General features: G+C 60.5%; 214 protein-coding genes and 2 tRNA genes (2 of these 216 running past the window's edge). 141 read left to right on the top strand and 75 right to left on the bottom strand.

What is annotated here, in order from left to right; genetic code table 11:
* Positions 1-160 carry the 5' portion of an AMP-binding protein gene (locus tag AB8A50_RS20215; RefSeq protein ID WP_439078719.1) on the bottom strand. The gene continues 1,439 nt to the left of window position 1, outside the view, so the window shows 160 of its 1,599 coding nt (coding positions 1-160); the start codon lies at positions 158-160; its stop codon lies off the left edge, out of view.
* Positions 161-281: 121 nt separating this feature from the next.
* Positions 282-695, bottom strand: a complete 414-nt coding sequence (locus AB8A50_RS20210) for a VOC family protein (protein WP_439078718.1) — start codon at positions 693-695, stop codon at positions 282-284.
* A gap of 154 nt (positions 696-849) precedes the next feature.
* Between AB8A50_RS20210 and AB8A50_RS20205 the strand changes: the two genes are divergently transcribed.
* Positions 850-1,839 (top strand): Bug family tripartite tricarboxylate transporter substrate binding protein, encoded by a 990-nt coding sequence (locus tag AB8A50_RS20205; RefSeq protein WP_093757682.1) that lies wholly within the window; start codon positions 850-852, stop codon positions 1,837-1,839.
* A 158-nt stretch (positions 1,840-1,997) separates the two neighbouring features.
* Positions 1,998-2,255, top strand: a complete 258-nt coding sequence (locus AB8A50_RS20200; protein WP_089263421.1) for a DUF3551 domain-containing protein — start codon at positions 1,998-2,000, stop codon at positions 2,253-2,255.
* 24 nt (positions 2,256-2,279) lie between these two features.
* Here AB8A50_RS20200 and AB8A50_RS20195 read toward each other — a convergent pair whose 3' ends face one another.
* Positions 2,280-2,960 carry a spermidine synthase gene (locus AB8A50_RS20195; RefSeq protein ID WP_439078717.1) on the bottom strand — a complete coding sequence of 227 codons (681 nt, stop codon included), beginning with the start codon at positions 2,958-2,960 and terminating at the stop codon, positions 2,280-2,282.
* 425 nt (positions 2,961-3,385) lie between these two features.
* Here AB8A50_RS20195 and AB8A50_RS20190 point away from each other — a divergent pair, with 425 nt between their 5' ends.
* Positions 3,386-3,715: a GCG_CRPN prefix-to-repeats domain-containing protein gene (locus AB8A50_RS20190; RefSeq protein WP_231078751.1), complete on the top strand. Its 330-nt coding sequence runs from the start codon at positions 3,386-3,388 to the stop codon at positions 3,713-3,715.
* A gap of 160 nt (positions 3,716-3,875) precedes the next feature.
* Complete coding sequence (gene hutH, locus AB8A50_RS20185; protein ID WP_439078716.1) at positions 3,876-5,402, top strand: histidine ammonia-lyase; 1,527 nt, start codon at positions 3,876-3,878, stop codon at positions 5,400-5,402.
* 15 nt (positions 5,403-5,417) lie between these two features.
* Here the strand turns inward: hutH and fliI are convergent, their stop codons facing one another.
* Genes fliI through AB8A50_RS20170 form a run of 3 tightly spaced genes read right to left on the bottom strand, consistent with a single transcriptional unit; the run spans position 5,418 to position 8,332 of the window.
* A complete protein-coding gene (gene fliI, locus AB8A50_RS20180; protein ID WP_089263423.1) occupies positions 5,418-6,749 on the bottom strand; it encodes a flagellar protein export ATPase FliI in 1,332 nt (443 codons plus the stop codon).
* Between the two features lie 28 nt (positions 6,750-6,777).
* A complete protein-coding gene (flgF, locus tag AB8A50_RS20175) occupies positions 6,778-7,548 on the bottom strand; it encodes a flagellar basal-body rod protein FlgF (RefSeq protein ID WP_093757679.1) in 771 nt (256 codons plus the stop codon).
* Position 7,549: 1 nt separating this feature from the next.
* Positions 7,550-8,332 (bottom strand): DUF1217 domain-containing protein, encoded by a 783-nt coding sequence (locus AB8A50_RS20170; RefSeq protein WP_439078715.1) that lies wholly within the window; start codon positions 8,330-8,332, stop codon positions 7,550-7,552.
* Positions 8,333-8,486: 154 nt separating this feature from the next.
* Between AB8A50_RS20170 and motA the strand changes: the two genes are divergently transcribed.
* The 36 genes from motA (at position 8,487) to AB8A50_RS19990 (ending at position 37,819) form a co-directional block, all read left to right on the top strand.
* The gene (motA, locus tag AB8A50_RS20165) at positions 8,487-9,392 is read left to right on the top strand and encodes a flagellar motor stator protein MotA (RefSeq protein ID WP_256461226.1); all 906 of its coding nucleotides are present in this window, start codon (positions 8,487-8,489) and stop codon (positions 9,390-9,392) included.
* Positions 9,392-10,327, top strand: coding sequence for a FliM/FliN family flagellar motor switch protein (locus tag AB8A50_RS20160; RefSeq protein WP_089263426.1), 936 nt, complete (start codon positions 9,392-9,394; stop codon positions 10,325-10,327). The genes motA and AB8A50_RS20160 overlap by 1 nt, the downstream gene beginning before the upstream one ends.
* Complete coding sequence (locus AB8A50_RS20155; protein WP_093757678.1) at positions 10,308-10,592, top strand: hypothetical protein; 285 nt, start codon at positions 10,308-10,310, stop codon at positions 10,590-10,592. The genes AB8A50_RS20160 and AB8A50_RS20155 overlap by 20 nt, the downstream gene beginning before the upstream one ends.
* Positions 10,593-10,625: 33 nt before the next feature.
* The gene (fliN, locus tag AB8A50_RS20150; RefSeq protein ID WP_089263428.1) at positions 10,626-11,024 is read left to right on the top strand and encodes a flagellar motor switch protein FliN; all 399 of its coding nucleotides are present in this window, start codon (positions 10,626-10,628) and stop codon (positions 11,022-11,024) included.
* 27 nt (positions 11,025-11,051) lie between these two features.
* Entirely contained in the window at positions 11,052-12,089 is a 1,038-nt protein-coding gene (locus AB8A50_RS20145) for a flagellar motor switch protein FliG (RefSeq protein ID WP_089263429.1), read from the top strand.
* Between the two features lie 12 nt (positions 12,090-12,101).
* Positions 12,102-13,178 carry a flagellar biosynthesis protein FlhB gene (flhB, locus tag AB8A50_RS20140; RefSeq protein WP_439078714.1) on the top strand — a complete coding sequence of 359 codons (1,077 nt, stop codon included), beginning with the start codon at positions 12,102-12,104 and terminating at the stop codon, positions 13,176-13,178.
* Between the two features lie 93 nt (positions 13,179-13,271).
* A complete protein-coding gene (gene flgB, locus AB8A50_RS20135; RefSeq protein ID WP_089263431.1) occupies positions 13,272-13,649 on the top strand; it encodes a flagellar basal body rod protein FlgB in 378 nt (125 codons plus the stop codon).
* An 11-nt stretch (positions 13,650-13,660) separates the two neighbouring features.
* On the top strand, positions 13,661-14,077 hold the full coding sequence (flgC, locus tag AB8A50_RS20130; RefSeq protein WP_089263697.1) for a flagellar basal body rod protein FlgC: 417 nt from the start codon (positions 13,661-13,663) through the stop codon (positions 14,075-14,077).
* 2 nt (positions 14,078-14,079) lie between these two features.
* Positions 14,080-14,400, top strand: coding sequence for a flagellar hook-basal body complex protein FliE (locus AB8A50_RS20125; protein ID WP_068729891.1), 321 nt, complete (start codon positions 14,080-14,082; stop codon positions 14,398-14,400).
* Between the two features lie 9 nt (positions 14,401-14,409).
* Positions 14,410-15,198: a flagellar basal-body rod protein FlgG gene (gene flgG, locus AB8A50_RS20120; RefSeq protein WP_089263432.1), complete on the top strand. Its 789-nt coding sequence runs from the start codon at positions 14,410-14,412 to the stop codon at positions 15,196-15,198.
* 25 nt (positions 15,199-15,223) lie between these two features.
* On the top strand, positions 15,224-15,697 hold the full coding sequence (gene flgA / locus AB8A50_RS20115) for a flagellar basal body P-ring formation chaperone FlgA (protein ID WP_439078713.1): 474 nt from the start codon (positions 15,224-15,226) through the stop codon (positions 15,695-15,697).
* Positions 15,697-16,797 (top strand): flagellar basal body P-ring protein FlgI, encoded by a 1,101-nt coding sequence (flgI, locus tag AB8A50_RS20110; RefSeq protein WP_170849648.1) that lies wholly within the window; start codon positions 15,697-15,699, stop codon positions 16,795-16,797. The genes flgA and flgI overlap by 1 nt, the downstream gene beginning before the upstream one ends.
* Positions 16,798-16,863: 66 nt before the next feature.
* Complete coding sequence (locus AB8A50_RS20105) at positions 16,864-17,520, top strand: MotE family protein (RefSeq protein WP_244528074.1); 657 nt, start codon at positions 16,864-16,866, stop codon at positions 17,518-17,520.
* Between the two features lie 5 nt (positions 17,521-17,525).
* Complete coding sequence (flgH, locus tag AB8A50_RS20100) at positions 17,526-18,221, top strand: flagellar basal body L-ring protein FlgH (protein WP_175369602.1); 696 nt, start codon at positions 17,526-17,528, stop codon at positions 18,219-18,221.
* 12 nt (positions 18,222-18,233) lie between these two features.
* Entirely contained in the window at positions 18,234-18,719 is a 486-nt protein-coding gene (locus AB8A50_RS20095) for a flagellar basal body-associated FliL family protein (protein WP_246297918.1), read from the top strand.
* Positions 18,716-19,450, top strand: a complete 735-nt coding sequence (gene fliP / locus AB8A50_RS20090; RefSeq protein ID WP_089263436.1) for a flagellar type III secretion system pore protein FliP — start codon at positions 18,716-18,718, stop codon at positions 19,448-19,450. The genes AB8A50_RS20095 and fliP overlap by 4 nt, the downstream gene beginning before the upstream one ends.
* A gap of 222 nt (positions 19,451-19,672) precedes the next feature.
* On the top strand, positions 19,673-20,926 hold the full coding sequence (locus AB8A50_RS20085; RefSeq protein WP_120287543.1) for a flagellin N-terminal helical domain-containing protein: 1,254 nt from the start codon (positions 19,673-19,675) through the stop codon (positions 20,924-20,926).
* A gap of 129 nt (positions 20,927-21,055) precedes the next feature.
* On the top strand, positions 21,056-22,699 hold the full coding sequence (gene fliF / locus AB8A50_RS20080) for a flagellar basal-body MS-ring/collar protein FliF (protein WP_093757669.1): 1,644 nt from the start codon (positions 21,056-21,058) through the stop codon (positions 22,697-22,699).
* Positions 22,696-23,391, top strand: a complete 696-nt coding sequence (locus tag AB8A50_RS20075; RefSeq protein WP_439078712.1) for a hypothetical protein — start codon at positions 22,696-22,698, stop codon at positions 23,389-23,391. The genes fliF and AB8A50_RS20075 overlap by 4 nt, the downstream gene beginning before the upstream one ends.
* A gap of 1 nt (position 23,392) precedes the next feature.
* Entirely contained in the window at positions 23,393-24,727 is a 1,335-nt protein-coding gene (locus tag AB8A50_RS20070) for a MotB family protein (protein WP_439078711.1), read from the top strand.
* Between the two features lie 92 nt (positions 24,728-24,819).
* Positions 24,820-25,911, top strand: coding sequence for a chemotaxis protein (locus tag AB8A50_RS20065; RefSeq protein WP_439078710.1), 1,092 nt, complete (start codon positions 24,820-24,822; stop codon positions 25,909-25,911).
* Positions 25,908-27,134, top strand: a complete 1,227-nt coding sequence (gene fliK, locus AB8A50_RS20060; protein ID WP_439078709.1) for a flagellar hook-length control protein FliK — start codon at positions 25,908-25,910, stop codon at positions 27,132-27,134. Before AB8A50_RS20065 ends, fliK begins: the two co-directional genes overlap by 4 nt.
* A gap of 43 nt (positions 27,135-27,177) precedes the next feature.
* Positions 27,178-27,663 (top strand): transglycosylase SLT domain-containing protein, encoded by a 486-nt coding sequence (locus AB8A50_RS20055; protein WP_439078708.1) that lies wholly within the window; start codon positions 27,178-27,180, stop codon positions 27,661-27,663.
* A gap of 74 nt (positions 27,664-27,737) precedes the next feature.
* Positions 27,738-28,988 carry a flagellar hook protein FlgE gene (locus tag AB8A50_RS20050; RefSeq protein ID WP_439078707.1) on the top strand — a complete coding sequence of 417 codons (1,251 nt, stop codon included), beginning with the start codon at positions 27,738-27,740 and terminating at the stop codon, positions 28,986-28,988.
* A 32-nt stretch (positions 28,989-29,020) separates the two neighbouring features.
* Positions 29,021-30,490: a flagellar hook-associated protein FlgK gene (gene flgK / locus AB8A50_RS20045; protein ID WP_439078706.1), complete on the top strand. Its 1,470-nt coding sequence runs from the start codon at positions 29,021-29,023 to the stop codon at positions 30,488-30,490.
* Positions 30,491-30,495: 5 nt separating this feature from the next.
* A complete protein-coding gene (locus AB8A50_RS20040) occupies positions 30,496-31,539 on the top strand; it encodes a flagellar hook-associated family protein (RefSeq protein ID WP_089263446.1) in 1,044 nt (347 codons plus the stop codon).
* Between the two features lie 40 nt (positions 31,540-31,579).
* Positions 31,580-31,927 carry a flagellar biosynthesis regulator FlaF gene (gene flaF, locus AB8A50_RS20035; RefSeq protein WP_068729866.1) on the top strand — a complete coding sequence of 116 codons (348 nt, stop codon included), beginning with the start codon at positions 31,580-31,582 and terminating at the stop codon, positions 31,925-31,927.
* Between the two features lie 8 nt (positions 31,928-31,935).
* A complete protein-coding gene (flbT, locus tag AB8A50_RS20030) occupies positions 31,936-32,343 on the top strand; it encodes a flagellar biosynthesis repressor FlbT (RefSeq protein WP_120288068.1) in 408 nt (135 codons plus the stop codon).
* Between the two features lie 15 nt (positions 32,344-32,358).
* Complete coding sequence (flgD, locus tag AB8A50_RS20025) at positions 32,359-32,766, top strand: flagellar hook assembly protein FlgD (protein WP_089263447.1); 408 nt, start codon at positions 32,359-32,361, stop codon at positions 32,764-32,766.
* Positions 32,767-32,769: 3 nt separating this feature from the next.
* The gene (gene fliQ, locus AB8A50_RS20020; protein ID WP_068729862.1) at positions 32,770-33,036 is read left to right on the top strand and encodes a flagellar biosynthesis protein FliQ; all 267 of its coding nucleotides are present in this window, start codon (positions 32,770-32,772) and stop codon (positions 33,034-33,036) included.
* Between the two features lie 75 nt (positions 33,037-33,111).
* Positions 33,112-35,199, top strand: a complete 2,088-nt coding sequence (flhA, locus tag AB8A50_RS20015) for a flagellar biosynthesis protein FlhA (RefSeq protein WP_093757658.1) — start codon at positions 33,112-33,114, stop codon at positions 35,197-35,199.
* Positions 35,196-35,942, top strand: coding sequence for a flagellar biosynthesis protein FliR (gene fliR / locus AB8A50_RS20010; RefSeq protein ID WP_320445939.1), 747 nt, complete (start codon positions 35,196-35,198; stop codon positions 35,940-35,942). Before flhA ends, fliR begins: the two co-directional genes overlap by 4 nt.
* Before the next feature lie 6 nt (positions 35,943-35,948).
* Positions 35,949-36,344 (top strand): hypothetical protein, encoded by a 396-nt coding sequence (locus AB8A50_RS20005; RefSeq protein ID WP_439078705.1) that lies wholly within the window; start codon positions 35,949-35,951, stop codon positions 36,342-36,344.
* 36 nt (positions 36,345-36,380) lie between these two features.
* The gene (locus AB8A50_RS20000; RefSeq protein WP_120287531.1) at positions 36,381-36,845 is read left to right on the top strand and encodes a rod-binding protein; all 465 of its coding nucleotides are present in this window, start codon (positions 36,381-36,383) and stop codon (positions 36,843-36,845) included.
* A 33-nt stretch (positions 36,846-36,878) separates the two neighbouring features.
* Positions 36,879-37,370 (top strand): hypothetical protein, encoded by a 492-nt coding sequence (locus tag AB8A50_RS19995; protein WP_439078704.1) that lies wholly within the window; start codon positions 36,879-36,881, stop codon positions 37,368-37,370.
* Positions 37,367-37,819 (top strand): hypothetical protein, encoded by a 453-nt coding sequence (locus AB8A50_RS19990; protein WP_439078703.1) that lies wholly within the window; start codon positions 37,367-37,369, stop codon positions 37,817-37,819. The genes AB8A50_RS19995 and AB8A50_RS19990 overlap by 4 nt, the downstream gene beginning before the upstream one ends.
* Positions 37,820-37,988: 169 nt before the next feature.
* Here AB8A50_RS19990 and AB8A50_RS19985 read toward each other — a convergent pair whose 3' ends face one another.
* From AB8A50_RS19985 to AB8A50_RS19975, 3 genes are all read right to left on the bottom strand, one after another.
* A complete protein-coding gene (locus AB8A50_RS19985) occupies positions 37,989-38,702 on the bottom strand; it encodes a response regulator transcription factor (RefSeq protein ID WP_120287530.1) in 714 nt (237 codons plus the stop codon).
* Between the two features lie 902 nt (positions 38,703-39,604).
* The gene (locus tag AB8A50_RS19980; RefSeq protein WP_120287529.1) at positions 39,605-40,489 is read right to left on the bottom strand and encodes a hypothetical protein; all 885 of its coding nucleotides are present in this window, start codon (positions 40,487-40,489) and stop codon (positions 39,605-39,607) included.
* A gap of 471 nt (positions 40,490-40,960) precedes the next feature.
* Complete coding sequence (locus AB8A50_RS19975) at positions 40,961-41,617, bottom strand: hypothetical protein (RefSeq protein ID WP_147421587.1); 657 nt, start codon at positions 41,615-41,617, stop codon at positions 40,961-40,963.
* A gap of 673 nt (positions 41,618-42,290) precedes the next feature.
* Here AB8A50_RS19975 and AB8A50_RS19970 point away from each other — a divergent pair.
* Entirely contained in the window at positions 42,291-43,196 is a 906-nt protein-coding gene (locus tag AB8A50_RS19970; RefSeq protein WP_439074268.1) for a glycosyltransferase family 1 protein, read from the top strand.
* Between the two features lie 74 nt (positions 43,197-43,270).
* On the opposite strand, the gene AB8A50_RS19965 is transcribed toward AB8A50_RS19970, so the two are convergent.
* Positions 43,271-43,347, bottom strand: a tRNA-Arg gene (locus AB8A50_RS19965).
* A gap of 382 nt (positions 43,348-43,729) precedes the next feature.
* Here AB8A50_RS19965 and AB8A50_RS19960 point away from each other — a divergent pair.
* The 3 genes from AB8A50_RS19960 (at position 43,730) to AB8A50_RS19950 (ending at position 46,894) form a co-directional block, all read left to right on the top strand.
* A complete protein-coding gene (locus AB8A50_RS19960; protein ID WP_439078702.1) occupies positions 43,730-44,542 on the top strand; it encodes a class I SAM-dependent methyltransferase in 813 nt (270 codons plus the stop codon).
* A gap of 185 nt (positions 44,543-44,727) precedes the next feature.
* Positions 44,728-45,693, top strand: a complete 966-nt coding sequence (locus AB8A50_RS19955) for an amidohydrolase family protein (protein WP_439078701.1) — start codon at positions 44,728-44,730, stop codon at positions 45,691-45,693.
* Between the two features lie 112 nt (positions 45,694-45,805).
* Positions 45,806-46,894, top strand: a complete 1,089-nt coding sequence (locus AB8A50_RS19950; RefSeq protein ID WP_439078700.1) for an acyltransferase family protein — start codon at positions 45,806-45,808, stop codon at positions 46,892-46,894.
* Between the two features lie 8 nt (positions 46,895-46,902).
* Here the strand turns inward: AB8A50_RS19950 and AB8A50_RS19945 are convergent, their stop codons facing one another.
* From AB8A50_RS19945 to AB8A50_RS19925, 5 genes are all read right to left on the bottom strand, one after another.
* On the bottom strand, positions 46,903-47,403 hold the full coding sequence (locus AB8A50_RS19945) for a hypothetical protein (RefSeq protein ID WP_120287524.1): 501 nt from the start codon (positions 47,401-47,403) through the stop codon (positions 46,903-46,905).
* Between the two features lie 46 nt (positions 47,404-47,449).
* Complete coding sequence (locus AB8A50_RS19940; RefSeq protein WP_439078699.1) at positions 47,450-47,626, bottom strand: hypothetical protein; 177 nt, start codon at positions 47,624-47,626, stop codon at positions 47,450-47,452.
* 208 nt (positions 47,627-47,834) lie between these two features.
* Positions 47,835-48,896, bottom strand: a complete 1,062-nt coding sequence (locus AB8A50_RS19935; protein WP_115032417.1) for a polysaccharide deacetylase family protein — start codon at positions 48,894-48,896, stop codon at positions 47,835-47,837.
* 115 nt (positions 48,897-49,011) lie between these two features.
* On the bottom strand, positions 49,012-49,416 hold the full coding sequence (locus AB8A50_RS19930; RefSeq protein ID WP_231078775.1) for a YccF domain-containing protein: 405 nt from the start codon (positions 49,414-49,416) through the stop codon (positions 49,012-49,014).
* A 94-nt stretch (positions 49,417-49,510) separates the two neighbouring features.
* Complete coding sequence (locus AB8A50_RS19925; RefSeq protein WP_439080008.1) at positions 49,511-51,232, bottom strand: putative bifunctional diguanylate cyclase/phosphodiesterase; 1,722 nt, start codon at positions 51,230-51,232, stop codon at positions 49,511-49,513.
* A gap of 612 nt (positions 51,233-51,844) precedes the next feature.
* On the opposite strand from AB8A50_RS19925, the gene ssuD reads away from it, so the two are divergent.
* The 4 genes from ssuD to AB8A50_RS19905 are packed head-to-tail and all read left to right on the top strand — an operon-like array spanning position 51,845 to position 55,339.
* The gene (gene ssuD / locus AB8A50_RS19920; RefSeq protein ID WP_439078698.1) at positions 51,845-53,002 is read left to right on the top strand and encodes an FMNH2-dependent alkanesulfonate monooxygenase; all 1,158 of its coding nucleotides are present in this window, start codon (positions 51,845-51,847) and stop codon (positions 53,000-53,002) included.
* 18 nt (positions 53,003-53,020) lie between these two features.
* Entirely contained in the window at positions 53,021-53,827 is an 807-nt protein-coding gene (ssuC, locus tag AB8A50_RS19915) for an aliphatic sulfonate ABC transporter permease SsuC (RefSeq protein WP_115032426.1), read from the top strand.
* A 32-nt stretch (positions 53,828-53,859) separates the two neighbouring features.
* Complete coding sequence (locus AB8A50_RS19910) at positions 53,860-54,711, top strand: ATP-binding cassette domain-containing protein (protein ID WP_439080007.1); 852 nt, start codon at positions 53,860-53,862, stop codon at positions 54,709-54,711.
* A gap of 25 nt (positions 54,712-54,736) precedes the next feature.
* Positions 54,737-55,339 carry a flavin reductase family protein gene (locus AB8A50_RS19905; protein WP_092141501.1) on the top strand — a complete coding sequence of 201 codons (603 nt, stop codon included), beginning with the start codon at positions 54,737-54,739 and terminating at the stop codon, positions 55,337-55,339.
* A gap of 84 nt (positions 55,340-55,423) precedes the next feature.
* On the opposite strand, the gene AB8A50_RS19900 is transcribed toward AB8A50_RS19905, so the two are convergent.
* The 4 genes from AB8A50_RS19900 to AB8A50_RS19885 all read right to left on the bottom strand — a co-directional run bounded on the left by AB8A50_RS19900 (position 55,424) and on the right by AB8A50_RS19885 (position 65,114).
* The gene (locus AB8A50_RS19900; RefSeq protein WP_439078697.1) at positions 55,424-57,649 is read right to left on the bottom strand and encodes a CHASE2 domain-containing protein; all 2,226 of its coding nucleotides are present in this window, start codon (positions 57,647-57,649) and stop codon (positions 55,424-55,426) included.
* A 10-nt stretch (positions 57,650-57,659) separates the two neighbouring features.
* The gene (locus tag AB8A50_RS19895; protein WP_093757640.1) at positions 57,660-58,967 is read right to left on the bottom strand and encodes an HlyD family type I secretion periplasmic adaptor subunit; all 1,308 of its coding nucleotides are present in this window, start codon (positions 58,965-58,967) and stop codon (positions 57,660-57,662) included.
* Positions 58,964-60,742, bottom strand: coding sequence for a type I secretion system permease/ATPase (locus AB8A50_RS19890; protein ID WP_439078696.1), 1,779 nt, complete (start codon positions 60,740-60,742; stop codon positions 58,964-58,966). The genes AB8A50_RS19895 and AB8A50_RS19890 overlap by 4 nt, the downstream gene beginning before the upstream one ends.
* A gap of 142 nt (positions 60,743-60,884) precedes the next feature.
* A complete protein-coding gene (locus AB8A50_RS19885) occupies positions 60,885-65,114 on the bottom strand; it encodes a cadherin-like domain-containing protein (protein WP_439078695.1) in 4,230 nt (1,409 codons plus the stop codon).
* Between the two features lie 447 nt (positions 65,115-65,561).
* Here AB8A50_RS19885 and AB8A50_RS19880 point away from each other — a divergent pair, with 447 nt between their 5' ends.
* Positions 65,562-66,362 carry a transglutaminase-like cysteine peptidase gene (locus AB8A50_RS19880; protein ID WP_093758184.1) on the top strand — a complete coding sequence of 267 codons (801 nt, stop codon included), beginning with the start codon at positions 65,562-65,564 and terminating at the stop codon, positions 66,360-66,362.
* 45 nt (positions 66,363-66,407) lie between these two features.
* Here AB8A50_RS19880 and AB8A50_RS19875 read toward each other — a convergent pair whose 3' ends face one another.
* Positions 66,408-68,096 carry a methyl-accepting chemotaxis protein gene (locus tag AB8A50_RS19875; RefSeq protein WP_439078694.1) on the bottom strand — a complete coding sequence of 563 codons (1,689 nt, stop codon included), beginning with the start codon at positions 68,094-68,096 and terminating at the stop codon, positions 66,408-66,410.
* Between the two features lie 245 nt (positions 68,097-68,341).
* Here AB8A50_RS19875 and AB8A50_RS19870 point away from each other — a divergent pair, with 245 nt between their 5' ends.
* Together AB8A50_RS19870 and AB8A50_RS19865 are read left to right on the top strand one after the other, a co-directional pair.
* Positions 68,342-69,184, top strand: coding sequence for an SDR family NAD(P)-dependent oxidoreductase (locus AB8A50_RS19870; RefSeq protein ID WP_439078693.1), 843 nt, complete (start codon positions 68,342-68,344; stop codon positions 69,182-69,184).
* Between the two features lie 18 nt (positions 69,185-69,202).
* The gene (locus AB8A50_RS19865) at positions 69,203-69,712 is read left to right on the top strand and encodes a cupin domain-containing protein (RefSeq protein WP_439078692.1); all 510 of its coding nucleotides are present in this window, start codon (positions 69,203-69,205) and stop codon (positions 69,710-69,712) included.
* On the opposite strand, the gene AB8A50_RS19860 is transcribed toward AB8A50_RS19865, so the two are convergent.
* Positions 69,693-70,004: a hypothetical protein gene (locus AB8A50_RS19860; protein WP_439078691.1), complete on the bottom strand. Its 312-nt coding sequence runs from the start codon at positions 70,002-70,004 to the stop codon at positions 69,693-69,695. The genes AB8A50_RS19865 and AB8A50_RS19860 overlap by 20 nt on opposite strands.
* 127 nt (positions 70,005-70,131) lie before the next feature.
* Here AB8A50_RS19860 and AB8A50_RS19855 point away from each other — a divergent pair, with 127 nt between their 5' ends.
* Positions 70,132-70,935 (top strand): DUF4886 domain-containing protein, encoded by an 804-nt coding sequence (locus AB8A50_RS19855; RefSeq protein WP_439080006.1) that lies wholly within the window; start codon positions 70,132-70,134, stop codon positions 70,933-70,935.
* A gap of 126 nt (positions 70,936-71,061) precedes the next feature.
* Here the strand turns inward: AB8A50_RS19855 and AB8A50_RS19850 are convergent, their stop codons facing one another.
* A complete protein-coding gene (locus AB8A50_RS19850; protein ID WP_439078690.1) occupies positions 71,062-72,288 on the bottom strand; it encodes an LLM class flavin-dependent oxidoreductase in 1,227 nt (408 codons plus the stop codon).
* A 191-nt stretch (positions 72,289-72,479) separates the two neighbouring features.
* Here AB8A50_RS19850 and htpX point away from each other — a divergent pair, with 191 nt between their 5' ends.
* The 4 genes from htpX (at position 72,480) to AB8A50_RS19830 (ending at position 76,055) form a co-directional block, all read left to right on the top strand.
* Positions 72,480-73,412 (top strand): zinc metalloprotease HtpX, encoded by a 933-nt coding sequence (gene htpX, locus AB8A50_RS19845; protein ID WP_439078689.1) that lies wholly within the window; start codon positions 72,480-72,482, stop codon positions 73,410-73,412.
* A gap of 157 nt (positions 73,413-73,569) precedes the next feature.
* Positions 73,570-74,646 carry a DUF4892 domain-containing protein gene (locus AB8A50_RS19840; RefSeq protein ID WP_439078688.1) on the top strand — a complete coding sequence of 359 codons (1,077 nt, stop codon included), beginning with the start codon at positions 73,570-73,572 and terminating at the stop codon, positions 74,644-74,646.
* Between the two features lie 183 nt (positions 74,647-74,829).
* Positions 74,830-75,252, top strand: a complete 423-nt coding sequence (locus AB8A50_RS19835) for a hypothetical protein (protein ID WP_089263479.1) — start codon at positions 74,830-74,832, stop codon at positions 75,250-75,252.
* Between the two features lie 53 nt (positions 75,253-75,305).
* The gene (locus tag AB8A50_RS19830) at positions 75,306-76,055 is read left to right on the top strand and encodes a cupin domain-containing protein (protein WP_439078687.1); all 750 of its coding nucleotides are present in this window, start codon (positions 75,306-75,308) and stop codon (positions 76,053-76,055) included.
* Between the two features lie 77 nt (positions 76,056-76,132).
* Here AB8A50_RS19830 and sthA read toward each other — a convergent pair whose 3' ends face one another.
* On the bottom strand, positions 76,133-77,527 hold the full coding sequence (gene sthA / locus AB8A50_RS19825) for a Si-specific NAD(P)(+) transhydrogenase (protein WP_439080005.1): 1,395 nt from the start codon (positions 77,525-77,527) through the stop codon (positions 76,133-76,135).
* A 277-nt stretch (positions 77,528-77,804) separates the two neighbouring features.
* Here sthA and AB8A50_RS19820 point away from each other — a divergent pair, with 277 nt between their 5' ends.
* The 9 genes from AB8A50_RS19820 to AB8A50_RS19780 all read left to right on the top strand — a co-directional run bounded on the left by AB8A50_RS19820 (position 77,805) and on the right by AB8A50_RS19780 (position 87,983).
* Positions 77,805-79,214: an MFS transporter gene (locus AB8A50_RS19820; protein WP_439078686.1), complete on the top strand. Its 1,410-nt coding sequence runs from the start codon at positions 77,805-77,807 to the stop codon at positions 79,212-79,214.
* Positions 79,215-79,358: 144 nt separating this feature from the next.
* Complete coding sequence (locus AB8A50_RS19815) at positions 79,359-80,177, top strand: chromate resistance protein ChrB domain-containing protein (RefSeq protein WP_439078685.1); 819 nt, start codon at positions 79,359-79,361, stop codon at positions 80,175-80,177.
* A gap of 1 nt (position 80,178) precedes the next feature.
* Entirely contained in the window at positions 80,179-81,576 is a 1,398-nt protein-coding gene (gene chrA / locus AB8A50_RS19810; protein ID WP_439078684.1) for a chromate efflux transporter, read from the top strand.
* Between the two features lie 101 nt (positions 81,577-81,677).
* Complete coding sequence (locus AB8A50_RS19805; protein WP_093757628.1) at positions 81,678-81,926, top strand: hypothetical protein; 249 nt, start codon at positions 81,678-81,680, stop codon at positions 81,924-81,926.
* A 210-nt stretch (positions 81,927-82,136) separates the two neighbouring features.
* Positions 82,137-83,324, top strand: coding sequence for an extracellular catalytic domain type 1 short-chain-length polyhydroxyalkanoate depolymerase (locus AB8A50_RS19800; RefSeq protein ID WP_184512348.1), 1,188 nt, complete (start codon positions 82,137-82,139; stop codon positions 83,322-83,324).
* Between the two features lie 99 nt (positions 83,325-83,423).
* On the top strand, positions 83,424-85,913 hold the full coding sequence (locus AB8A50_RS19795; RefSeq protein WP_439078683.1) for a PAS domain-containing protein: 2,490 nt from the start codon (positions 83,424-83,426) through the stop codon (positions 85,911-85,913).
* 195 nt (positions 85,914-86,108) lie between these two features.
* Positions 86,109-86,528: a DUF1236 domain-containing protein gene (locus AB8A50_RS19790; protein WP_439078682.1), complete on the top strand. Its 420-nt coding sequence runs from the start codon at positions 86,109-86,111 to the stop codon at positions 86,526-86,528.
* 166 nt (positions 86,529-86,694) lie between these two features.
* Positions 86,695-87,666, top strand: coding sequence for an acyl-CoA desaturase (locus AB8A50_RS19785; protein ID WP_439078681.1), 972 nt, complete (start codon positions 86,695-86,697; stop codon positions 87,664-87,666).
* Between the two features lie 65 nt (positions 87,667-87,731).
* Positions 87,732-87,983 carry a hypothetical protein gene (locus tag AB8A50_RS19780; protein WP_093757625.1) on the top strand — a complete coding sequence of 84 codons (252 nt, stop codon included), beginning with the start codon at positions 87,732-87,734 and terminating at the stop codon, positions 87,981-87,983.
* Positions 87,984-87,988: 5 nt separating this feature from the next.
* Here the strand turns inward: AB8A50_RS19780 and AB8A50_RS19775 are convergent, their stop codons facing one another.
* The 3 genes from AB8A50_RS19775 to AB8A50_RS19765 form a co-directional block, all read right to left on the bottom strand.
* A complete protein-coding gene (locus AB8A50_RS19775) occupies positions 87,989-88,315 on the bottom strand; it encodes a hypothetical protein (protein ID WP_089263487.1) in 327 nt (108 codons plus the stop codon).
* Between the two features lie 7 nt (positions 88,316-88,322).
* A complete protein-coding gene (locus tag AB8A50_RS19770; RefSeq protein WP_439078680.1) occupies positions 88,323-88,991 on the bottom strand; it encodes an MBL fold metallo-hydrolase in 669 nt (222 codons plus the stop codon).
* 304 nt (positions 88,992-89,295) lie between these two features.
* Positions 89,296-90,420: a vWA domain-containing protein gene (locus AB8A50_RS19765; RefSeq protein WP_089263489.1), complete on the bottom strand. Its 1,125-nt coding sequence runs from the start codon at positions 90,418-90,420 to the stop codon at positions 89,296-89,298.
* 148 nt (positions 90,421-90,568) lie between these two features.
* On the opposite strand from AB8A50_RS19765, the gene AB8A50_RS19760 reads away from it, so the two are divergent.
* Complete coding sequence (locus AB8A50_RS19760) at positions 90,569-91,063, top strand: MmcB family DNA repair protein (protein WP_439078679.1); 495 nt, start codon at positions 90,569-90,571, stop codon at positions 91,061-91,063.
* Between the two features lie 14 nt (positions 91,064-91,077).
* On the opposite strand, the gene AB8A50_RS19755 is transcribed toward AB8A50_RS19760, so the two are convergent.
* A complete protein-coding gene (locus AB8A50_RS19755; protein WP_089263491.1) occupies positions 91,078-91,632 on the bottom strand; it encodes an ActR/PrrA/RegA family redox response regulator transcription factor in 555 nt (184 codons plus the stop codon).
* Positions 91,633-91,846: 214 nt separating this feature from the next.
* Between AB8A50_RS19755 and AB8A50_RS19750 the strand changes: the two genes are divergently transcribed.
* A complete protein-coding gene (locus AB8A50_RS19750) occupies positions 91,847-93,112 on the top strand; it encodes an MFS transporter (protein WP_439078678.1) in 1,266 nt (421 codons plus the stop codon).
* Between the two features lie 76 nt (positions 93,113-93,188).
* On the opposite strand, the gene AB8A50_RS19745 is transcribed toward AB8A50_RS19750, so the two are convergent.
* Positions 93,189-93,704 carry a VOC family protein gene (locus AB8A50_RS19745; protein WP_439078677.1) on the bottom strand — a complete coding sequence of 172 codons (516 nt, stop codon included), beginning with the start codon at positions 93,702-93,704 and terminating at the stop codon, positions 93,189-93,191.
* Between the two features lie 137 nt (positions 93,705-93,841).
* Positions 93,842-94,387 carry a carboxymuconolactone decarboxylase family protein gene (locus tag AB8A50_RS19740; protein ID WP_439078676.1) on the bottom strand — a complete coding sequence of 182 codons (546 nt, stop codon included), beginning with the start codon at positions 94,385-94,387 and terminating at the stop codon, positions 93,842-93,844.
* Between the two features lie 172 nt (positions 94,388-94,559).
* On the opposite strand from AB8A50_RS19740, the gene AB8A50_RS19735 reads away from it, so the two are divergent.
* Together AB8A50_RS19735 and AB8A50_RS19730 are read left to right on the top strand one after the other, a co-directional pair.
* Positions 94,560-95,744: an acyl-CoA dehydrogenase family protein gene (locus tag AB8A50_RS19735; RefSeq protein ID WP_439078675.1), complete on the top strand. Its 1,185-nt coding sequence runs from the start codon at positions 94,560-94,562 to the stop codon at positions 95,742-95,744.
* 163 nt (positions 95,745-95,907) lie between these two features.
* Complete coding sequence (locus tag AB8A50_RS19730) at positions 95,908-97,044, top strand: acyl-CoA dehydrogenase family protein (RefSeq protein WP_439078674.1); 1,137 nt, start codon at positions 95,908-95,910, stop codon at positions 97,042-97,044.
* Positions 97,045-97,314: 270 nt separating this feature from the next.
* Here the strand turns inward: AB8A50_RS19730 and AB8A50_RS19725 are convergent, their stop codons facing one another.
* The 9 genes from AB8A50_RS19725 to AB8A50_RS19685 form a co-directional block, all read right to left on the bottom strand.
* Positions 97,315-98,355, bottom strand: coding sequence for an amino acid ABC transporter substrate-binding protein (locus AB8A50_RS19725; RefSeq protein WP_086936948.1), 1,041 nt, complete (start codon positions 98,353-98,355; stop codon positions 97,315-97,317).
* An 82-nt stretch (positions 98,356-98,437) separates the two neighbouring features.
* Complete coding sequence (locus tag AB8A50_RS19720) at positions 98,438-99,040, bottom strand: L,D-transpeptidase (protein WP_089263709.1); 603 nt, start codon at positions 99,038-99,040, stop codon at positions 98,438-98,440.
* A 160-nt stretch (positions 99,041-99,200) separates the two neighbouring features.
* Positions 99,201-99,350, bottom strand: coding sequence for a DUF2474 domain-containing protein (locus tag AB8A50_RS19715; RefSeq protein WP_089263496.1), 150 nt, complete (start codon positions 99,348-99,350; stop codon positions 99,201-99,203).
* Positions 99,350-100,351, bottom strand: a complete 1,002-nt coding sequence (gene cydB / locus AB8A50_RS19710) for a cytochrome d ubiquinol oxidase subunit II (protein ID WP_093757616.1) — start codon at positions 100,349-100,351, stop codon at positions 99,350-99,352. The genes AB8A50_RS19715 and cydB overlap by 1 nt, the downstream gene beginning before the upstream one ends.
* Positions 100,348-101,757, bottom strand: coding sequence for a cytochrome ubiquinol oxidase subunit I (locus tag AB8A50_RS19705; protein ID WP_093758177.1), 1,410 nt, complete (start codon positions 101,755-101,757; stop codon positions 100,348-100,350). The genes cydB and AB8A50_RS19705 overlap by 4 nt, the downstream gene beginning before the upstream one ends.
* 344 nt (positions 101,758-102,101) lie before the next feature.
* A complete protein-coding gene (locus AB8A50_RS19700; protein ID WP_093757615.1) occupies positions 102,102-102,713 on the bottom strand; it encodes a sigma-70 family RNA polymerase sigma factor in 612 nt (203 codons plus the stop codon).
* Positions 102,714-102,907: 194 nt separating this feature from the next.
* Entirely contained in the window at positions 102,908-103,645 is a 738-nt protein-coding gene (locus AB8A50_RS19695) for a response regulator (protein ID WP_093757614.1), read from the bottom strand.
* Positions 103,642-105,396 (bottom strand): ATP-binding response regulator, encoded by a 1,755-nt coding sequence (locus AB8A50_RS19690; RefSeq protein WP_439078673.1) that lies wholly within the window; start codon positions 105,394-105,396, stop codon positions 103,642-103,644. The genes AB8A50_RS19695 and AB8A50_RS19690 overlap by 4 nt, the downstream gene beginning before the upstream one ends.
* Positions 105,366-107,393 carry a sensor histidine kinase gene (locus AB8A50_RS19685; protein WP_244528146.1) on the bottom strand — a complete coding sequence of 676 codons (2,028 nt, stop codon included), beginning with the start codon at positions 107,391-107,393 and terminating at the stop codon, positions 105,366-105,368. The genes AB8A50_RS19690 and AB8A50_RS19685 overlap by 31 nt, the downstream gene beginning before the upstream one ends.
* 419 nt (positions 107,394-107,812) lie before the next feature.
* Between AB8A50_RS19685 and ugpB the strand changes: the two genes are divergently transcribed.
* Entirely contained in the window at positions 107,813-109,135 is a 1,323-nt protein-coding gene (ugpB, locus tag AB8A50_RS19680) for a sn-glycerol-3-phosphate ABC transporter substrate-binding protein UgpB (protein WP_439078672.1), read from the top strand.
* Between the two features lie 40 nt (positions 109,136-109,175).
* On the opposite strand, the gene AB8A50_RS19675 is transcribed toward ugpB, so the two are convergent.
* The 4 genes from AB8A50_RS19675 to AB8A50_RS19660 all read right to left on the bottom strand — a co-directional run bounded on the left by AB8A50_RS19675 (position 109,176) and on the right by AB8A50_RS19660 (position 113,450).
* Positions 109,176-110,027 carry an energy transducer TonB family protein gene (locus tag AB8A50_RS19675; RefSeq protein ID WP_439078671.1) on the bottom strand — a complete coding sequence of 284 codons (852 nt, stop codon included), beginning with the start codon at positions 110,025-110,027 and terminating at the stop codon, positions 109,176-109,178.
* Positions 110,024-110,461, bottom strand: a complete 438-nt coding sequence (exbD, locus tag AB8A50_RS19670; RefSeq protein ID WP_089263503.1) for a TonB system transport protein ExbD — start codon at positions 110,459-110,461, stop codon at positions 110,024-110,026. Before exbD ends, AB8A50_RS19675 begins: the two co-directional genes overlap by 4 nt.
* 3 nt (positions 110,462-110,464) lie before the next feature.
* Complete coding sequence (exbB, locus tag AB8A50_RS19665; protein ID WP_120287491.1) at positions 110,465-111,250, bottom strand: tonB-system energizer ExbB; 786 nt, start codon at positions 111,248-111,250, stop codon at positions 110,465-110,467.
* 130 nt (positions 111,251-111,380) lie between these two features.
* Positions 111,381-113,450, bottom strand: a complete 2,070-nt coding sequence (locus AB8A50_RS19660; protein WP_439078670.1) for a TonB-dependent receptor — start codon at positions 113,448-113,450, stop codon at positions 111,381-111,383.
* A gap of 319 nt (positions 113,451-113,769) precedes the next feature.
* On the opposite strand from AB8A50_RS19660, the gene AB8A50_RS19655 reads away from it, so the two are divergent.
* The 25 genes from AB8A50_RS19655 (at position 113,770) to AB8A50_RS19535 (ending at position 146,801) form a co-directional block, all read left to right on the top strand.
* Positions 113,770-115,389: an ABC transporter substrate-binding protein gene (locus AB8A50_RS19655; RefSeq protein ID WP_439078669.1), complete on the top strand. Its 1,620-nt coding sequence runs from the start codon at positions 113,770-113,772 to the stop codon at positions 115,387-115,389.
* A 215-nt stretch (positions 115,390-115,604) separates the two neighbouring features.
* The gene (locus tag AB8A50_RS19650) at positions 115,605-116,618 is read left to right on the top strand and encodes an ABC transporter permease (RefSeq protein ID WP_439078668.1); all 1,014 of its coding nucleotides are present in this window, start codon (positions 115,605-115,607) and stop codon (positions 116,616-116,618) included.
* Between the two features lie 10 nt (positions 116,619-116,628).
* Entirely contained in the window at positions 116,629-117,549 is a 921-nt protein-coding gene (locus tag AB8A50_RS19645) for an ABC transporter permease (RefSeq protein WP_089263508.1), read from the top strand.
* Positions 117,550-117,760: 211 nt separating this feature from the next.
* Positions 117,761-119,575, top strand: coding sequence for a dipeptide ABC transporter ATP-binding protein (locus AB8A50_RS19640; RefSeq protein WP_439078667.1), 1,815 nt, complete (start codon positions 117,761-117,763; stop codon positions 119,573-119,575).
* A gap of 20 nt (positions 119,576-119,595) precedes the next feature.
* Positions 119,596-119,775, top strand: a complete 180-nt coding sequence (locus tag AB8A50_RS19635) for a DUF4089 domain-containing protein (protein WP_439078666.1) — start codon at positions 119,596-119,598, stop codon at positions 119,773-119,775.
* Positions 119,765-121,180 carry an AtzE family amidohydrolase gene (locus AB8A50_RS19630; RefSeq protein WP_439078665.1) on the top strand — a complete coding sequence of 472 codons (1,416 nt, stop codon included), beginning with the start codon at positions 119,765-119,767 and terminating at the stop codon, positions 121,178-121,180. The genes AB8A50_RS19635 and AB8A50_RS19630 overlap by 11 nt, the downstream gene beginning before the upstream one ends.
* A 1-nt stretch (position 121,181) precedes the next feature.
* Positions 121,182-121,580, top strand: a complete 399-nt coding sequence (hpxZ, locus tag AB8A50_RS19625) for an oxalurate catabolism protein HpxZ (protein WP_120287485.1) — start codon at positions 121,182-121,184, stop codon at positions 121,578-121,580.
* 11 nt (positions 121,581-121,591) lie between these two features.
* The gene (locus tag AB8A50_RS19620; RefSeq protein WP_420878729.1) at positions 121,592-122,317 is read left to right on the top strand and encodes a GntR family transcriptional regulator; all 726 of its coding nucleotides are present in this window, start codon (positions 121,592-121,594) and stop codon (positions 122,315-122,317) included.
* A gap of 213 nt (positions 122,318-122,530) precedes the next feature.
* Positions 122,531-123,985, top strand: coding sequence for an MFS transporter (locus AB8A50_RS19615; protein ID WP_439080004.1), 1,455 nt, complete (start codon positions 122,531-122,533; stop codon positions 123,983-123,985).
* A 10-nt stretch (positions 123,986-123,995) separates the two neighbouring features.
* Positions 123,996-124,811, top strand: coding sequence for a trehalose-phosphatase (gene otsB / locus AB8A50_RS19610; protein WP_175369592.1), 816 nt, complete (start codon positions 123,996-123,998; stop codon positions 124,809-124,811).
* A gap of 156 nt (positions 124,812-124,967) precedes the next feature.
* Entirely contained in the window at positions 124,968-126,440 is a 1,473-nt protein-coding gene (locus AB8A50_RS19605; protein WP_170849615.1) for a trehalose-6-phosphate synthase, read from the top strand.
* Between the two features lie 216 nt (positions 126,441-126,656).
* Positions 126,657-126,746 (top strand) — tRNA-Ser (locus tag AB8A50_RS19600).
* A gap of 79 nt (positions 126,747-126,825) precedes the next feature.
* Positions 126,826-128,409: a DUF6538 domain-containing protein gene (locus AB8A50_RS19595; RefSeq protein ID WP_439078664.1), complete on the top strand. Its 1,584-nt coding sequence runs from the start codon at positions 126,826-126,828 to the stop codon at positions 128,407-128,409.
* 167 nt (positions 128,410-128,576) lie between these two features.
* The gene (locus AB8A50_RS19590; RefSeq protein ID WP_439078663.1) at positions 128,577-130,394 is read left to right on the top strand and encodes a GmrSD restriction endonuclease domain-containing protein; all 1,818 of its coding nucleotides are present in this window, start codon (positions 128,577-128,579) and stop codon (positions 130,392-130,394) included.
* A 408-nt stretch (positions 130,395-130,802) separates the two neighbouring features.
* Positions 130,803-131,132: a LysR family transcriptional regulator gene (locus AB8A50_RS19585; protein WP_439078662.1), complete on the top strand. Its 330-nt coding sequence runs from the start codon at positions 130,803-130,805 to the stop codon at positions 131,130-131,132.
* Positions 131,133-131,257: 125 nt separating this feature from the next.
* A complete protein-coding gene (locus AB8A50_RS19580) occupies positions 131,258-134,146 on the top strand; it encodes an SNF2-related protein (RefSeq protein ID WP_439078661.1) in 2,889 nt (962 codons plus the stop codon).
* Positions 134,143-135,837 (top strand): site-specific DNA-methyltransferase, encoded by a 1,695-nt coding sequence (locus tag AB8A50_RS19575; RefSeq protein WP_439078660.1) that lies wholly within the window; start codon positions 134,143-134,145, stop codon positions 135,835-135,837. Before AB8A50_RS19580 ends, AB8A50_RS19575 begins: the two co-directional genes overlap by 4 nt.
* A complete protein-coding gene (locus AB8A50_RS19570; RefSeq protein ID WP_439078659.1) occupies positions 135,837-138,521 on the top strand; it encodes a DEAD/DEAH box helicase family protein in 2,685 nt (894 codons plus the stop codon). Before AB8A50_RS19575 ends, AB8A50_RS19570 begins: the two co-directional genes overlap by 1 nt.
* A gap of 75 nt (positions 138,522-138,596) precedes the next feature.
* Positions 138,597-140,033, top strand: coding sequence for a hypothetical protein (locus AB8A50_RS19565; RefSeq protein WP_439078658.1), 1,437 nt, complete (start codon positions 138,597-138,599; stop codon positions 140,031-140,033).
* A gap of 390 nt (positions 140,034-140,423) precedes the next feature.
* The gene (locus AB8A50_RS19560) at positions 140,424-141,995 is read left to right on the top strand and encodes a hypothetical protein (protein WP_439078657.1); all 1,572 of its coding nucleotides are present in this window, start codon (positions 140,424-140,426) and stop codon (positions 141,993-141,995) included.
* A gap of 489 nt (positions 141,996-142,484) precedes the next feature.
* Positions 142,485-142,772 (top strand): hypothetical protein, encoded by a 288-nt coding sequence (locus tag AB8A50_RS19555; RefSeq protein WP_439078656.1) that lies wholly within the window; start codon positions 142,485-142,487, stop codon positions 142,770-142,772.
* On the top strand, positions 142,772-143,146 hold the full coding sequence (locus AB8A50_RS19550; protein WP_439078655.1) for a DUF7673 family protein: 375 nt from the start codon (positions 142,772-142,774) through the stop codon (positions 143,144-143,146). Before AB8A50_RS19555 ends, AB8A50_RS19550 begins: the two co-directional genes overlap by 1 nt.
* A gap of 235 nt (positions 143,147-143,381) precedes the next feature.
* Positions 143,382-143,813, top strand: a complete 432-nt coding sequence (locus AB8A50_RS19545) for a hypothetical protein (RefSeq protein WP_439078654.1) — start codon at positions 143,382-143,384, stop codon at positions 143,811-143,813.
* Positions 143,814-144,348: 535 nt separating this feature from the next.
* A complete protein-coding gene (locus AB8A50_RS19540; protein WP_439078653.1) occupies positions 144,349-144,672 on the top strand; it encodes a hypothetical protein in 324 nt (107 codons plus the stop codon).
* Entirely contained in the window at positions 144,669-146,801 is a 2,133-nt protein-coding gene (locus tag AB8A50_RS19535; protein WP_439078652.1) for a relaxase/mobilization nuclease domain-containing protein, read from the top strand. Before AB8A50_RS19540 ends, AB8A50_RS19535 begins: the two co-directional genes overlap by 4 nt.
* Positions 146,802-147,445: 644 nt before the next feature.
* Here AB8A50_RS19535 and AB8A50_RS19530 read toward each other — a convergent pair.
* Genes AB8A50_RS19530 through AB8A50_RS19515 form a run of 4 tightly spaced genes read right to left on the bottom strand, consistent with a single transcriptional unit; the run spans position 147,446 to position 149,188 of the window.
* The gene (locus tag AB8A50_RS19530; protein WP_439078651.1) at positions 147,446-148,387 is read right to left on the bottom strand and encodes a CarD family transcriptional regulator; all 942 of its coding nucleotides are present in this window, start codon (positions 148,385-148,387) and stop codon (positions 147,446-147,448) included.
* A complete protein-coding gene (locus AB8A50_RS19525; RefSeq protein WP_439078650.1) occupies positions 148,387-148,539 on the bottom strand; it encodes a hypothetical protein in 153 nt (50 codons plus the stop codon). Before AB8A50_RS19525 ends, AB8A50_RS19530 begins: the two co-directional genes overlap by 1 nt.
* Positions 148,540-148,565: 26 nt before the next feature.
* Entirely contained in the window at positions 148,566-148,838 is a 273-nt protein-coding gene (locus AB8A50_RS19520; RefSeq protein WP_439078649.1) for a hypothetical protein, read from the bottom strand.
* The gene (locus AB8A50_RS19515; RefSeq protein WP_439078648.1) at positions 148,835-149,188 is read right to left on the bottom strand and encodes a hypothetical protein; all 354 of its coding nucleotides are present in this window, start codon (positions 149,186-149,188) and stop codon (positions 148,835-148,837) included. The genes AB8A50_RS19520 and AB8A50_RS19515 overlap by 4 nt, the downstream gene beginning before the upstream one ends.
* Before the next feature lie 194 nt (positions 149,189-149,382).
* Here AB8A50_RS19515 and AB8A50_RS19510 point away from each other — a divergent pair, with 194 nt between their 5' ends.
* A complete protein-coding gene (locus AB8A50_RS19510) occupies positions 149,383-149,808 on the top strand; it encodes a hypothetical protein (protein ID WP_439078647.1) in 426 nt (141 codons plus the stop codon).
* A 514-nt stretch (positions 149,809-150,322) separates the two neighbouring features.
* Positions 150,323-151,246, top strand: coding sequence for a DUF2778 domain-containing protein (locus AB8A50_RS19505; protein WP_439078646.1), 924 nt, complete (start codon positions 150,323-150,325; stop codon positions 151,244-151,246).
* A gap of 290 nt (positions 151,247-151,536) precedes the next feature.
* Here the strand turns inward: AB8A50_RS19505 and AB8A50_RS19500 are convergent, their stop codons facing one another.
* From AB8A50_RS19500 to AB8A50_RS19490, 3 genes are all read right to left on the bottom strand, one after another.
* Positions 151,537-152,775 (bottom strand): alpha/beta fold hydrolase, encoded by a 1,239-nt coding sequence (locus tag AB8A50_RS19500; RefSeq protein WP_439078645.1) that lies wholly within the window; start codon positions 152,773-152,775, stop codon positions 151,537-151,539.
* A complete protein-coding gene (locus AB8A50_RS19495) occupies positions 152,776-153,666 on the bottom strand; it encodes an NAD(P)-dependent oxidoreductase (protein WP_439078644.1) in 891 nt (296 codons plus the stop codon).
* Positions 153,667-153,727: 61 nt separating this feature from the next.
* Positions 153,728-154,411, bottom strand: a complete 684-nt coding sequence (locus AB8A50_RS19490) for a GntR family transcriptional regulator (RefSeq protein ID WP_439078643.1) — start codon at positions 154,409-154,411, stop codon at positions 153,728-153,730.
* Between the two features lie 114 nt (positions 154,412-154,525).
* Here AB8A50_RS19490 and AB8A50_RS19485 point away from each other — a divergent pair, with 114 nt between their 5' ends.
* Genes AB8A50_RS19485 through AB8A50_RS19460 form a run of 6 tightly spaced genes read left to right on the top strand, consistent with a single transcriptional unit; the run spans position 154,526 to position 159,504 of the window.
* Positions 154,526-155,749: an ABC transporter substrate-binding protein gene (locus tag AB8A50_RS19485; protein ID WP_120287479.1), complete on the top strand. Its 1,224-nt coding sequence runs from the start codon at positions 154,526-154,528 to the stop codon at positions 155,747-155,749.
* Between the two features lie 20 nt (positions 155,750-155,769).
* Complete coding sequence (locus tag AB8A50_RS19480; protein WP_089263519.1) at positions 155,770-156,630, top strand: branched-chain amino acid ABC transporter permease; 861 nt, start codon at positions 155,770-155,772, stop codon at positions 156,628-156,630.
* On the top strand, positions 156,627-157,598 hold the full coding sequence (locus AB8A50_RS19475) for a branched-chain amino acid ABC transporter permease (protein WP_439078642.1): 972 nt from the start codon (positions 156,627-156,629) through the stop codon (positions 157,596-157,598). Before AB8A50_RS19480 ends, AB8A50_RS19475 begins: the two co-directional genes overlap by 4 nt.
* Positions 157,595-158,320 carry an ABC transporter ATP-binding protein gene (locus AB8A50_RS19470; RefSeq protein ID WP_439078641.1) on the top strand — a complete coding sequence of 242 codons (726 nt, stop codon included), beginning with the start codon at positions 157,595-157,597 and terminating at the stop codon, positions 158,318-158,320. The genes AB8A50_RS19475 and AB8A50_RS19470 overlap by 4 nt, the downstream gene beginning before the upstream one ends.
* Positions 158,317-159,039 (top strand): ABC transporter ATP-binding protein, encoded by a 723-nt coding sequence (locus AB8A50_RS19465; RefSeq protein ID WP_439078640.1) that lies wholly within the window; start codon positions 158,317-158,319, stop codon positions 159,037-159,039. The genes AB8A50_RS19470 and AB8A50_RS19465 overlap by 4 nt, the downstream gene beginning before the upstream one ends.
* 60 nt (positions 159,040-159,099) lie before the next feature.
* Positions 159,100-159,504 (top strand): carboxymuconolactone decarboxylase family protein, encoded by a 405-nt coding sequence (locus AB8A50_RS19460; RefSeq protein WP_068729678.1) that lies wholly within the window; start codon positions 159,100-159,102, stop codon positions 159,502-159,504.
* A 163-nt stretch (positions 159,505-159,667) separates the two neighbouring features.
* Here AB8A50_RS19460 and AB8A50_RS19455 read toward each other — a convergent pair whose 3' ends face one another.
* Positions 159,668-160,219 (bottom strand): DUF1269 domain-containing protein, encoded by a 552-nt coding sequence (locus tag AB8A50_RS19455; protein ID WP_093757596.1) that lies wholly within the window; start codon positions 160,217-160,219, stop codon positions 159,668-159,670.
* Positions 160,220-160,289: 70 nt separating this feature from the next.
* Positions 160,290-160,853, bottom strand: a complete 564-nt coding sequence (locus AB8A50_RS19450; protein WP_439078639.1) for an HdeD family acid-resistance protein — start codon at positions 160,851-160,853, stop codon at positions 160,290-160,292.
* Positions 160,854-161,879: 1,026 nt separating this feature from the next.
* Here AB8A50_RS19450 and AB8A50_RS19445 point away from each other — a divergent pair.
* Together AB8A50_RS19445 and AB8A50_RS19440 are read left to right on the top strand one after the other, a co-directional pair.
* Positions 161,880-163,706: a metallophosphoesterase family protein gene (locus AB8A50_RS19445; RefSeq protein WP_439078638.1), complete on the top strand. Its 1,827-nt coding sequence runs from the start codon at positions 161,880-161,882 to the stop codon at positions 163,704-163,706.
* Between the two features lie 175 nt (positions 163,707-163,881).
* Entirely contained in the window at positions 163,882-164,352 is a 471-nt protein-coding gene (locus AB8A50_RS19440) for a DUF992 domain-containing protein (RefSeq protein WP_439078637.1), read from the top strand.
* Between the two features lie 2 nt (positions 164,353-164,354).
* On the opposite strand, the gene AB8A50_RS19435 is transcribed toward AB8A50_RS19440, so the two are convergent.
* Positions 164,355-164,654: a hypothetical protein gene (locus AB8A50_RS19435; protein WP_439078636.1), complete on the bottom strand. Its 300-nt coding sequence runs from the start codon at positions 164,652-164,654 to the stop codon at positions 164,355-164,357.
* A gap of 99 nt (positions 164,655-164,753) precedes the next feature.
* Positions 164,754-165,437, bottom strand: coding sequence for a hypothetical protein (locus AB8A50_RS19430; RefSeq protein ID WP_439078635.1), 684 nt, complete (start codon positions 165,435-165,437; stop codon positions 164,754-164,756).
* A 473-nt stretch (positions 165,438-165,910) separates the two neighbouring features.
* Between AB8A50_RS19430 and AB8A50_RS19425 the strand changes: the two genes are divergently transcribed.
* Both AB8A50_RS19425 and AB8A50_RS19420 read left to right on the top strand, forming a co-directional pair.
* A complete protein-coding gene (locus tag AB8A50_RS19425) occupies positions 165,911-166,456 on the top strand; it encodes a hypothetical protein (RefSeq protein ID WP_439078634.1) in 546 nt (181 codons plus the stop codon).
* Positions 166,457-166,564: 108 nt separating this feature from the next.
* Complete coding sequence (locus AB8A50_RS19420; RefSeq protein ID WP_439078633.1) at positions 166,565-168,004, top strand: basic amino acid/polyamine antiporter; 1,440 nt, start codon at positions 166,565-166,567, stop codon at positions 168,002-168,004.
* A gap of 16 nt (positions 168,005-168,020) precedes the next feature.
* Here AB8A50_RS19420 and AB8A50_RS19415 read toward each other — a convergent pair whose 3' ends face one another.
* The 4 genes from AB8A50_RS19415 to AB8A50_RS19400 form a co-directional block, all read right to left on the bottom strand.
* A complete protein-coding gene (locus tag AB8A50_RS19415) occupies positions 168,021-169,136 on the bottom strand; it encodes an AI-2E family transporter (RefSeq protein ID WP_439080003.1) in 1,116 nt (371 codons plus the stop codon).
* Positions 169,137-169,160: 24 nt separating this feature from the next.
* Positions 169,161-169,796 carry a response regulator transcription factor gene (locus AB8A50_RS19410; RefSeq protein ID WP_093757590.1) on the bottom strand — a complete coding sequence of 212 codons (636 nt, stop codon included), beginning with the start codon at positions 169,794-169,796 and terminating at the stop codon, positions 169,161-169,163.
* Positions 169,797-169,927: 131 nt separating this feature from the next.
* The gene (locus AB8A50_RS19405) at positions 169,928-170,557 is read right to left on the bottom strand and encodes a response regulator transcription factor (protein WP_439078632.1); all 630 of its coding nucleotides are present in this window, start codon (positions 170,555-170,557) and stop codon (positions 169,928-169,930) included.
* Positions 170,558-170,678: 121 nt separating this feature from the next.
* Entirely contained in the window at positions 170,679-171,476 is a 798-nt protein-coding gene (locus AB8A50_RS19400; RefSeq protein WP_439078631.1) for a sensor histidine kinase, read from the bottom strand.
* Positions 171,477-172,002: 526 nt separating this feature from the next.
* On the opposite strand from AB8A50_RS19400, the gene AB8A50_RS19395 reads away from it, so the two are divergent.
* The 13 genes from AB8A50_RS19395 to AB8A50_RS19335 all read left to right on the top strand — a co-directional run bounded on the left by AB8A50_RS19395 (position 172,003) and on the right by AB8A50_RS19335 (position 185,977).
* Positions 172,003-173,124: an efflux RND transporter periplasmic adaptor subunit gene (locus AB8A50_RS19395; protein WP_439078630.1), complete on the top strand. Its 1,122-nt coding sequence runs from the start codon at positions 172,003-172,005 to the stop codon at positions 173,122-173,124.
* Complete coding sequence (locus AB8A50_RS19390) at positions 173,121-176,186, top strand: efflux RND transporter permease subunit (RefSeq protein WP_439078629.1); 3,066 nt, start codon at positions 173,121-173,123, stop codon at positions 176,184-176,186. Before AB8A50_RS19395 ends, AB8A50_RS19390 begins: the two co-directional genes overlap by 4 nt.
* Positions 176,187-176,548: 362 nt before the next feature.
* The gene (locus tag AB8A50_RS19385) at positions 176,549-177,979 is read left to right on the top strand and encodes a basic amino acid/polyamine antiporter (protein ID WP_068729654.1); all 1,431 of its coding nucleotides are present in this window, start codon (positions 176,549-176,551) and stop codon (positions 177,977-177,979) included.
* Positions 177,980-177,999: 20 nt separating this feature from the next.
* On the top strand, positions 178,000-179,253 hold the full coding sequence (arcA, locus tag AB8A50_RS19380; RefSeq protein WP_244528053.1) for an arginine deiminase: 1,254 nt from the start codon (positions 178,000-178,002) through the stop codon (positions 179,251-179,253).
* 102 nt (positions 179,254-179,355) lie between these two features.
* Positions 179,356-180,168, top strand: a complete 813-nt coding sequence (locus tag AB8A50_RS19375; protein ID WP_439068658.1) for an outer membrane beta-barrel protein — start codon at positions 179,356-179,358, stop codon at positions 180,166-180,168.
* Between the two features lie 23 nt (positions 180,169-180,191).
* The gene (locus tag AB8A50_RS19370) at positions 180,192-180,440 is read left to right on the top strand and encodes a hypothetical protein (protein ID WP_439065262.1); all 249 of its coding nucleotides are present in this window, start codon (positions 180,192-180,194) and stop codon (positions 180,438-180,440) included.
* A gap of 10 nt (positions 180,441-180,450) precedes the next feature.
* Positions 180,451-180,990: a Na+/H+ antiporter subunit E gene (locus tag AB8A50_RS19365; protein ID WP_439065261.1), complete on the top strand. Its 540-nt coding sequence runs from the start codon at positions 180,451-180,453 to the stop codon at positions 180,988-180,990.
* Positions 180,983-181,258 (top strand): monovalent cation/H+ antiporter complex subunit F, encoded by a 276-nt coding sequence (locus AB8A50_RS19360; protein ID WP_089263539.1) that lies wholly within the window; start codon positions 180,983-180,985, stop codon positions 181,256-181,258. Before AB8A50_RS19365 ends, AB8A50_RS19360 begins: the two co-directional genes overlap by 8 nt.
* A gap of 7 nt (positions 181,259-181,265) precedes the next feature.
* A complete protein-coding gene (locus AB8A50_RS19355) occupies positions 181,266-181,559 on the top strand; it encodes a monovalent cation/H(+) antiporter subunit G (RefSeq protein ID WP_093757580.1) in 294 nt (97 codons plus the stop codon).
* A complete protein-coding gene (locus tag AB8A50_RS19350; RefSeq protein ID WP_439078628.1) occupies positions 181,556-182,497 on the top strand; it encodes a hydrogenase subunit MbhD domain-containing protein in 942 nt (313 codons plus the stop codon). Before AB8A50_RS19355 ends, AB8A50_RS19350 begins: the two co-directional genes overlap by 4 nt.
* Positions 182,494-182,826, top strand: coding sequence for an NADH-quinone oxidoreductase subunit K (locus tag AB8A50_RS19345; RefSeq protein WP_439078627.1), 333 nt, complete (start codon positions 182,494-182,496; stop codon positions 182,824-182,826). Before AB8A50_RS19350 ends, AB8A50_RS19345 begins: the two co-directional genes overlap by 4 nt.
* Entirely contained in the window at positions 182,826-184,349 is a 1,524-nt protein-coding gene (locus tag AB8A50_RS19340) for a complex I subunit 5 family protein (protein ID WP_439078626.1), read from the top strand. The genes AB8A50_RS19345 and AB8A50_RS19340 overlap by 1 nt, the downstream gene beginning before the upstream one ends.
* A 14-nt stretch (positions 184,350-184,363) precedes the next feature.
* The gene (locus AB8A50_RS19335) at positions 184,364-185,977 is read left to right on the top strand and encodes a proton-conducting transporter transmembrane domain-containing protein (protein WP_439078625.1); all 1,614 of its coding nucleotides are present in this window, start codon (positions 184,364-184,366) and stop codon (positions 185,975-185,977) included.
* Between the two features lie 41 nt (positions 185,978-186,018).
* Here AB8A50_RS19335 and AB8A50_RS19330 read toward each other — a convergent pair whose 3' ends face one another.
* Entirely contained in the window at positions 186,019-186,552 is a 534-nt protein-coding gene (locus AB8A50_RS19330; RefSeq protein WP_231078843.1) for a TerB family tellurite resistance protein, read from the bottom strand.
* 244 nt (positions 186,553-186,796) lie between these two features.
* Between AB8A50_RS19330 and AB8A50_RS19325 the strand changes: the two genes are divergently transcribed.
* Positions 186,797-187,372 (top strand): DUF992 domain-containing protein, encoded by a 576-nt coding sequence (locus AB8A50_RS19325; protein WP_439078624.1) that lies wholly within the window; start codon positions 186,797-186,799, stop codon positions 187,370-187,372.
* A 25-nt stretch (positions 187,373-187,397) separates the two neighbouring features.
* On the opposite strand, the gene AB8A50_RS19320 is transcribed toward AB8A50_RS19325, so the two are convergent.
* Together AB8A50_RS19320 and AB8A50_RS19315 are read right to left on the bottom strand one after the other, a co-directional pair.
* On the bottom strand, positions 187,398-188,840 hold the full coding sequence (locus AB8A50_RS19320) for an alpha/beta hydrolase (protein ID WP_439080002.1): 1,443 nt from the start codon (positions 188,838-188,840) through the stop codon (positions 187,398-187,400).
* Positions 188,841-189,047: 207 nt separating this feature from the next.
* Positions 189,048-189,251: a DUF6894 family protein gene (locus tag AB8A50_RS19315; protein ID WP_439078623.1), complete on the bottom strand. Its 204-nt coding sequence runs from the start codon at positions 189,249-189,251 to the stop codon at positions 189,048-189,050.
* A 61-nt stretch (positions 189,252-189,312) separates the two neighbouring features.
* On the opposite strand from AB8A50_RS19315, the gene AB8A50_RS19310 reads away from it, so the two are divergent.
* Together AB8A50_RS19310 and AB8A50_RS19305 are read left to right on the top strand one after the other, a co-directional pair.
* Positions 189,313-189,780: a hypothetical protein gene (locus AB8A50_RS19310; protein WP_439078622.1), complete on the top strand. Its 468-nt coding sequence runs from the start codon at positions 189,313-189,315 to the stop codon at positions 189,778-189,780.
* 96 nt (positions 189,781-189,876) lie between these two features.
* Positions 189,877-190,095, top strand: a complete 219-nt coding sequence (locus tag AB8A50_RS19305) for a DUF3551 domain-containing protein (RefSeq protein ID WP_089263548.1) — start codon at positions 189,877-189,879, stop codon at positions 190,093-190,095.
* A 401-nt stretch (positions 190,096-190,496) separates the two neighbouring features.
* On the opposite strand, the gene AB8A50_RS19300 is transcribed toward AB8A50_RS19305, so the two are convergent.
* The gene (locus tag AB8A50_RS19300; protein ID WP_439078621.1) at positions 190,497-193,487 is read right to left on the bottom strand and encodes an autotransporter family protein; all 2,991 of its coding nucleotides are present in this window, start codon (positions 193,485-193,487) and stop codon (positions 190,497-190,499) included.
* Between the two features lie 290 nt (positions 193,488-193,777).
* The gene (locus AB8A50_RS19295) at positions 193,778-195,424 is read right to left on the bottom strand and encodes an amidohydrolase (RefSeq protein WP_439078620.1); all 1,647 of its coding nucleotides are present in this window, start codon (positions 195,422-195,424) and stop codon (positions 193,778-193,780) included.
* Between the two features lie 241 nt (positions 195,425-195,665).
* Here AB8A50_RS19295 and AB8A50_RS19290 point away from each other — a divergent pair, with 241 nt between their 5' ends.
* The 3 genes from AB8A50_RS19290 to AB8A50_RS19280 all read left to right on the top strand — a co-directional run bounded on the left by AB8A50_RS19290 (position 195,666) and on the right by AB8A50_RS19280 (position 199,300).
* Positions 195,666-196,061 carry a nitrile hydratase accessory protein gene (locus AB8A50_RS19290; RefSeq protein ID WP_439080001.1) on the top strand — a complete coding sequence of 132 codons (396 nt, stop codon included), beginning with the start codon at positions 195,666-195,668 and terminating at the stop codon, positions 196,059-196,061.
* Positions 196,062-196,318: 257 nt separating this feature from the next.
* The gene (locus AB8A50_RS19285; RefSeq protein ID WP_439078619.1) at positions 196,319-197,686 is read left to right on the top strand and encodes an aspartate aminotransferase family protein; all 1,368 of its coding nucleotides are present in this window, start codon (positions 196,319-196,321) and stop codon (positions 197,684-197,686) included.
* 30 nt (positions 197,687-197,716) lie between these two features.
* Positions 197,717-199,300, top strand: a complete 1,584-nt coding sequence (locus AB8A50_RS19280) for an ABC transporter substrate-binding protein (protein ID WP_439078618.1) — start codon at positions 197,717-197,719, stop codon at positions 199,298-199,300.
* Between the two features lie 249 nt (positions 199,301-199,549).
* Here AB8A50_RS19280 and AB8A50_RS19275 read toward each other — a convergent pair whose 3' ends face one another.
* From AB8A50_RS19275 to AB8A50_RS19260, 4 genes are read right to left on the bottom strand one after another with little or no spacing between them, the layout of a single operon-like run.
* A complete protein-coding gene (locus tag AB8A50_RS19275; RefSeq protein ID WP_439080000.1) occupies positions 199,550-201,205 on the bottom strand; it encodes a dipeptide ABC transporter ATP-binding protein in 1,656 nt (551 codons plus the stop codon).
* Between the two features lie 10 nt (positions 201,206-201,215).
* The gene (locus AB8A50_RS19270) at positions 201,216-202,049 is read right to left on the bottom strand and encodes an ABC transporter permease (RefSeq protein WP_439078617.1); all 834 of its coding nucleotides are present in this window, start codon (positions 202,047-202,049) and stop codon (positions 201,216-201,218) included.
* Positions 202,046-202,987, bottom strand: a complete 942-nt coding sequence (locus tag AB8A50_RS19265) for an ABC transporter permease (protein ID WP_439078616.1) — start codon at positions 202,985-202,987, stop codon at positions 202,046-202,048. The genes AB8A50_RS19270 and AB8A50_RS19265 overlap by 4 nt, the downstream gene beginning before the upstream one ends.
* Positions 202,988-203,002: 15 nt before the next feature.
* On the bottom strand, positions 203,003-204,217 hold the full coding sequence (locus AB8A50_RS19260; protein WP_439079999.1) for a serine hydrolase domain-containing protein: 1,215 nt from the start codon (positions 204,215-204,217) through the stop codon (positions 203,003-203,005).
* A 249-nt stretch (positions 204,218-204,466) separates the two neighbouring features.
* Here AB8A50_RS19260 and AB8A50_RS19255 point away from each other — a divergent pair, with 249 nt between their 5' ends.
* Positions 204,467-205,516, top strand: coding sequence for a LysR substrate-binding domain-containing protein (locus tag AB8A50_RS19255; protein WP_439078615.1), 1,050 nt, complete (start codon positions 204,467-204,469; stop codon positions 205,514-205,516).
* Between the two features lie 163 nt (positions 205,517-205,679).
* Here the strand turns inward: AB8A50_RS19255 and AB8A50_RS19250 are convergent, their stop codons facing one another.
* Together AB8A50_RS19250 and AB8A50_RS19245 are read right to left on the bottom strand one after the other, a co-directional pair.
* On the bottom strand, positions 205,680-206,879 hold the full coding sequence (locus AB8A50_RS19250; protein WP_439079998.1) for a serine hydrolase domain-containing protein: 1,200 nt from the start codon (positions 206,877-206,879) through the stop codon (positions 205,680-205,682).
* Between the two features lie 168 nt (positions 206,880-207,047).
* Positions 207,048-207,245 (bottom strand): hypothetical protein, encoded by a 198-nt coding sequence (locus AB8A50_RS19245; RefSeq protein WP_089263559.1) that lies wholly within the window; start codon positions 207,243-207,245, stop codon positions 207,048-207,050.
* Positions 207,246-208,343: 1,098 nt separating this feature from the next.
* On the opposite strand from AB8A50_RS19245, the gene AB8A50_RS19240 reads away from it, so the two are divergent.
* Complete coding sequence (locus AB8A50_RS19240) at positions 208,344-208,847, top strand: hypothetical protein (RefSeq protein WP_210269244.1); 504 nt, start codon at positions 208,344-208,346, stop codon at positions 208,845-208,847.
* 35 nt (positions 208,848-208,882) lie between these two features.
* Positions 208,883-209,215 carry a GYD domain-containing protein gene (locus AB8A50_RS19235; protein WP_116659949.1) on the top strand — a complete coding sequence of 111 codons (333 nt, stop codon included), beginning with the start codon at positions 208,883-208,885 and terminating at the stop codon, positions 209,213-209,215.
* Positions 209,216-209,238: 23 nt separating this feature from the next.
* Here the strand turns inward: AB8A50_RS19235 and recQ are convergent, their stop codons facing one another.
* Complete coding sequence (gene recQ / locus AB8A50_RS19230; RefSeq protein ID WP_439078614.1) at positions 209,239-211,116, bottom strand: DNA helicase RecQ; 1,878 nt, start codon at positions 211,114-211,116, stop codon at positions 209,239-209,241.
* A 217-nt stretch (positions 211,117-211,333) separates the two neighbouring features.
* On the opposite strand from recQ, the gene AB8A50_RS19225 reads away from it, so the two are divergent.
* The 3 genes from AB8A50_RS19225 (at position 211,334) to AB8A50_RS19215 (ending at position 212,947) form a co-directional block, all read left to right on the top strand.
* Entirely contained in the window at positions 211,334-211,657 is a 324-nt protein-coding gene (locus AB8A50_RS19225; protein WP_439078613.1) for a hypothetical protein, read from the top strand.
* Between the two features lie 120 nt (positions 211,658-211,777).
* On the top strand, positions 211,778-212,122 hold the full coding sequence (locus AB8A50_RS19220; RefSeq protein ID WP_089267869.1) for a RidA family protein: 345 nt from the start codon (positions 211,778-211,780) through the stop codon (positions 212,120-212,122).
* A gap of 3 nt (positions 212,123-212,125) precedes the next feature.
* Positions 212,126-212,947 carry a 3-keto-5-aminohexanoate cleavage protein gene (locus AB8A50_RS19215; protein WP_439078612.1) on the top strand — a complete coding sequence of 274 codons (822 nt, stop codon included), beginning with the start codon at positions 212,126-212,128 and terminating at the stop codon, positions 212,945-212,947.
* A gap of 243 nt (positions 212,948-213,190) precedes the next feature.
* Here the strand turns inward: AB8A50_RS19215 and ilvD are convergent, their stop codons facing one another.
* Both ilvD and AB8A50_RS19205 read right to left on the bottom strand, forming a co-directional pair.
* Entirely contained in the window at positions 213,191-214,885 is a 1,695-nt protein-coding gene (ilvD, locus tag AB8A50_RS19210; RefSeq protein ID WP_439078611.1) for a dihydroxy-acid dehydratase, read from the bottom strand.
* 102 nt (positions 214,886-214,987) lie between these two features.
* Positions 214,988-215,947, bottom strand: coding sequence for an ABC transporter substrate-binding protein (locus tag AB8A50_RS19205; protein WP_244499677.1), 960 nt, complete (start codon positions 215,945-215,947; stop codon positions 214,988-214,990).
* 272 nt (positions 215,948-216,219) lie between these two features.
* On the opposite strand from AB8A50_RS19205, the gene AB8A50_RS19200 reads away from it, so the two are divergent.
* The 3 genes from AB8A50_RS19200 to AB8A50_RS19190 are packed head-to-tail and all read left to right on the top strand — an operon-like array spanning position 216,220 to position 218,632.
* The gene (locus AB8A50_RS19200; protein ID WP_439078610.1) at positions 216,220-217,116 is read left to right on the top strand and encodes an NAD(P)-dependent oxidoreductase; all 897 of its coding nucleotides are present in this window, start codon (positions 216,220-216,222) and stop codon (positions 217,114-217,116) included.
* 10 nt (positions 217,117-217,126) lie between these two features.
* The gene (gene denD / locus AB8A50_RS19195; protein ID WP_439078609.1) at positions 217,127-218,095 is read left to right on the top strand and encodes a D-erythronate dehydrogenase; all 969 of its coding nucleotides are present in this window, start codon (positions 217,127-217,129) and stop codon (positions 218,093-218,095) included.
* A gap of 15 nt (positions 218,096-218,110) precedes the next feature.
* Entirely contained in the window at positions 218,111-218,632 is a 522-nt protein-coding gene (locus AB8A50_RS19190; protein ID WP_089267820.1) for an NUDIX hydrolase, read from the top strand.
* 32 nt (positions 218,633-218,664) lie between these two features.
* Here AB8A50_RS19190 and AB8A50_RS19185 read toward each other — a convergent pair whose 3' ends face one another.
* Both AB8A50_RS19185 and AB8A50_RS19180 read right to left on the bottom strand, forming a co-directional pair.
* Positions 218,665-219,030: a glyoxalase superfamily protein gene (locus AB8A50_RS19185; protein ID WP_439074399.1), complete on the bottom strand. Its 366-nt coding sequence runs from the start codon at positions 219,028-219,030 to the stop codon at positions 218,665-218,667.
* A 67-nt stretch (positions 219,031-219,097) separates the two neighbouring features.
* On the bottom strand, positions 219,098-220,180 hold the full coding sequence (locus AB8A50_RS19180; RefSeq protein WP_439078608.1) for a methyl-accepting chemotaxis protein: 1,083 nt from the start codon (positions 220,178-220,180) through the stop codon (positions 219,098-219,100).
* 309 nt (positions 220,181-220,489) lie between these two features.
* On the opposite strand from AB8A50_RS19180, the gene AB8A50_RS19175 reads away from it, so the two are divergent.
* The 6 genes from AB8A50_RS19175 to AB8A50_RS19150 all read left to right on the top strand — a co-directional run bounded on the left by AB8A50_RS19175 (position 220,490) and on the right by AB8A50_RS19150 (position 225,078).
* Positions 220,490-220,804: a hypothetical protein gene (locus AB8A50_RS19175; RefSeq protein ID WP_089267817.1), complete on the top strand. Its 315-nt coding sequence runs from the start codon at positions 220,490-220,492 to the stop codon at positions 220,802-220,804.
* A 142-nt stretch (positions 220,805-220,946) separates the two neighbouring features.
* Complete coding sequence (locus tag AB8A50_RS19170) at positions 220,947-221,123, top strand: hypothetical protein (RefSeq protein ID WP_210269243.1); 177 nt, start codon at positions 220,947-220,949, stop codon at positions 221,121-221,123.
* Between the two features lie 32 nt (positions 221,124-221,155).
* The gene (locus AB8A50_RS19165; RefSeq protein WP_093757559.1) at positions 221,156-221,452 is read left to right on the top strand and encodes a DUF3303 family protein; all 297 of its coding nucleotides are present in this window, start codon (positions 221,156-221,158) and stop codon (positions 221,450-221,452) included.
* A 122-nt stretch (positions 221,453-221,574) separates the two neighbouring features.
* A complete protein-coding gene (gene htpG, locus AB8A50_RS19160) occupies positions 221,575-223,446 on the top strand; it encodes a molecular chaperone HtpG (protein ID WP_439078607.1) in 1,872 nt (623 codons plus the stop codon).
* A 62-nt stretch (positions 223,447-223,508) separates the two neighbouring features.
* Positions 223,509-223,733 carry a hypothetical protein gene (locus tag AB8A50_RS19155; protein WP_089267813.1) on the top strand — a complete coding sequence of 75 codons (225 nt, stop codon included), beginning with the start codon at positions 223,509-223,511 and terminating at the stop codon, positions 223,731-223,733.
* 151 nt (positions 223,734-223,884) lie between these two features.
* Positions 223,885-225,078, top strand: coding sequence for an ABC transporter substrate-binding protein (locus AB8A50_RS19150; protein ID WP_089267812.1), 1,194 nt, complete (start codon positions 223,885-223,887; stop codon positions 225,076-225,078).
* A 254-nt stretch (positions 225,079-225,332) separates the two neighbouring features.
* On the opposite strand, the gene AB8A50_RS19145 is transcribed toward AB8A50_RS19150, so the two are convergent.
* Complete coding sequence (locus AB8A50_RS19145) at positions 225,333-226,418, bottom strand: lipocalin-like domain-containing protein (RefSeq protein ID WP_439078606.1); 1,086 nt, start codon at positions 226,416-226,418, stop codon at positions 225,333-225,335.
* A protein-coding gene (locus tag AB8A50_RS19140; RefSeq protein ID WP_439078605.1) for an FtsX-like permease family protein crosses the window boundary here: on the bottom strand, positions 226,408-227,436 show its 3' portion. It continues 1,434 nt past the right edge of the window; only the last 1,029 of its 2,463 coding nucleotides appear in the window; its start codon lies beyond the right edge, outside the window; it ends in the stop codon at positions 226,408-226,410. The genes AB8A50_RS19145 and AB8A50_RS19140 overlap by 11 nt, the downstream gene beginning before the upstream one ends.

Genomic DNA, 227,436 nt, shown 5'->3' with positions numbered 1-227,436 from the left:
TCCATGGCCGCGCGGGCGCATCGAATGGCGACCAGATAATAAAGGGGTGATCGCGCCGCGTTTCCGCGCGCATGCGCAGCAGCCACGGCACATCCATGCCGTCGAACGGGCCGATCGAGCCGGGAATCATGGCGGGATTTGTGGCGAGCTGGTGGGGCATGTATCCTCCGTTGAAAGCCGCTCGAGGACCGCTTGCGCGGGGCGGCTTTCTTTTTTTTGTTTTTGCGGAGGATGTTGTGCCATCGGCGGCGGCGCGGCGCAAACCGCCCCGGCATGCAGGATCAGCCTATTTCGTAAGATGAAATTTCGATCAGGCTGCCATCGGGATCCCGGCAATAAACCGAGCGCAAGGTGCCGCGCGCGCCCTGTTTGGCCACCGGGCCTTCCTCGATGGCGACACCGCAAGCGCCGAGATGCGCAACCACGGCGTCGGGCGGTGATGCCGTGAGAAAACAGAGGTCGTCGCTGCCGGCCATCTCATGATCCGCCGTGAACCACTCGACCTTATCGGCGCCGATCGGCCGCAGATTGATCTTTTGCACGCCAAAACTCACCGATGTGCGCGGTAACTTTCCCGGACCGGGATCGAACACCTTCACCTCCATGCCCAGGACGCGTTGATACCAGGTGGCTGAGCGCTGGACGTCAGTGACATTCAGGACGAGATGATCGAGGGCCGTGACGGTGAGGGACATGAAATGGTCCTTGGCGTTGCCTTGACGTTTCTTTGGGCTGGTGCCGCAGTAGTGTCGCACTGGCCGATAGTTGAATTGTTTGGTAGATACGGCCGTTGTCAATTCAACACACGCTGACCGCGCGCAAAGTTGCGGCAGCCGGAGGGAATAAAATATGACGTCACGTCGTGTCGCGATCGGTCTGATTGCGCTTGGCTTTTCTGCTTTTACTGCAACCGCTCTCGTTCCCGTCAGCTCGGCGCTGGCCGTGGATTATCCGACGCGGCCGGTTCGCTTTGTCGTCGGCTATCCTGCTGGCGGTGCAACCGATATTCTGGCTCGCCTGATCGGGCAGAAGCTATCCGAGCGAACCGGCCAGCAATTCGTCGTCGAAAATAAGCCGGGCGCGGGCAACAATATCGGCACCGAATCTGTCGTGAATGCAGAACCCGACGGCTACACGATCCTGCTGGTCAATCCGGCGAACTACATCAACGCGACGCTTTATGGGAAGCTGAGCTTCAATTTCGTGCGTGATATCGCGCCTGTCGCCGCCTTCCATCGCACCGCCAATGTGATGACCGTCAACAAGGACATTACGGCGAAGACCGTCGGGGAATTCATCGCCTATGTGAAGGCCAATCCGGGCAAGGTGAACATGGCGTCGTCGGGCAACGGCACCTCGGTGCATCTGTCCGGTGAGATGTTCATGATGCTGTCAGGCGCCAAGATGCAGCATGTGCCCTATCGCGGTGCTGCGCCAGCGATCACCGACATGCTCGGCGGTCAGGTCCAGGTGATCTTCGACAATATGCCGTCAATCATCCAGCATATCCGCTCGGGCAGCCTTCGCGCGCTGGCGGTGACGACCACCGACAAATCGTCGCTGCTACCCGATGTGCCGACCGTCGCGGAAACCGTGCCGGGTTATGAGGCCAGCGCTTTGTTCGGCATGGGTGCGCCGAAGAAGACGCCACCGGAGATTATCGCCAAGCTCAACGCGGACGTTAATGCGGTGCTGGCGGATCCGGCCGTCAAGGCCAAGCTGATCGATCTCGGCGGCGAACCGCTGATCGGACCGCCAGAAGCGTTCGGCAAGATGATCGTCGCGGAGACCGAGAAGTGGGAGAAAGTGGTCAAAGCCGCGGGCCTTAAGGTCGAATGAACCCATGCGGCACTATGGTGTCTAACCCTTGTGATGACGCCAGCGTAAGCGCGTGATCACAAGACCGGGATGTACCGGAGCTTGCGGGAACGTTCATCCGCAGGCTCTGTTGCTTTCTAAGGATGTCACAGGACCGCTGCCGCGGAGGAGAAGACGTGATGCGCAATCTGATGCTGGCCGTGTTGGCTGTTGGTGGTGTTTCGGCCATGGCTTCCAGCCCTGCAGCTGCCGCCCCGACCTATCCCTATTGCATCCAATCGCAGGCTTTTGGGACCGATTGCTCCTATCCGAGCTATGAAGCGTGCCAGGCCACCGCATCGGGTCGCGGCGTCGACTGCATCGTCAATCCGCGTCTGGCGTTCAGCCCGCAGCCTTATGCCGAACCTCGCCGCAGTCGGCGTTCGATTGCCTATTAAGACCCATCTTCATGGCGGCGACAGCTATGTTTTTGGCTTCGTCGCCAGCCAGATGACGTGACGGGCGCCACCGCGTGTGCCGGTGGCACGGATTTTGATTTCCTCGGCGTTGAAGCCTGCCTTGCCGAGGAGCGCCGTGAATTTGTCATATGGAAATGACGACCAGACGGCCAGCACGCCGCCCGGACTGAGCGCGGCCTGGGCCGCGCGCAACCCTTTCAGGTCATAGAGCGCATCGTTCGATTTTCGCGTCAGGCCTTCGGGCCCGTTATCGACGTCGAGCAGGATCGCATCATACTTGCCGCGCGCGCTGCCAATGGCCTTGACCACATCGCCTTCAATAATCTCCACGCGTGGATCGCTCAGGCTGTCGCCGGACAGCTCGGCCATTGGGCCACGCGCCCAGGCGACGATCGCGGGCACCAGTTCGACCACGGTGATCTTCGCCTTCGGGCCGAGCACCTTTAGCGCAGCGCGCAATGTAAAGCCCATGCCATAGCCGCCGATCAAGAGCCGCGGCGCCTTCATGTCCTTGAGGCGAAAGCAGGTTAGCGTCGCCAGCGCTTCCTCGGAGCCGAACAGCCGACTGCTCATCAACTCGTTCTGGCCGAGCTTGATGGTGAACTCTTGCCCGCGCTGCATCAGGCGCAGCGGCACGCCGCCGCCGGGTACTTCGGTCGTATCGATCAGTTTCCAGGGTAGCACGGGTGTCTTTCATCAAGCGATTGCGCGGCGGCCCGTGGTAGCGCGAGAACCGAGCTCCACGCAACTCAGCTATCATGCAAAGGCCTTGCGGCAATTGAAGTCGCTCGTGTCGCAGCACTTCGATCGCAGCGGGATCGGATGCAGGGTTCCGGTCTCTGGAATAGCTCCAATACGTCGCTGCATCTTCGTTTAAAGGGAACTACACTGATTGAGTACTTCGCGCGGCAGCTCCGTTCGCCGTTCTTAACGGGCGGATAACTAACCGAACGGGTTGTGCCGGTGCATTGATAGAACGGAATTGCCAACGGTATCTGGTGCCTCTAAGCAGAATGAAGACCAATGCATCTTCGGGTTGCGCATCGCGCGGCAAGGCGAAGACGCTTTCGTCGGGGCCGAGTGATCTTCAACTCATCGAGAGGAATAGAATGACCAAAATTCTGCACATGATGGCGGCATGTCTCGTCGCCATGTTCATCGTCTCGACGCAGGCAAGTGCTGCGCCGATGATGGGCCAGAGCATCGCTGTCGAAGCGCACGTGATCCCGGTTGCGGGTGGTTGCGGTCCGAACGGCTGGCGCGGTCCCTATGGTGGCTGCCGCTATACACCTTATTACGGCCCACTCCCGGGCGGCTACTATCAGGAAGCTCCCGTAATGGGGAACGGCTGCCCTCCCGGTTACTGGCGCGGTCCGTGGGGCCACTGCCGCAACACGCCCTATCACGGCAATCTGCCGGGCGGCGGCTGGAAGCCATAAGGCAAACGTGACGCTGCGTCGCACGTCGCAGCGCACGATCTGACTGTCGATCAGCTGAAAGGCCAGCCGCAAGGCTGGCCTTTTTGTTGCGCGCAAACATTGAAGCGCAGCGTTGAATGTGTTGCCTTGGGCCATCTACGGATGGCCTGGAGACACCTTAATGACGATGCGTTTCACACCGGGTACGGTGACGCTGGCGGACTGGCGGTCGATCTATCGGGGGGCAGTACCAGTTCTCGATGAGAGCTGTATTCCCCGCATCAATGCCAGTGTTGCGGCAGTTGCCCGGATCGTCGCCAAGGGCGAACCCGTCTATGGCATCAATACCGGATTCGGAAAGCTTGCTCATGTCGGCATAGAAGCCGAAAGCATCACGGCCCTCCAGAAAAACATCGTGCTGTCGCATTGCGTGGGCGTCGGGGACCCGGCGCCAGCGCCGGTGGTGCGGCTGATGATGTGCCTCAAGCTTGCGAGCCTGGCGCAGGGTTTCTCCGGCGTCCGCATGGAGACAGTCCAGTTGCTTAGCGCCATGATCGCGCATGACATCACGCCCATCGTGCCCGCGCAGGGATCAGTCGGTGCCTCCGGCGATCTCGCCCCGCTCGCGCATATGGCGTCGGTCATGATTGGCGTCGGCGAGGCGCTGACGACGTCCGGGCGATTGCCGGCGACGGAGGCGCTCGCCAGTGCGGGCCTGCAGCCGATCGAGCTGCAGGCCAAGGAAGGACTGGCGCTGCTGAACGGCACGCAGTTCTCGACGGCCTATGCACTTGCGGGATTGTTCGAGGCTGAAATTCTTTTCAAGACCGCACTCGTCAGTGGTGCCTTATCCACCGACGCCGCGCGTGGCTCGGATACGCCGTTCGATCCGCGCATCCATCAACTGCGCAAGCATGAAGGGCAGATCGTATCGGCCCAGGCATTGAAGGAACTTCTCGCCGGCAGCGCGATTCGCGAGTCGCACCGCACTGGCGACGTCCGCGTTCAGGATCCTTATTGCCTCCGCTGTCAGCCGCAGGTGATGGGCGCTGCGCTGGACGTTTTGCGACAGGTGGCCACCACACTTCTCACCGAAGCGAATGGCGTTTCGGACAATCCTCTGGTCTTTGCCGAGGACGATATCGCGATCTCCGGTGGCAATTTCCATGCAGCGCCGGTTGCCTTTGCGGCGGATATGATGGCGCTTGCGATCTGTGAGATCGGATCGATCTCAGAGCGCCGGATCGCCATGCTGGTGGATCCGGTGTTATCCGGTGTGCCCGCGTTCCTGACACCGAAGCCGGGGCTTAATTCCGGCTTCATGATCGCGCAAGTGACGGCCGCGGCGCTGGTATCTGAGAACAAGCAGCGGGCTTATCCGGCCAGCGTCGATTCGATTCCGACATCGGCCAATCAGGAAGATCATGTCTCGATGGCTGCCCATGCGGCGCGCCGGCTGCTGCCGATGATCGAGAATGCAATGGCCGTCATTGCCATCGAGCTGCTGGCGGGCGCGCAAGGCTGTGATTTCCATGCGCCGCTCAAGTCCAGCGATCGTCTGGAAAGCGTTCGAGCACGGATCCGGGCAGACGTCGCCCATCTCGACGAGGATCGATATTTTCACGACGACATTCAGAAGTCGCTGCGCCTTGTGCGATCCGGTGCGATCGTCGCGGCAGCCAATCTCGATACGATCCCGGGTGTCTAGAACGCGGGAGCGCAGTTAGCCGATTGCGGTCTTGATCACGCTGAGCAATTCCTGGAACGGCTCGGCGCAGGACGGGTCGGTCGGGTGCTGTTGCAGCACGTCGTAGATCTTGGGCACGAGCTGGACGGCCTGATCGAGTTCACTGTCGCGGCCGGGCTGATAGCCGCCCATCAGGCGAAGGTCGCGGGTGTCCTCAAAGCGGGCGATCATGGCGCGCAGCTTACGCACCAGATTAGCTTCCTCCGGCGACCACACATGCTGGCCGAGGCGCGACACCGATGACAGCACATTGACGGCCGGATAGCGGCCCTGATCGGCAACGTCGCGGTCGAGCATGATGTGCCCATCCAGCGTACCACGCACCGTATCCGCCACAGGTTCGTTGTGATCGTCACCATCGACCAGCACGGCAAACACGCCCGTAATGGAGCCTTGGCCTTCGAGGCCCGGTCCCGAACGCTCCAGCAGACGCGGAAGTTCGCTGAAGACGCTCGGCGCATAGCCGCGTGCGATCGCCGGCTCGCCGGTAGCGAGCGCGACTTCACGGGATGCGTGGGCGAAGCGCGTTACCGAATCGACGATCAACAGCACCGATTCACCGCGATCGCGGAAATATTCGGCGATGGTCATCGCCGTCTTCGGCGCCAGTCGACGCATCATCGGGCTTTCGTCGCTCGTCGAGACGACTGTGATCGCGCGGGTCTTGTGATGGACCAGCGATTCTTCGAGAAATTCACGTACTTCTCGTCCACGCTCGCCGACCAGTGCAGTGACGACTGTGTCGAAGCCGGCGCTGCGTGCCAGCATCGAAAGAAGGGTGGTCTTGCCGACGCCGGAACCGGCGAAAATGCCGATGCGCTGGCCGATACAGAGCGGTGTGAAGAGATCCACGACGCGGACGCCGGTGCGGAGCGGCTTGCTCACGCGGGAGCGGCTCATCGCCGGTGGGGGATTGGCATCCGTTTGCATCTCGCGCTCGCCGACCGGCATGTCGCCGGCGCCATCCAGTGGCTCACCAAGCGCATTGATGACGCGACCTTTCCAGGCCGGATGTGGAGACAGTGTCTTGGGAGGCATTCGGAAGGCGGGAACGCCGAGGCCGGCAGCAAAGTGGGAATCGAATGGTTTGGCCGTTACGCCGTCAGTATCGATCCGCACGACCTCACCGAGATGAACCTGCTTGTCGATTTCCAGTCCGATCAATTCACCGAGCCTGACATAGCGCGATAGGCCGGAGACGCGAAAATGCGTCGGCGTCACCTCGGACACCATGCCACCGACACGAACCGTGGGCACGTCCCGGCGCAGGGTTGCGATGGTCGATTCGAGTTTTTCAAGCGCGTTCATCGAGCTCTCCCGCCGGTCACATCAGGCATCAGGCTTTTGGATCGCCCAGCGTGCGAATGGCGTTCTGCATGGTACTTTCGGAATTGTCGATCAACGAGCTGACGCTCTGGAAGGTGCGCTGTGCGGTCATCATCTGCGTGAGTTCTGTCAGAGGATCGACATTCGATCCTTCGACGTAGCCCTGCTGGAAGCCGACCGTGACGAAGTCGAGCGCGGTGGTCGCCGGCTTGCTCGGAATCACGCCTGACGTTCCGAATCGTTCCAGCTTTGCGTCCGGAGCGATGTCAAACAGGCCAAGCTGACCGACCTGGATTCGGCCCTGCGAAATGGTGCCGTCGCGCACGATCGTCAGCGGGCCGGCGTCGGGATCGACGATGATCGGCGTGCCGCCTGAATCGAGGATTGGATAGCCGGTGAGGGTCTGAAGCTGCCCGTTGATGTCGATCTGCATGCGGCCATCGCGCGTATAGACGGTGCCGTTCGGCCCAGCAAACGCCATCCACGTCGTGTGGCCGGGATCGGGGCCGCCGGGGTACGCGGCCATGCTGTTCCCGGTGACCGCCACGTCCAGGGTATTGCCGGTCTGGGTAATAGCGCCTTCCTTGCGCGAGATGAAGTTTTCGCCGGGCGAGGAGAACGCGACCGCCTGCGTTGCTGCGCGCGACATTGCAGTCTCGAACTTCACCGCGTCGGCACGGAACGCGGCGGTTTTCATATTGGCCATGTTGTTGGCAATGGTTTCGAGTCGCTTCTCAAGCGAGACCTGGGCCGAGAGGCTGACATAGAGCGCTGATTGCATTTTATCGTCCGATTTTCAGGTTCTGCAGGGTGGTCAGCACGTCCGTGCTGAGGCCCATTTCGAGCGGCTGCGTGACAAGGGTGCTTGAAGCCGATTGGGCGGTGGACGTTCCGTTCTCCATCTCCCACATCACCGAAAAACGCTGCAGGAACGTCTGCAGCTTTTCGGGGGTCTGGAAATCCGCGATGTCGACTTTCGCGCTGAGCATATTCGCCTGTTTGTCGACATCCGCCATCGAGGTCATCGGTGAGATGCCAAGCGCGATCTGGGCGACCTTGATCAACGCCGGATCAGCGAGAATCTGATAGATGCTGGTGATCTTGGGCGCCTTGCGCTCGAAATAGAGTGCCAGACGAACGCCTTCATTTTGCGATCCGGCGTCTTCCTCGAGTTGCTGCCGGACGTATTTCTCGACGGTGCCGACCTGCGCGGCGGTCGTGCTCGTCGCCTGGTCACCCAGTTTGGCAAAGTCGAATGCAGTGGCGAATTCGCGGTAGCGGGCGTCGGAAAGCTTGTTGGCGAATGTGGTCGAGCTGGCAACACCTTCCGTAAGAACCTTGCGCATGAACGCCTTGGCATAGGTCATGTCGCTCAACCCGTAAGCCTTCATGGCATAGCTGAACAACCGATAGTCGCCGATGAACTCGTCGATCGTCTTCACATCGCGGATGTGTGACAGGTAGTATTCCGTGTCCTTCGACACGTCCGGCTTCTCCATCGTCTGCTGCAACGATTTGACAATATTCTTGGAGATCAGCTGGTAGCTTGCGATTGTCGAGACCATCGGCAGTGGGTTCCCAGTCTGCGGGCGCATGCGGCGAGACTGGCCTCAAACTCCCCGCACAAGCTTGCGCGGGGCTGGCCGCCGCAGGCCGATGTCAGCCTCGTGCAAGCATCGTTGCCTAAGTGAATCGTATCCTCAATTTGGAGCGGTGCGCTTGAGCATTCTCTTTGGCGTCATTATCACACTCGCCAGTCTGATCGGCGGCTTCACCGCGATGGGCGGGCATCTCAGCGTGATATGGCAGCCCTGGGAGTTCGTCATCATCATGGGGATGTCGCTGGGCACCTATGTCATTGCGAATCCCTGGAAAACCGTGGTCGACACCGGCCGCGCCACCGTGCAGGCATTGACGGTCGCAGTGCCGAAGCAACGCCATTACCTCGATCTGCTCGGGCTTCTGCATTCTCTGATGCGCGAGGTACGAAACAAGGGTCGCAACGAGGTGGAAGCTCATATCGACGATCCATCATCGTCAGAAATATTCACCGCCTTCCCGACCGTTCTCGCCAATGAGCCGCTTCTGCACTTCATCTGCGACTACTTCCGCCTGATCATCATGGGCAGCGCGCGGCCGCATGAGATCGAAGCGCTGATGGACGAGGAAATCGAAACCATCATTCGCAGCAAGATGAAACCATATGGCTCGCTGATGATGGTGGCCGAAGGACTGCCGGCGCTCGGTATCGTCGCCGCGGTACTCGGCGTCATCAAGGCGATGGGCGCTCTCGACCAATCCCCGAAATTGCTCGGCGGCTTCATCGGCGCGGCTCTGGTCGGCACATTCGCCGGCATCTTCTTGTCCTACGGTCTTGTCGCGCCGCTGGCCCACAAGATCAAGCTGGTGCGCGAGCAGCGCGCGCGGATGTATGTAATCGTCAAGCAGTCACTGCTCGCCTTCATGAATGGGGCCCTGCCGCAGATCGCGATCGAACACGGCCGCAAGATGATTGGCCCCGGTGAACGCCCGTCGATTGATGTCGTCGAAAGCGAAACCATCTCCGGCGGTCCCGCGAAGGCGGCACCTGCTGAATCTTCGGCGAAAGCGGGAGCACGGGCCTGATGTCAGAAGTAAAGTCAGGCCGCGTAGATCAAGGATCAGATCAACTTTTAGGGGCTGCTGGAATTTCCGTCGAACGCATGCCGATGCTGCATGTGATTTTCGACCAGATGACGAATCTTTGTGCGGAAAGCCTGCGATCCATGTCGCCCTCGCAGTCGTATTTCTCGCTAAGCAGCGTGGGCAGCGATCGCCTCTCCGATATCCTCGATCGCTATGAGGGCGAAGCCATTGCCGCGGTGTTCTATGCGCAAGCATGGGATGCGCGCATCCTGATCGGTTTCGATCGCGATTTCGTCTACACCATGATCGAGCTCCTGTTCGGCGCCGATGGTGCGGAGCCGCCGCTGGATATGCCGCGGGTATTCTCGAATGTGGAGTTGCATGTCGCGCAATCGCTGTTCGAGCGCTTTGGCAAGGCGTTGCAGGCGTCATTCGACCGCGCTTCCGACGTGACGTTCAACCTGGAACGTGTCGAGACGCGCATGGACTATCTTGCGATCGGCCGCCTCAACAACATGGCCGTGTGTGCGAAGATCCTGCTGCAGGGTCTCGATCGCGGCGGCGAGATGTTCATCGTCATTCCGCACGCAGCGCTTAATCCGATCCGGCAGTCGCTGTCGCAGATCGTATCCGGTGAGTCGGCATCCACCGATCCGAACTGGAGCCGTCAGTTGCACAGCGAGATCAAGCGGACCGAAGTGGTGCTGAAGGCGGTTCTCGAAGAGCGACAGTTTACTCTCGGCGAGGTCGCGAAATTTCACGTCGGCCAGGTGCTCAAGCTCAACGCCACGCCGGACACAATGGTTCGCCTCGAATGCAATGATCAACGCTTGTTCTGGTGCCAGCTCGGCCAGATGAATGGCGTCTATTCACTGCAGGTCAAGGAATCGGCCGACCAAAAACGGGAATTTATCGATGGTATCCTCGCTCGTTGACATCATCCTTTTTGCAGCCCTGCTTTTCACGAGCATCCGCGTTACCAAGATGCATCGTGAGCTTGTGAAGTTGCGCGCGCATCAGGGAGAGTTTACCGCGGTGGTCGGCAAGACCAATGAGACGGTGGACGACATGGTGTTGATGGTGCGCGAATTCAGTTCGGACGGACGGCAAATGGTTCAGGCGCTTGGCGACAAAATAGATGAGGCGCGCAAGGCTATCGCGGAAATCGATACTCGCACTGCGGCACAAAATCCGGCTTAGGCCACGATCTGAGTTTTCAAGAAGGCAGGGGATATGAAGCAACCATTCGATATCGATCCAGTAAGCGCAGCGACCGCTACAGGCGCCGACCCGCTTAAGGCTGACGGCGCGTCGTTCGGCAAACTGGCAGATCTCGCGGCTCGCGCTGCCGAGGAAACCAGCCGGCTGACAAATCTTGAACCCATTCTGCGCATCCCGGTCACGGTGCAGGTGCTGCTCGGTTCAGCGACCATGCCGGTCGCGGATCTGATGAAGCTTGGCCGCGGCGCAGTGATCCCGCTTGATCACCGTGTGGGCGAACCTGTCGAAGTCGTCGTCAACGGACGCATCGTTGCGCGCGGTGCGGTCGTGGTCGTGGAAGACGAGAATTCCCGTTTCGGTGTATCGCTGACGGAAATCGTCGGAGGAGCGGCCGGGGATCCGGACGCTTAACGAGATTTTCCCAAAGAGATATTCCTAATGGCATTCAATGCACCTGCTAAGCGCGCCGGCACCAGCATCAAACCGCTGGGTGGCACCGAGAAGGCGGCGGCTCTTTTGCTGGCAATGGGGCGTGAGCTCTCGGGCGGCCTGCTTCGGGAGTTCGATCCCGAAGAGATCAAACTGGTCACGCGGGCTGCGGCTGAGCTCAAGCCCATCTCAGGGCCTGAGCTCGAAGCGATCATCGAGGAATTCGCTCAGAATTTCTCGGAAGGTCCGAATATCTTTGGCACTGTCGGCGAGCTGGAGAAGCTGCTGAATGGCGTGCTGCCGCCGGACCAGATCACTGACATCATTTCCGAAGTTCTGGGCAACAAGACCAAGTCAGTTTGGGAGCGCATCTCTCTCGTCTCGGAAAGCCTGCTTGCCAACTATCTTCTCAAGGAGCATCCGCAAACCGCTGCACTCATTCTCTCGCGGGTGAAGCCGGCATGTGCTGCCCGCGTGATGAGCCATCTTCCGCCGGATATCCGGCACGACCTGATGCGGCGCATGCTCAGCCTCAAGCCTGTTGTCGAGGATGCCATGGGCATTATCGAGAAAACGATGCACGAAGACTTCATGATCAATTTCGCTCGAAACCTGGCGTCCGACACCTATCCGCGCATGGCTGACATCATCAACAAGATGGAGCGGACGCAGATGGAGGAATCGCTGAAGAACCTCACCGAATCGCGGCCGAAGTCGGCCGAAATTCTGAAGGGCATGCTGTTTACCTTCGACGATATCGTCAACCTCACGGCCAAGGCACGCATGCTGATCTTCGATCAGGTGCCGACGGACCGTGTGGTGATGGCGCTCAAGGGATCGGATACAACATTCCGCGAGCTCATTCTGTCGTCGCTCGCCTCGCGCACCCGCCGTCTGGTGGACCACGAACTGGCAAACGGTATTCCTGCAAATCAGCGTGAGATCCTGGACGCGCGGCGCGCCATTACCGACCTTGCGCTCGATATGGCCGGACGCGGCGAAATTGAACTCAACCCCGATCAAGAAGATCAGCCGGTATTCACCTGAAGATAGAGCATTGTGTCTGACGAACCCGATAAGGACAGTAAAACCGAAGAGGCGACAGAGAAGAAGGTTCGTGATTCCGTCGAGAAGGGCCAAATCCCGGTCTCGCGCGAAGCGCCGATTTTCGCCTCTATGCTCGCACTGCTGATTATTCAAAGCTTTCTGACCACCGACAACGTCAGAAAGCTGACTTTCACTTTAGCCCGATTGATCGACGATCCGTCGGGCATCCGCATCCGCAATGGAACGGATGCTATTGAGTTGCTCACCGTGGTCGGTATGAGTGCGGCGGGACTGGTTATTCCGATTGTTATCGTCCTGATGCTGGCCGGGCTGGCGTCATCTTTCCTGCAGAACGCACCGCGAATTGTGTTCGATCGCATCCAGCCGGAAGCCTCGCGCATCTCAATAGCGAAAGGTTGGGGCAGAATCTTCGGCGCGCAGGGACGTGTGGAATTCGGAAAGTCGGTCTTCAAGTTCGTCGCTATCAGTCTGGTCGTGATGATCGTCCTGCGGGCTGAGGAGGCCGTGGCCGTGAATGCATTGTTTAGCGATCCGGCGGCCGTTCCGGAATTGGTGCTGACTACCGCAATGCGGCTTGTCTCCGCCATCAGCATTGCGACCATTGTCCTGGTGTCGCTCGATCTCGTCTGGGCACGCTTCCATTGGCGCCGCGAACTGCGCATGACGAAGCAGGAGATCAAGGACGAGTTCAAGCAGGCCGAAGGCGATCCGATCGTCAAATCGCGGTTGCGTTCGTTGGCGCGCGATCGCGCTCGCAAGTCGATGCTGGCGGCCGTTCCGCGCGCCACGCTGGTGATCGCGAATCCCACGCATTACGCGATTGCGCTGAAGTACAAGCAGGGCGAAGACGCTGCGCCGACGGTGCTTGCAAAGGGGCAGGACCTGATCGCGCTGAAGATCAGGGAAATCGCCGAGAAGAATGGTGTCCCGGTGGTGGAAGACAAGATGCTGGCGCGCTCGATGTATGATGTCGCATACATCGACAAGATGATTCCGTCGGAGTTCTTCCGCCCTGTCGCAGAAATCATCTACTTCCTGCATTCGCGAAAGCAGAAGACGAATGCGTAAGCGTTCCGCGCATGTCGTGATGCGCATCTCCAGCCTCGGACAAGTTTCCATTTGTAAACCATGATCAAGGAATCATGTTTGCCTGGGGGATAAGTGGGACCCGTCTATCTCTTCGATGTTGCCTCATCGCATGAGCGATGGTTGTCGCTGCGGCAGTCCGCAATCTCGGCGAATGTCGCCAATGCGAACACGCCGGGCTATCGCGCGCAGGACATTGAACCGTTCAACAAGATTCTCGATTCGAAAGTCGTGCCTGTGACGGTGACGTCGCCGGCGCATATCACGACCGGCTCTTCGGTTGAGGCCCAGGGCATGCGCAAGGAAAAGAGCTGGGAGACCGTTCACTCCGGCAACTCCGTCAGCCTTGAGCAGGAAATGCTGAAGGCCGGCGATATCAATCGCGACTATTCACTGAATACGGCGATCGTCAAATCGTTTCATCGCATGTTCATGACAAGCATGAAGACCTGAGGGAAATGACGATGATTGATCCGTTGCAAGCATCTGTTCAGATAGCGAGTTCCGGCCTTGAAGCGCAGTCGACCCGCTTGCGTGTCGTGTCGGAGAACCTTGCTAACGCCAATTCGACCGGTCGCACGCCAGGCTCGGATCCGTATCGCCGTAAGACCACGACCTTTACAGCCGAGATGGATCGTGCCGCTGGTGTGCGCATGGTCAAAGTGAAGGATGTCGGAACCGATCAGGCGCCGTTCCGCGTGGACTATGAGCCAGGCCACCCGGCTGCCGATCCAACCGGTTACGTAAAGCTGCCTAATGTGAACTCGTTGATTGAAATGGGCGACATGCGGGAAACCAACCGGTCCTTCGAGGCCAACCTACAGGTCATCAAACAAGTGAGATCCATGGTGTCGATGACCATCGATCTCTTGAGGAGCTAACCATGCTTGAAGCGGTATCCTCAGTCATCAGCAGTGCTGGTGAGCTCGCCAAAACCAGCGAAGTCATCAATTCCGCGACACCCGCGGTGCAGCCCGGTGCGGCCACCGTCGGTTTCAACAACGTCCTCGAACAGGTCGCAGCCGATGCCATCGGTTCGATCAAGGCCGGCGAAGCCGCGTCAATCCAGTCCATCCACGGCAAGCTCTCGGCACAGAAGGTGGTCGAGGCGGTCATGTCTGCCGAACGGTCATTGCAGATGGCTGTCGCCGTCCGCGACAAGGTCGTTCAGGCGTATCAAGAAGTCAGCCGAATGGCGATTTGAGGTTTAATCATGAGAGCTCTGGCCATTGCTGCCACCGGTATGGGCGCGCAGCAGCTTAACGTCGAAGTGATCGCGAATAATATCGCGAATATCAATACGACCTCGTACAAGCGCTCCCGCGCGGAGTTCACCGATCTGTTCTATCAGATCGACCGCGCACAGGGCGTGCCCAACCGAAGCGGAGAGGGTGCGGTGCCCGAAGGCGCGAAGCTCGGTCTCGGCGTCCGTTCGGCTGCCGTGCGCAAGCTGCATCTGCAGGGCGCAATGGCGCAGACTGGCAACACATATGACATGGCCATCAATGGCCGCGGCTGGTTCCAGATTGCTGGCCCCAATGGAGAGACACTCTACACACGTGCCGGTGCATTCAACCTGAATGAAAACCGCCAGCTCGTGACGCCTGATGGCTATCTGGTGACGCCTGCGATCATTGTCCCGCAGAACGCTGTGGATGTCACTGTGAACGAGTCCGGCCAGGTCTTTGCGAAGGTCGACGGGACCGTTGCGCCTGTTCAGCTCGGGCAACTCTCGCTTGCGAACTTCTCCAATGAAGCCGGTCTGGACCCGCTCGGCGGCAATCTCTATCGCGAGACGGTATCATCCGGCGTGCCGGTTGTCGGTTTCGCGGGCGACATTGGCTACGGCAAGCTGCATCAACACTATCTCGAGAGTTCGAACGTTGATCCGGTGAAGGAAATCACCGAACTGATCTCGGCGCAGCGATCCTATGAGATGAACTCCAAAGTCATCCAGGCGGCTGACGAGATGGCATCGACCATCTCGAAGGGCATGCGGTAAATCCACAGAACGGGATCTTGGCCTGATGCGCGCAGTCACTATCACCCGCTGGCTCGCGAGCCTCGTGCTCGCGGTCGGCATTGCAAGCGTCGCTCAGGCCGCGGACGAGTCTGTCCGCTATCCGGTGCCGGCTACAGCGATCTATCCCGGTGACGTCATCAGGGATGAGATGATCATGGATCGCAACTTTGCGCCCAATATTCAGGGCGCAAGTGCATTCATCAACGACCGTGCGTCCCTCGTTGGCCGCATTGCGCGTCGTACACTGTTGGCGGGACACCTGATTCCCATCAACGGTCTCGAAGATCTGAAGGCCGTCACCCGCGGCGCTGTGGTGAAGGTGCTCGTCGAGGATGCTGGGCTCATTATCGTCACCTATGCAACATCCCTGCAGTCCGGCAGTGCCGGCATGATGGTGCAGCTTCGCAACCTCGATACCGGCGTCACTATCCGGGGCATCGTCCAGCAGGACGGATCAGTACGGATTCAGAACGGATGATGCTGCGTCTCCTTTGCGGTCTCCTGCTTTCGCTTTCGATCTCGGCGGCAGATGCCGCTGTGCGTGTGAAGGACATCGCCAATCTCAAGGGCGTGCGGGAGAACCAAATCCTCGGCTATGGCCTCGTGATCGGCCTCAAGGGCACCGGTGACACGTTGCGCAACGCACCGTTCACCGAACAATCGCTGCAATCGATGCTCGACAATATGGGCATCAATATCCGTGGCACCTCGTTGCGCACGCGCAACGTTGCCGCCGTCGTTGTGACGGCCGATCTGCCGCCGTTTGTCGCGGGTGGTTCGCGAATCGACGTCGCGATTTCGTCGCTGGGCGACGCGTCATCCCTGCTTGGCGGAACGCTGGTGATGACACAACTGCGCGGCGCCGATGGTGAAACCTATGCCGTCGCGCAAGGCGCTATCGCCGTAGGCGGCTACAACGTCGAAGGCGCTGCACAAACGCTCAGCCAAGGTGTGGCCACAGCTGGCCGCATTCCAAATGGTGCGCTGATCGAACGAGAGGTTAAGGGCCGCTTCAGCGAGATGGAATCGCTCATCCTTGAGTTAAAAAACCCGGATTTCGTCACCGCAACGCGCATCATGGATGCGATCAACGCGCATGGCAGTGGCCGTTACCAAAAGGCGGTAGCCTTCGAACGCGATTATCGTACTATCGTACTGTCCCGACCGCGTGGCACTTCGCCGGTGCGCTTTATCGCCGAGATCGAGGAACTGCTGGTCGAGCCGGATACGCCGGCGCGGGTCGTGGTCGACGAACGTACGGGAACAGTGGTCATCGGCCGGAATGTACAGATTTCGACGGTGGCGGTGACCCATGGCAATCTGTCCGTGAGAATCACCGAGGCGCCGATCGTGTCGCAGCCGTCGCCGTTTGCCCGTCGTGGTGAGACCGTGGTGGTACCGCAGACCTTCATCGAAGCGAATGAGCCCGGCGCCAAGATCGCAATTCTGCGCGGCGCCGATCTGCAGCGTTTGGTGCGTGGTCTCAATCAGATCGGGCTGAAACCACAGGGGATCATCGCGATCTTGCAGGCGATCAAGGCGGCTGGTGCGCTTCAGGCGGAACTCGTCATCCAGTAAGGCGCGGGTCAGCGTCACGCAAGCCAAAGCGTGCAACGCTCGCTCAGCTGAATCACGAGAACACGAATGGCGCGCGTCGCAAATCGATCGATCAAGTTTCTCATGCTGGTCGGTATGGTGCTGTCCACACAAGCATCGGCCGAACCCGAGCAGAAGCTCTCAAAGCCGCTGAACCTTGGTGAATTTGCAAAGACGCCGCAAGTTGCGCGCCCCCGCCCGGCTGCAAACAAGCAGGACCCGGTGGTGCGTCCGCCTGCCGATTCGGCGCTGATCACGGGCGCCATCGACAAAAAGGATAGCGCAGCCGCGAACTCCCAGGAATCCGACGTCGCCCGCTTTTGCAGCAACATCGCAGATCAGGCGCTCGATGCCCGTGTGGCGTGGCAGCAGAAAGAGCTGGAAGCCACTGAATCCAAGCTGAAGCTGCGCATTGCCGAACTTGAGGCCAAGCGAGCCGAATATGAGGAATGGCTGAAGCTGCGCGAAGAATTTCTCAAGAAGGCGGAAGACAGCGTCGTTGAAATCTATTCGCGCATGAACCCCGAAGCTGCGGCGCAGCAGATCGCCAGCATGGCCGACGATACGGCAGCTGCCGTACTTGCCAAGCTGAGGGTCCGCGTCGCCAGCGCGATCCTCAATGAAATGGAGCCGGCACGTGGCGCGCACCTCGCCGACACGCTTGCCGGGATGCGTCGCACCGACGACGGGAAAGCCAAGAAATGATGTGGTTGAGAGTGATTCTGATTCCGGTCGCACTGTCGTGCCTGACCGGTTGCGCCAGTAATCTCGCCGAGGTTGGCCAGGCGCCCTACATGTCGCCGATCGGCAACGGCATGCAGGTTGATGCGCGCGCAATTCCGATCGAGAGACGAGCCTATGGTAGCGCGGGCCCTCACTCGATCTGGAATGACCGCAAGGACCTCTACCGCGATTCCCGGGCAACGCGGGTCGGCGATCTGCTGACCGTGAATATTCTGATGAACGATAAGGCGATCCTCGACAACAAGACGGATCGGTCGCGCGACTCGCAGATCAAGGTTGAGTCCGATTACTCGGCCAATATCGCCAAATGGCTTTCCGCCGGAAACTTCGACACTAACGTCAAGTCCCAGTCATCGAACAAGGGCGCTGGTAAGATCGACCGCAATGAAGAAGTGCGTTTCTCGGTCGCGGCCGTTGTTGTCGACGTACTCCCGAACGGCAATCTCCTGGTTAGCGGTTCACAGGAGATGCGCGTCAATTACGAAATGCGCATCGTCAATGTCGGCGGCATCGTGCGCCCGATCGACATCAGCCGCAACAACACCATCGCCTATGAGAAGATCGCCGAAGCCCGCATTTCGTATGGCGGGCGCGGCCGGTCCATGGAAGTGCAGCAGCCGAACTGGGGTCAACAGGTCTACGACCAGGTCGCGCCGTTCTGATGGGAATCGATCATGGCCGATAACACAGCGAATGAAGGCCAGCGCCCCGGGATCATGCAGTGGCTTGGCGCCCTGCTGCTCGTCACCGCGCTGTCGGTTGGGGCAGGAGCCCTTGCAAGCCTTCAGTTGATGTCGACGTTCCAGCGTATCAGCGAGAACCAGAAGGAGGCGCCTGAAAAACCGATCTCGTCGGCCTTCAATGCCAATGATCGTCTGCGCAAGATCACGCCGGTCGTGACCAATCTGGCGGCGCCACCAAATGCCTGGATTCGCATGGAGGCATCGATCGTGACCGATAAATTGACCGAGGAGGAGGCGAGTATCGTTGTCGCCCGCATCGGCGAGGATGTTGCAGCCTATCTACGCACGCTCACACCCGCGCAGATCGAGGGCGCCCGCGGCCTCCAATATCTGCGGGAAGACCTGAATGAGCGTGCGCTTACGCGCTCAAGCGGCAAGGTTCGTGAGCTGATTATCGAGACGCTGGTGGTGCAATGAAGCGTATCATTCCGATCCTGCTCCTGGTGCTTCTGCCGACGGCTGCAGTGGCGCAGGTTCCGGATCTGTCGACCCTGCTTCCGCAGGGCGAAGGCAGTGCCAGCGGCCGAATTATCCAGATGGTCGCGCTGCTGACAGTGCTGTCACTGGCGCCGGGCTTGCTTATCATGGTGACGAGTTTCACGCGATTCGTCGTCGCGCTCTCATTCCTACGGACAGGGCTCGGCCTGCAGACTACGCCGGCAAACATCGTGATGATCAGCCTCGCGCTGTTTCTCACATTCTATGTGATGGCGCCGACTTTTGATCGCGCGTGGGTGAACGGCCTTCAGCCCCTGATGAAGAATGAAATCACCGAGCAGGAAGCCTATTCGCGTGTCACAGATCCGTTCCGCGATTTCATGCTGCAGCATGTGCGTGAGAAGGATCTGCAAACCTTCGAGAACCTCGCTGCCGAGAGCATGAAGATCAAACTCGAAGGCCAGCGGATCGATCTGCGAATCATCATTCCGGCTTTCATGGTGTCGGAACTTCGCCGCGCATTCGAGATCGGATTTCTTGTCGTCATGCCATTTCTGGTGATCGACATGATCGTTGCAACACTAACGATGTCGATGGGCATGATGATGATGCCGCCCACGGTATTCGCGCTACCGTTCAAGGTACTATTCTTCGTATTGATCGACGGCTGGAATTTGCTCGCAGTTGGTCTTGTGAAGTCGTTTCTCTAGATCATTTGATTCATCACAAGGTAAGTGACGAATCAAATGATCGCTGTTAACTATACGAGCCGCCGCTCCCTTCAGCTTTGGGTAAGGTTTGGCGGCTAGCTTGCAATTCACGACAGGTTGGGTCGATCAGATATCGACATCCCAAAGGCATGATGCCGCCCTCTCGTACCGGTGAAAGTCCGGTATGTCCCCAGCAAATCAATCAAATTAAAGGGACATACGATGTCTAGCTTGATGACCAACTCCCAGGCCATGACCGCGCTGCAGACTCTGCGCTCGGTCGATGCCAACCTCTCCACCACGATGAACCGCATCTCGACCGGCTATCGCGTGTCGACCGCGTCGGACAATGCCGCTTACTGGTCGATCGCCACCACGATGCGTTCGGACGTTCAGGCTCTGGGCGCCGTGCAGGACGCCCTCGGTCTCGGCGCTGCGACCATCGACACCATGTATACCGGCCTGAGCGCCACGGTTGACGTCGTGTCGTCGATCAAGGCCAAGCTGGTTGCTGCCCGTACGCCGGGCGTTGACCGCGCGAAGATCCAGAGCGAAATCACCGAACTGCAGAAGCAGCTGAAGAACACCGCCGACAGCGCGGTTTTCAACGGTGAGAACTGGATCTCGGGTGATTCGAGCAGCGCCAGCTACAACGCGACCAAGAGCGTCGTGTCGTCGTTCTCCCGCGCCGGCGGCGCCGTCCAGATTGACACGCTCTCGGTCGACCTCAATGCGATCAAGCTCTACGACGCGAATGTTGACACGGCCTATATTGCCCAGACGTTCCCGACGGGTACCAGCACGGCCTATGCTGCTGCCACCGACGTCGGCGGCAACATCACGGTGACCGTCGGTGCCGCTGCGGCGATCAACGTCTCGATCGCCAAGGGTTCGTCGATCAATGACGTTGCCGCGGCGATCAACTCGCTCGGTATCGAAGGTCTGACGGTCGGTATCGCGGGCAATGGCACGCAGCTCGCATTCAAGAGCCGCAACGACGCCAACGTTGTGATCGATGCCAGCGTGGCCGGCTACGGCGCCGCTGTCACACTGACCGCGCTTGCCGCGCCCCTCGACTCCAAGAAGGGCGTTCTCGACGGCACCATGGACGCCTATACCGGCACTGCCTGGGAAACCTTCAGTGTTTCGTCGATGGACATCTCGAAGCTCACCGACAACGCGGCGGACCTCGCCAAGCTCGAGACCTACATCTCGGGTACCGACAAGGCACTGGCCAAGATCACTGACTCCGCCACCAACCTCGGCGCCATCAAGAACCGCATCGGCCTGCAGCAGAACTTCGTGAAGACCCTGACTGACTCGCTCGATCGCGGTATCGGCCAGCTCGTCGACGCAGACATGAACGCCGAATCGACCCGCCTCCAGGCCTTGCAGACGCAGCAGCAGCTGGGCATCCAGGCGCTGTCGATCGCCAACGCCGGCAGCCAGAGCATCCTGTCGCTGTTCCGCGGCTAATCGCTCTCGCATCGTGAACAGGAATGGCCGCGACCAATCAAGGTCGCGGCCATTTCGCTTTCAGGCTCTCCGTAACCCTCGGACAAGCTTCACAATCGATGATCGATTCGGAAGTGGGCAGGGGTATTTATGGTCAATCGCGAGCACGCGCAGAAGCTCTGGAACAATCTGCTTGAGCTGGGTACGAAGCGTCTCATTCTGCTCGCGGTGGTTGGCCTCGCTGTATTCGGCGGCGTTGGCGGCGGCGCATACTACATAAGCCGGCCGGAATACAATGTTCTCTATTCGGGCCTCAGCCGCGAGGACGTGACGCGTGTCAGCTCGGTACTGCGTGACGCGAATATTGCTTTTGATCTGAATACCGCGGGCGATACCGTCTATGTCCGTCCCGGACAGACGGCGCAGGCGCGTACGTTGCTGGCCGACAAGGGCCTGCCCAGCACCACCGGCGGCGGTTATGAGCTGTTCGACAAGATTGGCTCGCTCGGCCTGACGTCGTTCATGCAGGAAATCACGCGCGTGCGTGCGCTTGAGGGCGAGATTGCGCGGACAATCCAGGTTCTCAAAGGGGTCAAGGCGGCGCGCGTCCATATCGTGATGCCTGCGCGTGGCTCGTTCCGGCGTGAACAGTCGCCGCCTTCGGCTTCGGTCGTGTTGCGAACGGATGGTCCGGCGGATGCACGCACGGCACGTTCCGTGCGTCATCTCGTCGCCGCGGCCGTGCCGGGAATGACCGCGGACAAGGTCACCGTGCTCGACAGTGACGGTTCGCTGCTTTCGGACGATGACGGCAGCGGCAGCGTGGGAGCCACGCCAACGACGATGGCCAATTTACAGAAGGTCGTCAGCCGGTCCATCCAGGAGAATGTGAGCCGGGCACTGACACCCTATCTGGGGCTAGATAACTTCGAGGTCAGCGTTGCGACCCAGCTGTCGACCGACAAGAAACAGACCAACGAGACGGTCTACGATCCGGATTCGCGGGTGCAGCGCTCGGTGCGCGCTGTACGAGAGAAGGAAACGTCGCAGAGCCTCGATCGACAGCAACCGACAACCGTTCAGCAGAACCTGCCAGATCAGCAGGTCAATGCGACCGGTGCCAAGAATCAGAATGATGAGAAGCAGCGCCGCGAAGACATCACCAATTACGAAGTGTCGTCGAAGACGGTGACGACCACGAGCGATGGTTTCGTGGTGAACAAGATGTTCCTCGCCGTTCTGGTCAACCGGCCGCGTCTGATTGCGAGCCTTGGCGACAAGGTGAGCGATGCTGCGATCGAAGCCAAGGTCGCGGAGATCTCGCAGATTGCGGCGACCGCAGCTGGCATCGATCGCCCGCGCGGCGACCAGATTCAGGTTTCGGCGGTCGAATTCATGGAAGGTGCGCGCGATCTCGCGCCGGTGCCGTCGATCACCTTCACAGAGGTGATGATGCGTCAGGCGGGTAGTCTCGTGAGTGCCATCACCATCCTGGCCGTGGCCGGCATGTTGATCTGGTTCGGTCTGCGCCCCGCGATCAATACGATCCTGGCCAGCGCGAAGACGGACGAGACAACGCAGTTCCAGGCGGAGACGAATGCGCTGCTCAGTGGCGGCAGCACGATGGCGACCGCGGCTCTGTCAGGAGGCGAGGCTCCGCCCAATCTCATCCAGGATGTCTCGAGCAGTATGCAGAATACGCCGCAAAAGCGGCTGGAGCAGATCATTCAGCTCGATGAGAAGCAAGCGGCGGCGATCCTCAAGCAATGGATCAGACAAGAGGAAGCGGTATGAGCGCAGAGCAAGTCGCACGTCTGATCGCCGATTTCGATCGACCGGAGCCACCAAAGACGCGCAGCCGCGTCGTTCCGTTCGACCATCTGCATCACTCTAACGTGCAGCCGCAACATCAGCCGCTTTTGCAGAAAGCAAAGCAGCAACCGTCGTTTCAACCGCAGCCGCAGATGCAGCCAAAGTCGTCTCCCGTGCAGGAGGATGATGGCTATGAGCGCGGTCGCGCTGAAGGCTATGCGAGCGCACTCGCCGAGTTCGAACGGCGCATGGAGCAGGAGAAGCAGGCACTTGCGGCGCAGGCTGCCGAAGAACGGCAGCAACTGCTCAACGAGACCGCGGCCAAGCTCGCCGGGGATATCGCCGAAATGGGCGATCAGTTGCAGGGAAGAATCGCTGGCGTAGCTGCTCGGCTCCTCGAGCCGCTCATCAGTAGCGCTGTGCAGAAACAAGCGGTCACTGCGTTCATCGAACATTTGTCGTCGATCACAACCGATAGCCGCCGCCCGGTTCTACGCATCACTGGCCCATCGGAGCTGCTCGAATTGATCCGCAGCAAGCTCGGCGTCCGCGCCATTGCATCGGAACTGCGTGCCGGCCCCGAAACAGAAGCGTCGATTGTCGTTGATCAGATCGTGCTTGAGACCCAGCTCAAGATATGGACCGAGCGCTTGAAAATGGCGGTCCAAAGCTGAGATGGCCGATCCGCTTCCGCCAGAAATAGTAATTATCCGCCGTCGCAGTTCGCTTGAGAGCGGCGAGACGAAGAACAGTGTCTGGAAAATCGCTTACGCCGACTTCATGACGGCGATGATGGCATTCTTCCTGGTGATGTGGCTGATCAATGCCACCAATCAGGAAACGCGTGAAAGCGTGGCCACCTATTTCAATCCGATCAAGCTGACGGACTCGACACCGGATCGCAAGGGCATCAACGATGCCCGGCGGGTTGACCCCGGCAAGGCCGTGGAAGGCGAAAGCAAGTGGCCGCATCCGGAGCCCGGTCAGCCAACGGATTCGCTCGCGCGTCCGCAGCCTCCGCAGCCGCGCTATGGCGAGGCGACGTTGTTTCGCGATCCTTATGCTGTGCTCTCGGAGATTGCCGGCGGTCCTCCGCGTCCGGGGCAGACCAGTGCGGCGCTCGATCCAAATCGCAAAGAAGGGCTGAAGGGCGGAGAGGCCTATCGAGATCCGTTCGATCCGATCAACTGGCCGATGGCGTCGATCTCGTCGCTCGAGAAGAAGCTGTCGGGACGTAAGGACGCCGGCAGCCTACCATTCGGCGAAGATGTTGCCGTTGCAAGCGAGGGCCAGGAGCAGCGCCCGCTCGACGCCAAACTTGATGCCACCGGCACCCCAGGGCAGGAGATGTCCGGATCGAATTCTACTCCCACGAAATCCGACAAGCAGGAGACACCGAAGCCCGCCGGGTTGTTTGCTGACGATGGCGACAAGTCCAATCCGGCAGCGGGTCGCCCGCAACCGGCGCAGGCAGACAAGACTGCAGCGCCGGCTGATAAATCCCAGGTGCAGCCTGACAAGGTGTCCGCCCAGGCCGAAAAGGCCCAGCCGATGGACGCCGCCAAGCTCCAGGCCGCAATCTCGGCGGCGCTGGCCGCCATTGGACCGGCGCGTCCGGTGGCCGAAGTGAGGGAAACCTCCGAAGGACTTCTGATCAATCTGACGGACGACGTGAATTACGGAATGTTTGCCAACGGCTCCGCCGAGCCCACGCCCGGTCTCGTTCGTGCGCTCGACAAGATCACGCCGATGATCGCGCAGAACCGGGGTCAGGTCATCGTGCGCGGTCACACCGATAGCCGCGTCTATCGGACGTCGGAATATGACAATTGGCGGCTTTCGACGGCGCGTGCGCATATGGCGTATCACATGCTGGTGCGCGGCGGCCTCGACGCCGGGCGGGTCGAGCGCATCGAGGGCTATGCGGACCGCCGGCCGAAAATTCAGAATGATCCGCTCGCCGCGCAGAACCGGCGCATCGAGCTTCTGATCCGTGCCCCCGTGTTATGACCAGCGCCAGGATCATCGCAGCAACGCTTCTAGTCTGTCTTGGCAGCGCACATGCGCAGTCGGCCGACGACCAGATGCGCGAGCCGTATCAGATGGTTCGTTCATTACAGATGCTGCAAGATCAGATCGCGCGCGGCGATCTCGACGCCCACAATTCCCAACCCGCCCTGCTGAAACGCCTGGGTGAGAACTTCCTGAAAGCCGATGCGGCCGTCTGGAAGGAGCCGCGCAATTCGCGCGCAGCTGTCACCTTCCTCTTGAGTGGCGGGTCTCCGCAAGTGGTCGCGAGCCTCCGCTCTCGCAACGTGCTGAATATTGACGAGACCATTGTCGATGGCGCCATCGCCTATGTCGAAGGGCGCACGGACGAAGCGAAATCGAAGCTCGCCAATATCAAGCCACGCAGCCTGCCTGCGGCACTCGGTGCGGAGATTGCGCTGGTGCAATCGGCACTGGTTGCGCAGGACGACCTGAAGGTCGCGATCGCATTGCTCGACGAGGTGCGGTTGATGATGCCGGGCACGCTGGTCGAGGAAGCGGCACTGCGTCGCGAGATTTTCATCGTCGGACAGGACGACGACTTCGACAAGTTCGAAGCCCTCGCGGTGCGCTATTTTCGCCGATATCGGCATTCTATCTATGCGGGAAATTTCCGCCAGCGCTTTGCGCTCTCTGTTGCACGCTTCAGCTTCGTGCAGCGTCCCGATCGTTTCCCGCGTCTTGTCGCCGTGCTCGATCATCTCGATCGGGCGAGCCAGCGGGCACTCTATCTTCTGATTGCAAGAACGGCATTGGTTCGCGGCAAGACCGAAATGACGGTGCTTGCCGCCGACCGCGTATTCGCATTGTCCGATGACGACAGTGCCGAGCGTGTACGCGCGCGCCTGTATCGTGCCGCGGCACGCGTTGCCACATCTGCACACAGTACGGCAATCGCCGAGCTTGAGCAGATCGACAAGGCAAAACTATCCGAACGTGATGTCGAACTGCAAACCGCGGCGCTTGCCATTGGGCTGAATGTTCGAAAGGCGCTGCCGGAGGCAAAAGCTAAGAGCGACGGAAGCAGCGAAGCGAAGACGGCTATGCGGCCGCGCATTGATTTCAGCCGCTCTCTCGCTGCCGTCGATCGGGCGCAAAAGCTGCTCGATGCGTCGCAGGAGCAATTAAAGGAGAAAACCCGATGAACAATGCCGATCTCCTGATGGCAGCGCTTCGTCAGACAGCGGCCGGAAAGGCTGGGACGAAAGGCGGATTGAACGGCGGTGCTCATGCCAAGGACGGCAAAGAGAAGGCCGATCATTTTCGCGAGCAGCTCCGCCTGGTCTCAAAGGAGACCAAAACAGTCACGCCGCATGTTGCCAAGACAGCTGATGACGCGAAAATCGTCGACGCAAAGCCGATACTCGACGCGGCATCTGTTCTTGCGGAATTGACGGGTGAAGTCGCGCAAAAGCCAAACGTCAGCGACGATCAAGCCGATGACGACGATTCAAAGGCCACGAAGGGCGACGAGAGCGCGACAAAATCTGCACCCTGGCGCGGACCGGATCCCGCGCTCAGCGCGGTGATGGCCAAATTCGATCATGCACACTCACCTTTGCCCAGCGATGACAAGGCGGTGTCTCGCATCTCGGTACCGGACGTGAAGACAGATGATGCTCCGCGCGATCCCGCGAAGCTCATTCAGGCCGCAACGGCCGACGTGCCTGACGCCGATGCGGCTGCCACGCAACGGTTTACGTTGGCGGTCGAGACGACGGATACCAAGCCGCCGCTTCCGGTCGCGAAGGCGGTCGTCCGTGAGCAAGAGACGCATTTCGAGCCCGTGCAACAGGTCACGACGCTGCAGAAGATCGTCGATCGAATGGCGACTGATCTGGCAACCGTCGCATCACCTGAAGGGGCTCGCGCGGCCGACGCGCCGGGGCTCGAAACGAACAAGACCGCGGATAGCCGGCCGGTGCGCATGATGACGCTCGAACTCGATCCGCCCAATCTCGGTTCTGTCACCGTGAAGATGCGGCTTGCCGGCGATTCCGTGGAGATTCATCTCACTGCGGATCGCTACGAAACCACGCAGATGCTGCGGCAGGAGCGCGGTACGCTCACCGACGCCATGCAGTCGGCTGGTTACACGTTCGATATCGCGGCGATCGATCATACCCGCACTCCCGATGCAAGTCTGAACAACGGTCAGCAGCAACAGCAAGCGCCGTCCGACCAACGTTCTTCGCTGCCCTCGTCAGGCGGATCGCAGGCGGACGGTGGTTCTTCGGGCCGGTCGTCCGGCGATGCGCAGAGCGGCGCACGGCATAACAGGCAGGATCATGAGCAATCGCCAAGGCCGTCAGAACGGCAGCAGGATCAGAATAGCAATCGGGTTCGCAGCAGTACTGTTTATATCTAGCGCTGTAACGGACGCTCGAGCCGAGGGGCCGTGCGAACGGGAGATGGCGCGCGCGGCACGCCGCCACAATGTGCCACTCGGCGTTCTCTTTGCGGTCGGTCTCAGCGAGACCGGGCGCAAGGGCGTGCTGAATCCTTATGCGCTCAATGTCGATGGCAGGACTGTGCTGGCCACCGATCTGCGCAATGCCGTTGCGCGCTTCACCGAGGAGAAAAGCAAGGGTGCCAAGCTGGTCGACCTCGGCTGCATGCAGATCAATCACCGCTATCACGGCGAGAAATTCCCCAGTGTGGAAGCGATGTTCGATCCCGCGCGCAATGTCGATTATGCCGCGCGATTTCTGAAAGATCTGCGTGAGCGCGAGGGAAACTGGACGATGGCTGTCGCGCGCTACAACGCCGGTCCGACTAACGTTGTCGGCCAAAAACGTTACATCTGCAGTGTTATCGGCAGCCTTGTCGCGAGCGGATTTGGGTCGTGGACGAGCAAGGCACGCGACTTCTGCGCAGAACGCACTGCGTCACGATGACCCTGTGGATAACCGCCAGCCTCGCGCAAGCAACTTCAACTCTAATACTTCACACGTGAAACGGAGGATAATCGATGAGTCTGTATGGGGTGATGCGCACAGGCGGCTCCGGCATGAACGCGCAGTCGAACAAGCTGGCGACGGTCGCTGACAATATCGCGAACGTGAATACCACGGGCTACAAGCGCGCCTCGACAGAATTCTCTTCTCTGATCCTTCGCAGCGGAACCGGGAACTACAATTCCGGCAGCGTCGAGACGCAGGTTCGTTACGCGATCTCTGATCCCGGTACGGCGAATTACACGACTTCTGCGACCGATATGATGATTCAGGGCAATGGCTTTTTCGTCGTCAGCGATGCGGGTGGCACACCTTACCTCACGCGCGCTGGCTCTTTCGTTCCAGATGGCCAGGGCAATCTCTACAATACCGGTGGCTACTATCTGATGGGCTACAACATCAAGAATGGCGCCCAGCCGAACGTCGTTGCCAACGGCCTCGGCAATCTCGAGGTCGTAAACATCGCGCAGCAGTCCTTGATGGGAAATCCGACGACCCAGGCAGGCATCAGTAGCGCCAACCTGGATTCCAATGCTGCGATCAGCGCCGGGCCGCCGAACTTTACGTCGAAAACGTCGGTCATCACCTACGATAATATTGGAAATGCGGTGAAACTTGACATGTACATGTTCAAGACAGCCGCCAATACATGGGATGTGCAGATCTACAACAGCGCAGGCGCGGCAGCAGGCGGCGGCTTCCCCTATGCAGCCGGGTCGCAGCTGGGCACCACCCAGACGTTTACCTTCGACGTCAGCGCCACCGGCAAGGGCCGCCTCGCTGCCGCAAGCCCGACCTCGATGGCCTTCACAATCCCGGGCGGCTCGCCCGTCACTTTCGATATGTCGAGTATGACGCAGGTCGCGGACGAGTTCCAGTTCAAGGCCACGACCAACGGCAACGCGCCGAGCGCGCTCGACCGTGTGGAGGTGAGCTCAGACGGCACCATGTATTCGATCTTCGACGACGGCACGCGAATCGCGAGCTACAAGATCCCGCTGGCGACGGTACCGAGTCCCGACAATCTCTCGCCCGAAGTCGGGAATGTCTATTCGATCAGCACCAACTCCGGCAACATCCAGGTCGATTTCGCGGGCAATAGCGGTCTCGGTACCATCAAGCCGGAAGCGCTCGAAGCATCCAACGTCGATCTGGCCAACGAGCTCACGGCGATGATCGAGTCGCAGCGTGGCTACACCGCGAATTCCAAGGTGTTCCAGACCGGCGCTGACCTGCTCGACGTACTCGTCAACCTGAAGCGCTAGCGCACAGCGCGGATCACTGACGGGAGTCTCCAATGTCACTTACGGTCGCACTCAATTCGGCCCGCTCGTCGCTTATGGCGTCGGGCGTCCAGTCTTCCGTCATCTCGCGCAACGTCGCCGGCCTGCATCAGGACGGCTATTCCCGTAAGAATGCTCTGATCGTTTCCCAGCCGGGCAGCGGTGTCTATGTCAGTGGTATTCAGCGGGCCGCCAGCGCCGGCTTGTTCAACAATGTCGTCAAGGCGGTATCAAACACCGCACAGCAGGATGCCCTTTATAACGGTCTGCAGAAGGTTGCGGCTGTCACCATCGACGACCCCGAGCTCGATCAGTCTGCCGCGGCGCAACTGGCCAAGCTGAAAAGCGCCCTGCAGCAATATGCATCGGCGCCGGATAACGTAACGTTGGCGAATTCCGCCGTCACGGCGGCCAAAAATGTTGCCGCATCGCTGAACGATTCGACCAACACCGTGCAGACTGTTCGCGCGGATGCCGATGCCGAAATGGCGACGTCGGTCGGGAATATCAATCAGCTTCTGGCACAATTCGAGACGGTCAATACGGCGATCATCAAGGGAACGATCTCCGGCTCCGACGTCACCGACTACCTTGATACGCGCGATAGTATCCTGTCGAAGCTGTCCCAGGAAGTTGGGATCACGTTTGCCACCCGCGCAAACAATGACATGGTTGTCTATACGGATTCCGGGGTCACGTTGTTCGAGCGTACCGCTCGCTCCGTAACCTTCGCTCCGACAAATTCCTACACGGCCGCCACAACGGGTAACGCTGTGGTCATCGATGGCGTTCCCGTTACCGGCGCTAACGCGATCATGCCGATCGGCTCCGGCAAGCTCGCTGGTCTCGCGACGCTTCGCGACGACAAGATGGTGACCTATCAGAATCAGCTCGACGAAGTTGCGCGCACCGTGATCGAGATTTTTGCCGAGAAGGATCAGAGTGCCGCCGCTGGACCAGACCAAACCGGCCTCTTCACCTATGCCGGTGGACCCGGAATGCCGACCACGGGCGTGATCAATACCGGGCTCGCCGGGACGATCAAGGTGACGGCCCTGGTCGATCAGGCCCTTGGCGGCAATCCGAGCCTGATCCGCGATGGTGGGATCAATGGCGTCAATTATGTCTACAATGCCGGCGGTGAGGCGGGTTTCTTCGCCCGCATTCAGGGCCTCGTCGATGGCATGGCGGCATCCCGAACCTATGATCCGGCCGCGCTCGGCAAGCCTAGCGGCAGCCTCATCGACTTTGCCGGCTCCTCGGTGAGTTGGCTGGAATCGCAACGCAAGAGCGTCGGCGACGACGCCACCTATAGCCAGACGCTCCTGGAACGCAGCGCCGATGCGTTGTCGAACGTCAATGGCGTCAACATGGATGATGAGATGACCTTCATGTTACAGGTCGAACGCACTTTCTCGGCATCGTCGAAACTGATCTCAACGATCGACGACATGCTGAAAGAACTTCTGATGGCGGTGGGGTAATCGATATGGCTACAAATTTCATTTCATCGAACTCGATCTCGACCACCCTGCGCATCTCCGCGTCGAAAAGCCAGGTAGCGATCTCAAAGGCCACCAAGGAGGCGACGACAGGAAGGCTCGCTGATGTCGGGGGGAGCCTTGGTGCACTCACGGGTCGCGACGTGACCCTGCGTGCGGAGCTTCTCGATATGGAGAAAATCGTCGATACCAATGCACTCGTGAGTGCCCGTCTGGACGTCACGCAGGAGCGTGTTTCGCAATTGATCGAGACGGCACAGTCCTTCCAGAAGGATCTGCTGGCGGCGCGCAATTCGGCAAATGGCGGCGTCATCATCGCCCAGCCGGCAGCGTCGAACCTCCAGTCGCTTCTCACGACGCTCAATGTTTCGATGGACGGACAGTATCTGTTCGCCGGCATTAACACGGCGCAACAGCCGATGACGCCTTATCAGACCGGTTCGGCCAGCAAGACGGCGATCGATGCGGCCTTTACTGCCGCTTTTGGTTTTCCGCCCGGTGACGTGGCTGCCGTAAATATCACCCCCGCCGCCATGAATAACTTCCTCGACAATGCGTTTGCGACCGAATTCGACGATCCGGCCTGGGGAACGAACTGGTCGTCGGCATCCGATCAGGTCATGCGCAGTCGCATCTCTACGACACAAACCGTCGATTCCTCCGCCAGCGCCAATGACAAGGCATTCCGCAACCTGGCGATGGCCTACACGATGCTCAGCGGGCTTGGTCTGGAAACTCTGAATCAGAGCGCGTTCCAGGCCGTTACAGACAAGGCGCTGCTGCTGGTCGGCGGTTCGGTGTCCGACCTTGCGAGTGTCGGTGCACGCCTCGGAACCGCGCAGGAACAGACAACAAATGCTACCAGTCGTCTCAAGGTGCAGACCGACATCGTCAACAAGCAGATCAACGCTATGGAAGTGGTCGATCCGGAAGAGGCATCCGTCCGGGTCAACTCCCTGAAAAATCAGTTGGAGATGTCGCATGCGCTGACCGCGCAAATTCAGAACCTCAGCATCCTCAATTATCTCTGATAGGTGGGCTGATCTATGAAGCAACAGGTTATCGATTGAAATGACACTGGCAGGTTACGACGCGGAAATCGAGGATAGCGGCCGCGAGGCGCGATCCAGAGAACAACAAGCGCTCAATCACGGAATTAAACTACTTCAGAAAATCCAGAGCGGAGCGCTTGCTTCATCCGAAGAAACAGATGCCTTACTCTATATTCGTAATCTCTGGACCTTCTTCATACAAGATCTGTCGAATCCACGAAACGGCCTGCCGGAGCAGTTGCGAGCGCAACTGATTTCGATTGGTCTCTGGGTCATCAAGGAAGCCGAGCGCCTCCGGGAAGGGCAGTTGTCGGACGTGAGCGATCTCGTTGCGATCAATATCGTCATCCGGGATTCGCTGGCATGAAGAAGCCAATGTGCATATCGCTACGATCGGGCGAGAAAATCTATATTAACGGCGCAGTTTTGCGGGTCGACCGCAAGGTGACACTGGAACTGATCAACGACGTGACTTTCCTGCTGGAAAGCCAGGTCATGCAAGTCGCCGATGCGACAACGCCGCTTCGGCAGCTCTATTTCGTCGTGCAACTGATGTTGATGAGCCCGAGCGATATCGAACAGGCGCGTGCGGTCTTTGGACATCAGCGCTGCGCGATCTACGCGGCGGCCGACAACAAGGAATTGTTGCAGGGCCTCGATGCGATCGAGGAGCTCGTCGAGGCGAAGCGCTATTACGAGGCGTTGCGGAAGATACGGGCTCTGTTCGAAGTCGAACAGGCGATCCTGAGCGGCGCCGACATGCTGCTGCCGGTCGTAGCCTAACCAAGGGAGAGCGAGATGATCGTCAACGGCGTAGATACCGCGAAATCCACAACAAACACGACGTCGACGACGTCGTCGACCAACATGATCGACTACAATGGCTTCCTGCAGCTTCTGATCGCGCAGATGCGCAACCAGGATCCCACCAATCCGACTGATTCAACCGAATATATGAGCCAGCTTGCACAGCTGTCGTCCGTCGAGCAGGCGGTTCAGACCAATGCGAAGCTGGATACGCTGCTGTCAACCAGCGCGATTACCCAGGCAGAAGGCCTGATCGGCCGCACCGCTTCATTCACGGATGAAAGCGGAACGAGTACGACCGGCAAGATCAAGGAAGTCTATATCATCCAGGGCGGTGCGGTTGCGACGCTCGAAAACGGCACGAAGGTCCAGCTCGGGCCCGGCATTACCATTAGCTGAACCATGAACGAGCGCGACGCCCTCGATATCGCCCAGCAGGCGATCTGGACCATCATCGTTGCCGCCGGCCCGGCGGTTGGCGCCGCGATGTTCGTGGGCATCGTCATTGCCCTCCTGCAGGCGCTGACCCAGGTGCAGGAAATGACGTTGACCTTCATCCCCAAGATCGTGGTGATGTTGATCGTGGTCGCCGTCACCGGCTCCTTCATGGGAGCTCATATCTTCGCCTTCACCGAAGTGCTCTACGGCCGGATCGAACGCGGTTTCTAGCCGCCATCGTCTCCACCATCTTCACGCAAGGTCGGCGCTGCACAGTGCGGCCATGATATTCGCGCGAGAATTGCCATGGCCGACGTAACGATTTCAGCCCTGCCGGCCGAACGGCGGGCCGGTACGGACGTCGCCTTTGCATTCGGCATCGTCACCATTCTGGTGATGCTGGTGCTGCCGGTTCCGACGATCCTGATCGACCTCGGCCTGGCCTTCTCGATCGCGTTGTCCGCGCTGATCCTGATGGTGTCGCTGTGGATTCAGCGGCCGCTGGATTTCTCGGCATTTCCCACCGTGCTGCTGATCGCCACCATCCTGCGATTGGCGCTGAACGTGGCGACCACGCGCGTGATCTTGTCGCATGGCGGTGAGGGAGAGCACGCCGCGGGCTACGTCGTCGCCGGCTTTGCCAAATTCGTGATGGGCGGCGACTTCGTCATCGGCCTGATCATCTTCGCAATTCTCGTCACCGTGAATTTTGTGGTGATCACCAAAGGTGCGACGCGTATCGCCGAAGTCGGCGCCAGATTTTCGCTTGACGCCATTCCCGGCAAGCAGATGGCGATCGACGCCGACCTGTCGGCCGGTCTGATCGATGACAAGGAAGCGCAGCGTCGGCGCCACGAGCTGGAGGAGGAGAGTTCGTTCTTTGGCGCCATGGATGGCGCCTCGAAATTCGTGCGCGGCGACGCCATTGCCGGCCTGATTATCACCGCCATCAACATCTTTGGCGGCATCATCATCGGCGTCACTCATCATGGCATGGAACTGTCACGCGCCGCTGATGTCTTCACCAAGCTCTCCGTTGGTGACGGCCTGGTCTCGCAGATCCCCGCGCTGATCGTGTCGCTGTCGGCCGGCCTGCTCGTCTCCAAGGGAGGCACGCGCGGCTCTGCCGAGCAGATGGTGCTGAAGCAGCTCGGAAAGTATCCGCGCGCCCAGTCAGTTGCCGCGATGATGATGTTCGCGCTCGGTCTGCTGCCCGGACTTCCATTCCTGCCCTTCGCGCTGCTTGGCAGCGCCATGGCCTTCATGAGCTTTACGCTGCCGCGCCAGCAGGCCGCCCGCGCGAAGGTGGAACAGGCGCGCATCGCGCAGGTTCAGGAAAAAGCGCAGATCGAGAACAGGGACTCCGTCAAGGAATTGCTCAAGACCTCCGATGTCGAGCTCTGCGTTGGCAGTCAGCTTGCGATCCAGATGCTGAATGCCCATGGCGAACTGGCGCACCGCGTCGCCAAGGTCCGGCGGCGTTTCGCCGCCCAATATGGCTTCGTCATTCCCGAGATCAAGCTGACCGACGACCTATCCATCGGGCCGAAGTCATATCGTATCAAGATCTATGGCACCGTCGTGGCCCATCACGAATTGCGCATTGGCGAGTCCTTGGTGTTGTTTGACGGCGATCGGAAGCCAGATGTTCCGGGCGACGAGACGATCGAGCCGGCTTTCGGCATGAAGGCGATGTGGGTTCCCGAGACGTTTATCGACGAGGTCAAACAGGACGGCTTCAAGATCGCGGACAATATCTCGGTGCTCCTCACGCACCTCAGCGAGGTCGTCCGTAACAATCTGGCCCAGCTCCTTACCTATAAGGACACCCGTGCACTGATCGATCGGCTCGATCCCGAATACAAGCGGCTGATCGAGGATATGGTGCCATCGCAGATTTCCTATTCCGGGCTGCAGGCGGTGTTCAAGCTCCTGCTCGCCGAGCGGATCTCGATCCGCAATCTGCATCTCATTCTAGAAGCCATCGCCGAGATCGCGCCGCATGTGCGTCGGTCCGAGCATGTGGCCGAGCATGTACGGATGCGCATTGCGCAGCAGATCTGCGGCGATTTCGCCGACAACGGCGTGCTCAAGGTGCTCCGCCTCGGCAATCGCTGGGATCTTGCTTTCCATCAGAGCATCAAACGCGACGGCAAGGGTGAGATCGTGGAATTCGATGCCGATCCGCGGCTGGTCGAGCAATTTGCGGATGACGTGTCGGTTGCGGTCCGCAAGGCGGCTGCCAATGGCGACACTGCGGTGCTGGTCGCGCCGCCTGACGTCCGTCCTTATGTGCGCATGATCACCGAACGTATGTTCCCCACGCTGCCGGTGCTGTCGCATGTGGAGATCGCACGGGGGGCCGAGGTGATGTCGCTCGGAGCTGTGTCTTGATCGCAAGCAGCTCCGTCTCCATTCTGGCCACGTTCCTGATCTTTTGCCGCATCGGAACTTGCATGATGGTGGCGCCGGGCTATTCCCGCGTCAATATCCCGACACAGATCCGGTTGTTCCTCGCCATCAGTGTCACCTTGATGCTCACACCTCTGCTGGAGTCTACGGTCCGGCCGGCTGTGGAAGCGGCGACGGCGCCGGATCTCCTCCGCCTGATCATGTCCGAGCTGATGGTGGGCCTGGTCATTGGACTCACTGCACGCATGTTCTTCGCGGCGCTGGAAACGATGGCTACATTCGTCGCGTCGGGGATCGGTCTGACCCTTCCTGGTGTCGCCGACGATGGCGAGCATGTGCCGGCGCTGGTGCCGCTGATCACGCTGACTGCAACGGTCGTATTCTTTCTGACCGACCAGCATTGGGAATTGTTGCGCGGTCTGGTTGGCTCCTACCAGATCTGGCTGCCGGCGACCGGAATCAGTGCCGAGGGCGGGCTAACGCAACTCGTAGATCATCTCTCCATGGCCTTTACGCTGGCACTCCGGGTCGCCAGTCCCTTCGTCGTCTATGCTGTCATCGTCAATTTCGCGGTTGGTCTCGCCAACAAACTGACGCCGAGTATCCCGGTCTATTTCATCTCGATTCCATTCGTGCTCACCGGTGGCTTGTTGTTGCTCTATCTCACGGGTCGCGAAATGGTGCTGCAATTCAGCATCGCTTTCGCGTCCTGGCTGTCCGGGTGACGAACCATGCAGAAGCGCGACCGCAAGATCCGCCGTATCGCCGCCGTGCAGGCCAGGCTGCACCGGATTGCCGAGTGGCAGCTGATGGAATGCCAGGCACGGGAGAACCAGCTCGAGGAGAAACAGCGCCTCATTCTGGAAGGGTTCAATGATGAGAGCAAGCTTCCGGACCTCGCCGTGCAGACGGCGAGCCAGAGTTTGCGCGCCGCTAGCATCGAGCAAGGCGTCGTAGCCAAGACCAGGGAAAGACTGGCGGCGCATGCGCGCGACGAAGGCCGCAAGCTGAAACATGCGCTGAAAATGGTGAAGTCGGCGGTCGGACGCACGGTTCGGGCCGACGAAAAGCGGGTTCTGGACGACGAGATCGACAAGGCCGCACGGCGGTCGATCGAGGGAGCATAGACCGATGGGAATTCTGACAGTTGCGCAGGGTATGTCATGACAGTGGCCCCGGTATCGAACGATCTAATTGCGGATGTCATGAAGGCGGCGGATCCGGCCGCTCAACGTGTCGCGGCAACGAGGCTTGAGCGTATGGCGCCGGCGGGCGAGGCGAACTTCGCATCTGCGGTCGCCGACGAGTTTGCCGCAGGGCAGGCCGCCCAGAGCTCGAAGACTGCCCCCGTCAGCGGCGGAGAGATAGCGTCAACACCGATCATTCGGAAGGCTGAGGGAAGCAATCCGGTTTATCGCAAGTTCGAAGCCTTCGTGCTGCAGATGTTCGTGGAAACGATGCTGCCGAAGGATGCGGAGGACGTATTCGGCAAGGGTACCGCCGGCAATGTCTGGCGTTCGATGCTCGCCGAGCAGATCGGCAATGAAATGGCCAAGGGCAACGGCGTCGGCATCGCCAAGCAACTGGCCAAATCGCGCCCGACATCGGCTCCAACTTCCGAAGGCTAACGGCCGATTCCGGCCATGACAGTAGAGATCGACATGGAACAGATCGAACAGCAGACCTCAGTCATCCCCGTCGAGGCACAGGCTCTGGCCTTGCCTGAGACCGACCTTCCTGAATCGGCTGCGCAGGAAGCCTCCGTTTTCGGTGAGGCGGACGATGCGCCTGGCCAATGGCTCGGTACGCAAAGCAGCGCGCTGACCGCAATTGATCGGTTGAAAGCAACCATCGATGAGGAGACGGAGAAGCTTGAGATTCGTGCCGTAGTGGATTTCGATGGCTTCAGCCAGCGCAAGAACCGTGGCCTGCTCGAGCTGACTCGGGCAATGCGGCTGACTCAGGACATCAAGAATGATCCGCGCGTCACGCCGCAACTCACACTGTTGCGCGCCAGCCTGATCCGTAATCAAGCTGCGTTACAGATCCATCTCGATGCCGTGCGTGAGGTCTCGGCCATCATCGCGCGTTCGATCCAGGAGGTTGAATCGGACGGCACCTACTCACTGGCGATCGCAGGCAAGCGCAAATGATGAAGCTGCTGATCACGGGCATTTGGGCCTGCCTCGTCACTGTGGGTACCAGTTTCGGGATCTCCTATTGGAAGGAGACTGCGGCTGCATTGCCCGCGAAGCAGGACCAACCTGAAGGTCTGGTTTATGAAAAGGTCAAGGTGATCAATGTGCCGATGATCGCCGACGGCAGCGTTCAGGGCTATATCGTCACCCAGCTCGTCTTCACTGCTAACGCCAAAGTCCTGCGTCAGCTTCCGGTGCCACCGGAGCCGTTCGTCGTCGATGAAGCATTCCGTATGATCTATGGCGACCAGAAGCTCGATTTCAAGAATCTCGGTCGTTACGACCTCGCGCAATTCGCGCAGACGGTGCGCGCGCAGGTCAACAAGCGTCTGCAGACGGAGGCGCTGCAGGAAGTCCTGGTGCAGGATTTCAACTATGTGTCGAAGGATCAGATTCGCCGCTGAGACTACAGCGAGTGGTCATCGCTGTGGTACGGTGATGCTCAATGATCTAGCGTGGTGGATGTGTGGTACTTCGCGTTAAGCGAGAAGCTCTGTGTCTTGCACAGCAGTTTGAGGAGGCGGTGGACGCCAACGCCGTGGTCGGCGTCCTCTTGCGCGTAAGGCGTGAGCCTTAGTTCGCCTTTGAAACAGGCGCTTCGTGAGCGGGACGAGACTTCAGATCGTCCAGTCGGTAACCCATATAACGCTTCGATTCGATCGGGTCGAAGCCGAGATGATCGCGTAGCTTCTTGCGCAGCTTGCTCACATGGCTTTCGATCACATTCTCATCGAAGCTGGCATCGAACAGACCGTAGATGGCGTTGAAGAGCTGGGTCTTCGTCAGCCATTTGCCCTGATGCCCGACTAGGTGTTCGAGAATGCGTAGTTCGCGTCGTGGCAGGACCAAAGTGCGACCGGCAACCTCCGGGTCGCGGCCATCGAGAAAGACACGAATGACGCTCGTTTGTGCCGGTTCGTGCTGATCGATGGTACGGCGGCGAATAACTGCCGTTCGTGCCATGATCTCGCGCACGTGGACCGGTGCGTGAACGACGTCATCGACGCCAGCTTCGAACAACTCAATGGTCTGCTTGAGGTGCTTCAGGCTGTTGAGCGCAATAATCGGCGCCCGTGACCTGTTGCGGATACTGGATGGGATGCTCGTCCGATCCGGACAATCGCCCAGCAGAAAGGCCCGAATGACAGTTAAATCATTACCAACGGCACATTCCAGCCAATCGCGAAAGTCTGTAGACGTGAAGCCAATCGATACAACCCCTTCGCGATCAAACCCGGCCGCATAGCCTTGTGTGACGCCCTCTCGGTCATCGATTACAACAAACATTTTAATCCCCTGCGTGTTCGCCTTGATATCGTTATGGGGTCGAATTAGGCGCACTCGCCCCATTTTTGTCTTGAAGACGCAACACAACAGTTACTTGAGCAGATGGATGGGCCTTTGAGCGATTCGCTGACTTGCAAATGGGAGGCCCGGTCGCTTTTTACGGGATACCCAATGCTGTGATGCGGTCAGCTCACATTCTCCGGCTTGCATTCATCCGTAGTTTCAGAGAGCTCCCTCTCGCTATGTGAACACGACATGACATCTCATGGTCGTGCACGGTCGGTGGCAGAACCGAACCAGCGCTAATGTCAAAACGGGGGAGGTGGCCGATCGCGTGCCGTATCGTCGATATCTGGCGCTTTGATCGGCTGAACTTGCCCGAGTTGTCACACACGCGAATCGGCATACTGGTCATCAAGATGATACCGCATCATCAAGTAGTCGAGGTGCACAAATTTGCAAAGAGTCGTGCATGCAAACCATGCAGTTGAAGCAAACTAACAAGTGGATAATTCATGAAGGGCGACGATTTAGTCGGACCCTTTTTGCATCGAACTATCTCACAGCGTGTCGTCACAGATGCAATCGCGACTTCACCGGTTTGAACCAGTGCAGTACCACACGGAAAAACGCATTGATTGTCGTGCGCGGGCATATGGAGCGAGAGTCTGTTCGTCATGTGCGGGGCAGCAACATGCGATTGCGTGGGTCCGATATCAGTCGGCATCGGCCAATACTGATATCCGCTCTCAAGAGCGTGCCATATAGGGCGCTCGGATCGCTCGATACGAATCCGAAGTTGCCGATCTTGTCGGCGTCGTCCTTGGTAGTCATCCAGCGTGTCACGAGCATCCTGCCTGTGCGTGGCCGTTAGTATCGATCAGTCAGATCGAGGCATCAATTCAGCGACCTGAAAGGATGACGCCTCTGCTGGTTAGAACCTGCCAGCGGTTGTTTTCGTTCTTGATTTCCTGGATCCGCCCGAGAGCAGGGACATCCTGCCCCGGCACGACCTCAATCACGCCGGTTTTCCCCTCGAGCACTGCGACGCCATCATAGGCGCGGCGCACGTGCCAGCCGGGAATAACTTCGCGTGACGTACTTGGTGGCCGTTGCGCCTGAGGCTGCACCGTGCCGGTGATATCGGCAGTGTTCGCCAGCGTGGCTGCGACCTGTACCGCTTGCGCTTTCTCATCGGCAATGCGTGCAAATTTCGCAGCCAGAGCCGTTTGTTCGCGGTCGGCGCGATCTTGTGCGCGGCTTGCCTGTTCGGCGGCCTGCGTACGGGCAGCTTCAGCGGCAGCGCGACTGCTCGCCACATCGCCGGTCATCTCCGCAACTTGCCGTCGTAGCTGCGCGACGGAATCGCGAATGCTGCGAAGATCCGCATCAGATACGGCTGAAGATGTCATCGGCCGCAGGAGCAGATAGGCAATCGCGCCAGCGGAAACGAGCGTTGACAGGCCGACGACCATCGCCAGGGAGAAGAATGGAGCTTTCCATGCCGGCGATTGTAACGGTCTTGCGACAATACGGGCGGGCGGCACAGTGAAGCGCACCTTTGCCTTGATCGGCTCTTCGCGGGTGGAAATGCGAGCGCGTTGCATATTCGCCCGCGCTTCGCTGGCGAGAAGCTCGTCGATCGCAGCGGCAGCAGCGATATGAGGTTTTGGCGTGGAGTGTAAATTCGGTGATTGCTCACGAAACAGGCTGCCGTTTTCCACAGCGGTCGACTGTGAATCCGACGGTTTCTTGGACATCGTCATGCTGATCTTTGCATTGGTCATGACTGTCTGCAGTGGCAATCAAATCGTAAGAGCGGCGTAACAAGCGAAGCTTGCGCGAAGCCGTCGAGATAGATGTGTGCGCAAACGATCAACCGACGGTCCATCTTCATCGCACGACGATGCAGATTGTTCGAACGATGATGGGGTGCCGTCCGCACCGATATGTCATGCACAAGAGCGCATAGGAGTTGTGTAGTTATCGGTGTGGTCTTCGTGTGGTCGCGAGATGCTAGCCGCCCATCTCACGATCGTCACGGGGTGGCGATTTGATCGAATAATGGAGAATGGCGCACGCACGATCAATGAGATGCGCGACAATCAAATTAAAGTCGACCCAAAGAATATTGAAATTGATTCGTAAAAATATAGATGAGTCGAGCTGCCTCACTCCAAAGTCTATCAGATCAAATCGGTAAATCCGCGCATTGAGTTAAATGCCGTAAATCTTGATAATAGATCGATAGGGGCTATTCATCGGTTGATGAAGTGGCGTTTTAAGAAACCGACACTATTGCCGTGGCCATGGATATCGATCTCAAAAGCCTTCGCGATTACGTGAAATTGTTGAAAGCCGAACGGCAGGATTCGCCGATCGGCAAGATCAAATCTGGCGCGACTGAAATTATTCGAAAGAACCTTCGGGAACTGGAACGGATGCACCGTGAAGACGGCGCGACGTGGACCGAGATTGCTGCGGGCCTTGCTGCGCAGGGCGTTACCCAGGGTGATGGTCAGCCCATCACCGGCCGTCGCCTCACAGCTCTGATGCATAATATCAGGGTGCAGGAAGAACGGAGTCTCGCCCGGGGAAAGGCGCTTGGTGATGCGCCTGATCAGGAGCCGCCCGAGCCACAAGGCACTGCCGACTGAGTCACGTTGCGAATTGTCAAATTCGATCCATTCAAAACGAGTCCCTTGTTGACGACCTTCTGTCACCAAGGTCGTTGGAGTGGATCGATTTGAAAGAGGACCGGCATGGTGCTCCCGCCGCATTGCGGCATGGGCTCTGCCTTTGGCATTCGCTCGACATTGATTGTCTTGTTGGCGCCTGTCCTTCAGCTCCGACAGTTCGGTTATCTGACGTGCCGACGCTCGGCCTTGTCCACCCTGATATGCGATCAGCTTCATGACCAACCAGGTATGGATCCAGTCCGCCGCGCGCTCAGGATGTCATGCTTCATCATGTCCTGTAGAGGATGTGGCTGCAGCGCGTGGTGCACCCAGTTGAAGACATGGAATATGGGTGGTGGCGCGGGGGTCGCTCATCGACTGATCCTGCCGCGTCAGCGGTCGCGGTGCGGAAAGCGAAAATTGGAATGCCCGCCGACCTTCAACAGGTTGAGCAGCGGTCCCCGCCGAGTGTTGTAGATACTGCAGCCGGTGCAGCAAGCGGATGAAGGGTGTCGGATCGCAGGCGGCTTTGGGAGAGGCTAAAAGGCGCCTTGAGGCCAGCTCGCCAAAAACGCTTGCAGACGGGCATGTTGCAGCCTTCTTCGCCCTCGTCAGACGCGCTTTTTTGTTGCATTCATGTCGTGTCGCGCATCAATCCGTGATGGTGATACCCGTTCTATTGCAACTCCCGTGATCTGGCCTCGTCTGTTAAGGAATTCCATCGGTGAGTGCGACGGCAGAAAGCCCAAATAGGACCAGACCGAGAATCCTCGAATTGGGCTCCTGGCACTACTGCAAGGATATCTATCCCGAAGAGACGGATGTGCTTTGGACGGGGGAACGTCCGATCCCTCGCGGGCGAGCGGCGAAAGGCTTTGCCGACTGCACGCCCTGGCGATTCATCAAAGCGATGCGTGAGGCGCGACGCGGGAAATACAACCTGATCATCGTCTATATGCCACTACGCCCGGCGTGGCATCCGCGCTACTGGCTACGCGCTTTCTTCCGGCAGCCGCTTCGCCCGCTCTCCGCGATGACAAGAGTGTTCGGCGTCTCCTGGCTACGATTCGTGAAGCCTCCCGTGCCGATCGCCGTTCTGGATATGAACGACGCCTTCATCGTCGGCTCGCATAACTTTTTTCTGCTCGACAAGGCTACCGCGGCTTTTAAACGCGAGCTTCCCGTCGATCGGTGGCACATTCTCTGCCACTCGGCCCATCCGGCACTTCCGACGCGGCGCATACGGCGCAATCGGCGCTGGAACGAACGTCTGGCGAAGATCCGCCCCATTTCGCTTCCTGCAACAAGGGTCGATACCGATAGCGAACCTCCGGAAAAGACATCTGACGTGTTTTTCGTTGGCGAGGTTGCGGAAAATTCGTGGGTGCGCCGTGTCGGTCTTTCAGAACTCGAGGCGTTGAGAAGCAAGGGTCTCAAGGTCGATATTCCGCATGAGAGGCTACCGCATGACGAGTTCCTGCGGCGGCTTTCCAGCGCATGGCTGGCCTGGTCGCCGTCGGGCTATAGCTGGGAGTGCTATCGAACCGCCGAGGCGGCGCAATGCCTGACGGTGCCGGTTCTCAACTATCCGACGGTCGAGCGTCACGCGCCCGTTCGAGAACACGAGCATGTTCTGTTGTACGACGTAACCCCGGGCAGTCTGTCGGCCGTGATCGAGCGCGGACTGAGCGACAAGCCGCATCTGCGCCAGATGGCACTGGATCTGCGCGAGCATGTTCGCAAATATCATCTGCAGGACGCGATGGTCGATTATGTCATCGACGAGACGCTGCGTGCTGATGGTCGAACGGCTTAACGGAGGCAAAGCTCTGAGGCGCAATCCGTTGGGCTTGCCCCCGCAAAGGCCGCCTAGCGCGGCGCGGCAAGATCTGGCGCACCCGACACGATTCGAACGTGTGACCTTTGCCTTCGGAGGGCAACGCTCTATCCAGCTGAGCTACGGGTGCTTGAGCGTCCATTTAGCCGATTGGCCGGGCGGCGGCAACGGCTGGCCGGGGCCGGATTCGGCGAAAATGGCTCGGTTGGAGTGCGCGTGCCCTCTTTCGGGCGACGGTCGCACGTTCGGATCGGGGCGGGATGCGCAGAAGCGCTCGCGCCGCGGGTGTGGCGGGTATTTCGCGCGGGCGAGGGGACGAGGTTGCGCCCGTGATTGTCCCGGAACCTCGCCCATTTGCTCAATCACGCTGTGTTTGGCAGCGGGGTATCGTCCGATCGCGAATGCTGAACCTGGAACGCTAGCCGAGTGACATAACTGCGGCTACCCAGGCGGCGTTCTGCGAACCGACCCAGGCGCCGGCCGTTCCCGCGTTGAACATCGGAGGACGTCCCATGAATGCGAACCAGGCTCTTTGGGAGAAAGGCGATTTCACCCGTATCGCGGAGACGATGCGCGCCAGCGGCGAGGCGCTCGTTGCGTCGATCGGGATCACGCGCGGAAGTGACGTGCTCGATCTTGGATGCGGAGACGGAACGACGGCAATTCCGGCAGCAAAAGCCGGGGCAAACGTCACAGGCGTCGATATCGCGCGCAATCTGGTGGACGCCGGCAACAGGCGCGCGATGGCGGAAGGGCTTACGTGTCGTTTTCAGGAAGGCGATGCGTCGAATCTGAAAGATATCAAGGACGACAGTTTCGATCTCGTTGTCAGCATCTTTGGCGCGATGTTCGCGCCCAGGCCATCGGATGTTGCCAGGGAAATGGTTCGTGTCACGCGGCCGGGCGGCCGGATTGTGATGGGAAACTGGATCCCGAACGATCCCACTCTGGTGGCGCAGATCCTTAAAATCAGCTCGTCCTATTCGCCTCCTCCGCCAGAAGGGTTCGTAAGTCCCATGACCTGGGGTGTCGAGGACAATGTTGTCGAGCGCTTCACATCGGCCGGCATTCCGAAGCCAAATATCTCATTCGCTCGTGACTCCTACGAATTCAACTTTGCCGGAACGCCGGCAAAGTTCGTCGACCAGTTCAGGGCCTATTACGGCCCGAGCATGAATGCCTTCGATGCGGCTGAAAAAGACGGTCGCGCCGACACTTTGAAGGGAGAGCTTGTCAAGCTGTTCGAGAGTCAGAACAGAAGCTCCGATCCTTCGCAGACATCGGTGAAGGCGACGTTCCTGCGCGTGACTGTCCGTAAACCGTGACATGACTGCAAGCGAGCTGCTGCACAGCCAATTCGACATGGGGCTGTGCAGCAGGAAGGCGATCCCCGTCCTCTTTGCTTTGCAGCATGTGGAAGCACACTTGACATGGATCGCGAAACGATCACGTTGGCCTCAATCAAGTGAACGCCGGCCCAAAATGGCGTCACGACATCAGGGAGGAACCAATGTTCACAAGACGCGGTGTTCTGCTCTCTTCAATCGCGGGGGCTGTCGTGCTCAGCAATAGATTTGCGGTTGGGAAGGCCGCGCAGCCGGCGACGCCGGTGAATTTCCAGGTGCCTGCAGATGCCTGCGACTGTCACACCCATATTCATGGCGATCCCGAAAAATTTCCGTTTTTTGCAGGCCGCGTCTACACGCCGGAACTGGCGTCGCCGGAGGAAATGGCGGCGCTGCACAAGGCACTCGGCGTCAAGCGTGTCGTGATCGTCACGCCCAGCATCTACGGCACTGATAATTCGGCGACCCTGTTCGGCATGAAGGCGCGGGGCAACGATGCGCGCGGCGTTGCTGTCATCGATGACAAGACACTGGAGAGCGAGCTCGACGCCATGACGGCCGCGGGCATTCGCGGCATGCGGATCAATCTTGCGACCAGCGGCGTGAGCGACCCCGCCATCGGCAAGCAGCGTCTGCTGGCTGCGATCGAGCGCATGAAGACGCGCGGCTGGCACATCCAGATGTTCACCAATCTGCCATTGGTATCTGCGATCAAGGAGGTTGTTGCTAGCGCGCCGATGCCGCTGGTATTCGATCATTTCGGCGGCGCGGAAGCCAAGCTCGGGCTGGATCAGCCGGGCTTTGCGGACCTGCTCGACCTCGTCAAAGCCGGCAAGGCCTATGTGAAGATTTCCGGCGCCTATCGCGCTTCGACACAAGGGCCAGATTACCCGGACGTCGCACCGCTGGCGAAGGCGCTGATCGCCGCCAATCCGGAGCGGATCATCTGGGGCACCGACTGGCCGCATCCGGATTCGGTGACGCCGGCTGGCAGGAAGCCGACCGAGGTCACGCCGCTCTTTCAGATTGACGACGGCCGCCTGCTGAACCAGCTCGCGGTGTGCGCGCCCGACGCGGCACTTCGCAAGACAATCCTCGTCGACAATCCCGCACGGCTTTACGGCTTCTGACCGCTGGCGTCACCTCGCCGCCTTCTTTGTCCCGCAAGAGTTCCGGATCGGCGGAACTCTCGTCTCTGCCAGAGGTTTGCCCCCGACCGCGACGGGCGGTTGAGGGAGGCCCATGCTGTCAAATCTGCAGGTGTTGCGCGGCATAGCTGCCCTTGGCGTGGTGTTCTTCCACACCGGCTACAAGTTCGCGGGCGATTGGCACACCGAATTCTTCGGGGTCTCCACCTTCTTCGTCATCTCCGGCTTCATCATGTGTTTCATCACCCGGAAGGGTGATGACGATTTTCTCGCCAAGCGCCTGGAGCGGATCGCACCGCTCTATTGGCTGTGCACAGCCGTGCTTCTTGTCGTGATGTTCGGATCTGCGCTGCTTGAGGCAGAGACATGGGGAAAGCCGTTGGATGGCCGTTCGTCCGAGCCGCTCTGGGCCTATGTCGGCCGCAGCCTGATGTTCGCGCCGATCGGTGACAAATATCCGATCCTGAATGTCGGGTGGTCGCTGAATTACGAGGTGTATTTTTATCTGATCTTCGCGGCAGCTCTTGCGATCAGCCGCCGTCTGGCGCCGCTGATCGTTGTCGGATGCCTGGTGGCGTTGAATTATGCCGCGGCCGCCGCCTGCACGGCGGCTGTCTGCCACTATCTATCCTTCGACTATACGAAATTCTTCATCGCCGGGATCGCGATCTTCTATGTGGTGCAGGTTTTTGCTCCCGCTGCACCACAACGCTCCATTGTCTGGATCGGCGCCGCACTCGTCACACTCTGCTATGGGTCGCAATTCGTGGGACCGCTATGGGCAAACAACGTCACGCCGTCGGTTTACATGGCGCTCGCCGCAGCCGCGCCGGTCGTGATCGTGGCCAGTGCACTGTTTGTCGAATATGCCGGCGGCGCCATAACCTGGCAGCCGCTGATTCTGATCGGCAATGCGTCCTACGCCATCTATCTCACCCATCCGATCGTTTTCGACGTCATGAAAACAGGTAATGAGCGATGGCTTCAGCTGCCGACGCCCGATGGATCGACGATGATGATGCTGGGTTATGTCGCCATAGCTGGCGGCGCGGGCATCATCGTGCATCTCACAATTGAAAACCCACTGCTTCGCGTGATCAGGCGCAGGCGGCAACCGGGCATCAAAACACTCGTGTCAGGCGGTGGACTTGATGCTGTGGGTCGACGGCATCAAGCCGCATAGGTTATGCGTCAGCTCCGGATCATGTTGATCGAGACGTCGCGGATCTGGCCTTTGGAGCTGATCGAGACCAGTTGCTTGTTGCCCTTGGTCGTCAGCGTCAGGTTGGCGGCGAAGCCGGCGGCCTCGACGAAAACATCGATCTGGCCACCGCCGGCGCTGCCCTGCAGATTGCCGAAGATATTGCGGCTGGCTTCGCCCCAGGTGCCGGTCACCTGATTACCCTGGCTCTTTACGTCGCTGCTGAGTTCGAACTTGTAGCTGTCGCTGGCGCAGCGGAGGGACTGTTTCAGCGCGGTACCGCCGACGACGTTGTAGGTGGCGCGGCAGCGAATTTGTTCGGAGGAGCCATCCGACAGCGACACGGTGCCGCTGCCGCTCCACGATCCGTCAAAGCCGGCAAAAGGGCTCGCCGACTGGGCCTGGCTCGCCGTCGCCGACAGCATCAGGATTGCGCCGACAGTGGCGGCCTTGAGGGTGTGTCCTATCAGATTTGCGCTGAATGAGGTCATGGTGATGGCTTTCTGTGTCTGGGGATATCGGAGAGGAGGGGGGCGATCAGGCGCGACGCGTGAGCGTCAGATAGGCGAATTTCGCGATCGCCGTATCGGGGGCGATCTGCGCGCCGTTGTAGGAAAAGGTGCCGATACCCGGCAGGTCGTTCATCGCGGTGCCGGAGAATGACGGGCCGGCAAAGGCGAACGAGAAGGCGACGATGAAACCGATAATGCGCATCTGACTGTCCCTGTTGGGCGGCGCTGTGTGCCGCGTCGTTGGACAGATGGATAACCATGCCCGGTTTCAGGCGGTCTGCGTCGAGGTGGATAATGGTTTCGTCGGGGGATCGTTTTGTTTCGCCGCGCGCCTTGCCATGAAACACAAAAAGGCCGGGGCAGCGGTGCCGCCCCGGCCTGAATTTGGCTTAAGCCAGTTAGATTAGCCGCTAGTCGACCGTCTGGATCACGTTGGAAATCGGGCGAGCGTTGCTGGTTTTCACCGGCTGCAGCTCGGCAGCGATCGCGGCGTCATAGCTTGCGATCGTCGGCAGCGTATCTTTGGCGCGGATATGCACGACCTTGTAACCGCCGGCCTTGAGCTGGGCGAGCAGGTCCGGCACCGCGGCGGCGGACCACTTGTGCAGGTCATGCATCAGGATGATGCCCTTGCCCTTCTTCTTCAGCTTTTCCATCACCGAGGCGACCAGCTTGCCGGCATTGTGGATGCGGAAGTCCTCGGAATCGATGTCGATGGAGAAGGCGGCGATGTTGCGCTCGGCGAGATAGGCTTTCAGCTCCGCATTCTGGCGCAATTGCGGGAAGCGGAAGAACGGCGACAGCGGCTGTCCGGCCATCAGGGTGATGGCGCTGATGCCGCGCTCAATCTCGTCCTTGGCTTCCTGCGGGGTCTTGCTCGCCAGGTTCTGGTGCGACCAGGTATGGGTGCCAACCGAATGGCCGGCCGCGATCACCTGCTTCAGCACCGCGGGATGCCAGGTGGCATGTTTGCCGATCGGGAAGAACACGGCCTGCACGCATTGCGCGCTGAGCGCAGCCAGCACGGCAGGCGTGGTCACCGGCCAGGGGCCATCGTCGAAGGTCAGCACGACTTCGCCGGGCTGCAGGAAGTCATAGTCGCGATATTGCGACATGCCGAGGCCGGGGCCGCCGGTGGTGTCGATCTGTACGGTGCGTGACACGCCGAGCGCGTTCGGATTGTTGCAGACGGGTTTGGCGATGGCCGGGCGCTTCTCCACGGCCGGAGCGGCGGGTATCGGCGCGGCAGCCGGTGCAGCTGCGACAGCCTGCACGCGCGGCGGCGGTTCGGTGGGTGCGGTCGAATTCGATTTCGGCGCGCGCGTGTCGATCGAGGCGGTGGTCAGCTCGCCTTTATCGGCTTTGGCGCTGGTCTGAGCGCCGGCGGGACCGAAGAAATGCCAGGCGCCAGCGCCGGCGGCGACAACCGCCGTGAAAGAACCTGCAACGATCAAAAAAGGAAGTTTACGCATAATCACTCCGGCGCCCGAGGCCCACCTCGTTTCACCATTGAGCGAAATAGTTAATCACACGTATGCGCGGTGCACTCTCAACGAGAAAATTTGAATTTGTTCAACGCAATGCGCGTTAGGCCGGTACGATGACCTTGCCGATCGGCCATAGCGCGATGCCGGCGAGCTTCAGATGTGCCCAGGCAAAGGGAATGCCGACGATGGTGATCGCCAGGGCCAGCGCCGCCAGGAGATGGCCGATCGCCAGCCACCAGCCGGCCAGCACCAGCCAGATCACATTGCCGATCAGGCCGAACACACCCGTGCCGATGTCGCCGCGGCCGGTGACGGCCTCGCGGTCAACGGCGCGCTGGCCGAACGGCAGCAGCGTATAGGCGGCGATATTGAACGCGGCCCGGGCCCAGGGCAGGCCGATGATGGTGATGGCCATGACAACCGCTGCGATCAGCCAGCCGACCGCCATTCCCAATCCGCCGAACACGATCCAGAGGATATTCAGAAACAGCGGGACGACGGGCATGGGGGCTCTCTGGTGATGCGTAGCGCGTGGTTTTCAGTCCCTTAACAGATGGGATGTGGTTACGGGATGACAATGACGGGGAGAGGGCGGTGCCTCAATAACCCCGGCCGCCGGAGCGGGAATAGGCGGGGCGGGCATCTGCTGCCGGACGAGCCGATGATGCGCCGCGCAGGTCGCTACTGGTGCGTGCCTGTGGCTGCAGTTCTTCCAGAAAAATCGGCTTGGAGAAATAATAGCCCTGCGCATAGCGGATCTTGGTCGCGGCCTGAAGATAGGCCAGTTCCTCGAAGGTCTCGACGCCTTCGGCGATCACGGTCATGCCCAGCGCCTCGCTGAGCGACTCGATGGCGCGGAGGATGCCCTGGCTGCGCGGGCGCTTGTGGATGTCCGTAATGAAAGAGCGGTCGATCTTGATCTCGTCGGCGGTGATATCCGCCAGCGCCGACAGCGACGAATAGCCGACGCCGAAATCGTCGATGGAGATGCCGACGCCGAGCGCGCGGAACATCGGCAGGATGTCGTCCTGGAAATGCGTCTTGGCGACGAATGCGTCTTCGGTCACTTCGACCATGAAGCGCGTCGGGCAGCCGGTCTCCTCGATGGCCCTGGCAAAGGCGCGCATGAATTCCGGGTTGCCAGCCTGTTTGGCGGCGACGTTGATGCTGATACTGGCGGTGGCGCCGAAGGTCTCGTCGATCAGGTCGATCGACTTCATGATCTCGGCGAGCACCAGATGGGTGAGCTCGTCAATCAGGCCGAGTTCGACTGCCAGATTGATGAAGGTGCTGGGTGCCTGGATCACGCCATCGTCGTTACGCAGCCGCACCAGGGCCTCGATACCCTTGATCTCCAGGCTGCGGATATCGACCTTCGGCTGGAACGCGCAGCAGAACCGCTTGTCGAGAATCGCCAGCCGCAACGACTGTTCGGTGGCCATGCGGGTCAGCGCCTCGCTCTCCATGCTGGAGTCGAAGAACACCGCAGCGCCCTTGGTCTCATTCTTCACGCGATACATCGCGATATCGGCGTTCTGATGCAGCGCGTCGTAGTTACGGCCGTGTTCGGGATAGAGGCTGACGCCGATCGAGGCTGAAGCGAATACTTCGGAGCCGTCGATGAAGAACGGCGCACGCAGCCGCTGCACCAGCAGTTCCAGATATTCGGCGACCTCCTGCTGGCTCTGGATCGGGTTCAGCAGCAGCAGGAATTCGTCACCGGAAATCCGCGACAGCATGTCGGTGCCGCGCAGGTCGAGCGCCAGTCGCTTGGCGAACTGCACCAGCAGCGCATCACCGACGCTGTGACCGTAATAGTCGTTGATGTGCTTGAAATTGTCGATGTCGAGAAAGGCCAGCGCGAAATGTGATGTCTCGCCGGAATGGCCAATGATGTCGCCGACATGTTTCTCGATCACGCGCCGCGTCGGCAGATCGGTCAGCTCGTCGTAATAGGCGCGGCGAAACAGCTCTTCTTCCATCTCCTTCTGCCGGCTCACATCGGTGGCGCTGGACAGTATCACGCTGCGGTCACCGATACGCACCGGGCGATGCGTGGTCAGGAACACGCGCCGGTCGCGTTCGGAATTGACGCGTTCCTCGAACACCGCGGAGCGGCCGGACTGCAGCAGGTCGAGTGCAGTCGTGCGTCGATGCGTCAGTGCCTGCACCAGAAAATCCGATTGCGGATCGGGTCTGTTGAATTGGTCTGCCGATGCATTGAACTGGATTGCCGCGGCGTCATTCACCAGCAGAAAGTCGCCCTGATCGTCTTGCACAGTGACGGAGGCCGGCAGCATGCGTACGATCTCGCGCAGCATCTCCAATTCGCGTGCGGCATCGCTATCCACGAATCCGGTAGCAGCCTCGGTGGAAGAGGTTGCGGTCGGGCGGTCGCTGTCCATTGGAGAGGCCGACGAGCCTGGGGCGGATGCGTTCTGCATGGTGGCCGAGCCTCGCAAAACGCTTTGTCGATTTGGTTAAATCGGTTCGCAAAACGCGGGTAGTTGTGTAAATGCCGCACGATTTGGAGCGATAGCGGTGCTGACGTCATTAACAAAGCGTCAATGCCGGCGGCGAAAGCGCCAGATTGCTCAATGACGGCCTGTACGATCATTCTCACGATGAGCCTTTGAGCAAACCAATCTGAGTGTCACACGCCGCGATCTCAGCATGAAATTCTCCACTCAGACGCGCTGATCGCCGGTCGGGCTCTTGCATTCCGATCCACGCGGTTGTGATCGCCGCGGGATGCAGGATTGGTGGAGAAAAATGCGCTGCATATGCCCGGAAATTTGAAAGGAACGCCTCGTCATTGACGTAAGTCACAGTGCGCGCGTCGCTATTTTCCCAGGCTACTCGACAGACTTATGTCATGACACCATCCTCTCGCGGTGCCGCAATGGTCGCCCGATGCGAGAGAGACGTCACCGATGAGCAATCCATCCAAAGCCAATGTTCTCTGGTTCCTGCCGACCCACGGCGATGGACGCTACTTGGCATCGACCCATGGTGCGCGCGACATCGACTTCAAATATCTCCGCCAGATCGCGCAGGCCGCCGATCAGCTGGGCTATTTCGGCGTGCTGCTGCCTACGGGACGCAGCTGCGAGGATTCATGGGTGGTTGCATCCGCTGTGGCCCCCTGGACCGAACAGCTTCGCTATCTCGTGGCCGTCCGGCCGGGCCTGCAATCGCCGAGCGTCGCCGCGCGCATGACCGCAACGCTGGACCGTGTCACCAACGGTCGTCTCCTGATCAATGTCGTGACTGGCGGCGATCCCGTCGAGAACAAGGGCGATGGCATTTTCTTAGCCCATGACGAGCGCTATGCCGTTACCCGCGAATTCCTCAACGTCTATAACGACCTGCTGGCCGGCAAGACCGTCAATGTGCAGGGCAAGCATATCCAGATCGAGGATGGTCGTCTGATCTTCCCGCCGGTGCAGTCGCCGCGCCCGCCGCTGTATTTCGGCGGCTCGTCGGATGCGGGCATCGATGTCGCGGTGGAGACCGTCGACAAATATCTCACCTGGGGCGAACCGCCGGCGCTGGTCGCCGGGAAGGTTGCGCGCGTCAAGGCTGCTGCAGAGAAGCGCGGTCGCAAGCTGTCTTTCGGCATCCGTCTTCATGTGGTCGTGCGCGAGACCAACGAAGCCGCATGGAAGGCTGCCGACGAACTCATTCAATATGTCACCGACGACGTCATTGCCAATGCGCAGAAGACATTGGCCCGGCAGGATTCGGTCGGCCAGCAGCGCATGATGCAGCTGCATGGCGGCCGCCGCGACAAGCTCGAGATCAGCCCAAATCTTTGGGCCGGTGTTGGCCTCGTGCGTGGTGGCGCCGGTACGGCGCTGGTCGGCGATGCGCAGACGGTGGCGGCGCGCATCAAGGAATATCAGGACGTCGGCGTCGATACATTCATCATGTCCGGCTATCCGCATCTTGAGGAAGCCTATCGCTTCGCCGAGCTCGTCTTCCCGCTGCTGTCGCTGCAGCAACACGACAATGTCACATCGCTACGCACGCGCACCGGCCCGGTCGGTGAAATCGTTGCCAATGAGCATCGCGCGCAGGGCGCCTCGTAATTCCGACAGGCACCCATCATGAGCATTGTTGAAATCCTTCCCCGCGTTCGCAGCTTTCGCCTGCCGCGCATCGATGGCCTGACCCAGTGGATCGTGCCACTGGTCATCCTGCTCGTCTGGCAGGCTGCGTGCGTCACCGGCTACGTGCCGGCGCGGGTGATGCCGGCGCCGACCGATGTTGCCCTGGCTGGGTGGAAGTTGCTGGTCTCGGGTGAACTCGCCCAGAATATCTGGGTGTCGTTCTGGCGTGCCTCCGTCGGATTCCTGATCGGTGGCAGCATCGGCTTTGCCTTCGGTCTCGCCAACGGTCTGTCGCAGCTCAGCAGCAAGCTCACCGACACCACGCTGCAGATGGTGCGCAACGTGCCGCATCTGGCGCTGATCCCGCTCGTCATCCTGTGGTTCGGCATCGATGAATCGGCCAAGCTGTTCCTGGTCGCGCTCGGCGTCTTCTTTCCGATCTATCTGAACACGCTGCACGGCATTCGCACTGTCGATCCGCAGTTGATCGAGATGGGTCGCATCTACGGCATGAGCAACAGCGAGCTGTTCCGCCGCGTGATCTTCCCGGGCGCTCTGCCGTCGATCTTCGTCGGCGTGCGCTTTGCGCTCGGCATCATGTGGCTGACGTTGATCGTGGCCGAAACCATCGCGGCCTCGTCGGGCCTTGGCTACATGGCGATGCAGGCGCGTGAGTTCATGCAGATCGACGTCGTCGTCCTCAGCATCCTGATTTACGCGCTGCTGGGCAAGGTGGCAGACAGCGCCTCGCGCGCGCTGGAACGGCTGACATTGTCCTGGCATCCGGCCTTTCAGAAACATTGAGCGAAATTCGGAAGCGAGAATTTGAAATGACCGTGCAACAGTCTCTTCGCCTCAGCCATGCCGATGCTCAGGTCATCGATGCGCCCGCCGATTTCGAACAGGCCCTCGCCACGCAGGCGCGGCGTCCGTCCGAGCAGAAGTCCCGCGGTCTGTCGCTGACCATCCGCGGCCTCCGCAAATCCTTCGGCAGCAATGAAGTGCTGCGCGGCGTCGATCTGCATATTCCTGCCGGTCAGTTCGTGGCCATTGTCGGCCAGAGCGGCTGCGGCAAGAGCACGCTGCTCCGCTTGATCGCAGGCCTCGACGCGCCGACTGCTGGCACGATCAGCTTTGGCGAGGAAACCCGCGCGGAGGACATCCGTGTGATGTTCCAGGAACCGCGCCTGTTGCCATGGGCCAGCGTGCTCTCGAATGTGGAAGTTGGCCTGGGGACCGACCGGACATCGGCCGATGCCAAGGCGCGCGCTGAAAGCGCATTGACGGAAGTCGGCCTCGCCGAGAAGCGCGATCAATGGCCGTCCGTGTTATCTGGCGGCCAGAAGCAGCGTGTGGCGCTGGCGCGGGCACTGGTCAGCCATCCGCGCGTGCTGGCGCTTGACGAGCCGCTCGGTGCGCTCGACGCGCTGACACGTATTTCGATGCAACAGCTGCTCGGCCGCGTGTGGCACGACCAGACCTTCACCTCGATTCTGGTAACGCATGACGTGTCCGAGGCCGTGGCGCTGGCAGATCGCGTGCTGGTGATTGAAGATGGCCGTATCGCACACGATATCAATGTCGATATCGCCCGGCCGCGCCAGCGCGGCTCGGCAGATCTTGCGGCGCTGGAAGGTTCGATCCTGCGCAATCTGCTCGGCCCGGGAGCCGACGCCACTGGCTTGTGAGACTATTGTGACCTGCGAGGCTGCCATGAATTCCGTCGTTCGTAACATCGTTGTCGATCGCGAGGTTTCCTCTGGTCGCGAGGTCTCTTCGCAGGAATTCCGTGGCGCCATGCGAGTGCTGGCCGGCGGTGTCAGCGTGATCACCGTCGGGCGCGGCAAGGACATCACCGGCATGACAGTGACATCGGTCTCGTCGCTGTCGGTCGATCCACCGACGCTGATCGTCAGCGTCAACCGGGAGTCGTCGTCCTGGCCGCTGCTACAACGCTACGGCGCCTTCGGCGTCAACATTCTGTCGGCTGATCAGCTCGACGTGGCTGAGCGGTTCTCGGGCAAGGGTGGATTGAAGGGCGCAGAGCGTTTCGCCGGAGCGCAGTGGGTGACCCGGGCAACCGGCGTGCCGCTGCTGGCGGGCAGCCTTGCGGCGATCGATTGCGACGTCGAGGAAGTCATCGAACGCCACTCCCACGCCATCGTCATCGGCCGCGTCCGTGATGTCATCACCTCCGTCCCGCACACCGCGCTGACCTACTGGGACGGGCAATATGTGGCGATCGACCAGAACGAGGACAATCTGAAACTCGCCGAAGTCAGCGTGCCCAGTATGCGGGCGCTCCGGGAGATCTGATCCGTCGATTGTAGAGCGGCTTAGCGCAGCGTAGCCACCGCCCGGTGACGCAATATGCTTTGCTATTGCGCCCCTACGCGGGGATTACTTGGTCAGCAATGCAAACGAGCCGTTCCAGTCCGCTGGTGGCGGATTCTCCTGATAGGTGCGGATGCGCTTCTCATAGAGATCGTAGAGCTTCTCGAGCGCATTCGCGACATCGGAATTGCGGCCGCGCTCGACGGCGTACAATGCGCCGTCCCAGTCGCGACTACGATAGCAAGCCAGCATTTCGATGGTCAGGTTGCGCAGCGTCTGGAAGCGTTCGGAATGCGTCACGTCCTCACGTCCGGCGATGGCGTAGATCACTTCCGGTTCTTTCTTACCCTTCACCATGATGAAGTCGAGTTCGAGAATGGCGAACTTGTCCTTGACGGCGAGCGCGGTCTTCGAGCCGACGATGATTGGGAAGCCGTATTCCTTGGACTGGCCTTCGAGGCGCGAAGCCAGATTGACGCTGTCGCCGAGCACCGAATAGTCGAAGCGCAAGTCCGATCCCATATTGCCGACGACGCAGATGCCAGTATTGAGGCCTATGCCGACGTTGATCGGGATATAGACGTGGCCGCCTTGCGTGGCCTCGTCTTCGCGCAGCTTGTTCAGGGCATCGATGCGATCCAGCATGTCGAGCGCGGCGTGGCAGGCATTGATCTGGTGCTGGTCGTCATCGAGCGGCGCGTTCCAGAACGCCATGACAGCGTCGCCCATATATTTGTCGATGGTGCCCTTGCGATCGAGGATTGCATTGGTCAACGGCGTGAGAAAGCGGTTCATCAGCGTGGTCAGGCCATGCGGATCGTGCTTGTAGGATTCGGAAATGGTCGTGAAGCCGCGCACGTCGGAGAACATGATGGTCATCTCTCGCTCCTCGCCGCCGAGCACCAGTTTCTCCGGCGACTGGGCGAGCTGAGCCACCAGCGCCGGCGACAAATACTGGCTGAAGGCCGAGCGGATGCGGCGGCGCTGCGCCTGCTCGCGCACGAAATTGCTGAAGATCAGCGTGAGATAGATCAGTGTGGTCGAGAGCAAGGGATAGGTGAAGTCGATCAGCAGGCGGTGCTGCGTGTAGAAATACCAGGATGTACCGGCGAGCAGCGCCGCAAACACGGCGCCCATGATGATAAGGGTGACGGGGCCGAACATCGGGGCGAGCCAGATCACGATAATGCCGAGAATGATCGCAATGCACAGTTCGGCGCCACGCGTATAGGCGGGTTGCGACAGCACGGTCTTCGTGAGCGCACTCTCCAGCACCTGCGCATGAACCTCGACGCCGGGAATCACTGCGTCGAGCGGTGTCGTTTTGGTGTCGAGCAAGCCGACCGCCGAGGTGCCGATCAGCACCAGATGCCGTGCGATCATGCCGGGCTGCACCGTGCCATCGAGCACGTCGGATGCCGAGACATAGATGCTCGGATCGCGCTTGGCGAAATGCACCCAGATCCGTCCTTCGCTGTCGGTGGGAATCTCCAGGCCCTTGACCGCAATGCTCTTGATGCCGGCGCGGTCGGATTTGATCAGGATCGTGTCGGTGCCGGTGATGGCGCGCAGCATCTCGAAGCTCAGCGACGGCATGACTATGCCTTGCGCCTGCATCATCACGGGCACGCGGCGCACGAGACCGTCGCGCTCCTGACTGATCGTGAACAGGCCGCGTCCCATGGCGGCCTTTTCCAGCAGGTCGATATTCCGGATCAGTCCGGGAAACGCCAGCATGAACGGCTGCGGATCGCCGCCGAGCATGGCCAATCCCGTCAGGGGCAGAGACTTGTCAAGTTCCGAAACGATATAGGGCAGGCCGGACTCGCCAAGCACCACGCGCCCGCGCCGGATGGCGTCGGCCAGCACCTGATCGTTGCTGGGTAATGCTTTCAGCCGGATGCGCGTCTCGTCATCGAGCCCTGTAAAACTCTCCGCCGCCAGCGCAGGATTCAGCCGGTCCGGTTCGGGGAATACGATGTCGAAGCCGGTCACGACGGCGCCGAGCTGGTTCAACCTGGTGACAAGCTCGGCGATTCGCGTGCGCGGCCACGGCCACTGGCCATATTTTGCGAGGCTCTTCTCGTCGATATCCACGATGGTAACGGGCTTCGCCGTCTTCACCCGCGGCTGGATCACCTGATAGGTATCGAAGACTCGCAGCCGTAACTCCTCGATGGCGGGTGGGTCAGCGATGCGCAGCAGCGCGAGGCCCAGCAGCAAGACAAGACAGAACGCACGTGCCCAACCGAACCGCTGCGCCAGCCGTCTCACTCGCCGCATGCGCTTCATGGGTGTCGGGTCATTTCTCGCGGAAGGCGCGCATCAACTGATCGCTCAGCGGCTTGGCGAGATAGGACAGCATGGTGCGGTCGCCGGTCTGCACGAAGGCTTCGACGGGCATGCCGGGGATCAGGCGCACATCGCCGAGCTTGGCGACTTCCGACGCCGGCATCGAAATCCGGATCGTGTAATAGCTTTGCCCGGTGCGCTGATCCGTCGTCGTATCCGGCGAGACGCGGCTGACGGCGCCGTTGAGCTCAGGCGTGGTGCGCTGGTTGAAGGCAGAGAGTCGCAGCAACGTCTTCTGGCCGATCTGCAGCTTGTCGATGTCCTGTGGATTGACCCGGGCTTCCACTGACAGATTGTCGGTCTGCGGCACGATCAGCATAATGGCGTCGCCCGCGGTGATGACGCCGCCGATCGTGTGCACGGTGGATTGCAGCACCATGCCGTCCTGCGGTGCGCGGATGTCGATGCGCCGCAGCTGGTCCTCCGCAGTGACCTTGCGTTCGACGAATTCGCCGATCTTGTCATTGGTCTCGCGCAGATCCTTGGAGACTTCGCTGACCAGGTCCTTGTCGATCTGGAAAATCTGCAGCTCGATCTCGGTGATTTTGCCCTTGGCCTGGGCGCGGGCGGCGATGAACTGTGCGCGTTCGCCGGCGAGGCGCGCGGCGTCGCGTTCCAGCACGGTCAGGCGCGAGATCTGCACCAGCTGTTGATCGAACAATCCGCGGACGCCGACCAATTCCTTTTCCACGAGCGCTATCTCGCGGGTCTTGGCAGTTTCCTGCGCGGTGAGGCCGGCGATCTCCTCGTTGAGCTGCGCAATGCGTTCGCGCAGCTGCTGCTTTTGGCCGACGCGGCCGGTCGAGCGCACGTTGAACAGCTTGGTCTCGCTGGCGATGACGTTCTTCACGTCGTCATCCGCGATCTGCTCGATAAGCTGCGGTGGAAACGTAATACGATCGACGCCGCGCTGCTCGGCTTCCAGCCGCGCCGCGCGTGCCCACAATCCGTTGAGGTTCTTGGTGACGATAGCAAGGCCGGCTTTGGTGACGGTATCGTCCAGGCGCACGACGACATCGCCGGCCTTTACCAGGTCGCCGTCGCGGGCGCGCACTTCGCCGACGACGCCGCCGGTCGGGTGCTGGACTTTCTTGACGTTGGAATCGACGACCACCGAGCCGGGCGCGATCAGGGCGCCGGAGATCTGCGCGGTCGATGCCCAGCCGCCCAAACCGCCTGCGAGCACGAGCACAACGACGAGGCCGATAATGAGGTGAATTCGGATCGAGCGGCGCGATCCTGTCAGCGGCGTAGTCATGGCTTGGCTACTCCGCCGTCGGCGACGATCTTGATCGGCTGTGGTGCTGGGCGCTGCAGCACCTGACCCAGCACGGTCTCCTTCGGTCCGAAGGCTTGCATCCGACCGTCCTTCAGCACCAGCAGCATGTCGACGCCTTCGATGCCGATCGGCCGGTGTGCAACCACGATGACGATGGCGCCGCGCGTACGGGCCGCACGCACGGCCTTGGTCAGCGCTTCATCGCCTTCGGTATCGAGATTGGAATTCGGTTCGTCCAGAACGATCAGGAACGGATCGCCATACAGTGCGCGCGCCAGCGCGATGCGTTGCGCCTGACCGGCGGACAGAACGCCGCCGTGATCGCCGACCTGCGTATCATAGCCTTCGCGCATGCCGACGATGAGGTCATGGACGCCGGCCTGCCTTGCCGCAGTGATGATGTCGTCATCCTTCGCGTCGGTCTCGAAACGGCAGATATTGTCGGCAATGGAGCCTGCGAACAGTTCGACATCCTGAGGTAAATAGCCGATATGGCGGCCGAGATCGTCCGGCGCCCATTGGTCGAGCGCCGCGGCGTCGAGCCGGACATGACCGCGCACCGGCTTCCAGACGCCGACCAGCGCGCGCAGCAGCGATGATTTGCCGGAGCCCGACGGTCCGATGATGCCGAGGCCGTTGCCGGCCGCGAGTGCAAACGTGATATCGCTGACCGTGATCTTCTGCTCGCCCGGCGGTGCGATGCTGACGCCTTCGATCGTCAGTTTCTGCGACGGATCTTGCAGCCGAGTCAGCGCTGCCTGATCCGGCAGAGCGTATAGCAGCCCGTTGAGCCGATGCCAGCTTTGCCGGGCGGTGACAAAACCCTTCCAGTGCGCGATTGCCAGATCGACCGGCGCCAGCGCGCGGGCGCTGAGGATCGAGCCCGCGATGATGATGCCGGCGGTGGCTTCCTGATTGATCACGAGATAGGCACCGACGCCGAGCACCGCCGATTGCAGGATCATGCGCATGACCTTGGCGATGGCACCGAGACCGCCGGCCACATCGCTGGTGCGCTGGTTGCCGGCCAGATAGGTCTCGTTGGCCTCGCGCCAGCGTTGCGTCAGACGCCCGGCCATGCCCATCGCGACGACGACTTCGGCATTGCGCCGGCTGGCCGAGGCAATGCCGCTGCGGCGTGCCGCAAGACCGTTGGCCTCGCGCGCAGGTTCGCGAGTCATGATTTCCGTGAGGATCGTCAGGCCTACCAGCAGAACTGCGCCGACCAATGCGGTGACGCCGATCATCGGATGGAAGGCAAAGCAGATCGCCAGATAGAGCGGCAGCCATGGCAGGTCGAACAGCGCGCTCGGCCCCATGCCGGAGAGGAACGAGCGGACGTTATCGAGGTCGCGCAGCGGTTGCAGGCCTTCGTTGTGTCCGCCGGCGAGGAGCGGCAGTCGCACCACGGTCTGGAACACGCGAGGGCTCAGCGCCTCGTCGAGCGAACTGCCGATCCGCACGAGGATGCGCCCGCGCAGCAGGTCGAGCACGCCTTGGGCGACATAGAGGCCGCCAGCCAGGACGATGAGACCGACGAGGGTCGGCACGCTGCGGCTCGGCAGCACGCGGTCATAGACCTCGAGCATGAAGAACGAGCCGGTCAGATACAGGATATTGATCATGCAGCTCATCAGCCCGACGCCCAGAAAGGCGCCGCGGCAGGCCCGCAAGGCATCGCCGAGCTCGGTCCGTGCCGGCAGGCTGGAGGTTCGTGACAGGCCACGCTGCATCGTCAAACCTTTGCGGATCATGCGGACGGTCGCTCGTCAGGTACCAAGCGCCACCCCAAGCCCCGTTCTGACAGCCATTATGCCATCAGTCAGGCGACTTGTGCAGGTGCCCTATCTGAACAGTTAATGGCAGGAACTTCAGTAATCCTGCACCCGAGCCCGGTCAGGCGTGGAGCACAAAGCCCTGCAACAGCGGTTGGACGTGCTCCGCAGTCACGCCCGCAAAAGTGATGCTGTCACCATGGCCAAGGTCCAGCACGGCGTCGTGGTGGCTGTTCTCGTGGAGCATCTGCAGCAGGTTGGTGCCAGACAGATGGAATGCGGACAGATCCACATGGTCCACCGCGTTCCCGCTTGTCGTAAAATTCGTGATCACGTCGGTGCCGAAGCCCGGCCGGAAGACAAAATTGTCCGTGTGGGTCGTTCCGACCGAGACATCGATCTGCTGCGTGACCATCCCGTTGTGATGATCGTCGATGGTCACGTTGTAGGCTTGCGTGACCGCGCTCGTCAGACCCGCAACGGCGGCTGCGCTGATGTTGAAGGTCCAGCCCACCGACCCTGATCCATTGACCTCCGTGAGCGGGGTAAGCGCAAAATTGCCGATATAGCCGGAGCCCGCATGCGGCATGGAGTAGGACGCGGTATGGCCAAAATTATTATCGCTATCCGTGAAGGATACTGTGCCGCTGGCGGCCGTATTGCCCGCGCGAAGCGTGACATCGTCCAGGTTCCAGTAGGCGGGATCCTGACGATATTCAAACACGAGATCGGTCGTGCTGCTCGTTGCAGTCACCTCATATGTGTAGTGCGTGTAGGATTGACCAGAGACCTCGTTGAGCGACAGTAACGCGGCGCCGTTCCACAGCACGCTAAAATCGTTTCCGCTTCCGCCGTCGTGCTGAAGCCAGAAGTCGAGAACGTAACTCTGGCCGGCCGCCGTGGAGATATGCTGGGTCAGGAAACCGTCTGATCCGATCGGGCCGAGATGCGCTGCGTAATGCCCGCTATGTTCGAGTGTGTTAACGTTCGTGTAGCCCGTATTGCCGCTGATTGCCCAGCCATTGAAATTGCCGGTCTCGAAACCGCCATTGTGCACGAGGTTTGAGCCCGAAAAGGTCGTATACGAGGTTGCTTCGCTTGCAACGATTTTCGGCGCGTCGTTCACCGGGATGAACAACACAGCACTATCGATCGTGTTGCTGGCATGATTGATGGGCGCGCCATCGTCGGCCACGACCGAATAGGACGGCGCAACCTCGCCGCCATCGTGGATGAAGCGGACCTGACCGGCTTTCAACTGATCGTATGTAAACGTGAATGTGCCAGGATCGGAGCCGACCGGCGCATTCTGCCAGGTGTTGCCGACCTTGATCTGGAACAGGCCGTGTTCAACGTGCGAGACGGTGAAGGTGAACTTATTGCTGTCCGGATCGTAGACCAGGAAATTCAAGACGCTCAGAACGACCGTGCCGCCTTCGGCGATCACCAAAGGTGCCGCGAGCATCTTGGGAGCGTCGTTGACGTGCTCGATCTCGATAGTGGCGCGGAAGGTGTCGCTAAGGTTATGCTCGCTTTGGCCGTCATTAGCCCGGATCGAGAAGCTCGCGTCGGACTCGCTGCCGTCATGCACGAATCGGACATGACCGGCGTCTAGGTCATCCGAGGTGAATGTGGTGGTGTCGCGCCAGTTGCCATTGTCAGTCTGGATTTGAAACTTGCCGTGACGGACTTGGGAGACGGTGAAGCTAAAGTCGTGACTGTCAAGGTCAACGAGGCCGATGCTGGTGGCAGAGAGAACAGTGGTGCCGCCCTCGTTCAAGGCAAAGGAAGCGGACTTGATCACGGGCCTGTCGTTGGTTCCGGTGATGGTGATGGTTTCCATCTGTGCGGTCTTGCCGCCCTGGCCATCGAAAATGTCGTAGCTGACGGTGATAACCATCTTCTCGCCGGCGGCGAGATGATCGAATGCTTTATTCGCGGGATCGTAGGTCAGCGATGTACCATTGAGCGAGAACCCGGCCGGAAGGCCCGTCGAATAATCCTCGCCGACCGTGTAATGGACGTTGCCGATCGACAGCGTGCCACCGTCCGGGTCGCGGGCGCACTCTAGGAGATTGACCGTGACCGCGCAGTCACCCTCGTTTGCAGCAGAGGTCAGCGGACCTTTGACAACCGGTGCCAGATCGGAGAATGCGACAGTCTGGAGTTCAACAGGGCTCCGGCTATTCGACGTCCCGCTGCCGTCGTCAACCTGAAGCTTGAAGGATGGCGGGCCGCTGCCGTCGCTGATGAAGTGGACGCGCCCGGCGATCAGGTCGGCCATGGTGAAGGTGATCGTCTGACCGCCGCCCTCATCGAAAGCCGCAACGCGGAACAGACGAAAATTATTCGAATCAACCACAAACGTGCCGCCGCTCACATTGGTGACGGTAAATGTGAAGTCTGAGCCGACATCCGGGTCACTGATGGTGAAGCTCGTGGCGCCGAGCGTGACTTCTCCGCCCTGAGGCACTGTGAAGTTCGTCGATACGATCGTCGGCTGATCGTTCACGCCCGTAACCGTAATCGTCTCGGTCTGCGCGACGCTCGCCCCATGGGCGTCGATGACGTTGTAGGTGACGGTGATGGTCGCGGTCTGGCCTTCGCCGAGATAGGCAAAGGCGCTCGGATCGACATGCAGCGTCGTGCCGGTCAGTGTCACGCCGGTCGGTGCGGCCTGTTGTGCGGTGCCGCCATTCAGCGCGAACTTGAGGTTGCCAACGGTCAGCGTCGCCGTTTCGCCGAGATCGGCGTCTGATGCGCCGGCGAGCAGATCGAAGCTCTGCGGGGCAGCGCTCTGCGTTGCGGCGCCTGTCAGCGCAGATGCAACGACCGGCGCATCATTGGAGCCATCGACCGTGAAGGTCAGCGTCTCATGGGTCGTGTCAGGTCCCGATTGGCTGTCGAAGCCGATAGTGTAGACGGCCTGCTGCCCTACGCCAAGGAACGTGAAAGCGGCGGGATTATAGGAGACATGGCCAGTTGCCGGATCGACCACGATGAGCGTCTTGAGATCGAGTGCGGCCGGCGTGCCGCTTGGCCCGCTCGCCGAAATGATATGCGCCGTGCCTGGCACATAGGGTATCGCAACGTCGCCGCTATCCGGATCGGTGATCTGGACCTGATCCTTGATTTCAAAGCTGGTCTTGTCGACCGGCAGCATCACGACAACCGGAGCGACGGTGACGATCGGCGCGGTGTTGAAGCGCGTGAAGGTAACATCGATCGGTGGCGTAGTAGAACCATCGCCCTGCAGCTTGATCGGGACGGTGTAGGGCTGGTTCGGCAGAAAATCCGGAATAATGAATTTCAAGGGATCCGGACTGGTGCCGGAATTGGGGTCGCCCGGAGATGAACCGCCGCCGGGTCCGCTGCGCGGATTGGCGTTCGGAACGTAGTTCGGGAAATAGGTCTGCAGCGTTTGCTCAATGATCGCCCGTGCGATCGGCGTCAGCGGATCGGCGATGCCTGTGGATGTATCGCCATTGCCGAGCACGCTGGTGACCTGACCGGCCGCATTGACGGTGCCGATCGCCTGGCCGCTGGTCTTGCTATACAAAACGTAGGAGCCGGTCACGCCGCCCGGCTCGACCAGAACCTGGAATTTCACCGGCGGTGCGCCGCCCTGCCCGGGCACTTCGAAACCGATTTCGACCAGCACGGCAGTGCCGCGGATGCCCATGGTGGCAACCGGCGTGTCGACGCGCATGTTGCCATGCTTGGCCGTCTCGCCGGCAACGAAAGTGATCGTGCCCTGCACGAGGCTGAGCAAGGATGAGTTCGCCGATCCCTGGGGATCGTAGACCATCTCGTTCAGCACCATGCGTGCATTGGCCGAGAGGCCAAACACGGTACCATCGATGAAAGTCATGGTCAGCGATGAGTCTGCGCCAGCTTGGACCACGTCGCCCTTCTGCACCTGATCGCCGACATTGAGCATCACGGAGACGCCATTGCGGATCGCAGTCGCGCTGCCGGCTAGCTTGCTAACAGTACCAATGACTTGCGCGGCAGCGTTGGCGCCGCCGCCGAGTTGCGCGACCTGCACTTCGCCGACAAGGGCAGTGACGAGATCGCCGGATAGCTGCGCGCCATCGGGCGACGACAGAGCTGCGCGCAGCGAACCCTTGAAATAGTCGGAGACGACGTGTTCGTGCCCGTCCTTGGACAGCACGAGATCGACGCCGGAGCGCTTGTAGTCGCCGGAGAACAGCAGGTTGGCATCCTGCACGACAATCGCGGAACCGGCCGTATGAGCGGAAAACGTATGGCCAATACTGCCGCCGCCAGCCGTTGGTTCGGCCGGAGCATCGCCAGATTGCGAAAATTCGAGTGGACCCGCGTAGTTCAATTTCTACCGCGCATGGTTATGGTTATTAATTAGCTAATTTGCGAGCCATGCATACCACCGCGGGGTGCAATGCGATAGTGGACGTCTGCGCATCACTTTTTCAAGCTATCGCCCGCTTTGTGAAATCATCCGGATACCACTGATCCATATAGTAAATTTTCGTTAACGATGTTCCGAGTTCAGGCTGTGTTCCCGGTTCCGGAAATCGACGTCGCTGGAACGAATGCGTGAGGTAATATAGTCCCTCCCATACTAGCCTTTCGGCCATTTCGATAAAATTGTCGTCAAGCCGGTTAGCCCCCCTTCAGCCTGTCCGCGAACTTCGCTGATCCGGCTAACCCCTTTTAATCTCTTCGAAAATTAGCCGCCTCAAGATGGCCCCACAAATGATCCGGTCACGTGCGAGCAGCCCTGCTTGCCGATGCCCGGACAGACGGGGCGTCTATGATGTGGACTTCTGCTTTTGCGCGGGTGCGCTGCGCGTCTGTGCTGGCCTTGGGGCTGGCGATTTTCGCGGCACCCGCTGATCTCCTGGCCGGAACGGCCTTTCCTGACCAGGCGATCGACGCAGTCGAACGGCCTGCGGAGCCGTTTGGCCTCGCCACATCGGCGCTGCCGGAAGGCGAGCTCAAAGCCAAATGGCGCGGGGTGGAACGCGAGCAGGACGACGAGCAGCTTGCTGTCGAGCTTTGTGCCGAGACACCCGTCCGCTGCTCGCCTGAGGCCGCGAAGTTTCTGGATATCGTCGGCGATGCCAGTGCTCGCGATGGTCGCGCCCGCATGGGTGAGGTCAATCGCGCGATCAATCTGGCGGTTCGGCCCGGTGATGATCTTGTGCTCTATGGCGCAACGGATGTCTGGCGCTCGCCGCTGGCACTGTTCGCCACTGGTGCCGGCGATTGCGAGGACTATGCCATCGCCAAGTTCACCGCATTACGTGCCGCCGGCGTTGCGGCCGAGGATCTGCGCGTTGTGATCCTGCGCGATACGCTGCGCCAGGAAGACCACGCTGTTGCGGCCGCCCGTCTCGATGGCCGCTGGTTCATGCTCGACAACCGTCGCATGGCGATGGTCGAGGACGTCAACATGAAGAACACCCGTCCGCTCTTCGTGATGGACCACAACGGCATCCGTCAATATGTCGATGCGCCGCTGCTGGCAGCTACGCAGCGTCCCGTTGCGGATGAAGCAGCTCTGACCATGCTGGCATTCAGCGCCAAAAAGACATCGGGCCGCCCCGCGCTGTAAGCGGAACGGCCCGTATCGATCGAAGGTTTCGATCGCTCGCCTGATTTAGGCCGCGCGAACCTTGGTCAGGAAGTCTGTCACCGCCGATTGCAGCATGCTGGCCTGCCCGTCGAGCTCGCGCGCACCGTTGAGGACCTGGCCGGCCGCTTGTCCCGTGGCGGAGGCTGCTGCGTTGACGCTGCCGATATTGGTGGCGATTTCGCTGGAGCCCGTGGCTGCGGCCTGAATGTTGCGGGCGATTTCGCGGGTCGCAGCGCCTTGCTCCTCGACGGCTGATGAAATCGCCATCGAAATCTCGCTCATCTTCTCGATGGTCGCACTGATATTGCCGATTGCCGAGACGGCATCTCCGGTCGTCGATTGCATGCTGGCGACCTGCGCCGAGATTTCCTCCGTCGCCTTGGCTGTCTGGGTTGCCAAGGCCTTCACTTCCGAGGCGACGACCGCGAAGCCACGCCCCGCTTCACCTGCACGGGCAGCCTCGATGGTGGCATTGAGCGCCAGGAGGTTGGTCTGTGCTGCAATCGTGTCGATTAACTGCACCACAACGCCGATCTTCTCAGCTGCGCCGGACAGGAGCTGAACCGTTGCGTTGGTTCGGTCTGCCTCGCCGACGGCCTGCCGCGCGATCTCGGTCGATTGCGCGACCTGCCGCGAGATTTCCTCGACGGACGCCGTCAATTCTTCCGCTGCAGCGGCAACGGTCTGCACGTTGTTCAGCGCCTTCTCGGACGCCATGCTGACGCTCGCGACGCGATCGGTGGTTTCGCTTGCGGTGTTGGTCATGGACGATGCGGTGGCCTGCATTCCGGCCGCGGACGTCGCAACCGATTTCACGACGCCGTTGACGCTTTGCTCGAAGCCATCGGCAAGGCTGTTCATCGCCGACTTGCGTTCGGCGGCGACGCGCTGCTGGACGGCGACCTCTTCCTGCTCGAGGCCGTGCATGCGGATAGCGTTGTCCTTGAACACCTGCACCGTCGTAGCCATCGCACCGATCTCGTCGCGACGGCCGGCGCCGGGGATCTCGGCTTCCAGCTTGCCGTCAGCAAGATCCCGCATGCGGGTGCCGAGCTGGCTCAGCGGCCTCGTGATACTGCGGGCGATGAACCAGGCGATCAGACCGGCAACAACAGCGATACCGAGGATCGCTGTTGCCAGTGACCAGATGATCGGCGTCATCTTGGTATCGAGGTCGTCGAGATAGGCGCCGGTGCCGACGAACAGATTCCAGTCGGGCACGGCAACCGCATAGGAGAACTTGCGGATCAATTCGGTCGTGCCCGGCTTCATGTATTCGTAATACAGCGTGACATCGCCCTTGGCGGCGACGCCGTCGCGCAACTCGCGGGTCAGCGCACGGCCGTTGGTCGGGACGTCCAGCCGGTTGGTGCCAAACTGTTTCGGATCCGGCGTCACCAGCGCGATGCCGTTCATGTCATAGGAGAAGACGTAGCCGTTGCCCTTGTCATAAGTCATCGTGCGGGCGCGCTTGACGAATTCCTGGATTGCAGCATCCTTTGTCAACTCGCCGGCTGTCACCTGCTTCTGCAGACCGAGCGCCATGTTACGAGCCGTTTCGACGATGGCGAGAACCTGCTCCATGCGAGAGCTGCGCATCTCGGCGCTGACGAGGCGCGTCGCCTGCACGCCGGCGAGGCAGAGACCGATCAGAGTGACGGTGACGAGAAGCCCGAGCTTGGCGGAAATCGGCAGGTTATTGAGCAGCTTCACGGAAAAGGTCTCCAGCAATCGCGAGCCATGCTTGGATGGCGGTACAATGCTGCACGATACGCAGATGCGTCTTAGAACTTCCTTAATCGTAACTCTCGGGACTCTCCGACGGTTGTGGCTTGGAAAGTGCGCCGCTTCATCTGCAAATTCAGCGGGCTGCGAGTCGCGCTGACTCAAAATACGCCTTGCGCGGGCGCAGGTTCGGGGCGTCAAATGCCGGCCATAAAAACAAACGGGGAAACGATATGGGGCGTCTCGACAACAAGGTCGCAGTCATCACCGGTGCGACGAGCGGTATCGGGTTCCGTACGGCGGAAATCTTCATCGCGCAGGGTGCGAAAGTTGTGATTGCCGGGCGTCGCGCGCCGGAAGGCAATGCGCTTGCTTTGAAGCTCGGCGCAAATTGCAGTTTCCGTCAGACCGACGTTACCGATGAAGCGCAGATGAGTGCACTGATCGGTCACGCGGTCGAGAAATTCGGCCGCATCGATTGCCTGTTCAACAATGCCGGCGGTCCGGCGCAAACCGGTGGTATCGAAGGCCTCGACGTCGATCGTTTCGATACGGCGATGGCGACACTCGTACGCAGCGTCATGCTCGGCATGAAACATGCCGCCCCACATATGAAGAAGCGGGGCTCGGGCAGCATCATCAACAATGGCAGTATTGCCGGCCGGCTCGCCGGCTACTCGTCCTCGGTGGTCTATGGTGCCGCCAAGGCCGCGGTCATCCATTTGACCAAATGCGTGGCGATGGAACTCGGTGAGAGCGGTGTGCGCGTCAACAGCATCTCGCCAGGCGCCATTGCGACCGGAATCTTCGGCAAGGCGCTGGGACTATCGGTGGAAGCAGCCGAGCAGACGCCGGCGTTGATGCGCGAGGCATTCAAGGCTGCGCAGCCGATTCCGCGCGCTGGTCTGCCGGACGACATCGCTCATGCCGCCGTCTTCCTCGCCAGCGACGAGTCGTCTTTCGTCAATGGCAACGATCTGGTGGTCGATGGCGGTGTCACGGGTGGTCGCAACTGGAGTCAGCAGCAGCAGGGCTATGTCGCGATGCGCAAGGCGTTCGGCCAGGACAATGGCTGAGGGGCAGGGGAGCGAAGAATGTCCATCACATGCGACGCGATCGTACCGAGGTTGCCTGAAGCCCGCTATGTGTCTGTTGCCGTTGCCGCAGGATTGATGTGTGCGATTGCCCTTGGCAAGGCACTTCCGGCGACAATGGACGCTATGTCGACTGTTCTTGCGCCGCTCTGTGCCGTCAGCAATGGCTCCAGCGCCAATCCCGGCGATGCGGTGGAACTGATCACATCGCATGCGCTGCCGAATGTGCCGGGAAAGCGCGTGACCATTGTACGCGTGTCCTATGGACCCGGCGGCTTCAGCGCGCCGCATCGTCATTCCGGCACGGTGACAGCCTACATCACCAAGGGAGAGATTCGCTCGCAGCTCGGCGGCGGGCCGGTCGAAACCTTCAAGGTTGGGCAGTCGTTCTTCGAGCCGCCGGGCTCGACGCATCTCGTCTCGGCCAATGCGAGCAATACGGAGCCGGCCGAGCTGATCGCAGTGTTTGTGGCCGATGAAGGCGCGCAGCTTACGATGCCGCTGGACTAGTTGCGGTGATCGAGGCTGGCGTCTTTGGCATGACGCGTCCATGCCGTTGCAGGAAGGACAAGCCTGCGGCCGTCACTTGAACGACGGAGCCATGTCCGGCGATGTGCATGCGTGTGGCAAATCCGCGGTCGATGCAGTCTTCCCACACCGTCAGTCGCGGGCACGACGTCCGCCATGCATCGAGCACGTCGGCATGGGATCTGGGTTCGCGCGCGATCCATTCCAGGAGATCAAGGATCAGGGGATCGAGGTCATGGGAAACGAGCTCAAGGAGAACATGGTCATGGGGCATGGCGCTGTCTGCCTCCCGCGATCGAGGCCGGCGCAATCCGCACCGACCTATGCTATCGATACGCATATACGCATATACGCATATAATAAGAACCGGGAGACATTCCATGTCCAGAACTTTGCGAGTCATGCTCCTCGCTGTGGCAACCCTTGCTGCCATGGCCGGTGCGCCCGTTGCGGTGCAAGCGCAGACCAAACCCAAGGTCACGTCGCTGGGACCCGATTTTCCGAAGACCGAGATCTTCATCGGCAACAGCTTCTTCTACTTCAACAACAGCATGCACAGCCACGTGCTGGGGATGGTGCGCGCTGCCGATCCCGCCAACAGGACGAGCTATCAGGCGACCTCGGTGACCATCGGCGGCTCCGGCTTCGAATGGCACGATGTCGAGAGCTATTTCCGACCCAACGCAATCGCGTCCTATTCCTTCGACGATAATAACAACATCATCTTCAACAAGCGCGAGCGGTTGTTCGATGCTGCGATCATGATGGATTGTAGCCAGTGCCCGATCCATCCCAAGCTGAAGTCGGTCTTTACCGAATATGCGAAGAAGGATGCCGACATCGTCCGCGCCCATGGTGCGAAGCCGATCTTCTTCATGTCTTGGGCCTATGAAGACAAGCCGGAGATGACGCAACAACTCGCCGAGGCCTACACGGTCGCCGGCAATGACAATGATGCACTGGTGATTCCGGCCGGTCTGGCATTTGCCAGGATGCGCGCGAAGCAGCCCGAGCTCAGTCTGTACCAGCCTGACAGGCGCCATCCGAGCATGGCTGGCACATACCTTGCGTCCTGCGTGGTCTTCACCGCGCTGACGGGGCGTTCGCCGGTGGGCAATCCGTATCTCGCGGGTCTCGATGAAGCGACTGCGAAGATGCTGCAGACAGCGGCATGGGAAACGGTACAAGATTATTACGGGAAGTAGGCCGCCAGCCTCTCCCCGTCATTGCGAGCGCAGCGAAGCAATCCAGTCCTTCTTTGCCGAAGTGAAGAGCTGGATTGCCGCGTCGCTTCGCTCCTCGCAATGACGGAGGAAAGGCCTGAGCCGGGCTTACCCCTTCTTCTGCAGATCCGGTGCATTGACGAGCGGAATCGCTACGCGCCCTGGCCCGGTGAGCGGCAGCGCCGCCGCTGCTTTCTCGTTGGCCATGATCTTGGCCATCACGGCTTGCCCGGCGCGCTCGAACACCTCGCGGTTCTCGATCACGAATTGCTGCGACTTGCGCAAAGACGCGATGTAGCCGTTGATCTCCGGCACCACATAGCGCGCCACCATGTCCCAGCTGCGCCTCGTGTTCTCCGGATTGGCCCAGTCATGCACGAAGCCGATGATGGTGCCGACACCGCCTGAGACCTGCATCAGGTTCTTGATGGTCTTGATGAGGTCATCCGGCGTGCCGATGGTCGAGGCCGCATTCTCGCCGCCCGCCGTCTTTTCCACTGCGTCCTCGGGTGAGGTGAAGGGCTGCAGGCCCGGCCGCTGCAGAGTGCCAACATTGTATTCGTTGTGCCAGCGCATCAGGCCGGGGCCGGCCTCGCGCGCCGCCTGTTCGCGGGTCTCGGCGATATGCCAGGACAGCAGCACACGCCAGCTGGCGCGGTCCACCGTGGTGCCGTGCTTCTTCGCGGCATCCTCCGCAAAGCCCCATTGCGTCGGCAGCGCCATCAATCCCTGCGTCGACATCGAGCCGAGCGAGATGATGCCGATGCCGTATTTGCCGGCCAGCGTCATACCCGAAGGCGAGATCTGCGACGCCACAACGAAGGGCATCTCCTCCTGCAGCGGCAGGATCTGCAGCGCGGCGTCGTTCATGGTGAACCAGTCGCTCTTCGCGGTGACGCGTTCGCCGTTGAACAGCCGACGGATAATGGCGATGGCTTCGTCCTGGCGGTCGCGCTGGGTCATCGGGTCGATGCCGAGCGTATGCGCGTCGGAGGCGAGCGCGCCCGGCCCGGAGCCGAAGATCGCGCGGCCGCCGGTCATATGGTCGAGTTGCACCATGCGCTGCGCGACATTGTAGGGATGATGATAGGGCAGCGAGATCACACCGGTCCCCAGGCGAATGCGCTTGGTGCGTTCGCCTGCCGCGGCGAGGAACATCTCCGGCGAGGCGATCATCTCCCAGCCCGACGAGTGATGCTCGCCGCACCAGAATTCATCATAGCCGAGCGCATCGAGCTGCTCGACGAGATCGAGGTCCCGCCGGAGCTGCAGCATCGGATGTTCGCCGATCGGATGATGCGGTGCGAGAAAGGCGCCGAACTTCACGCGAGCCATAGTGTTTCCTCTTTGTAATGTTTTTTAATGTTTTCGTTGCGCGCAGCCTATGGCCACATGTCGCGGCATTCAATGCAGTCCGCTGCATGGCCGCGACGCGCTGCCGCACAATGCCGTCTTGCGGAACGATCGGGCGGATCACCATTTGATGCCTGCACCGCAGCGTTTTCCGCAGGCGGGCAGGAGGACCAATGAGCTACTTCAAGACCGCGATTCTGCTGGCCGGCATGACCGCCCTGTTCATGGGCGTCGGCTATCTCATGGGCGGCGCGTCCGGTGCGATGATCGCGCTGGTGGTCGCCGCCGGCATGAACATGTTCGCCTACTGGAATTCGGACCGCGCGGTGCTGTCGATGCACGGCGCGCAGCCGGTTGATGCACGTAACGCGCCGGACTTGTATCGCATGGTCGGCGAGCTCGCCCACAATGCCGGCCTGCCGATGCCCAAGATCTACATCATGGACAATCCGCAGCCGAACGCATTCGCCACCGGCCGGAATCCGGAGAACGCCGCTGTCGCCGTGACCACCGGCCTGATGCAGCAGCTCACGCGCGAAGAACTCGCCGGCGTGGTGGCGCATGAGCTCGCGCATATCAAGCATCACGACACGCTACTGATGACCATCACCGCGACCATCGCCGGTGCGATCTCGATGATCGCGCAGTTCGGCATGTTCTTCGGCGGCAACCGCAACAATAATGGCCCGGGCATGATCGGCCAGATCGCGCTGATGATCCTGGCGCCGCTTGCGGCCATGCTGGTGCAGATGGCGATCAGCCGCACGCGTGAATATGCCGCCGACGAGATGGGCGCGCGGATCTGCGGCCAGCCCATGTGGCTCGCTTCGGCGCTGGCGAAGATCGACAACGCCGCGCATCAGATTCCGAACGAGGATGCCGAGCGCGCGCCGGCGACAGCGCATATGTTCATCATCAATCCGTTGTCGGGGCGTGCCATGGACAATCTGTTCACCACGCATCCCGCGACGCAGAATCGAATCGTAGCGCTGCAGCAGCTTGCGGGGCAGATGGGTGCTCAGTCGCAGGTACCGACGCGATCCGCGCCTCAAGCAACTCGCCCGTGGAACAGCGGTCAGTCGCGTCCGCGCGGTCCGTGGGGCTAGAACCCAATTGGACTTAACGAGATTGGTCGCTGCGCAGCACCGTTCGGTTCAATGAAAACCGGACATGGCTGCGCGGCCATTCGCTGCGCTTTAGTCCGCTTGTTTACATGTCCCAAATCGTCATCGTGTGCGCTCCTGAAACGGGGACGCATGACTCATGCTCGGACGCATTCTGACGGTTGGCTTGTTTGTTCTGTTCGGGGCGTGTGCGGCACAGGCCGATGCGACGATTCCAAACAAGGATGTTCCCGGCGCGCGCGATAGCGCGTTGTTGAAGCGTTATGACGGTTCCTTCATCATCAGCTACGAGCGCCTCGCCTTCACTGACTTCACCATCCCGCTGTCGAAACTGGAAAAGACCGGCGATAGCGATCGCGATCGGATGAACAATCAGGTCTACAAGCCGAACAAGCTGCTTGAAGTGGAAGGCGCACGCACGCGCATCACCTATCTGCTGCCGGCCAACCGCTCGCCGCTCGAAGTGCTGCGGAACTATCAGGATGTGGTCAAGGCAGCCGGCGGCGAGGTGCTCTATAGCTGCAAGACCGATGACTGCGGCGGCGATCCGACGCGCTCGGCTGCGGGCGGCGGCGATATGAGCCTGCTGATGTATTTCGTGACTGAGGCGCAGTTGAAAGACGGTGATTTCTCCAATGGCAAATGCGCCATGGCGTCTCATCTCGACGATCAGCGCTTCTTCGCTGCCAAGATACCGCAAGCTGGCGGCGAAGCCTATGTCACCGTGCAGATCTATCTCGTGAAGGACGATCTGTACTGCAAGGCCTTCAACGAACGCACCGTGGCCGTCGTGCATATCGTCGAGCCGAAGCCGCGTGAGCAGAAGATGGTGGTCGTGAAGGCCGACGAGATGGCGAAGATCATCGGCTCTACCGGCCGCGTTGCGCTCTACGGAATATTCTTTGATACAGGCAAAGCCGACCTGAAGCCGGAATCATCGCCGACGCTGCAAGAGATCGCCGGGCTTCTGTCATCCGATCCCAAACTGGCCGTGTTGGTCGTTGGTCACACCGACAATCAGGGCGCCTATGACTACAATCTCGATCTGTCGCGCCGCCGTGCGGAGTCGGTTGTAGCGGCGCTCACCACGAGCTTCCGCGCCGATGGCAAGCGCCTGCGCGCAGCCGGTGTCGGCATGCTCGCACCCGCAGCATCGAATGACCAGGATGACGGCCGCGCCAAGAACCGGCGTGTGGAGGTTGTCAAGCTGAACTGATCGCAACGGATGTTCGGCTGGGGGGCGCCCGTGTCAGGTTCTTCGGATAGGCGCTGTTCTGTTGGAGAAGGCATATCTCTCCGGATTCGACCAAAGCCCAATAGTGTCGAAGAGGCCCACGGGGATATTGGTATCGGAAGTTGATGGAAAGGTTGTTGCCCGGACAGATAGAAGGGTAATTGCATGACGCCCGATGCCGTCGCCTTGGCCTCTATGGTCCTTCTGATTTTCTCGATGGGCTTCTTTCTGCTGTCGTCACCGGCCTTTCTGCTGGTGAGGCTGGATATCCCGGAAGTGACACAGCTGCTGCGGGGCCTGTTCCGCTCCTATTTCCTGATGGTCGCTATCGCCGGTGTCATCGCGACAACGGCCTTTGCACTGGCTGGTCGACTGGTTTTCACCATCGGCATCGGCTTGATCGCGGCTTTTGCGATCTGGGCGCGGGGCTGGTTCTTGCGGCGGATGGATAGTCAGATGAGCGCACGAGACGCCGGTGATGCCGAGGCCGTGCGCCGGCTCCGACGGATGCATTGGGGCGGCATGCTGTCGAACGCATTCCAGCTTGCCGCCATTATCGGCAGCATCCCCTACGTCATGTCGGCTTGATCAGCCTCGCAGCACAGCGATGTGCTGACGATAAAGCGCGATGGAGAATGCAGATGAGCAAGTTCTCATGGCGGTGGTTGTCACGTCAGAAGCCTAAGCCTTCGAATGCTGGGTCTCTGGATGCCGCGCAGGGTACTGAACGATTTGCAGGCAGCGATCGGCGTCAGTTACTTCAGGCGCTGTCGGCCATCGCCGGTGGCGGCGCTTTGGCCGCGCTGCCGCAAAGCTCGGATGCGAAAGATGCGAGCGAGCTGCCACCGCCCAAGCGGGTCGTGACCGGCCGCGATGAAGCCGGCAAGTCGGTGTTCAAGTCCTTCGATGTCACGTCCAAGGTCGTGGAGATCGATGCCAATCCCGGGCTGACATTCTACGAACTCTATATGACCGAGGGCGTGCCGCAGCTCACCGGCCTGGAGCCGGACCCGATGCTCAAGGGAACGCGCGCTTTTCCCGGCCCAGGCGGAACGATGTTTCGCCTGATTTCGTATCCGCCCAAGCGGCCCGAAGGCTGGAAGCCGCCGCCCGGCGTCACAATGGAAAGCGGGCTGCGCGAGTTGTCGGACAAGGTCCCGGGCATGGGGGATCATTTCGAGCGCGATGCGCCAGGCATGCACACGTCGGATACAATCGATTACGGAGTCGTGGTTCGCGGCGAGATGACGCTGGAATTGGACGATGGACAGAAAGTCCATTTGCGTCAGGGCGACTGCGTCGTGCAGAACGGGACACGCCATCGCTGGCGCAACCCGTTGCCGGAGCCCTGTCTCATGGCGTTCATCTCGATTGGCGGCAAGCGCAGCTAGGTCGAGTTGGGCTGCCTCCATCATTCCGGGCTCGCGCTTTCGGCTGCGTCGAGACCGCGCTCCGGAATGACAAAGAGTTACCTTGCCGTCATCCTGTTCCATGCATCCAGCCCGGCGATCTTGTAGGCCTCGGCCAGCGTCGGATAGTTGAACGTGTTCTGGATGAAGTAGTCGATCGTGCCTTTCAGGTTGAGCACGGCCTGGCCGATATGGATCAGCTCGGTCGCGCCTTCGCCCAGAATATGCACGCCGAGCAGGCGGCGGGTCTTGGTCGAGAAGATCATCTTCATCATGCCGCTATTCAGGCCCATGATATGTCCGCGCGAGGTCTCGCGAAACCGCGCGACGCCGACTTCATAGGGAATACCCTTCTGGCGGACTTCCTCTTCGGTGAGCCCGGTCGTGGAAATCTCCGGCACCGAATAGATGCCGTAGGGAAAGAACTCCGGGGGCGCCAGCGGCTCCATCCCGAGCGCGTGGCAGGCGGCAACGCGGCCTTGCTCCATCGATGTGGAGGCCAGTGAAGGAAAGCCGATGACATCGCCCGCCGCATAGATATGCGACACGCTGGTCTGCAGCGTTACGGGATCGACGGCAATGCGACCGCGGTGATCGACGGCGATGCCGGCAGCATCGAGATTGAGCCGGTCGGTCGCGCCGACGCGGCCGGCAGCGAACAGCAACATCTCGGACGTGACGTTGCGGCCGTCAGCGAGCCGGGTGACGATCTGGCCATGTGCGTTCTGCTCGATCGCATTGACCTTGGAGCCGAGCCGTAGCGCGACATTGCGGTCGCGCAGCTCATGCATGAATTCGTCGATCAGCTCCTTGTCGATGAAATCGAGAAAGGTCGGCCGCGGCTCGATCAGGGTCACGGCGACATCGAGCGCGCTGAAGATGGTGGCATATTCGACGCCGATCACGCCGGCGCCGATCACCGCGAGGCTGCGCGGCAGTTTCGGCAGGTCGATGATCTGGTCGCTGTCGAACACTGTCTTGTTGTCGAACGGGACATAATCCGGCCGGAACGGGCGGGTGCCGCAGGCAATCAGGATATGGCCGGCGGAGACATTCTTGATCTCGTTCTTCTCGTTGGCGATCTCGATCTGGTGCGGTCCGGTGAAACGTGCCTCGCCGAGCGCCGTCTTCACGGCATTGCGGCTGAACTGATGCTCCAGCACCTCCACTTCGTGGTCGAGTGTCTTCTGCAGCCGCACGATCAGGTCGTGGGCGTCGATGTCCTGTTTCACCCGATAGGAACGGCCGTAGAAGCCGCGCTCGCGCCAGCCGGACAGGTTGAGCACGGTCTCGCGCAGCGTCTTCGATGGAATGGTGCCGGTATGGACCGAGACGCCGCCGACCCGCCGGCCCTTCTCCACCACCAGCACGGATTTACCGAGCTTGGCGAACTGGACGGCTGCGCGCCGGCCAGAGGGGCCGGAGCCGATCACGATCATGTCGTAGTCATACATCGAAGAGGCCTCGAAACCGGAAGGGCCGGCATATGCAATCGTCTCGCCATGCAGCAATCGGGCCACAGGCGGCATCTTCCTGCACGAGGAATGCAAATTCGGTGTGACTTGGACGGGGAGATCGACCTGCGAAGCCGGGCCTGCGGTCAGCGCGCCACCAATTCCGACGGGAGAGTTCAATTGAATAAAGCTACCTCCGAGGTAATCGACGCGATGACTGGAAGCTGGGATCAAATTGGGCGGCTGCTTCAGGCCGAACCGTTGAACGAGGCGCTCCATGCACCAGATCGTTGCCAATCCTGTCGACTCCGTGCGCCGCTGGTGGGTGCTGGCGATCGTCGTTGCGGCGCAGTTCATGTTTGGGGTCGATGCCTTCATCGTCAATGTCGCGATCCCAACCATCGCGGTCGAGCTTCGTGCCAGCGCGGCGCAGATCGAGGCTGTGATCGCGGTCTATCTGATCGGATATGCGACGCTGGTGATCACCGGTGGTCGGCTCGGTGATATCTACGGCACTAGGAACACCTTTCTCGCCGGCGTGCTTGGCTTCACCCTGACGTCACTGTGGTGCGGGCTCGCGCAATCCGGACCGGAGCTGATTCTGGCGCGGCTGGCGCAGGGCGCCACTGCAGCGCTGATGGTGCCGCAGGTGCTGGCCACCATCCATGTGCTGTTTGTGGATGAAGCCCGCGCCCGCGCCTTCGCTGTTTACGGCATCGTGCTTGGCCTTGCCGGCGCCGCGGGCTTTCTGCTCGGTGGCCTGCTGGTGACGATGGATCTTGCAGGCCTCGGCTGGCGTGCGGTGTTCTTCGTCAATGTACCGGTGGGGCTTGTCATCATCGCGGCGGCGTGGCGGCTGATGCCATCCGTTCCTCGCCGTCCAGGCACGCGGCTGGATATACGGGGTGCGCTGGTGCTGTTCGCCGGGTTGCTCGGTCTGATCGGCCCGCTGCTGTTCGGGCACGAATTGCACTGGGCGCCGTCGGTGTGGCTGGCGATGGCTACGGGTGCGGCAGTGATCGCCGGCTTCGTCAGGCTGGAGCGCCGTGTCGCGTTGCGCGGTGGCATGCCGCTGATCGATCTGGCGTTGCTCGCGGATGCTGCTTTCATGCGCGGGCTGTGCGCGGTGTTCTTTTTCTTCTTCGCCAATCTGTCATTCTACCTCGTGATGACGTTGTTCATGCAGAACGCGTTGCACATGCCGCCGCTGCGGGCCGGTTTTATTTTCGCACCGCTGGCGCTGGCTTTCGTTGTCGCGTCGCGTCACAGCGGCATGCGGTCACGCCATCGTGGCACGCTGGTGCTGATCGAGGGGTGTGCGGTGCAGGTCATCGGTCTTGCCGCGCTGGCTGCAACGGTGCTGGCCGTCAACGCGTCGTCTGCATCGCTGCTGGCGGTACCGCTTGCCGTGTTCGGTTACGGCCAGGGTCTGGTCATGGCGCCGCTGTCCAGTGCCGTGCTGTCGACCGTACAAACGTCGAGCGCGGGAGCCGGCTCGGGCATGTACGGCACCACGACACAAATCGCCAATGCAGCCGGCGTTGCTGCGATCGGCGCGGTCTATTTCGCGGTGCAATCCGCAGCATCGGCAGTCACCGCGCTGCTCGCAAGCCTCGCATTATGCGTGTTGTCGGTCGCCGCCAGTGCGGGCTTTCTGCTGTGGATGCGCCGCGCGGGCAACGTATAGAATTCCAGCACGGCGTTTGATCGTCCAGCACGCGCCTTGACAGGTCAATCGCGATGGCTTGATATTAGGGCATGGGGACAAAGCGATCTCCCCACGAGGCGACATGCCCAAGTATCGCGTCCCGCATTCCTGCAAGGACGCGCCATGTCATCGATTAACAGCATTTCCGTTGAAAAACTCGTTCGCCTGATCGGGACGCCGAAATGTCCCGCGCTCGTCGATGTCCGCACCGACGAGGATTTCGCCCGGTCGCCATTTCTCCTGCCAGGTTCGGTCCGGCGGCCATTCGGCGACGTGAATGGTTGGGCCGCAGCGCTGCGCGGTCGGTCCGCCATGGTGATCTGCCAGAAAGGTCTCAAGCTCAGTCACGGCGTTGCCGCGCTGCTGCGCGATGCCGGTATCCCGGCGGAGGTTCTGGAAGGCGGGTATCTCGCATGGGAGAGTGCAGGCCTGCCGCGCGTTCCAACCAGCAAGTTGCCGCCGCAAAACCCGCAGGGCCGTACTTTGTGGGTGACGCGGGAGCGCCCAAAGATCGACCGCATTGCCTGTCCCTGGCTGATCCGGCGTTTCATCGATCCGGCGGCGCTGTTCATGTTCGTTGCGCCGTCGGAAGTCTCGGCCGTCGGCGAGAAATTCGATGCTGCGCCGTTCGATATCGACGGCGTGTTCTGGAGCCATCGCGGCGAGCTCTGTACCTTCGATGTGATGATAGAGGAATTCGGCCTCGCCACGCCGCCGTTGCTGCGGCTGGCTACCATTGTCCGCGCGGCGGATACAGCGCGGCTCGATCTCGCCCCGGAAGCGCCGGGCCTGCTGGCGGCGTCACTCGGCCTGTCGCGGATGTATGCCGACGATCTCGAGCAGCTTGAGGCTGGACTGAATCTGTACGATGCGTTCTATCGTTGGTGCCGCGATGCCAGCACCGAAACCCACAACTGGCCGACAGCAAAGACGAAAGCTTGAGATGGCGGAAGCAACTTCGGTCACACCACCAGCCATTCCCGAGCCGCAGACCCACGGCGTTTCCTTCTCGGAGGCATTTTCGGTGTGGCTGCGGATCGCGTTGCTTTCCTTCGGCGGTCCGGCCGGGCAGATCGCGGTGATGCATCGCATCCTCGTCGATGAGAAGCGCTGGGTGTCGGAGAGCCGGTTTCTGCATGCGCTGAACTATTGCATGCTGTTGCCGGGCCCGGAGGCGCAGCAGCTTGCGACCTATATCGGCTGGCTGATGCACCGGACCGCTGGCGGGCTGATGGCCGGCGGGCTGTTCATCCTTCCCGGTGCGATCTGCATCATGGTGCTGAGCTGGATTTATGCTGCATTCGGCAATGTCGGCTTCGTCGCGGCGCTGTTCTTCGGCTTGAAGGCCGCGGTGCTCGCGATCGTGCTGCAGGCGGTGGTGCGGGTCGGTAGCCGTGCACTGAAGAACGACGTGATGCGCGTGCTGGCAGCCATCGCCTTCCTCGCGATCTTCTTTCTCGATGTGCCGTTCCCGGTGATCGTTTTCGGTGCGGCAGCGATTGGCTTTCTCGGTGGTCGGGCCGGTCTGTCGGCCTTCACGATGAGTGCGGGCCACGGGTCATCAGGCGGCGGCGACGCTGATAGTTTGCTCGGAGATCAACTTCCTCTCCATGCCCGGCCGAGCGTACGGCAGTCGCTCATCGTTGCGGTCGTCTGGCTGGTGCTGTGGCTTACGCCCGTCGCTGTGCTGCTCGTGGCATTCGGCAGCAATGACGTGTTCAGCCAGATTGCCGTTTTCTTCTCCAAGATGGCGATGGTCACCTTTGGGGGTGCCTATGCGGTTCTCGCTTATGTCGCGCAGCAGGCCGTCGATCACTACGCATGGCTAAAGCCCGGCGAGATGCTCGATGGCCTTGGCATGGCCGAAACCACGCCTGGTCCGTTGATCATGGTGCTGCAATTCGTGGGCTTCATGGCCGCCTTCCGCGCACCGGGGATGTTGCCGCCGCTGCTGGCGGGCACGCTTGGTGGATTGCTCGCGACCTGGGTGACCTTTGCGCCGTGCTTTCTCTGGATTTTCCTCGGGGCGCCGTTCGTCGAAACTCTTCGTGGCAATCGCGCGTTGAGCGCCGCGCTGGCGGCGATTACCGCCGCAGTGGTCGGCGTCATCCTCAACTTGGCGATATGGTTCGCCATCCACACGATGTTTCGGGAGGTGAAACCTGTTCGCACGCTCGGACTCAGCTTCGACATGCCGGTTCTGCAGAGCGTCAATGGATGGGCTGTCGCGCTGTCGGTCGCGGCCCTGCTTGGGGTCTTCTATCTGAGGATTGGTCTGCTGCAGATCCTGTTGGCTTGTGCAAGCGCGGGTGTGCTTTTGCACATTGCCGGCCTGGTATGACCTCGCGAAACCGTGTGCGGAACCGGTAATTGACGGCTGACGGAACAGGAACGTTTCGAACGACGTCGCGTTGAAGGCCGTTCACTCAACAGGAGCTGACCATGCGGAAAACCATTCTTGTTGCGATCTGCGCCACGGCCATCGGCGCTACTCCGTTCGCAGCCTTTGCCCAGGCGACCGGCCCCTCCGGCCAGGATTCGACCAAGATGGGCACCGGCACGACGGCGAAGGAAGGCGAGACCAAGGCGACGGGCACCCAGGGAATGTCGAAAAATAGCGCGAAGAAGGATTCCATGCACAAGGACGGCATGAAGAAAGACAAGATGATGAAGAACGAGATGAAACAATAACTCGTCATCTCTCCCCGACTCGCCCCGTATGACCTGGCCATGTTATGGCCGGCCCTGCGGGGCTTCCTTTGCGATATAGGTAATTCGGAAGCGTCAGTGCGCCTCTCGTTTCGTTGATAGGTATATTGAAACCGTATTTGTTTTAGTTTGCAGTGCAGCAACCATATGTCGTCGGTACTGTTGTATAAGCCTGACGACCTAGGAGCTGCCGTGTCTCTTGCCGATAATATCGATTTCCTCCGCAATCTCCCGAAACCGCCCGGAATCAATACGTTGCAGGGGTTGGCGCGCGGCCGTGCGTCGGCAGGTTTGAGTCCGATCAGCGAATCAACGGGTTTCGGCAGCAATCCCGGCGACCTCCGTATGTTCAGTTACGTGCCCGCCACGCTGGCAGCAAATCCGGCATTGGTCGTCGTGCTGCACGGATGTACCCAGAACGCTGCGGGCTATGACAACGGCACCGGCTGGTCTGCTCTCGCCGAGCGTTATGGTTTCGCGCTGCTGATGCCCGAGCAGAAGTCATCCAACAATGGCAACACCTGCTTCAACTGGTTCAATGCCGATGACATCGCGCGCGATAGCGGCGAAGCGCTCTCGATCCGTGAGATGATCGAGCAGATGGCCGTGGACCACGATGTGGACCGCAAGCGTATCTTCGTTACGGGTCTGTCGGCCGGCGGCGCGATGACGTCGGTGATGCTCGCAACCTATCCTGACGTGTTTGCGGCCGGCGCCATCATTGCGGGCCTGCCTTACGGTATCGCCACCACCATGCAGGAGGCGCTGAGCGGTATGTATCGCGCGGCGCCGCGTGCCGCGAACGATCTCGGCAATCTCGTGCGCAAGGCATCGCCGCATACCGGTGAGTGGCCGAAAGTGTCCGTCTGGCACGGCAGTGCCGATCGCACCGTCAATCCGGCCAATGCCGGCGAGATCGTCAAGCAATGGCTCGACCTTCACGGCCTGCCGCCCGCACCGATGTCCGCCGTGGATGTCGACGGCTATCCGCGCGAGGTGTGGTGGAACAAGGACGGTGAAACCGTCGTGGAATCCTACACGATCACCGACATGGCGCATGGTACGCCGCTGGCGATTGCCGGACAGGACGAGCCCTATGGCGCCGCCGGTGCCTTCCTGCTCGAAGCCGGCATCTCATCCTCGTATCATATCGCGCAGTTCTTCGGCCTTACCCGGCAGCTTGCACCCCGCAATGTCGAAGCTGCAGCCGTGGAACCGGCGGCTCCGGCGGATGCCACTGTCTCATCGGTGACGCAAAAGCCGCGCACATCAGGCGATCGACGCGCCGCGCGCCGCGATCCCGTAGGACGGCGGTCTATCGATATCAACGGTGCCATTACTCGTGCCCTCACGGCTGCCGGTCTCATCAAGTCACCCTGACAAGTAACAGGCGTGATCGGCGCCGATTTGCGCCAGGTCTGACAGGGCGCTAAGTTCTCAAGATACGTCAGACTGGTCTTGCGTACCGATTGCCCGCGCATGTTGGATGCCCATCGACCGAATTCGCCCGACTTTCTCGCCGGTGGAGGCGAGATGGGCGCGTTGATGCGCGCTTACGATTGGGCATCGCATCCGATCGGAGCACCGGACACCTGGCCGCAGAGTCTGCGCACCGCGATCCGGATCGTTCTGAATACCAACCACCCGATGTTCATCTGGTGGGGACCGGACCTCATCCAGTTCTATAATGACGCCTATGCCCTGACCATGGATGCACAACAGCATCACGCAGGGCTGGGCGCGCGCGGCCGTGAATTCTGGCACGAGATCTGGCCCATCATCGGCCCGCAGATCGCGCAGGTGATGAGTGGCGGCGGTGCCACCTGGCACGAAAACCAGCTGATCCCCATGACGCGCAATGGCAGGCTCGAACACAGCTATTGGACCTACAGCTACAGTCCGCTCGATCTGGATGACGGCGTCGGCGGTGTGCTGGTGGTTTGCCGCGATGTTACCCGGGATCATGAAGCGACCATTGTCTTGCGCGAGCGAGAAGCAGAGCTCGCGCGTGTGCAGCAGATCGGCCAGATCGGTGGTCTCGAAGTCGATCTGCGTACCGGCTTCCGCAATCGTCGATCGCCCGAATATCTGATCGTTCATGGTTTGCCGCCGGAAGCAGCCAACGAGTCGCACGAAGATTGGGTGCGTCGCATCCACCCTGAGGATCGCGAGGCGACGGAGCAGAAGTTTCGCGACGCGGTGAAAAGCGGCGTGCGCGACTACACTGTGCAGTATCGCATCATTCGCCCGAGCGATGGCCAGACCCGCTGGATTTCAGTGCGATCCTATATCGAGCGTGACGACGCGGGAAAGCCGCTGCGGCTGGTCGGTGCGCATACCGACGTCACCGATCAGGTGCTGGCAGAGCAGGCGCTGCGCAAGAGCGAGGATGAGGCGCGTCGGCTCGCGGCAAAACTTGCAGACCTCAATGAGACGCTGGAACAGCGCGTGCGTGACAAGACGCGTGAGCGCGACCGGATCTGGAGCGTGTCGCAAGATCTCCTGATGGTCGCCGACCATGATGGCGTCTGGCGCACCGTCAATCCGGCCTGGACGCGCACGCTCGGCTGGAGCGAGGCCGAGCTGCTCAACAAGACCTCGCGCTGGCTCGAGCATCCCGAGGATCAGGCCAGGACAATGGCCGAGGTCGATAAGCTCGCTGCCGGCGAGCCGACGATCCGCTTCGAGAATCGCCTTCGCCACAAGGATGGCTCCTATCGCTGGCTGTCCTGGACGGCGGTGCCGGATCAGAACCAGATCTATTGCGTGGCGCGCGATGTCACTGCCGAGAAGGCTGCTGCCGAGCGCCTTAAAAACACAGAAGAAGCGTTGCGGCAGTCGCAGAAGATGGAGGCTGTCGGTCAGCTCACCGGCGGCATCGCACATGACTTCAACAACCTGCTCACCGGCATCGTCGGCTCGCTCGACCTGATGCAGACACGGCTCGGTCAGGGTCGCACCGACAATATCGCGCGCTATATCGACGCTGCGATGACCTCGGCCAATCGTGCGGCTGCGCTGACGCACCGATTGCTGGCCTTCGCGCGGCGGCAGCCGCTGATTCCGAAAAGTGTCGATGCCAATGGGCTGATCGTCTCGCTGGAGGATCTGTTGCGCCGGACCATTGGCGAGACGCTGGATCTCGATATCGTGGCGGCGCCTGATCTATGGTGCACGCTGTGCGATCCGAACCAGTTGGAGAGCGCGTTGCTCAATCTGGCGATCAATGCGCGCGACGCGATGCCTGATGGCGGGCACTTGAAGATCGCGACACAGAATGTGCGCGTCGACGCCATCAATGCCAATGCGCCGGCTCTGACGCTTGGCGACTATATCTGCATCGGCGTCAGCGACAGCGGAACCGGCATGAGCCCGGAGGTCGTGGCGCGCGCCTTCGATCCGTTCTTCACGACAAAGCCGATCGGGCAGGGCACGGGCCTCGGCCTATCGATGATCTACGGCTTCGCGCGTCAATCCAACGGACATGTCAGCATCGACAGCAGGCTCGATATCGGGACGACCGTGAAACTGTATCTGCCGCGCCATGAGGGAGACGCTGCCGCACAGGATGCGGCGCCGCTGAAGGGCGATCAGCATGTGGCCGCAGGCGAAACCCTGCTGGTGGTCGAGGATGAGCCGGTGGTGCGCTCTGTCATCGTCGATATGTTGAAGGACGAAGGCTATCGCGTGCTCGAGGCAGTTGATGGTCCGTCGGGCTTGCGGGTCCTGCGCGAGACGCCGAATATCGATCTGCTGGTCACCGATATCGGGCTGCCCGGCATGAACGGCCGTCAGCTTGCCGATCAAGCGCGCGAGGCGCGGCCGGGCTTGAAGATCCTGTTCATCACCGGTTATTCCGAAAGCGTCGTTATGGCGAAGGGCTTTCTGCTGCCTGGGATGGAGATGATCACCAAGCCGTTCGACCTCGATCATTTCCTGCGACGCATCCGCGCGATGGTCACGAGCTAAAGCGTTTTCAAGCGAAGTGGATACCGGTTCGCGTCTAGAAAACGCGTCAGAATAAAAGGCGTAGCCCTCCGGTTCCATATCTCTCCAGATATTTCAGCCTAGGTGCGCAGGTTCTAACGGTTCAATCGCCGGAACCATTGTGCGGCCGCGAGCTTGTATCGGCGCAATACCGATCAATCAAAACTGGAGATCATCATGATCCGCCGTCTTCTTGGAACCGCTGCCATCGTCGCCATGATGGCTCTTCCCGCCGCTGCTCAGGCTCAGGGTGTCCCCGGAGGCATTGAGCGTGGTGCGCGCGATGGCGAGCGCGCAGCTGGTCCTGTGGGCGCTATCGTAGGCGGCACCATCGGTGGTGTTGTCGGCGGCGTAGCCGGCGTGCTCGGTGTCGACGATCGTCCGCGGTTCCGCAGCTATGTCGTGGAACAGCGTCGCCCATCCTACACCTATAGCAACGAAGTTCGTGTCGGTGCCGTGCTGCCTGAGAGCGGCGTGACCTATTACGAGGTTCCGGCAGAATACAATTCCGCCCGTGAATACCGCTACACCGTGGTCAATGGTCGCACGGTTCTCGTCGAGCCGCGCACCCATCGCATCGTGGAAGTGATCGATTAAGCCGATCAATAAATGACTTTTCGAACGGGCCGCCTTCAGGCGGCCCGTTTTGTTCCATCTATGGCCTGCGGCGTATCTGTAGTCAGCGCCGATGTTCTCGCGTAGAGAAGTGCCGGGGAATCACACGAGCACCACGCGGCGATCAATCGCCCGGATGCGGAGAACGATGGCCACCAGCAATCGCGATCAGATCGCCCCTGCCATCGCACTGGACATTCCCCTTGCCGATCGTACCGAGACAGGTCTCGCTTTGCCGGACGGCGTGCAGCCCTATCGCATCGACTGGCTCAACACGCTCACCATCGCCACCTTTCACGCACTCGCACTACTCGCGCTGATGCCGATGTTCTTCAACTGGACAGCGGTGATTGTGGCGGTCATCGCAGCGCGGTTGTTCGGCCTCATCGGCATCAATATCGGTTATCACCGGTTGCTGACGCATCGCGGTTTCAAGTGCCCGAAATGGCTGGAGCACGCTTTCGTTGTCGTGGCGATCTGCTGTGCCGAGGATACGCCGGCGCGCTGGGTTGCCATCCATCGCCGTCATCACGAGAAGTCCGACGAGCAGCCGGACCCACACAGCCCGCTTGCCAGCTTCTTCTGGGGCCATATGGGCTGGCTGCTGGTGAAGAACCCGGATCTGTCCCGCCTCGGCATCTATGAACGATATGCCAAGGACGTCCTGCGCGATCCGTTCTATGTCGCGCTGGAGCGCAATCTCTGGCAGCTGAAGATCCTGCTCATCCAGATCAACGTCTTCTTCTTTGCGGGCCTGGCCGGCAAACTGCTGTGGGGCGGCTCATGGGCCGAGGCCGTGCAGTTCGCTTTGAGCACCGTCATCTGGGCGGTCTTCGTGCGAACCGTCTTCGTCTGGCATCAGACCTGGGCGGTCAACTCGGTCACCCACATCTGGGGCTATCGCAACTACGCGACCGATGAGGACAGCCGCAATAATCTGTTCATTGGCTACCTCGCCCATGGCGAGGGCTGGCATAACAACCATCACGCCGATCAGCGCTCGGCGCGCCACGGTCATCGTTGGTGGGAGTTCGATACCACCTATCTGACGATCCGTCTGCTGGAGAAGCTCGGCCTGGTATCGGATATTGTCGAGCCGCGGCATACGACCAATAGGTAAGGCCTGCCAAGCTCGAGCATGCCACACGAGATGCAACTTTTCGTCACAATTCGCGTTACTACACCATGATGACGAAGCCCGATATCTGGTACGTGGCGTTTGGCCCCGACAAATCCGTGAAGTCCGACACTCGTGCGACAAACGGTGTGCGTACGACCAGGACCTTCAAATCCGAAATCGATGCAAAACTGTTCGCCCGGGAAATCCTGGCCAAAGGCTGGACCGCAACAGCCGGCACACTCAATCCCTATCAACCCAAGCGTACCATTGCGGCATCGCAGATCGAAGACTGGGCCGATCCCGCTCGAGCCGACTAATCCGGCTAGATGACTTCGTAGGCGAAAAACAGGATGATTACCGTGATCGCGACGAGGCCTCCCAGAAAGCACTGATCGGCAATCGACTCGCAGCGCTCGCTGAGTTGGCGGTTTTGCGACTTCCGCATCGATGTGTAGGACGCGACCGCGCTGGCGAGAAAGAACAGCGAGGCGATGGCCGAATATTCATCGACCCGGCTGGGGCCGATCTGCGGCTCCATGATCTTGACCAGTCCGATCAGCGTTGCGCAGACGCCGATCATCGTCCCGGAGCTCGGCAGGATGTGCTTGGAAAGCGCTCCTTGCTCCCCGGAGGCCCTGTCGTCGCTCATGGCGGGATTACGCCTCGCCGGTGAGGAACGGGTTGGTCATGCGCTCCTGGCCGATGCTGGAGCCCGGGCCATGACCGCAGATGAAGCCGACATCGTCGCCAAGCGGCAGCAGCTTGGTCGTGATCGAATTGATCAATGTCTCATGGCTGCCGCCGGGGAAATCGGTTCGCCCGATGGAGCCTGCGAATAGCACGTCGCCGACATGGGCGAATTTCATCGCCTTGCTGTAATACACGACGCTGCCCGGCGAATGACCGGGGCAGTGCAACACGTCGAAAGTCAGGCCGCCGACACTGACGGTGTCGCCTTCATTGAGCCAGCGATCGGGCATGAAATTACGGGTGCCCGTCATGCCGTATTTCGCACCGCTGTCCTCGACATGTTCGAGCAGGAACGTATCGGCGACATGCGGACCGATGATCTCGACCTTCAGCGTCTCGCGCAGTTCGTCGGCGCCGCCGACATGGTCGATATGGCCGTGGGTCAGCCAGATCTGTTCGACCTTCACATTCGCCTTGGCAATGGCGTCCAGGATCAGTGGCACGTCGCCGCCGGGATCGATCACCACGGCCTGCCGCGTTGCCTCATCCCACAGCAACATGCAGTTCTGCTGAAACAGGGTCACCGGAATGATGGTACCCCCGGCCTGGGCTTTATGTTCGGTTTCATCTGTCATCGCGCCACAATGCTGATTTTTGCGGGCGAGGGAAGGGGATTTAGATCGCAAAATTGCGAGGCTGCCTCTTCCCCTCTCCCCCAGCGCAGCGAAGCTGCGCGCCGCGGGAGAGGGTGCCTAGGCGGCCTCCGGCCGCCGTTCTTGAAGAGAGACGCCGATGCAACGCATCGGCTATGGCGAAGCGAAGGCGGGAGAGGGCTTTCGAGAAAAAGCGCCCCCTCTCCCGTCTCGAGCCGCTACACGGTTCGATCCACCTTCTCCCGCCAGACGCGGCTACGCCGCGCCCGGGGGAGAGGGGAAAAGATCACTTCTTCAACTGCACCTTCAACGTCGCCTCCACCTCGCGATCGAAGGACGACGCCTTGGCCGGCGCCTTGTCGCGCTGGGTCATGAGGTATGCATCGCGCTTGGCCACCAGCGCGGTCAGCTTGTCGTTCAGCGCCTTGCGATCTTTCATCTGCTTGCCGAGTTCATCGGCGCGCTGCTGTGGCGACAATTTGCGAATGGCCTCAGGCAATTCATCTTCCTTCACGCTGTCGAGTTTCTGCTTGCCGGCGGACACGTCGCTGACGAGGTCGCCGCCGCCGGTGACGGCTTCCGACGACACTTTCGCGCGCTTGTTGATGTAGCTTGCCATATCCGTTGCCGAGGCGGGCGCCGCCGCTGCGACTTCCGAGAGCTGTCGTGTCTTGTTCTCGGTGTGCTTCTGCAGTGCGCGGGGGCCGTAAGGGATCACCGTCTTGTTGATGTCGTTCTGCAGGATGATGATCTCTTCGTCATAGGGCGTCTCGATGATGACGATCTGGCCGCCATCCTGCGGGATTGCGATGAAACGGCCGTCGCCGCGCTGGGCAACGTCGCGCCAGACCTTTTCCGTATCGCGGGCAGCGCCTGCGAGAACAGCGTTGACGATGATGTCCTTCTGCTTCGCGACTTCGAGCGTGGTCGTGTATTTCGTGTCCTGCTGATAATCCATATGCGGCGGTGCGTCGCCGACCAGGAAGACGATACGCCTGACATCGTTACCCTTGGTCCATTGCAGCTTGTTGACGGCGACATCGAGCGCCTCGTTGACGCTTTCCGGCCAGTCGCCGCCACCCTGCGCCCGGACCTGCAGCAGGTTGCCATAGAGATCCTGGATGTCGGTGGTGAGGTCGAAGGTCTTGGTCACGTAGTCGTCGCCGATGTCGCGATAGGCGACGAGACCCATGCGGATGTCGGCGTCGGGATTGCTATCGAGGATTGTGGTTGCGATCGACCAGATCTTGCGCTTGGCGCCTTCGATCAGCCCGCTCATGGAACCGGTGGTGTCGAGCACGAAGGCGACTTCGACGGTCGGCTTGGCCTGCGCGGAACCGGCGAAAATCGCTTGCGGCAAAGTTGCGGCAGCCGCGAGCAGAACGACACGACCGAGATGGGCTAAGCTCATGAGATATCTCCGTAATCCGGGCTGCAGCGATGATTTTCGGCGCACGTCGTCGCTTGCGGAAAACTTGCGTCCGGCTTGCGACATGCGTGCGGCAGACTGGCGGGAGACGTGATGTGCGGCCCCGCCGAAATCGGCTAAGTTTGTCGCCATGGAATCGAATGCCGTTCACACGCCCGCGCTGATTTTCGATCGCCGCCAGTCGGAGACGGCGTTGGCCATTGCGCGCGGAACCACAAGGCTGCTGCGGTCGCTGGGATTCTCATGCGTCAGCGAACTATCATTGCCGTCCGGACGGCGTGCGGATCTGGTCGCGCTGAACGAGCGCGGGGATGTCTGGATCGTCGAGATCAAGTCATCGATCGAGGATCTGCGGGCTGATCAGAAATGGCCGGACTACCGCGCGCATTGCGACCGGCTGTTCTTTGCCTTCACGCAGGATCTGCCCTGCGAGATTTTTCCCGCTGACACAGGCCTGATCGTGGCGGATGCCTATGGCGCGCATGTGCATTGCGATGCACCGGAGCATCGTCTGCCGGCGCCGACGCGCAAGGGCATGATGCTGCGCTTCGCGATGACCGCGGCGCACAGATTGAACAGGCTGCACGACCCTCAAGGTCATGCAGCCCTGCCGAACGAAATCTAGCTTTTAAAGAAGGCTCAGCGCGGCGCGCGCTTGGCAAGAATGCGCTGCAGCGTACGGCGATGCATGTTCAGACGACGTGCGGTTTCCGAGACGTTGCGGTTGCACATCTCATAGATGCGCTGGATGTGCTCCCAGCGCACGCGGTCGGCCGACATCGGGTTGTTCGGCAATTCGGACTTGTCATTGTCGATCGCAAGCAGCGCTGCAACGACATCGTCGGCGTCGGCCGGCTTCGACAGATAGTCGACAGCGCCCATCTTCACCGCGGTCACGGCGGTGGCGATATTGCCATAGCCGGTGAGCACGATGGCGCGCGCATCGGGGCGCTGCTGCTTCAGCGCCGACACGACATCGAGGCCGTTGCCGTCACCGAGACGAAGATCGACTACGGCAAAAGCGGGCGCTGATTTGCTGATCTGGGCGAGACCTTCGGAAACGGAGTCGCAGGACGTGACCGTGAAGCCGCGCGTTTCCATCGCACGCGAAAGACGCTCCAGAAACGGCTTGTCGTCCTCCACGATCAGGAGCGAACGGTCGGTCTGTTCAGTCACTTCGGCGAGCGCATTCACGGTTCAAAATCCTCCATATCCAACACGATACCATATGGCGCTGCCGAATGCAGCTGCCAAGGGTGTGAAGATTTGAATGGCTTGATTGTGAAGTTAATCCAAAAGCGTTTTGGCCCGTAAAACGGGTGGTTAATTCTAATCACGGTGGTACATCAGCGCGGCGTGTTGTCGCAGAGCAGCATGATGGACGAAACGTAATGAAAGTAGATCCGGAATGGACGCGACTCCGACTGGGCCGAAGAAGCCCGAGGTAAATGACGAGACATCGGCTCGTTACGACGGCTGGCGTATCGTCGGTGTTTGTTTCCTGCTCGCGACATTCGGCTGGGCGCTCGGCTTCTATGGCCAGAGCGTCTATCTCGCGGAACTTCAGCGCGTGCATGGCTGGCCGGCCTCGACCATCGCAACGGCCACCACGTTTTTCTATCTCGTCGGCGCATTGCTGGTCGCATTCGTGAGCGAAGCGATGCGTGCGCTCGGGCCGCGCAACTGTTTGCTGGCCGGTGTCGGCGTGATGGCTTTCGCAACCATCCTGCTCGGACAAATCACGTCGCCCTGGCAGCTCTATGCGGTGAATGTGCTGCTCGCGTTCGGGTGGGCCGGCACCAGTCTCGGCGCCATCACCAACACGCTTGGACTGTGGTTCGACAAGAAGCGCGGTATGGCCATCAGCCTTGCGCTGAATGGCGCGAGTTTCGGCGGCATCGTCGGAGTGCCTTTACTGGTCGCGGCGAGCAATGCCTTCGGCTTTGGCGGCGCGACTATCGCAGCAGCGATCGCGATGCTTGTGCTGCTCGTCCCGGTGATCATCATCTTCGTCGGCCATCCGCCGCATCGCGCAGCATCCGCCACACCGGACGGTGTTGCCGCTACGGCCAGCGCGCCATCGTCGACACGCATTCGCGCGGAGGCGATGCGCGACGTGGCGTTCCTGACGCTCACTATTGCCTTCGCGTTCGGATTGTTTGCGCAAGTCGGCTTCATCGTGCACTTGATCTCGTTTCTCGATCCGGTGATCGGCCGCGAGCGCGCGGCGGCCGCGGTGTCGCTGCTGACGCTGATGGCGGTGGTTGGCCGCGTGCTGTTCTCGACAGTGATCGACCGGCTCAATCAGCGACTTGCATCGGCGCTGTCGTTTCTCAGTCAGGGCGTCGCGCTCGCCATTGTCATCAACTCGCGCAACGAGGCGCTGTTATTCTTTGCTTGCGCGCTGTTCGGATTCTCGGTCGGCAATCTGATCACGCTGCCGGCGCTGATCGTGCAGCGCGAATTTGCTGCGCGCTCGTTCGGGGTGCTGGTCAGCCTGATTACGGCGGCGACGCAGGTCACTTACGCTTTCGGTCCGGGCATCGTCGGCTGGCTTCGCGATCTTTCGGGCAGTTACGCCGTGCCGTTTTATGTCTGCATGGCGTTGCAGGTGGCCGCGGCCGTGTTGATCATGGTGCGGGGGCGGAAGAGCAAAGCTCTAACCGCATGGTGAGGAGGCGCGTCGCGCCGTCTCGAACCATGAGCTGCTTGGCACATCCTTCGAGACGCCGCGCGAAGGGCGCGGCTCCTCAGGATGAGGACTGAGTTTGTGTCTGCCGCTGCTTCAGCAGCTCCTCAACATCCAGCCGCTTCGTAAACATCGCAATCCCGCCATCGCCACTCCGTGGCCACTCCGCCTCCGGCCGATCCCAATATAACTCGACGCCGTTCTGGTCAGGGTCGCGCAGATACAGCGCTTCGCTGACGCCGTGGTCGCTGGCGCCGTCAAGCTGTATGCCGGCCGAGAGCACGCGGTGTAGCGCGTCGGCCAATGCGGCGCGGGTGGGATACAGGATCGCGGTATGGAAAAGACCTGTCGTGCCGGGCGCCGGCGGCTGGCCGCCCTTGCTCTCCCAGGTGTTAAGGCCGATGTGGTGATGGTAATCGCCGGCGGCGATGAAGACAGCCTGATCGCCATAGCGTTGCTTGACCTGAAAGCCGAGGACGTCGCGGTAAAAGCCGAGCGCCCGGTCGAGATCGGCAACCTTCAGATGAACATGCCCGATCCGCGTGCCTGTGGGGATCGGTAGGGTTTGGTCGGGCATGGGAAACTCCTGAGGGGTATGGCGCTCAGCACGATCTAGTCACGCGATCGCAGGATCGGTAGAGCGTCTTCGCGAAACCCATCGTTTCCAGGAATTGGATTGATGGGTCTCGGGCGCTTTACCCATAGGGGCATCGCCTACGCAAGTTCCGAGACCAGCCCGTCCGGCAGGCCGAACTCGTAGGTGTTCAGCGTCATCGAGACCATGGTGTAGTAGCCGCACAGCCCGATGATCTCGACGAGGCCCTGTGCACCCAAGGTCTCGGTGGCCTCGTCATAGAGCGGCTTGGACAGGCCCTGCGCCTCGTGCAGCGACTTGGCGACGTCATAGACCACCCGCGCCTTCTTCTCGCTGAAGCTCGGCGTACGACGGTTCTTGATGTCTTCGATGATAGCGGGATCGAGGCCGCCGTCGAGCGCCATCTTCTTGTGCGCATACCATTCGAAATGCGCGGTCCAGTGCCTTGCGGTGACGAGGATCGCCAGCTCGGCATGCGCGGGTGTCAGCGTGGTGTCGTAGCGCAGAAACGCGCCGAGGCGGGTCGCGTGCCGGGCCATGTTCGGGCTGGCGAGCCAGGCCATCATCGGCTCCGGCGGGCGTCCGCGCTTGCTGGCGATCGACTCGTCATAGATGGATTTCTGGTCGGGAGACATTTCGCCAGGCGAAAGCCACTTGAGACGCATGTTGTTTCCTCGTGTGTTTTTGCTCGTTGTTCTCCGGCGATACACCGGAATGGCGAGCCTGACTACTTCGGCTTTGCAGCAGGCCATTGAATTCCACGAAGTGGCGAGTAAGCTCCGCCTAACAATATTGCGGATGCTCGGCATCCCGCGCTCAAAACGGATGGAAACGCTGATGTCGGATCTCGATCAATTTCGCAGCGAGACGCGCGCCTGGCTTGAAGCCAATTGCCCGCCGGAGATGCGGAGGCCGATGAGCTCGGACGAGGATACATTCTGGGGCGGACGTAACGCGAAATATTCATCCGAGCCGCAGCGGATCTGGTTCGAACGGATGCGCGACAAGGGCTGGACCGTGCCGCATTGGCCAAAGGAATATGGCGGCGGCGGCCTCGACGGCGAACAGACGAAGATTCTGCGCCAGGAAATGGCTGCGATCTCGGCCCGTCTGCCGCTGGTGTCGTTCGGCATTTCCATGCTCGGGCCGGCGCTGCTGAAATATGGCACCGACGCCCAGAAGCAGGAGCATCTGCCGAAGATCGCCGCGGGCCTGATCCGCTGGTGCCAGGGCTATTCCGAGCCCAATGCCGGCTCCGATCTGGCCTCGTTGCAGACCCGCGCCGAGAGCGACGGCGATGACTATCTCATCACCGGCCAGAAGATCTGGACGTCTTATGCGAACTACGCCGACTGGATCTTCTGCCTGGTGCGCACTGATGCGTCCGGCAAGAAGCATGACGGCATCAGCTTCATCCTATTCGACATGACGTCGAAGGGTGTCTCGACCAAGCCGATCCTGCTGATCTCCGGCAAGTCTCCGTTCTGCGAAACTTTCTTCGATAGCGTCCGCGTGCCGAGGTCGCATGTGCTCGGCACCGTCGATCGCGGCTGGGACGTGGCGAAATACCTGCTGCAGCACGAGCGTGCGATGATCTCTGGCATGGGCGAGCGCGGCGCCGGCCGACCGCTTGGCCAGGTGGCTGCCGACTCCATCGGGGCGGACGAACAGGGCCGCCTCGACGATGCGATGCTGCGCGGACAAATCGCAAGTTTCGAAGTCGATGAAGCTGCATTGGCCTGCGCGGCCGAGCGCGCCGTCGATCTGGGGAAAGCGGGGCAGGCGCATCCAGCGTTTTCGTCGGCGATGAAATATTACGGCACCGAACTCAACAAGCGCCGCCATGAAATCCTGATGTCATCGGGCGGCATCGATGCACTGGAATGGGAAAGCCAGCGCTCGCATGAAGGCGCACGTCCGCGTGCGTGGCTGCGCACCAAGGCGAATTCGATCGAAGGCGGCACCAGCGAGGTGATGCTGGGGATCGTCGCCAAACGCATTCTGGATTTGCCGGGGGCGTGAATTTCACTCTGCCCTCATCCTGAGGAGTGGCCGAAGGCCGCGTCTCGAAGGATGGTGGTGCACTCCATCTCATGGTTCGAGACGGCGCTTCGCGCCTCCTCACCATGAGGACTGAGCTAGGATCAATTTGGTCGCCAGACCGCCTCATCATTGGATCACACCCATGCCTCTCCTCCTTAACGAAGAACAGACCATGCTGCGCGACAGCGCTCGCGGCTTTATCGGCGACAAGGCGCCGGTCAGTCATTTCCGGCAGCTGCGCGATGCCAAGGATGCGACCGGGTTCTCGCGCGACTACTGGCGCGCGTTTTCCGAGATGGGATTTGCCGGATTGCTGGTGCCGGACGCGTTCGGCGGCAGCGGGCTCGGCGCCGTCGAAGCCGGCGTCGTGATGGAAGAGATCGGCCGCACGCTGATGCCGTCGCCATTCTTCTCCACGGCTGTGCTGGGCGTCTCGGCGCTGAATCGGGGCAGCGACGCGCAGAAGTCGGAATACCTGACAAAAATCGCCACTGGCGCGCTGCTGGCGGCGCTGGCCATCGACGAAGGCGCGAAGCATCGTCCGCTGCAAACGGCGATGAAGGCCGCGCGCTCCGGCAATGGCTTCAAGCTGAACGGCGCGAAGGCCTTTGTCGTCGATGGCCACACCGCCGATCTCCTGATCGTCGCGGCGCGCAGTGCAGGTGCGCCGGGTGAGCGCGACGGCCTCACGCTGTTTCTGGTCGATCCGAAGGCCAAGGGTATCGCGCTCGAGCGCACAGCGATGGTGGATTCACACAATGCAGCGCGGATCACATTCGAGAATGTCGAAGTGACTGCCGACAGCGTGCTTGGCGATGTCGATCAGGGCGGCGCATTGCTGGACAGCGTGCTGAATATCGGCCGCGGCGCTGTCGCGGCGGAGATGGTCGGCCTGTCAGACGAAGTGTTCGGCCGCACCGTGACCTATCTCAAGGAGCGCAAGCAGTTCGGCAAACTGATCGGTGAATTCCAGGCGCTGCAGCATCGCGCCGCGCATCTCTATACCGAGATCGAAGTCACCCGCGCGGCCGTGCTGAAGGCGCTGCAACTGATCGACGACGGCGCACCGACGGCGCCGGCCGCGATTGCCGTCGCCAAGGCCAAGGCCGGCACCACGGCGACGCTGGCTGTGCAGGAAGGCGTGCAGATGCATGGCGGCATGGGCATGACCGACCAGTTCGACATCGGCTTCTTCATGAAGCGCGCGCGGGTCTGCCAGGAATTGCTGGGGGACAGCAATTATCACGCGGACCAACTGGCGCGGCTGAAGAATTATTGAGAGCGGGCGCTCTTGACCTCTCCCCGCGCTTTGCGGGGAGAGGTCGCCGCGTCTTCGCGGCGGGTGAGGGGCATGGCAGACGCGCGCCTCATCGGCAGTTCATCGGATCGCTCCGATGATGGGCGCCGAAGCTTCCCGTGGAATTCTTCGATCCGATAGTTGCGAGATGGACGCGGACCTTGTGCCATACCCCTCACCCGCCCCGGCGGCGCTGCGCTCTGCCGGGGCGACCTCTCCCCGCAAAGCGGGGAGAGGTTAGAAAGAAGCAGCCTACCTGATCGGCGGGGCGTATTGGATGCCGCCCGCGCTCCAGATCTGGTTCAACCCGCGCGGGATTTTCAGCTTCGAGCCTTCGCCGATATTGCGGTCATAGACTTCGCCGTAATTGCCGACATGGCGGATGATGCGGGCGGCCCAGTCCTTGGAGAGGCTGAGGTCTTCGCCATAAGCGCCTTCGGTGCCGACCAGACGCATTACGTCGGGCTTCTTGGACTTCAGGGCTTCGTCGATGTTCTTCGAGGTGATGCCAAGCTCTTCGGCATTGATCATGGCGTAGAGCGTCCACTTCACGATCATCATCCAGTCGTCGTCACGCTGGCGCACCACGGGGGCCAGCGGCTCCTTGGAGATGACGTCGGGCAGGATCAGGTGATCGTCGGGCTTGCTCATGGTCAGGCGCAGCGCATAGAGCTGCGACGCATCCGCCGTGAAGGTGTCGCACTGGCCGGAATTATAGGCCTTGAGGACTTCGTCCAGCTTCGGAAATTTCACTTCGGTATATTTGATGTTGTTGCTGCGGAAGTAGTCGGCGAGGTTCAGCACGGTCGTGGTGCCGTCCTGGACGCAGACCTTGCTGCCATCGAGCTCCAGCGCGGAATCGATCTTGCGAGACTTCGGCACCATGAAGCCCTGGCCGTCATAATAGGATACGGCGGGGAAATAGAGATCGTAATTGGTTTCGCGCGACATGCTCCAGGTGGAGTTGCGCGACAGAATATCGACCTTGCGGCTCTGCAGCTCCTTGAAGCGATCCGACGCATCGAGCGGGACGAAGGTCACCTTCTTCGGATCGTTGAAGATCGCGGCGGCGACGGCCCGGCAGAAGTCGACATCGAAGCCAGTCCAGGTGCCTTGCGCATCCGGGGACGAGAAGCCGGGCAGGCCGGTGTTCACGCCGCAGAGTACAGCATCACGTTTGACGGTGCGCTTCAGCGTCTTGGTGTCGTAGCGCTCATAGGTGATCGCAGCCGCAGCCACTGCAGTGGCAACCACCAGGCCGATGGCCAGCCCGGTCGTGAAAGTCCGCTTCATCCCCATGCGAAGTCCGCCCCGTCGTCAGAGAAAAATATGTCAGAGAAAAACTGGATCGAAGAGCTGCGCGGCGAGGCGCAGATCAGATTTCAGGCTTCTGGCGCACGATGACCTTGGTGCCCACCGGGATCCGCTCGTAGAGATCGGCGACATCGGCATTGACCAGCCGGAAGCAGCCGGACGATACGGCGGTGCCGATGGTGTCAGGCCGGTTGGTGCCGTGGATACGATAGACGGTGGCGCCGAGATAGAGCGCGCGGGCGCCGAGCGGATTGCCCGGGCCACCCGCCATGAAGCGTGGCAGATAAGGCTGGCGTGCGATCATTTCCGGCGGCGGCGTCCAGTCCGGCCATTCCGCCTTGCGCGAGATTTTCAAGAGGCCCTGCCACTGGAAGCCGTCGCGGCCGACGCCGATGCCGTAACGCAGCGCGCGACCATTGCCTTGCACCACATAGAGATGGCGTTCGGAAGTCGCGATGATGATGGTGCCTGGCGCCTCGGTGGTGCGGTACAGCACCATCTGCTTCTGGAATTCCGGCTCAAGCTGAACGGAGTCGTCGGCAATTAGCCCGGGCTCGTCGCCGACATCCGGACGCGGTTGCTGGGCGAGGCCTTGCGTGATCGACAACATCAGGCTGGCTGCGGCGACGAGCTGAAAGCCAAGCAGGCGGCGGATGTTGATCATCGCAGGCATCTCCGGTTTCGCGTCCGATATTCTGTATCATCCCAGCCAAATCACGGGAACCATGAAATCAACGGGCATGGCGACAGTCCGCGGGCGGACGTCGTGAATCGCCCGCATATTTGCCGTTCGCGGGTGACGATTTGATTAAAGGTCACCGCGTCTATTTCGGTGCGATCCACAGTCGCAGCACGTAGCTGACGAGGGTCACACTGGCGACGCCGCCCAGCCACAGCGCAACAAACCACAACAGGCGCTGCATCAGCGGGCGCTTGCCCAAAGAGCCGGGCTTTTGCTGCGATGCAGGTGTCATCAGTGATAGCCCGCGCCGGCGCGAACCTTGCCACGAAACACGTAATAGGCCCAGGCGGTGTAGCCGAGGATGATGGGAACCAGCACGGCGACGCCGTAGCTCATGAAATGCAGGCTGTTGTCGGGCGACGCGGCCTGCCAGATGGTGATGCTGCGCGGCACGATATAGGGCCACATGCTGATGCCCAATCCCGCATAGGACAGCGCGAACAGCGCCAGCGACAGGAAGAACGGCCGGTAATCCTGTTTGGCCGCGAGGCTTCGCATCAAGAGCGCTGTGATGGCAGCAACCGCGATCGGCACCGGCGCCGTCAGGATGATGTTGGGCCAGGCGAACCAGCGCCGCGCATATTCGGCATCCAGAAATGGCGTCGCGATGCTGACGAGACCGATGGCGGCGAGCATGGCGAATAGCAGCCACCAGCTCAGCCGATAGGCCTGATCGCGCAACGCGCCTTCGGTCTTCAACACCAGCCAGGTGGCACCGAGCAGGCCGTATCCGGCCATCAGTGCGAGGCCGGTCAGGACGCTGAACGGTGTCAGCCAGTCCCACCAGCCGCCGCCATAGTGGCGACCGTTGACAACGATGCCTTGCAGGATCGCGCCGAGCGCCACGCCCTGCGCCAGGGTGGCCATCAGCGATCCGCCGGCAAAGGCGATGTCCCACAGATTGCGCTCGCGCGTGGTGCGCCAGCGGAATTCGAAGGCGACGCCGCGAAACACCAGCCCCAGCAGCATCACGATCACCGGCGTATAGAGCGCCGGCATCAGCACCGCATAGGCCAGCGGAAACGCCGCCATCAGCCCTCCGCCGCCGAGCACTAGCCAGGTCTCGTTGCCGTCCCAGACCGGGGCGACCGAGTTCATCATGACGTCACGGTCTTCCTTCTTCGGGAACAGTGGAAACAGCATGCCGAGGCCGAGATCGAAGCCGTCCATCACGACATAGACGAACACGGCAAAGGCGATGATGAAGGCCCAGACGACCGCGATATCGATCATGACGCGTGCCCCGATGCGGTTGCACCCACAGCCGGGGTAATGCCCGCCGCACGACTCGGCACGTTGCCGGCCGGGCCTTGCTCATCATGATGGGGTGGCGCGGCCATGAGCCGGAGCAGATAGATCGTGCCGGCGGCGAACACCAGGAAATAGACGATGGCGAAGGCGATCAGCGACGACGCAACGGCTGGCGCCGCCAGCGGCGAGACCGAGTCGCTGGTGCGCAGCAGGCCGAACACCGTGAACGGTTGCCGCCCCGTTTCGGTGGTGACCCAGCCGGCTAGCACGGCGATGAAGCCGGCCGGGCCCATCGCGAGCGCAAAGCTGTGAAGCAAGCGCGACTCATAGAACTTGCCGCGGAAGCGCATGAAGAGGCTCAGCAGTCCCAGCCCCAGCATCAGAAAGCCGATGCCGACCATGATGCGGAACGACCAGAAGGTCACCGGCACCGGCGGCCAGTTTTCGCGCGGAACAGTATCGAGCCCGGCCATCGGCGCATTGAGATCATGCTTCAGGATCAGCGATCCGAGCTTGGGTATCTCGATGGCGTAGTTCACTTTGCCTTCGGCCTGGCTCGGGAGACCGAACAGGATCAGCGGCGCGCCATGGGGATGGCTCTCGAAATGGCCTTCCATGGCCATGATCTTGGTTGGCTGGTGCTCAAGCGTGTTGAGGCCGTGCTGATCGCCGGCAAGAATCTGCAGTGGCGCGACCAATGTGGCCATCCACATCGCCATAGAGAACATCACGCGCGGGCCGGGCAGGCGCGTATCTTTGAGCAGGTGCCAGGCACCGACCGCGCCGACCACGAAAGCCGTGGTGAGATAGGCCGCCAGCACCATATGCACGAGACGATACGGGAAGGACGGATTGAAAATCACCTTCCACCAGTCGGCCGCAACGAACTGGCCGGCAGCATTGATGCTGTAGCCGGCCGGCGTCTGCATCCAGGAATTCGCCGAGAGAATCCAGAACGCCGAAAACAACGTGCCGATCGCGACCATCAGCGTAGCGAAGAAATGCAGCCTTGGACCGACGCGCTTGAGTCCGAACAGCATGACGCCGAGAAAACCTGCTTCGAGAAAGAAGGCGGTGAGGACTTCATAGGCCATCAGCGGGCCGATGATCGGTCCTGCCTTGTCGGAGAAGGCCGACCAGTTGGTGCCGAACTGGTAGGACATCACGATGCCCGAGACCACGCCCATGCCGAAGGCAACGGCGAAGATCTTGAGCCAGTAATTGAACAGGTTGAGGAAGACGTCGCGCCCAGTCCACAACCAGAGCGCTTCGAGCACGGCGAGATAGCTCGCGAGCCCGATGGAGAACGCGGGAAAGATGATGTGAAATGACATCGTGAACGCAAATTGCGCTCGGGCTAGTATGACAGGGTCAAAGCCTTCGAACATCTGCATCCGTCCATGTGTAGTCTGGACGTGTTCTATCATGCAGAGCGCGCGGGCGAAACTGCGCGTGGTCTTTGTTAGTTGGCCGCCCGGATTCGGCAACGTCTTGAAAAGGCTGTCCATCTGCCCACATTGGCGTTCGCCGTTGGACTCGTAGACAATTTGTCCAATTTTGTCAGATGTATTGCGCAGGTCGATGCGGAAGTTCGTGCGTCCGCCGACGATGACAAAGCCGTAGCTCCAAACAGAATACGACCCGGAAGGGGGCATCCCGTCCGGGTCGCTGGAGGTGGGGAGGTTTACGCGAACTGACGTCTGGAACGTTGGAGCAAAAGGAACGCGGCAGATTACGCTGCGATACTGTCGATGCCGGCGGTCTTCAAGAGATCGGCGAGCTGCTTGCGGGCGTAGAACATGCGGGTCTTCACCGTCGACGCGGGGATGCCGATCAGGCCGGCGACCTCTTCCACTGACTTCTCATGATAGTAGACGAGGTTGACGATCTCGCGATGCGCCGGCGACAGCTTGGCGACACAGGCCCGGAGGATGGCGCTGGTGCGGCTGCGATCGAGCGATGCCTCAGGTGTATCGGCCTGGTCGGCGATTTCCATGACATCGTCCTGGTCGATGTCTTCATATTTACGCTGGCGTAGCGCGGTCAGTGCCTTGAAGCGTGCGATCGACAACAGCCATGTGGAGACCTGCGAGCGGCCTTCGAACTGGCTGGCGGTCCGCCACACATCGAGGAACACCTGGCTGACCAGATCTTCAGCCGCCGACGTATCACGCAGCATGCGGAGAACGAAGCGATAGACCCGCACATTGTGCCGGGCATAAAGCGTGTGCATCGCCGTCCGGTCACCGCTGGCGATATTCTCCAGCAGCATCTCGTCCGAGGTGGCGCGGGCCGTAATGATACCCTGCTGACCGGCGGCATTGAGGGCGATGACGTTCTGCATGACTAACTCCCGTAAGAGACCGCGTTGCGGCTTCGTTGGGAGGATTGTTAAGGAGCCCCGGTTTCAGGGCGTCTGCTTCAAAAGCGGAAAATGGTTTCATGGAACCGGAGAATTGTTTCATCGCACGGTTAGCGACGAAACATTCAGGGGTGAAATGCGTGCAACTTGAATGAGATAGATTCCAAAAGGGGTGCTCAGGCCTTCTCGCCCGCCGGGGAGAACAAATAGCCCCCGCCGCGAATTGTACGGATCACGGCGGGCTTTGTCGGATCGGGTTCGATTTTGCGGCGGATTCGCATGATCCGCAGGTCAACCGCCCGGTCGAAAGCCTCGGCATCCCGGGCATTGGCCAGTTCGAGCAGCCGTTCGCGCGAGAGCACGCGCTTCGGATTGGCGGCGAATACCTTGAGCAGGCCAAATTCGGAGGCCGTCAGCGGATGTTCGTTGCCTTCGTCGTCACGCAAGGCCTGCGCTTCCAGGTCGAGCCATTTCGTGCCGAAGCGCACGAGATGGTCCTTGTTCTCCTTGGCAGGCGTTGCATCTGCTGCTGCTCCTTTCACCGGCGTGCTTCGGCGCAAGACCGAGCGGATGCGCGCCATCAATTCGCGGAGTTCGCAGGGCTTGGCGATGTAATCGTCGGCGCCGAGTTCGAGGCCGACGACACGGTCGATCGGGCTCGCGGTGGCGGTGAGCATGATCACCGGCACATTGATGCGGCTCTTGAGGTCACGGATGATCGAGAGCCCGTCTTCCTCGGGCATGTTGAGGTCGAGCACCACGAGATCCGGCACCTTGGTCTCGATCTCGCTGCGCAGGCTCTTGCCGCCGTCGCACAGGGTTACGGCAAAGCCGTGCATCTTGAGATAGTCGCCCACCATCTCACGGGCGGGCGCTTCGTCGTCGACGATAACGATATGCGGGCTCTGGCTCATGACAGGCCCTCACTGGTGGCTGGCAGCAGGATGGTGAAGGTGGCGCCCTGGCCTGGGCCAGGACTATGTGCGTTCACCTCGCCGCCATGCATGTCGATGATGCGTTTGACGATCGACAGGCCGAGGCCGGTCGAGCTTTCGCCGCCGGTCGGCTTGGCTGACAGCCTCTGGAAACGGCCAAACAGGCGGTCGAGATCCTCCGGCGACAGGCCGGGACCTTCGTCGCTGATGCTGATGCGGACATAATCGGCGTCGCCCATGATCAGTAGCGCGATCTTGCCGCCGATCGGGCTGTATTTGATGGCGTTGCTGACGAGGTTGTCGATGGCTTCGCGCATCCGGTCGGCGTCGCACATGGTGAGATCGTGGTGAGCCGGCGCGGAGACGGAGAGATCCTGCTGCTTGTTCACCGCAGACGGCCGGTTCGCTTCCGCGACGTCCCGGACCAGCGTCGCCAGATCGACCGGCTCGCGGCGGATGGTGATATCGAAGGCGTCCGCCATGGCGTCGGAGATCAGGTGATCGACCATCGAGGTCAGTCGCTTGGTGGCGTCACGGATGTGATCGACCTGCGCGGCGATATTTTCCTTCGGCGATCCCGCGGATATCAGCTCGGTCAGCATCTCGGTGCGACCGAGGATCACGCCGAGTGGATTCTTCAGGTCATGGGCGACGGTGCCCAGAATCTCGTTCTTGAAGCCGTTGGCGCGCTGCAGCCGCAGCCACTGCGCGGAAAGCCGGCGATTAGCCTGCATGAGGGCGCGGGTGCGTTGCGCCACGCGGTCTTCCAACTGCGTATTGGCCTCGTGCAGTTGCTGGTAGAGGATCACGTTGTCGAAGGCGATCGACAATCGGCTGCCGAAGATCTCCACCAGCGAGCGGTCTGTCTCCGACAATTGCCGCTCCGCCTGCAGCAGCACGACAACCTCACGGCCGCTGCCGGTGCGGATGTAGAGCGCCGTCCGATGGTCGGCGAAATCATGCTTGCGGCGCTTGAAGGCCTCTTCGACCATCAGGCGCAGGTCCGGGTCGAGCGACTGCGCGGTGGCGGTACCCATGAAGCGGCTGTAGCAGCCGGATCCGGCGAGGACGGCATAGTCGTCGCCGACAACGCCGCCATCGCGCAGCACCAGAATGCCGGCGCAATCCACATTCAGCAGCGAGGCAATCTGGGTCAGCACGCCTTCGGCAAGCCGCTGCATTGACTTGAAATCATAGAGCGTCGAGGCTGCGTCGATGATGATTTCGAGGCCGCGCCGCGTCTGCACCATGCGTTCGAGCTGCTGATAGCTGCGCAGTGCCGCGGTCAGCGAGGTGAACAGCTTGTCGGCGGTCAGTTCGGTCTTCGCCTTGTAATCGTTGATGTCGTAGTCGACGATGACGCGGCGCTCCGGCGCCTGGCCGGGTTGGCCGGTGCGCAGGATGATACGAACGGTTTCGTTGTGCAGTTCGTTGCGGATGAACTCGACCAGTTCGAGGCCGGCTGCGTCGGTCTCCATGATGACGTCGAGCAACACGGCCGCGATATCCGTATGCTCGCGCATCAGGGCCTGGCCTTCGGCAGCGGAATAGGCCGACAGGATTTCCAGCGACTGGCCGTTCAGGGTGTAATCGCTCAGCGCGAAGCGCGTGCCCTCATGCACGGCCTGGTCATCGTCGATGACCGCGATCTTCCATTTTCGGTTATTGGATTCTTCCGGGACATCACCGGAGTCTTCAATCAGGTAGAGGACATCGTCCTGGTCGGCCATTGCGTAGTCCCGTCAAATGATCCGGCGGCGCCAGTGGCGGCCCGCGGCATGATAATGCGAAATGTCGTGCCTTGTCCCAATCTTGACTCCAGCATCATCCGGCCACCCAGTTGCTGGGTTACCAGATTGTACACGATGTGGAGGCCAAGGCCGGTGCCGCCTTCGTTGCGGCGCGTGGTGAAAAACGGGTCGAAAGCCTGTCGCTGGACGTCCGGGCTCATGCCCGCGCCGTTGTCGGAGAAGCTGATCTCGATATCGTCGGTGCCGCGCGGCTTGGCGGTGATGGCAATGGCGCCGGGCTTGCCGTCCGGGAATGCGTGATTGGCCGCATTCAGGAACAGATTGGTCAGGATCTGGCCGTAGGAACCGGGATAGCCATCGATCATCAGCCCGTCCGGCACGTCGACTGTCAACGTGATCGGAGCCTTCTTCAGGACGGGGCGCAGGCTGGCGATGATCTGATCGGTGGCCTCGGAGAGGCTGAATTGCCGCCGTTCAGCGTGGGACCGATCGACGGCGACCTGTTTGAAGGACTGAATAAGCTCGCCGGCGCGATGCAGGTTGGCGACCAGTTGCTGCGCCGCATCGCGTGACGTCTTGACGAATTCTTCCAGTTGCGAGCGCCGCAGTGGGGCATTGGAGCGCAGCTCGGCCTCGAACATTTCCGAGCGCCGGGCGAAGCTCGATGCCACGGTGAGGCTGATGCCGATCGGGTTATTGACCTCGTGGGCCACGCCGGCGACCAGACCGCCAAGTGCGGCCAGCCGTTCGGCGTCGATCAAATTCTGCTGTGCGGCATTTAGTTCGAGCAAGGCGCTCTCGGCCTTCTCCTTCGACGCGCGCAGCTCGTTCTCCGCTTCGCGCTTGGCGACGGCGTTCTCACGGAACACCTCGACCGCGCGGGCCATGGCGCCAACCTCGTCCTTGGCGGCGGTGCCCTGCACCTTGCGATCATAGTCGCCCGAGGTGATCGCGCGCATCGAGGCCATGATCTGCTGCAGCGGCAGGCGGATGCTCAGCGCGATGATGATGCCTGCGGTGATGATCAGCCCGAGGAATGCCGTGGCGATGACCATGACATTGCGGGAGATCGCCGTCAGCGTGCGGTCGAAAGTGGCCTGCGCGGACTGCTCGCGCTGGCGCATCTTAACGGACAGGCCATCGATCGCAGCAATCGTGTCGGCCTGGCTGGCATCGATCGAATTGCGCAGCAGGTCCGTGCGGCTGGAGAGTTGTTCGGACAGTTTTGCGAGCCCCTGGCGGAGGGCAACTGAGCGTCCCTTGAGCCGCTGCAACGCAATACGCTGCAGATCATTGTCGGCGAGGTCGGTCATGACCGGGATAGTACGCTCGATCGTCTCGGTGTTGCGGCGTGCATCTTCGGCCGAGGCGGATGCCAGCGACAGATAATAGGCGTTGGCGGCGACCAGCATCGCGGTGAATGCCTCACGCGACTTGCCGAGTGCCGGCCAGATCAGCGCGTCGCGCTGGCCGGTGGCGCCCTCGATGATGGAGTACAGTCCCGCCATGTCCTTGGCAGGCCCAAGCACCTGTTCTTCGTAGGTCTTGGCAATGGTGGTTTGAAGCGTCCGCAATTCACCGAAGCCGCTAAGGAAGCGTTCGGTGACGCGCTCCAGCTCGGCGACCGAGCCTGACAGCATGGGGTCGGTCGAGGCACGGGTATTCAGTGTCCCAAGCACAGCCTCGCGCAGCAGCAGGATTTCGGCGAACAGTTCGGGGCTGGGCTGATTGATATAACGATGGATCAGGTTCTGCAGCCGGCCGGTCTCGCTCTCGAGCAGGGCAAGAACCTGATCGGACTGCCGGACCTGGCGCACGTCGTCCCAGGCGGAGGACAACACCCGCGAGCCGCTCCAGATCAATCCCGCCAGGACGAGGACGACCGCCGAGTTCAGGGCTGCGATGGACAAAATGCGCCAGCGGATCGGAATCGCACGGACAGCCGCGACGAGGCCGGTCCGGCCTCGCGCCGCCAGCTCGTCCTGTCCTTCAGAAACTCCGTTGTGCGGGCTCGTCACCACAGGTGTGTCATTCGGCCTTGCGAAAGGTTCAATCGGTGAGACAGCCGTGCGTCGCAACCCGGCAATTCGTTTTTTCTAGTCTGAAACAGTTTCGTTGAGGTTGCGAGACAGTTCAATGTAGCAAATACAGGCGGTGCTGGCTATTAACCTGCAACAACTGGTTGAACTGGCGCAGTCCCGATTGAACCGAACGCCGCGAAGTCGCAACAGAGTGCTGCGGCAGATCGCGTCCGGTGAATGCCACCGTGCGGGGCGATTTCGATCAAAACTATAATGGAATCATTATTTTATTGGGCGGCGGAAGCTTTGGCCTCCCAACAAGAATGATTAGCACAGCAGGCCGGCAGCCGACGGCGTTGTAAGGGCAGAATGAAATGAAGTTGAAGGCGGCGCTCGGATATCTCGCGCTCGTGATGACAGTCAGCCAGACGGCGACGCCCGCACGCGCCACCGACATTCAGTGGTGGCACGCGATGTCCGGAGAACTCGGGCGGCACGTTGAAAAGCTGGCCGCGGATTTCAACGCCACGCAGACGGGCTATCGCATCGTTCCGGTCTACAAGGGCAACTATACCGAGACCGTCACGGCGGCGATCTTTGCCTTCCGGTCCCGGAGCCAGCCGGCCATCGTCCAGGTCAACGAAATCGCGACGGCCACCATGATGGCCGCCAAAGGCGCAACCTATCCCGTCTATGAGCTGATGCGCGATCAGGCGGAGGCGTTCAATCCGTCAGCCTATCTGCCAGCCATTACGGGCTACTACACCGACATGGCCGGCAACATGCTGTCCTTCCCGTTCAATGCGTCGACGCCGATCCTTTACTACAACAAGGATCTGTTCCGTGCCGCTGGGCTCAATCCGGACGAGCCGCCGCGGACATGGCCGGAACTCGGCGCAGCTGCCAAGCGATTGCGGACGGCAGGTGCGGTTTGCGGCTTCACCACGGCCTGGCCGTCATGGATCAATGTCGAGAACTTCTCGGCATTCCACAACATTCCGGTGGCGAACAAGTCCAATGGCCTTGGCGGGTTGGATGCCGTGCTCACCTTCAACAATCCGCTGATGGTGCGGCATATTACGCAACTCGCCGAATGGCAGAAGACCAAGGTCTTCGACTACAGCGGTCGTGCGACAGCAGCTGAGCCACGCTTTCAGAAGAGCGAATGCGGGATTTTTCTGGGCTCGTCAGGCACCCGCGCCGACATTCTCGCCAATGCAAAATTCGAGGTCGGCTATGGCCTGATGCCCTACTGGCCGGATGTCACGGCAGCGCCCCAGAATTCGATCATCGGCGGCGCAACGCTCTGGGTACTGCGCGATCGCCCGCGCGAAGAATATAAGGGCATCGCGAAGTTCTTTGCGTTTCTTTCGCAGCCCGAAGTGCAGGCGACCTGGCATCAGAAGACGGGTTACCTGCCGATCACGCGCGCCGCTTATGAACTCACGCGCCAGCAGGGTTTTTACGACCGCAACCCTGGCACCGTGAAATCCATCGAGCAGATCACGCTCAAAGCACCGACGGAAAATTCGAAGGGATTGCGCCTTGGTTCGTTCACGCTGATCCGTGACGCCATCGAGGATGAGCTGGAGCAGGCATTCAGCGGCAAGAAGCCTGCGCAGGAGGCCCTCGACGCTGCAGCAGAGCGCGGTAACAAACTGCTGCGCCAGTTCGAGCGCGCCAATCCGGTGCAGTGATATCTGCCCGGTCGCGGCGCGTCACGATCTTCGGCTGTTGCTAACGAAGGTCGTATCGCAGTGGAACATTGAACGCCTCCGTACCACCGGTCTTCTCCGGCGGAAATGCCGGGAATGGCTGCGCGCGACGAACCATGGCGAGCGTTTCGGCATCGAGCGCTTGATTTCCCGACGATCCCAGGAGGCGAGAAGACAGCACGCGACCGCTGCGATCGAGTGTAAAGGCGATCCTGACGACTGCTGTGCCTGACTGACCGGTGCGTGCACTCTGGGGAAATTGCTTGAAGCGCTGCAAGTGTGATTGAACGAGCTGATTGTAAGACGCAGACGCTGCCCTCGAGGCACCGGCCGCTGCAGCCGATGCTGCAGGCGCAATGCGTTCTGCGCGCGGTGCTGCGGTGGTCTGCGGCGCTGCTGGCGTATCGTTGGGCTTCTTCTTGACCTCGGCGCGTATCGGCTTCGGCTTGGGCTTTTCCGGCACCGGCTTTGGCGGATCGGGAATGATCTTGGCGGGCTCGGGCGGGGGCGGCGTCGGCTCGGTCTTCTGCTCGGGCGGCGCTTCGACGACCGGTTTCTCCATCAATGGCGTCGGCGGGATCTGTTCTTCGACCTGCTTCTGCTGAACCGGCTCGGGCGGTGGCTCGGACGGCGCTTCCGCTTGCTGCATCTCGGGGCCGGGCGCGATATCCAGTGGTTGCGTTTCAGGCGCGGCGGTGGCGGGCGCCATGTCGATCATGATGGTGGGCATCGTAACGCCCGGCGGGTTCGGTTGATGGTACCACCAGATGCCTGCGGCGATCAGGCCGGCATGGATCGCGACGATAGCGATCGCCGACCCGGTCCAGCGAAGACCGACGCTGTCGGTCGGCGCATGTAGCGCAAAGACGTTCATGGCGCGGAGGTTCGTCCGTCGAGGCCGACCAGTGCGATTTTGAGGTAGCCTGCGTTGCGCAGCAGGTTCATCACTTCCATCAGATCGCCATAGCTCACGACCTTGTCCGCGCGCAGGAAGATGCGCTCGTCCTTGTTGTTCTTGGTCGCAGCATCCAGCGTGCCGCTCAGCGTATCGCGCGGGATGATGTCTTCGCCGACGGCGATCGTCAGGTCAGGTTTGACGGTGACGAAGACCGGCTTGTCGGGACGCGGCTGCGGTTCTACGGCGCTTGCCGGCAGATCGACACCGAGATCGACCGTTGCAAGCGGCGCCGCCACCATGAAGATGATCAGCAGAACCAGCATCACGTCAATGAAAGGCGTCACATTGATTTCGTGGTTGACCTCGAGGTCGTCACCGCCGCCTGAGCGTCCACCTAATCTTGCAGCCATGATCTATTCCGCCGCCCGCGAGATCGGCATTCCGCGACGGCCGTGATCGCGGCTCATCAGCAGCATGACCTGTGCGGAGGCATCGCCGAGTAGCGCACGGTAAGTCGTGATGTTGCGAACGAGCTGGTTATAGATCACCACGGCCGGAATGGCTGCGACAAGACCGAGTGCTGTCGCGAGCAAGGCTTCTGCGATGCCCGGCGCGACGACGGCGAGGTTGGTGGTCTTGGTTTCCGAAATGCCGATGAAGGCGTTCATAATGCCCCAGACGGTTCCAAACAGGCCGACAAAGGGTGCAGTCGCACCAATCGTTGCGACGACGCCGATGCCGCGGGAAATCCGGCGCGACATCGCCTGTTCGACGCGCTCAAGTCGAAGCGCAATGCGCTCCTTGAAGCCGTCATCGAACAGTCCATGGGAGAGGGCAGTCTCGCGCACCGCCGAATGAATGAGCTGGGCCACGGGATCGCGGGCATTGGCGCTATCGCGCTCGACCTGGGCTAGCGTCGTGTCGCTTTCCAGTATATCGAGCCGCCGTTTGGCGGACCGCGTTTCGCGGTTGAGTTCGATGGTCTTTGCGAGCCAGACCGTCCAGGTCACCAGCGAGGCGATGGCAAGCCCGATCATCACGGCCTTCACCACGATGTCGGCATTCATGAACATGCCCCATGGGGACAGATTATGCGGAAGCAACGCTTCCGTGGTCGCAGCGACAGCAAACTGCGGAACCGCCGCCGTTCCGCCAACCGCCAGGAATACAGTTGCGATGGGAGACCAGGATCTTGTCATAGGGGCTGCATTCCGTCGGTCGAAGTTTGCAATGGGAGATGATGGCGAAGAATACCTTCGCATGTGAACGATGTCGCCCTCTGGAGGCCGAGTTGAGGCCCAAACTGGAGCGATTCCAAGGTCATTGGGCTCAAAATCTCATACTCGTGAAGAGCCGCACGCCGCGTCCGGGCTGCAACACCTCCGCCTTCTTGAAGGAGATGTGGTTGCGGACCTGTTCGTCGAGCAGATTGTCTCCGGTGACGCCGAAGGTGATGTCGCGCAGGCCGCCGTCGACCTTCGCGAATGTGTGGGTATAGCTCACCTCAGCCTTCAGCAGATTGTAGCCGGCCGTCGAAGTTTCATTGAGTGCAATATCGTTCTGTGTGAACGCGTGGAGCACGCCCAGGCGCGCATACCATTCGGCGCTGCGCCACCAGACGCCGCCGCCCACGCGCATCGGTGCGATGCGCGGAACATTGCTGCCATCGGCAAAGGTCGCGCGGACCACGTCGAACTGGGTGTCGATCCCGAGCATGCCGTCGCTGAGCGGCGTCACATCGAGTTGTGCCATCAACTCGGCGCCGCGGAAGTTCGCATCTCGCTGACCGTAGGCCACTTGCAGCAGTGGGCCGGTCGCGCCGCAGCTTGCGAAAGTGTCGGTGCAGAAGTTGCCGGTCACCTGCTTGAAGATGAAATCGAGATAGCGCGTGTAGTAGAGACTCGCCTCGAAGCGAAGCTGGCCGCTGCTGCGTTTCAGGCCGACTTCGACCGACTCTGCGGTTTCGATTTTCAGATCCGGATTGCCGATGACGAAGGTGCCGGATGCGCCGTCAGAGCCGCGCGAATAAAGCTCAGGCGCGGCAGGCGCGCGCTGCGCACGCTGTACGCTCAGATTGGCAACCATGTCCCAGGGCAGTGATTTCAGCAGTCCGAAGCTGAAGCTCTTCGGGGTGAAATCGCGTGTCGCTGCGGTCTCGGAAAATGTGTCGGGTGGTGGCAGGAAATTGCTGGGGAAGATTGGCGCCATGCCGGAGACTGATAGGCTCTCGATACGGCCTGCGGCCTGGAATTTGAGTGTGTCCGAGAGCTGCAATTGCTCGAACACGAAGCCTGCGACCGTGTCCGTATTGGTGGGAGCGAGCAGCCCGCCGAGCAGGCCTGCAGTGCCGAGCTTGCGGTTGCTGGCCTGTACGCCCCAGCTTCCGGTCAATGCGCCGAGCGGTGTTGCGACCGCGGCGTGGTCCAGTTCGAAGCGGCCTTCGATTTCCTTGTTGGTGATGGTGTTCTGCAGGCCATCGACACCATTGCTGCCGATGCCGAGCTCGCCATGCTTGTAGTCGCTGACGCCGAACGTATAGCGGATCGCTGCGATGCCGTCGGTTGGCGCGCGCCATTCGCCCTTGCTGGTCACCTTGGTCTGTTCGAGATCGATGCGAGTCCGCGACGCGGATTCGGCGATGCCGGGGATATGATACAGGCTGGTGATGTGCTGGATCGCGGTGCCGATATAGCCGCCGTCGAAGATGTAGGAGCTGCCGACCGACTGGCCTTCCGAGCGCAGCCTTGTATTGGCCTGCACGCCGCCGCCGGGAATTCTGTAATCGCCGGCGCTGCGGCCGAAGGCATCGACGTGAATGGCGACATTGTTGCCTGACGCATCGATGCTGGCCGCACCGTCGATGCTGCTATCCACCGAGGAGCCGCCACCCTTGATGCGCGCGCTGAAATTGTCCGGCACGAGATTTTCCGGAATACGATTGTTGCTGGCGTTGACGACGCCGCCGATGGCTTGATTGCCATAGCGCAGCGTTGCGGGACCGCGGATCACCTCGATCTTGTCGGCGGAGAGCGGGTCCACCGGGACCTGATGGTCCTGGCTGAAATCCGAGGCGTCCTGGCTGCCGATGCCGTTCTCCTGAATGCGAACGCGATAGTCGTCGAGGCCGCGGATATTCGGCCTGCTCGCGCCCGGCGCAAAGGTCGATGCGGCAACGCCCGGCTGGGTGGCCAGCAGGTCGGCGATGGAGGCGGAGGTCGTGCGCTGCAGGGCGTCACCCGTGAGCAGAGTGGTGGACTGGAAGCCGTCTGCTTCCTTCTGCCGCTCGGCACTGACCACGATTTCCGACAGCGTTTGCCCCTCCTGGGCCTTCGCCTCTCCAATCCAGATTGATGAGAGGCACGCTGCTCCCGTGATCGACGCCCACAACCTCAAACTCACGCCATTCCCCAAGGTTACTGATCTGATGCGAATGCTAATGCGAACTATTCGCAATAAGGAGGCGGGAGCCGTTTATGTCAAGCCGGAATCGGGCGAGTAATGACCGGGCAAGCACGCGGAGTGGTCTAAATTTTATGCATATCAATATCTTTGTATGCAACGTGACTGAGTCTCTGGCGATGCTGACCGTCGGAGGCGTTGCAGAAATGCAAGGTTTATCAGATGCCTAGGCGCGCATTAGGGGTTCGTTAAGCTCTGGCACGAAGTTTGCGATGTCTGTTCCCAAGCCGATCCACTCGCGCCCTTGGGGAGAGCAAGAATGAAGCGTCGTGATTTTCTGAAAACCGCCACAGGCGCCGCCGCCGGCGCGATGGTCTCCGGTCCGGCGATCTTTTCGTCCGCCAAGGCGGATGCCCGATCCGAAACCCTGCTGATCGTCTCCGAAAGCGGCCCCAACAACCTCGATATCCATGGCGTGGGCACCAATGTGCCCGGCTATGAAGTGTCCTGGAATTGCTACGACCGCCTGATCGGCCACGAGATGAAGGCCGGCCCCGGCGGCGTGCCCTATTACGACCGCGACAAGTTCAAGCCCGAACTCGCCGAGGACATGACCATCAGCGACATGTCGGCGACCTTCAAGCTGCGCAAGAACGCGAAGTTTCACGATGGCACGCCGGTGACGGCGAAGGACGTCAAGTGGTCGCTGGATCGTTCGGTCAGCGTCGGCGGTTTCCCGACCTTCCAGATGAGCGCCGGATCGCTGAAGAAGCCCGAGCAGTTCGTCATCGTCGACGATCACACGGTGCGCGTCGATTTCGCCACCAAGGATCGCCTGACGATTCCGGATCTCGCGGTCATCGTGCCCTGTGTGATCAATTCCGAACTGGTGAAGAAGAGCGCCACCGAGAAGGATCCGTGGGGTCTCGAATACACCAAGATGCAGACGGCAGGCGGCGGCGCCTACAAGGTGACGAAGTGGACGGCGGGCACCGAAGTCATCCTCGAGCGTAACGACGATTGGGTCTCCGGTCCGATGCCAAAGATCAAGCGCGTGATCTGGCGCATGGTGCCGCAGGCCGGCAACCGGCGTGCGCTGCTCGAGCGCGGCGATGCCGATATGTCCTATGAACTGCCCTACAAGGATTTCCAGGAGATCAAGGCCAACGGCAAGATGAATGTCGTGTCGCTGCCGTTCTCCAACGGCATCCAGTATATCGGTATGAACGTCACCAAGCCGCCCTTCGACAATCCGAAGGTGCGTCAGGCCGTGGCCTATGCGCTGCCCTATCAGAAGATCGTCGATGCCGTGTTGTTCGGCCTCGCCAATCCGATGTACGGCGCATCAGCCGACAAGCCGACCGAAGTCGCGTGGCCGCAGCCGCATAAATACAATACCGACATGGCCAAGGCGAAGGCACTGCTGGCCGAGGCCGGCTATCCCAATGGCTTCGAGACCACGATCTCATTCGATCTTGGCTTTGCCGTCGTCAACGAGCCGCTCTGTGTGCTGGTGCAGGAAAGCCTCGGCCAGATCGGCATCAAGACGACCATCAACAAGATCCCCGGCGCCAATTGGCGCACCGAGCTGAACAAGAAGGAGATGCCGCTCTACACCAACGTGTTCTCCGGCTGGCTCGATTACCCCGAATACTTCTTCTACTGGTGCTATCACGGCGACAATTCGGTGTTTAACACCATGAGCTACAAGTCGCCCGAGATGGACAAGTTCATCAACGGCGCGCGCACCGCCGCTGCAACCGGCGATAAGGCGGCTTACGATGCCGACGTGAAGGGCTTCGTCGATCTCGCTTTCACTGACGTGCCGCGAATCCCGCTGTATCAGCCCTATGTCAACGTGGCGATGCAGAAGAACATCTCCGGCTACCAGTACTGGTTCCACCGTCGACTCGACTATCGCGCGCTCGTGAAGGCGTGATGTGATGGGTGCGAGGAAGCTCGCCTGGTTCGATGACGGGGCGGTTCTATCGTCCCCTCCCCCCTTGCGGGGGAGGGTGGCGCGAAGCGCCGGGAGAGGGGGAGCCACGAACTCTGGCGCTTGGTGCTCCCCCTCTCCCCAACCCTCCCCCGCAAGGGGGGAGGGGGCGCCTTGAGTTTGTTTGCAACTACGTCGATGAACACGAGGCACGCACCATGCTCAGCCTGATCGGCAAACGATTGATGTTCGCGATCCCGAGCTTGATCGGGGTCGTCATCGTCACATTCCTGTTGACGCGCGCGCTGCCCGGCGATCCCGCGGCCTATTTCGCAGGACCGTCAGCGGACAAACAGGCGATCGAGGAAATCCGCAAGAAGCTCGGTCTCGACAAGCCGCCGATCGAGCAGTTCTTCCGCTACACCGCCGATCTGGCCAAAGGCGATTTCGGCAACTCGCTGACCACCGGCCAACCAGTAGCGACTGAAATTCGCAATCGCCTGCCGGCCTCGGCGGAGCTGACGCTGCTTGGTTTGCTGGTCTCGGTCATGATCGCCATCCCGCTCGGCATTCTCGCGGCCACGCGGCCGGGCTCGTGGATTGATCATCTCTGCCGGGTGACGACGACGGCCGGTGTGTCATTGCCGGTGTTCTTCACCGGTCTGGTGCTGGTCTATGTCTTCTATTTCAGGCTCGGCTGGTCGCCGGCTCCGCTCGGACGTCTCGACGTGTTCGCGTCGACGCCGCCCAACGTGACCGGCTTCTATCTGATCGACAGTCTCATCGCCCGTGACTGGGAAGCCTTCAGGTCCGCCTTCAACCAGTTGATCCTGCCGACGGCAACTTTGGCGATCTTCTCGCTGGCGCCGATCGCGCGCATGACCCGCGCCTCGATGCTGGCGATCCTGTCGTCCGACTTCGTCCGCACGGCGCGCGCCAGCGGTCTGTCGCCACGCGCCGTGATCGTCACTTACGCTTTCCGCAATGCGATGCTGCCGGTCATCACCACCTTGTCGATGACGTTCTCGTTCCTGCTCGGTGCCAACGTGCTGGTCGAGAAGGTGTTCGCCTGGCCGGGCATCGGCTCCTACGCGGTCGAAGCTCTGATCTCGTCGGATTTCGCGCCGGTGCAGGGCTTCGTGCTGACCATGGCGGTCATGTATGTGCTGATCAATCTGATCATCGACATTCTCTACGGCGTGATCGATCCACGCGTGCGGCTGGAAGGGTGAGGGGGAAACCATGAACGCTGTCACGCCTGTCGATTCCGAAGCCGTTCCCGCGTCGCAGCCTGCGCCCGCAAAGCGTACCTCCGGCTTTGCCGCGACGCTGTCACACACCCGTTACATCCTCGGTGAAAACCGCGTCACGGCGTTTGCATTCGGCCTGCTGGTGCTGATCGTGTTCGCAGCGCTGTTCGGTCCTTACATCGTACCTTACGATCCGCTCGCCAGCGACACGGCGCAGGCGTTGAAGGCGCCATCTGCGGCGCACTGGTTCGGCACCGATCAGCTCGGGCGCGACATTTTCAGCCGCGTCATCGTCGCGACCCGGCTCGATTTCTTCATCGCGATTGCCTCGGTCATCCTGGTGTTCGCCATGGGCGGCCTCGCCGGCATCGCCTCGGGCTATTTCGGCGGCTGGACCGATCGCATCGTCGGCCGCATTGCCGATACGATCATGGCCTTTCCGCTGTTCGTGCTGGCCATGGGTATCGTCGCTGCGCTGGGCAACACCGTGCAGAACATCATCATCGCCACCGCCATCGTGAACTTCCCGCTTTATGCGCGTGTCGCTCGCGCCGAGGCCAATGTCCGCCGCGAGGCCGGCTTTGTGCAGGCGGCCCGGTTGTCGGGCAATAGCGAGATGCGCATCCTGCTGGTGCATATCCTGCCCAACATCATGCCGATCATGATCGTGCAGATGTCGCTGACCATGGGCTATGCGATCCTCAATGCCGCGGGCCTCTCCTTCATCGGTCTCGGCGTTCGCCCACCGACCGCGGAATGGGGCATCATGGTCGCCGAAGGCGCGTCCTTCATGGTGTCGGGCGAATGGTGGATCGCACTGTTTCCCGGCCTCGCGCTGATGATCGCGGTGTTCTGCTTCAACCTGCTGGGCGACGGTCTGCGCGACATCGTCGATCCGCAGCGACGGACGTAACGATGCAAGCACACTCCGCAGATCGCTTTCTTAACCTCTCCCCGCTCTGCGCGGGGAGAGGTCGACGCTCGCGTAGCGAGCGGCGGGTGAGGGGCAGGGGACCGACCTCGCCATCAACGCAGGTGTTTGCGGATCGCAAGAGCCCCTCACCCCAACCCTCTCCCCGCAAGGGCGGGGCGAGGGAGCCTACCGAGCACGTGGAGACATCGGCATGACCGCTCAACCGCTTCTCGACGTCAGCGATCTCACCGTCGAATTCGCCACGCGGCGCGGCATTGTCAAGGCGGTGCAGCACGTCAATATCTCCGTGGCCAAGGGCGAAACACTCGGCATCGTCGGCGAGTCCGGCTCGGGCAAGTCGGTGACGTCCTATGCGGTGATGCGCATTCTCGACCGGGCCGGCAAGATCGCCGAAGGCTCGGTGATGTTCTCCGGCGTCGACATCAAGGGCGCAACCGAGAACCAGATGCGCGACCTGCGTGGCCGCGAAATCTCGATGATCTTCCAGAATCCGCGGGCGGCGCTCAACCCAATCCGCAAGGTTGGCGATCAGATCGAGGACGTGCTGCGCCAGCATGCGCAGGCCGGTAGTGCAGACCGTGCGGAGAAAGCCATCGAGGCGCTGGAGCAGGTCAAGATCGCACGCCCGCGCGAGCGCTATCACGCCTATCCGTTCGAACTCTCCGGCGGCATGTGCCAGCGCGTGGTGATCGCACTGGCGCTGGCCTGCAATCCGCAGCTCCTGATCGCCGACGAGCCGACTACCGGTCTCGACGTCACCACGCAGAAGGCGGTGATGGATCTGGTCGTCGAGCTCACCAAGAGCCGCGGCATGTCGACGATCCTGATCACCCATGATCTCGGTCTTGCCGCTGCCTATTGCGACCGTGTCGTGGTGATGGAGAAGGGCAGGGTGGTCGAGACGGCGCTGTCGGCCGATATCTTCGCCAATCCGAAGCATGCCTATACCAAGAAGCTGATGCAGGCGACGCCCCGGCTCGGCGTCTCGCTGCGCGATCTGCTGCCGGCCGAAGAACGCGCGGCGATGCCAGTGCAGGCTCTTCTTACCTCTCCCCGCTTGCGGGGAGAGGTCGACGCGCGCAGCGCTTCGGGTGAGGGGGAGCCGGCGAGTGAATCTCTGATTCCCCCTCACCCCGACCCTCTCCCCGCAAGCGGGGAGAGGGAGCAGAAGCCCCTTCTCACCGTCGAAAATCTGGTCAAGGAATACGCGCGCCAGGGCGCAACCGCCTCTCTGGCAAAATTGTTCTCGCGCAAGCCGCCGACCGAGCCGGACAAGTTTCGTGCTGTCGATGGCATCAGCTTTACGGTCGGCCATGGCGAGAGCGTCGGTCTTGTCGGCGAATCCGGCTGCGGCAAGTCGACGACGTCGATGATGGTGATGCGGCTGATCGACAAGACCTCGGGCCGCATCTCGTTCGATGGCGACGAGATCGGCGAGATTGCGCCGAACTCTTTTGCGCGGCTGCCGCTGCGCAAGAGCATCCAGATGGTGTTTCAGGATCCCACGGACAGCCTGAATCCTCGTTTCACGGCGGCGCGAGCCATCGCCGATCCGATCATGCAGCTCGGCGATATCAAGGGCTCCGATGCATTGCGTGCAAAATGCGAAGACCTCGCGCGACAGGTGGGGTTGCCGCTCGAATTACTCGATCGCTTTCCGCACCAGATGTCCGGCGGCCAGAAGGCGCGCGTCGGCATTGCGCGGGCCATCGCGCTGCAGCCGAAGTTGATCATCCTGGACGAGCCGACCGCCGCGCTCGACGTCTCCGTGCAGGCGGTGGTGCTGAACCTGTTGCAGGACCTGAAACAGTCGATGGGAATGAGCTATTTGTTCGTGTCGCACGATTTGAATGTGGTGCGTTTGCTGTGCGATCGTGTCATCGTGATGCGCACCGGGCGGATCGTCGAGCAGGGCCTGACAGAGACTGTGCTGGATGCGCCGCAAGATGCTTATACGAAGGAACTGCTGTCGGCGATCCCGCATCCGCCGTTGCCGATTCATTGAGACAGATCGAGAGAGGGACCGTGGCCGAACCGCTTGATGACTATATCGACGCCGTCGCAAAGGCGTTGGAATTGCCAATCTACGACGCGTGGAAGCCGTCCGTCCGTGCCAATCTCGCGGTGACGCTGAAAATGGCTAAGATGGTCGACGAATTTTCGCTGCCAGATGAAACCGAACCGGCGAGCATCTATGCAGCTTGATCCCGTTATCACCCCCGAAGGCGATTGGCGTCCGGCGTCCGACATCGCGCAGGCGGTTGCCGCGAAGAAAATCTCCGCACTCGCTATCACCGAAGCTGCGCTCGCGCGGATCGCGCAGCACAATCCGGTCCTGAACGCATTCACCGATGTCACCGCCGACCGCGCACGCGCCACGGCGAAGGCGCTGGATGCCGCTATTGCTGCGGGCCAAAGTGTTGGGCCACTCGCAGGCGTGCCATTCGCCGTGAAGAACCTGTTCGATGTCACCGGCCTGCCGACCCGCGCCGGCTCCAAAATCAACCGCGATCGTCCAGCTTCGACCCGCGATGCGACACTGGTCGAACGCATGGAAGCGGCCGGCGCCGTCTTGGTCGGCGCGCTCAATATGGGCGAATACGCCTATGATTTTACGGGCGAGAATATTCATGACGGGCCGTCGCGGAATCCGCATGACGTGACCCGGATGACCGGCGGCTCATCGGGCGGTTCCGGCGGCGCCGTCGGCGGCAGTCTTGTGCCGCTTGCCTTGGGGTCGGACACCAACGGATCGATCCGCGTGCCGTCGTCGTTTTGCGGTATCTTCGGCCTGAAGCCGACTTACGGCCGGCTGTCGCGGGCGCGCTCGTTTCCGTTTGTCGCGAGCTTCGATCATCTCGGCCCGTTCGCACGATCGGTCGAGGACCTCGCGCTGGCCTACGACGCCATGCAGGGACCCGACGCCGAGGATGCGGCGTGTTCAACCCGCGCCATCGAGCCGGTGACGGCGCTGCTCGGACAGGATATCGGCTCTCTCCGCATCGCTGCGGCCGGCGGATACTTCCGCAAGAACCTGTTTCCGGAGGCCCAGGAGGCGGTTGCGCGTGTCACGAAGGCGCTCGGCGTCACACGCGACATCGAGCTGCCCGAGGTCGCCCGCGCGCGTTCGGCGGCCTATGTCATCTCGACCGTTGAAGGCGCCTCGCTGCATCTGGATCGCTTGCGCACACGTCCCAATGACTTCGACCCGGCGGTGCGGGACCGGTTGCTGGCCGGCGCCATGGTGCCGGCGCCGCTGGTCGATCGCGCGCAGAAATTCCGTCGCTGGTACCGCGCGAAGGTGCTCGAACTGTTCAAGGACGTCGATGTGATCATCGCGCCGGCGACGCCTTGCGTCGCGCCGAAGCTGGGGCAGGCGACTTTTGTGCTCGACGGCATCGAGCTGCCCGTGCGCGCCAATATCGGCATCCACACCCAGCCAATCTCCTTCATCGGTCTCCCCGTGGTCGCCGTGCCGGTGCCGCTCGATCCGATGCCGATCGGCGTGCAGATCATTGCAGCGTCGTGGCGGGAAGACATCGCGCTGCGCGTCGCTTATGCTCTGGAGCGGGCCGGCATCGTTGCTGCTCCATCAGCAAAAGGGTTCTGACATGGAAATCGATCTGCCGGACGTCATCGCCGAAGTGGGCGCCGCTTTCGCACGCTATGAGAAGGCGTTGACGACCAACGACACGGCGGTGCTTGGCGAGCTGTTTCGCAACGATCCGCGGACGCTCCGTTACGGCATGGGCGAAAACCTCTACGGCTATGACGAGATCCAGGCCTTTCGCGGTGCACGCTCGCCGGTCGGATTGATGCGCCGCACTGCGCGCACGGTGATTTCTGCCTATGGCCGCGACACTGCGGTCGCCTCGACGCTATTTTATCGCGACACGGCTCCGGGTAAGGTCGGTCGACAGATGCAGACGTGGATCCGCTTTCCGGAAGGCTGGCGAATCGTGGCGGCGTCTGTCAGCCTGATCGACGAACCGCAGGGCGCCAAGGGATGAGTTTCGACGACATGCTGATTCAGCCGGGGAAGCCGCGCCGCAAGGCGGGCATCGCCGGGCCGGTCAGCCGGGTTGACCGTGCCGGGACTATCACCGGCAAGATGACGCGCGCCGAAGAGCTCCGCCTGCAACTGGCCGACGAGATCGTGCGCGGCGTGCTGCCCCCCGGTACCTCACTCGACGAAACCGATCTGGCACAGCGTTTCAATGTTTCGCGCACGCCCGTTCGTGAAGCGTTGCGTCAGCTCACGGCAAGCGGCCTTGTCGACTCGCGCGCGCATCGCGGTGCCGTCGTGGCGCAGCCGTCGATCGATCGTCTCACCGGCATGTTCGAGGCGATGGCCGAGCTCGAAGCGATATGTGCGGGTCTCGCCGCCGAACGGATGCCGGCCGTACAGCGTCACGGGCTGGAGGCCATTCACGAAGAGCTGCGGGTGCTGAGCTATGACGGCAATCCGGATCGCTTCCACGAAGTGAACGAACGTTTTCACAACGCGATCTATGCGGGCTCGCAGAACGAATATATCGCCGAGATCACGCTCGCGACCCGGGTGCGGGTGCAGCCGTTCCGGCGCGCCCAGTTCCGCAATCTCGGTCGTCTCGCGAAATCGCAGGCCGAGCATGACCGCGTCGTCGTCGCCATCATGCGCGGCGATCGCAATGGCGCCGCGGCGGCGATGCGCGCCCATATCGAGCTGGTACGCGGCGAATACGAGCATTACGCCGTTTCGCTCTAGGTCCTAATTCCCCGCATAAAATGGGAACCAACGCGTTCTTCGTGGGTTGTTTCACGGAGAATGTAACCCTCTGGCGCTGAATCACCCGTCACCGCAAGGTTTCGGGCTTTTCGTGTTGATATCGATTTCCGCTTGTCCGTGGGGTAGCGAGCAAATGCTCAGGAGCAAGGCGGCATGGCTTATCTGAGCAGCGCGGATATCGCGGCTTCGCCGATGCCGAGCCAGACGTCAGCTTCCGACTCGGATCGTATCATCGAAACCGATATTCCCGCGCGTCTGGATGCGCTGCGCTGGAGCGGCTTTCACACACGGGTTGTCCTGGCGCTCGGAATTACATGGATTCTCGATGGCCTTGAGGTGACCCTGGCGGGGGCGCTATCCGGCGCGCTGAAGGAAGATCCTGCGTTGAAGTTTTCGAACCTCGATGTCGGCTTTGCCAACAGCGCTTATCTTGCAGGCGCTGTGATCGGCGCGCTGGGCTTCGGCTGGCTGACGGACCGCATCGGCCGGAAGAAACTGTTCTTCATTACGCTCGCGCTTTATCTCACCGCGACTGCCGCGACAGCGTTGTCATGGAATCTTGCCAGCTATGCCGTGTTTCGATTCCTGACGGGTGCCGGCATTGGCGGGGAATATACCGCGATCAATTCGACGATTCAGGAGCTTGTCCCAGCGCGCTATCGCGGCTGGACCGATCTGGTGATCAACGGCAGCTTCTGGCTGGGAGCGGCTATGGGCGCCGTTTGTGCCATCGTCCTGCTGGACCCCGCAGTCATCTCACAATCCTATGGCTGGCGGCTGGCCTATTTCACCGGCGCCATTCTGGGTCTCATCGTACTGTTCATGCGGATGTGGATTCCGGAAAGCCCGCGATGGCTGATGATCCACGGTCAGCCGCAGCGCGCCGAAGAGATCGTGGCCGAGATCGAAATCTCCGCGCATCAGAAGGCCAAGCCGTCGGTTCTGGCCGCGCTGCCGAAGATCAGGCTGACGATGCGCGATCATACGCCGCTGAAGGAAGTCGCGCAGACACTGTTTGTGTTGTATCGGCAACGGTCGCTGGTCGGACTCGTGCTGATGGCGTCGCAGGCGTTTTTCTACAACGCGATCTTCTTCACCTATGCGCTGGTACTGACGGATTTCTTCGGTATCCCGTCCAACCATGTCGGCTGGTATATCCTGCCGTTTGCCGCAGGCAATTTTCTTGGACCGCTGCTGCTCGGCCGGCTGTTCGATACGCTCGGGCGTCGCGTCATGATTGCGGTGACCTACGGGATGTCGGGCATCTTGCTTGCGATCTCCGGCTATCTGTTCTCGATCGATGTGTTGAGTGCACAGACCCAGACCATCGCCTGGATGATCATCTTCTTCTTTGCGTCGCCGGCGGCGAGTGCGGCCTATCTCACCGTCAGTGAGACGTTCCCGATCGAGGTGCGCGCATTGGCGATCGCTGTCTTCTACGCGATCGGCACCGGGATCGGCGGCGTTGCCGGCCCGGCGCTGTTTGGCGTGCTGATCGATACCGGGTCGCGCAATAGCGTGTTTGCCGGCTACCTGTTTGGCGCTGTTCTGATGATCGTGGCTGCGATTGTCGGCTGGCGCTATGCCATCGCGGCGGAACGCCAGCCGCTTGAATCAGTTGCACGGCCGCTGGCCGTGGTGGAGTAACTTCATGAACATGTCTCAGAAAATTATCGAAATTCCTGTCGACGATGCGCCGCATTCCGAAGAGGTACTGTATCCGGGTGCGGAATTGCCACGGCTTAGCGAATGTGCGCTGTTGCTCGATATCGACGGTACGCTGCTCGATCTGGCGCCGACGCCGCGTGAAGTGTGGGTGCCACCGGATCTGGCGACGTCCATGGGCAAACTGCTGCAGCGCACGAATGGCGCCATGGCGCTTGTCTCAGGTCGCTCGATCAACGACATCGATCTGATTTTCGCGCCGATGCAATTCCCGGCGGTCGGCGGCCACGGCGCTGAAATGCGACTATCGGCAGAGAATGAATCGGTCGCGTCAGGCGCGCCGCCGATGGACAAGGAATTGAAGCGTCGCCTTGCTGCCATTGCAAAGTTGAGCCCGGGCATTCTGCTCGAGGACAAGGGCTATGCGCTCGCGCTGCATTACCGTCTCGCGCCGCATGCGGAGAAGGCGATCTATGATGCGGTCTCCGCGATCCGTGCCGATCTGCCGAATGCGCCGATCGAAGTGCTGCCCGGCAAGGCTGTCTGCGAGATCAAGCCGGCTGGTGTGACCAAGGCGACGGGCGTGATCGAATTGATGACGCATGAGCCGTTCAGCGGGCGCCGTCCGATCTTCATCGGCGATGATGTCACCGATGAATCGGTATTTGCGATCATGCCCGGCATGAATGGTCTCGCATTCTCCGTCGGTCGCCGTGCGCAAGGCGTATCGGGTCACTTCGACGAGCCGCGCGATGTGCGCGCATGGCTCGCGCGCTTGCTGATCGACGATGCAGCGAAATCGAAGTGATTCATCTCATGTCTTGATACCGATGCAGATGGAACTCACTGAAAGGTGAGTTCCATCGTCGCGTGCCCGAATTTGGTTTCAATTGGGTCGAATGGTGACGAGGAACCATATTGATGAACGGACGTTTATCGATGTGTGCAATCAGGAGGGGACCCTGTGAATCTCGTCGTAGTCTCAAACCGAGTATCGCGCGCTTCGGCGAATGAGCCGATGACCGGCGGTCTGGCAGCAGCCTTGCTGCCCGTGGTGGAGAAATCTGGCGCGATTTGGGTGGGTTCCAGCGGCCGCGTGCGCGACGGCGCGCAAAAGGAACCGTTTGCCGAAATTGAGGCGCTGGGCGCCGGTGCGCTGGCAATGCTCGATCTGCCTGCCGCGCATTACGGTGGCTATTACGAAGGCTTCGCCAATTCAGCGCTTTGGCCTGCGCTGCACTCCCGTACCGACCTGATCTGCACGTCGCACGATGATTATCAGTCGTATCGCGAAGTGAATTCGTTCTTCGCGCGCGCGCTGCTGCGGTTCCGCAAGCCCGATACCGCGTTCTGGATTCAGGATTACCATTTCCTTGCGCTCGGCGCAGAATTGCGCGCGCTTGGCGTGACGCATCCGCTGGGTTTTTTCCTGCATACGCCGTGGCCGGCACGCGATATTTTTGGCGGCGTGCCGCATCATCGCGAACTGGTCGAGGCAATGCTCGCTTACGATCTAATCGGCTTCCAGACCGAAGGTGATCGCGACAACTTCCTGTCTTATGTCGATGGCGAACTCGGCCTGGACACGACGGGTGGTGTGGTGATGTCGCGTTACGGCGTGTCGCGCTGTGCGGTATTTCCGATCGGCATCGATCCCGCGAAGTTTGCTGCGCATGCTGCCAAGGCGGCGTCGCATCCGGATGTGTCGCGGCTGCGCCGCAGCCTGAACGGCGAGAAACTCGCCATCGGCGTCGATCGCGTCGATTACTCCAAGGGGCTCGTCAATCGTCTCGATGCGTTCGATCGCATGCTGACGCGGCAGCCGCAGCTCAAGCGCTCGGTCTCGCTGTTGCAGATCGCGACGCTGTCGCGCGGCACGATCGAGGCCTATGGCGATCTGCAGAACCAGCTTGCGAAGCTGGTGAGCGATATTAACGGGCGTCACGGCGAAGTTGACTGGACGCCGATCCGCTATCTCAACAAGGGCTTCAGCCAGACCGTGCTCGCTGGCCTCTATCGCACCGCGCAGGTCGGCCTCGTTACGCCGCTGCATGACGGCATGAATCTGGTCGCCAAGGAATATGTCGCTGCGCAGAACCCGGTCGATCCCGGTGTGCTGGTGCTGTCGAAATATGCCGGCGCCGCCAACGAGCTCGATACGGCCCTGCTGGTCAATCCGCATGATGTGGACGGCATGGCGCGTACCATCGCGACCGCATTTTCGATGCCGTTGCTGGAGCGCCGGATGCGCTGGGAAGCCATGATGGCGAAGCTGCGCGCCGGCACCATTCAGGACTGGTTCGCCGATTTCGTCGAGGCGCTTCAGCAAGCCCATGTCGCAAATGACAAGACGCCGGTGGAAACCCTGCCGGTTGAGCCGGCCGTACTCTGGCCGGTCCAATCGCTGGGCGCTGGGGTCGGTAGCCGGTTCCACTGAGCCGCGGCGCCAGCCAGCGGGAGGTCCCCGCGGCGCGCTGGCGCCGGGATTGCTGTGCCGACGCATCGCAAGCCGATTCGCTGCTCGCCAGAGCCAGCAGGTGGCGCCAAGGCTCATCCGAATTCCCTATATCCTTCAATAATTTGAGAAAAACCGCCGGGCCGGGCCGGCGGTCCCTTGCAAATCTCGCTCCGGCCCGTCATGAGAAGGCGCGCCGGAGAGATGGCCGAGTGGCTTAAGGCGCACGCTTGGAAAGCGTGTGTGCGGGAAACCGTACCGTGGGTTCGAATCCCACTCTCTCCGCCATATCTAAGTTATTGATATTGTTCAGATATGCTGTCGCTTGATCGGGTAATGTACCCACCCATGTACCCAAGCGATTATCATGCATATTACGCTCCGCACAGGCGGATGGCGATTCCAAATCAGGATCCCTCGCGATATTGAGCCCGCCTTCGGGCAATCACCGATCCGTTTGAATCTGGGCCCGCTTGCAAGGCGCCGTGCAATTCGTATCGCCCGTTTACTGACTGGTCGTGCTGAGACGGTATTTATGCTCTGTCGCAAGGGGGCAGGGATGACGGAAAACGCGCGTGACGATCTGATCGAAGAGCTACATGAGCTTCTTATCTCGGTCCTGGATTCATCAGAGGCGGCCCTGGAATCGGCCGAAAAACGCCGAAAGCTTGAGCTGGAGGCCGTAACGCTAAATCTGTTGACCGAGCGCGCGGCAGAACAACAGCGGATGCGCGGGCGTCTAGCAGTGCTCAACGGACGAATGGAAGGAATGCAAGAGTCGGTATCGAAACTGCCGAAGCATGCACGCGACCGTGTGGCAGAACAGGTTGCAGAGCTTTCAAATCTCGTTAGGCAATCGTTGGACGGCGGACCAGACCGCCCAACGGCGTCGGAAGAACTGAAACGTTGGATCGAAATCCGGAACGGACATGCGGCAGACAAGAAGGTCCGCACGGATCGTAATCGAATCACGGACTTCCTCAACTTCGCGGGAGATCGGCCTGTCAACAAGTACCGATTTTCGGATTTCCAGAGCTTCGCGAACCTTTTGGCTCGTGTACCGGCTGATTATATGAAGGAGCCAAGGATCCGGCATATGACGCGGCAGGAAGCTGCCGATTACAACGATGGTCTGTCTCCTGCTCGGCGATTTGAAACGTTGTCGGGAAAGGCGATCGACGCCAACTATTTCTCGCCATTGCGGATGTTCTTCCGGACTATGGCTGCGGAGCATGATTTTCGCTCTCCGCTATCTGATATCAGCGTTACGATCCCGGTTGATGCCAAGGAATCGGTCGAGCGATCACCGTTCACGGTTCAAGAGCTAAATCTATGGTTTAAAGCCGCAGCCAAAGAGAAGCGCGCCGACTTGAAATGGTTGCCATTGTTGGGAACGTTGACGGGTGCTCGCGTCGGCGAACTCATTTTTCTTCAGGGAAAAGACGTCTACCAGATTTCCAACGGCTGGTGGGTTGCAGACCTCACCACGACCTTGGCCATTTCAGATGGCTCCAACAAGAAGCGGCAGATCAAGAACAAATCAAGTCGGCGCCTGTTCGCGTTGCATGATGCGCTTACGCAAGTCGGTTTCATTGATTATTGCCGATCACGCGGGCCGGGTGACTGGCTGTTTCCTGCTGCATTCCTCCATGGAAAGGAACGCGTGCAGGATCCAGCCGGTGCTGCGTCGAAGCGTCTCAATGGGCGTCTGGTGAATGTTGGCATCCACAAGCCGCTCGAAAATACGTTTCATTCCACACGCCACACGAACAAGGACATCATGCGGGTTGCAAAAATTGATCCGCGAACCTCCGATCGCCAGACCGGCCACGCCCCAAAGACCGTCAGCGAGAACTACGGCGCCAAACATCTTAGGAATGAAGAGGTGGAGGTTCTCGCGGTCCTACCGCTTCCAGAAGGGTTGGATTTGTCGCCGTACCATCGCAAATGAGCGACCCGTCTTCAGGTTGCTGAGTTCCAGGCGCCTCATTCCAAAGTATACGTCGTGGAGAGGCTGGTCGTCAGTTTTGCCCTTTGCAACGTAAGAGAGATTTGCGCTAGGAATATTTTGCGTTCAGCTGTTCGGTTCATCCTTAGTTCGAGCATTTGGGATTCGAAATGTCTTATGTTTCCTCGACCGTCGGCCGGGTGCTCGACCAGATCAACCGATCCTACTTTCTACCTGCGATCCAGCGCCCATACGTCTGGCAGCCAGATCAGATCATCGCGCTCTTCGATTCTCTTTTGAAAGGCTATCCAATCAGCTCCTTCCTGTTCTGGGAGATTAAGCCGGAACGACGATCAGACTGGGAAATATACAAGTTCATCGAGAACTTTCGCTATGGTGACACACATAACGAGGTGGCTGAATCGGATGGCCGTGACGTCGTTCTCGTCCTCGATGGCCAGCAGCGGTTAACGTCGCTGTTGATAGGATTGCGTGGCACATTCACTGTCCGGTCGAAATATGGTCGTCGTAACAATCCTGACGCTTGGAGCAAGCAGCGGCTTTATATCGATTTGCTCAAGGATCCTGCGATCGAAGCTGAGGATGGTGACCGTGAAGATCTTGGGGTTACTTATGGCCTGAAATTCTCCGAGGAAGAGCCTAAAAGCGATGCCGATCATCTTTGGATGAAGCTTGGAAACATCCTCGATTGCACGAGCGACGATGTTCTGGACCGTCTCGCCGACGAAATGCTCGCCCGGCTTCCATCCGACACGCCCCGTTCCATGCGACGTGTGGCTGAGCGCAACCTGGACCGGTTGTACCGAACTGTTTGGAAAGATGGGGTCATCGCTTACTATACCGAGAAAGATCAGTCCTACGACCGCGTGCTCGACATATTCATTCGGGCCAATGATGGCGGTACCAAACTTAGCAAGTCGGACCTGCTCCTATCGATGATAACCTCAAAGTGGGAGGGCGTGAGCGCACGTCAGGAAATCTATGACTTTGTCGATCGTCTGAACTCCGGACTGGATGCTAGGAACGAGATCGACAAGGATTTTGTTATGAAATCATGTCTGGTTCTGTGTGATCTAGACCAGCGCTACAAGGTCGGTAACTTTACCACTGCCAACCTCAAGCTTATCGAAGACAGTTGGCGGCAAATCAAGGCAAGCCTTGAGGCGACGCTCCGGCTTGTGAATCGCTTTGGCATCGATAGGGACACCCTGACGTCAGTCAATGCCTTGTTGCCGATCGCCTACTATATCTATCGGACGGGCTGCGGCAGCCTCGATGGTTCGACGCCCTTCGAGGCGACAAACTCGCAGCGGATCCATCATTGGTTGCTGGGAAGCTTGCTCAACAGCGTGTTTGGCGGAAGTTCGGATCAGACGATCGGCGCGGCACGTGCGGCGATTCAAGAATCGCTCAAGTCTGGAAGAGACTTCCCATATCGGGGTCTCGTTCAAAGACTAGCATCGCGCGGCAGGGTGACCGAGTTCGACGATAACAATATCGACGCCGTCCTCGATACGACCTATGGGAAGCGCACCTGCTTTTTGGCCGCATCTCTGCTTTATGATGCCCAAAACTGGGGTACAACGCAGTACCACATTGACCACATCATCCCGCGCTCCCTCGCCGACCGTAAGGTCCTTATGGGCAGGAATCTTCCCGAGGCGCGTATTCAGCAGATCCTTGAAAGCGTCAACAAACTCGGCAACCTGCAATTGCTGCTTGGGCGAGAGAATCTTGAAAAAAGCAACACTCCGTTCGGTCAGTGGATTGAAACCCGGGACCGGGACTTCTTGGAACGGCACCTTATTCCTGATGATCCTTCCCTCTGGGACGTTGCCGCATTGCCAGAATTTGTCGCGGCTCGCGAAGGGCTTATCAGACGGCGGTTGCGGGAGCTGAATTTTGACCCCGTCGATATCGATGTGTCTAAGAGATCACAGTTGCAGGTCTCCACAGCGGGAAATTAGAAGGCGCTGGCGTTCCAGATCGGAGTAGCGCCACCGCCAATGAGTCGAAACAATCCGATCAAGAACAGGCAGCCGGTCGGTCGATCGCGTCAGTAACAACGTATGAGCGGACTGCTGCCGACGGCGAGCGGTACGTTCCGCATCGATTCAGGGACGGACTATACCGGATCGCCGATCCGGCTCTTGGTCGCACAAAGCATCATTCTGTAAACCAAATTGCAATCAAGGCCGACGAGATCGAAGAATTTCTCTTAAAAGGATTTCTGCTCCGTATGCGCGGCGAAATCAGCGGCCAGGTGAATTTGATCGTAGCATCCGAAGTCACGCGAAAATCTAACCTAAGCTAGCGTATAGGGGCTCCCGTGTGGGCTAATCGCGCAGGAACGGGCGCAAAAGCAGGTTTCGTGAATGAAGAGCGGTGACACTGAGGCCGACAAGGCCTCGATGCGCTTGAAAGACCTCCAGTTGACGGCGGAGTTGTTGTCCGAGGCCGTTGCGCACGAGAACGGCGCGCGGGAGCGGGTCGCTGAACGGCATGGAATTCAGAAGTCTGTCATCACCGACCGTGTCCGGCGGATGGAGCGATTCTTCGAAGTAAAGCTCTTCACCGGGCCGCAGCGGAAGACGCCCACGGCAGCGGGGAGAAAGATGGCACAATACGGTCCAAAGTTGATGGAAGAAATCGGGCATTTCGCCGCGATTTTGCGGGAAGCTCATGAAGAGGACGAAGTCCACTGAGCGAATTCACTAGAGGTTGTAAAAACACATAGTCAACTGGCGCCGCCGGTCTAGGATGCCGGCCATCGCGATTACCCGAATCAGTCCTCCGGATGGTGGGGTATCCAATCACGGGGCCGGGGGCTATGACGGAATACACCCACTATCACAGCAAGTATTTTGCCCAGCGCATCATGCTGCATGGGCGAAGTGACGAAGCCTTCGCCAAATCTCTATCGACCGCCCGGGTAGATATGAAGCCGCATCAGGTGGAGGCCGCGCGCTTTGCACTCCATTCTCCGCTGTCCAAGGGCGTCATCCTTGCCGACGAAGTCGGGTTAGGGAAAACGATCGAGGCCTGTCTTGTCATCGCCCAAAAATGGGCAGAGCGCAGTCGTCACGTCCTTCTGATCGTCCCGGCATCACTCCGAACTCAATGGCAGCAAGAACTTCTGGAGAAGTTTTCGTTGCCCAGCGTGATCCTGGATTCAAAAATCCATCGGGAAGCCGTCAAAAGTGGGCAGGCGCAGCCATTCAATAACCCCGGTGCGATCATCATCACCTCGTACCAATACGCTGCACGCAAACACGACGAGCTCCACCGTATCGGGTGGGATCTCGTCGTCATCGACGAGGCGCACCGGTTGCGCAATGTCTACAAGAAAGGGCAGTCGGCCCAAGCAAAGAAACTGAGAGACGTACTCGCTTCCCGCTTCAAAGTGCTGTTGACGGCGACTCCCCTGCAAAACTCTCTGATGGAGCTCTACGGGCTGGTTTCCATCGTTGATGACAGCTTCTTTGGCGACGAGCAGAGCTTCCGCGGAATGTACGGCCGGGCGACAGACAAGCTTTCTTTGCAAAGCCTGCGGCGGCGCCTGTCGCCGATCTACAAGCGACATCTGAGAGGTGACGTTCAGCAGGCAGGCCATGTCAGTTACACGAAACGGATTGCGGTCACTTTCGACTTCGAGCCACACGACCTCGAAGCCAAGCTTTACGAAGGTGTTTCCGAATATTTGCAACGCAAAGACTCGATTGGTTTCGGTTCGAAACCCAATCAGCTAGTGTTGATTGGCGCGCGCAAGACCCTGGGATCTTCCATTGCGGCAATTATCCTTTTTCTTGAGAACGTCATTGCCCGACTGCGCAAGAGCGAGGTCGCCGATGTTGGCGTGATCGATGACATCGACGACACGGCCGAGGTAGAGGAGGAAATCGCCGACGCCGCCGCTCTTTCGGCGGATTCAAGCGGGGGCGACGATACCGATGACGATGCCGATGCTGCCGAGGGAATCGATCCGAAGGCGCTCGCGGCGGAAATTGTCGAGTTGCAGGGATATCTCGATCTCGCCCGTTCCATCGGCTCGAATGCGAAGGGCGAAAAACTAATCGAACAGCTTCCGGATGTCCTTGATGCGGTGGAAAAGCTGGGAGGTAAGAGAAAAGCGGTGATCTTCACCGAATCTGTGCGCACCCAACGCTATCTTTCTGAGATTCTGTCGCAGAACGGCTATGCAGGGCAGATCGTATTGATGAACGGATCGAACAACGATCCGGAAAGCCAGAAAATCTATAAGGAATGGAAGAAAGAGAAAGAGGGCACGGACGCCGTTTCTGGCTCCAAGTCCGCGGACATGAAGAGCGCCATCGTGGGCGCTTTCAAATCGGATAGAAAGACGATCCTCATCGCGACGGAATCCGGCGCCGAGGGCATCAACCTTCAATTCTGTTCTCTGCTTATCAATTTCGATCTTCCCTGGAATCCTCAACGTGTGGAACAGCGCATCGGCCGCTGCCATCGTTACGGACAGAAGATCGACGTCATCGTCGTGAATATGTTGAACCGCAAGAACCAAGCAGAGAAGCGCATTTATGAGCTCCTCAAGAACAAGTTCAATTTGTTCGAGGGCTTGTTCGGTGCCAGCGATCAGATCCTCGGAACCATCGAATCCGGAATTGATTTCGAGAAGAAGGTTCTGGCCGTTGTGCAGAGCTGCCGTAGTGAGGTCGCTATCCGGGAGGCTTTCGAGAAGCTCGAAGCCGAGCTGGAGGATCAGATCAAGTCGGATATGGCGGAGACCCGCCAGCAACTGTTCGATCTCTTCGATGCATCCATTGTCGATGTGCTGCGGCAGCGCGCCAGCGACATTGAGCGCACGATGTCGGACTTCGAGCGTCGCCTCTGGCTGGTCGCCCGCGCCGAGCTTCCAGAAGCGAGTTTCTCCAACGACGACATTCCACGCTTCGAGTACGACGGGAAAACGTGGTCGACGGTCTGGCCCGAGGCGGACGAGCGCGGATGGCAATTCTTCAGGTTGGGGGATGGAACACTTGCGGACCGATTGATCGAGGATGCCTGCAAGCGCGACCTTCCGGAAGCGAAGCTTGTCTTTGACTACAAGGCCTATCGGAGTGACGGGCAGCTTCGCTTGTCGGATCTTGAACGGGTTTCCGGGAAGGCAGGCTGGCTCAAGGTTTCCCTTTTGAGGGCAGAGACTGCCCTTGGTTCGAGAGACACGATCGTTATCGCAGCATCTACCGATGACGGGCAGATTCTACCCCAAGACACCGCCGAGCGGCTGTTTCAGGTACCCGCCACCACCGGCGTGGTGGACGTCGCCTATCCGGCCGACGCGATGGCCGCTATCGACGGAGAGGCGATGAAAGCGGCGCAGCAGGAAGCCGAAAACGAAAGTCGGAAATGGCTGGATGAGGAAACCGTAAAATTGGAAGCGTATGCCGAGGATCTCGAAAGCGCCAACAAGCGCCGGGAGAAGGAGCTCAAGGCGGAAGCTGACGCCGCCAAACGCGCGCTTCGAGGCAATCAATCATTGCCGCTGGCAGAGAAGATCGTCGAAGAGCGCCGGATCAAAAAGCTGGAGCAGGAGCGCGATGATCTTGTGTTCGGCAGTTTCCAAAGGCTGCGGGAAATCCGCAGAGAGATCGACGACAAATTGAACGATGTTGCCGCGAAGCTGGCGATTACGCCGAAAATAACGCCTTTGATGACGATCCGCTGGGAGTTGACGGCATGAGTAAGAAAACACGCCTCGAACTCACCTGGATCGGAAAAGACGACCGTCCGAGACTCGAACCGAGGATTTTGGCCGAAGATGCATCGCTCTCGTATCACGCCCGCGAGCGTCATTCTGGCGTCGATATCTTCGATAACATCCTGATCCAAGGAGACAACCTGCTTACGTTAAAAGCGCTGGAGACGGATTATGCGGGCCGGATCAAATGCGTTTTTATTGATCCGCCATACAACACAGGTAGTGCCTTCACCCATTATGACGATGGTCTTGAGCACTCCCTCTGGCTCACGCTTATGCGCGACCGGCTGGAGCTGATCGGGCGGTTGTTGTCAGACGACGGCACTCTGTGGATCACAATTGATGACAATGAAGCGCATTACCTCAAAGTGATGTGTGACGAACTGTTTGGCAGAAGCAATTTCGTCAGTTCGATTGCGTGGGAGAAGGATCAAGGGCGGCGTGGCGATACCGACATTTCGTCTTCGCACGATCACATCTTGCTTTATGCACGTAATCGCGAGGTTTGGAAGAAAGTGAGGAACTTGCTCCCTCGCACAGCGGACCAAGAAGCCCGCTATCGAAATCCCGATAATGATCCGCGTGGTCCTTGGTTGCAGGGGGACAACGGGACAGCGAAAAGTGGCTCTGAAAATGCTCGGTTTCCAATTTCGCTCCCATCCGGAAGAGTTGTCGTGCCACCTGCCGGAAATTTCTGGCGCTTTTCAAAAGAGAATTTTGAGAATGCTCGCGCGGAAGGGCGGGTGCATTTTGGTGCCAAGGGCGACAGTATGCCAGTCATCAAGCGATATTTGGATAAGGTACAACAAGGAGTCGTTCCGCGAACATGGTGGCCAGCCGAAGAAGCAGGGACAAATCAAAGCGCAAAGCGGGACCATCTGCGAAAGCTATTTCCAGATATCGAGCCATTTTCTACCCCCAAGCCTGAAGAGCTGCTTCAACGCATCCTTTTGATAGCCACCAATCCTGGCGATCTTGTTCTCGATTCTTTCGCAGGCTCTGGAACGACAGGTGCAGTCGCCCAAAAAATGAAGCGGCGTTGGATCATGGTCGAGCTTGGCGACCATGCTGTCACTCACATTGTTCCTCGACTGAAGAAGGTCATCGATGGCCATGATCCGGGAGGAATTACTGCCGCGACTGAATGGAAGGGTGGCGGTGGCTTCCGTTTCTATCGACTCGCGACCTCTCTTCTTGAACGCGATCGTTTCGGAAACTGGGTCATCGCGAAGGAATACAATGCTGCGATGCTGGCGGAGGCATTATGCAAGCATCTCAGTTTCATCTACGCACCGAGCCAAGACCCAGCCGAGTACTGGAGGCATGGCCATTCAACCGAGACCGACTTCATCTATGTAACGACGCAATCGCTGACTTACGATGCGTTGAAGAAGCTGTCCGAAGAGGTCGGGCCAAAGCGGACGTTGCTCGTCTGCTGCAAGGCCTTCAATGCAAAGGAGGACAGCTTCTCCAATCTCACGGTCAAGAAGATACCTCATTCGATCCTCGCGAAATGCGAATGGGGAAGGGACGACTATTCCCTTCAGGTCGCTAACCTGCCGGAGAGGGTGAATGAGGCCGACGTTGTTGAGCCGGCTGACAAGGCAGAGAAACCGAAGCGCGGCAAGATCAAGGCGACGTTGCCTCTCTTCGACACGACGGGAGGCAAATGATGCTGCAGCGACAGATTCACCAGATCAAGGCTCGCCTTTCCCTTCGGACACCACAGGCTGAGGCGCTGGATATCCTCGCCGACGTGCTCGAAACGATCGATTTTTCGAAAGAGGTAGATGTGGCTGTTGCTCTTGAGGCAATCAAGGCGACTTATCCCACGGTTACAGACTTCGAACGCGCGTTTCCGTCGCTGTGCTTCGCATTGGCAACCGGCGTCGGGAAAACCCGGTTGATGGGCGCATTCATCGCCTATCTCTATCTTACCGGCCGCTCGAAGCATTTCTTCATCCTGGCTCCGAATACAACGATCTATAACAAGCTGGTTTCCGACTTCAGCCAGCAGAATTCCGCCAAATATGTCTTCAGGGGCATCGCGGAGTTTGCGCAGCTTCCCCCCATCGTTGAGACCGGCGATAATTGGGAGCGCGGCTACGCCGTGCGGGGCGATCTTCTCGGCGATACGGCGGTCGTGTTCATCTTCAATGTCGACAAGATCAACAAGGAGCAGGGCCGCATCCGGAAACTCCACGAGTACATCGGCGAGAGTTATTTCGAATACCTGTCCGGCCTGCCGGATCTCGTGCTTTTGATGGACGAGGCGCATCGCTACCGCGCCAATGCGGGCATGAACGCGATTGCCGAGTTGCGGCCGGTGATTGGACTGGAATTGACGGCAACGCCTCGCTCGGTCGGTGCGCGCTCTACGGCTTTTAAGAACGTCATCTATGACTATCCGCTCGGTCAGGCGATGGTGGATGGCTATGTAAAGGACCCGGCGGTCGCGACGCGCGAAGGATTTCGCGCCGACAGTGTCACCCCGGAGCAGCTTGAGCAGATCAAGCTGGAGGACGGCATCCATTGCCATGAGCATACCAAAGCCGAACTGGCAATTTATGCGCAACAAACCGGGCGGAAGCTGGTGCATCCCTTCATGTTGGTCGTCGCGCAGGATACCGGTCACGCCGGCGAAATCCGGAAGTTTGTCGAATCCGAGGAGTTCTTTCAGGGCCGCTACAAAGGGCGCGTGATCGAAGTCCATTCCGGAACACGAGGCGAAGAGACGGAAGAGGCAACCGCCAGACTCGTCGCGCTGGAACACGATTCACAAACTGACATCGTGATCCATGTAAACAAGCTGAAAGAGGGCTGGGATGTCACCAACCTCTACACCATCGTTCCGCTGCGCGCTTCCGCGTCGGACATTCTGACCGAACAGACACTCGGACGTGGCCTTCGATTGCCTTATGGCCAACGGACCGGAGTCGAGACCATCGACCGGTTGACGGTCATCGCCCACGATCGCTTCGACGATGTGATCAAGGCGGCGCGCGATCCAAACTCGTTGATTTCCATCCGCAAGACGGTGACCGTCGGCGCAGGCGGCGACGTATCCGACGTTGGCGCGCATGTCGTCGAATCTCCTTCGAACGTCGAAACGTCGCTGACCGGGAAAGCCGGAACGTTCGGAGAATCCGAACAGAAGCCATATGTGTTCGAAACGCAGGAAGAGCGCGAGGTCGCGAAGGTCACCTGGGACGTGATCGCTCGGGAGTTCGAGCGGAAAATCAAGACCGGTATCGAGAAGCTCGAAACCCCAGAAATTCAGGCTGAAATTACCCGCATCGTGAAGGAGGTGATGGCTCCAGAACAGGGATCGTTCGAAACTTTCGAACGAAAAACTGACGTCGCGGCAACGGTTGCCAGAGTGACGAAACAGCTCGTCATGAACACCATTTCGATTCCCGAAATTGTCGTTCTGCCGACAAGCGATGTGAACTTCGGCTTCAAGGATTTCGATCTTTCGAATCTCGAAACAATCGCCAAGCAGCCGCTGTCCGACCAGATCATGGTGCAGCGACTGCGGGACGAGTCTCGCGCTTTCCTTGCGCGCACCGTCGAAGGCGTGAAGGAAGAGCGCTTGGAGAACTATTTGGTTCGCCATCTCATGGATCTGCCACAGGTGGACTACGAGACCCAGAGCGAGCTTCTGTTCAAGCTCTCTGGACAGATGGTGAAGCGGCTGGAAGCTTATCTCACGAAGCCCGAGGATGTTGAAAACGTCCTGGTCGTTCACGGGAAAGACCTCGCGAAGTTCGTTTTCGCGCAGATGCAGCAGCATTATTGGGAGACAGCGACCGACTACCGGGCGAGTGTGTCTCGCGGCTTCGTAATGCTCAAACCGCAGGCCTACAATGTGCCCAGCGCGGCGTTCGTTCGAGATTTCCGAACGCCTGTAGAGCCCCTCAGTCAGACACCGAAGTATGTCTTCGAGGGCTTCACGAAGTGCTGTTATCCGTATCAAAAATTCGATTCGGACACGGAGCGTGAGTTCGCGGTGATTGCCGAATCGAAGAGCGAGACCGGCGTGCTGCGGTGGATGAAGCCGGGGATCGGCCAGTTCAGGATCGAGTACGCTTCCGGGCAGTCATACGAGCCGGATTTCGTCGTCGAGACGGACAAGGATAAGCTCATCGTTGAGATCAAGGCAAAAAACGAGATGTCCGATCCGGTCGTACAAGCGAAAGCGAAGGCTGCGCAGAAATGGGTTTATCACGCGAACGAGCACGCCAAGGAGACCGGCGGCAAGCCGTGGACCTATATGCTCGTCCCGCATGATGCTGTAAGGCCGAGCGCCACCTTGGCATCTCTGGCTTCAGCGTACTCGCAGGCAGAACTGATTTGAGGGCGAATCCGCCTCATGAGCAGATTTAGACGATCCGCCCACTATCGCACAAATTCATCCGGGACGACATTTCCTGTGCGCGAGCACGATGTCGCCCGCGATGAATGGGATGCGGCAACGTTGCGGACGCCATCACCGGCTGTCGCGTTCTCGCCCGCAGCACATACTGAGCGTGGCATTATCTATCCGAACGCGCGCTGCCCCGTCTGCATGGAGCGGGTTTACTTTTTCAAAGCTTCCAACGGTGGCCGCGTATTCTTCGACACGCTTTGGCCGGATTGGGACAAGCATCCATGCACTATCTCCGAGACGTCAGAGTTGACGGATGCCACCCCAATACCTGGAGAGGCGGAAACGGAAGCGGGCGTGGTCCTGGAAATCGAGGTTTACGTTAGGCCTGAAGGCGCGATCCTCGCGGTGAGCAACGAAGAGGGGCATCGCGAGTATTGGTCCGGCAACATGGACCTATCTCGCCGATATTTCCCACAAGCCTGGCTGACCATGAAACAGGACAGCCTGACCGGCACGCTAACCGTGTTGGCTGAGGACACGGCTCCAGTCGATGTATCCATCGCCCGCGCAAGCAGCCCGCGCCCGGTGACAGACCAAATACGAGTGAAACTATCGTCTGAAATGAAGGCCGGTCTGATCCGGACAGCAAAGCGCGTCGCTGGCATGTCGAAGTCGTTTCTTCAGACGAAATCCGGATACGGAACCTTCGTCACCGGCTTTGTTGGGGACAGTCGGGTCATCATCATCCCCATTCCCGCAGACCATGTCAGATGGGACTTCAGCACCTTTGACATCATCAGCGAATACATGGCGAAGGCCGCCGCGAACGTCCTCGATTCGCTCGACGAGAGCCAGGCGTTCAAATCGAAACGCTGCATGCAAGATCACGCTATTTTCGCTTTTGACGATCCGTTCGGATACGTTCAAGCCGGAATGGCGAACGAGGTTTTCGCAAAGAGTGACGGAACGATCTCGAACGATGCGTTCAACTATGATGGTTCAAGAACACTGGAGAAAGCAGGATTAAAGAATCTTCGCTGGGTAGACATGGCTCATGCCGATCCGATCGGACTCGCGGAGACGCCTGCCACGGTCGCAGACGTCATCACGCGAGAGGATGCCTTCTGCGACAGTCGATGGCCTAACACCGTCGCAGGCCGATGGCGCCAGATTGAGCGTTTTACCGAATTGGTCGGGGTCGCTGGACCGTTCAACGCAGCGCACCACGCACTACGCGACGCGGGGTGGGCCCTCGATCATCCGCACGGAATATTCGGCGATTACTTCGAAGTCATTTATCATCCTACAGGAACGTCGGGGAGCCAGTCCCAAAAGTGGGTTTCTGCCAGAGCATTCCTGAGCTTGTCGAACGCTGAAGACGGTATGTGCTTTATGGTCGACCCCCATGACGGGGACGTCGACGCGCAGCTGAAGCTTTCGTGGGTAAAGAACGCGTCTGACGCGTTGCATCTGGTTCGTCGTCTCAAGAAAGGCGTCTAATCCACTTCCAAAATGATTGATGAAAGCGCTGGTTATACTTGGACTATTTCAAACATGGCACGGCCGCCCCAGAAGGACGGCCCTGCAGTTCCGGCAAGTTAATCAACAAACTCTCACTTTGCGCATCCCAGCCGTAACTGATTCCTCCGTTACGGCTTCTGGGCCGAGAATCCGTCGAAACGCAAACGTCGTTAGTTCGGCGGCCTAGTCAGTGGTGGCCATTCGGTCCAAACGTCTGTTTGCCAATGATCTGCTGATGATTCGCGTTTCGACGACCTCGGCAGCGTGTCACGCGGTTTGACCGGCGCGAGGATTCCTCTGAGCATCAAAAGATAACCCCCGGTCACCGCGGCTGTAACCGCTCTCGGGGGCATCTCTCGGAGTGCTTCAATGGTCGTTAAGAATCTTGAATCTGTCAACGCTCGCTCCACCGGCGTGGAAGCCAAGCCATTCCGGTTTCCGGAAGGCGTCACCCGCCGCGACCGCCAGCTTTGCTTCCGCTGGTCGGCCGACTACGACGCGCTCAACGCGCTCATCGGGCTGCCGTCTTGCTCAAGCAAAAAAATGGAGCGCGTCATGGCCTCCATCGTGGTGGACGTCATACTGGCCGGGCCTTTCCAGCGTACGTCGTATTCCCGGTCTCATGATTTTTATGTTGTCCCGGCGCGTTACCGTGCGACCGATTATGGCTACGACACGGTCGTGGGAGCGGTCGATCGGCTCGTGATGACCGGACTACTAATCGAGCATTTCAAAGCTACTTCCAGAATCACCGGTACCGGCTGGCAGTCGTCGTTTATCGGATCGCCGGTCCTCTATCGCGTCCGTGAGATCCCAACAGCAGCAGTGCGTCGCCCAGGCGACGTCATCAAGATGAAGGACGCGAAGTCGGGCAAGCTCATCGCCTATCAGGAGACCCGCCGCACGGTCGCCGACCGCAAAGTCACCGAGGCCGTCAACGCACGCATCCGGAATGCGGAGATCGTTCTCGACGCGCCGACGATTGCCGAACAGAACGCTCACGTGATCCGTTTCAAGACCGATGACGATCACGGCGAGCATTCGGTCTATCCGGAGATGACCGAGCTTTACCGCGTCTACAACGGCGGCTGGACCCTCGGCGGCCGCTACTACGGCGGCTGGTGGCAGAGCGTGCGCGCGGCCGACCGCAAACACTTCATCATCGACGGTGAACGGACCGTGGAAGAGGACTACGAACAGCTTCATCCTCGCCTGCTCTACGCTCACGCCGGAGAAGTTCTCGTGGGCGATGCGTATACGATCGACGGCTGGGACCGGAAACTGTGCAAACGCGCTTTCAACGTCCTCCTGAACGCAGGCAATTTTTTTGAGGCCAAGGCGTCCATCTCGGGGTATGCCGGTGACGAAGCGTCCGCGCTCAAGCTGATCGAGGCGATCAAGCGTCGGCACTTCCGCGTCCGCAAGTTTTTTCATTCTGGAATCGGCATTCGCCTTCAAAACCTAGACAGCGAGATGGCCAAGATCGTGCTGACTGAGATGACCGTTCGTCACGGCATCACCGTTCTTCCAGTTCACGATTCTTTCATCGTTCCGGCGTCGGCTCGTGAACGGCTCGTCAGGGTAATGAAGGAAGCCTTCGATCGGGTGACCGAAGCGCAGCGCAAGGTGGGGAAGGACGACGACGGTGAGGCGGATTCCGATGAGGATGCCGCATACCCCGTTCTGGTAAACCGATCCCAGACGGTTGAAGGGAAATCGATCGAATCCTCCTACAGGGGTGTGGGGGGCGGCGGCCCGCCCGAGGCTCTCTCCTCTGACGGGGATGGTTCGATCTCCTCTCTTCCCTCTGGCTCCGTCGCCGTTACGGTCCGCGATTCTGTAGTGGATTTCTCCCGGCCCGATCCTTCAATCCCTTCTGTTGTTCCTCCTCTCGTCAAGCGTGTCATTCGTCAGCCCAACTTCATGAAGCAGCGCCCGTGATCCAGCCCCGCAGACTGTGGCTAGAGCTCGCGATGCCGCACAACGGATGCACGGGGAGCAATGGACGGTAGGAACGCCGCAGTTGGCTCAACACCCATCCACGCAGATCGAAGCGACGAAAGGCACGCTCCAACAGATTCTACGGCCATCATCGCCTTCCGCCGTCCAGCTTCTCTGACACGGAAGGTCGACTGATGACTACGACGTCGCATTCGTTCGCCGCAGGAAGGCCCATCGAAACACCGTGCGACAAGACACCGCACCGTCGCCGAATGCTTGGCGCGTGAAAAAACTTCAGAGGGGCGAATCCTTGCGCTCGCAAATCGAATGCTTGCGGCCAAGGATTGACTCCTTGCGACCGGAACTACGCGAATCCGTATACCCCTTGTTTTATAGCGGTTCCGCTATTTCCCGGCGTTGTTGAGGCCTGGACAGCTTTTGTAGCATCTGATTGGGTTGTCGCCGTCAATCACGACAAAGGAGGTACTCATGACCGACAACGTTTACCGACTCCGCCCGCAGTTGCCGAAGGCGCGGATTTCTTCTTGGCGACCTCGCGGCTGCCTGACGGCAGGCCTCTACTATGCCGAGTCTCGTTTCGGTGGAGAAGCAGCAATGGGTATGTGGGTCGAGCGCTGCGCACAGCGGCGTTGGAAGTTTGAATTGCTGGCGGATACGGATGACGTTGTTGCGGCGGGATTCGCCGTCTCTTTGACTCAAGCTAAAGAGATTCTTCGCGCTCGCGCAGAAGCTCTTTTGTCACGCGAGGCCGCGTGATGTCGGAGCTTCACGACGCGGAAAGCGCCCTAATTGAGCGCCTGAATTTTCTAATAACCGTCGCCGAAAATAACCCGTTGAGCGGCGATATCGCGCAAGATGCGCTTGAACGGTTAATCGCGATTGCGAAATCAGATACCGGTCAGTCGCGCAGGGTCGCCGAGTTCCTGCTGGCGTGGTGGAACGCTCCCAATTGCGGCGCCTTCGACCTTACTGCTCTCTGGGGGGTGGATGAGCACATCGTGGATGACGTTATAGCGGTCTTCAATTTCATCGCCCAGCACCCGCGTTGCTACCCTGACATGCTCGGGTATGATGCCGATTTTTCGGAAATCATCGCTCAGCATCGGCCCGAATTGGCGGCGGTTGAGTGAGGGTTTGCCAGCGGCTTAGTCGCAGCATGATAGCTAGCGGCGACTCTTGCAGTCACCGCTAACCTATGTCTCGAGATTTTTTTTATCGAGCGTTTTTGAGGCAAGACCTGGCATTTTCGATTGTTATGTCCTTAGCGCTTGCGCCGAGGCACTTGGCACGCTCGAAAGATCGTTACAGCCTATGTGAGTGACCGCGCTAATGCGGCCATGAATAACGAGTAGGAAGGAGTTTTAGATGGCTAAACGTACCGACGGCATCGCGGTGGCTGACACCAACGCATTGAATGAGCACATCAGCGCTATTCGCGGGGCTGCGACTTCTTGGACGTATACCGTAGCCGATGTGCAACGCCTCGCTATGGAGGCTGAGGCTCGCTTGTCGAAGCTGTTTCTCGCGCCGACACATCGTCGTGGCGCAGTTGCGACAGCCCGCTCAGCAGGGCCTTCCGCGGCGGCATATCGCTATTCGGTCAGCGGTGCCGATGTCACACTGCGCCGCGCGAAAGATGGATGGCGTCTCGTCAATTACCAGCGTTGTGATGTGTACCCGCGCTCTATCGAAAAGATCGACATCCGCATCTCGCAAGATCAGGCGGAGAAATCCGTTGAGACGATGCGTCGGCAAAACCGTGTCACGGTCGTAACGCCGACCGAGAAGGCCGCGTGATGACGACGCCGAGATCCTGATCGCTCTCGCGCAGCGGTGCGGTGATCGCTAGATCGGCACTCTACGAAGAAAAGGCCCCGAAATACTTGGGGCCTTTTTGCCGTCGGTAGGAACGCTACGGCTTTTCCACTTGTGCAGGGGTCAACAAGTCAATGATCGTCCCCCGTTTCGATTTTGTTTCAACCCTCGCGACGTCACATTGTCTCCTTTGAGAAGCGAAATCGAAGTTAGCCAGCCATGGTGTCATACGCTTCGCTGCTGACCCCAAGCTGGTGAGGTGGGAGGAAACCTCCCCCTCAACCCCCACGAAGCGGCTTCCTGCAGCCGTTTCGCCGTCATCGTATGACGACATGGGTTGCACATTATTCAAGCCGTCGTCACACACTATGGTTTGTCCGCGCGGGCATCGCGTCGGACTGCATGGCTTGTTCAAATCGCGCCGGCAGACTCATCATTGGTGATGTCGTTTCACTGTGTGTGTGTCATGCCCTCAATTCTGTCAGTTCGCCTTGATTCCGCGACGTCCGCAGCACTCATGGCCGCAGCCGCATCGGCCGAGACGTCAGTTTCAGGTTTCGCTCGCGTCGCGATCATTAGAGCCATTCCGGAAGGCGCATCCCTTCCGGCCTTGCCCCCGTCTCCGCCGCGGCGCCGCGCGTTCCTTCCCGATGCCGACGTCGCCGCCCTTTCCCGGCTGATGTCTGCCGTCAACCGCCTCAACGGCGCAGCGGTTCAATTGTCAAAAGGTCTCCGCGAGGCGGGCCACGTTCCGGAACACGCTGCGATGGAATCCGCGATCAGGGACATTCGCGATCTCAAAATCGAAGGTGTCCGCCTGTTTCAGAGGTTGCAAGAATGATCGCGGGCGCAACGCGCGGCACCGGCGGCCCCGCCCTTGCGCGACATCTGATGTCGCGGAAAGGCAACCAGACCGTTGAGATCATGCTGCCTCGAAGCCTCATGGGCGAGACGCTGCGCGAGCAAATCGACGACCTGCTTCTGACCTCGGCGCACGGCCGTACGTCGCGCCCGGTGCACCACGTGCACATAGACCCGCCGCCTGATTGTGCCGATCCGGAAGCCGTCATCGAAAAGTTCATGCGGCACTACGAAGCGGAATTCGGATTTGAGAGCGCCCAGCGCGCGGGCGTCTTCCATACCAAAAACGGCCGGAAGCACGGACACGTTGTCTATTCGCTCGTGTGTGAAAATGGCTCCGTCGTGTCGCTCGCGCATGATCACGCGCGCCGGGAAAAAGTGTCGAGGATCACAGAATTCGAATGTGGCTTGCCGTTCACCAAAGGCAAGCACAATCGGTCTGCAGCCGCTGCGCTGCGCAGGGACGGCCGCGCCGACGTTGCCGACGCAATGGAAGCGGCGGGGCTTCTCGATGGACGTCGCGGTATCGCACACTCGACACCGCGCCAACGCGCTCAAGCCGAGCGCACGGCGGTACAGATCGATGACATTCGATCTGAGGCTTTCGCGGCCTGGCGCTCATCCGATGACGCAAAGTCATTTGCGGTCGCATTGCACACCTTCGGCTCATCCGTCACGACCGGCGAGCGCGGGCTCGTTTTAGTGGATCGCGCGGGCGGGACACACAGTCTTAATCGTGTTCTCGCCGCCGCCGCACGTGCTGCAGGCGAGGACAAGATCACGGCCGCCGCCGTCCGCAAGCGGCTCGCAGGAATCCGTTTTCAGACCGTGGAGGAAGCCAAAAATGTTCGATCAAAGCGACGAAATTCTGAACGAGGCAACGGGGGCTCGGCAGGCGGCACAGAGCCTGCTGCCGCTCTTGGAGTTGCTGAAGGACGGGGACGAGACGACGAGCCCGATCGAGGAAATCAAGGACCTGCTGCAGGCGATTGTTCAAATTCTGCAGAACCAGAACGAAGCCCTGCAGCGCATCGAAAGCGCGTGCGCGACCGCGCCGCTTCGCTCGCACTGAGCACTATCGATTTACAAGCAATAAATGCAACAAGGAGGGACGTCATGAGGGAGCTCAAAGCACAGGATTACAAGGCAAAAATCCTCAGCAAAATCGCGCCGAAGGGATTCAACGCGCATGCTTTTGCGCTTGATCTGCACATGATTAAGCAGCCGTCTCCGGGCAACACAACGTCGCGCATAATGACAACCGATGGTGGTTGGATCGAATATGATGCGGCCAGAAAATCTGTTCGCACGTGGGGCCCTTCCGGAAGGGCTCAAGTTCTCGCCGCAGCACTCGCCGCGCATGTCAGCGGCGAGGTGTATCACCTCGCAAAGACAGCGTCGGTCGGCGCCGATGCCGACGCACTCAAAGTAGCGAAAACTTCCGAGGACACTATCAAATCGCTCGTAATGTGGTGGTCGGTGCGCGGCTATTCCGCGACCGGTGGCCCGGACGGCTGTTGGATCAACGCGGGCACTGCGCGCATTCGCGACACCGGCAACCGGCTCGATATTCACGGAGGCCTCACCGACGACGCGGTCGCAGCCATACTCACTAAGGCTAAAGATGCGTGGGGTAGCTCAGTTCAGCTTAACGGCGCTTGGACACAGGCCGAGCAAGACCGCCTGTGGATCGCCGCGATGCGTGAAGGCATCGCGATCGGCAATTGCCGACCATCTCAAGGTATTCAGCAGGCATGGCAGCGTGAGCAGGAAGCCGCGGCCGCGAAGACAAAAACGATCTCGGCTGTCAGGACGGAAATCATCGAAGCGCAGCACTTGCTCGACGCCGCGCGGGGCGACATCGAAGCCGCCAAGAAGCTTCCAGGCACCTTGCAGGCTTTCGTCGGAATCCACCTCGACGACGATCAGCGGAAAGAGCTCGCGGCGCAGCCGATTGCTGAAATCGTTCCACACCTCGCTCGCTTCCGGAAGCTCGGCGCCGTCGAACTCGAAGCTTACAAGGCTCCTCCTGGTCGGAAAGTGGCTTTTGCCGAGCCCGAGAAAGACAAGCCGAGCGTCGGCCCGAGCGGCGCACACGGTCCGAAATGACCGTCGCCCCGCACGTCCTGCGGCGCTACGTCCTCGACCGCGCTTCCGGAAGGTCACCGCGTGCGCAGTGGTCGTATTACTCGCTGGACTTCGGCGCATGGGTCCGCGCCGACGAACCGGTTGCGCGCCGACATGAGCATCACCGGCGTAGCCGGCAGGGATGCCGACCGTGGTGCGACGTGCTCGGGCTTCGCACCGACGTTGCCGACGACCTTGCCCTCCAAATGTACTTCCTAACGATCCCGGTGGACGAATGGCCGCGTCTCGCCATCGCCGTCATGCGCGCGCCGAATCGTTGCCTCCGGGATTGGTGCGCTTCCGGAAGCCGTCTCATCGCCGCCGTCGATCCGGCCGCAGCGTCGCCTTCCGGAACGTCATCGTCGGGACCGCTCTCAGACTGGCCAGAATCACGTGGAACAGGTCCGAGGTCGATGCTGCCGCGTTGATTGGGGAGGATCGTTTTCCGGGCAGGCAAACACCCACGCACCCCGACGAAGGCCATAAAACCCATGCGTACGGGTCACGGATTTTGGCGAACCCTTGTTAGAATCCTGAAAATTGATGCTTTGGGCGTTTCCGCGCGCACTTCTTGATTTCCAGCGCTGCCGGTACGCCAGACGGCCGCGCCGAGAGCTGGAGCGGCCTCACAATTCGTCCGCCAGCCGCCGCATACCTATTGCCTGATGCTTCGCCGTCGGCACGCGCAGCGTCATGTTGGCGGTCTTGAAGTTGATGACGAAGAGTTCAAGCTTTGCGCCGGCGATATCTTGCTGCTCGATGGCGAGTATCTTTCCGATGCCGTGCTCCGGATAAACGACGTATTCGTCGACCTTGAAACCGTGCCGCTCCATGATCGGTTGGTCATCCTCCTCCTCGTCGAGGTCTGCTAAGTCTTCGTCCGCGTGCACACGCGACTGACGTGACATTAGGTTTCGCAGCTTCGTTACCGGAACGCGCAGCTCCGCCTCCTCGTCTGGGAATTCGATGACGAACCGATAGGTGTCGTCGCCGTCTCCCTCGAAGGGCTCAAGGTCCACGATCCGCGCCACGGCATCGAAGGGCTTGAACTGCAGGATTTCGCCGATCTCGAAGCCGTCGAGGTCCGGCTCTTCGGCGTCCTCAGGTTTGGGCTCGGGCTGGGGAGCCGTCGTCCTTTGCCATTGGTGCGGCGACTTCGGCTCCTCTGCTTGCTCGTCCCGCCGTGGGTTTCCCACCGACACCCCGAGGACGTGGTGGCCTTGGGTTGGCTGCGTGTTCGTCGGAAGCGTTCGTCCTAGATCGGTAAGGAAGCCGATTGCCATAGACCACGGTCCACGCTGACTTAGCAGGCCATACGAATCCTCGGGTGCCTTGCGGTACGCGGTATGTTGCTGCTCCAGGCCGCCAAGTGTCTCATGGTAAAATACGATGAACTCGACCCGAACACGCTCCTTGTCGAGGAACTGGAAGTAGTGCCGCACGTACCCGTCCTCGTTTCGTGGGAACGCCACGAAGTGCTGCAGGCGCCAAGCGATCAGAGGATTCATCATCTCCTGGATCTCGCGGTCGACGCCCCGCTTTCCGCCTAGCCAATCTCTGATGCCCATCAGAGAGGCTCCCGGTTCGACGAGATGAAGTCCGCCCACAGCAGGTAGAGGCCGAACACCGCCACGAAGGCGCCAGCCTTGAACATGATGCCTCGGCCGCCGTTGATCAGCCATTCGTACGTGCACCAGCCGCCGCCGATGATCAGAGCCATGTAAAAGCCCAGCGCGACCCATTTTCTCACTGTGCCGCCACCTTCTTGAGCAGGGCAGCGACGACGGCGATAATGTCGTCTCTGATGTACTTCGCCCTCCAAGCCGACAGCGCTGCCCTGACGATGTTCATGTGGTCGCCAGCGAAGTCGCCCTTCAACCCGGAGGCGTTGTGCAGCGCCGTCAGGATCTCGAAGCTATCGGCGCCATCCAACGAGACGTAGTCGTTCGGCCCTTTGCCCTGCGCGATGCCATCCAAGGCGGCGATCAGCTCCCTGTATGCCAAATCGTCGTCAGTCACTTGACCGCTCCGAATATCTGTTCCGCGCAGAACTGGCCGAGCGTCGTCGACTTCTCAATCAACGACGGCGGCCGTTTCCGGGTACGCATCAACAAGACAGCCTCCGCCTTGGTTGTTGCCGCCCCGATGCCAGCCGCATAGCAGTCGCAGTATTCAGACACTTTCGCGGGGGCGATACCGGCTTCCTTCATGATAGGGCTTTCGTGCTGCTGCTGCTCGCAGGTCAGTTTTGTGACACGCACGTAGTCGTTGAGGTCCTGCCCCGTGATCCCCGGGCCTATGCCGATGTCCTGCGCCAGGCAGCCTACGGTGGTCACCAGAAGTGCCAGAAATATCGTCGCTGTGCGCATGCCGCCCTCTCGCTTCCCACCCATGGAACTAGCACTATATGCTGCAACCTAGAGAAGAATCATGGGGGTGGCGATGGCCAAGAGGAACGAGCCTTGCCGATACTGCATGGAGGTGCGTCGTCACGCCGGCCAACCTTCCATGAAGTCTTCGTGACGATGAAGATGCGTCGCTGAACAACTGAGAGTGAAGCCCAATGACAAAGATGGACCGTACGCGACCGACTCTGAGGTTGATAGATGACAGCAAGCGCCAGCGCTTTGAGCCGAGCCCGCCGAAAACAACGCAGCAGGATTGCCATCCGTCGATGGCTTTTGACGAATTGAGCTCGAAGATCGACTTCGAGTCACTCATTGCCAGCGGAGAGGAACTCAGTCGCAATTTTCACGGTCTCGCGTGCTCTGTCCTGGCACAAATCGAGAAGAACGGAAATGTCAGGCTGGTTAATTCGTTGATAGCCGCTGCTTCTGCATCGACAGATACAAACCAACTTAGACTTTGGTTTTCATTATTTGGCCCGGTGGAATTCGTTGATGGTAAGGCGAAATACAAGCCTCACGCGCAAACCATGATCGAGGCGGCGATGGCAACGCCTTTCTGGACAATAAAACCCGACGAGTAAGCCGGTCGAGCGTGCGCGGGGGTAACCCCGTGAATAGAACTCGCTTGAGATCAACACGCCTGAGCGGACGAAGGGCTCCCAAGAGCCTTGAGCACCGTATTACGCCATTGACGAGGCTCCATCGGCTTTGTATCCACATCGGAAGCCCGAGGCGCATGCATCAGCAGTAAGATCAATAACTTACACGTCGTTTGGCAGAGAATCCCACTCTCTCCGCCAGCACCCCCTCCTAACCATCTGATCCATTTGCGAGCCGGCCGTCGTCCTTCCGCGCCCCGTGCGCGGTAACAAGATGACGTCTGCGTCGATGGCTGGTTTTTTAGCGAGCCTGTTTAGGCAGGCTGGACTGGAAAAGGACTCTCTCGCTCTGGGAGACGGACCTTCCGGAGTGGCGCAAAGTCTGGCAAGGCCAAAATGGCCTAATACGTCAGGCTCGTTGGCTTGATTTGAGCCTGAATCATTGGGTAGCCTTTTTGCGTCGTGTCCGGGGCATCAATTGCGTAGATCTCGAATTGTGATCGCTGCTGCGTCTGTCGGAGCCCTCGCTGCGGCTTTGACGCTATGCGCGTATGTTCAAGAGCCTCAAAATGTACTGAGCTTCTTTAAGGCGAAAAATCCAAGTAGTCCGCAGCTCGACGACATCTCGTTCATTCAGCGTTTTCCGCAAGCGTTTGATTTTGAAGTGTCGGCTTCTAATGTCGAATTAGAAGTTCAGCGGGCTAAGTCCCAGCTCGCGCAAGCAATGCGATCGCAGCCAGTGCTTCCCGCCGACAGCTCGCTCGGAATCTCGGCGGCGAATGGAAAAGTGCCGCTACCGAGAGTCCGGCCGTCGGCGGCCAATTTGATTGCTGTGTCTCTGCCCGATCAAGCGTCAACACCGTCTGATCCTTTGTCCAACGTAAGCGCAGCACTTAAAAAAGTCTTTGCGATGCTACAGCCGTCTGAAACTGTTTTGGCATCTGCGTCACCCGAGGGTGGAATCTCCGGCGATGGAAAGGACAGTGCACCTCCAACGTTGGCGGAAACGCGGACGGCGCTTTACGACATTTCCGCCCGCACCGTTTACATGCCCGACGGAACGCGGCTCGAGGCTCACTCCGGACTTGGCGAACTGATGGACGATCCAACGCAAGTCCACGTCCATGATCGAGGTGCGACGCCACCGCAGATATATGAACTGAGCAAGCGAGAGAAGCCTTTTCACGGCGTTGAAGCATTGAGAATGAAGCCGGTGGGTCAAGGTGATCTGTTTGGCCGCGCCGGATTGCTTACGCACAGCTACCTGATGGGACCAAAGGGAGATTCGAACGGTTGCGTATCGTTCAAGGACTACGCAACGTTCTTGCAGGCTTACAAAGCAGGCGCCGTGAAGCGATTGATCGTCGTACCGAGCCTGGCCGATCCGACCGTTATGGTGGCACAAAAAAACTCGATGTAGCCGTGTCTGTGAATACTCAGATATCGCACCGGCTTGAGATTGATCTTCAGAACTAATTTTCGCCCAGATTTAGATTGGTAGTATGCCAACGCCGAATCGGGGGATTCGCATATGACACCCAGTGACTACGCGCGAATGGCGAAAAATTGCGCCGAGCGAGCTGACGCCTTGGAGCCCGGCCCGAAGAGAGACGAGTTGCTTAAGAAAGCACAGCAGTTTCGTTTTTACGCGAAGGTCGAAAATTGGGTGGCGTCGCCGGGGCTGCAACCTCCGGATTGAATCTTGCGCATTTAAAGCGGCAAACGACGCAGTGCCTGGAAGACGGGACGCAGATAGTCCAGCATCTTTGGCGGGTTCTCCGTCATCGGAAAATGCCCGAGCTCCGGCATCTCGGTCACCACGGCACCCTCGATCCATTCGGCAAGCGCGTAGGCATCGCTCACGGTGGCAGAGAAGTCGTAGTGACCGATCAGGAGATGCACCGGGATCTTGTGGCCATCGATGAGCTTGGCGGTCTGCTCGCCGTCGAACTCGTCCGAATAGAAAGCCAGATCGCCGTCATAGACGCCCGGCGCACCCTGCGAATAGATCCATGCAGCGCGTCGGCGGTCTTCGGCGGGGCTGGATGGGCTCATCAATCCGCGCACATAGGCTGCCGAATGCCAGCCGCCATTGACGCGTGCATGCGTGAGATACTCGTTCCGACGGCCGCGTGGGCGCACAGGCGCTTCGAGCGCGATCACGGCTTTCACGAGATCAGGTCGCTCTGCGGCGAGCGCCATGGCGATGCCGGCGCCCATCGAGCAGCCCATCACCACAACGGGTTCGCCGATCGCCTGTTCGATAAAGCTCGCGCACCAGTCCAGATAGGTCGGCTGATCGAGCTGATAGATGCTGCCATCCCAACCGGCGGGCGGCATGGAGCGGCCGTGTTGCGGCATGTCGAAGCCGATCAGGCGCCAGTCGCGCCCGAGTTCGGGATCGCACATCACGCCGTGAAACTGCCGCGTATCCGCTCCGGCTGTGTGGAGGCACAGCACTGGCCTGCCGGTACCCGTGGCCTCTGAATAGATTTCGGCAATCTGCCCGCCGGCGCTGTGCACGCGGTGATAGCGGCCCTCAAGGCGCGTGAGATCGACTTCGACCGCATGCGCGGCTGGCGTCGTGAGATTCGCGAACACGGCCTCGAGGAATGCGCGGGCCTGCGCAATAACCAGCGCATCGCCGGTCACGGTGAAGCTGGTGTTACGCAGCTGGATCGATGAAAACGAATGGTAGGTCGGCGGCGGGCAGGGCGCCAGCACCTTCAGCCATGCTGTGGCTGGTCCGGATAGCACGATGTCCGGCGCATTGCTGGGTATACTGACAACCGGCTGGTTGTTGCGACAAGCGATCGCGACGGCGGCCTCGTCGATCCCAAACTGAATTTCAAGATCCAGTCCGCGCGCGAAAGATTGCACCTCCGGCGCGGCAATCGCGACCGCAAGTCGATTGCGAAGCTCGTCGATCAGGCCCATGCCCAACGTCACCTACTTCCTGGCAGTGAGATAGCGGCCAATCTCGACATGGTCGGCCGACGGTCCGAGTTTCTCCAGTGCGGCGTCCCACAGTGCGGCGACTTCATCTGCCAGCGGCGCGTTGATGCCGATCTGGTGGGCGAGTTCGTCGGCGGTGCGGATGTCCTTCGCCATCAGGGCCATCGCAAAGCCCGAGGTGTACTTTTCGGGAATGACGAACTGCTTGAGCTTGTTTTCGGTCGAGTTGTTGCGTCCGGTGGAGGCGTTCAGCACGTCGACAAGGACATTCGGATCGATGCCGAACTGTCCACCGATAGCAACGGCTTCGGCGGCAGCGGCGAGACCCGCGGCCGAGACATAGTTGTTCAGCGCCTTGGCGGCGTGACCGGAGCCGAGCGGGCCGGTGCGGAATACCGACTTGCCCATGGCATTCAGCACGGGATCGGCGCGATCGATGGTCTTGCCGTCGCCGCCGGCCATGATCGCCAGGGTGCCGTCGACGGCGCGTTTCACGCCGCCCGACACCGGTGCGTCGATGAAAGCAAGGCCTGCCGCGATCAGTTCTTCGCCGAGCGCGCGCGTGCCCATCGGAGCGGAGGAGCTCATATCGATCACCACCGTGCCCGGCGCGAGCTTCCCCTTGAAGCCTTCCACGGCCGCGCGCACGATCTTGCCATCTGGCAGCAGCGTGATGACCGCGGCTGCGTCCTTAACGGCTTCATCGACGGTCGCAGCTGACGTGCCGCCGGCTTCGGCATATTTGGCGCGGGCTTCTGCAAACGTATCGAAGCCAACCACCTGATAGCCCGCGCGCGCAATGCATGCGGCCATGGGGCGTCCCATATTGCCGAGGCCGATGACGGCGATCTTGGCGGGCGGATTGATGGCGGCTGAATTCGACACGGGCGTTCCTCTTCAAGTTCTTATTTTATGCGATATCCGGCGCGGCAGGTGATCGCGCTGGTCAGGGATTATCGCGCCGCAGCGCTTCCAGCGCTATCGCGGCGGCATTCTTGATGTGCTGGACGCAAGCCTGCTCGGCGCCATCTTCGTCGCCGGCCTCGATTGCGACAAGGATGGTTTCGATTTCGGCAAGACTGCGGCCGATGCGATTGGACTGGGTCATCGACGTCATGCGCAGCACCGTGACGCGGTTCAGCAGCATTTTCAGAAAGCGTTCGACGAAAACATTGCCGCAGCCTTCGAGCAGCGCAGCATAGAATTCAGTCTTGGCGGCCAACAGGTCGCTGCGGTCTTCCTGACCGGCAACCGCGCCCATCTGGACGAACTGTTTGCGCAATCGTTCGATGATCACCGGGTCGCGCAGCCGCGCACATTCACGGCCGGCATAACCCTCCAGCAGAGCGCGCAGATCATAGAGCTGCTCGGCTTCCTCGACGCTGATGGTGCTGACGATCGGGCCGCGATGCGGGATCGTAGTGACGAGACCCTCTGCCTCCAGTTGCCGGAGCGCCTCGCGGATCGAGGTGCGGCCGACGCCGACCTGTTCGCACAGCTCACGCTCGATCAGCCGCTGGCCAGGCTTGAACAGCCCGCTACCGATTGCAGAGCGTAGTCGATTTTCAACCAGCAGTCGCAGGCTGGTCGATTCCCGCGAGACATTCAGGTCCGATTCGATCTTTGTCATGCGTCAAGTTGACCGTTTATCAGACAATCTGTCAAGCAGCTTGACCGCTCGTCTGTTTTATGTCGAATTGCCGACGAAGCCGCAAAGGCCGTTCTGCATTCGGAGAAAACGCCCATGTCCAAGACAACCTCCCATCGTGGTGGCCTGAGCCGACGTTCGCTGCTCGCCGGAACCGCGTCGCTGCTGGCCAGCCCGATGATTGTTTCGTCGGCACGCGCGCAGGCGAAGCCGGTCAATATCGGCGTGATCATGCCGCTGTCGGGCGCCAATGCGCAGTTCGGCATCAATTCGCGCAACGGCATCGAGCTGGTTGCCGATGAGATCAACGCAGCCGGCGGCATCAAGGCGCTCGGCGGCGCCAAGATCAATCTGATCGTTGCGGATGCGACCTCGACGCCCACCACGGCGGGCACCGTTGCGCAGCGCCTCATCACCCAGAACGAAGTGACGGCGATCCTCGGCGCATTCGCATCATCGCTGACCATTGCCATTTCGGAAGTCACGGAGCGTCGCGACATTCCGCTGCTCACCATGTCCTTCGCCGACCAGATCACCGGTCGCGGTTTCAAGAACATCTTCCAGATCGTCGCCAAGGCGTCGGCGCTCGGCAAGGCGCAGCTCGACTACACGCTGGCGATTGCGCAGGCATCCGGCGCCAAGATCGACAAGATCGCGATCATGTATGAAGACACCGCCTATGGCACCGCGCAGGCGGCCGGCCTTCGTGCCGCTGCCAAGGCAGCCAATATCGACATCGCGATGGACGATGCCTATCCGCTGGGAATCACCGACACCACGCCGCTGATCAACAAGCTGCGTGCGTCCGGTGCCCAGGCCGTCTTCCCGGTGTCCTATCTCAATGACAGCCTGCTGCTGATCCGCACCATGCGCCAGCAGCGCATCACGATTCCGGCCATCGGTGGCGCGGCCGGCTATGTTATTCCGGATTTCGAGAAGGGGCTCGGCGAATTCGCCGAGAACGTGCTGTCGATCGCGCCGGCCAATTATGATCTCGCGCCGGATCTCACCGAGCGTTTTCGCAAGCGCTTCGGCTATTTCATGGTGCATGAGGCGCTGGAACACGCCGTCGCGCTCGACGTGCTGGTGCAGGCGATCGAGAAGGCGAAGTCGGCCAAGGCCGAGGACGTCACCATGGCGCTGCGCGGCGCGAAGTTCACCGGCGGCTGGACCAAGGCGATGACCGGCGGCGCCGTCGAATTCGACAGCACTGGCCTCAATATCCTGTCGGTTCCCGTCATGGCGCAATGGCGCAACAAGGAGCTCGTCACGGTCTGGCCGAAGGATGTCGCCAAGGGCACGGCGGTCTGGAAGTCCTGACGAACTGAAGAAAGATCGCAGTGTCATTTCTACAAGCAATAATCGACGGGTTGTTGGTTGGTGGCGTTTACGCCGTCATCTCCATCGGCCTGACGCTGGTCTATGGTGTCATGGGCATCGTGAATTTCGCGCAGGCGGAATTCCTGATGATCGGCATGTTCGTGTCCTGGTTCGCCTGGGCTTATCTCGGCCTTGATCCGGTGCTGGCCGCGCCGCTGTCCTTCGCGGTGGCGTTCGGCATCGGCTGGCTGGTGCAGGGGCAGTTGATTGCGCGCGTGTTGAAGGCACCGTCGGTAGCGCAGATCTTCCTCACCGTCGGACTCTTGATCGTCATCGAGAACGGATCGCTGTTGCTGTTCGGCTCGCAGTTTCGTTCGGTAACCACGTCCTACCAGACCATGTCGCTGTCGCTCGGCGCGCTGTTCATCAGCGTGCCGTATCTGATCGCCTTCGGCATGTCGCTGGCTTGCGGCCTGGCCCTGTGGTGGTTCATGCGCACGAGCTGGTTCGGCCGCGCCATGCGCGCGACGGCGCAGAACCCGATGGCCGCGCAGCTGATGGGGATCGATACAGCATTGATGTACAAGATCGCATTCGCGCTCGGCGTCGGCCTCACGGCTTTCGGCGGCGCGGTGATCCTGCCTTATGTCACTGTATTCCCCGGGGTCGGTGGCCAGTTCGTCGTGCTGATGTTCACCGTCGTTGTGCTCGGCGGTCTCGGCAGCGTTGCGGGTGCCGTCGTCGGTGGGCTCGCGGTGGGCGTCATTCAGGCATTGTCCTCGCTGTTCTTTCCGATCCAGTTGCAGAACCTCATTTTGTTCATCGTCTTTATTTTCGTGCTCGCGGTGAGGCCGCAAGGTCTCGTAGGAGCATCCCGATGAAACGCTGGATCGCAATTCTGGCTGTGATCGCCATTGCGGCTGTGTTGCCGCTGCTGCTCAGCCCGACCGGATACTGGATCCGCGTGCTCACCTTCACGCTGCTATTCGCCGCGATGGCGCAGGTCTGGAATATCATCGGCGGTCTGGCCAATCAGACATCGCTTGGTCACGCCGCCTTCTTCGGCATAGGGGCCTATACATCCACCATCCTGGTGCTGAAATTCGGCATCAGCCCGTGGATCGGCATGTTCGCCGGCGGCTTCCTCGGTGGCATCGCCGCGCTGATCATTGCCGTTCCGACCATGCGACTGCAGGGGCATTACTTTGCTTTGGCCACACTGGCGTTCGGCGAAGTGATGCGCGTCATCGCCAATGTCTGGTCGTCGCTCACAGGCGGGCCGGTCGGTCTGTCGGTGCCGTTCGTGCCGCCCAGCATCGCTGCCTATTCCTTCAAGCAGCTATTGCCGCATGCCTATATCGCGCTCATCGCTTTGATCGTTGTGACCTTCATTTTTGAGGCGATCCGGCGCAGCGCGATGGGCTATCGGCTACGCGCCATCAAGGAAAATCCGGCTGCTGCGGAAGTGATCGGCATCGACACCACCAAGGTGAAGCTGCAGACCGCTGTTATCTCGGGCGTGCTGATGGCCATGCTGGGCACGCTCTATGCGCAGGTCGCGGTGTTCTTCGATCCGGATACGGTGTTCAGCGCCGCCTCCATCTCCATTCGCGTCGCGTTGATCGCCATTCTGGGCGGCGTCGGTACGGCGATCGGTCCGATCCTCGGCGCGCTGTTTATCATTCCGGTCGAGGAGCTGATGAACGATCTGTTCTCGTCGGGCGCGGCGGGCCTGTCGCAACTGATCTTCGGCGTCATTCTGATCGCTGTCATTCTATGGCGTCCACGCGGCTTCATTACCGTGTTCGACTCACTGATGGCACGCTTCTCGAACAAGGCACGCTCATGACCATTCTCGATGTGCGTGGTATCTCGCGCCGCTTCGGCGGGCTTCAGGCGCTGTCCGACGTGACGTTTTCGGTGCCGAAAGGACAGATCGTCGGCCTGATCGGCCCGAATGGCGCCGGCAAGACGACGTTCTTCAGCACGCTGGTTGGCCTCATTCGCCCCGACAGCGGCACCATTCAACTCGACGGCACCAGTGTGGTCGGCCAGAAGCCGCATAGGGTTGCGGCGCTTGGCATGACCAAGACGTTCCAGAACGTGGCGCTGTTTGCCGAAAGTTCGGTGCTCGACAACGTGCTCACCGCAGGCCTGTTGCGCCACGATGTCGAGATTGCGCGCAAGGAGGCGTTGATCTGCCTCGACCGCGTCGGGCTCAAATCCGTTGCCCACAAGCTTGCCGGCAATCTCTCGTTTCCCGAGCGCGCGCGCGTCGAACTGGCACGCGCATTGTGTACCGGCCCCAAGGTGCTGCTGCTCGATGAGGTGATGGCCGCGCTCAATCCGGTGGAGATGCAGGAGATCATGGATCTGATCCGCTCGCTGCGCGACGACGGCATCACGCTGCTGGTTGTCGAGCATCATATGCGCGCAATCATGACGATCTGCGATCGCATCCTGGTGCTGAATTTCGGTCGGCTCCTGGCCGATGGCACGCCGGAGCAGGTGGCGAACGATCCGGTGGTGGTGGAAGCCTATCTCGGCCGTTCGATGGAGGCCCATAAATGAGTGCGTCTCAGCCATTGCTCGAGATCAAGGGCCTCAATGCCGGTTATGGCGAGATCGAAGTCCTGCACAGCATCGATCTGCAGATGTTCGAAGGCGAATTCGTCTGCATCATCGGCGCCAATACCGCCGGCAAGAGCACGATCCTTCGCGCGATCTCGCGCCTGGTGCCGCATGTCACCGGCACGTTGCGTTTTGCAGGCAATGATCTGTCGAGCCGCGCTTCGCATGACATCCCCATGCTGGGCATCGCGCATGTTCCGGAAGGACGTCATGTGTTTACGGACATGATGGTGGAAGAAAACCTGATGCTCGGTGCCTTCACCGCGCGGCATGCCAAGGATCTGTCGTTGCGCATGGAAGGTATCTTCGAGCTGTTCCCGCGTCTGCGCGAACGGCGCGGTCAATTGGCAGGCACGCTGTCGGGCGGTGAGCAGCAGATGGTCGCTGTCGGGCGCGCGCTCATGCTGCAGCCGAAGCTGTTGCTGCTGGACGAGCCGAGCCACGGTCTGGCGCCGAAGGTCGTCGAAGAGATGCACGATGCCTTCACCAAGATCCACAGCCGTGGAACGTCGATCCTGCTGGTGGAGCAGAATGTCGGACTGGCGCTCGACGTCGCGACACGCGGCTATGTGCTGGAGAGCGGTCGCATCGCACTGCAAGGCACGTCTGCAGAATTGAATGAAAATCCTGCCGTTCGCGCGGCCTATCTCGGCATATGATCGAGGCAGACGGGCGAACGACGTCGAACCCTTAGCAATCGCAAACGGAAGGACTACAATATGAGCTACGATCAGACGATCACCCTGGGCGGGATGTTCGATATCGGTCTTGCCGCACGGCGCGAAGTGCTTGGTGCGGCCTATGTCGACAAGTCGATGCAGTCGACCAATGACTTCATGATGTCGTTCCAGCACATCACCACCGAATGGTGCTGGGGCTATGCGTGGAATCGTCCGGGCCTCGATCGCAAGACCCGCAGCATGCTGAACCTTGCAATGCTGACGGCGCTGAACCGCGCGCCGGAAATCAAGCTGCACACGCGCGGCGCAATCACCAATGGCGTCACGGTTGACGAGATCAAGGAAGTGCTGCTGCACGCCACGGTCTATTGCGGTATCCCGGCCGGCCTCGATGCGTTCAAGGCCGCGAATGAAGTACTCAAGGAAATGGGCAAGGTGGAGTAGGTCGCCGGCCTGACAACGACACCTCAAACGCAAATTCAACAGTCCGCTTGATCCGCGCAAGATCAGGCGGACTTCGTTATTCGCGGCGATGATACGCACAAGAGCAATCGGCGCAGATATCTACGCCGGACGCTTCTGTTGTACTCATGCCAGTCCCGCAAACTCAGGCAGCGGGCTTGGATGCCGTGGACGTGGATGCCGCTGGTGCTGCCTGAGCCTGGGGCTCGGTTGTGGCCTTGGCGAGCGCGTTCCTGAGCGCCTGCTCCTTGGCATCGTCTAGGGACGTCTTCAGCACAGTGCCGCCGGCGTCCTGGATTTCCTTGAGCACCTTGTCTGCAGTGATGCTCTTGATGAGAACGAACAGCGCCGCATTTCCCGGCTGAAGGTTTGCCGATAGCTCCTTCATGAAGTCGTCATTGATGCCATAGTCCGTCAGTGCGCCGCCCAATGCACCGGATGCGGCGCCCAGTGCCACGCCGAGAAGGGGATTCAGGAACAGTACGCCGATCAATAATCCCCAGAAGCTGCCGGAGGCCGCACCGGCCATGGTGGTGTTCATCAACTGGTTCAGCTTGACCGGACCGGCTTCCGTTTTAACCGCGATAACGGCATCGCTGATCGTGATCAGATATTCCTTCTGCAGCTTGAACAGACGCTGCCGCACCTCTTCGGCTTTTGCCTCGGATGGATAGATGATCGCAACGAGATCTGACATTTCCAATCCTCCTGACTAAGAGATTTCTATTCCGCCACGTGGTCTGCGTCGTTGATGGTTCCTTCTGCGGCTATGCTGCCTTGGTTCTCAGCTGCCACGCGTAAGCGAGCCACGCCAAACCGTGAGAGATCATGTCGACGGCCAGCAGGGAGCCGAGTACCCACAGGCCTGTCCTGGGAAAACCTGTCAGAATAACCAGACCTGCCAGAACGCCGAACAGTCCTGAAGCCAGCATGATCCAGCCCCCTTTGCTCCAGCGGCTAAATCCGAGCAGTGCGCGAATGACGCCGGAAACCAGCAGCAAAATACCGAGGACATAGGTGAGGATGATTGCGCTGGCGACGGGCTGTTGCACCAGAACGATGCCGAATGCGATATAGAGAATGGCGAGGAGGATTTGCCACAGAAATCCTCCCCATCCCTTGGTCCAGAACGCATGGATCATTTCGAACACGCCAGCGGCAATGGCCGTCCAGCCGATGAACAGCGTGCTGATGACAGTGGCGAGAACGACGTCGCCGAGGATCAGGAGCCCGGCCAAAATCAGAACGATGCCAAGCAGTACGCATATCCAGAACGGCGGTGAAGACAAGCCGGTGACGCTTACCGAGGAACTATTGCCATACGTCGTCATCTTGTCCTCCCGCTCCTGCGCTGCTTTTGCGCTATGATTTGAGGCCGCCCGTGTCACAGCGCATGCGCTTCACACCATCAGCGCCAAGCGCAGACGCGGCGACCATGGCGCCACCAACACACACGGCGACGACGTCGCCACGATCGATGCGGGTGGTGAAGGACCCTGCGTGGCGGCCGGCCTGCCACAACCACCTGGGCGTTTTCGGTGAGCGGCTCCAACTTGTTGGCAAGGTCTTTCTGCAGCGGGATTGGCGCGGCCTTGGCAGTCGTCAGAAAGACGCTCGTGCCAAGCCCCGTGGCGACCGCGCTGAACAGAAGGCCCTGCAAGAGGTTTCGCCGATCCATCGCTTCCATAGAACTTCTCCTTTCAAGAATAGAAAAGGAACGTCAGGGATATAAGGAGGAACCGGAACTGCACGGCAGAGCCGATAATCGTAGCGACTCCGAATGGCGACGGCATCGGAAGATCAACGGTGAGGCGCGGACGTGCATGGGCCCGCAAATGGCGGCCGCGAATGATAGTTCACCCATGAAAGCTGTTGTGAAGCGGCGACGGGTTTCAGGCGCCAGCCCTTGAACAGTCTCCGACCAGGTCGATTGCCCAGTCGGGACATCAGGCCGTTCAGCCTGTGTTGCGATCGATTGCGAGTCCATGGGACTCCGTTCCGGCTTTTTATCAGCCTGATTTTTGATATCGCACGGGGCGAATGGATATTACCAAAGGCGTAGTCCGTCAATCAGAACGGGAAGATGCGCTCGATATGGGTATGCCTCGCTGTCTCAATTTTCAGAAGTCTTGAACCGCCTAATTAGATCTGCATGCCGCAACATGTTTGAGAAATTGAGTGATATTTTCAGTGACCTGTCTCTATTTGCCGCGCTCATCTCTCGCCATGCTTCGGTAATTACATCATACGAGCGGTGATGTTGCATCGGGTCAAACCCTGACGCGCGCGGATGTCGTCGAAGATATGATAGCGTCACTCTGGTGACAGGAACATGCCTGCTCACAAGAGGCGATGCCATGAAGAGAGGGGATGCGGGAGACGACGAGCCAACGAAGGAGTGGAACAGGGAAACGATCGACCCGCGTAGGGGCGATATCGAGGACGATGCCGCCAGTCCTGAACAGCGAACCCTGCTCTCGATGGCCGGGAGCCTGCTTGTTGAAGTCAGTCTGCCGAAGCTCCTGTTTGCCTGGACGGTATCGTTGTTATTGCCAGCGGTGTCGTTGGGCCTCGCGGCATTGGTCGCCTCTGCCTGGCTCTCAACTCTGTCGGACAAGGTTCTCGTCCTGACGGAGATCGGCGCGGTGCTGGTGGCAATCGGAATCGTCGCGCTGGGCTGGATCGGCTGGAAGCCTCTGTTTCGGGTCGCCGAGACCAACTTCTGGTCTCTTAATGCGCTTGCTGTCCAGCCTGGATATGTTCTCGGCCGCGAGGGCTTGCAGCATCTGACGGAGAAGATGCTGGGGAGACATCTGACCGTGCGTGGAAGAGCGCGCTTGCGCGCGGTGAATTCGGCCGCGGCAGGAATCGCCATCTCCATTTGTGCCGTGGCGGCGGCAATCTGGGCGTGGCCAGCCTCGCGCTGGACAGGAGGCCTTGAAGATCTTGGTGTTCCTCATCGTTTGATCATTCCAACGCTGGCAAATGCCGCAGTCTTGATATGCGGCTATCTTGCCGGCGCATCGCTTGTCTGGGGTCTGGCCGATGCCCGTATGGCGCAGCCGGTGGACATTGTCGCGTTCGATGCAGCGCCGGCGCATGCCAGGATCTGGCGTGTGGCTCATTTGTCGGACCTCCATGTGGTCGGCGAACGATATGGTTTTCGCATTGAAAGCGGGCGTGCCGGACCGCAGGGAAATGAGCGTCTGCAGCAGGTGATGGCGCGGCTAGCCGCCATTCACGCCGTTGATCCGCTCGACCATGTGCTTGTCAGCGGCGATATGACCGATGCCGGACGGGCGACTGAATGGGCGGAGTTTCTGGACGTCCTGTCGCGATACCCGGACCTCGCTGCGCGCATGTTTGTACTGCCCGGAAATCACGACATCAATATCGTGGACCGGGCGAATCCGGCACGGCTGGATCTCCCGTTCAGCCCGGGTAAACGGCTGCGGCAGGTCCGCACGCTTTCGGCCATCGCTGCCATTCAGGGCGATCGCGCGTTTGTTGTGAAAGACGGAAAAGGTCATACAACGACACTCAACGACGTGCTGGCGCCGTATCGCCGTCAGATGGCCGATTTCGCGGATCTCGGTGGTCTGCAGCGTGCAGCGCGGTTACGTGGGGTCTTCGATGACTTGTATCCGATGGTGGTTCCGCCTCTGGAGGAGAATGGACTCGGCATAGCGCTGCTCAATTCCAATGCTGAAACACATTTCTCCTTCACCAATGCACTTGGCCTCGTCTCGATCGAGCAGACCCGCCGGCTGGAGGCCTTTATCGCTCAGTTCCCGAAAGCGCGTTGGATAATCGGATTGCACCATCACCTGATGGAGTATCCGATGCCAGTGACTGCGTTCGCTGAACGCATCGGCACGGCTGTGATCAACGGCAGCTGGTTTGTACGTCGGCTGAAGGCCTTTGCTGATCGGGCCGTCGTCATGCACGGGCATCGCCATATCGACTGGATCGGCACCTTTGGCGCACTGAAGGTTATTTCGGCGCCGTCACCGGTCATGGCCGCTGCTGATGCGACGAGCACGCACTTCTATATTCACAGGCTTGCGGCAGGGCCGGATGAGCAGCTTTGCTTGCTTGAGCCGGAGCGGATCGACGTGCTGGCGGGCGCGCGTGACCGTGCGGATGCGGTGGGGAATACGACCGCCAGCTCATCGATCAAGTAACGCTGTCACGCGCAATCTTCTGCGGAAATGGCTCGACCAGAACGATCGCGCCGAACCGCGTCGTAACTATTCGAATCGAAATCGAATCAGCTTGTGAGTTGTGTCTGACGTGACGAACTTGCGGTGCTGAATAGCCACTGCCATATTCATTCTCGCGCAGAAAGTGGAGGCTCCCATGATCAAGAAGGCCCTGCTTGGACTTTTCGGTGCATCCCTTTTGCTTTGCGTTTCATCGCTGCCGGCTTCCTCTGCCGCATTCAGGGCAGGAACGCTGACATGTATGAGCAATCCCCGGATTGGCCTGATTATCGGCTCGCGTCAGACGCTGCGATGCGTGTTCAGGGTGCGAAATGCGTCACGGCAGTACATCTATGAGGGAACGGTGCGCCGTATCGGCCTGGATCTCGGGGTGACTCCGTCGAGCGCGCTGGTCTGGCGGGTCTTCGCCCGAAACTCACAGGTCGGCCGGGGCACGCTCCGTGGAAATTACGTCGGCGCGAGTGGCAGCGTTGCGTTTGGCCCGGGTCTGGGCGCTAATGTTCTGATCGGGGGATCTCGCAGGACCGTGATGCTCCAGCCACTGTCGCTTGAGCGCCAGATCGGTGTGAGCCTTGCCGCGGGCATAGCGACGCTGACGTTACGCTAGCGTCACTGAACTGATTTTTGTTGCCGGCGCAGCCGCAATTGTCGCTCGCTCGGAGGTCGCGGCATGGCGTGCAAGCGTGGTCGCCCTCTGCGGTGCAGTGTCTGTCCTTGAGGTTGCCGCGGTTGTTCGACGTTGAGCGGTGACGCTGGTGTCTTCAGGCGGTTGGTGCGGACATCGTCCCGAATGGCTTCAGAATCCAGCCTTTGACCACGCTCGACGGAGTCGCGAGGGTCTGCAGTCGCGGAGAACGCAGCGCACAAGAAAATCACCCCTGAACCTGCCGCAGCAATAAAGCGTTTCATGATATCTCCTGTTGAGGATCGCTCCGAACGGAAACTCTTAAATGAGAAAGCTGCGCATCTCCATGCGGCCTAACGCAGCTTCCTGGTTTGTCAGATCCGCTAATCGTCGCTTAGCCCAAGGCGCCGGCGAGCTGCTTCGATGTCCGATGTATCTTCGTCCGATGTGTCTTTGTGATCGGCAACCGGATCGCCCGGCGAGGCGGGCCGTGAAGACGCCGTTCGCTCAGGTCGACGCGTATCCGTCCGGAGCGACCAGAAAGCCATGGCAAGGCCGATCACGAAGACCACAACCAAAATCAGAAAGAGCGCCGATTGCTTGATCCAGGAGATCGCGGGAACTGCCAGAGCCATTGAGAGGCCGAGAAAGCCCATTTGCAGCGACATAAGGTTCAGGCCGGCGAGAAAAGTGCCAAGCGCCAGCAACATCAAAAGCACGAGACTCGTCGCAGGCGCAGGCAGAAGCTGTTGAACGCCTGCCAGCAGCATGATGTTCATCGTAACAAGAACAGCGATCCAGTGAAGCGCTTGGGTCCATACCAGTCGAACCCGGGCCTGCCTGTCGTCGAGCTCGGTCCATTCAGTCACGACGCATACAACACCAATTGCGAGGGCGAGGAACTCCCAATAGCCAATGAGCGGTTTGCCTGAAAAATTCGTATAGGCCACGCCTGCAATTGCCAGCGCGAGAATGGCAAGAAAGGGGAACTGCCTGAGGACAATGCTTCTCGTTCTGAAGCGAATGTCCTCAGTATCCCGGCTCGGCGGCAGGTCCAGTTCACTCATCGACGATCCAGTCGTAATTCTGTCCGCTGTCGCGAACACCGAAACGGCGCGGCCTCCTTCAAAAAGCTAGCCTATGCTTCTGTGAGGCCGATGCGATATCGGATGATCACCTTAGGGGACCTAGGAGATTTGCCGATGAGTTCGCAGGTGCCATTCGTTTCCAGCCGGGGTGAGGCGTCGCCGGACGCAACAAGTGCGGGCGCAATCGGCGTTCCCTAATCTGGATCCTGCATCTCGCCCTAGGGGAAACACCTGATTGTATTGGTGGTAGCGTCAATGGTCTGTTGGGACAGCTCGCCCCGTCGGACATTCCATGCGACGGCCGCGCAGTGACAAAAGTGCAGCGAGCGCCCCAACGCGGTGGAGAAACTGCTTTGAGCGATGCCGCGCCAGCACGCTGTGTTGCTCGAAGACGATCGAGAAAGGCTATGAGAAACCGTTCGACCGAAGGGGCACAAGTCGGGCGAATAGAAATGAAGCTTCGCAAGGTATCGCAGCTCTTCGATACGCTCGATCCGTCTCCGTTCCGCGAGACTGATCTCGCGCTACAGGCTGAAGATTATATCGTTGATCGCGCGCTGGAGTTTTCCGACCGTGTCCCAATTGAAATCGTCATCTATCTGCCGCCTGAAGAACTGCGGAAAACGCATGTATCCGATATCGCAGCCGCGGTCAGATACTACTTTGGCCTTCGAAGCCAGGCCGTCTCACGTGAACTGAGCGAGTTATTCAAGACCGGCCGGCTGTCACTCGTCGTCGGAATGGTGGTCCTTTTCATTTGCCTCTTGCTCGGCTGGGTCTTCGCTCAGCGAATGACGGAGGGACCGTTTTCAAGGGTTCTGTCAGAGAGCTTTCTTATTCTGGGCTGGGTTGCGATCTGGAAGCCTTCGGAAATCTTTCTTTACGCCTGGCCACCCGTTGCAGCTCGCAGAAAACTCTTTGACCGGCTTTCCAGGGCGGCTGTTCTGCTCGATGAGGACGACACCGTGTTGTCGACTGCAGAAGGTGCAAACGGATAGCCGGAATGATCTCGGAGGGACCCGGAAACGGTGCCCTCCTATTGCTGCGCCAATACCGGTCCTTCTTCATTCGACCGATCGTCTTCGAGCGTCAGGTTCAATAGAAAAATGGGAACATCATCCAATCCATCCGATCAGAAGCTCTCGCGTGGCGCGTTGATTGCGCTCGTGGTCGGCTCGATGGTCGGCTCCGGGATCTTTGCATTACCATCGGCATTCGGTCGCGCCACGGGCGGTCTCGGCGCCCTGATTGCCTGGTGCATCGCCGGCACCGGAATGCTGATGCTCGCTTTCGTCTTTCAGACGCTGTCCCGGCGTCGGCCCGATCTCGATACGGGCATTTTCGCCTATGCTGAAGCTGGCTTCGGTGACTATGCCGGCTTTGCATCTGCGGCCGGTTACTGGATCGGATGCTGCCTTGCCGATGTTGCGTGTCTTGTGCTGATCAAAGCGACATTGGGACAGTTCTTTCCGGTGTTTGGGGATGGCACCACGCCCGTTGCGATCGTGGCCGCTTCGTTGCTGCTCTGGAGCGTTCATATCCTTATCCTCCGGGGCATCAAGGAAGCTGCTGCGCTCAATACGGTTGCGACATTCGCGAAGATGATACCGATACTCCTGTTCATCGTCGTTGCCGCTTTTGCGTTCAAGGCCGACGTCTTCGCGCTCAATTTCTGGGGCGGTGAGGAGCCGAGCTTTGCCAGTGTGTCGAGCCAGGTTCGCAACACGATGCTCGTCACCGTATTCGTGTTTGTGGGGATCGAAGGAGCAAGCGTCTACTCGCGCTATGCAAGGGACCGCAATGATGTCGGGATCGCGACGGTTCTGGGTTTTCTCGGTGTGCTCGCTTTGCTTGTCCTGGTCACCATGCTGTCCTATGGAATTCTGCTGCGCCCGGAGCTGAGCGCGCTCGCGACGCCCTCGATGGCGGGCGTATTGGAAGCGATCGTTGGGCCTTGGGGCAAGGTATTCATCAGCATCGGCCTGCTGATCTCCGTGCTTGGAAATTATCTATCCTGGTCATTGCTCGCCGCCGAGGTTCTCCATTCCGCGGCTGTCAATGGCACGATGCCGCGCTTCCTCACGCGCGAGAACGTCAACAAGGTACCCGCAGGGGCGCTGTGGCTTACCAACTGCCTGATCCAGCTTTTCCTGCTCGTGACCTATTTTGCTGAATATGCCTTCACGCTGGCATTGAAGATGACGAGCTCGATGACGCTCATTCCCTATCTGTTCGTCGCTGCATACGGGCTTAAACTCGCATGGACCGGGGAAACATATCAGACGGAGCCGCGCAGCCGCGCTATTGACTGGGTGCGCGGTGCGCTTGCCACGATTTACGCGGCTGTGATGATTTACGCAGGCGGTCCCACCTTCCTGCTGCTTTCGGCGCTTCTCTATGCGCCGGTCACGATCCTGTTCGTGATCGCGCGGCGGGAGCAGAAAGCAACGGTCTTTGCGTCTGCCGAGGGAATCCTGTTCGGAGCGATCCTCGTGGCAGCCGCTGCTGGCCTCTACAATCTTGCGATGGGCAATATTTCCATCTAGTCGGAGCTTCCCGCGCCTATCTAAGGTGAGGACCGTCGTTCAGGTTATCTCCCAGACAGTCCTCTACATAGAGCCGAAGAACGGCGACGCGCCCGATCGCGAATAGCGGCATCGCAAGCGCAATTCCCAGGACGCCGAATAGAGAGCCGAGCAGGACGATGGCGACCAGCGTCCATGCGGGCGGCAGCTCCACCGCGCGCCGCTGAATGAGCGGGCCGATCACATAGCCCTCGATGGATTGAATAACGGTGTAGATTCCGATGGCCCAGATCACCATCGAGGGACCAAGCGGCATTGCGACCAATCCCACGGGGATACTGGCCAATATCGGGCCGAGATAAGGCACGAAGTTCGACAGACCGGCCTGCAGGCCGAGCAGAAAGGCACTTGGAAGGCCGAGCAAATAGAGCGCCAGCCACACGCAGGCGGTCATCAGAACGATCCGGATCAGTTGCCCCATGAGCCATGAGCGCAGCACGGCGCCCATTTCATCCAGAACAGAGCGCATACGCTCACGCGAGGAGGGTTTGACCAGCAACACGACGCCGTCGCGATAGGCCTGCGGATCGAGCGAAAAGAGAAGGCCGAGAAATATGATGACAAGCGTATTGGCAAGAAAGCTCGAGGCGGTCCCGACGGCCGATTGTGCGTGGCCAAAGAGCTTGTCGTGATCGGGAAACCAGCGGGAGAAGTCGCGCCCTCCGTCCGGGCCGAACAGATCCACGCCAAAAGCGAGAAGACGTTGTTGCAGGACATCCAGTTGTGCGTCCATGACGCGCATCAGGATCCGGGCCTGCTCGGGGATTTTTCCAATCCCCCATATTGTCCCGAGCACGATCACTGCAGTCAGGATGACGATCACGATGGCTAGCCGCCACGCGCGCCCGATCGGAATGTATCGACCAAGCGACCGAGCGCAGGCGTCGAGAAACGATGCAAGCAGGATCGCCGCAAATATGATGAGAAGGCTGGACGACGCGCGCCATGCGAGGAAGATGCCGCTGGCAACACCCAGAATAACGAGTGCTCCCCCGAGGGTCAGCCGCCGGCCGGCGTTCGCTCCTGCCGTCGGAAGATCCTGACTTCGAACGTCCTTGGCTAGGATGGCTTGGTCCACTCTCGGCTCAGGCATGGTCCCCCACACTCTCTATGGCAGCTAGGGTCCAATCAGTTTCATGCGAATTGCATACCGGACCAGTTCGGCAGTGGAGGAAACTCCAAGTTTGCGCATGGCGGATGCGCGGTGGGCTTCGACAGTTTTCACGCTGAGATTCAGTACCGTGCCGACGGACTTGTTGGTGTGTCCTTCGGCGATCAGCTGAACAACGTTTTGCTCGCGTAACGACAGCAGGACTTTCGATTTGTCCTTCTTGCTGGCCAGGTAGTCGTGAAGCAATTTTTCCACGACCACACCGGTGAAGTAAGGCCGGTGATTGAGTAATGCGTCGATCGCTGCAATGAGATGATGTCGCGCATCTGACTTTAACAAGAAGCCTCGTACCCCTGCCAGGAGGGATTCGGTGAGGATTTCATTGCTTTCATGCATTGTCAGGATGAGCACCTCCGTCCGGGGGTAATGCAACTTGATCTGACGGCTCACCTCCAGACCATTCAGGACGGGCATGGAATAGTCGACAATTGCTATATCGGGCTTCAACTCCCTGATCATGGCGACCGCAGCCCTGCCATCGCTCGCTTCTCCGCTCACAGCCCAGTCCGCACGGCTTTCGACGATCGCGCGCAATCCGGATCGCACGACTTCATGATCGTCTGCAATCAAGATCTGCTTCACAGTGCCGTTCCCATTCGTTGGAACCACTGGCCATATCCAATTGACGAAAGCAGCTCGCTAGAACGACCGCCTCGAAATGATATGTGTCACGGCTGCCAAATCCGTGAAGGCCGTCGACCATGTTTGCGCAATTACGCTTCTACTAGATTGTTTCGTACGGCGTACCGAACCAGACCTGCAGTCGATTTTACGTTAAGCTTGCGCATCGCCGCAGCTCGGTGGGTCTCGGTCGTCTTGATGCTCAAATTCAAGGTCTCGCTTACACGCTTGTTGCTGTAACCCTCGGCAACCAGTTTAACGATTGTCTTCTCTCGCGGCGAAAGCGATCGGCCTGTGCCAATATTTCCGTCGGATGATCCGACCATTGTGCCGCAAGTCTCGCCAGCATGAAACGATCTGTGATGCATCAGTGATTCAACGGCTGCCAGGAGCATTTTGTTGGCATCGGATTTTCGCAGGAATGCGCGAACGCCAACTTGAGATGCCTGTAGTTCGAGCGCGATCGAGTCGTGCATCGTGAAGATAAGCACCTCTGTTGGAAGTTTGTACTCCTTCATCCGCCTCGCCACTTCGAGGCCGGTCATGAATGGCATCGAGTAATCAACGATAGCGACATCCGGCTGCTTTTCGATGGCGCAAGCGACAGCTTCTTTACCATCGCGGGCCTCGCCGACGACTTCCCATCCCGGACGTCGTTCCAGAATTGCACGAATTCCAGCCCGCACCGCGTCATGATCATCGGCTATCATAATCTGCTTCATGGTCCTCAGTACTCCGATGTCATTTCCTTACGGGTGGCAAAATACTTTCATCGAGAAGATCCAGCCCTTGGAGTTCGTTGCCCTCGCTGAGCGTCAGATTGTTGAATCCGTTAGCTGACCTTTAGCCATGCGACGGTCGGATCTTCGTCGATCCTCGGCCGCCCTGGTGGATATCCGCTGGCTTGTTTCCTTTGCGCGAGATGGCTCGTGGAATAGTCGCGTACACCGTTGTCCCGCTACATGCCGCTGTGGATGACGAGTGGATCTCAAATGTGCCTCCCATCTGATCCAGTCTTGTTCTCATGGCCGGAATTCCAACACCAAGCGGCACTGCCTTATGGCGATCTCTCGCCTGAGAAATCGGCATTCCGCAGCCATTATCGCTGATCCGAAGCGTGACGTTGGTGTCTGTGGCCTTGACCGAGATATTCACCTGCGTCGCTTTCGCGTGCCTGAAGACGTTCGCGAGCGCTTCCTGGACAACTCTCAGCAATGAGCGCTGCGTTTCGTTAGGCAATGCATCGACCGCGGCATCGATCTTGAGACGCGTTTCCAGCGATGTCCGCGATGAAAGCCCCACCACAAACTCCTCGATCGCCGACTTCAATCCACCGTCGAGCAAATTCTGGGGATGCAGGAGGTAGGTGAAAGCCCTGATTTCCCTAAGGGCCTCACAGATCGACGCGTCGATCTCATCGCAAATTTTTATAGCGCTGCCGATGCCAGCAACGGCGCACCTCATTCGCATCATATTCAAACTAGCTGCCAGCAGATGCTGGCAAGTCGAATCGTGAAGGTCTGATGCAATTCGCTGCTGCATATCCTCCTGAAGCGCTAAGAGCTGCTTACCAGGGCCTGATTTGCCAAGTTTCAATTTTGTTCGTGCACTAGTAGCGCCGTTGAAAGTGTCGTGAACCACGATCTTTTCCCGAACGTGAATTCGACACGAGTCGTCTACCTGAGCCTTGTGGGCCATCATGTAGTCCGATGCATCTTGGATCGAGTGGCGAGTAACCACTAAGGTTAAATGCCATCGTTCTCTTGCGCGAAGTTATCCTTACTAAATACCCTTGATTGAATCGGCGTCAAGTAAGATGTCGCCAGATCGTCCGATGTCGCGACTGACTGTACTCAGTCTCAAAATATACGAAGTAACAATAGAAGTAATTTCAGTTAATTGCCGCGTTTGCTCTGCACAAGGAACCTCATCGTCTTCAACTGAGCGCTTGAATCTTGCTGCGGTTTGAGAGTGTCAGCACGGCGCCAGAGAATCGTTGGTGCGATCAGTAGTTTCCCCGATACCGGGTAGATATCCGCACCCCCAGAATAGTTTGAGTCATAGAAGAATTGGCGGGCAGGCGATCACGCAGGCAAAAGCCAGCTATCTGCTTTTGCGAGGTGGTCAGCGAATCTGGTGTGCAATTTTGCTCAGCGAGGGTTTCTTCATGCCTGCGTATGCGCGTCATGCCTCCCTATGTCGAGTTACACGATATCGGACGATTATAATTATTCTAACCATTGTGCCGGCGTTTCTGCTGACCGCGTGCGGCAGAGAGTCTGATGAAGCCGCTCCTGTCGTGCGGCCCGTGCGTACAGTCACTGTTGCGAAGAGCATTGCGGGCGCTCCGCTTTCATTCACCGGCCGTATCGAAGCGGAAGACGAGGTGGCGCTGGCATTTCGCATCTCGGGCCGACTGATCGAAAACAACGGGAAGACCGGAGATCGGGTGCAGCCCGGTCAGGTCATGGCGCGGCTTGAATCCCAGAATGAATTGAACACGTTGCGCCAGGCTCAGGCGGCTGTCGCGGCCGCGCAGGGGCAGCTGACCCAGGCACGCAATCATTTCGATCGCCAGCAGACACTGCTTGCGCAGGGCTGGACCACCCGCGTCAATTACGACCAGGCAACGCAGGCGCAACAAACCGCCCAATCGCAGGTCGATGCCGCCGAGGCCCAGCTCAAGACGGCACATGATCTGGTGAGCTTTACCGAGCTGAAGGTGGACGCACCGGGCGTCATAACCGCTGTCGGACCTGGCGCTGGAGAAGTTATCCAGGCCGGGCAAATGATTCTCAGGCTGGCGCGGCAAGATGGCCGCGATGCAGTCTTTGACGTACCGGCTCAATTTTTCCGATCGGCACCGAGCGATCCGCAAATAGCCGTCAGCCTGACGGACGATCCCGCGGTGACGGCTCACGGTCGTGTCCGTGAGGTCGGCGCCCAGGCCGATCCCGTCACGCGCACCTTTGAAATCAAGGTTGGCCTGACGGATCCGCCGCCGGCCATGCGGCTTGGCGCGACCGTCGTGGGGCGCATGGAAATGGATGCCGTCCCCATGATCGAGATCCCGGCATCGGCATTGACGAGGGCCAATCAACAGCCCGCAGTCTGGATTGTCGATCTCGCGAGTCGCACGGTTTCTATCCGAAACGTGGACGTCTTGCGCTTCGAGCAAGCGCAGGTCGTGGTGTCTCAGGGACTCGACACGGGGGAGGTCATCGTGACCGCGGGTGTGCAGGCGCTGCACCCCGGCCAGAAAATACGTCTTCTTGGGTCAGAGCAATGACCGGCTTCAACCTCTCGGAATGGGCACTTAAGCACCGTTCCCTGGTGGTTTATGTCATGATTGTTGCCGTTATCTTCGGTGTCCTGTCCTACTTCCGCCTCGGTCGCAGCGAGGACCCGTCATTCATCATCAAGACGATGATCGTTCAGGCGGCATGGCCCGGAGCAACGGTTGAGGAGACCGTCAAACAGGTCACCGAGCGCCTCGAGCGCAAGCTGCAGGAAACACCGCATCTGGACTTCCTGCGCAGTTTCACGCGGGCAGGCGTCACCACGATCTTCGTCAACCTGCAGGGGAACGCGAACGCCAAACAAGTCTCCGACACCTGGTATCAGGTCCGCAAGAACATTGGTGACATCCGCCATACGCTGCCGGCAGGGGTGGTCGGACCCGGGTTTAACGATGATTTCGGCGATACGTTCGGAATTATCTATGGCTTCACGAGCGACGGTTTCACGCACCGCGCGCTTCGCGACTATGTGGAAGACGTCCGCTCGAAGCTTCTTCTAGTCCCCGACGTATCGAAGATCGAGTTGCTGGGAGCTCAGGACGAGCGGATCTTCGTTGAATTTTCGATGAAGGAACTGGCAAGCCTTGGCATCGACCGCACCGCACTGCTGTCCGCTCTCCAGACGCAAAATATCATAAGGCCGGCTGGCACGATTCAAACGGGCGACGAGACGTTATCGCTTCGGGTGTCCGGCGCATTTCAGTCCGAGCAGGATGTTGCTGACATCAACTTCGTTGCTGGCGGGCGCATGATCCGCCTGAGTGACATCGCCCGGATTACGCGCGGCTATTCCGATCCGCCGCAGCCTTTGTTTCGCGTCAACGGCGAGCCAGCCATCGGCCTGGCCATCTCGATGCGTGACGGCGGAGACATTCTCGCGCTCGGCAAGAGTCTCAAGCGGGCGATGGCCGCGATCACGGCGGATCTTCCGATTGGCATCGAACCGAAGCTCATTGCCGATCAGGCTGTCACGGTCGAGAACGCCATCTCCGAATTCATGATGTCGCTGCTGCAGGCAATTGCGATCATTCTCGTGGTGAGTTTTATCAGCCTCGGCGTGCGCCCGGGCCTGATCATTGCGCTGTCCATACCGCTGACACTCGCCATCGTGTTCCCGATCATGAAGCTTGCCGGAATCGACATGCAGCGCATATCGCTCGGCGCGCTCATTATCGCCCTCGCGCTCCTCGTCGATGATGCCATGACCACCACGGATGCTACCCTGAATCGCCTGGCGGAAGGCGACGACAAGGTCCAGGCGGCCAGCTTTGCCTTTCGCACCTATGCATTCGCCATGCTGGCGGGAACGCTGGTGACCATCGCGGGCTTCGTGCCCGTCGGTTTTGCCGCGAGTTCTGCGGGAGAATACACGTTCTCCCTCTTTGCCGTTGTCAGTATCGCGCTGATCGTCTCCTGGTTCGTTGCCGTGATCTTTGCTCCGCTGATGGGCGTTGTCATCCTCAAGCCGCCGAAGGATCGCAAGACGGATGCCCCCGGCAGAGTTTTCAGGTGGTATCGCGGCTTCCTGATATTCGCCATGCGGGCGAAATGGCTGACCATCGCGCTCTCGCTGGTTCTTTTCGTCGGCTCGTTTCTTCTTCTCCCGTTCATCCCCCGGCAATTCTTTCCGTCGTCCGATCGTCCGGAGTTGCTCGTCGATATCAGCCTGCCGCAGAACGCATCCATCTATGCCAGCCAGACAGCGGCACAGAGATTCGATGCCGCCCTGAAGGGCGACCCGGACGTTGCGCGCTGGAGCACCTATGTGGGCCGCGGTGCCATCCGGTTCTACCTTCCGCTCAATGTTCAGCTGCCCAATGATTTTTTTACCCAGTCGGTGGTCGTCGCAAAGGATGTCGCAGCGCGTGAACGTATCCGCGCAAAGCTGGAGACGCTTCTGGCCGATGATTTTCCCAATGCGATTACACGGGTCTCGCCTCTTGAGCTTGGGCCGCCGGTGGGCTGGCCCGTCCAATATCGCGTCAGTGGTCCTGACGCAGGCATGGTGCGCGAAATTGCGTTCAAGCTTGCGCAAGTCATCGCCGCCAATCCCAAGGCGAATGGCGTCAATTTCGACTGGATCGAGCCGGCAAGGCAGGTACGTATTCGGGTCAATCAGGACAAGGCCCGGTTGCTCGGGCTGAGTTCTCAAGCCCTGGCAGGCGTGCTGAATACGGTCATCTCAGGCACCACGGTCACCCAGGTTCGCGATGATATCTATTTGATCGATATCGTTGCGCGCGCGGTCGATGACCAGCGCGTCTCGTTGCCCAACTTGCGCAATTTGCAAGTTCCGCTGCCAGGCGGGCAGACGGTTTCGCTCAGCCAGTTTGCAACTTTCGAATACGAGCAGGAATATCCCCTGATCTGGCGGCGTGATCGTGTCCCGACCCTCACGGTGCAGACGGATATCACTGCCGGTGCAATTCCGGAATCCGTCGTCAACTCGCTGACGCCGGCCGTTGCCGCGTTGTCGAAGACCATTCCAGCATCCTACAGGATCGTGGTTGGGGGCACGGTCGAAGAAAGTCAGAAATCGCAAGCGTCGGTCATCGCCGTTGTGCCGGTGATGCTACTGATCATGTTTACGGTCCTCATGATCCAGCTCCAGAGCTTTCAGCGGCTGTTTCTCGTCCTGAGCGTCGCGCCCCTTGGGCTCATCGGCGTGGTCGCCGCCCTTCTGCTGTCGGGCCGTCCGCTCGGTTTCGTCGCGATTCTGGGGATTCTCGCACTGCTCGGCATGATCACGAAAAATGCGGTGATCCTGATCGGTCAGATCGACGCCGAACGCGATGAAGGGAAAAGCGTGTGGGACGCCGCGCTGGATGCCTCGAGTTCTCGTTTTCGCCCGATCATGCTGACGGCCGTGTCGACCGTGCTCGGCATGATACCGATCGCTCCGACGGTGTTCTGGGGCCCGATGGCCTTTGCGATCATGGGTGGGCTGTTGGTTGCGACGGTTCTCACTCTGATCTTTCTGCCCACATTGTATGTGGCATGGTTCGGGGGAAAAGAGAGGGCGCCGGGGCCGCTCCGATCGGCGCAAGCATAGTCAGATCGTATCTGTTTCACGCCGGACGCTTCGGCACTTAGGGTAACTCCCGGTCTTCAACCTAGGGCATCACCCGATATCGTGGTGCGTCCCGAATGTGCTCTTCTTTCCAGTAGTTGATGTTGGAAGGGGACGCCGGTGCAGGACCTGATGTTGTTTACATCTGCCCGCGCCTTGCGCGCACCGGCGTGGCTCCTGCGCCCGCCTTGTGAGGCTGCGCAACACAATCGGTGCGCACGCTCTTCGTGGCCAAACTTTCCTCAATCCCGTCGCCGCATCTTGCAGACCCCGGTCGCAGGTGGTCGCCTGCATGTCCCATTTGCCGCAGGCCGACCGCTTCTGCACATGGGAGTGCTTTGGCCATGAGCAATGCAGGCGACCAGAAATTGCCGCTTTGGACGCTCACGGCCATGGTGGTCGGCGGGATGGTCGGCGCCGGCGTGTTTTCGATACCGCGAAATTTTGCGCAGGCCACCGGCATCTATGGTGCGCTGATAGCGTGGGCCGTCGCTGGTGCCGGCATGCTGATGCTGGGATTTGTGTTTCAGACATTGGCCAACCGCAAGCCGGATCTCGATGCGGGCGTCTACGCCTATGCGCGGGAGGGGTTCGGGCCCTATGTCGGCTTCTTCTCCGCCTTTGGCTACTGGGCCAGTGCTTGCGTCGGCAACGTATCCTACTGGATTTTGATCAAGTCGACGCTCGGCGCGCTGTTCCCCGCGCTCGGTCAGGGCAATACGGTCACTGCCATCGCACTATCGTCGGTCGGTGTCTGGGCGTTCCATTTCCTTGTGCTGCGCGGCGTCAAGGAGGCGGCAGCGATCAACAAGATCGTGACGATTGCCAAACTCATTCCGCTGCTGTTGTTCGTCGTCCTGTCGATCTTCTTCTTCAAACCGGATGTGTTCGTCGGAAACCTCTGGGGCGGTGCAAGCGGGGACTACGGAAATCTCTTCGCGCAGATCAAGGCGACGATGCTGGTAACGGTCTTCGTGTTTCTCGGCATCGAAGGCGCCAGCAACTACTCCCGCTTCGCGCAACGGCGCGAGGACGTCGGTATTGCGACTGTGACGGGATTTTTGGCCGTGTTGGCCTTGTTCGCGTCGGTGTCCATTCTAGCATACGGCATCCTCCCCCGCGAAGAACTGGCGCAACTGCGTCAACCCTCAGTTGGCGGCGTGCTCGAAGCGGCCGTTGGTCATTGGGGTGCGATCTTCATCGGCATCGGCGTGATTATCTCGGTGCTCGGGGCCTATCTTGCCTGGACCCTGATGGCCGCCGAAGTGCTGTCGGTTGCGGCGAAGAGGCAAGACATGCCGGCCTTCCTGGCACGTGAAAACGCAAATCAGGTTCCGTCAATGGCGCTCCTGATGAGCACATTGCTCGTTCAGGCTGTTCTCATCGCGACGTTGTTTTCCGACGATGCCTTTACCTTCGCTCTCTCGCTGTGCAGCCACCTGTCGCTGATTCCGTATTTCCTCTCGGCGGCGTTCGCGTTGATGCTGGTCTATCGCAAGGAGACTTACGAGACCGATCCAAGCGATCTTCGGAAGGACACGATCATCGCTGTCCTGGCGACTGCCTACACGATCTTCCTTCTGTTCGCCGGCGGTATGAAATTTCTGCTGCTTGGCTTCATCATCTATGCGCCCGGCACGATCCTGTATTTCATCACGCGGAGGGAGCTCAACAAGCAGCTCTTCACTCCGGCAGAATGGGTCCTGTTCGGCGTCGCTGTCGTCGGATGCGTAGTCGGCATCCACGGTCTCGCCACCGGCTATATCAGCATCTAGGAAATCGATGGGAGTTCATGATGGCCAGCGCAAAAAAAGTCCCGTTTGGTGTGCACTCTGAAGTTGGCCAGCTGCGCAAGGTCCTGGTCTGTGCCCCGGGTCTTGCCCATACACGCCTGACCCCGTCCAACTGCGATCAGTTGCTGTTCGACGATGTGCTCTGGGTTGACAATGCGAAGCGCGACCACTTCGATTTCGTCACCAAAATGCGGGACCGCGGCGTCGATGTCGTTGAGATGCATAACCTGCTCGCCGAGACGCTGGCAGTCCCGGAGGGCAAGGCCTGGATCCTCGACAATCAGGTCGTGCCGAACCAGGTTGGCCTTGGCTTCATCGACGAGCTCAAAAGCTACCTGTCCGGGCTGGACAACCGAAAGCTCGCGGAAACGCTGATCGGTGGCCTGTCGACCCATGACTTTCCCGAAGCACATGGGGGCGCGGCACTCAGGATGGTGAAGGAGGCCGCGGGGGCGACTGAATACCTTCTCCCGCCACTGCCGAACACGCTCTATACGCGCGACACGACCTGCTGGATCTATGGCGGTGTCACTCTCAACGCGCTGTACTGGCCGGCGCGACACGAGGAAACGATCCTCACCACAGCGATCTACAAGTTTCATCCCGATTTTGCCGGCAACGTCAATGTCTGGTGGGGCGACCCGACAGAGGACCATGGACTGGCTACGCTGGAAGGCGGCGATGTGATGCCCATCGGCAAGGGGGTCGTGCTGATCGGCATGAGCGAACGCACCTCACGCCAAGCGATCAGCCAACTTGCCGCGACCCTCTTTAAAAAGAAGGCCGCGGAGCGCGTCATCGTTGCGGCAATGCCCAAGATCCGCGCGGCGATGCATCTCGATACTGTTTTCACATTCGCCGACCGCGACTGCGTGCTGCTCGCGCCTGACTTTATGAACCAGACACGTACCTATTCCTATCGCCCGAGCGATCATCCGAGCGGTGTCGAGTTGCATGCCGAGAAGAAGTCGTTTGTCGGCGTTGTCGAGGAAGCATTGGGTCTCAAGAAGCTCCGCGTGGTCGAAGCCGGTGGCAGTGATTACCAGCGCGAACGGACCCAATGGGATAGCGGCGCCAATCTCGTTTGCGCATCGCCAGGTGTCGTCTACGCCTACGACCGCAACACTTACACCAACACGTTGCTCCGCAAGGAAGGCATCGAGGTGATTACGATCGTCGGCGCCGAACTCGGTCGTGGCCGTGGTGGTGGTCACTGTATGACCTGCCCGATCATCCGCGATGCCGTGGATTACTAACGCAATCGACCATTCTCTGCTCGGGGGAGCGAGATCGTGGGACTGTTAATACCGAAACCAGCACCATCGACCGACGGAGAGTAATTGTCTGGGGAGTGTGCAATGCGTGGATCCAGAATTGTCCTGGCAGCAACAAGCTTCCTTTATGCCAGCGGGGCAGTAGCTGCCGACATAGATCTGACCGAGCTCAGAAAGGTCGAGTACACGTCGATGAGCCCGACGTGGAGCGTTGTTGGATCCCTATCGCCCACCTACACGGCCAATGCCCTGTTTTCGCGCGACGACCGGCGGGGGGATTTTTACTATGAGCCCGATGTGAGCTTGCGGCTGGACGGCAAACTTGCGCCGGACCTGTCCTACCGTATTTTTGCACGTGCTCAGTTCGAAGCATTTTCCAGGGAGCATGACGGCAATGCCGCCATTGCGCGTCTGGGCGCGCGGCTGACGAAGAATCTGTATGGCTGGAGAATAAGCGCCACCTACGAAAACAGATATGACTACGACGGCGTGTTTCGCGATCTCGCCTTCACCTCCCACGATGTCACCGGCGCTATCGCGCGCGATTTCAGCATCGACAATGTCACGCTCTCGCCGCTCCTCCAGCTCACTTATCGTTTCTCCGATCTCGCTGAGGCCAGGCGCTGGCGTGCTGATGCGCTGCTTGGCATCGAGGTCGAGCTGAATTCGAAATGGTCGATCGTCAGCACGCCTTTCATCGAAGCGTTCTGGTTTACAGACGGCTTGAACCGCGACCGGCAGGACCAGATCTATTCGGCGTCTCTCGGCCTGAAATACAACATCGCCAGCAACGTATCGCTCACCACGAACGTCATCTACGAGGCGCGAAACTCAAACGTGGCGCTGCGTCACTATAGAGACTGGCTGATCGGCCCACGGCTCGACTTCGCGTTTTAGCGATCAGGACACAAGAGGCGATCATGCGGAATTCGATTGTGGCAGCAGGTACCGCTATTCTCTTCATCTGTACGGCGTTCGCCGCCAGTGCGGAGCCACGCGACTCCGTCGAGCGCGGCGACCGGATGGACCGGGATGCTTTGCGGGACGATGTGCGCATCGATCGTCTGAAGATTCCGCAGCACCCGATCGTCGTCGAGGAGCCGCAGCAACCCGTTTACAACACGAAGAGCAAGCAGAAATCAAAGCGGAGCTCGGACAGCAGTCGTTAGGGTGGCTTCAATGAATTTGATCAAGGCCGGCAATATTGGCGAGGCGAGTCCGGCGAGGTGGTCGGATGCCATCGGCAGTGCCGTGATCCGCGCTATCGGTTTCTTCGGCTTCTGGCTGGCGCTGACGCGCGGAGATCCCGGCGATGTGGGCCCCGGTCTGATTGCAGCTGCCGCAGCGACTTGGGCAAGCCTCAAGCTGCTGCCTGCCGAACAATGGGGCTTCCGTCCGGTCAAGTTTGCCGGATTCGTCCTGCACTTCCTCCGTCAGTCGATTGTCGCGGGAGCGGACGTTGCGCTGCGGGCGCTTCACCCACGACTGCCGCTGCAGCCAGGCTTCGTCACCTACCGGGCGCAGCAGCCGCCGGGCAGGAAGCGAAATACGTTTTGCGCGATCATGAGCCTGATGCCGGGCACGCTTCCGTGCGGGACCTCGATTGACGGCAGCCTGGCCATTCATTGCCTCGATGTGACGCAGCCCGTCGTCGAACAATTGTCGATGGAGGAAACTCTGTGCATGCGGGCGCTCGGAGGCGCAAGATCCGATGCCTAGCCTGCTGTTGGGTGCTTCGGTCTTTGTGCTGCTGACGGTGGCGCTGGGCCTGTTCGCCATTCTTCGGCGATCGGCCGATGTGGACCGCCTGATGGCCGTCCAACTGCTGGGCACGGGAGGAGTCGCCATCCTCCTTCTGCTCGCGGTCGCAACCGAGACGCCGCCTGTCATGGATGTTGCTGTGATGCTCGCGCTGTTCGCGGCGTTTGCGGCCGTCGCATTCGTCAGAGACGCGTCCGGCGCGTCATCCGAGGCCAGAGGGGAGTGAGGGGCGCATGAGCCTCGTCATGGATATCCTGACCATTTGCGCGGTCTCCGCAGGAGCGCTGTTCTTCCTTGCGGGCACGGTGGGTCTGTTGCGTTTCCCAGATACGCTGACGCGTCTGCACGCGCTGACCAAGGTTGATAATCTCGGTCTTGGCCTGATCGTTCTGGGCTTGCTGCCGCAGACGAGTAGCCTGCTGTTCGCGGTCAAATTGGTGATCGTCTGGCTGCTCGTCCAGCTGTCCGGGGCGGTCGTCACCCAATTGATCGCCGGTGCGGTACGCCACCACGGAGCAGACGGATGAGCATCGCCTCCGTCTTCGATATTGCTCTCGTTGCGCTGATCCTGACGATCGGTGCTTCAGCCATCCTTGTGCGCACGGCATTCGCTGCAGTTGTCATGTTCGTCGTCTATGGGCTGCTTCTGTCCATGGCATGGGTCCGGCTCCACGCCGTTGATGTGGCGCTGACAGAGGCCGCGATCGGCGGCGGCATGACCGGCTTGTTGCTGCTCGGCGCCGTCGCGCGGTCCCGCTCCGTGAATGTCCATGGTCCGCGGATTTCGCGGCCGGCGCGCCTTGCCACCTGTGCATTGTGCGCGTTGATCGTCGCGGGTCTTGCCATTGCCATCCTCCATCCGCCGGAGGCTATTCCGACACTCGCGCCCACCGTGATGGAAAACCTGCCGCCGAGTGGTCTCGGCAACCCCGTTGCCGGCGTACTGTTCGTGTTCCGGGCACTCGACACGCTGCTCGAAAAGGTGGTCCTGCTGCTCGCTTTGCTCGGGGTCTGGTCGCTGGCGTCAGATCATGCCTGGGGTGGAACGCCAGGTTTGCAGGTTTACGCACGGCCCGATCCCACGCTGATCTTTCTGGCTCAGCTTTTGCCGCCGGTGGGCATCGTGTTCGGAATCTATATGTGCTGGGTCGGAGCGAAGGGCCCTGGCGGCGCCTTTCAGGGCGGCACGGTGCTGGCCGCGATGTGGCTCCTTGTCATTGTCGCGGGATTACAGCGGGCCCCTGCGATCGGTCGGCTCTGGCTACGTGGTCTGCTCGTCACCGGACCGGTGCTGTTCCTTGTCATTGGCCTTGCTGGATGGGTATTTGCCGACGCATTTCTGGCTTACCCGGCGGGCTACGCCAAACCGCTGATTGTCGCCGTGGAAGCCGCTCTCACGCTGTCGATCGCTGTGGCGCTTGGCATGCTGGCCGCAGGACCGTCGGTACGGGCACCACAGCAATGAACGCGGCAACGCTGTTCGGCTTGTGTGGCGCAACACTGGTGGGCATCGGACTGTACGGGTTCATCACGAATCCCGAACCGCTACGCAAGATCCTTGCATTCAATTTGCTTGGGAGTGGTGTGTTTCTGCTGTTCGGTGTGATCGCCAGGCGGGGGGCAGCGGCCGGGCTCGGCGGTGACCCGGTCCCTCAGGCGATGGTGATCACCGCGATTGTCGTCGCCTTCGCGGCGACGGCCATGGCCATCGCGCTGGTGCAGCGTCTTGGCGATGAGACCGACCGCGCCTCGATCGGTTCCGACAGTTCTGAAACCGGCGAGGAAAAATCCTGATGCCGGCTGCAACCGCGCTTGAGGCGACGACTGCCGACGGGGCGCTTCTTGTTCTGGCCATCGTATTGCCGGTTGTCGGCATCCTGTTGTCGTTTGTCCTTGGCGGGCGGCACGTCGGAAGAATTGCCGCGCTTCTGTTGCCCGCCGGTCTCGGCGTGGCATGCATTGTCTTTCTGAAAGTATGGCAAAGCGAAACGTCGCTGAGCTACATTGTGGGTAATTGGCAGCCACCGCTGGGCATCACGCTGCGCGCAGACGGACTTTCAGTCGCGATGATGGTGGCAATGGCCATCGTGATCTGCCTCATTGGCGTGTTCGCGCATGCGAGTTTCGGCAGTCGCGCAGCGTCCGTTGAAACCCGCGCGCCGTTGGTGTTCTGGGTCATGCTCATGGCGATCTCGGGCGCGATGAACATGATCTTTCTCGGCGGCGATCTGTTCACACTTTACGTTGCGCTCGAACTGCTGACTTTCGCTGCGGTGCCGCTGGTCTGTCTCGATGGCCGCGCAGAGACCTTGCAGGCGGCATTGCGCTATCTGCTCTTCGCGCTGCTGGGCTCGATCCTCTATCTGGTCGGAACGGCCTTGCTGTATGGCAGCTATGGGACCCTCGACATCGTCCTGATGTCGCAGCGCGTGCGTCTTGAATCGGCGACGCTCGCTGCCGCGACGCTGATGACGGTGGGGCTGTTCGCCAAGACCGCGCTCTTTCCACTGCATCTCTGGCTTCCGCCGGCGCATGCCGGCGCACCGGCGGCGGCCAGCGCGGTTCTGTCGGCAGTCGTGGTGAAGGGATCATTCTTTCTCGTCGTGCGGCTCTGGTTCGATGCCATGCCGGGACTCTTGAGTGTGGCCGGCGGCCAACTCATTGGGGCACTGGGGGCGTCGGCGATCATATGCGGCAACATTGTCGCGCTCCGACAGAAGCGGCTCAAGCTGCTGATCGCCTATTCGACGGTCGCGCAGATCGGCTATCTGTTTCTGATGTTTCCGCTCGCTGCCGACCCGTTGCATCTCCAGTATGGCGATGCCCTGACGGGCGGCATGCTTCAGGCCATCTCGCACGCCACCGCCAAGGCAGCCATGTTCATGGCGGCCGGACTTGTCTATGCCGCGCTTGGGCACGACCAGATCTCGGAGCTTGGCGGGATCGCGCGCGCACTTCCCATGACGATGTTTGCCTTTGGCCTCGGTGGCCTATGCCTCATCGGCTTGCCGCCAACGGGTGGTTTTCTGGCAAAGTGGCTCTTGCTGGAGGCGACGATTGCAACGGCGCAGTGGTGGTGGGCAATCGTGATCATCGCAGGAGGGCTGCTCACGAGCGCATATACCTTCATCGTGCTGTCGCGTGCGATGGGAGCGCCGAGCGCGCCGCTGACATTGCACACCGCGGTGCCGAAGTATCAGGAAGTGGCGGTGCTGGGGCTAGCATTGCTCTCGGTTCTGCTGGGGTTCGTGGCGCTCGGTCCGATCGATGTATTGCAAGTTGGTCGTCCGGAGGCGCCGATGGCTTGGCTGCGATGATAGAGGCCTATCCCTTGCTGGCTTTCGCCTTGCTCTTTCCGCTCGGGATGCTGCTGGCTTGCCTCTGGCCAATGGCATTGCTGCGAATGCCTTCGTATCTGGCGTTTGCTCCGATTCCTGCATTTGTGGCCGTGCTCCTTGTCTCCGACGATTCCCCGCTTGTCGTCGGCCCGGCCCGCCTGCATTTGACTTTTGCTCTTGATCTTCCCGGGGCACTGCTACTCGGCGTTGCTGCGCTGCTGTGGATCATGGCCGGGGCTTATGCGTCACCGTATCTGCAGGGCAGGCCGAACCGCGGGCGGTTCGCCGTGTGCTGGCTCACCGCACTGACGGGTTGCATCGGTGTCTTTCTCGCTGCCGACATGGTGGGTTTCTATTTGTTTTTGGCGATGCTGACGCTCGGTGCCTGCGGCCTCATCATCCAGCACGAAACAGCCGATGCGTGGCGGGCCGGCGCGCTCTATATCGGCCTTGGACTGCTGGCGGAGACATTGCTGCTCATCGCCTTCGTGCTGCTCGCGATGGACATTCCCGGCGATGGGCTGTTGATCGGCGATGCCGCCGCCGCACTCCCGACGTCGCCGCACCGCGACCTGATCATCGGCCTGTTGATCGCAGGTTTTGGCATGAAGGCAGGCCTTGTTCCGTTTCATGTCTGGATGCCGCGGGCATATGCGGCAGCGCCGACGCCGGCAGCCGCAGTGCTGAGTGGCGCAGCCGTCAAGGCAAGCATCCTTGGAATGATCCGCTTTCTCCCCCTCGATATAGCATTGCCCCATGCAGGGACGTTACTCGCGGCTGCCGGCCTGTTCGCGGCGCTTTACGGGGTGGTGATTGGAATGACGCAACGCAGGCCCAAGGTGGTGCTGGCCTATTCCAGCGTCAGCCAGATGGGATTCATCGTGGCCGTCATCGGTATGGGCATGATCGCCGGAGATGGTCGCGCTGCACTGGCGGCGATCTTCTATTCTGCGAACCACGTTCTGGTCAAAGGCGCGCTGTTTCTCTCCGTCGGCGTGATCGCCGCGACCGGTCGCCGATATCTGTTGCCCATCCTTCTCCCTGTGGCGATCATTGCCGTCGGCCTTGGCGGTCTCCCGCTGACCGGCGGTGCCCTGGCAAAAATCGTGGTCGACGGACCGCTCGGGGACGGAGCCGCCAACACGGTTGCAACGCTGTCTGCTGTCGGCACGACGCTGCTCATGCTGCAGTTCGTGCGAGGCCTGGTGACGACGGCATCAACGGAATACGAGGCGACAGCGGCGCCGAGCTTGTTCTGGCCATGGCTGTCGACCGCCGTAGCGTCGCTCATCGTACCATGGGCGCTATTCCTCGCGGTCCCCGAAGGAATGTTGCCCAATCCTTTGGCGCCCGAACTGCTATGGAAAGCCCTGCTTCCAGTTTTGTTGGGGGCCATACTGGCCGGAGTGCTGTGGCGCTGGGTGCGACGGCTGCCCCATATTCCCGAGGGGGATATCGTCGTCGTTCTGGACAGGTGTGTGAAGATCGCTCCAGCCTGGGGCAGGACCATCGAGCAAGCGGAAGGCACGCTTCGCCAATGGCATGTGGCTGGAATTTCACTGCTCGCACTGACAGTGGCTCTCGGAGCGGCACTGTTGGCCCAGTGATCATGCCGAAGATCGGCATCTCTAGGATGCACCTGATCGCGTCAGGCTGACATCGCGGCCAAATTCTTTATGCGAGCGACGACGTGCTGTCGAAGTTCGACACGCTGCCGGGACGATACACCCAGAAGGTCTGCCGCACGCCAGATCAGATTCTCTTCAAATTCGTTGACCCGCTGATCCGCGTAAACGGTCTCCCACATGAGTTGAACGATCCGTCGACGTCCATCGTCATCGAGGAACTCGTTGAGTTGCCGGGTAAAGCGATAAAGATCGACCGCGCTACGAGCGACTGCATCTGCATCAACGAGAAGCTGAACCGTAGCCGCGTCATCCAGCCCATAATGCGATCTGAAAATGGCATGCAATCTGACGCGCCTGATATCCGATAGCTCGCTATCGACGGTGGCAACGCGGATGAGCAATGCCGCGGTCACGATGAGAAGCTCTCTCTGCTCGACGTTTTTCCGTTGATTGGCGTCTTCCATCGCACGCGAGATGAACGCCTTGATTGATCCAAACATCACCCGACCATTCTCTTCAGAGACAACGACGACGGCGCTCTTGCGGCCGGCCATCCGGGCCCGCGATATCTGGGAAGTTTCAGGAGCGGTCGCCTGAGCTGAAGATGGCGTTTGTCCATCGGCGCCGCCACTTTCTTACCGAATTTTAAAGTTTCCGGATTCGGCCAAAAGCGAGGCAAAGCAGCCGTAGTTGTGGCGCTCCGGCCTCTGCGCATGACCTGGAATTTTCCGCGGGGACAGGCGTTGCTGCGCGTACCTGAATCCAGATCAATGTTCCCCGGCAATCCGGGTACTCATCATGACCTCTTCAGGGTTTTTCCCGATTAACTATTACGTGCTGACGGCTAGCCTCGTCCGGCAGAAGCCTGGTTATTTTGTCGCGGTTTCGAGAGGGAAGCAAATGTTCAGCATTCGCATATTGACCGTGGCATGCGCCTTCCTGATCCCGCAGATGCTATCCGCACCGGCTCACGCGCAACAGCTTTTCCGCGTCGGCGGACTGACATGCAGCACCGGTCCGAGAGTCGGGCTGGTTCTAGGCTCACGCCAGGAGATGCAATGTGTCTTCCTGTCGACCGTGGCTGCGCGGCAATATAGTTACAGGGGCACGATCAGGCGGGTTGGCCTCGATGTTGGCGTAACCCGAGGAGGGACACTGTTCTGGGGCGTCTTTGCGCGGAACAGTAATATCGGCCGCGGCACATTGAGAGGCAGCTATGTCGGGGCAAGCGGAAATGTTGCCATCGGCCTGGGTCTTGGCGCCAATGTCCTCGTCGGCGGATCCCGCCGTACGATCACGCTGCAGCCGCTCTCTGTCGAGGGCCAGATCGGATTGAATCTGGCACTAGGCATATCCAATCTCGTTCTTCGATAGTCGGCATTTATCATCGGTCATCGCTTTATCGGGCAGGTTGGGCGGTCTTTGCGGGGGTGAGAATGCTCTCACCGATCCGGCCGACCATATAGGGGAAGAACGGGTTTGATGACGCCCGCATCAGCGAGTCGAGGCTGGCGATCAGCACATTGCGTTCGCCGCGCGGCGCCAGGGTACCGAGGTTCTCGCCAAAATCCTCGGACTTGTCCGGCTCCGCCCCATAGAGAGAATCGCTGACCGGAAATGGCAGCGCCACATGCGACAGCGAATAGAAGCCCCGTGGATAGTTCAGGCCGAGCGGGCGGGAATGCTCGTCGACGGTGCCGGCCTCGGTCACACGCTCGATCACGTCGTCATTATTGTCACCGGAATTGGTAATGATGGCGAGGCGGTAGCGCCGCGGGCCGGCGGGTACAATGCGCGCCAGCGCGGTGTCGGTGCTGGTGCGCAGCAGAGGGCCAAATCGGGCGGTGCGGTTGACGTCGAACAGAACGAGTTCGCTCCCATTGGCCGGCAGATGGGCATAGAGATCGGAGACGATGGCCCGCGTGCTGACGGTGAAATCCATCAGCGACTGGAATGTCAGGATGGGTGGAAACCGGCTCAGTCTGCCTTCGCTCGCATAGCGCGCGAGCCTCCGTTGCAGAGCCCTGGTCAGAAGATGCGATTGACGCGCGCCATTCACCGGAAATGAATTGTACTTGAAGGGATTGAACTCCGGAACGACGTCGAGCCAAGCGGCCTTGGCGAAGGCGGGCAGAATTGCCGGAAATCCCGCAAGGCCGGCGAACCGTGCAAAACTAGTGATGCCGACCATCGGTGAGATCAGTATCAGGCGGTCGGGTCGCGACAGTTTTTCGTCGTCGATGGCATCCAGCGCATACATGATGGCCAGCGCGCCGCCATTGGAAAATCCCACCAGATGCAGCGGCACGGGCGAATTCACACGCTTCTTCACTTCCCGCACTGCGAGCCGCGTGGCAGCCATCCAGTCTTCCCACGCGACGTCGGTCAGCGCGGCCGGAACCGTGCCGTGCGCCGGCAGCCTTGGGACGATCGCCAGGAAGCCTTGATCGCGGTAGAAGCGCGCAATATGGCGCTGGCTGTAGGGGGAATCCGTCAGGCCATGAAGAAGCACGACCGCTCCGATCGGCTTCCCCTTCGGTTCCAGCACAAAGGATCGGTTGAAGTCCTGCACGAAATGCGGAGGATAGACCGGGCTGCCTTCGAAATACCGATTGGGTGGCACACGTTCTGTCGCATCGAGCTTCTGCGATACCTCGCGCTGGACTTCGTCGAAAAGCTCCGCCTCAGCCGCCATATATTGCGCCCAGTCGGCAGTATCCAGCTTGCTCGCATGGAGCTCATGCGGAACGTAGGTATGCCATGTCTCGAGTGGCAGGCCGCGCTGCGAATCGTAGATGCGGACAGCGAAGACCGTCATCAGCGCGATGCCGACAAACGCCATCAGGATCTTTGCAAATCTGAAGATTCTGGCCCGCACGACCGAACCCCGTAAATGACGACGTGGTGCAGGATAGTCCGGAAAATTTGAAGCGCGACAGGAGATATAGGGGAAAGCACCTGAGCGGGTATCGGGCTTTACCCTGATACTCGGCAACTTCTTCGGCGACGTCCCGATCCGCCTATGCGACGACAGCCATATGCGAAGCCGTCAGTTGGCCCGGCATCTGAAGATTCGGTTGCCGTTCTCGTCGAGAACGAACACAAGATGGGCCCTGCAAAGCGCACCGGCCTTGCTCAATTCCGTAGCAAGGGCGCGCGCTTGCGTGATCGCAAGTTTCGGATTTGAAAGGCGGCTTCCGACCTCATCTGGAAAAACTTTCGGCCCGTCCAGAATATGGAAAAAGTATCGCATCGCGCTCCAATAATTCGGAAGAGCCGCGTGTCCCAGTGAATAATTAGTAAGGCGCTGACACATGCGATGGCGCGTCATGTGCACCGACCAAGGGTTTTCCCCGATAGCCATTGTTCTGGATGTGCATTTCAAATCGGAACGCGTGCGGGGGCCACAGCATCAATTGTCAGGGAGTTACGCATGCGAAGGATCTCAGCCTTGCTCGTTCTACTCGCGCTGTCTGCAGTGGTTCCGCTGGCGGATGCGCTTGCCCAAAGCGCAGCAGGACGCGGCGCTGTGTCCGGTGCCATCATTGGCGGCGCCGTCGGCGGCCGACGCGGTGCGGCTATTGGCGCTGCCACCGGAGCGGCCGTGGGGAGTCACAGGCGGCATTGGCATAACCGGTATTACTGGCGCCATGGTCGTTGCTGGGTCCGCACATCGAGCGGAAGATCCCACCCGGTATCGCATCGCTATTGCAGGTGAGCGATACGATTGCACCGTTGCGGCTGTGATAGCCATTCCAGCGCATCACGATCTTTCGCTGTGATCGCAGGGGTGATTCCGCGGCTCGGATCAGGTCAACACCCGATATCGTGATGCAATGGCGTCATCCATTATTCCGACGATTGAAAAGGAGGATGCGATGCAGAACCTGAAGAAGCGTTTCTTGTTGTCCCTGCTTGTTTCCACGATCGTGGCGAGCGCGAGCATGGTATTCGTCACCACGCAGAGCGAAGCCAAGGGGAGGGCGTGGTGCGCCAAATCACAGTCGCGGGGCACCGATTGTAGTTATGACACGATCGACCAATGCCGTGCAGCGGTCAGCGGAACAGGTGCCTCCTGTCGCAAGCGCGTCCGTTAAGGCGCCTTGTCGTCATTGAAATGGCGCTCCATTGAGCCGTAGCTGATCAATGGAGCCTCCATATACAAACGAAGCGGCGGCCTCCGACGGAGGCCGCGTAGGTCTGTGAGCCCTCCGCCCTGGTCGGCGACATCAGCGTTCTGCGTCACAGCAGAAGCGCGCGAAAATTAACTCGATCTTTGGTTGGACCTGCGTGATCGTCTCGCCGGCGATGGGAGGCGGAAATGCCCTCGAATGAGGAGGCGACCCTTGCCGGCGACATTTCCCCAGTAAACCAGCAACTCAGGCGGCGAGTGGTACTCCGCGATCTCATGGACAGTCTGGTCTCCGGGAGCGGAGCACAAACATCCATCGCCCTTCACTCATGATGAGTCGGACTCTCGGAGTCAGCCGTCGAATATTCACCAACTAAAATTGGCTCCAAACTTGCCGTTGTATGCGTAGCTCTTTCCTTCGAAGCGAGATTGATACGAAACACTGGCGAACAGAGTGGCATTCGAGGTCACCTGGCCGCTGACGCCGGCGTTCAATTCGCCCCACGTGCCGTTGAGTGTGGCTTGAAAAGGGGTGAAGCCGGTATCGGACGAAAACTCGGTCAGAGGATTTCCGCGAAATTCGTGCCAGAGGCTTGGGCGGATCCAAGCAGTTAAACGACGGCGGCTCGCATCATCACCGATGCTCCAATCACGCCCAATACGGGCGCCGATCCGGCTTGCTAACGAACCAACTTTGTCGAAGCGAACTTGGGCGCCGACGTCACGGCTGCCGGCGAGATCAATCGCCTGATAGGCGACCTGGACCTGCGGCTCGATGAAAAATCCGTGGCGCAAGTTGATAGGATAGCCTGCCTCGACTGATCCGCCGATACCCGCCCCGTCAGTGGTAAGCGAGGTTAGGCCACGATTGGCGTTGCTGGTCACGTCGTACCAGGTGCCCTGCAGCACAGTGTCGAAATACCAACCAGTCGCGCCAAAGTGAGTCCAGTAACCGCCGAGAGTGTAGCCCTTGACGTCACTTTCGCCGGTGATGCCGTCATAATGAGTAACTCGCCCGTAGGCCCCGCCGAGAGCAAAATATAAACCGAGATGATCCCGGCTGCCGTTGCTGTGTTCGCGGCGCACAAAGTCTTGGCCGGCCTGAAGGCCAAGGAAATTATATGTGTACTGCGGACCGGTGCCGTAAATGCCGCGCGCGTCCCCGTCGCGCCGCCCGGTCATGACGATAAAGCGGCCCCAGCCTCCGATGAAGGGCGCATCGGCGTTCGACTCAGTGCGTCCACCGACGTCCTCGCGGTCGCCCGTGCGCTCGTGCAACGTATCAAGGAGGTTCCGTCCATAGAGCAGGGCCATCGCAGGCACCGCAGCATAGAGGGAGGTCTCCGGCCGGAAGTTCGGCACCGGCGGTTGCGGTGCTGGACCCGGCGGCGACGGGCATACCGCTGCGTTGGGGGCGAGGCTACAATCGAGCGTCGAGCGGAGATACCACGCTTGCGAGTTGCTAGCATCTACACTGCTGCGATGGAGCGTATATTCGAAGGGGCCAGCCACGACCGGTCCGGCGAGCTTGAATGCAGCTGGCGCCGTCGTGCCGCCGTTGGTCGTGTCGACGACAAGGATGCCGTTGCCGACAGTCAGCTCACCGCCGCCACCTGCGTTTGTCACGCGCAACGACGTATCACCCGTTGCGGTCCCGCCGTTGATCGAGAGCCTGTCGGATGGCGCACCATCCGTGTCGAGGAACGTATTCAATCCGATGGTTCCGCCGACGCCCGCATAGTTGATGGCGCTCAGCGTCTTGAACGCCCCGCCCGACGGCGGTGCAAAATCGATCAAGCTCGACGTGTTGCTAAGATTGGAAACGTTGGAGTTGCCGGTCACCTTCCATGTCGTTGCATTTTGCAATGTCACATTTGACGTGCTTCCCGCGTCCGTCACCGCTGCGCCGGTAAGTGTCGAAGATGCTGCTATCAAGTTCAGCGTTCCATTGGCAACGACTTCCAGGAGATTCGGATTTCCGGCGAGTGAGGAGCCAAGCAATGTTGCATTCAGCGTCGTGCCGGAGGTCCGGATACCTGCGCCCTGGGCTGAACTGAGTGTGCTGTTTGAAATCTGCGCAATACTGACCCCCGTGTCGTAGGCAGAGGAGTACAGCGCGGCGCCGCCCGCACCGGAAACGGTCAGGGTGCTGTCGTTCAGCGCAAGGCTGCTTCCGCCGCGGACGCTAGCACCATGAGATCCAGTTCCGAATGTTCTGACTGTCACTCCGTTCGCAGTGAGAGTTGAGCCGGTTGGACTGGCAGAAGGCGTTGCGGCATCGTCGAGCAATATGAGTGCTGTCGGAACCGCCGGCGTGGCCGATAGAGTCGAAAGCAACCCGACCGAAAAAAGACCTGCCGCCGATGCGCCTGTGGTTGTGACCGTTCCGCCGTTCAAGATGAGCTGGCCACCAAATTGCGCGCTTGCGCCAATTCCGCTGGCCCCGCTCGTGACCACCGTGGCGTTGGTTGCAGTCAACGTACTTCCCAATGTCGCCAGCAGGCCGAACGATGAGGCTCCGGAGGTTGTGAACGTCCCTCCTGTGACTGCGACGGAGCCGGCATTGTCGGCCCTGGCTCCGTGCGAGTTGTCGCCAATCGTCGTGACCGCAAGATTGTCGAGTGTCATGCTTCCGTAAAACCCGTTGGCGCCGCTGGCCGTTGGGCCACTTGTACGGATAATGATATTTGCCGCATCAATCGTGGCGGTACTGTCGATGGTGATGAGGGCGTCGGCGCCGCTGCCGGTGGTTGTGATCGAGCCTCCATTGAGAGCGATATGCCCAGCTGCATTCGCCCGCGCTCCGTAGCCAGCGCCCCCGGTCGTGTTGATGGTCACGTTGGTCGCGCTTATCATCGCGTTGGCTTGGGTGGCAAAAAGACCATAGGCCATACTGCCAGCTGTCGTGACCGAAACGCCGGCAAGGTTTACGGTCCCACCCTGTGCCGCTTCGACGCCGTAGGCGTTGCTACCTGTCGTGAAGACGGTGGTGTCGGTCGCATTGACGATCGAGTTGATCCCCGTTGCGAACAGACCCACTCCGCCTCCGCCGGTGGTCGAAACGGACGAGCCGCTGAAGAGCGTGATACTGCCGCCGCTCTGCGCGTATGCCGCGTGGGAGGCTGAGCCCCCTGTGATCACACTCAGCGGGCTGAAGCTATCGATGATTCCATTGTTGAGTGCGTAGAGCCCGTAGCCTGCCGTGGGCGCCAACACGCCCGTGTTGATCGTTCCACTCGCGTTCTGCGTGGTGCCGTTCGCGACGACCTGCTGGGCATTTGCAGTGCAGCAATCCAGCAGATCTGATACTGAAATAACAACCAGACTGAGCGCGGTCGTCCCTAAGTATTTTCGCATGATGACTTCTCCGATCACCAGGCGGTCTTCGTTGGGCGACTTCGGCCTCAGCGAATCTCAGCCGAAAAATCAGAGAGGCAATCATCTCGATCGCTGCGCGTATTGCTATTGGGGGAAACCCTGAATATCGGGGCAATTAAAGATCGTGATCGTTATGACGACATCTCTAGTCGAGATCCGCCCCGGTCGGCATGACCTGCATCAGGGTCAGCCGACCAGACACCCATAGACCAGATCGGGATCGCAAGAAGAATGCGCTGGATTGAACAGCGCAGCGTCTTGCGCTCCCTTTATTCGGCGGCGACCGCGACTTGACCCAGCCTGTCGAAGACGACGTCGCCACCGAGAATGGTGAGATCGCAGCGAGTGTCTTTCTCGACTTCCTCGGGCGCGCAGGTGAAGACGTCGTGGCTGAGCACGGCGATATCCGCGAGCTGGCCCGGCACCAGACGGCCCATGCGATCTTCGGCGAATTGCGTATAGGCGCCGAAATAGGTGTAGGCGTGGATCGCTTCCGCCATCGACAGCTTCTGGCCTTCGCCGAGCACTGTGTGGCGGTTGGACATGCGCGTCGTCATCGTGAACAGGTTCTTGAACGGATCGGTGGTCGAGACCGGCGCGTCCGAACTCGCTGCGGGATGCAGGCCGGCGTCGAACCACTTGCGCATGGGATAGGCGACATCAGTGCGCGCCTGGCCGAGATTGGTGATGTAGAGATCGCCGAATTCATACATGAAGACCGGCTGCGGCACCGGATCGATGCCCGAGGCGGCCATGCGTGCGATCTGGCTGTCGCTCAGGAAGCCGCAATGCTCGATGCGATGGCGGCGGCCGAGGATCGGATTGTCCGCCGTCGAGGCTTTCTCGATGCCTGACAGCACCTGCTCGATGGCGGCGTCGCCGATGGCGTGGATGGCGAGCTGGTAGCCGAGGCCGTGATAATGCGCGAGATAGTCGTGCATTTCCTTGTCGGTGTAGCAGAAGATACCGCGGTTATCGGGACCGCCCACGAGATAGGGCTCGGACATCGCAGCGGTGAGTCCGCCCGCGCTGCCGTCGCCAAACACTTTCATCGCGCCATAGCGCAGCATGCCGACCTCGCGGCCGAAGCGATAACCTGCAGCATGTGCCTGATCGCCGATGCCGTCGGTGTTGCCATAGATACAGACCCAGGTGCGGATCGGCAGCGTATTCGATTTCGCAAGATGCTCGTAGGCGTCGATCTCATCCATGCCCGCGGCCATGCCGACCGCGGCGTCCATCACGCTGGTGAAGCCCTGTGACACCATGAAGCGGCCGGCGCGGTCGATCGCATCGCGCAGGCGTTCGGCGCTGGGCTTCGGCGCGGCGTCGACGATCAGGCGCAGCGCGCGTTCGGCGAGCAGGCCGGTCAGCTTGTTGTCGCGGCGTTCGATCATGCCGCCATCGGGCTGCGGCGTGTTGTGGCCGATGCCGGCCGCGCGCATCGCCTGCGTATTGATCACGGCGACATGGCCGCAGGTCCGCTTGAGATAGACCGGATTGTTCGGCGCAACCTGATCGAGCTCTTCGGCAGTGGGGTGTCGCTTTTCCGCGAGCTCGTAATGGTCATAGCCGCGGCCATTGATCCATTCGCCGGGCTTGGCCGTCTTGGCCTTCTCGGCGACGCGGCGCAGGATTTCGCCGATCGAGTTGGCGCCGGTTTCCGGCCGCAGATTGATTTCGGTCATGGTCAGGCCGAGCGGCAGCAGATGCATATGCGCATCGTTCAGGCCCGGGATGGCGGTGCGGCCGGCGAGTTCGATGATGCGCGTATCCGGCCCGGCAAGCTCGGCGATTGTCTCGGCCGAGCCGGTCGCCAGCACGCGTCCCGATGCGATCGCGATGGCTTCGACAAAGCCCTCGTTGAGACCACAGAACACGCGTCCTCCGGTCAGGATGAGGCTTGGCTTTTCCATCTTAAGTCTACCTTTTATTCACGGGATCGAGTGCAGCGACGGGTACGCCAAAATTATTCAGCGGAGCAAGATCGCAGATTGTGCAGTGTGAGCCTGCAGACGGGGCAACGCGCCGCATATCGCGCTTTATGTTGGAGTTTTTCTCGCAGGTCAGGAATTAGACACCTGCCATGCGCGTCACGCAGCGAGATTTGCGTGAGGCGCGCGTCGGTGTAGGATTCGCCTGATGTCTGGAGCCGGTATGATGACGACCAATACTCAAGCTGCAACCCGTGCGACGGCCGAAATCCCGAGCATCCCCTGCGACGCCGAGGGTCCCGTGTTTCGCGAGCCGTGGGAGGCCCAGGCCTTTGCCATGGCCGTGACGCTGCATGAGGGCGGCGTGTTCACCTGGACGGAATGGGCTGCGGCGCTGGCTGCCGAGATCAAGCGCGCCCAGGCGGGTGGCGATGCCGACACCGGCGAGACCTATTACCGGCACTGGCTGGCGACGCTGGAAAACCTGATCGCCGAAAAGGGTTTGACGACGGCGGATGCGCTGCATCGCTATCGCGATGCCTGGGACCACGCCGCCGATCGCACGCCGCATGGCCAGCCGATCGAACTGACCCCGGCGGATTTCGAGCGCCACGCGTAGAGCCGCGGCGCACGCCTCTCTCCGCCGTCATGGCCGGGTTTGTCCCGGCCATCCACGTTTTTGACAGAAGTGAAGTGAGGCGTGGATGCCCGGGACAAGCCCGGGCATGACGAGTTCTTATTGAAGCGTCATCCCTCACGGTGCGCAGCGCGCACCACCGACCCCCTGTTTGGCATCTCCCGCGATCGTCCGGGCAATTCGATGATCCCTTCGTTGACGCTGGCCCCCGTGGCTGTCCGGCGTCGTCGGAGAAAAACATGCTCGATACAACAAGAACGACCGGCGATCTGCAGGCGCTCGACGGCGCGCATCACGTCCATTCCTTCACCGATCCCGCCGTGATCGCCAGCGGCAACACCCGCGTCGTGGTGCGCGGCGAGGGCTGCCAGATCTGGGACAGTGACGGGCGCAGATTCCTGGACGGCATGGCCGGGCTGTGGTGCGTGAATGTCGGCTATGGCCGGCAGGAGCTGGTCGATGCCGCCGCCCGGCAGATGGCGGAGCTGCCGTTCTACAGCAACCATTTCCAGTCGACGACGCCGGCGATGACGGAGCTCGCGCACAAGCTGTCGCAGCTGACGCCGGAAGGTCTCGACCACTTCCTGTTCACCTCGTCGGGCTCCGAGGCCAACGACACCATCGTCCGCATGGTGCGCTATTTCTGGAAGCTGCAGGGCAAGCCCACCAAGCGCACCTTCATCAGCCGCACCATGGCCTATCACGGCAGCACGCTGGCGGCCGTGAGCCTGTGCGGGATGCCGCACATGCATGCCATGGACGGCGGCACGCTCCCGGGTTTCGCGCATATCCAGCATCCGCACTGGTACATGTTCGGTGGCGAGCTCACCAAAGAGGAGTTCGGACTGCAGGTCGCGCAGGCGCTCGAGCAGAAGATCCTCGAACTCGGGCCAGAGAATGTCGCGGCCTTTATCGGCGAACCGGTGCAGGGCGCTGGCGGTGTGATCGATCCGCCATCGACCTACTGGCCGGAAATCCAGCGCATCTGCCGCAAATACGATGTGCTGCTGATTGCGGATGAAGTGATCTGCGGTTTCGGCCGCACCGGCGAATGGTTCGGCGCGCAAACTTACGGCGTCACGCCGGACCTGATGACGCTGGCCAAGGGCCTGTCCTCTGGCTATCTGCCGATCGCCGCGGTGGCGATGAACAAGCGGGTGTTCGAGACCATCGGCGCCGGCGGGTTGCTCGCTCACGGCTATACCTATTCCGGCCATCCCGTCGCCTGCGCGGTGGCACTCGCCAATATCGACATCATTGAACGCGAAGGCCTGGTCGATCGCGTCCGCGACGATATCGGCCCCTATCTGCATCAGGCGCTGGCGCAATTCGAACAGCATCCGGTCGTGGGCGAGGTGCGCGGCATAGGCACGCTGGCGGCGCTGCAACTGGTCAAGGACAAAGACACCCGCGAGATCTTCACGGTCGAGGACGGCGCCGGGGTCTTCTGCCGCGAGGCCGCCTACAATCAGGGCCTGATCGTTCGCGCCGTCGGCCAGTCGATCGTACTCAGCCCGTCGCTGGTCATTACTCATGCCGAGATCGATGAACTCGTCGACAAGCTCAAGCGCGCACTCGACGAGACGGCACGGAACTTTGGACTTTAGACATTTGTGCAACGTGATTTGGAGAGCCGCATGAGGATGAGATCTGTCTTCGCTACCGTCCTGGCCGCGATTGCTACGGGCGCAGCTTTCGCCGGCATGGCACGTGCGGAGGAGCCGATCCACGGCGGCACGATGCGTATCGTGATGACGGCGGATATCCGCACGCTCGACGCGTCGCGCAGCGACAATCTCACCGATCACGTCCTCAACCATATCTATGAGCAGCTTGTCGCGCACAGGAACGACATGACCATCGGCCCCGCCGCCGCCGAGAGCTGGGACGTGTCGCCGGACGGCAAGACCTACAGCTTCAAGCTCCGTGACGGCATGGTCTATCACAACGGCGACAAGGTGAAGGCCGCCGACGTCAAGTGGCTGTGGGACCGCCGCATGGCCGCCCCGAAGTCCGGTGCGCCATGGGTCTGCGCCGCAAGCTTCGACGGGTCGCGTGGCATGAAGGTCGAGTCGGTGGAAGCACCGGACGACGGAACGGTAGTTTTTACCCTCGACAAGCCGAACACGCTGTTCCTGGTGCGGCTCGCCGATATCGTCTGCAATTTCTGGATTGCCAGCCCGAAGAATGTCGACGCCGAGGGCAACTGGATTGCAGGATCGGCGATCGGTTCCGGCTCGTTCAGGCTGAAGGAATGGCGCAAGGAGCAATATGTTTCGCTGGAGCGTTTCGCGGACTATGTGCCGTCGAAGCAGAAGCGCGACGGTTTCGGCGGCGACCGCACCAGCTATTTCGACGAGGTGCGCTTCGTCGTCATCCCCGACAAGACCGCGGCGGAAACCGCGTTGCTTGCGGGGCAGGTCGATATCGTTACCTATCTCCAGGTCTCCCGCATCGAGGAGATGAAGAAGCGCGGCGCCGTGGTGAAGACCGCGCCCGGCCTGTCGCTGTCGGCGATCCTGATCCAGACCACCGATCCCCTGATGTCGAACGTCAAGATCCGCCGTGCGCTGGCCCATGCGATCGATTTTAAGGAGATGGCCGAGACCAAACTGATGGGTCTCACCGAATTCAATCCGTCGGGTGTCGCGGAATCCTCGGCCTATTTCGACAAGTCGTTCCAGGCCTGGCCGAAATACGATCCGGAAGCCGCCAGGAAGCTGCTGAAGGAAGCCGGCTACAAGGGCGAGCCGATCAAGATGCAGACCAACAAGCGCTATATCGGCATGTATGAGAATGCCGTCGTGGTGCAGGCCATGCTCAACGCCGCCGGCTTTAACGTGCAGCTCGACGTCATCGACTGGGCGGCGCAACTCGAGAACTGGATGAGCGGCAAGTTCCAGCTCCAGTCCTTTGGCTATTCCTCCCGCGCCGACCCGATGCTGATGTATGGCACCATCATCGGCAACAAGGCCAAGGCGCCGACCTCGCAATGGGATGATCCGGACGCGCAGGCGCTCTATCTCAAGGCGCTAAACGCCATCGGCTTTGACGAGCGCAGGGCGATCCTCAAGCAGCTCCACGCCAAAATGGCAGAGGAAGTGCCCATCCTCGGGCTTTACTACTATCCCGTAATCGAGGCGGTCTCGCCAAAACTCGTGAACTACGAGTCGTGGCCGCTCGAAAAACCGCGCGCCTGGGGTGTGTGGAAGAAGCCGTAACTGCCCGCAGCGTTACGGCAGACTTGAAGACCCCGGGGCCAGCGACGGCTCCGGGTTTTTTCGTACTCCGTCCTCATGGTGAGGAGCGCGCTCTTGCGCGCGTCTCGAACCATGGTTGCCGCACTCCGGAGCTCGCGGCCATCCTTCGAGACGCGGTCGAAGGCGACCGCTCCTCAGGATGAGGGCGGAGTGACCGGCAAAAATAGGTACGCTGGTCAAGCCCGCGTATGACAGCCTGAGTGTATGGCGCTAGACCGCCGTCTCCGCCGCCACCACCGCTCCCTCAAATCTCCGGTCCAGCAGCATCGCCGCATTCAGCAGCCGCTTTGTGTAATCATGCTGCGGACGGTCGAAAATGTCATCGCGGCTGCCGACCTCGACGATTTTGCCGTTCTGCATCACCGCGACGCGGTCGGCGACCTGCTCGACGGCGCCGAGATCGTGCGAGACGAACAGGCACGCAAACCCATAGCGCTCCTGCAACTCGCGGATCAGCTTCAGGATCTGCTTCTGCACCGTCATGTCGAGCGCGGACACCGGCTCGTCGGCGACCACGAAGGCCGGGCGCCGTGCGATGGCGCGGGCGATGGCCACGCGCTGGCGCTGGCCGCCGGAGAGCTGATGCGGCAGCCGGCGCAGGAAGTCCTGGGACAGGCCCACTTCATCGAGCACCTCACGCACGCGGAGTTCGCGCGCCTTGCCATCCATTGTGGTGTCGAGGCGCAGTGGTTCGCCGACGATGTCGCCGATGCGTTGGCGCGGATCGAGCGATGAATACGGATCCTGGAAGATGATCTGCATTTCCTCGCGCTGCAGCCGCGCCGCGCGGCCGCGCCAGGTCATGATCTGGCCGCCGCGGAAGGCGATGCTGCCGGAGGTCGGTGTGATCAGGCCGACGGTGGCGCGGCCAAGCGTGGTCTTGCCGGAGCCGGAGCCGCCGACCAGCGCCAGCGTCTCGCCCTCGCCGATGGTGAGATCGACGCCGTCGACGGCGCGCTTGGCCTCCGTGCGGCCGAACAGGCGCGGGCGTCCCGCATAGTCGATCACCACATCGCGCAATTCGACCAGCGGTTTGATCGTGCGGGCGCTGCGTAAGCCGCCGGCGCTTCGTCGCGGCAGCGCGTCGACGAGACGCTGAGTATAGTCGTGCTGCGGCGACGACAGCACGTCGAGGCTGCGACCCTGTTCGACGATCCGGCCCTTCAGCATCACGGCGACATCGCGCACATAATGCGAAACCATGCCGAGGTCGTGGCTGATCAGCAGCACCGCGGTGCCGTTCTCCTGCGTCAGTTCCACCATCAGATCGAGCACGTCGCGCTGTACCAGCGTGTCGAGTGCCGTGGTCGGCTCGTCTGCGATCAGCAGGTCCGGCTTCAGCAGCATCACCGAGGCCAGCATGATGCGCTGGCGCATGCCGCCGGAAAATTCATGCGGATAGGCGTCGAGGCAGTGAACGGGATTGGGGATGCTGACGCGCTTCAGCATCGTGAGGCAGCGCTCGCGGATCTCGCCGCGCGACAGCCGGCGATGATGCAGTTTGAGACCTTCCGCCATCTGCTGGCCGATGGTCATTGACGGATTGAGCGACACCATCGGCTCCTGGAACACCATCCCGATATGCGCACCGCGGATTTTACGAAGTGCCGGCGGCGCGATGCCGACCAGTTCGGTGTGGCGGAACCTGATGCTGCTGCCGGGTGCGGCGATCAGCGGCGTCGGCAGCAGGCCGAGCACGGCGCGCGCGGCCATGGTTTTGCCGGAGCCGGACTCGCCGACCAGCGCCAGCATGCTACCGGGCATGATGGAGAAGCTGGCATCGTCGACGAGCTTGTTGCCGTCGGGGCCGACGGTAACCGTCAGATGCTCGGCGGCGATGACGGGCTGCGATGGATCGTGTGTCATCGTCATCGCATCAGGCCTGCATCTTCGGGTCGAGCCAGTCGCGCAGCGCGTCGCCCAGCATGTTGATGCCGAGCAGCGTCAGCGAGATGCACAGGCCCGGCAAAATGAGCAAATACGGCGCCTGCGTGATGAAAGGCCGGCCCGAGGCCAGCATGTTGCCCCAGCTCGGCGCCGGCGGTGGCACGCCGAGGCCGAGAAAGCTCAGCGCGCTCTCCGACAGGATGACCCAGCCGAACATCGTGGTGGCCAGCACCGTGATCGGCGCCATGCAGTTCGGCAGCACATGGCGCACCATGGTCACGAGTTCCGAATTGCCCATCACCCGCGATGCCTCGATATATTCGCGTTCGCGCACCGACAGCACGCTGGCGCGTGCGACGCGCACCACGGCGGGCATATAGGCGACGCTGAGCGCCAGGATCAGCGCCTCGCGGCTGGCGCCGGAGATCGCCATGATGAACAGTGCCAGCAGCAGGCCGGGAAAGGCCAGCAGCGAGTCGTTGAGGATCATGAGTATCCTGTCGGTCCAGCCGCGCAGGAAGCCGGCGACGATGCCGAACAACAGGCCGAGTGAGACGGCGATGGCAACGGTGGCGAGCGCGATCCAGCCGGTGGTGCGTGCGCCATAGATCAGGCGGCTCAGCACGTCACGGCCGAATTCGTCGGCGCCGCACAGATGCGATGCGGAAGGTGCTTTCAGCACCGCGCGCAGGTTGAGCTTGAGCGGATCATAGGGCGCCAGCATGGGGCCGAAGATCGCGAGCAGGGTCAGCAGCAGCACGAGGCCGCCACCGATCAGGAGATTGGCGCGGCCGCGCGCGAGGCGGGGGAAGTAGCGCGTCATTGGGCGATCTTGGGGTCAAACAGCGGATACAGCATGTCGACGATCAGATTGACGATGACATAGATGACGCTGATGAACAGGATGCAGCCCTGCACCACCGGATAGTCGCGGGCATAGATCGCCTCGACCAGCAGGCGGCCGAGGCCGGGAATGGTGAATACCGTCTCGGTGATGGCGATGCCGCCGAGTAATCCGCCGAGGATCAGGCCGATCAATGTCCAGGTGGGCGCAAAGGCGTTGCGGAAGGCATGGCGCCACATCACCTCGGATTCCGACAGCCCCTTGGCGCGGGCATGGGTGATATATTCGAGCCGCGACACCTCAATGGTGGAGGCGCGCGCCATGCGCACGATCGGGCCGAGTTCGACCATGATCAGCGTGAGCACCGGCATGAAGATGAACAGCACACCCTGACGGAAGTTCTCGCTCAGCGACACGTAGCCGATGACGGGAAACCATTCGAGCCACATGCCGAATACCAAGAGGATCATCAGGCCGAGCCAGAAGCTCGGGATCGACAACAAGAGCGTTGAGAGTGCCACCGTGCCGTAGTCGGCGAAGGTGCCCTGCCGCCAAGCCGCGAACATGCCGGCCGGTACCGCGATGAGCGCGGCAAACGCCACGGCTGTAACGACGATGGTCGCGGACACCGCGAAGCGGTCCAGCATCAGCGGCAGCACCTGTTCGCCTGATGAGATCGACTTGCCAAAGTCGCCGGAAAAAATATGACCGAGCCAGGTCAGATATTGCGACGGCAGCGCGCCGGACAAGCCCATCTCCCGGCGCAGCGCCTCGACCTGTTCGGGCGTCGCGAGATCGCCGAGCATGACGGAAGCAGGATCGCCGGGGATCAGTCGCATGGCAAAAAAGATCGCCGCCGATACGATGATCAGTGTCGGCACCGCCTGCAGCAGACGTCCGAGCAGGAAGCGGCCCATCAGGCTGCCTTTCGGTTATCGTGTGAGCGCATCGCGGATCGCATGCGCGGCGGCGACGGCCTCGCGGGCGCGGGGCACGCTGGTGACCTCGGGCCAGGTCGAGAGCTTGACGAAAGCAAATTCGGATTCCGGATCGATATAGATCAATTGCCCGAAGATGCCGCGTGCCAGCATGGCGCGCCCCCGGGGATCCTCGATCCACCATTTGTTGTGATAGGCGCCCTCCGGCAGCGTCTCGCGGAAGAAGCCCTGGAACAGTTCGGTGTTGCCGTTGTTGCGGGTGTCGTCGATCCACGCTTTCGGGATCACCTGACGATCGCTGGACCGCCCGCCATTGATGATCATCTGCGCGAAGCGGCCATAGTCGCGCAGGCTTGCACAGAAGCCGCCATCGGCCAGCGCGAAGCCGCCGTGGTCGACAGTGAAATAGCCGTCCTCCTGCGCGCCCATCGGCGCCCATAATTCCCGGCTGACCAATTCGGAGAGCGAAGTTGCGGTGGCACGTTCGAGGATGAAGCCGAGCACGTCGGTCTCGATGGAGCGATACTGGAACAGGGCGCCGTGCGGACGGTCCTGTTCGGTCAGCGTCAGGATCAGCTCCCACATGGTGCGCGGGTAGTCCGGCTGATCGTTGACGCGCCAGCCGCAGGCATAGCCGAGCTTCACCATATGCGAGCCGGGCGTGGTGTAGGATTCGTCGAACACGACGCCCGTTGTCATGTCGAGCACGTGCTGCACAGTCGCGCCGCTATAGGCGGTGCGCGCGAGCTCGGGCAGATAGTGCGTCACCGGCGCCTTGGGATCGAGCACGCCACGGTCGGTGAGAATGCCGGCCACCATACCGACCATCGATTTCGCCATCGACATCGACAGGTGTTGGCTGTGCGGCTTCATATCGTTGAAGTAGCGCTCATAGACGATGGCGCCACGGTGCAGCACCAGCATGCCGTCGGTGGCGTTGTCCGTCAGAAAGCTCTCGAAACTGAGATCGCGGCCGTCAAAGCTGAAAGCAACCGTATCGAGCGCCTGCAAATTCTCGCGCATCGGCATGACCGGGCCCGGCCCGCGCCAGACCTGCGCGGTCGGCGTCATCTCGCGGATGTGCTGGAAGGTCCAACGATGCATCGGCGCCCGGCTCCAGCCGGAGCGTGGCAGCAGGGGGCCGCCGGGATGGAGCGGGTCGCGGTAGGGTGGCCGTTGAAACAGGTCGGTCAGCGTCGTGATCCCCATGCAGCGGCCGCCGCGCAGCGCGCGATGAGCCATCGTTAGACCTCACGAGGGTAACGCCATCAAGATGACCCGGAAGATGCCAATGAGGGGCATGGTGGTGCACCGGGCGCACCGTGCTAGACTGCCATCTTGCCGCAGCCCTGCCGACTTGCCTCTGCGCACACCGGCATGTCTCTTGCTTCGCTGAATGCTTGTCTCGTTGGGACGATCCGCTTGGCGGTCGTGCCGCCAACCGAATGTGGATGGATGATGAAGCCGGTCTCCAGTCCAGGCCCCAATCCTGTCGTGATGGACGACGCCGGAGCTGCGCCGGCCCCGGCGCTGAACCCGCCGTCGCGCAAGTCGATCCCGCCTTTCGAGGCGCTGCGTGCCTTCGATGCGGTGGCACGGCTCGGCGGCGTGCGCCGCGCGGCGCAGAGCCTCGGGCGTGATCACGCGGTGATCAGCCGGCATCTGCGCACGCTGGAATCATGGACTGGCACCAAGTTGATCGACCGGACCTCATCGAGCATCTCGCTGACCGATGACGGCGTGCGTTATCACCGGCATATTGCGGCGGCGATGGATGCCATCGCCGATGCCACCATCGACCTGATGCGGCGCGGTGACAATCATCGCCTGCTGATCTGGTGCGCGCCGGGCTTCGCGCTGCACTGGATGTCGCGCAAGATCGGATTGTTCGAGAAGGCCAATCGCGACGTCGATATCGAGCTACGCCCCACCGATCGCCGGCCGGATTTCGCCTCGCACGAGACGGATATCGATATCCGCTTCGAGTCGGTCTATGGCAATCCGCTGCAGCTCGCCCCCGGCCTGCGTTGCATCGAGGCGGCGCGTGTGCCGATCGTCGCGGTGGCCAGCCCGGCCTACCTGGCCTCAATGCCGGCGATCGAGACGCCGCGCGATCTGCTGAACCAGCGCCTGCTGCATGAAGAGGACTTCGACAGCTGGGCGCACTGGCTGGCGGCGCACGGCATCTATGACGAACTCGACCTCGGTGGTCCTCGCCTGTGGCAGGGCCACATGACGCTCGACGCTGCGATCCACGGCCGCGGCGTCGCGCTGTCCAACCATATGGTGGTTGCGCATGAGCTGGAATCCGGCCGCCTCGTCGAGATTGGAAAAGACAATGCGAGCTTTCAACCTTATTCGGACGGCATCTATTACTTGATCACCCGCGCCGACCGCTGGGATGCGCCGCTGATCCGCCGCTATCGCAACTGGCTGATCGAGGCCATCGCGCAAGACTGGCCCGAGCTGAGCGTCGCGGCTCAGGCGAAGCGGAGCAAGGTGGGGTAGGGCATAAACCGATTGGCGCACCTCTCTTCATGTCATCGCCCGGCTTGACCGGGCGATCCAGTAAACGCTGCCGGTGCTCGTTGCCCATTGTAGAGGCCGAATTGCCGAGGCCTTGGTTTACTGGGTCACCCGGTCAAGCCGGGTGACGACAAACAGGGGCCGCTCACTTCAGCGCCTTCACCACCGCATTGAAGAAATCATTGTCCAGAATCGGCGCGTTCAGCGTCGTCGGTTTTGAGCGTGCGCTCAGCACGACGCAGATCACGCGCTGTTTCGGATTGATGTACAGCATCTGGCCGAAAATGCCGCGCGCGACGAAGGCGCCGTCGTCGAGCGTGCCGTCGGGCGCCGGCACGATCCACCACATATAGCCGTAATCGACGCGCTGGCCGTTGATCTGGCGTGAGGACCCGGCCTCGCGGACCCAGCCTTCCGGCAGCACGCGGGTGCCATCGATCACGCCGTCATCGAGAATGAAACGGCCGAAGCGTGCATAGTCGCGCAGGGTGGCAAACATCCCGCTGCCGGCGACTTCCAGTCCGCCCGGCGCTTCCAGCCACCAGCATCCATCGGCTTCCATGCCGAGCTTCGACCAGATCTTCTCCGAGAGATAATCGCTCAGCCATTTGCCGGTGGCCGCCTTCACCAGCGCGCCGACCACATGGGTGTCGCCGGTCGAGTAGCACCATTGCGTGCCGGGCGCCGCGGCGCGCGGACGCTCCGCCATGTAGCGCATGATGGCGCCGGGCTGCTGGGCCACCTGCAATTCGAGCAGCTTGCGGCGTTCGGACTGTGCGTCGGTCTGGTCGTCGCTCCAGCGCACACCTGACGTCATCTGCATCAGCGTCTTCACGCTGACACCCTCGAAGGCGGTGCCGGAAAATTCGGGAAGATAAGTCACCAGCGGATCGTCGACGCTCTTGATATACCCGTCCTGGATGGCGGCGCCCACCAGCGTAGTGCTGAAGGATTTCGCCATTGACATCGACAGCCAGCGTGTCGATGCCTCGATACCGAGATCGTAATGTTCGAGCAGAACCTCGTCGTCCTTTATCACCAGAATTCCGGCGACGCGGTTGCGCGAAATATAGTCGTAGATGTCGTAACTCGCGCCATTGGAGACGATCGGAAAGTCCGGCAGTGTGCGCTTGCCGTAAGCCAGCGGACGCACCGGCGCGCCAGCCTTGATGGTGCGCGTCGCGAAATTCATCTCGGGCGTGACGAAGGTCCGCAGATGATCGATAGGCATCGATCGGCCGGCATAGGAATTGATGATCGCGTCGGTTGCAGTTTGGGGGCTCGTCGCGGAAGCCTGACGAATGGTGCTGTTGGCTTCGCCTGCACCCGGCGCCACATCTGTCACAGTCAAAGGTCTGTCCTGCATCTTCGGGCGCGTCGATGCGCTCAAGGATTTACTATGGCAGGGCAGAAGGGCTGTCGAGGGTGCCAAGGTTGAAACGCGCGGTGCGCCGGCATCACCGGCACATCACGCTAATTTATGTCAAACCGGTCCGGTGTCCTGATGCGACAATCAACGAACCGCCGTCGTGTTCGAACTGGTGAGCGCAGTCGGCTGACCGGCCTTGATGACTCGGGCCGTCTGGGTGCCGTCGCTGGTGCCTGTGCGGGCGGCAATGCCGAAACCTGCAACCGCGATGCCGGCAACCAGGGCGACAACGACGATCTTCAGATGCGTGCTGCGGTCTGCGCTGTGGATCGAGTGGTTCATGGCGGCCTCCTGCCGTCTACGCGGCTACTTGTTGCATGGAGGTGTAGTCCCGGCCGGTTTCCAGCCGATGGCGTCCGTGTAGAAAATTGTTTCGTGGAAGCGGAGATTTGTTTCGTCGCGTAGCCGGATACTTATGAAATCAGCGGTTTTGGCGCCTTTGGCGGTATTCGCGTCATACGTATTGTTCGATGCCGGGGAGTCCCGACCCACGCTTGTCATTCCGGGGCGCGGCCGGCACTTGCCGGACGCGAACCCGGAATCCCGAGATGTTCAGCGCAAAACAGGTCGGGATTCTCAGCCACTCCAAGTGGAGTGGCTGAGGCTCGGTCCCGTCGCCTGCGGCGTCGGTCCCGCCCTCAGGCAAACCAATTGGTTTGCCGGGGAATGACGAGTTGGAGGCGGCAGACAGCGCCCCAACATTTTTTCCTATTCTTTGTTGACAACATCCCTACAAGGATTATTATCTCCCTTGTCCGACCTCGATGAGAGGGGCGAGCGCGATCGTCACGTTCGCGGGGCTGGATGCGGTGGACGCCGGAGATGCGGCGTTACGCGGTTCATGGGTGACGTCTGTCTTCGGGCAGGACGGATCTGCGCCAGCACTGCCACTGGCAAGGAGACGGCCGACCTTGAGATGGAAAGATCCCTGGACAGTGTGACGGACGACCAAATCGAAACGCGTTCGGCCAAGTGCTTTGCGGCTACCCTGTCCCTCCGCCCTGGGACATTAATTTTGGTGATGGGACCGTTCGCCATGGCAGATGTGCAGGCAACCGAAAAAACACCGTATGCGGAACGTCGGGCACTTGCTCGGCGCCTCCGAAAGTCCTGATGCACTCTAGATTGCGGAAGACCGCATCGCATCAGGCCCAAGGGTGCAACGGGCACCCGGCGTTCCGCACGCCCTCTTGATTGAGGGTGGGAAGGAATGCGCAAAACTCGGACGCGCAAGCGCCGCGAGAATGCGAGCGTGTGTTTCCACGTCACCGAAGCAGCTACCGCCACCCCACTCGATTTAGGTAAGCACTCCTGCTTGTTATTGCGGAGGGCGGCCTTCAAAACTCCTCCTCGAAGGGCTCATGGGCAGACGAGGATCACATGATCATCAAGCCCAGCGCATCGTGGCACACCCGCTCGACCCTCAGCAGGTTGGCGCACATTCTCGAACGGACCGGACTCGCTTTGGTTGGGGCTGCCTGCGGGCTGTTCGTTGCCGAGGTTGGCCGCTTCATCGAGGTCATTGGCTCGGGTGAAGTCGTGTTCGCCATGATCATTTACGGGGCTACCGGCTTCTATCTCGGAATCGATCTGCCCCAGGTTCCTGCCGATTACCGCATGCATCTGCCGCTATGGCGCGGGCTGGGCAACAGTGCGGATATGGTGGAGCTGCTCACTGCGGCCGGTACCTTCATCACATCGGTGACGGCGATCACGTCAGTCTCCAGTATCATTCTGGGTGAAACCGTGCGCCCTAGGACGGCTGGCATCATCTGTTTGAGCTGGGCAATCGGCGCCACCATGCAGATCGCTGCCGGTATCATCGCGCGAATAGAGTTAGGCCGTGCCGTGAAAATGGCGAAGCTCGCGCTCTTCTCCCGGTGAAAGGTCAGGACAATCCCGGCTGATGGAGGTCGAACATGCCGCTCTATATGTATCAGGCTGCCTACACGCCGGAATCATGGGCCGCGCAAATGAAGAATCCGCAGAACCGCGTTGAATCCGTTGGACGGCAGACGACGGAGGCGGTCGGAGGAACATTGATCGGAGGTTGGTATTGCCTGGGCGAATATGACGTGATGCTGATCGCCGATGTGCCGGATATCGAGAGCATGGCGGCTATCGCCGTCGCGATTGCGGCGGGCGGCGCCATCAAGTCCAGCCAGACGACTGCATTGATGACCGGGGCGGAACTTGTGGCGGCCCTGAAGAAGTCGGAGTCCGTCATCAAGGGTTACAAGCCCGCCCGATAGACATCGGTGGCTTCGATCGCCCGCTATCGTCCCGGCGTCGCATTCACCAAAGCGAGGATCTCCGCGCCGTAATGCTCCAGCTTCTTGTCGCCGATCCCCGGGATTTCGCGGAGCTGGTCGAGCGTGGTGGGATGTTCGCTGGCGATGCCATCGATGGTGGCGTCGTGCAGCACGACATAGGCCGGGACGTTGCGCTTCTTCGCGACTTCGGAGCGCCAGGCACGCAGCACGGCGAGCAGATCGGGATTGGCGTTGTCGCTGCGCGGTGCCGCGAGATCGCCGCGGCGGGATTTGCTGCGCGGGGCACGGCCGGTGCCGCCGGTCTCCTCGCGGAACATCAGCTCGATCTCGCCCTTGAGCACACCGCGCGCTTCTTCGGTGAGCTTCAGCGCATTGAACGCGTCCGCATCCGCATAGAGAAAGCCGCGCGCCACCAGTTGCCGCATCACGGCGCGCCATTGTTTCTCGGCGAGTTCGCCGCCGATGCCGAATACCGACAGCTTGTCATGGCCGAATTGCTTGACCTTGTCGGTGAGGCGACCGATCAGCACGTCCACCAGATGCATGGCGCCGAATTTCTGCCCGGTGCGATAGGCACAGGACAACAGCTTCTGCGCGGCGACGCTGCCGTTCCAGACTTTCGGCGGCGAGAGGCAATTGTCGCAATTGCCGCAGCGCGTGCCGGTCGCCTCTTCGCCGAAATAACCCAGCAGTCGGGTGCGCCGGCAATCGACGGTCTCGGCGAGGCCGACCAGCGCGTCGAGCTTGCCGATGGAGACGCGCTTGAAGGTCTCGGATCCCGTGGACTCGTCGATCATGCGGCGCTGCTGCACGATGTCGGAAAGACCATAGGCCATCCACGCATTCGACGGCTTGCCGTCGCGGCCGGCGCGGCCGGTTTCCTGATAATAGGCCTCGATGCTCTTCGGCAGATCGAGATGGCAGACGAAGCGCACGTCGGGCTTGTCGATGCCCATGCCGAAGGCGACGGTGGCGACGATCACCACGCCGTCTTCATTGATGAAGCGATCCTGATTGGTCTCACGCAGGCGTGCGTCGAGCCCGGCGTGATAGGGCAGCGCGAGGATTCCGGCCTTGTTCAATGCGGCTGCGGTGTCCTCGACCTTGGCACGCGACAGGCAATAGACCACGCCGGCCTCGCCGGAATGCCGGTCGCTGATGAAAGCCTGCAACTGCTTCTGTGCGTTGGTCTTGTCGACGATCTCGTATTTGATGTTGGGCCGGTCGAAGCTCGCCACGAAATTCGGTGCGTCTTCCAGGCGGAGGCGTTGCACGATCTCCTGCCGGGTCAGATCGTCGGCGGTTGCGGTCAGCGCAATGCGCGGAATGTTCGGGAACCGTTCGGCGATGACCGAGAGGCCGATATATTCGGGCCGGAAATCGTGGCCCCATTGCGCGACGCAATGCGCCTCGTCGATGGCGAACAGGGCGATCTTGGCGCGGCCGAGCATCGACAGACAGCGCGGCGTGACCAGACGTTCAGGGGCGACGTAGAGAAGGTCCAGTTCTCCGGCGAGCAATTGCCGCTCGACCTCGTTGGCTTCGTCCCAAGACAGGGTGGAATTCAGCACCGCCGCCTTGACGCCCGCCTCAAGCAGGCCCGCGACCTGATCGCGCATCAGCGCAATCAAAGGCGACACGACGATGCCGCAGCCCGGGCGCAGCAAGGATGGCAACTGGTAACACAGCGACTTGCCGCCGCCGGTCGGCATCAGCACCAGGCAATTGCCGCCATCGGTCACGTGGCGAACGATATCTTCCTGTGCACCGCGAAAACCCGGCAGACCGAACACCGAATGCAGCACGGACAATGCATCCGAGGTCTGGAACACGTCTGGCTGATTTTTCGATTGACGCGAGGCGCCGGCGGGAACGGACATTGTGCAGGTCTATTCCTGATTCGAGGGTCGCGTATATCCCGTGAAACGCGTCGTTCCCCCAGGAGAACGCGTCATTCCCGAGAGAATGCTTCATTCTCTATGGCATCGCGACGTTTCGCCTTGATCGCGCCGCTTTACCCCTGTCGATGATCCGTTCTAAGAGAATGAGTGCGCGACCGCGCCAGCGTCGCTGCAACCGGGCAAAAAGAAAAGCCGTATGCCATTCCTTTTGCGAATCTTTTCATGGCTTCTGAACCGTCGCCGCGGACCCAAGATCCGCTGGCAGGCGGCCAATGAGAATGCCGCGCGCAAAGTGCGCCGGAAATTCAAGAAGGGGCCGAAGTCCGCGATCCTGTCCCATGTCATCGCGCATCGGCCGTCCGTGACGCTGGTGGGGCGGCTGCCCGCGGTCGAAATCTGGAACCTGTCCGATCCGAAGCGTGTCGCGCTGCTCTATCTGCAGCATGGCCGCCGGTTGCGGCTGCCAGCGCCAAAGGCGTTGATGGACGATGCCGTGAAGCGGGCCCGCGCCGCGGAATAGTGGACGTGGTCCACGCGGGGCCACTTGTGCCGTGTGACGTCATGGGCTTGACGGGCCAGTTCCGAGCGGGGATGGTCGCGCCCGGGTCACTCCGTTCCACACTCAATGAAAGACTTCTGCATGATCAAGCGTCTCGGTCCCGGCAAGCGTCTCAGCCAGGCTTCCATCCATGGCAACACCGTCTATCTCGCCGGCCAGGTGCCCGATGAATATTCGGGCGACGTCAAGACGCAGACCAAGCAGGTGCTCGACAAGATCGACGCGCTCCTCAAGGAAGCCGGTACCGACAAGAACAACATCCTCAGCGCCACCGTCTGGCTGCCGAATATCAATGACCGCGATGCCATGAACACGGTGTGGGATGCCTGGGTGCCCGACGTTGGCCCAGCGCGCGCCTGCGTCGAGTCGAAGCTCGCCGACCCCGCCATCAAGGTCGAGATCGCCGTCATCGCAGCGATTCCGTAAATCATGTCACCCGTTGCCATTGCGGTCGCCCCTAACGGCGGCCGCAAGGTCAAGGCCGACCATCCCGCCGTGCCGCTGACGCCGGCGGAGTTGGCGGTGACGGCTGCGCATTGCCTTGAGGCAGGCGCGGCGATGATCCATGCCCATGTACGTCATCCCGACGGCAGTCACCTGCTCGATGCGGAGGCCTATCGGGACGCCATCGCGGCAATTCGCAGTGCAGTGGGCGACAGGCTCGTCATCCAGATCACCTCCGAGGCGCTCGGCAAATACACACCAGCGCAGCAGCGCGCGGTGGTGCAGGCGGTGAAGCCGGAAGCGGCGTCGCTGGCGCTGCGCGAACTGGTGCCCGATGCCAGCGAGGAGCAGGCCTTCGCCGATCTGCTCGGCTGGATGAAGCGCGAGCGCGTGACACCGCAAATCATTCTCTACGATGCGCAGGATGCTGCGCGGCTGGCCGAGTTTCGCAAGCGCGGGCTAGTGCCGTTCGAGAAGCTGCCGGTGTTGTTCGTGCTCGGCCGTTATACGGCGGGGCAGACGTCACACCCGGCCGATCTGCTGCCGTTCGTCGCGCCCGGTGCGCCAACATTCGAACACTGGAGTGTCTGCGCCTTCGGTGCGCAGGAGACGGCCTGCGTCACCGCGGGCGCATTGCTCGGCGGCCATATCCGCGTCGGCTTTGAGAACAACGAATTGCTGCCGGATGGCTGCCGCGCCAAAGGCAATCAGGATCTGGTTGCAGCCGCGCGATGCGCGATCGGGGCGGTTGGGCTGAAGGCGGCGACGGCGGATGAGCTCAGGGCCGCGACCGCGGAGCTTCCCTAACCTCTCCCCGTTCTTTACGGGGAGAGGTCGCCGCGTCTTCGCGGCGGGTGAGGGGTGGCGTGCTGTAGTCGTCGCACAATCGCACTCACGGTTCGCACCGATCCCGACCCGATAGACCATGCGAGATGATAGGCCGTTGCCTTGCCCCTCATCCCGACCTTCTCCCCGCGCGGTGCGGGGAGAAGGAGCGCACTGCCGGTGCCAAGTTGACTTATTGGAACGACGACTTCTTCAAACCACCACTCACTCAAACCACGGCCATTCCGCGCCGCCGTCATGCGTCACGGCGCCGCCGGGCGCCTGTCCGACGAGCTTGGCATATTTCGCCAGCGCACCGGCGCGGTGACGTGGCGGACGCTGGGTCCATGCGGCCTTGCGTGCGGCGAGTTCGGCATCACTGATCATCAGATCCAGTCGCCGCGCCGGCGCGTCGATGCGGATCTTGTCACCGTCGCGCACCAGCGCGAGGGGGCCGCCGATATAGGCTTCCGGCGAGACGTAGCCGATACACATGCCGCGTGTCGCGCCGGAGAAACGGCCGTCGGTGATCAGCGCGACCTTCTCGCCCATGCCCTGGCCGTAGATGAGCGCGGTGACCCCGAGCATCTCGCGCATACCGGGGCCGCCGACCGGACCTTCATTGCGGATGACGAGCACATCGCCTTCCTTGTAGCTGCGATCCTTCACCGCGGCGACGCAGCTCTCCTCGTCCTCGAACACGCGCGCCGTGCCCTCGAACACTGTTTTCTTCAGACCGGCGACCTTGATCACTGCGCCATCGGGGGACAGGTTGCCCTTCAACACCGCGACGCCGCCATCGGGCATGATCGGCTTTGCTGAGGAGTAGATGATCTCGCCATCGGCCTTGTTGGCGTTGCCGTATTCTTCCGCGATGGTTCGGCCGGTGATGGTCAGGCAGGAGCCGTCGATATGGCCGCTCTCGACCAGTGCACGAATGACGACCGCCGTGCCGCCGATATCGTAGACATCCTTGGCCACATATTTGCCGCCCGGCCGCAGATTGCCGATCAGCGGCGTGCGCGCGAACACCTCGCCGACATCGTCGATGGTAAATTTGATGCCGGCCTCGTTGGCGATGGCCGGCAGATGCAGCGCCGCGTTTGTCGATCCACCGGTGGCGGCCACGATGGCGGCGCCGTTCTCCAGCGATTTGCGCGTAACGATGTCGCGCGGCAGCGGGCCATCGTTGCGCAGCATGTCCATCACCAGACGTCCGGCGCGCCGGGCGAATTGCGCGCGTTCGGCATAGACGCCGGGAATCATCGAGACATTGGGCATCGTGATGCCGAGGGCTTCGGACACCATCGCCATCGTATTGGCGGTGAACTGGCCCGCACAGGCGCCGATGGTCGGCAGGCACGCGCGTTCGATGGCGTCCAGTTCCTGCTTGTCGATGTCGCCGGTCATGAAGGCGCCGACGGCTTCATAGGAATCCAGCGCAGTCAGCGTCTTGCCCTTGTGTAATCCCGGCAGCGCGCTGCCGCCATAGATGAAGATCGACGGCACATTGCAACGGACCATGCCCATGATGACGCCGGGCAACGTCTTGTCGCAGCCACCGAAGCCGATCAGTGCGTCGTAGGCGAGGCCGTGCATCACGGCTTCGATACTGTCGGCGATGATTTCGCGCGACAGCAGCGAGAACTTCATGCCCTCATGGTTCATGCTGATGGCATCGGAGACCGAGATGGTCGAGAATTCGCGCGGCGTGCCGCCGGCTTCGGAAATACCGGTCTTGGCGGCGTCGACCTGAAAGTCATGGGTCATGTTGCAGGGCGTCTGCTCGCCCTTCATCGACACCACGCCGATCATGGGTTTTGCGATCGCTTCGTCGTCGAGGCCCATGGCGCGCATGAAAGCGCGGTGCGGGGCACGGTCGAGGCCGTCGGTGGTGACGCGGGATCGCAATTTCTTCATGGGGCGTATCTTTCCGTTTCTTGGTCTTGTCGTTCAATGCAGTGAGGCCACGCCGCGGGGCGTGGCCTCAGGACATCATATAGTGAGATATCGCGTCTTGCTCTACTGGATCGGCGCCACGATGGTCGGGTGCTTGAACTGCATCGCGTCCATCTTCGGCAGCATGCCGGCCTCGGTGTAGATATCGAGCATCTTCTGCATGGCCGGGAAGTTCGGTGCTGCGCCGGGGTCGCGGGCGAAGTCGTTCTCCTTCAGCAGATAGGTCTCCAGCACCGGGATCGGTGCCTTCATGACTTCGTTGACGACCTTCAGCGTTTCCTCGCGGTTGGCCAGCGCCTTCTTCATGCCAAGGGTGATGTCGGCGACATAGGCCTTGGCGAGTTCGGGGTTCTTGTCGACGAAATCGGCGCGGCAGGCTTCAAGGATGTGCACGATGTTCGGCATCGCTTCGTTCAGCGAGAACAGCTTGCGCGTGCCGCCCTTGGCTTCCATGCGCGCGGCAAATGGCTGGTTCATGTTGATCGCGTCGACGCGGCCCTGGCGCAGCGCATCTTCCGAGGCTGCGAAGCCGATCTCGATCAGTTTGACGTCCTTCTCGGGATCGACACCTGCGCCCTTCAGCAGCATCTTGAACGGACCATAGGTGCCGCCGCCGATGACGGAGATGCCGACATTCTTGCCCTTGAGATCGGCGATGGTCTTGATCGGCGAGTCATCTTTCACGGCCCAGTAGACCGAGAAGCTGCCGGGCTTTTCCGACACGTGCTGCGCGACGATATAGGCCTTGAGGTTGCCGCCGTTGACGCCGTTGGCGAGCGACAGCACGCCCTGGGTGGCGCAGTCCAATGCGCCGGCGGCGAGCGCCTGCGTCATCGGCGAGGTGCCCTGAAACTGGGTCCACTCGATATTATAGGTCTTGCCGAGATTGGTGAACTCGGTCGGGCGCTTCATCATCCAGTATTTGGATTCTTCGGCCGGAATGGTCCAGCCGACCTTGATGGTCGGAATCGTCTGCGCCTGTGCAACACCCGACACCGCTCCCGCCGCGAGAGCCGCCGCCATCAGCCACTTCGAAGAACCCAGCTTCATGCCCGCTCACTCCCGTTTGATGATGGCCAGACCCGGCCAAAAGAAAAGCCCCACTGTCTTGAAGCCTTTCATGCTTCAAATATTCTGGCAAGCGAGGTCCGTGCCCAACATTCATTCGTGCTGTGGCGCAACATTTGGCAGTTGCGCAGGCGTTGATATCATCGTTGCTGCGGCTGCGGACGCAGCGTAGATAGCTCGCAGATGCGAGCAGCGTGGCTCGGCGGCAGAAGGACAACGGCGTCAAAATGGTGGATTCAGCAGGCGGCAAAGAGAAGCTCGGTTACCTCGGCCTCGGTCTGATGGGACTGCCGATGACCAAGCGGTTGCTCGGTGCCGGTTACGATGTGGCCGTCTGGAATCGCTCGCCCGGCAAGGTCAATGCGCTGGTCGAGGCCGGTGCGAAAGCCGCCGCCAGCCCATGTGATGTCGTCGCTCATGCCAGCATCATCTTCATGTGCCTCACCGATGCATCGGCGGTGGAGGAGGTCGTGTTTGGCGACAACGGTCTGTCCGGCGCCGATGGCAATGGCAAGCTCGTCGTCGATTTCTCCTCGATCCATCCGGATAAGACGAAGTCCATCGCGGCGCGGCTGAAGGCGGCGAACGGCATGGGCTGGATTGATGCGCCGGTGTCGGGCGGCACCAAGGGCGCTGAGGAAGCCACGCTTGCGATCATGGCCGGCGGCGAGGCCGCCGATGTCGAACGTATCAGGCCCTATATTCTGGCGATGGCGCGCAACTTCACGCATATGGGGCCGACCGGCGCCGGGCAGATGACCAAGCTCTGCAACCAGGTGATCGTCGGCTGCGCCATGGCGGTGCTGGCCGAAGCGACACGCCTCGCGGTGAATGCCGGTATCGACGCCAAGCGTCTGCCGGAAGCGCTTGCCGGCGGTTTTGCGGATTCGATCCCGTTGCAATTGTTCGTGCCGCGCATGGCCCAGGGCATTCACTCGCCGCCGCTCGGCCACATCCACACGATGCTCAAGGACCTCGATACGGTCGTCGCCGTGGCGCAGGACACATCGACGCCGGTGCCGATGGCTGCGCTCGCGGCGCAGATCTTCCGCATGGGCAAGGCGGTGCGCGGCGCCGATGCCGACGCGCTGGAGATCTACAAGCTGTCGGCACCCAAAGAGTGAAGATCAAGGAATGAAGGTTCTGGTGATTGGCGCGGCCGGCATGATCGGCCGCAAGCTGTGTGAGCGGCTGCTGAAGGACGGTCATGTCGGCGGTGGGGAAATCGGCGATCTGGCGATGGCCGATGCGGTCCCCAGCGATCTGGTCGGCGCGCGCAGCATCATGGTCGATCTCGCAAAACCGGATGCGCCCGCAGCACTGCTGGCGTCAAAACCTGACCTGATCTTCCATCTTGCTGCGGTCGTCTCCGGCGAAGCCGAGCAGAATTTCGACAAGGGCTACGCAGTCAATCTCGACGGCACGCACAATCTGTTCGAGGCGATCCGCGCGATGGGGGGTGGTTATCGCCCTCGCATCGTCTACACCTCGTCCATCGCGACCTTCGGTGCGCCCTATAACGGTCCTATCGCCGACGATTTCTTTCACACGCCGCTGTCGAGCTATGGGACGCAGAAGGCGATCTGCGAATTGCTGCTGGCGGACTATACGCGGCGCGGCTTCTTCGACGGCATCGGAATTCGCCTGCCGAATATCTGCGTACGGCCGGGCAAGCCCAATGCGGCAGCGTCGGGTTTCTTCTCCAATATCATTCGCGAGCCGCTGGCCGGGCGTGAGGCGGTGCTGCCGGTAACCGACGATGTAGGTCAGACCCATGCCAGTCCGCGCGCAACGACGGAGTTCCTGCTTCATGGTGCGACGCTCGAAAGCGCCAAGCTCGGCGCACGCCGCACGGTGATGATGCCCGGCGTGCGGGCATCGGTCGCCGACATGATCGCGGCGCTCCGCCGTGTGGGAGGTGACAGTGTTGTGACACGCATCAAGCATGTGCCAGATCCCGCCACGATGGCGATGGTTGCCGGATGGCCCACGACGTTCGATACCACACGTGCGCTGGCGCTGGGTTTCCAGGCGGAACTGGACTTCGATTCCATCATTCATGCTCATATCGAGGATGACCTCGATGGCGTCTTTGTGCGTTAGCGGTTAAGGACAATCATGGCGCGCGATATCATCATGGCGGCGGGAGGCATTGTCGTGCAGCGGGGCGAGACGCCGCTGTTTGCCGTGGTCTGCCTGCGCAAGCGCGGCGACTGGGTGCTTCCGAAAGGCAAGCTCGACAATGGCGAGACGCCACGTGATGCGGCCGAGCGCGAGGTGCTGGAAGAGACCGGCCATGCCGCGTCGGTGCATGACTATCTCGGTGCCCTGGCCTATCCGCTCGGTGAACGGACCAAGGTCGTGCATTTCTGGCACATGGAGGCCGCGGCCGCGCCGTCACGCAAGTTGATGAAGGATATCAGCGAAGTCGCGTGGCTGCCATTTGACGCCGCGCTGGCGCGGCTGACGCGCAGCCATGAACATGCGTTCCTCGCGCAGGTCGGGCCCATGGCGCTGGCGGCAGCAAGGGCAGCGCCGGTCGTGGATGGCGAGCCCGTGCGGCCAATTGCCGTGGGGCCTGTCAGCGTGCGACGTGACACGGGATTCTTCGCGAAGATCCGGAACTGGCTGAACGGGTAAGTCTCGTTGCAGCGATGGCTGAAGCGGCGGGCTCAGTGCGTGTTGGTCGCGTCATCGAAGCGCAGCACATTGCCGAACGGGTCGGTGATCTTTGGGCCCCTATCGGTCGGACTCGGACGCGCGAAGCGGGCCTGCTTGTCATGCAGCTCCTTTGCGAAAGCCGCGATATTGCTGCCGCGGATATAGACCACGCTACCCGGCGTGCCGTCGCCATAGTGTTCGCTGAGATGCAGCTTCACGCCGCCGCGCGACACCTGCATGTAGAGCGGGGAGTTCGGCTCGTAACGATGTTCCCAGTCGATCGCAAAGCCGAGGAAGTCGACATAGAACTCCTTCGCTTTAGCAATGTCATAGATGCGCAGAACCGGAATTGCCGGTTCGAAAGTGACGTCGGTCATCGCTGTCTCCCGCTCGTGGCGTAGGGGAGATTATCGCAGCGAAGTCGTCATTGACTAGATCGTGCTGCTAGGCGCCGCGCATGATCACGCCGTACCAGCCGAGACCTTTGTAAGTCTCATAGCCCGGTGTGGCATGGAAGGCGACGAGGCCGCCCGAACGGTCGTGATAGAAGCCGCTGCGGCGGCCGTTCAAGGCCAGCGGGATGCGTTCGGTGAGCAGGCCCTGGCCGTCGGACGAGGCGATGACGCGCAGGTTCGAATCCACCAAAAGTACGCGCGTCTTGTCGTCGTCGACGCGAACGCCCTCGACGATGGCGCGCGCCTGGGCTTCCCAGTCGAAATGAATCGCGAGCACGCCGATGGCGCGGCCATTGGCCTTGCCGCCTTCGCGCACGCTGGCGCAATAGGTCGCGACCTGCGCATTGTTCAGGAGCGGCTGGCGCTCGACGTCGCCCGCGGTGTAGTCGTCGCCGGAGCGCAGCGTACGGGCGTCGCGAAACCAGGCGGTGCCGGCGATATTCTGGCCCATCACATTGAAACGATCGCCACGGCCGCTGGCGATGACATTGCCCTGCATGTCGCACAGCCAGAGATCGAGATAGACGGTGTAGGCGCCGAGGATCACGGCGAGCCGCTCCGATACATGGGCGACGGTGGCATCGCTCGGTGCGGCTGCGCAATCGACGACGGCCGAGTCGGTTGCCCACCAGCGGACGTCGCAGGTGCGCTCATAGAGATTGCGGTCGATCAGCTCGATGGCGTTGAGCGACAGATCGACCATGCGTTCGCCGCGCGAGCGTTCGGTCATCTTCTCGATCGAGGCCATTAGGCTGCCGGTGCGGGCTGTGAGCTGGGATTCCAGATCGCGCGCGATGGTCTCGACCTGCTGGCCGACATTGCGCACTTCCTGCGCGACGACGGCGAAGCCCGCGCCCTGCGCGCCGGCGCGCGAGCTTTCGATCAGCGCGTTCAGCGCCAGCATCTTCATCTGGTTGGTGATGTGCTGGATCGACCTGGTCTTCTCGCAGGCGATCTCGTTGACCTCGGCGGTCAACCGCCCGATCAGCGCGGAGATATCGGAGCTATCGTCGTTCTCTCCGGTTGCATTGGCATGCGCAGAATGACTGCTGCGGTTCATTGCCAAGACCATCGTCGTATCCCCGTTGACAGCAATCAGTTACCTCCCGGTTATTGCCCGGTCATGGTTAATCGTGGCTTAATTTTCCGTGTGCCGGTTTCCGCCGACTTGCACGAATAAGCGGCAGGAGTGCGCAACAGGCACTATCTCATTGTGTCTGGTCATGCGCGGCCGCATCCGCAGGACGTTCGATGCCCCCTAACGGTACAAATTAGGGCGTCATTAGTGATGCTTATGCACGCGCGCCCGATTACTCTGACGAACAACGCGATATCAACCACACTCGTGCAGGCTCAAGGCTTCATAGGCCGAGCCATTGTGATGAGCGTTCTCGAAGACCTGACCGGTGCGACCACGTCGGAACTGTCCGACGAATTGATCTTCCAGATCGCCTCGGCGTCCAGCCCCGAGCAGCGCAAATACGCGGCTGACCTGTTCCGGTATTTCGCCAAACAGCTCGAATTCGAATCTTATCGGCGCGGGCAGCAGAGCATGGCCGTTCCACAGCTTCCGTCGCCGGCCATGATTATCGACGCGACGCCCGAACAGGACGAAGCGCCCACGATCCAGCCGTCGGATGACCCTGGCGATGACCCGTCCGTCGGTCTGATCCCGCCGGTGAGCTGGCAGGATTGACGGCGGCGCGACAGTTTTACGTCAGATCCGTTGCTTCCTACCGATTGGCTTAACCATTCGCAGGCCAAATGAGTCGCGAGTGATTCGAGCGTTGCAATCGTGAAGAGCGGGCGTGCCAGTGAGTGTAGTTATCCCTTTCCCCATGCGTGTAGCGGCCCCCCAGGCCGATGAGTGTGAAATCGATCTGCTGAGCGCCGTCGATCTGGCGATCCGCGATCTCCGCGAAATCTCCCAGACCGCGAACGACATCGCGCAGGCGCGTGCGCGTGAATGCCTGGCCATGCTGGAAAGCGCCTATCACGGTGCGCTGCAGGGCTGACGCGTTCTGAGTACGGCGACAGGAGATCAGCGATGCTGTTTCTGGTGATCTCGAATCCGCGCGCAGATCGTCCGTCCGACATGGCGGCCGCGCGTCAGAGCTTCTGGCCGTGGATGGCTGGGTATCAGGCGTCGGGTGTCTGCCAGCACATCTATCCGCGCGTCGGCCGCGGCGTGGTCGCGGTGTTCAAGGTCGATGGCAATGAAGTGCTGCATCGCATCCTGAACGAATGGGCCGATATCATCCCGGCTCAGTTCGAGGTCTATCCGCTGGTCGATCTCGATGCGACCACGGCTCTGCTCGCATCGCAGGTCGCTGCTTCAAAGTAGCGTCGCGAGTTTCAGTTCCCGATCAGCCTTTTCGCGCGGAAACCATCGGTTCGCACCATGGACTCGGCAAATCCGCGTCGCTATATGCGTGATCTCTCCCTTACCAGTATCGGGCACTTTTCATGACGACCACTGACACCGCTGCACCCGTTTCCCAGCCGTTCCAGGCCGAAGTCGCCGAATTGCTGAACCTGATGGTTCACTCGGTCTATTCCGAGACCGACATTTTTCTGCGCGAACTGGTCTCCAATGCGTCCGACGCTTGCGACAAGCTGCGCTATGAGGCGATCGCCAATCCGCAGTTGATCCCCGACGGCCAGTCGCCCAACATCACCATCATTCCGGACAAGGCGGCCGGTACGCTGTCGATCGTCGATACCGGTATCGGCATGGATCGCCAGGAGCTGATCGACAACTTAGGGACCATCGCGAAATCCGGCACCAAGTCATTCCTGTCGCGCCTGACCGAAGCCAAGGATGGCTCCAACCTGATCGGCCAATTCGGCGTCGGTTTCTATGCAGCTTTCATGGTTGCTGAGAAGATTGTGGTCACCAGCCATCGCGCCGGCACCCACGACGCCTTCACCTGGACCTCGACTGGCGGCGCCGGTTTCGAGATCGGCCAGGTCAGTGACGGCATGAGCGTGCCGACCGGCACCTCCATTGTGCTGCATCTGAAAGAAGACGCGAAGAAATATCTCGAAACTTACGAGATCGAGCGCATTGTCGGCGCCTATTCGGACAACATCCAGTTTCCGATCATGCTCAAGGACGGCGATGCCGAGCCGCGCCAGATCAATTCGGCCAGCGCGCTGTGGCAGCGCTCCAAGTCCGAACTGACGCCGGAGGATTACAGCGCGGCTTACAAGTCCATCGCGCATGCCTATGACGAACCGGCGATGACGCTGCATTACCGTGCCGAGGGCCGCTATTCCTATGCGGTGCTGCTGTTCGCGCCATCGCAGAAGCCGTTCGACCTGTTTGAGCCGAACCGCAAGGGCCATGTGAAGCTCTATGTGCGTCGCGTCTTCATCACCAACGATGCGGACCTGTTGCCGTCCTATCTGCGTTTCATCCGCGGCGTCATCGATGCCGAGGACCTGCCGCTGAACCTCTCCCGGGAGATGTTGCAGAACAATCCGCAGCTCGCGCAAATCAGGAAGGCCGTGGCGACCCGCGTGATCGGTGAGCTGGAGACGCTGAGCGAGAAGGATGCCGAGACCTTCACCCAGATCTGGGACGCCTTCGGCCCGGTGATCAAGGAAGGCATCTATGAGGATTTCGAGCGCCGCGAGAAGCTGCTGGCGCTGTCGCGCTTCACTACGACCTCCGGAGAGAAGCGTTCGCTGAAGGACTATGTCGCCGACCTGAAGCCGAACCAGACCGAGATCTATTATCTTGCCGGCGACAGCCTCGATCGCCTGAAGTCGAATCCGAAGCTGGAAGCCGCCAAGTCGCGCGGCATCGAGGTGCTGCTGCTGACCGACGCGGTCGACGCATTCTGGAGCTCGGCGCCGCTCGATTTCGACGGCAAGCCGCTGAAGTCGCTGAGCCAGGGCGAGGTCAATCTCGATCTGATCCCGCGCATCGACGACGAAGCGACCAAGGACGAGCCGAAGACCGAGACCGACGAGGCCGCGATCATCGCCGTCATCAAGGATGCACTCGGCGAGCGCGTCTCCGACGTTAAGGTCTCGACGCGCCTGACCACATCAGCCTCGTGCCTGGTTGCCGGCGGCGCCGGCCCGGATCGCGAACTCGAACGCATGCTGGCGATGCAGAATCGCGGCAGCGTCACCAAGCCGATCCTCGAGATCAATCTGCGCCATCCGTTGGTGGCGAAGATCGCGGGCGCGGACAAGGCGGCGGGCGGTGAAGCGTCCGACATCGCGTTCCTGTTGCTGGAGCAGGCGCAGATCCTCGACGGCGAATTGCCGGAAGATCCTGCGGCCTTTGCCAGCCGTCTCAACCGGTTGGTGCTGCGCGGTTTGTGATCGCCGACCGTTCACGGCGCGGGGCATTCGTCCTCGCGCTTTTGATGCCAAGGAATTCCCCCATGAGCACTGTCTTCGAGAAACTCATCGCGAAATATGCCGAGCGCGGCGATTTCGAGCGCCTGCAGGGTTATCGGGACGATCGCCTGGCCATCCTGAAGAGCATTCAGGACGGGACATACGAGAAGATGCACCTGATCTCCGACACCGATCCTGTCTCGATGGTCGCGGAGATCGAGCGGGAACTCGCCTGTATCGATGCTGCGCTGAAAAAGCGGATGCAGTGACCGCGCGCGTGCGTTGCAGCAATCGTCGTTGGGCGTGGTCTTGAACTAACGCAAAGCTGATCTGCACATTTCGGCTAAGTCGAAAGATTATCTGGTTCGTCCCGAGCTTCTCACATAGCGTGCGCCCAAATTGAAAACCTGGGAGGCATTGATGAAATTCGGACTGTTGTCGACGGCTGCGCTGTGCGGTCTTTTCCTGGCCGCGCCGGCCTCGGCGCAAGGCGTCAAGATCGGCATTCTCAACGATCAGTCCGGTGTCTATGCCGATTACGGCGGCAAATATTCGGTCGAAGCTGCCAAGATGGCGATCGAGGATTTCGGCGGCGAGGTGCTCGGCAAGAAGATCGAACTGGTCACCGCGGACCACCAGAACAAGCCTGATCTCGCCGTCTCGATCGCGCGGCGCTGGTATGACGTCGAAGGCGTCGACATGATCACTGAATTGACCACCTCGTCGGTGGCGCTCGCGGTGCAGGAGCTCTCCAATCAGGAGAAGAAGATCGACATCGTGGTCGGCGCGGCCTCGTCGCGCGTTACCGGCGATGCTTGCACGCCCTATGGCTTCCACTGGTCGTTCGATACACGCGCCTTGGGTGTTGGCACCGGCGGCGCGCTGACCGAAGCTGGCGGCGACACCTGGTTCTTTCTCACGGCGGACTACGCCTTCGGTTATTCGCTGGAGAAGGACACCGGCGACATCGTGAAGGCAAAGGGCGGCAAGGTGCTCGGCGCCGTTCGCCATCCGCTGAACTCGTCTGACTTCTCGTCCTTCCTGCTGCAGGCGCAGGCGTCCAAGGCAAAGGTCATCGGCCTTGCCAATGCCGGCCTCGACACCACCAACGCCGTGAAGCAGGCGGCTGAATTCGGCATCGTCGCCGGCGGCCAGAAGCTCGCCGGCCTCCTGCTGACGCTGGCCGAAGTGAACGGCCTCGGCCTGCAAGCTGCCCAGGGTCTGGTGCTGACGGAATCTTTCTACTGGGATCGCGACGACAAGTCGCGTGAGTTTGCCGATCGCTTCTTCAAGCGCACCCAGCGCATGCCGAACATGATCCAGGCCGGCACCTATTCGTCGACACTGTCCTACCTCAAGGCAGTCAAGGCGGCAGGCACCAAGGACTCCGAAGCCGTCGCGAAGAAGCTGAAGGAACTTCCGGTCGATGACGCCTTCGCCCAGGGCGGCAAAGTGCTCGCCAATGGCCGCATGGTGAAGGACCTCTATCTGTTCGAGGTCAAGAAGCCGTCGGAATCCAAGAAGCCATGGGATTACTACAAGCAGCTCGCCGTGGTGCCCGGCGACAAGGCCTATCCGACCGCGGCCGAGAGCGGCTGCCCGCTGACGAAGTAAAATCGAAGCGCTGATCTTCCTTAACCTCTCCCCGCATTGCGGGGAGAGGTCGGGGCCGGCGCGAAGCGACGGCTCCGGGTGAGGGGCGAGGTATGGCGGAAAATATAAGCTCTTATTCGCGGGTCGGATGGTGCGATCCGAGGGTGTGGTAAGTGGGGCAAACTCAATGCCATGCCCCTCACCCGAAATACTCGCTCCGCTCGCATTTCGACCTCTCCCCGCGCAGAGCGGGGAGAGGTTAAGAAGATAACCCCCTAATATCCCGTCATTTCAAGATAACCCACGCCGCTGTGGCTGCCGGTGAAGCTCACCGGCCCTTCCCAATAGGGGAAGCTCGTCGTCATCCAGCTCTTGGCATTCAGCGGCGAGGTCGCGATCTGCAATCCGCGCGATGCGATCGATACCTTCCATGACGTCGGGATCCTGCGGCCGGCGATCTCCGTCATGACTGTCGGCGTCATGTCTATAGCGCCTGGGGCAAGCTGTTCGGATTTTCCGTCCGCGGTGATCCAGTTGCCGGCAAAATAATGCGCGCCGTCCTTCTGCCTGAGGCGAAACAACATCAGTTTTGCATTATCAGGCAGATGCAGCGAGAACCAATCCCAGCCGGTCTGGTCGGAAGCCAGCGGCTGGCTGGAATATTCCCTGTCCATCCAGGCGCGGCCGGTGACGGCAATCTCCTTGCCGTCGATGGTCAGCACGCCCGATGCGGTGAAATAGGGCTGGCTGTAGTAATACGACGCTTGCCCACGTTCCGACTTGCGGCTGAAGCCGTTGTCGCCCTGCAGCACCAGCGGCTGCTGCGCAGTGAGCCGTAGCCGGTAGCTGAAATCCGCCGCCGATGCCGATAGGTCGAGCGGCGCAACCGACCTGTCGTCGAAGTTCTCAAGCCCGCGCATTTCCCACGCATCGATCCATGCACGGAACGGTGTTGTCGTGACACCGGCCTGACCGACGCCGCCGCGGGCAAAACTCTCGGCTGCATGATGCGCGGTTGCCGATGTCACCGCCGCATGGCCCATCCAGATCTGCGGCGTCGCCCAGCCATCGTCTGGCGCGCCCGCCGCCATCGCCTGACGAAACAGCGTCCACTGCGCGCCATAGGCATTGCCTGATGCGTCCGTGAGATTGGCGGTGAGGTACCACCATTCGATGCGATAATCCGGATGCGGGCCGTGATCAGCCGGAAAGGTGATGGGGCGGCCCGGAACGACAGCCGCAAAACCTTCGGCGTCGCGGCCGAGGCCGGCAAAGCCCTGGGCGAATGCGCGTGAACCGCCGAGCCCGAGCAGCGCGATGCCGCCGATCAAATTGCGACGCGTGATGAGGCTATCGCTCATTGGCGAACACTTTCACCAGCGTGGCCGGTTGCATGCGCAGCAGCTTCAGGATCGGTAGCAGAGCTGCGAGCAGCGAGGCCAACATGGCAACGCCGAGCAACTGGACCAGTTGCAGCGGAAACACATGGAACGGCAGGCGCCAGCCAAAGGCCTTTACATTGACGATAGCGATGAGGCACCACGCCACCAGCAGCCCAAGCGGCAGCGCCAGCAGTGAGGTAATCAAGGCAACCGACAGTGTCTTCAACAGCTCGATACCGGCAAGGCGGCGACGTGTGATGCCAATGGCCCAGAGCGGCGCCAGTTGGGGCAGGCGCGAATTGCTCAGCGTGAGCAGGCTGGTGAGGAGCGCGACGCCTGCAACGCCAAGCGTAAAGGCATTGAGCGCTGCGGTGACCGCGAAAGTGCGGTTGAAGATTGCAAGCGATTCCGTTTTCACCGTTGTCTGGTCAGCCACGCTGCGGCCATCAAGGCCGAAGCGCGTACGGATGGCTGCGATCAGCGCGGGCACGGCCGCGGGGGCCACGCGCAGGCCCATGCGGGTCTGCGAAATATCAGGGAAATGTTTGACCAGCGCATCGATGTTCACGCCGATCTGGCCTTTGGGATTGCCGTAATCCGCATACACGGCAACGATCTCCATCGGCCATGTACCGGTCGGCGTCGGCACGTCCAGACGGTCGCCGGGTTTGAGCTTCATGCGCAGCGAGAGTTGTTCGCTGATGAGCGCGCCGTCGCCGCTGCGCACGCGATCCCATGCGTCGCTGGTTGAATCCAGCAGCGGCCATTGATCGCGATAGGTGGCGTGATCGGCGAAGCCGAGCAACTCGATCGGCGCACCATTGAACTGCACGTCGGTGCGGCTGCCCGGCAGAACTGCCTGCACATCGGGGCGCGTCTTCAGCCAGGTCTTGATCTCGCTCGCCTGCTTCTCGCTCGCCGCGTTCAGATAGATCTCGGACGCCAGCCGCCCGTCGAGCCATCCCGTAAAGGTCCGGCTGAAACTCTCCACCATGGT

It is taken from the genome of Tardiphaga sp. 841_E9_N1_2 (assembly GCF_051811065.1).
GTDB lineage: Bacteria > Pseudomonadota > Alphaproteobacteria > Rhizobiales > Xanthobacteraceae > Tardiphaga > Tardiphaga robiniae.
This window is presented reverse-complemented; position numbering and strand designations above follow the sequence as displayed.

Excerpts from the sequence above, each read along its gene's own strand:
- AB8A50_RS20210 (WP_439078718.1), bottom strand. The coding sequence starts at position 695 with ATGTCCCTCACCGTCACGGCCCTCGATCATCTCGTCCTGAATGTCACT.
- AB8A50_RS20205 (WP_093757682.1), top strand. The coding sequence starts at position 850 with ATGACGTCACGTCGTGTCGCGATCGGTCTGATTGCGCTTGGCTTTTCT.
- AB8A50_RS20200 (WP_089263421.1), top strand. The coding sequence starts at position 1,998 with ATGCGCAATCTGATGCTGGCCGTGTTGGCTGTTGGTGGTGTTTCGGCC.
- AB8A50_RS20190 (WP_231078751.1), top strand. The coding sequence starts at position 3,386 with ATGACCAAAATTCTGCACATGATGGCGGCATGTCTCGTCGCCATGTTC.
- hutH (WP_439078716.1), top strand. The coding sequence starts at position 3,876 with ATGACGATGCGTTTCACACCGGGTACGGTGACGCTGGCGGACTGGCGG.
- fliI (WP_089263423.1), bottom strand. The coding sequence starts at position 6,749 with ATGAACGCGCTTGAAAAACTCGAATCGACCATCGCAACCCTGCGCCGG.
- flgF (WP_093757679.1), bottom strand. The coding sequence starts at position 7,548 with ATGCAATCAGCGCTCTATGTCAGCCTCTCGGCCCAGGTCTCGCTTGAG.
- AB8A50_RS20170 (WP_439078715.1), bottom strand. The coding sequence starts at position 8,332 with ATGGTCTCGACAATCGCAAGCTACCAGCTGATCTCCAAGAATATTGTC.
- AB8A50_RS20160 (WP_089263426.1), top strand. The coding sequence starts at position 9,392 with ATGTCAGAAGTAAAGTCAGGCCGCGTAGATCAAGGATCAGATCAACTT.
- AB8A50_RS20155 (WP_093757678.1), top strand. The coding sequence starts at position 10,308 with ATGGTATCCTCGCTCGTTGACATCATCCTTTTTGCAGCCCTGCTTTTC.
- fliN (WP_089263428.1), top strand. The coding sequence starts at position 10,626 with ATGAAGCAACCATTCGATATCGATCCAGTAAGCGCAGCGACCGCTACA.
- AB8A50_RS20145 (WP_089263429.1), top strand. The coding sequence starts at position 11,052 with ATGGCATTCAATGCACCTGCTAAGCGCGCCGGCACCAGCATCAAACCG.
- flgC (WP_089263697.1), top strand. The coding sequence starts at position 13,661 with ATGATTGATCCGTTGCAAGCATCTGTTCAGATAGCGAGTTCCGGCCTT.
- AB8A50_RS20125 (WP_068729891.1), top strand. The coding sequence starts at position 14,080 with ATGCTTGAAGCGGTATCCTCAGTCATCAGCAGTGCTGGTGAGCTCGCC.
- flgG (WP_089263432.1), top strand. The coding sequence starts at position 14,410 with ATGAGAGCTCTGGCCATTGCTGCCACCGGTATGGGCGCGCAGCAGCTT.
- flgA (WP_439078713.1), top strand. The coding sequence starts at position 15,224 with ATGCGCGCAGTCACTATCACCCGCTGGCTCGCGAGCCTCGTGCTCGCG.
- flgI (WP_170849648.1), top strand. The coding sequence starts at position 15,697 with ATGCTGCGTCTCCTTTGCGGTCTCCTGCTTTCGCTTTCGATCTCGGCG.
- AB8A50_RS20105 (WP_244528074.1), top strand. The coding sequence starts at position 16,864 with ATGGCGCGCGTCGCAAATCGATCGATCAAGTTTCTCATGCTGGTCGGT.
- AB8A50_RS20095 (WP_246297918.1), top strand. The coding sequence starts at position 18,234 with ATGGCCGATAACACAGCGAATGAAGGCCAGCGCCCCGGGATCATGCAG.
- fliP (WP_089263436.1), top strand. The coding sequence starts at position 18,716 with ATGAAGCGTATCATTCCGATCCTGCTCCTGGTGCTTCTGCCGACGGCT.
- AB8A50_RS20085 (WP_120287543.1), top strand. The coding sequence starts at position 19,673 with ATGTCTAGCTTGATGACCAACTCCCAGGCCATGACCGCGCTGCAGACT.
- fliF (WP_093757669.1), top strand. The coding sequence starts at position 21,056 with ATGGTCAATCGCGAGCACGCGCAGAAGCTCTGGAACAATCTGCTTGAG.
- AB8A50_RS20075 (WP_439078712.1), top strand. The coding sequence starts at position 22,696 with ATGAGCGCAGAGCAAGTCGCACGTCTGATCGCCGATTTCGATCGACCG.
- AB8A50_RS20070 (WP_439078711.1), top strand. The coding sequence starts at position 23,393 with ATGGCCGATCCGCTTCCGCCAGAAATAGTAATTATCCGCCGTCGCAGT.
- AB8A50_RS20065 (WP_439078710.1), top strand. The coding sequence starts at position 24,820 with ATGGTTCGTTCATTACAGATGCTGCAAGATCAGATCGCGCGCGGCGAT.
- fliK (WP_439078709.1), top strand. The coding sequence starts at position 25,908 with ATGAACAATGCCGATCTCCTGATGGCAGCGCTTCGTCAGACAGCGGCC.
- AB8A50_RS20055 (WP_439078708.1), top strand. The coding sequence starts at position 27,178 with ATGGCGCGCGCGGCACGCCGCCACAATGTGCCACTCGGCGTTCTCTTT.
- AB8A50_RS20050 (WP_439078707.1), top strand. The coding sequence starts at position 27,738 with ATGAGTCTGTATGGGGTGATGCGCACAGGCGGCTCCGGCATGAACGCG.
- flgK (WP_439078706.1), top strand. The coding sequence starts at position 29,021 with ATGTCACTTACGGTCGCACTCAATTCGGCCCGCTCGTCGCTTATGGCG.
- AB8A50_RS20040 (WP_089263446.1), top strand. The coding sequence starts at position 30,496 with ATGGCTACAAATTTCATTTCATCGAACTCGATCTCGACCACCCTGCGC.
- flaF (WP_068729866.1), top strand. The coding sequence starts at position 31,580 with ATGACACTGGCAGGTTACGACGCGGAAATCGAGGATAGCGGCCGCGAG.
- flbT (WP_120288068.1), top strand. The coding sequence starts at position 31,936 with ATGTGCATATCGCTACGATCGGGCGAGAAAATCTATATTAACGGCGCA.
- flgD (WP_089263447.1), top strand. The coding sequence starts at position 32,359 with ATGATCGTCAACGGCGTAGATACCGCGAAATCCACAACAAACACGACG.
- fliQ (WP_068729862.1), top strand. The coding sequence starts at position 32,770 with ATGAACGAGCGCGACGCCCTCGATATCGCCCAGCAGGCGATCTGGACC.
- flhA (WP_093757658.1), top strand. The coding sequence starts at position 33,112 with ATGGCCGACGTAACGATTTCAGCCCTGCCGGCCGAACGGCGGGCCGGT.
- AB8A50_RS20005 (WP_439078705.1), top strand. The coding sequence starts at position 35,949 with ATGCAGAAGCGCGACCGCAAGATCCGCCGTATCGCCGCCGTGCAGGCC.
- AB8A50_RS20000 (WP_120287531.1), top strand. The coding sequence starts at position 36,381 with ATGACAGTGGCCCCGGTATCGAACGATCTAATTGCGGATGTCATGAAG.
- AB8A50_RS19995 (WP_439078704.1), top strand. The coding sequence starts at position 36,879 with ATGGAACAGATCGAACAGCAGACCTCAGTCATCCCCGTCGAGGCACAG.
- AB8A50_RS19990 (WP_439078703.1), top strand. The coding sequence starts at position 37,367 with ATGATGAAGCTGCTGATCACGGGCATTTGGGCCTGCCTCGTCACTGTG.
- AB8A50_RS19985 (WP_120287530.1), bottom strand. The coding sequence starts at position 38,702 with ATGTTTGTTGTAATCGATGACCGAGAGGGCGTCACACAAGGCTATGCG.
- AB8A50_RS19980 (WP_120287529.1), bottom strand. The coding sequence starts at position 40,489 with ATGACCAATGCAAAGATCAGCATGACGATGTCCAAGAAACCGTCGGAT.
- AB8A50_RS19975 (WP_147421587.1), bottom strand. The coding sequence starts at position 41,617 with ATGAAGCTGATCGCATATCAGGGTGGACAAGGCCGAGCGTCGGCACGT.
- AB8A50_RS19970 (WP_439074268.1), top strand. The coding sequence starts at position 42,291 with ATGCGTGAGGCGCGACGCGGGAAATACAACCTGATCATCGTCTATATG.
- AB8A50_RS19960 (WP_439078702.1), top strand. The coding sequence starts at position 43,730 with ATGAATGCGAACCAGGCTCTTTGGGAGAAAGGCGATTTCACCCGTATC.
- AB8A50_RS19955 (WP_439078701.1), top strand. The coding sequence starts at position 44,728 with ATGTTCACAAGACGCGGTGTTCTGCTCTCTTCAATCGCGGGGGCTGTC.
- AB8A50_RS19950 (WP_439078700.1), top strand. The coding sequence starts at position 45,806 with ATGCTGTCAAATCTGCAGGTGTTGCGCGGCATAGCTGCCCTTGGCGTG.
- AB8A50_RS19945 (WP_120287524.1), bottom strand. The coding sequence starts at position 47,403 with ATGACCTCATTCAGCGCAAATCTGATAGGACACACCCTCAAGGCCGCC.
- AB8A50_RS19940 (WP_439078699.1), bottom strand. The coding sequence starts at position 47,626 with ATGCGCATTATCGGTTTCATCGTCGCCTTCTCGTTCGCCTTTGCCGGC.
- AB8A50_RS19935 (WP_115032417.1), bottom strand. The coding sequence starts at position 48,896 with ATGCGTAAACTTCCTTTTTTGATCGTTGCAGGTTCTTTCACGGCGGTT.
- AB8A50_RS19930 (WP_231078775.1), bottom strand. The coding sequence starts at position 49,416 with ATGCCCGTCGTCCCGCTGTTTCTGAATATCCTCTGGATCGTGTTCGGC.
- AB8A50_RS19925 (WP_439080008.1), bottom strand. The coding sequence starts at position 51,232 with ATGCTGCGCGAGATCGTACGCATGCTGCCGGCCTCCGTCACTGTGCAA.
- ssuD (WP_439078698.1), top strand. The coding sequence starts at position 51,845 with ATGAGCAATCCATCCAAAGCCAATGTTCTCTGGTTCCTGCCGACCCAC.
- ssuC (WP_115032426.1), top strand. The coding sequence starts at position 53,021 with ATGAGCATTGTTGAAATCCTTCCCCGCGTTCGCAGCTTTCGCCTGCCG.
- AB8A50_RS19905 (WP_092141501.1), top strand. The coding sequence starts at position 54,737 with ATGAATTCCGTCGTTCGTAACATCGTTGTCGATCGCGAGGTTTCCTCT.
- AB8A50_RS19900 (WP_439078697.1), bottom strand. The coding sequence starts at position 57,649 with ATGAAGCGCATGCGGCGAGTGAGACGGCTGGCGCAGCGGTTCGGTTGG.
- AB8A50_RS19895 (WP_093757640.1), bottom strand. The coding sequence starts at position 58,967 with ATGACTACGCCGCTGACAGGATCGCGCCGCTCGATCCGAATTCACCTC.
- AB8A50_RS19890 (WP_439078696.1), bottom strand. The coding sequence starts at position 60,742 with ATGATCCGCAAAGGTTTGACGATGCAGCGTGGCCTGTCACGAACCTCC.
- AB8A50_RS19880 (WP_093758184.1), top strand. The coding sequence starts at position 65,562 with ATGTGGACTTCTGCTTTTGCGCGGGTGCGCTGCGCGTCTGTGCTGGCC.
- AB8A50_RS19870 (WP_439078693.1), top strand. The coding sequence starts at position 68,342 with ATGGGGCGTCTCGACAACAAGGTCGCAGTCATCACCGGTGCGACGAGC.
- AB8A50_RS19865 (WP_439078692.1), top strand. The coding sequence starts at position 69,203 with ATGTCCATCACATGCGACGCGATCGTACCGAGGTTGCCTGAAGCCCGC.
- AB8A50_RS19860 (WP_439078691.1), bottom strand. The coding sequence starts at position 70,004 with ATGCCCCATGACCATGTTCTCCTTGAGCTCGTTTCCCATGACCTCGAT.
- AB8A50_RS19855 (WP_439080006.1), top strand. The coding sequence starts at position 70,132 with ATGCTCCTCGCTGTGGCAACCCTTGCTGCCATGGCCGGTGCGCCCGTT.
- AB8A50_RS19850 (WP_439078690.1), bottom strand. The coding sequence starts at position 72,288 with ATGGCTCGCGTGAAGTTCGGCGCCTTTCTCGCACCGCATCATCCGATC.
- htpX (WP_439078689.1), top strand. The coding sequence starts at position 72,480 with ATGAGCTACTTCAAGACCGCGATTCTGCTGGCCGGCATGACCGCCCTG.
- AB8A50_RS19840 (WP_439078688.1), top strand. The coding sequence starts at position 73,570 with ATGCTCGGACGCATTCTGACGGTTGGCTTGTTTGTTCTGTTCGGGGCG.
- AB8A50_RS19835 (WP_089263479.1), top strand. The coding sequence starts at position 74,830 with ATGACGCCCGATGCCGTCGCCTTGGCCTCTATGGTCCTTCTGATTTTC.
- AB8A50_RS19830 (WP_439078687.1), top strand. The coding sequence starts at position 75,306 with ATGAGCAAGTTCTCATGGCGGTGGTTGTCACGTCAGAAGCCTAAGCCT.
- sthA (WP_439080005.1), bottom strand. The coding sequence starts at position 77,527 with ATGTATGACTACGACATGATCGTGATCGGCTCCGGCCCCTCTGGCCGG.
- AB8A50_RS19820 (WP_439078686.1), top strand. The coding sequence starts at position 77,805 with ATGCACCAGATCGTTGCCAATCCTGTCGACTCCGTGCGCCGCTGGTGG.
- AB8A50_RS19815 (WP_439078685.1), top strand. The coding sequence starts at position 79,359 with ATGTCATCGATTAACAGCATTTCCGTTGAAAAACTCGTTCGCCTGATC.
- chrA (WP_439078684.1), top strand. The coding sequence starts at position 80,179 with ATGGCGGAAGCAACTTCGGTCACACCACCAGCCATTCCCGAGCCGCAG.
- AB8A50_RS19805 (WP_093757628.1), top strand. The coding sequence starts at position 81,678 with ATGCGGAAAACCATTCTTGTTGCGATCTGCGCCACGGCCATCGGCGCT.
- AB8A50_RS19795 (WP_439078683.1), top strand. The coding sequence starts at position 83,424 with ATGTTGGATGCCCATCGACCGAATTCGCCCGACTTTCTCGCCGGTGGA.
- AB8A50_RS19790 (WP_439078682.1), top strand. The coding sequence starts at position 86,109 with ATGATCCGCCGTCTTCTTGGAACCGCTGCCATCGTCGCCATGATGGCT.
- AB8A50_RS19785 (WP_439078681.1), top strand. The coding sequence starts at position 86,695 with ATGGCCACCAGCAATCGCGATCAGATCGCCCCTGCCATCGCACTGGAC.
- AB8A50_RS19780 (WP_093757625.1), top strand. The coding sequence starts at position 87,732 with ATGATGACGAAGCCCGATATCTGGTACGTGGCGTTTGGCCCCGACAAA.
- AB8A50_RS19775 (WP_089263487.1), bottom strand. The coding sequence starts at position 88,315 with ATGAGCGACGACAGGGCCTCCGGGGAGCAAGGAGCGCTTTCCAAGCAC.
- AB8A50_RS19770 (WP_439078680.1), bottom strand. The coding sequence starts at position 88,991 with ATGACAGATGAAACCGAACATAAAGCCCAGGCCGGGGGTACCATCATT.
- AB8A50_RS19765 (WP_089263489.1), bottom strand. The coding sequence starts at position 90,420 with ATGAGCTTAGCCCATCTCGGTCGTGTCGTTCTGCTCGCGGCTGCCGCA.
- AB8A50_RS19760 (WP_439078679.1), top strand. The coding sequence starts at position 90,569 with ATGGAATCGAATGCCGTTCACACGCCCGCGCTGATTTTCGATCGCCGC.
- AB8A50_RS19750 (WP_439078678.1), top strand. The coding sequence starts at position 91,847 with ATGGACGCGACTCCGACTGGGCCGAAGAAGCCCGAGGTAAATGACGAG.
- AB8A50_RS19745 (WP_439078677.1), bottom strand. The coding sequence starts at position 93,704 with ATGCCCGACCAAACCCTACCGATCCCCACAGGCACGCGGATCGGGCAT.
- AB8A50_RS19740 (WP_439078676.1), bottom strand. The coding sequence starts at position 94,387 with ATGCGTCTCAAGTGGCTTTCGCCTGGCGAAATGTCTCCCGACCAGAAA.
- AB8A50_RS19735 (WP_439078675.1), top strand. The coding sequence starts at position 94,560 with ATGTCGGATCTCGATCAATTTCGCAGCGAGACGCGCGCCTGGCTTGAA.
- AB8A50_RS19730 (WP_439078674.1), top strand. The coding sequence starts at position 95,908 with ATGCCTCTCCTCCTTAACGAAGAACAGACCATGCTGCGCGACAGCGCT.
- AB8A50_RS19725 (WP_086936948.1), bottom strand. The coding sequence starts at position 98,355 with ATGAAGCGGACTTTCACGACCGGGCTGGCCATCGGCCTGGTGGTTGCC.
- AB8A50_RS19720 (WP_089263709.1), bottom strand. The coding sequence starts at position 99,040 with ATGATCAACATCCGCCGCCTGCTTGGCTTTCAGCTCGTCGCCGCAGCC.
- AB8A50_RS19715 (WP_089263496.1), bottom strand. The coding sequence starts at position 99,350 with ATGACACCTGCATCGCAGCAAAAGCCCGGCTCTTTGGGCAAGCGCCCG.
- cydB (WP_093757616.1), bottom strand. The coding sequence starts at position 100,351 with ATGATCGATATCGCGGTCGTCTGGGCCTTCATCATCGCCTTTGCCGTG.
- AB8A50_RS19705 (WP_093758177.1), bottom strand. The coding sequence starts at position 101,757 with ATGTTCGAAGGCTTTGACCCTGTCATACTAGCCCGAGCGCAATTTGCG.
- AB8A50_RS19700 (WP_093757615.1), bottom strand. The coding sequence starts at position 102,713 with ATGCAGAACGTCATCGCCCTCAATGCCGCCGGTCAGCAGGGTATCATT.
- AB8A50_RS19695 (WP_093757614.1), bottom strand. The coding sequence starts at position 103,645 with ATGAGCCAGAGCCCGCATATCGTTATCGTCGACGACGAAGCGCCCGCC.
- AB8A50_RS19690 (WP_439078673.1), bottom strand. The coding sequence starts at position 105,396 with ATGGCCGACCAGGACGATGTCCTCTACCTGATTGAAGACTCCGGTGAT.
- ugpB (WP_439078672.1), top strand. The coding sequence starts at position 107,813 with ATGAAGTTGAAGGCGGCGCTCGGATATCTCGCGCTCGTGATGACAGTC.
- AB8A50_RS19675 (WP_439078671.1), bottom strand. The coding sequence starts at position 110,027 with ATGAACGTCTTTGCGCTACATGCGCCGACCGACAGCGTCGGTCTTCGC.
- exbD (WP_089263503.1), bottom strand. The coding sequence starts at position 110,461 with ATGGCTGCAAGATTAGGTGGACGCTCAGGCGGCGGTGACGACCTCGAG.
- exbB (WP_120287491.1), bottom strand. The coding sequence starts at position 111,250 with ATGACAAGATCCTGGTCTCCCATCGCAACTGTATTCCTGGCGGTTGGC.
- AB8A50_RS19655 (WP_439078669.1), top strand. The coding sequence starts at position 113,770 with ATGAAGCGTCGTGATTTTCTGAAAACCGCCACAGGCGCCGCCGCCGGC.
- AB8A50_RS19650 (WP_439078668.1), top strand. The coding sequence starts at position 115,605 with ATGCTCAGCCTGATCGGCAAACGATTGATGTTCGCGATCCCGAGCTTG.
- AB8A50_RS19645 (WP_089263508.1), top strand. The coding sequence starts at position 116,629 with ATGAACGCTGTCACGCCTGTCGATTCCGAAGCCGTTCCCGCGTCGCAG.
- AB8A50_RS19640 (WP_439078667.1), top strand. The coding sequence starts at position 117,761 with ATGACCGCTCAACCGCTTCTCGACGTCAGCGATCTCACCGTCGAATTC.
- AB8A50_RS19630 (WP_439078665.1), top strand. The coding sequence starts at position 119,765 with ATGCAGCTTGATCCCGTTATCACCCCCGAAGGCGATTGGCGTCCGGCG.
- hpxZ (WP_120287485.1), top strand. The coding sequence starts at position 121,182 with ATGGAAATCGATCTGCCGGACGTCATCGCCGAAGTGGGCGCCGCTTTC.
- AB8A50_RS19620 (WP_420878729.1), top strand. The coding sequence starts at position 121,592 with ATGCTGATTCAGCCGGGGAAGCCGCGCCGCAAGGCGGGCATCGCCGGG.
- AB8A50_RS19615 (WP_439080004.1), top strand. The coding sequence starts at position 122,531 with ATGCCGAGCCAGACGTCAGCTTCCGACTCGGATCGTATCATCGAAACC.
- otsB (WP_175369592.1), top strand. The coding sequence starts at position 123,996 with ATGTCTCAGAAAATTATCGAAATTCCTGTCGACGATGCGCCGCATTCC.
- AB8A50_RS19595 (WP_439078664.1), top strand. The coding sequence starts at position 126,826 with ATGCATATTACGCTCCGCACAGGCGGATGGCGATTCCAAATCAGGATC.
- AB8A50_RS19590 (WP_439078663.1), top strand. The coding sequence starts at position 128,577 with ATGTCTTATGTTTCCTCGACCGTCGGCCGGGTGCTCGACCAGATCAAC.
- AB8A50_RS19585 (WP_439078662.1), top strand. The coding sequence starts at position 130,803 with ATGAAGAGCGGTGACACTGAGGCCGACAAGGCCTCGATGCGCTTGAAA.
- AB8A50_RS19580 (WP_439078661.1), top strand. The coding sequence starts at position 131,258 with ATGACGGAATACACCCACTATCACAGCAAGTATTTTGCCCAGCGCATC.
- AB8A50_RS19575 (WP_439078660.1), top strand. The coding sequence starts at position 134,143 with ATGAGTAAGAAAACACGCCTCGAACTCACCTGGATCGGAAAAGACGAC.
- AB8A50_RS19570 (WP_439078659.1), top strand. The coding sequence starts at position 135,837 with ATGCTGCAGCGACAGATTCACCAGATCAAGGCTCGCCTTTCCCTTCGG.
- AB8A50_RS19560 (WP_439078657.1), top strand. The coding sequence starts at position 140,424 with ATGGTCGTTAAGAATCTTGAATCTGTCAACGCTCGCTCCACCGGCGTG.
- AB8A50_RS19555 (WP_439078656.1), top strand. The coding sequence starts at position 142,485 with ATGACCGACAACGTTTACCGACTCCGCCCGCAGTTGCCGAAGGCGCGG.
- AB8A50_RS19550 (WP_439078655.1), top strand. The coding sequence starts at position 142,772 with ATGTCGGAGCTTCACGACGCGGAAAGCGCCCTAATTGAGCGCCTGAAT.
- AB8A50_RS19545 (WP_439078654.1), top strand. The coding sequence starts at position 143,382 with ATGGCTAAACGTACCGACGGCATCGCGGTGGCTGACACCAACGCATTG.
- AB8A50_RS19540 (WP_439078653.1), top strand. The coding sequence starts at position 144,349 with ATGGCCGCAGCCGCATCGGCCGAGACGTCAGTTTCAGGTTTCGCTCGC.
- AB8A50_RS19535 (WP_439078652.1), top strand. The coding sequence starts at position 144,669 with ATGATCGCGGGCGCAACGCGCGGCACCGGCGGCCCCGCCCTTGCGCGA.
- AB8A50_RS19530 (WP_439078651.1), bottom strand. The coding sequence starts at position 148,387 with ATGGGCATCAGAGATTGGCTAGGCGGAAAGCGGGGCGTCGACCGCGAG.
- AB8A50_RS19525 (WP_439078650.1), bottom strand. The coding sequence starts at position 148,539 with ATGGCTCTGATCATCGGCGGCGGCTGGTGCACGTACGAATGGCTGATC.
- AB8A50_RS19515 (WP_439078648.1), bottom strand. The coding sequence starts at position 149,188 with ATGCGCACAGCGACGATATTTCTGGCACTTCTGGTGACCACCGTAGGC.
- AB8A50_RS19510 (WP_439078647.1), top strand. The coding sequence starts at position 149,383 with ATGACAAAGATGGACCGTACGCGACCGACTCTGAGGTTGATAGATGAC.
- AB8A50_RS19490 (WP_439078643.1), bottom strand. The coding sequence starts at position 154,411 with ATGACAAAGATCGAATCGGACCTGAATGTCTCGCGGGAATCGACCAGC.
- AB8A50_RS19485 (WP_120287479.1), top strand. The coding sequence starts at position 154,526 with ATGTCCAAGACAACCTCCCATCGTGGTGGCCTGAGCCGACGTTCGCTG.
- AB8A50_RS19475 (WP_439078642.1), top strand. The coding sequence starts at position 156,627 with ATGAAACGCTGGATCGCAATTCTGGCTGTGATCGCCATTGCGGCTGTG.
- AB8A50_RS19470 (WP_439078641.1), top strand. The coding sequence starts at position 157,595 with ATGACCATTCTCGATGTGCGTGGTATCTCGCGCCGCTTCGGCGGGCTT.
- AB8A50_RS19465 (WP_439078640.1), top strand. The coding sequence starts at position 158,317 with ATGAGTGCGTCTCAGCCATTGCTCGAGATCAAGGGCCTCAATGCCGGT.
- AB8A50_RS19460 (WP_068729678.1), top strand. The coding sequence starts at position 159,100 with ATGAGCTACGATCAGACGATCACCCTGGGCGGGATGTTCGATATCGGT.
- AB8A50_RS19455 (WP_093757596.1), bottom strand. The coding sequence starts at position 160,219 with ATGTCAGATCTCGTTGCGATCATCTATCCATCCGAGGCAAAAGCCGAA.
- AB8A50_RS19450 (WP_439078639.1), bottom strand. The coding sequence starts at position 160,853 with ATGACGACGTATGGCAATAGTTCCTCGGTAAGCGTCACCGGCTTGTCT.
- AB8A50_RS19445 (WP_439078638.1), top strand. The coding sequence starts at position 161,880 with ATGAAGAGAGGGGATGCGGGAGACGACGAGCCAACGAAGGAGTGGAAC.
- AB8A50_RS19440 (WP_439078637.1), top strand. The coding sequence starts at position 163,882 with ATGATCAAGAAGGCCCTGCTTGGACTTTTCGGTGCATCCCTTTTGCTT.
- AB8A50_RS19435 (WP_439078636.1), bottom strand. The coding sequence starts at position 164,654 with ATGAAACGCTTTATTGCTGCGGCAGGTTCAGGGGTGATTTTCTTGTGC.
- AB8A50_RS19430 (WP_439078635.1), bottom strand. The coding sequence starts at position 165,437 with ATGAGTGAACTGGACCTGCCGCCGAGCCGGGATACTGAGGACATTCGC.
- AB8A50_RS19425 (WP_439078634.1), top strand. The coding sequence starts at position 165,911 with ATGAAGCTTCGCAAGGTATCGCAGCTCTTCGATACGCTCGATCCGTCT.
- AB8A50_RS19420 (WP_439078633.1), top strand. The coding sequence starts at position 166,565 with ATGGGAACATCATCCAATCCATCCGATCAGAAGCTCTCGCGTGGCGCG.
- AB8A50_RS19415 (WP_439080003.1), bottom strand. The coding sequence starts at position 169,136 with ATGCCTGAGCCGAGAGTGGACCAAGCCATCCTAGCCAAGGACGTTCGA.
- AB8A50_RS19405 (WP_439078632.1), bottom strand. The coding sequence starts at position 170,557 with ATGAAGCAGATTATGATAGCCGATGATCATGACGCGGTGCGGGCTGGA.
- AB8A50_RS19395 (WP_439078630.1), top strand. The coding sequence starts at position 172,003 with ATGCCTGCGTATGCGCGTCATGCCTCCCTATGTCGAGTTACACGATAT.
- AB8A50_RS19390 (WP_439078629.1), top strand. The coding sequence starts at position 173,121 with ATGACCGGCTTCAACCTCTCGGAATGGGCACTTAAGCACCGTTCCCTG.
- AB8A50_RS19385 (WP_068729654.1), top strand. The coding sequence starts at position 176,549 with ATGAGCAATGCAGGCGACCAGAAATTGCCGCTTTGGACGCTCACGGCC.
- arcA (WP_244528053.1), top strand. The coding sequence starts at position 178,000 with ATGGCCAGCGCAAAAAAAGTCCCGTTTGGTGTGCACTCTGAAGTTGGC.
- AB8A50_RS19375 (WP_439068658.1), top strand. The coding sequence starts at position 179,356 with ATGCGTGGATCCAGAATTGTCCTGGCAGCAACAAGCTTCCTTTATGCC.
- AB8A50_RS19370 (WP_439065262.1), top strand. The coding sequence starts at position 180,192 with ATGCGGAATTCGATTGTGGCAGCAGGTACCGCTATTCTCTTCATCTGT.
- AB8A50_RS19365 (WP_439065261.1), top strand. The coding sequence starts at position 180,451 with ATGAATTTGATCAAGGCCGGCAATATTGGCGAGGCGAGTCCGGCGAGG.
- AB8A50_RS19360 (WP_089263539.1), top strand. The coding sequence starts at position 180,983 with ATGCCTAGCCTGCTGTTGGGTGCTTCGGTCTTTGTGCTGCTGACGGTG.
- AB8A50_RS19355 (WP_093757580.1), top strand. The coding sequence starts at position 181,266 with ATGAGCCTCGTCATGGATATCCTGACCATTTGCGCGGTCTCCGCAGGA.
- AB8A50_RS19350 (WP_439078628.1), top strand. The coding sequence starts at position 181,556 with ATGAGCATCGCCTCCGTCTTCGATATTGCTCTCGTTGCGCTGATCCTG.
- AB8A50_RS19345 (WP_439078627.1), top strand. The coding sequence starts at position 182,494 with ATGAACGCGGCAACGCTGTTCGGCTTGTGTGGCGCAACACTGGTGGGC.
- AB8A50_RS19340 (WP_439078626.1), top strand. The coding sequence starts at position 182,826 with ATGCCGGCTGCAACCGCGCTTGAGGCGACGACTGCCGACGGGGCGCTT.
- AB8A50_RS19330 (WP_231078843.1), bottom strand. The coding sequence starts at position 186,552 with ATGGCCGGCCGCAAGAGCGCCGTCGTCGTTGTCTCTGAAGAGAATGGT.
- AB8A50_RS19325 (WP_439078624.1), top strand. The coding sequence starts at position 186,797 with ATGACCTCTTCAGGGTTTTTCCCGATTAACTATTACGTGCTGACGGCT.
- AB8A50_RS19320 (WP_439080002.1), bottom strand. The coding sequence starts at position 188,840 with ATGGCGTTTGTCGGCATCGCGCTGATGACGGTCTTCGCTGTCCGCATC.
- AB8A50_RS19315 (WP_439078623.1), bottom strand. The coding sequence starts at position 189,251 with ATGCGATACTTTTTCCATATTCTGGACGGGCCGAAAGTTTTTCCAGAT.
- AB8A50_RS19310 (WP_439078622.1), top strand. The coding sequence starts at position 189,313 with ATGCGATGGCGCGTCATGTGCACCGACCAAGGGTTTTCCCCGATAGCC.
- AB8A50_RS19305 (WP_089263548.1), top strand. The coding sequence starts at position 189,877 with ATGCAGAACCTGAAGAAGCGTTTCTTGTTGTCCCTGCTTGTTTCCACG.
- AB8A50_RS19300 (WP_439078621.1), bottom strand. The coding sequence starts at position 193,487 with ATGCGAAAATACTTAGGGACGACCGCGCTCAGTCTGGTTGTTATTTCA.
- AB8A50_RS19295 (WP_439078620.1), bottom strand. The coding sequence starts at position 195,424 with ATGGAAAAGCCAAGCCTCATCCTGACCGGAGGACGCGTGTTCTGTGGT.
- AB8A50_RS19290 (WP_439080001.1), top strand. The coding sequence starts at position 195,666 with ATGATGACGACCAATACTCAAGCTGCAACCCGTGCGACGGCCGAAATC.
- AB8A50_RS19285 (WP_439078619.1), top strand. The coding sequence starts at position 196,319 with ATGCTCGATACAACAAGAACGACCGGCGATCTGCAGGCGCTCGACGGC.
- AB8A50_RS19280 (WP_439078618.1), top strand. The coding sequence starts at position 197,717 with ATGAGGATGAGATCTGTCTTCGCTACCGTCCTGGCCGCGATTGCTACG.
- AB8A50_RS19275 (WP_439080000.1), bottom strand. The coding sequence starts at position 201,205 with ATGACACACGATCCATCGCAGCCCGTCATCGCCGCCGAGCATCTGACG.
- AB8A50_RS19270 (WP_439078617.1), bottom strand. The coding sequence starts at position 202,049 with ATGACGCGCTACTTCCCCCGCCTCGCGCGCGGCCGCGCCAATCTCCTG.
- AB8A50_RS19265 (WP_439078616.1), bottom strand. The coding sequence starts at position 202,987 with ATGGGCCGCTTCCTGCTCGGACGTCTGCTGCAGGCGGTGCCGACACTG.
- AB8A50_RS19260 (WP_439079999.1), bottom strand. The coding sequence starts at position 204,217 with ATGGGGATCACGACGCTGACCGACCTGTTTCAACGGCCACCCTACCGC.
- AB8A50_RS19255 (WP_439078615.1), top strand. The coding sequence starts at position 204,467 with ATGAAGCCGGTCTCCAGTCCAGGCCCCAATCCTGTCGTGATGGACGAC.
- AB8A50_RS19245 (WP_089263559.1), bottom strand. The coding sequence starts at position 207,245 with ATGAACCACTCGATCCACAGCGCAGACCGCAGCACGCATCTGAAGATC.
- AB8A50_RS19240 (WP_210269244.1), top strand. The coding sequence starts at position 208,344 with ATGATCATCAAGCCCAGCGCATCGTGGCACACCCGCTCGACCCTCAGC.
- AB8A50_RS19235 (WP_116659949.1), top strand. The coding sequence starts at position 208,883 with ATGCCGCTCTATATGTATCAGGCTGCCTACACGCCGGAATCATGGGCC.
- recQ (WP_439078614.1), bottom strand. The coding sequence starts at position 211,116 with ATGTCCGTTCCCGCCGGCGCCTCGCGTCAATCGAAAAATCAGCCAGAC.
- AB8A50_RS19225 (WP_439078613.1), top strand. The coding sequence starts at position 211,334 with ATGCCATTCCTTTTGCGAATCTTTTCATGGCTTCTGAACCGTCGCCGC.
- AB8A50_RS19220 (WP_089267869.1), top strand. The coding sequence starts at position 211,778 with ATGATCAAGCGTCTCGGTCCCGGCAAGCGTCTCAGCCAGGCTTCCATC.
- AB8A50_RS19215 (WP_439078612.1), top strand. The coding sequence starts at position 212,126 with ATGTCACCCGTTGCCATTGCGGTCGCCCCTAACGGCGGCCGCAAGGTC.
- ilvD (WP_439078611.1), bottom strand. The coding sequence starts at position 214,885 with ATGAAGAAATTGCGATCCCGCGTCACCACCGACGGCCTCGACCGTGCC.
- AB8A50_RS19205 (WP_244499677.1), bottom strand. The coding sequence starts at position 215,947 with ATGGCGGCGGCTCTCGCGGCGGGAGCGGTGTCGGGTGTTGCACAGGCG.
- AB8A50_RS19200 (WP_439078610.1), top strand. The coding sequence starts at position 216,220 with ATGGTGGATTCAGCAGGCGGCAAAGAGAAGCTCGGTTACCTCGGCCTC.
- denD (WP_439078609.1), top strand. The coding sequence starts at position 217,127 with ATGAAGGTTCTGGTGATTGGCGCGGCCGGCATGATCGGCCGCAAGCTG.
- AB8A50_RS19190 (WP_089267820.1), top strand. The coding sequence starts at position 218,111 with ATGGCGCGCGATATCATCATGGCGGCGGGAGGCATTGTCGTGCAGCGG.
- AB8A50_RS19185 (WP_439074399.1), bottom strand. The coding sequence starts at position 219,030 with ATGACCGACGTCACTTTCGAACCGGCAATTCCGGTTCTGCGCATCTAT.
- AB8A50_RS19180 (WP_439078608.1), bottom strand. The coding sequence starts at position 220,180 with ATGGTCTTGGCAATGAACCGCAGCAGTCATTCTGCGCATGCCAATGCA.
- AB8A50_RS19175 (WP_089267817.1), top strand. The coding sequence starts at position 220,490 with ATGAGCGTTCTCGAAGACCTGACCGGTGCGACCACGTCGGAACTGTCC.
- AB8A50_RS19170 (WP_210269243.1), top strand. The coding sequence starts at position 220,947 with ATGCGTGTAGCGGCCCCCCAGGCCGATGAGTGTGAAATCGATCTGCTG.
- AB8A50_RS19165 (WP_093757559.1), top strand. The coding sequence starts at position 221,156 with ATGCTGTTTCTGGTGATCTCGAATCCGCGCGCAGATCGTCCGTCCGAC.
- htpG (WP_439078607.1), top strand. The coding sequence starts at position 221,575 with ATGACGACCACTGACACCGCTGCACCCGTTTCCCAGCCGTTCCAGGCC.
- AB8A50_RS19155 (WP_089267813.1), top strand. The coding sequence starts at position 223,509 with ATGAGCACTGTCTTCGAGAAACTCATCGCGAAATATGCCGAGCGCGGC.
- AB8A50_RS19150 (WP_089267812.1), top strand. The coding sequence starts at position 223,885 with ATGAAATTCGGACTGTTGTCGACGGCTGCGCTGTGCGGTCTTTTCCTG.
- AB8A50_RS19145 (WP_439078606.1), bottom strand. The coding sequence starts at position 226,418 with ATGAGCGATAGCCTCATCACGCGTCGCAATTTGATCGGCGGCATCGCG.